This is a genomic window from Pseudobdellovibrionaceae bacterium, assembly GCA_019637875.1.
Taxonomy (GTDB): Bacteria; Bdellovibrionota; Bdellovibrionia; order Bdellovibrionales; family Bdellovibrionaceae; genus JAHBUW01.
Map to the genome: position 1 here is coordinate 1 of JAHBUW010000003.1, position 230,686 is coordinate 230,686.

General features: G+C 59.8%; 213 protein-coding genes and 2 tRNA genes (1 of these 215 cut by a window edge). 111 read left to right on the forward strand and 104 right to left on the reverse strand.

Features of this window, described 5'->3' with window-relative positions:
* Nucleotides 1–4,923, forward strand: a 4,923-nt coding sequence (locus KF767_04780; protein MBX3017181.1) for a tail fiber domain-containing protein, incomplete at its 5' end; no start/stop codon positions are given.
* Here the strand turns inward: KF767_04780 and KF767_04785 are convergent.
* From KF767_04785 to KF767_04800, 4 genes are read right to left on the reverse strand one after another with little or no spacing between them, the layout of a single operon-like run.
* A complete protein-coding gene (locus tag KF767_04785) occupies nt 4,920–6,755 on the reverse strand; it encodes a monovalent cation:proton antiporter-2 (CPA2) family protein (GenBank protein ID MBX3017182.1) in 1,836 nt (611 codons plus the stop codon). The genes KF767_04780 and KF767_04785 overlap by 4 nt on opposite strands.
* A 37-nt stretch (nt 6,756–6,792) precedes the next feature.
* A complete protein-coding gene (locus KF767_04790; GenBank protein MBX3017183.1) occupies nt 6,793–7,860 on the reverse strand; it encodes a hypothetical protein in 1,068 nt (355 codons plus the stop codon).
* A 3-nt stretch (nt 7,861–7,863) separates the two neighbouring features.
* Nucleotides 7,864–8,553 carry a hypothetical protein gene (locus tag KF767_04795; protein MBX3017184.1) on the reverse strand — a complete coding sequence of 230 codons (690 nt, stop codon included), beginning with the start codon at nt 8,551–8,553 and terminating at the stop codon, nt 7,864–7,866.
* Nucleotides 8,550–9,134, reverse strand: a complete 585-nt coding sequence (locus KF767_04800) for a hypothetical protein (protein ID MBX3017185.1) — start codon at nt 9,132–9,134, stop codon at nt 8,550–8,552. Before KF767_04800 ends, KF767_04795 begins: the two co-directional genes overlap by 4 nt.
* Nucleotides 9,135–9,238: 104 nt before the next feature.
* On the opposite strand from KF767_04800, the gene KF767_04805 reads away from it, so the two are divergent.
* The 5 genes from KF767_04805 to KF767_04825 are packed head-to-tail and all read left to right on the forward strand — an operon-like array spanning nt 9,239 to nt 12,905.
* Nucleotides 9,239–9,925: an ATP-binding cassette domain-containing protein gene (locus KF767_04805; GenBank protein ID MBX3017186.1), complete on the forward strand. Its 687-nt coding sequence runs from the start codon at nt 9,239–9,241 to the stop codon at nt 9,923–9,925.
* A complete protein-coding gene (locus KF767_04810; protein MBX3017187.1) occupies nt 9,922–10,842 on the forward strand; it encodes a metal ABC transporter permease in 921 nt (306 codons plus the stop codon). Before KF767_04805 ends, KF767_04810 begins: the two co-directional genes overlap by 4 nt.
* Nucleotides 10,839–11,774 (forward strand): zinc ABC transporter substrate-binding protein, encoded by a 936-nt coding sequence (locus KF767_04815; protein ID MBX3017188.1) that lies wholly within the window; start codon nt 10,839–10,841, stop codon nt 11,772–11,774. Before KF767_04810 ends, KF767_04815 begins: the two co-directional genes overlap by 4 nt.
* The gene (locus KF767_04820; GenBank protein ID MBX3017189.1) at nt 11,771–12,316 is read left to right on the forward strand and encodes a transcriptional repressor; all 546 of its coding nucleotides are present in this window, start codon (nt 11,771–11,773) and stop codon (nt 12,314–12,316) included. The genes KF767_04815 and KF767_04820 overlap by 4 nt, the downstream gene beginning before the upstream one ends.
* Before the next feature lie 55 nt (nt 12,317–12,371).
* Nucleotides 12,372–12,905: a DUF2796 domain-containing protein gene (locus tag KF767_04825; protein ID MBX3017190.1), complete on the forward strand. Its 534-nt coding sequence runs from the start codon at nt 12,372–12,374 to the stop codon at nt 12,903–12,905.
* A 24-nt stretch (nt 12,906–12,929) separates the two neighbouring features.
* Here the strand turns inward: KF767_04825 and KF767_04830 are convergent, their stop codons facing one another.
* Nucleotides 12,930–13,373 carry an NUDIX hydrolase gene (locus tag KF767_04830; GenBank protein ID MBX3017191.1) on the reverse strand — a complete coding sequence of 148 codons (444 nt, stop codon included), beginning with the start codon at nt 13,371–13,373 and terminating at the stop codon, nt 12,930–12,932.
* A 192-nt stretch (nt 13,374–13,565) separates the two neighbouring features.
* Between KF767_04830 and KF767_04835 the strand changes: the two genes are divergently transcribed.
* Nucleotides 13,566–14,294, forward strand: a complete 729-nt coding sequence (locus KF767_04835; protein MBX3017192.1) for a response regulator transcription factor — start codon at nt 13,566–13,568, stop codon at nt 14,292–14,294.
* Between the two features lie 58 nt (nt 14,295–14,352).
* On the opposite strand, the gene KF767_04840 is transcribed toward KF767_04835, so the two are convergent.
* A complete protein-coding gene (locus tag KF767_04840) occupies nt 14,353–15,714 on the reverse strand; it encodes a TldD/PmbA family protein (GenBank protein ID MBX3017193.1) in 1,362 nt (453 codons plus the stop codon).
* Nucleotides 15,711–17,006, reverse strand: a complete 1,296-nt coding sequence (locus KF767_04845) for a TldD/PmbA family protein (GenBank protein MBX3017194.1) — start codon at nt 17,004–17,006, stop codon at nt 15,711–15,713. The genes KF767_04840 and KF767_04845 overlap by 4 nt, the downstream gene beginning before the upstream one ends.
* A gap of 371 nt (nt 17,007–17,377) precedes the next feature.
* Between KF767_04845 and KF767_04850 the strand changes: the two genes are divergently transcribed.
* Nucleotides 17,378–18,541, forward strand: a complete 1,164-nt coding sequence (locus KF767_04850; protein MBX3017195.1) for a hypothetical protein — start codon at nt 17,378–17,380, stop codon at nt 18,539–18,541.
* A gap of 113 nt (nt 18,542–18,654) precedes the next feature.
* Here the strand turns inward: KF767_04850 and KF767_04855 are convergent, their stop codons facing one another.
* Together KF767_04855 and KF767_04860 are read right to left on the reverse strand one after the other, a co-directional pair.
* Nucleotides 18,655–19,236: a hypothetical protein gene (locus tag KF767_04855; GenBank protein MBX3017196.1), complete on the reverse strand. Its 582-nt coding sequence runs from the start codon at nt 19,234–19,236 to the stop codon at nt 18,655–18,657.
* Between the two features lie 290 nt (nt 19,237–19,526).
* Nucleotides 19,527–22,793, reverse strand: a complete 3,267-nt coding sequence (locus KF767_04860) for a hypothetical protein (GenBank protein ID MBX3017197.1) — start codon at nt 22,791–22,793, stop codon at nt 19,527–19,529.
* 210 nt (nt 22,794–23,003) lie between these two features.
* Between KF767_04860 and KF767_04865 the strand changes: the two genes are divergently transcribed.
* The 3 genes from KF767_04865 (at nt 23,004) to KF767_04875 (ending at nt 25,165) form a co-directional block, all read left to right on the forward strand.
* The gene (locus tag KF767_04865) at nt 23,004–24,143 is read left to right on the forward strand and encodes a hypothetical protein (protein ID MBX3017198.1); all 1,140 of its coding nucleotides are present in this window, start codon (nt 23,004–23,006) and stop codon (nt 24,141–24,143) included.
* Nucleotides 24,144–24,327: 184 nt separating this feature from the next.
* On the forward strand, nt 24,328–24,645 hold the full coding sequence (locus KF767_04870) for a hypothetical protein (protein ID MBX3017199.1): 318 nt from the start codon (nt 24,328–24,330) through the stop codon (nt 24,643–24,645).
* Nucleotides 24,646–24,904: 259 nt separating this feature from the next.
* Entirely contained in the window at nt 24,905–25,165 is a 261-nt protein-coding gene (locus KF767_04875) for a hypothetical protein (protein MBX3017200.1), read from the forward strand.
* A gap of 7 nt (nt 25,166–25,172) precedes the next feature.
* On the opposite strand, the gene KF767_04880 is transcribed toward KF767_04875, so the two are convergent.
* The gene (locus KF767_04880) at nt 25,173–25,781 is read right to left on the reverse strand and encodes a hypothetical protein (GenBank protein ID MBX3017201.1); all 609 of its coding nucleotides are present in this window, start codon (nt 25,779–25,781) and stop codon (nt 25,173–25,175) included.
* A 92-nt stretch (nt 25,782–25,873) separates the two neighbouring features.
* On the opposite strand from KF767_04880, the gene KF767_04885 reads away from it, so the two are divergent.
* Nucleotides 25,874–26,155: an Hpt domain-containing protein gene (locus tag KF767_04885; protein ID MBX3017202.1), complete on the forward strand. Its 282-nt coding sequence runs from the start codon at nt 25,874–25,876 to the stop codon at nt 26,153–26,155.
* On the opposite strand, the gene KF767_04890 is transcribed toward KF767_04885, so the two are convergent.
* A complete protein-coding gene (locus tag KF767_04890) occupies nt 26,138–27,718 on the reverse strand; it encodes a response regulator (protein ID MBX3017203.1) in 1,581 nt (526 codons plus the stop codon). The two genes, KF767_04885 and KF767_04890, sit on opposite strands and share 18 nt — an antisense overlap.
* On the reverse strand, nt 27,715–28,221 hold the full coding sequence (locus KF767_04895; GenBank protein MBX3017204.1) for a response regulator: 507 nt from the start codon (nt 28,219–28,221) through the stop codon (nt 27,715–27,717). The genes KF767_04890 and KF767_04895 overlap by 4 nt, the downstream gene beginning before the upstream one ends.
* 222 nt (nt 28,222–28,443) lie before the next feature.
* Between KF767_04895 and KF767_04900 the strand changes: the two genes are divergently transcribed.
* The 4 genes from KF767_04900 to KF767_04915 all read left to right on the forward strand — a co-directional run bounded on the left by KF767_04900 (nt 28,444) and on the right by KF767_04915 (nt 34,489).
* Complete coding sequence (locus KF767_04900; GenBank protein ID MBX3017205.1) at nt 28,444–30,219, forward strand: sigma 54-interacting transcriptional regulator; 1,776 nt, start codon at nt 28,444–28,446, stop codon at nt 30,217–30,219.
* Between the two features lie 262 nt (nt 30,220–30,481).
* Nucleotides 30,482–31,606, forward strand: a complete 1,125-nt coding sequence (locus KF767_04905) for an AI-2E family transporter (GenBank protein MBX3017206.1) — start codon at nt 30,482–30,484, stop codon at nt 31,604–31,606.
* On the forward strand, nt 31,607–33,502 hold the full coding sequence (locus tag KF767_04910) for a CHASE3 domain-containing protein (protein MBX3017207.1): 1,896 nt from the start codon (nt 31,607–31,609) through the stop codon (nt 33,500–33,502).
* 78 nt (nt 33,503–33,580) lie between these two features.
* Nucleotides 33,581–34,489, forward strand: coding sequence for a hypothetical protein (locus KF767_04915; protein ID MBX3017208.1), 909 nt, complete (start codon nt 33,581–33,583; stop codon nt 34,487–34,489).
* A 4-nt stretch (nt 34,490–34,493) separates the two neighbouring features.
* On the opposite strand, the gene KF767_04920 is transcribed toward KF767_04915, so the two are convergent.
* The gene (locus KF767_04920) at nt 34,494–35,237 is read right to left on the reverse strand and encodes a hypothetical protein (GenBank protein MBX3017209.1); all 744 of its coding nucleotides are present in this window, start codon (nt 35,235–35,237) and stop codon (nt 34,494–34,496) included.
* Between the two features lie 238 nt (nt 35,238–35,475).
* Here KF767_04920 and KF767_04925 point away from each other — a divergent pair, with 238 nt between their 5' ends.
* Nucleotides 35,476–35,967, forward strand: a complete 492-nt coding sequence (locus tag KF767_04925; GenBank protein MBX3017210.1) for a YceI family protein — start codon at nt 35,476–35,478, stop codon at nt 35,965–35,967.
* Here the strand turns inward: KF767_04925 and KF767_04930 are convergent, their stop codons facing one another.
* Complete coding sequence (locus tag KF767_04930; GenBank protein ID MBX3017211.1) at nt 35,968–36,222, reverse strand: hypothetical protein; 255 nt, start codon at nt 36,220–36,222, stop codon at nt 35,968–35,970. It lies immediately after the preceding gene.
* Between the two features lie 121 nt (nt 36,223–36,343).
* Here KF767_04930 and KF767_04935 point away from each other — a divergent pair, with 121 nt between their 5' ends.
* Genes KF767_04935 through map form a run of 3 tightly spaced genes read left to right on the forward strand, consistent with a single transcriptional unit; the run spans nt 36,344 to nt 38,848 of the window.
* Nucleotides 36,344–36,880: a DOMON-like domain-containing protein gene (locus KF767_04935; GenBank protein ID MBX3017212.1), complete on the forward strand. Its 537-nt coding sequence runs from the start codon at nt 36,344–36,346 to the stop codon at nt 36,878–36,880.
* A 9-nt stretch (nt 36,881–36,889) separates the two neighbouring features.
* Complete coding sequence (locus tag KF767_04940; protein MBX3017213.1) at nt 36,890–38,086, forward strand: DUF1343 domain-containing protein; 1,197 nt, start codon at nt 36,890–36,892, stop codon at nt 38,084–38,086.
* 12 nt (nt 38,087–38,098) lie between these two features.
* Nucleotides 38,099–38,848, forward strand: a complete 750-nt coding sequence (gene map / locus KF767_04945; GenBank protein ID MBX3017214.1) for a type I methionyl aminopeptidase — start codon at nt 38,099–38,101, stop codon at nt 38,846–38,848.
* A gap of 6 nt (nt 38,849–38,854) precedes the next feature.
* Here map and KF767_04950 read toward each other — a convergent pair whose 3' ends face one another.
* A complete protein-coding gene (locus KF767_04950; GenBank protein ID MBX3017215.1) occupies nt 38,855–39,652 on the reverse strand; it encodes a VWA domain-containing protein in 798 nt (265 codons plus the stop codon).
* 195 nt (nt 39,653–39,847) lie between these two features.
* Here KF767_04950 and KF767_04955 point away from each other — a divergent pair, with 195 nt between their 5' ends.
* A complete protein-coding gene (locus KF767_04955) occupies nt 39,848–40,366 on the forward strand; it encodes a hypothetical protein (protein ID MBX3017216.1) in 519 nt (172 codons plus the stop codon).
* On the opposite strand, the gene KF767_04960 is transcribed toward KF767_04955, so the two are convergent.
* Nucleotides 40,367–41,203: a class I SAM-dependent methyltransferase gene (locus KF767_04960; protein MBX3017217.1), complete on the reverse strand. Its 837-nt coding sequence runs from the start codon at nt 41,201–41,203 to the stop codon at nt 40,367–40,369.
* Between the two features lie 131 nt (nt 41,204–41,334).
* Nucleotides 41,335–42,210 (reverse strand): hypothetical protein, encoded by an 876-nt coding sequence (locus tag KF767_04965; protein MBX3017218.1) that lies wholly within the window; start codon nt 42,208–42,210, stop codon nt 41,335–41,337.
* Nucleotides 42,211–42,408: 198 nt separating this feature from the next.
* On the opposite strand from KF767_04965, the gene KF767_04970 reads away from it, so the two are divergent.
* Nucleotides 42,409–43,962: an SDR family oxidoreductase gene (locus tag KF767_04970; GenBank protein ID MBX3017219.1), complete on the forward strand. Its 1,554-nt coding sequence runs from the start codon at nt 42,409–42,411 to the stop codon at nt 43,960–43,962.
* A gap of 204 nt (nt 43,963–44,166) precedes the next feature.
* Nucleotides 44,167–44,640 carry an FKBP-type peptidyl-prolyl cis-trans isomerase gene (locus KF767_04975; protein MBX3017220.1) on the forward strand — a complete coding sequence of 158 codons (474 nt, stop codon included), beginning with the start codon at nt 44,167–44,169 and terminating at the stop codon, nt 44,638–44,640.
* Between the two features lie 47 nt (nt 44,641–44,687).
* On the opposite strand, the gene KF767_04980 is transcribed toward KF767_04975, so the two are convergent.
* Nucleotides 44,688–45,092: a hypothetical protein gene (locus KF767_04980; GenBank protein ID MBX3017221.1), complete on the reverse strand. Its 405-nt coding sequence runs from the start codon at nt 45,090–45,092 to the stop codon at nt 44,688–44,690.
* Nucleotides 45,093–45,260: 168 nt separating this feature from the next.
* On the opposite strand from KF767_04980, the gene KF767_04985 reads away from it, so the two are divergent.
* Nucleotides 45,261–45,602: an ankyrin repeat domain-containing protein gene (locus tag KF767_04985; GenBank protein ID MBX3017222.1), complete on the forward strand. Its 342-nt coding sequence runs from the start codon at nt 45,261–45,263 to the stop codon at nt 45,600–45,602.
* On the forward strand, nt 45,592–46,080 hold the full coding sequence (locus KF767_04990) for a DUF4442 domain-containing protein (GenBank protein ID MBX3017223.1): 489 nt from the start codon (nt 45,592–45,594) through the stop codon (nt 46,078–46,080). The genes KF767_04985 and KF767_04990 overlap by 11 nt, the downstream gene beginning before the upstream one ends.
* A gap of 16 nt (nt 46,081–46,096) precedes the next feature.
* Here the strand turns inward: KF767_04990 and KF767_04995 are convergent, their stop codons facing one another.
* The 3 genes from KF767_04995 to KF767_05005 form a co-directional block, all read right to left on the reverse strand.
* The gene (locus tag KF767_04995; GenBank protein MBX3017224.1) at nt 46,097–46,498 is read right to left on the reverse strand and encodes a hypothetical protein; all 402 of its coding nucleotides are present in this window, start codon (nt 46,496–46,498) and stop codon (nt 46,097–46,099) included.
* 119 nt (nt 46,499–46,617) lie between these two features.
* Nucleotides 46,618–47,454 (reverse strand): hypothetical protein, encoded by an 837-nt coding sequence (locus KF767_05000; GenBank protein MBX3017225.1) that lies wholly within the window; start codon nt 47,452–47,454, stop codon nt 46,618–46,620.
* 133 nt (nt 47,455–47,587) lie between these two features.
* Nucleotides 47,588–47,664 (reverse strand) — tRNA-Met (locus tag KF767_05005).
* A 200-nt stretch (nt 47,665–47,864) separates the two neighbouring features.
* On the opposite strand from KF767_05005, the gene KF767_05010 reads away from it, so the two are divergent.
* The gene (locus tag KF767_05010; GenBank protein ID MBX3017226.1) at nt 47,865–49,334 is read left to right on the forward strand and encodes a carboxypeptidase regulatory-like domain-containing protein; all 1,470 of its coding nucleotides are present in this window, start codon (nt 47,865–47,867) and stop codon (nt 49,332–49,334) included.
* A 34-nt stretch (nt 49,335–49,368) separates the two neighbouring features.
* Nucleotides 49,369–49,824 carry a hypothetical protein gene (locus KF767_05015; GenBank protein MBX3017227.1) on the forward strand — a complete coding sequence of 152 codons (456 nt, stop codon included), beginning with the start codon at nt 49,369–49,371 and terminating at the stop codon, nt 49,822–49,824.
* A gap of 7 nt (nt 49,825–49,831) precedes the next feature.
* On the opposite strand, the gene KF767_05020 is transcribed toward KF767_05015, so the two are convergent.
* Both KF767_05020 and KF767_05025 read right to left on the reverse strand, forming a co-directional pair.
* Nucleotides 49,832–50,587 (reverse strand): hypothetical protein, encoded by a 756-nt coding sequence (locus KF767_05020; protein MBX3017228.1) that lies wholly within the window; start codon nt 50,585–50,587, stop codon nt 49,832–49,834.
* Nucleotides 50,584–51,630, reverse strand: a complete 1,047-nt coding sequence (locus KF767_05025) for a hypothetical protein (protein MBX3017229.1) — start codon at nt 51,628–51,630, stop codon at nt 50,584–50,586. Before KF767_05025 ends, KF767_05020 begins: the two co-directional genes overlap by 4 nt.
* Before the next feature lie 86 nt (nt 51,631–51,716).
* Between KF767_05025 and KF767_05030 the strand changes: the two genes are divergently transcribed.
* The 6 genes from KF767_05030 to KF767_05055 all read left to right on the forward strand — a co-directional run bounded on the left by KF767_05030 (nt 51,717) and on the right by KF767_05055 (nt 56,832).
* Nucleotides 51,717–53,063 (forward strand): dihydroorotase, encoded by a 1,347-nt coding sequence (locus KF767_05030; protein ID MBX3017230.1) that lies wholly within the window; start codon nt 51,717–51,719, stop codon nt 53,061–53,063.
* A 50-nt stretch (nt 53,064–53,113) separates the two neighbouring features.
* On the forward strand, nt 53,114–53,818 hold the full coding sequence (locus KF767_05035; protein ID MBX3017231.1) for a hypothetical protein: 705 nt from the start codon (nt 53,114–53,116) through the stop codon (nt 53,816–53,818).
* An 89-nt stretch (nt 53,819–53,907) separates the two neighbouring features.
* Nucleotides 53,908–54,444: a hypothetical protein gene (locus KF767_05040; protein ID MBX3017232.1), complete on the forward strand. Its 537-nt coding sequence runs from the start codon at nt 53,908–53,910 to the stop codon at nt 54,442–54,444.
* A gap of 124 nt (nt 54,445–54,568) precedes the next feature.
* A complete protein-coding gene (locus KF767_05045) occupies nt 54,569–55,156 on the forward strand; it encodes a DUF3575 domain-containing protein (protein MBX3017233.1) in 588 nt (195 codons plus the stop codon).
* 150 nt (nt 55,157–55,306) lie between these two features.
* The gene (locus KF767_05050) at nt 55,307–55,801 is read left to right on the forward strand and encodes a pyridoxamine 5'-phosphate oxidase family protein (protein ID MBX3017234.1); all 495 of its coding nucleotides are present in this window, start codon (nt 55,307–55,309) and stop codon (nt 55,799–55,801) included.
* Nucleotides 55,802–55,953: 152 nt separating this feature from the next.
* Nucleotides 55,954–56,832: a hypothetical protein gene (locus KF767_05055; protein MBX3017235.1), complete on the forward strand. Its 879-nt coding sequence runs from the start codon at nt 55,954–55,956 to the stop codon at nt 56,830–56,832.
* Between the two features lie 143 nt (nt 56,833–56,975).
* Here the strand turns inward: KF767_05055 and KF767_05060 are convergent, their stop codons facing one another.
* Nucleotides 56,976–57,575 carry a DUF4360 domain-containing protein gene (locus KF767_05060; GenBank protein MBX3017236.1) on the reverse strand — a complete coding sequence of 200 codons (600 nt, stop codon included), beginning with the start codon at nt 57,573–57,575 and terminating at the stop codon, nt 56,976–56,978.
* Nucleotides 57,576–57,772: 197 nt separating this feature from the next.
* Between KF767_05060 and KF767_05065 the strand changes: the two genes are divergently transcribed.
* Nucleotides 57,773–58,282, forward strand: a complete 510-nt coding sequence (locus KF767_05065; GenBank protein ID MBX3017237.1) for a hypothetical protein — start codon at nt 57,773–57,775, stop codon at nt 58,280–58,282.
* Between the two features lie 58 nt (nt 58,283–58,340).
* Here KF767_05065 and KF767_05070 read toward each other — a convergent pair whose 3' ends face one another.
* Complete coding sequence (locus KF767_05070) at nt 58,341–59,918, reverse strand: S8 family serine peptidase (protein MBX3017238.1); 1,578 nt, start codon at nt 59,916–59,918, stop codon at nt 58,341–58,343.
* 137 nt (nt 59,919–60,055) lie between these two features.
* Between KF767_05070 and KF767_05075 the strand changes: the two genes are divergently transcribed.
* Nucleotides 60,056–60,874 (forward strand): undecaprenyl-diphosphate phosphatase, encoded by an 819-nt coding sequence (locus KF767_05075; GenBank protein MBX3017239.1) that lies wholly within the window; start codon nt 60,056–60,058, stop codon nt 60,872–60,874.
* The gene (locus KF767_05080; GenBank protein ID MBX3017240.1) at nt 60,871–61,974 is read left to right on the forward strand and encodes a mechanosensitive ion channel family protein; all 1,104 of its coding nucleotides are present in this window, start codon (nt 60,871–60,873) and stop codon (nt 61,972–61,974) included. The genes KF767_05075 and KF767_05080 overlap by 4 nt, the downstream gene beginning before the upstream one ends.
* Before the next feature lie 19 nt (nt 61,975–61,993).
* Here KF767_05080 and KF767_05085 read toward each other — a convergent pair whose 3' ends face one another.
* The 3 genes from KF767_05085 to KF767_05095 form a co-directional block, all read right to left on the reverse strand.
* Nucleotides 61,994–62,281: a LysM peptidoglycan-binding domain-containing protein gene (locus tag KF767_05085; protein ID MBX3017241.1), complete on the reverse strand. Its 288-nt coding sequence runs from the start codon at nt 62,279–62,281 to the stop codon at nt 61,994–61,996.
* Nucleotides 62,282–62,429: 148 nt separating this feature from the next.
* On the reverse strand, nt 62,430–63,623 hold the full coding sequence (locus KF767_05090) for a hypothetical protein (protein ID MBX3017242.1): 1,194 nt from the start codon (nt 63,621–63,623) through the stop codon (nt 62,430–62,432).
* Between the two features lie 77 nt (nt 63,624–63,700).
* The gene (locus KF767_05095) at nt 63,701–65,050 is read right to left on the reverse strand and encodes a hypothetical protein (protein MBX3017243.1); all 1,350 of its coding nucleotides are present in this window, start codon (nt 65,048–65,050) and stop codon (nt 63,701–63,703) included.
* Nucleotides 65,051–65,523: 473 nt separating this feature from the next.
* On the opposite strand from KF767_05095, the gene KF767_05100 reads away from it, so the two are divergent.
* The 5 genes from KF767_05100 (at nt 65,524) to KF767_05120 (ending at nt 71,565) form a co-directional block, all read left to right on the forward strand.
* A complete protein-coding gene (locus KF767_05100) occupies nt 65,524–68,415 on the forward strand; it encodes a PAS domain S-box protein (protein MBX3017244.1) in 2,892 nt (963 codons plus the stop codon).
* A gap of 17 nt (nt 68,416–68,432) precedes the next feature.
* Nucleotides 68,433–69,233 carry an N-acetylmuramoyl-L-alanine amidase gene (locus tag KF767_05105; GenBank protein ID MBX3017245.1) on the forward strand — a complete coding sequence of 267 codons (801 nt, stop codon included), beginning with the start codon at nt 68,433–68,435 and terminating at the stop codon, nt 69,231–69,233.
* A gap of 31 nt (nt 69,234–69,264) precedes the next feature.
* Nucleotides 69,265–69,996, forward strand: coding sequence for a ribonuclease PH (rph, locus tag KF767_05110; GenBank protein MBX3017246.1), 732 nt, complete (start codon nt 69,265–69,267; stop codon nt 69,994–69,996).
* 8 nt (nt 69,997–70,004) lie between these two features.
* Entirely contained in the window at nt 70,005–70,604 is a 600-nt protein-coding gene (locus KF767_05115) for a non-canonical purine NTP pyrophosphatase (GenBank protein MBX3017247.1), read from the forward strand.
* A gap of 187 nt (nt 70,605–70,791) precedes the next feature.
* Entirely contained in the window at nt 70,792–71,565 is a 774-nt protein-coding gene (locus tag KF767_05120) for a hypothetical protein (GenBank protein MBX3017248.1), read from the forward strand.
* Between the two features lie 148 nt (nt 71,566–71,713).
* On the opposite strand, the gene KF767_05125 is transcribed toward KF767_05120, so the two are convergent.
* Nucleotides 71,714–72,121, reverse strand: coding sequence for an STAS domain-containing protein (locus tag KF767_05125; protein ID MBX3017249.1), 408 nt, complete (start codon nt 72,119–72,121; stop codon nt 71,714–71,716).
* Nucleotides 72,122–72,193: 72 nt separating this feature from the next.
* Between KF767_05125 and KF767_05130 the strand changes: the two genes are divergently transcribed.
* From KF767_05130 to KF767_05150, 5 genes are all read left to right on the forward strand, one after another.
* Nucleotides 72,194–73,150 carry a ribose-phosphate pyrophosphokinase gene (locus KF767_05130; protein ID MBX3017250.1) on the forward strand — a complete coding sequence of 319 codons (957 nt, stop codon included), beginning with the start codon at nt 72,194–72,196 and terminating at the stop codon, nt 73,148–73,150.
* Between the two features lie 117 nt (nt 73,151–73,267).
* Nucleotides 73,268–73,933: a 50S ribosomal protein L25 gene (locus KF767_05135; protein ID MBX3017251.1), complete on the forward strand. Its 666-nt coding sequence runs from the start codon at nt 73,268–73,270 to the stop codon at nt 73,931–73,933.
* Between the two features lie 15 nt (nt 73,934–73,948).
* Entirely contained in the window at nt 73,949–74,581 is a 633-nt protein-coding gene (gene pth, locus KF767_05140) for an aminoacyl-tRNA hydrolase (protein MBX3017252.1), read from the forward strand.
* 7 nt (nt 74,582–74,588) lie between these two features.
* Nucleotides 74,589–75,686 carry a redox-regulated ATPase YchF gene (gene ychF / locus KF767_05145; protein ID MBX3017253.1) on the forward strand — a complete coding sequence of 366 codons (1,098 nt, stop codon included), beginning with the start codon at nt 74,589–74,591 and terminating at the stop codon, nt 75,684–75,686.
* Nucleotides 75,687–75,695: 9 nt separating this feature from the next.
* Complete coding sequence (locus tag KF767_05150; GenBank protein ID MBX3017254.1) at nt 75,696–77,177, forward strand: amidase; 1,482 nt, start codon at nt 75,696–75,698, stop codon at nt 77,175–77,177.
* 3 nt (nt 77,178–77,180) lie between these two features.
* Here the strand turns inward: KF767_05150 and KF767_05155 are convergent, their stop codons facing one another.
* Entirely contained in the window at nt 77,181–77,636 is a 456-nt protein-coding gene (locus tag KF767_05155; protein MBX3017255.1) for a hypothetical protein, read from the reverse strand.
* Between the two features lie 191 nt (nt 77,637–77,827).
* On the opposite strand from KF767_05155, the gene KF767_05160 reads away from it, so the two are divergent.
* A complete protein-coding gene (locus tag KF767_05160) occupies nt 77,828–78,871 on the forward strand; it encodes a hypothetical protein (GenBank protein ID MBX3017256.1) in 1,044 nt (347 codons plus the stop codon).
* A 16-nt stretch (nt 78,872–78,887) separates the two neighbouring features.
* Here KF767_05160 and KF767_05165 read toward each other — a convergent pair whose 3' ends face one another.
* From KF767_05165 to KF767_05175, 3 genes are read right to left on the reverse strand one after another with little or no spacing between them, the layout of a single operon-like run.
* Complete coding sequence (locus KF767_05165; protein MBX3017257.1) at nt 78,888–79,658, reverse strand: ABC transporter permease; 771 nt, start codon at nt 79,656–79,658, stop codon at nt 78,888–78,890.
* Nucleotides 79,655–80,578 (reverse strand): ABC transporter permease, encoded by a 924-nt coding sequence (locus tag KF767_05170; GenBank protein ID MBX3017258.1) that lies wholly within the window; start codon nt 80,576–80,578, stop codon nt 79,655–79,657. Before KF767_05170 ends, KF767_05165 begins: the two co-directional genes overlap by 4 nt.
* Nucleotides 80,563–83,067 (reverse strand): transglycosylase SLT domain-containing protein, encoded by a 2,505-nt coding sequence (locus KF767_05175; GenBank protein MBX3017259.1) that lies wholly within the window; start codon nt 83,065–83,067, stop codon nt 80,563–80,565. Before KF767_05175 ends, KF767_05170 begins: the two co-directional genes overlap by 16 nt.
* A gap of 51 nt (nt 83,068–83,118) precedes the next feature.
* Here KF767_05175 and radA point away from each other — a divergent pair, with 51 nt between their 5' ends.
* The 4 genes from radA to KF767_05195 are packed head-to-tail and all read left to right on the forward strand — an operon-like array spanning nt 83,119 to nt 86,314.
* Nucleotides 83,119–84,531, forward strand: coding sequence for a DNA repair protein RadA (gene radA, locus KF767_05180; protein MBX3017260.1), 1,413 nt, complete (start codon nt 83,119–83,121; stop codon nt 84,529–84,531).
* Between the two features lie 21 nt (nt 84,532–84,552).
* Entirely contained in the window at nt 84,553–84,927 is a 375-nt protein-coding gene (locus tag KF767_05185) for a cyclic nucleotide-binding domain-containing protein (protein MBX3017261.1), read from the forward strand.
* A 9-nt stretch (nt 84,928–84,936) separates the two neighbouring features.
* On the forward strand, nt 84,937–85,290 hold the full coding sequence (locus tag KF767_05190) for a hypothetical protein (protein MBX3017262.1): 354 nt from the start codon (nt 84,937–84,939) through the stop codon (nt 85,288–85,290).
* A 55-nt stretch (nt 85,291–85,345) separates the two neighbouring features.
* Nucleotides 85,346–86,314 (forward strand): trypsin-like peptidase domain-containing protein, encoded by a 969-nt coding sequence (locus KF767_05195; protein ID MBX3017263.1) that lies wholly within the window; start codon nt 85,346–85,348, stop codon nt 86,312–86,314.
* On the opposite strand, the gene KF767_05200 is transcribed toward KF767_05195, so the two are convergent.
* Nucleotides 86,311–87,306 carry an NAD-dependent isocitrate dehydrogenase gene (locus KF767_05200; protein MBX3017264.1) on the reverse strand — a complete coding sequence of 332 codons (996 nt, stop codon included), beginning with the start codon at nt 87,304–87,306 and terminating at the stop codon, nt 86,311–86,313. The two genes, KF767_05195 and KF767_05200, sit on opposite strands and share 4 nt — an antisense overlap.
* Nucleotides 87,307–87,617: 311 nt before the next feature.
* Between KF767_05200 and KF767_05205 the strand changes: the two genes are divergently transcribed.
* Nucleotides 87,618–88,538: a ribose-phosphate pyrophosphokinase gene (locus KF767_05205; GenBank protein ID MBX3017265.1), complete on the forward strand. Its 921-nt coding sequence runs from the start codon at nt 87,618–87,620 to the stop codon at nt 88,536–88,538.
* Nucleotides 88,539–88,559: 21 nt separating this feature from the next.
* Here KF767_05205 and KF767_05210 read toward each other — a convergent pair whose 3' ends face one another.
* From KF767_05210 to glpK, 4 genes are all read right to left on the reverse strand, one after another.
* Nucleotides 88,560–89,459: a hypothetical protein gene (locus KF767_05210; GenBank protein ID MBX3017266.1), complete on the reverse strand. Its 900-nt coding sequence runs from the start codon at nt 89,457–89,459 to the stop codon at nt 88,560–88,562.
* Nucleotides 89,459–90,181, reverse strand: a complete 723-nt coding sequence (locus KF767_05215; GenBank protein MBX3017267.1) for a hypothetical protein — start codon at nt 90,179–90,181, stop codon at nt 89,459–89,461. Before KF767_05215 ends, KF767_05210 begins: the two co-directional genes overlap by 1 nt.
* 12 nt (nt 90,182–90,193) lie before the next feature.
* Nucleotides 90,194–90,595, reverse strand: coding sequence for an MAPEG family protein (locus KF767_05220; protein ID MBX3017268.1), 402 nt, complete (start codon nt 90,593–90,595; stop codon nt 90,194–90,196).
* 80 nt (nt 90,596–90,675) lie between these two features.
* Nucleotides 90,676–92,148, reverse strand: coding sequence for a glycerol kinase GlpK (gene glpK / locus KF767_05225; GenBank protein MBX3017269.1), 1,473 nt, complete (start codon nt 92,146–92,148; stop codon nt 90,676–90,678).
* A gap of 113 nt (nt 92,149–92,261) precedes the next feature.
* On the opposite strand from glpK, the gene KF767_05230 reads away from it, so the two are divergent.
* The gene (locus tag KF767_05230; GenBank protein ID MBX3017270.1) at nt 92,262–93,032 is read left to right on the forward strand and encodes an acyltransferase family protein; all 771 of its coding nucleotides are present in this window, start codon (nt 92,262–92,264) and stop codon (nt 93,030–93,032) included.
* On the opposite strand, the gene KF767_05235 is transcribed toward KF767_05230, so the two are convergent.
* Nucleotides 93,029–93,970 (reverse strand): trypsin-like serine protease, encoded by a 942-nt coding sequence (locus KF767_05235; GenBank protein MBX3017271.1) that lies wholly within the window; start codon nt 93,968–93,970, stop codon nt 93,029–93,031. The genes KF767_05230 and KF767_05235 overlap by 4 nt on opposite strands.
* 281 nt (nt 93,971–94,251) lie before the next feature.
* Here KF767_05235 and KF767_05240 point away from each other — a divergent pair, with 281 nt between their 5' ends.
* Nucleotides 94,252–95,193 (forward strand): hypothetical protein, encoded by a 942-nt coding sequence (locus KF767_05240; protein MBX3017272.1) that lies wholly within the window; start codon nt 94,252–94,254, stop codon nt 95,191–95,193.
* 13 nt (nt 95,194–95,206) lie between these two features.
* Entirely contained in the window at nt 95,207–95,347 is a 141-nt protein-coding gene (locus tag KF767_05245) for a hypothetical protein (GenBank protein MBX3017273.1), read from the forward strand.
* A gap of 17 nt (nt 95,348–95,364) precedes the next feature.
* Here KF767_05245 and KF767_05250 read toward each other — a convergent pair whose 3' ends face one another.
* The 6 genes from KF767_05250 to gpmA form a co-directional block, all read right to left on the reverse strand.
* Nucleotides 95,365–96,312: a trypsin-like serine protease gene (locus tag KF767_05250; protein ID MBX3017274.1), complete on the reverse strand. Its 948-nt coding sequence runs from the start codon at nt 96,310–96,312 to the stop codon at nt 95,365–95,367.
* A gap of 126 nt (nt 96,313–96,438) precedes the next feature.
* Nucleotides 96,439–97,413, reverse strand: coding sequence for an asparaginase (locus KF767_05255; protein ID MBX3017275.1), 975 nt, complete (start codon nt 97,411–97,413; stop codon nt 96,439–96,441).
* Nucleotides 97,410–97,661, reverse strand: a complete 252-nt coding sequence (locus KF767_05260; GenBank protein MBX3017276.1) for a hypothetical protein — start codon at nt 97,659–97,661, stop codon at nt 97,410–97,412. Before KF767_05260 ends, KF767_05255 begins: the two co-directional genes overlap by 4 nt.
* Nucleotides 97,582–97,992 carry a hypothetical protein gene (locus tag KF767_05265; GenBank protein ID MBX3017277.1) on the reverse strand — a complete coding sequence of 137 codons (411 nt, stop codon included), beginning with the start codon at nt 97,990–97,992 and terminating at the stop codon, nt 97,582–97,584. The genes KF767_05260 and KF767_05265 overlap by 80 nt, the downstream gene beginning before the upstream one ends.
* Nucleotides 97,993–98,243: 251 nt before the next feature.
* Nucleotides 98,244–99,464, reverse strand: coding sequence for an imidazolonepropionase (gene hutI / locus KF767_05270; GenBank protein MBX3017278.1), 1,221 nt, complete (start codon nt 99,462–99,464; stop codon nt 98,244–98,246).
* Entirely contained in the window at nt 99,461–100,210 is a 750-nt protein-coding gene (gpmA, locus tag KF767_05275; GenBank protein ID MBX3017279.1) for a 2,3-diphosphoglycerate-dependent phosphoglycerate mutase, read from the reverse strand. The genes hutI and gpmA overlap by 4 nt, the downstream gene beginning before the upstream one ends.
* Before the next feature lie 134 nt (nt 100,211–100,344).
* Between gpmA and KF767_05280 the strand changes: the two genes are divergently transcribed.
* From KF767_05280 to KF767_05295, 4 genes are all read left to right on the forward strand, one after another.
* A complete protein-coding gene (locus tag KF767_05280; GenBank protein MBX3017280.1) occupies nt 100,345–103,095 on the forward strand; it encodes a 2-oxoglutarate dehydrogenase E1 component in 2,751 nt (916 codons plus the stop codon).
* Between the two features lie 53 nt (nt 103,096–103,148).
* Nucleotides 103,149–104,420, forward strand: a complete 1,272-nt coding sequence (gene odhB / locus KF767_05285; protein ID MBX3017281.1) for a 2-oxoglutarate dehydrogenase complex dihydrolipoyllysine-residue succinyltransferase — start codon at nt 103,149–103,151, stop codon at nt 104,418–104,420.
* 25 nt (nt 104,421–104,445) lie between these two features.
* Nucleotides 104,446–105,855: a dihydrolipoyl dehydrogenase gene (gene lpdA, locus KF767_05290; protein MBX3017282.1), complete on the forward strand. Its 1,410-nt coding sequence runs from the start codon at nt 104,446–104,448 to the stop codon at nt 105,853–105,855.
* 167 nt (nt 105,856–106,022) lie between these two features.
* Nucleotides 106,023–107,108 (forward strand): hypothetical protein, encoded by a 1,086-nt coding sequence (locus tag KF767_05295; GenBank protein ID MBX3017283.1) that lies wholly within the window; start codon nt 106,023–106,025, stop codon nt 107,106–107,108.
* 57 nt (nt 107,109–107,165) lie between these two features.
* Here KF767_05295 and KF767_05300 read toward each other — a convergent pair whose 3' ends face one another.
* The 4 genes from KF767_05300 to KF767_05315 all read right to left on the reverse strand — a co-directional run bounded on the left by KF767_05300 (nt 107,166) and on the right by KF767_05315 (nt 111,409).
* Nucleotides 107,166–107,642, reverse strand: coding sequence for a hypothetical protein (locus KF767_05300; GenBank protein MBX3017284.1), 477 nt, complete (start codon nt 107,640–107,642; stop codon nt 107,166–107,168).
* Between the two features lie 254 nt (nt 107,643–107,896).
* On the reverse strand, nt 107,897–108,925 hold the full coding sequence (gene speB / locus KF767_05305; protein MBX3017285.1) for an agmatinase: 1,029 nt from the start codon (nt 108,923–108,925) through the stop codon (nt 107,897–107,899).
* Complete coding sequence (gene speE, locus KF767_05310) at nt 108,922–110,226, reverse strand: polyamine aminopropyltransferase (GenBank protein ID MBX3017286.1); 1,305 nt, start codon at nt 110,224–110,226, stop codon at nt 108,922–108,924. Before speE ends, speB begins: the two co-directional genes overlap by 4 nt.
* Before the next feature lie 37 nt (nt 110,227–110,263).
* Complete coding sequence (locus tag KF767_05315) at nt 110,264–111,409, reverse strand: hypothetical protein (protein ID MBX3017287.1); 1,146 nt, start codon at nt 111,407–111,409, stop codon at nt 110,264–110,266.
* A 117-nt stretch (nt 111,410–111,526) separates the two neighbouring features.
* On the opposite strand from KF767_05315, the gene KF767_05320 reads away from it, so the two are divergent.
* The gene (locus KF767_05320; protein MBX3017288.1) at nt 111,527–111,799 is read left to right on the forward strand and encodes a hypothetical protein; all 273 of its coding nucleotides are present in this window, start codon (nt 111,527–111,529) and stop codon (nt 111,797–111,799) included.
* Here the strand turns inward: KF767_05320 and KF767_05325 are convergent, their stop codons facing one another.
* The 4 genes from KF767_05325 to KF767_05340 are packed head-to-tail and all read right to left on the reverse strand — an operon-like array spanning nt 111,800 to nt 115,432.
* Complete coding sequence (locus KF767_05325) at nt 111,800–112,513, reverse strand: hypothetical protein (GenBank protein ID MBX3017289.1); 714 nt, start codon at nt 112,511–112,513, stop codon at nt 111,800–111,802.
* A 3-nt stretch (nt 112,514–112,516) separates the two neighbouring features.
* Nucleotides 112,517–113,254 (reverse strand): glycosyltransferase family 2 protein, encoded by a 738-nt coding sequence (locus KF767_05330; GenBank protein ID MBX3017290.1) that lies wholly within the window; start codon nt 113,252–113,254, stop codon nt 112,517–112,519.
* 19 nt (nt 113,255–113,273) lie between these two features.
* Entirely contained in the window at nt 113,274–114,971 is a 1,698-nt protein-coding gene (locus KF767_05335) for a tetratricopeptide repeat protein (GenBank protein ID MBX3017291.1), read from the reverse strand.
* Nucleotides 114,968–115,432, reverse strand: a complete 465-nt coding sequence (locus KF767_05340) for an N-acetyltransferase (GenBank protein MBX3017292.1) — start codon at nt 115,430–115,432, stop codon at nt 114,968–114,970. The genes KF767_05335 and KF767_05340 overlap by 4 nt, the downstream gene beginning before the upstream one ends.
* Nucleotides 115,433–115,793: 361 nt before the next feature.
* On the opposite strand from KF767_05340, the gene KF767_05345 reads away from it, so the two are divergent.
* Nucleotides 115,794–117,368 (forward strand): hypothetical protein, encoded by a 1,575-nt coding sequence (locus KF767_05345; protein ID MBX3017293.1) that lies wholly within the window; start codon nt 115,794–115,796, stop codon nt 117,366–117,368.
* Between the two features lie 118 nt (nt 117,369–117,486).
* Complete coding sequence (locus tag KF767_05350; GenBank protein ID MBX3017294.1) at nt 117,487–119,070, forward strand: hypothetical protein; 1,584 nt, start codon at nt 117,487–117,489, stop codon at nt 119,068–119,070.
* A 7-nt stretch (nt 119,071–119,077) separates the two neighbouring features.
* Here KF767_05350 and hutU read toward each other — a convergent pair whose 3' ends face one another.
* The 3 genes from hutU to KF767_05365 form a co-directional block, all read right to left on the reverse strand.
* On the reverse strand, nt 119,078–120,730 hold the full coding sequence (gene hutU / locus KF767_05355; GenBank protein ID MBX3017295.1) for a urocanate hydratase: 1,653 nt from the start codon (nt 120,728–120,730) through the stop codon (nt 119,078–119,080).
* 283 nt (nt 120,731–121,013) lie between these two features.
* A complete protein-coding gene (locus KF767_05360; protein ID MBX3017296.1) occupies nt 121,014–122,162 on the reverse strand; it encodes a hypothetical protein in 1,149 nt (382 codons plus the stop codon).
* A gap of 8 nt (nt 122,163–122,170) precedes the next feature.
* Entirely contained in the window at nt 122,171–122,974 is an 804-nt protein-coding gene (locus KF767_05365) for a TIGR02147 family protein (GenBank protein MBX3017297.1), read from the reverse strand.
* Nucleotides 122,975–123,172: 198 nt separating this feature from the next.
* On the opposite strand from KF767_05365, the gene KF767_05370 reads away from it, so the two are divergent.
* The 3 genes from KF767_05370 to KF767_05380 are packed head-to-tail and all read left to right on the forward strand — an operon-like array spanning nt 123,173 to nt 126,812.
* Nucleotides 123,173–124,306 carry a hypothetical protein gene (locus KF767_05370; GenBank protein MBX3017298.1) on the forward strand — a complete coding sequence of 378 codons (1,134 nt, stop codon included), beginning with the start codon at nt 123,173–123,175 and terminating at the stop codon, nt 124,304–124,306.
* Nucleotides 124,303–125,673 (forward strand): hypothetical protein, encoded by a 1,371-nt coding sequence (locus tag KF767_05375; protein MBX3017299.1) that lies wholly within the window; start codon nt 124,303–124,305, stop codon nt 125,671–125,673. The genes KF767_05370 and KF767_05375 overlap by 4 nt, the downstream gene beginning before the upstream one ends.
* 41 nt (nt 125,674–125,714) lie before the next feature.
* The gene (locus KF767_05380; GenBank protein ID MBX3017300.1) at nt 125,715–126,812 is read left to right on the forward strand and encodes a hypothetical protein; all 1,098 of its coding nucleotides are present in this window, start codon (nt 125,715–125,717) and stop codon (nt 126,810–126,812) included.
* Nucleotides 126,813–126,871: 59 nt separating this feature from the next.
* Here the strand turns inward: KF767_05380 and KF767_05385 are convergent, their stop codons facing one another.
* Nucleotides 126,872–128,422, reverse strand: coding sequence for a DUF4214 domain-containing protein (locus KF767_05385; GenBank protein ID MBX3017301.1), 1,551 nt, complete (start codon nt 128,420–128,422; stop codon nt 126,872–126,874).
* 103 nt (nt 128,423–128,525) lie between these two features.
* Nucleotides 128,526–130,004 (reverse strand): hypothetical protein, encoded by a 1,479-nt coding sequence (locus KF767_05390; protein MBX3017302.1) that lies wholly within the window; start codon nt 130,002–130,004, stop codon nt 128,526–128,528.
* 78 nt (nt 130,005–130,082) lie between these two features.
* Between KF767_05390 and KF767_05395 the strand changes: the two genes are divergently transcribed.
* The gene (locus tag KF767_05395; protein ID MBX3017303.1) at nt 130,083–131,705 is read left to right on the forward strand and encodes a hypothetical protein; all 1,623 of its coding nucleotides are present in this window, start codon (nt 130,083–130,085) and stop codon (nt 131,703–131,705) included.
* A gap of 81 nt (nt 131,706–131,786) precedes the next feature.
* A complete protein-coding gene (locus KF767_05400; GenBank protein MBX3017304.1) occupies nt 131,787–133,835 on the forward strand; it encodes a hypothetical protein in 2,049 nt (682 codons plus the stop codon).
* A 4-nt stretch (nt 133,836–133,839) separates the two neighbouring features.
* On the opposite strand, the gene hutH is transcribed toward KF767_05400, so the two are convergent.
* Nucleotides 133,840–135,378 carry a histidine ammonia-lyase gene (hutH, locus tag KF767_05405; protein ID MBX3017305.1) on the reverse strand — a complete coding sequence of 513 codons (1,539 nt, stop codon included), beginning with the start codon at nt 135,376–135,378 and terminating at the stop codon, nt 133,840–133,842.
* 281 nt (nt 135,379–135,659) lie between these two features.
* Here hutH and KF767_05410 point away from each other — a divergent pair, with 281 nt between their 5' ends.
* The gene (locus KF767_05410) at nt 135,660–136,169 is read left to right on the forward strand and encodes a hypothetical protein (GenBank protein MBX3017306.1); all 510 of its coding nucleotides are present in this window, start codon (nt 135,660–135,662) and stop codon (nt 136,167–136,169) included.
* A gap of 9 nt (nt 136,170–136,178) precedes the next feature.
* Here the strand turns inward: KF767_05410 and rpe are convergent, their stop codons facing one another.
* The 4 genes from rpe to lptG form a co-directional block, all read right to left on the reverse strand.
* The gene (gene rpe / locus KF767_05415; protein ID MBX3017307.1) at nt 136,179–136,829 is read right to left on the reverse strand and encodes a ribulose-phosphate 3-epimerase; all 651 of its coding nucleotides are present in this window, start codon (nt 136,827–136,829) and stop codon (nt 136,179–136,181) included.
* Nucleotides 136,830–136,851: 22 nt separating this feature from the next.
* Nucleotides 136,852–137,793, reverse strand: a complete 942-nt coding sequence (gene fmt, locus KF767_05420; GenBank protein ID MBX3017308.1) for a methionyl-tRNA formyltransferase — start codon at nt 137,791–137,793, stop codon at nt 136,852–136,854.
* A gap of 4 nt (nt 137,794–137,797) precedes the next feature.
* The gene (def, locus tag KF767_05425; GenBank protein MBX3017309.1) at nt 137,798–138,397 is read right to left on the reverse strand and encodes a peptide deformylase; all 600 of its coding nucleotides are present in this window, start codon (nt 138,395–138,397) and stop codon (nt 137,798–137,800) included.
* Nucleotides 138,398–138,460: 63 nt separating this feature from the next.
* Nucleotides 138,461–139,540 carry an LPS export ABC transporter permease LptG gene (gene lptG, locus KF767_05430; protein ID MBX3017310.1) on the reverse strand — a complete coding sequence of 360 codons (1,080 nt, stop codon included), beginning with the start codon at nt 139,538–139,540 and terminating at the stop codon, nt 138,461–138,463.
* A gap of 44 nt (nt 139,541–139,584) precedes the next feature.
* Here lptG and KF767_05435 point away from each other — a divergent pair, with 44 nt between their 5' ends.
* The 7 genes from KF767_05435 to KF767_05465 all read left to right on the forward strand — a co-directional run bounded on the left by KF767_05435 (nt 139,585) and on the right by KF767_05465 (nt 145,675).
* The gene (locus tag KF767_05435) at nt 139,585–140,670 is read left to right on the forward strand and encodes a response regulator (protein MBX3017311.1); all 1,086 of its coding nucleotides are present in this window, start codon (nt 139,585–139,587) and stop codon (nt 140,668–140,670) included.
* Nucleotides 140,671–140,725: 55 nt separating this feature from the next.
* On the forward strand, nt 140,726–141,583 hold the full coding sequence (gene nadC / locus KF767_05440; GenBank protein MBX3017312.1) for a carboxylating nicotinate-nucleotide diphosphorylase: 858 nt from the start codon (nt 140,726–140,728) through the stop codon (nt 141,581–141,583).
* Nucleotides 141,580–142,305, forward strand: a complete 726-nt coding sequence (locus KF767_05445; GenBank protein MBX3017313.1) for a biotin synthetase — start codon at nt 141,580–141,582, stop codon at nt 142,303–142,305. Before nadC ends, KF767_05445 begins: the two co-directional genes overlap by 4 nt.
* 23 nt (nt 142,306–142,328) lie before the next feature.
* Nucleotides 142,329–142,880 carry a thioredoxin family protein gene (locus KF767_05450; protein ID MBX3017314.1) on the forward strand — a complete coding sequence of 184 codons (552 nt, stop codon included), beginning with the start codon at nt 142,329–142,331 and terminating at the stop codon, nt 142,878–142,880.
* A 4-nt stretch (nt 142,881–142,884) separates the two neighbouring features.
* The gene (locus tag KF767_05455; GenBank protein ID MBX3017315.1) at nt 142,885–143,454 is read left to right on the forward strand and encodes a GyrI-like domain-containing protein; all 570 of its coding nucleotides are present in this window, start codon (nt 142,885–142,887) and stop codon (nt 143,452–143,454) included.
* A gap of 3 nt (nt 143,455–143,457) precedes the next feature.
* A complete protein-coding gene (locus KF767_05460; protein MBX3017316.1) occupies nt 143,458–143,940 on the forward strand; it encodes a hypothetical protein in 483 nt (160 codons plus the stop codon).
* A gap of 79 nt (nt 143,941–144,019) precedes the next feature.
* Nucleotides 144,020–145,675, forward strand: a complete 1,656-nt coding sequence (locus KF767_05465; GenBank protein MBX3017317.1) for a hypothetical protein — start codon at nt 144,020–144,022, stop codon at nt 145,673–145,675.
* A 399-nt stretch (nt 145,676–146,074) separates the two neighbouring features.
* Here KF767_05465 and acnA read toward each other — a convergent pair whose 3' ends face one another.
* Entirely contained in the window at nt 146,075–148,867 is a 2,793-nt protein-coding gene (gene acnA / locus KF767_05470; protein MBX3017318.1) for an aconitate hydratase AcnA, read from the reverse strand.
* A gap of 212 nt (nt 148,868–149,079) precedes the next feature.
* Between acnA and KF767_05475 the strand changes: the two genes are divergently transcribed.
* On the forward strand, nt 149,080–150,021 hold the full coding sequence (locus KF767_05475) for a hypothetical protein (protein MBX3017319.1): 942 nt from the start codon (nt 149,080–149,082) through the stop codon (nt 150,019–150,021).
* A gap of 3 nt (nt 150,022–150,024) precedes the next feature.
* Here KF767_05475 and KF767_05480 read toward each other — a convergent pair whose 3' ends face one another.
* Both KF767_05480 and KF767_05485 read right to left on the reverse strand, forming a co-directional pair.
* Nucleotides 150,025–155,685, reverse strand: a complete 5,661-nt coding sequence (locus KF767_05480; GenBank protein ID MBX3017320.1) for an Ig-like domain-containing protein — start codon at nt 155,683–155,685, stop codon at nt 150,025–150,027.
* Between the two features lie 214 nt (nt 155,686–155,899).
* Entirely contained in the window at nt 155,900–156,238 is a 339-nt protein-coding gene (locus KF767_05485; GenBank protein MBX3017321.1) for a hypothetical protein, read from the reverse strand.
* Nucleotides 156,239–156,359: 121 nt separating this feature from the next.
* Here KF767_05485 and KF767_05490 point away from each other — a divergent pair, with 121 nt between their 5' ends.
* Nucleotides 156,360–156,881, forward strand: a complete 522-nt coding sequence (locus KF767_05490) for a DUF4112 domain-containing protein (protein ID MBX3017322.1) — start codon at nt 156,360–156,362, stop codon at nt 156,879–156,881.
* Between the two features lie 20 nt (nt 156,882–156,901).
* Here the strand turns inward: KF767_05490 and KF767_05495 are convergent, their stop codons facing one another.
* Nucleotides 156,902–157,288 carry a CoA-binding protein gene (locus KF767_05495; protein MBX3017323.1) on the reverse strand — a complete coding sequence of 129 codons (387 nt, stop codon included), beginning with the start codon at nt 157,286–157,288 and terminating at the stop codon, nt 156,902–156,904.
* A gap of 80 nt (nt 157,289–157,368) precedes the next feature.
* On the opposite strand from KF767_05495, the gene KF767_05500 reads away from it, so the two are divergent.
* Entirely contained in the window at nt 157,369–158,028 is a 660-nt protein-coding gene (locus KF767_05500; protein ID MBX3017324.1) for a DUF2959 domain-containing protein, read from the forward strand.
* A gap of 66 nt (nt 158,029–158,094) precedes the next feature.
* Here KF767_05500 and KF767_05505 read toward each other — a convergent pair whose 3' ends face one another.
* From KF767_05505 to KF767_05525, 5 genes are read right to left on the reverse strand one after another with little or no spacing between them, the layout of a single operon-like run.
* Entirely contained in the window at nt 158,095–159,258 is a 1,164-nt protein-coding gene (locus KF767_05505) for a DNA topoisomerase VI (GenBank protein MBX3017325.1), read from the reverse strand.
* 9 nt (nt 159,259–159,267) lie between these two features.
* A complete protein-coding gene (locus KF767_05510; GenBank protein ID MBX3017326.1) occupies nt 159,268–161,025 on the reverse strand; it encodes a DNA topoisomerase VI subunit B in 1,758 nt (585 codons plus the stop codon).
* 51 nt (nt 161,026–161,076) lie between these two features.
* Nucleotides 161,077–161,379 carry an HNH endonuclease gene (locus KF767_05515; GenBank protein MBX3017327.1) on the reverse strand — a complete coding sequence of 101 codons (303 nt, stop codon included), beginning with the start codon at nt 161,377–161,379 and terminating at the stop codon, nt 161,077–161,079.
* 48 nt (nt 161,380–161,427) lie between these two features.
* Nucleotides 161,428–162,357, reverse strand: coding sequence for a hypothetical protein (locus tag KF767_05520; protein MBX3017328.1), 930 nt, complete (start codon nt 162,355–162,357; stop codon nt 161,428–161,430).
* A gap of 1 nt (nt 162,358) precedes the next feature.
* A complete protein-coding gene (locus KF767_05525) occupies nt 162,359–164,380 on the reverse strand; it encodes a hypothetical protein (GenBank protein ID MBX3017329.1) in 2,022 nt (673 codons plus the stop codon).
* Nucleotides 164,381–164,551: 171 nt separating this feature from the next.
* Between KF767_05525 and KF767_05530 the strand changes: the two genes are divergently transcribed.
* The 5 genes from KF767_05530 to KF767_05550 all read left to right on the forward strand — a co-directional run bounded on the left by KF767_05530 (nt 164,552) and on the right by KF767_05550 (nt 167,130).
* Complete coding sequence (locus tag KF767_05530) at nt 164,552–164,782, forward strand: BolA/IbaG family iron-sulfur metabolism protein (protein MBX3017330.1); 231 nt, start codon at nt 164,552–164,554, stop codon at nt 164,780–164,782.
* Nucleotides 164,783–164,794: 12 nt separating this feature from the next.
* Nucleotides 164,795–165,100, forward strand: coding sequence for a Grx4 family monothiol glutaredoxin (gene grxD, locus KF767_05535; protein ID MBX3017331.1), 306 nt, complete (start codon nt 164,795–164,797; stop codon nt 165,098–165,100).
* 13 nt (nt 165,101–165,113) lie between these two features.
* Nucleotides 165,114–165,347 (forward strand): DUF2892 domain-containing protein, encoded by a 234-nt coding sequence (locus KF767_05540; GenBank protein MBX3017332.1) that lies wholly within the window; start codon nt 165,114–165,116, stop codon nt 165,345–165,347.
* Between the two features lie 63 nt (nt 165,348–165,410).
* Nucleotides 165,411–166,730, forward strand: coding sequence for an FAD-binding oxidoreductase (locus KF767_05545; protein MBX3017333.1), 1,320 nt, complete (start codon nt 165,411–165,413; stop codon nt 166,728–166,730).
* Between the two features lie 43 nt (nt 166,731–166,773).
* Nucleotides 166,774–167,130, forward strand: a complete 357-nt coding sequence (locus KF767_05550; protein ID MBX3017334.1) for a PDZ domain-containing protein — start codon at nt 166,774–166,776, stop codon at nt 167,128–167,130.
* 8 nt (nt 167,131–167,138) lie between these two features.
* Here KF767_05550 and KF767_05555 read toward each other — a convergent pair whose 3' ends face one another.
* The 4 genes from KF767_05555 to serA form a co-directional block, all read right to left on the reverse strand.
* The gene (locus KF767_05555; GenBank protein MBX3017335.1) at nt 167,139–167,651 is read right to left on the reverse strand and encodes a hypothetical protein; all 513 of its coding nucleotides are present in this window, start codon (nt 167,649–167,651) and stop codon (nt 167,139–167,141) included.
* 7 nt (nt 167,652–167,658) lie between these two features.
* The gene (locus KF767_05560) at nt 167,659–168,474 is read right to left on the reverse strand and encodes a hypothetical protein (GenBank protein MBX3017336.1); all 816 of its coding nucleotides are present in this window, start codon (nt 168,472–168,474) and stop codon (nt 167,659–167,661) included.
* A 281-nt stretch (nt 168,475–168,755) separates the two neighbouring features.
* Nucleotides 168,756–169,691: a hypothetical protein gene (locus KF767_05565; protein MBX3017337.1), complete on the reverse strand. Its 936-nt coding sequence runs from the start codon at nt 169,689–169,691 to the stop codon at nt 168,756–168,758.
* Between the two features lie 162 nt (nt 169,692–169,853).
* Complete coding sequence (serA, locus tag KF767_05570; protein MBX3017338.1) at nt 169,854–171,062, reverse strand: phosphoglycerate dehydrogenase; 1,209 nt, start codon at nt 171,060–171,062, stop codon at nt 169,854–169,856.
* A 103-nt stretch (nt 171,063–171,165) separates the two neighbouring features.
* On the opposite strand from serA, the gene KF767_05575 reads away from it, so the two are divergent.
* The 11 genes from KF767_05575 to KF767_05625 all read left to right on the forward strand — a co-directional run bounded on the left by KF767_05575 (nt 171,166) and on the right by KF767_05625 (nt 183,732).
* Nucleotides 171,166–172,503: a sigma-54-dependent Fis family transcriptional regulator gene (locus tag KF767_05575; protein ID MBX3017339.1), complete on the forward strand. Its 1,338-nt coding sequence runs from the start codon at nt 171,166–171,168 to the stop codon at nt 172,501–172,503.
* Nucleotides 172,504–172,508: 5 nt separating this feature from the next.
* Entirely contained in the window at nt 172,509–173,420 is a 912-nt protein-coding gene (locus KF767_05580; protein ID MBX3017340.1) for a phosphatidate cytidylyltransferase, read from the forward strand.
* A gap of 10 nt (nt 173,421–173,430) precedes the next feature.
* The gene (locus KF767_05585) at nt 173,431–174,414 is read left to right on the forward strand and encodes a 1-acyl-sn-glycerol-3-phosphate acyltransferase (protein MBX3017341.1); all 984 of its coding nucleotides are present in this window, start codon (nt 173,431–173,433) and stop codon (nt 174,412–174,414) included.
* A gap of 8 nt (nt 174,415–174,422) precedes the next feature.
* Entirely contained in the window at nt 174,423–175,331 is a 909-nt protein-coding gene (locus KF767_05590; GenBank protein MBX3017342.1) for an MBL fold metallo-hydrolase, read from the forward strand.
* Complete coding sequence (locus tag KF767_05595) at nt 175,328–175,798, forward strand: hypothetical protein (protein MBX3017343.1); 471 nt, start codon at nt 175,328–175,330, stop codon at nt 175,796–175,798. Before KF767_05590 ends, KF767_05595 begins: the two co-directional genes overlap by 4 nt.
* 163 nt (nt 175,799–175,961) lie before the next feature.
* Nucleotides 175,962–177,572 carry a hypothetical protein gene (locus KF767_05600; protein MBX3017344.1) on the forward strand — a complete coding sequence of 537 codons (1,611 nt, stop codon included), beginning with the start codon at nt 175,962–175,964 and terminating at the stop codon, nt 177,570–177,572.
* Nucleotides 177,573–177,747: 175 nt separating this feature from the next.
* Nucleotides 177,748–177,824 (forward strand) — tRNA-Arg (locus KF767_05605).
* Nucleotides 177,825–178,234: 410 nt separating this feature from the next.
* Nucleotides 178,235–179,530 (forward strand): hypothetical protein, encoded by a 1,296-nt coding sequence (locus tag KF767_05610; protein MBX3017345.1) that lies wholly within the window; start codon nt 178,235–178,237, stop codon nt 179,528–179,530.
* Nucleotides 179,531–179,618: 88 nt separating this feature from the next.
* The gene (locus KF767_05615) at nt 179,619–180,761 is read left to right on the forward strand and encodes a catalase (GenBank protein ID MBX3017346.1); all 1,143 of its coding nucleotides are present in this window, start codon (nt 179,619–179,621) and stop codon (nt 180,759–180,761) included.
* Nucleotides 180,762–180,845: 84 nt separating this feature from the next.
* Nucleotides 180,846–183,308 (forward strand): hypothetical protein, encoded by a 2,463-nt coding sequence (locus KF767_05620; GenBank protein ID MBX3017347.1) that lies wholly within the window; start codon nt 180,846–180,848, stop codon nt 183,306–183,308.
* An 85-nt stretch (nt 183,309–183,393) separates the two neighbouring features.
* On the forward strand, nt 183,394–183,732 hold the full coding sequence (locus KF767_05625) for a hypothetical protein (protein MBX3017348.1): 339 nt from the start codon (nt 183,394–183,396) through the stop codon (nt 183,730–183,732).
* A 4-nt stretch (nt 183,733–183,736) separates the two neighbouring features.
* Here the strand turns inward: KF767_05625 and KF767_05630 are convergent, their stop codons facing one another.
* Nucleotides 183,737–184,585, reverse strand: coding sequence for a hypothetical protein (locus KF767_05630; GenBank protein ID MBX3017349.1), 849 nt, complete (start codon nt 184,583–184,585; stop codon nt 183,737–183,739).
* 151 nt (nt 184,586–184,736) lie between these two features.
* Between KF767_05630 and KF767_05635 the strand changes: the two genes are divergently transcribed.
* Complete coding sequence (locus tag KF767_05635; GenBank protein ID MBX3017350.1) at nt 184,737–185,240, forward strand: hypothetical protein; 504 nt, start codon at nt 184,737–184,739, stop codon at nt 185,238–185,240.
* 102 nt (nt 185,241–185,342) lie between these two features.
* Nucleotides 185,343–185,792, forward strand: a complete 450-nt coding sequence (locus KF767_05640; GenBank protein MBX3017351.1) for a hypothetical protein — start codon at nt 185,343–185,345, stop codon at nt 185,790–185,792.
* 7 nt (nt 185,793–185,799) lie between these two features.
* On the opposite strand, the gene KF767_05645 is transcribed toward KF767_05640, so the two are convergent.
* On the reverse strand, nt 185,800–186,441 hold the full coding sequence (locus tag KF767_05645; GenBank protein MBX3017352.1) for a hemolysin III family protein: 642 nt from the start codon (nt 186,439–186,441) through the stop codon (nt 185,800–185,802).
* 122 nt (nt 186,442–186,563) lie between these two features.
* Here KF767_05645 and fabR point away from each other — a divergent pair, with 122 nt between their 5' ends.
* From fabR to KF767_05660, 3 genes are all read left to right on the forward strand, one after another.
* Entirely contained in the window at nt 186,564–187,184 is a 621-nt protein-coding gene (fabR, locus tag KF767_05650) for an HTH-type transcriptional repressor FabR (protein MBX3017353.1), read from the forward strand.
* A gap of 62 nt (nt 187,185–187,246) precedes the next feature.
* A complete protein-coding gene (locus KF767_05655) occupies nt 187,247–187,729 on the forward strand; it encodes a hypothetical protein (protein MBX3017354.1) in 483 nt (160 codons plus the stop codon).
* 400 nt (nt 187,730–188,129) lie between these two features.
* The gene (locus KF767_05660) at nt 188,130–188,678 is read left to right on the forward strand and encodes an endonuclease (GenBank protein MBX3017355.1); all 549 of its coding nucleotides are present in this window, start codon (nt 188,130–188,132) and stop codon (nt 188,676–188,678) included.
* 63 nt (nt 188,679–188,741) lie between these two features.
* Here the strand turns inward: KF767_05660 and KF767_05665 are convergent, their stop codons facing one another.
* Nucleotides 188,742–189,332, reverse strand: a complete 591-nt coding sequence (locus KF767_05665; GenBank protein MBX3017356.1) for a DUF4360 domain-containing protein — start codon at nt 189,330–189,332, stop codon at nt 188,742–188,744.
* Nucleotides 189,333–189,441: 109 nt separating this feature from the next.
* Here KF767_05665 and KF767_05670 point away from each other — a divergent pair, with 109 nt between their 5' ends.
* Nucleotides 189,442–190,125 carry a methyltransferase gene (locus KF767_05670; protein MBX3017357.1) on the forward strand — a complete coding sequence of 228 codons (684 nt, stop codon included), beginning with the start codon at nt 189,442–189,444 and terminating at the stop codon, nt 190,123–190,125.
* A gap of 30 nt (nt 190,126–190,155) precedes the next feature.
* Here the strand turns inward: KF767_05670 and KF767_05675 are convergent, their stop codons facing one another.
* Nucleotides 190,156–190,593 carry a bacterioferritin gene (locus KF767_05675; protein ID MBX3017358.1) on the reverse strand — a complete coding sequence of 146 codons (438 nt, stop codon included), beginning with the start codon at nt 190,591–190,593 and terminating at the stop codon, nt 190,156–190,158.
* 91 nt (nt 190,594–190,684) lie between these two features.
* Nucleotides 190,685–191,983, reverse strand: a complete 1,299-nt coding sequence (locus KF767_05680) for an NAD(P)/FAD-dependent oxidoreductase (GenBank protein MBX3017359.1) — start codon at nt 191,981–191,983, stop codon at nt 190,685–190,687.
* 173 nt (nt 191,984–192,156) lie between these two features.
* Between KF767_05680 and wbaP the strand changes: the two genes are divergently transcribed.
* The 4 genes from wbaP to KF767_05700 are packed head-to-tail and all read left to right on the forward strand — an operon-like array spanning nt 192,157 to nt 197,825.
* Nucleotides 192,157–193,593, forward strand: a complete 1,437-nt coding sequence (gene wbaP, locus KF767_05685; protein MBX3017360.1) for an undecaprenyl-phosphate galactose phosphotransferase WbaP — start codon at nt 192,157–192,159, stop codon at nt 193,591–193,593.
* Nucleotides 193,594–193,639: 46 nt separating this feature from the next.
* A complete protein-coding gene (locus tag KF767_05690; GenBank protein ID MBX3017361.1) occupies nt 193,640–194,941 on the forward strand; it encodes a TolC family protein in 1,302 nt (433 codons plus the stop codon).
* On the forward strand, nt 194,925–195,776 hold the full coding sequence (locus KF767_05695; protein ID MBX3017362.1) for an efflux RND transporter periplasmic adaptor subunit: 852 nt from the start codon (nt 194,925–194,927) through the stop codon (nt 195,774–195,776). Before KF767_05690 ends, KF767_05695 begins: the two co-directional genes overlap by 17 nt.
* Before the next feature lie 3 nt (nt 195,777–195,779).
* The gene (locus KF767_05700) at nt 195,780–197,825 is read left to right on the forward strand and encodes an ATP-binding cassette domain-containing protein (protein ID MBX3017363.1); all 2,046 of its coding nucleotides are present in this window, start codon (nt 195,780–195,782) and stop codon (nt 197,823–197,825) included.
* A gap of 14 nt (nt 197,826–197,839) precedes the next feature.
* On the opposite strand, the gene KF767_05705 is transcribed toward KF767_05700, so the two are convergent.
* Nucleotides 197,840–198,958, reverse strand: coding sequence for an SDR family NAD(P)-dependent oxidoreductase (locus tag KF767_05705; GenBank protein MBX3017364.1), 1,119 nt, complete (start codon nt 198,956–198,958; stop codon nt 197,840–197,842).
* A gap of 153 nt (nt 198,959–199,111) precedes the next feature.
* Here KF767_05705 and KF767_05710 point away from each other — a divergent pair, with 153 nt between their 5' ends.
* A complete protein-coding gene (locus tag KF767_05710) occupies nt 199,112–200,194 on the forward strand; it encodes a DNA topoisomerase IB (protein MBX3017365.1) in 1,083 nt (360 codons plus the stop codon).
* Here KF767_05710 and KF767_05715 read toward each other — a convergent pair.
* Entirely contained in the window at nt 200,127–201,398 is a 1,272-nt protein-coding gene (locus KF767_05715; protein ID MBX3017366.1) for a hypothetical protein, read from the reverse strand. The genes KF767_05710 and KF767_05715 overlap by 68 nt on opposite strands.
* Before the next feature lie 110 nt (nt 201,399–201,508).
* Nucleotides 201,509–202,531, reverse strand: a complete 1,023-nt coding sequence (gene thiL, locus KF767_05720) for a thiamine-phosphate kinase (GenBank protein MBX3017367.1) — start codon at nt 202,529–202,531, stop codon at nt 201,509–201,511.
* A 229-nt stretch (nt 202,532–202,760) separates the two neighbouring features.
* Here thiL and KF767_05725 point away from each other — a divergent pair, with 229 nt between their 5' ends.
* The 4 genes from KF767_05725 to KF767_05740 all read left to right on the forward strand — a co-directional run bounded on the left by KF767_05725 (nt 202,761) and on the right by KF767_05740 (nt 206,541).
* Entirely contained in the window at nt 202,761–203,876 is a 1,116-nt protein-coding gene (locus KF767_05725; protein ID MBX3017368.1) for a DegT/DnrJ/EryC1/StrS family aminotransferase, read from the forward strand.
* Between the two features lie 9 nt (nt 203,877–203,885).
* Nucleotides 203,886–204,737: a 3-deoxy-8-phosphooctulonate synthase gene (gene kdsA / locus KF767_05730; GenBank protein ID MBX3017369.1), complete on the forward strand. Its 852-nt coding sequence runs from the start codon at nt 203,886–203,888 to the stop codon at nt 204,735–204,737.
* A gap of 320 nt (nt 204,738–205,057) precedes the next feature.
* Entirely contained in the window at nt 205,058–206,011 is a 954-nt protein-coding gene (gene glpQ / locus KF767_05735) for a glycerophosphodiester phosphodiesterase (GenBank protein ID MBX3017370.1), read from the forward strand.
* A gap of 170 nt (nt 206,012–206,181) precedes the next feature.
* Nucleotides 206,182–206,541 (forward strand): pseudoazurin, encoded by a 360-nt coding sequence (locus KF767_05740; protein MBX3017371.1) that lies wholly within the window; start codon nt 206,182–206,184, stop codon nt 206,539–206,541.
* On the opposite strand, the gene KF767_05745 is transcribed toward KF767_05740, so the two are convergent.
* From KF767_05745 to KF767_05775, 7 genes are all read right to left on the reverse strand, one after another.
* Nucleotides 206,534–208,312: a hypothetical protein gene (locus KF767_05745; GenBank protein MBX3017372.1), complete on the reverse strand. Its 1,779-nt coding sequence runs from the start codon at nt 208,310–208,312 to the stop codon at nt 206,534–206,536. The two genes, KF767_05740 and KF767_05745, sit on opposite strands and share 8 nt — an antisense overlap.
* Complete coding sequence (locus KF767_05750; protein ID MBX3017373.1) at nt 208,305–209,465, reverse strand: NnrS family protein; 1,161 nt, start codon at nt 209,463–209,465, stop codon at nt 208,305–208,307. The genes KF767_05745 and KF767_05750 overlap by 8 nt, the downstream gene beginning before the upstream one ends.
* A complete protein-coding gene (locus tag KF767_05755; protein ID MBX3017374.1) occupies nt 209,446–210,051 on the reverse strand; it encodes an SCO family protein in 606 nt (201 codons plus the stop codon). Before KF767_05755 ends, KF767_05750 begins: the two co-directional genes overlap by 20 nt.
* A complete protein-coding gene (locus tag KF767_05760; GenBank protein MBX3017375.1) occupies nt 210,048–210,836 on the reverse strand; it encodes a formylglycine-generating enzyme family protein in 789 nt (262 codons plus the stop codon). The genes KF767_05755 and KF767_05760 overlap by 4 nt, the downstream gene beginning before the upstream one ends.
* A 7-nt stretch (nt 210,837–210,843) precedes the next feature.
* Nucleotides 210,844–212,268 carry a nitrite reductase, copper-containing gene (gene nirK / locus KF767_05765; GenBank protein ID MBX3017376.1) on the reverse strand — a complete coding sequence of 475 codons (1,425 nt, stop codon included), beginning with the start codon at nt 212,266–212,268 and terminating at the stop codon, nt 210,844–210,846.
* Nucleotides 212,269–212,368: 100 nt separating this feature from the next.
* Nucleotides 212,369–213,070 carry a Crp/Fnr family transcriptional regulator gene (locus KF767_05770; GenBank protein MBX3017377.1) on the reverse strand — a complete coding sequence of 234 codons (702 nt, stop codon included), beginning with the start codon at nt 213,068–213,070 and terminating at the stop codon, nt 212,369–212,371.
* A 61-nt stretch (nt 213,071–213,131) separates the two neighbouring features.
* Nucleotides 213,132–213,413: a DUF2249 domain-containing protein gene (locus tag KF767_05775; GenBank protein MBX3017378.1), complete on the reverse strand. Its 282-nt coding sequence runs from the start codon at nt 213,411–213,413 to the stop codon at nt 213,132–213,134.
* 105 nt (nt 213,414–213,518) lie between these two features.
* Between KF767_05775 and KF767_05780 the strand changes: the two genes are divergently transcribed.
* Nucleotides 213,519–214,226, forward strand: coding sequence for a Crp/Fnr family transcriptional regulator (locus tag KF767_05780; protein MBX3017379.1), 708 nt, complete (start codon nt 213,519–213,521; stop codon nt 214,224–214,226).
* Nucleotides 214,223–214,906: a hypothetical protein gene (locus KF767_05785; protein ID MBX3017380.1), complete on the forward strand. Its 684-nt coding sequence runs from the start codon at nt 214,223–214,225 to the stop codon at nt 214,904–214,906. Before KF767_05780 ends, KF767_05785 begins: the two co-directional genes overlap by 4 nt.
* Here the strand turns inward: KF767_05785 and nrdD are convergent.
* The 13 genes from nrdD to KF767_05850 form a co-directional block, all read right to left on the reverse strand.
* The gene (nrdD, locus tag KF767_05790; GenBank protein ID MBX3017381.1) at nt 214,855–216,690 is read right to left on the reverse strand and encodes an anaerobic ribonucleoside-triphosphate reductase; all 1,836 of its coding nucleotides are present in this window, start codon (nt 216,688–216,690) and stop codon (nt 214,855–214,857) included. The two genes, KF767_05785 and nrdD, sit on opposite strands and share 52 nt — an antisense overlap.
* Nucleotides 216,677–217,162 carry an anaerobic ribonucleoside-triphosphate reductase activating protein gene (nrdG, locus tag KF767_05795; GenBank protein MBX3017382.1) on the reverse strand — a complete coding sequence of 162 codons (486 nt, stop codon included), beginning with the start codon at nt 217,160–217,162 and terminating at the stop codon, nt 216,677–216,679. Before nrdG ends, nrdD begins: the two co-directional genes overlap by 14 nt.
* Before the next feature lie 114 nt (nt 217,163–217,276).
* Nucleotides 217,277–219,397 carry a hypothetical protein gene (locus KF767_05800; GenBank protein ID MBX3017383.1) on the reverse strand — a complete coding sequence of 707 codons (2,121 nt, stop codon included), beginning with the start codon at nt 219,395–219,397 and terminating at the stop codon, nt 217,277–217,279.
* A complete protein-coding gene (locus KF767_05805) occupies nt 219,394–220,401 on the reverse strand; it encodes a Rieske 2Fe-2S domain-containing protein (GenBank protein ID MBX3017384.1) in 1,008 nt (335 codons plus the stop codon). The genes KF767_05800 and KF767_05805 overlap by 4 nt, the downstream gene beginning before the upstream one ends.
* 4 nt (nt 220,402–220,405) lie before the next feature.
* Complete coding sequence (locus tag KF767_05810; protein ID MBX3017385.1) at nt 220,406–221,851, reverse strand: hypothetical protein; 1,446 nt, start codon at nt 221,849–221,851, stop codon at nt 220,406–220,408.
* Between the two features lie 58 nt (nt 221,852–221,909).
* Nucleotides 221,910–222,986: a hypothetical protein gene (locus tag KF767_05815; GenBank protein ID MBX3017386.1), complete on the reverse strand. Its 1,077-nt coding sequence runs from the start codon at nt 222,984–222,986 to the stop codon at nt 221,910–221,912.
* Nucleotides 222,979–224,094 (reverse strand): hypothetical protein, encoded by a 1,116-nt coding sequence (locus tag KF767_05820; protein MBX3017387.1) that lies wholly within the window; start codon nt 224,092–224,094, stop codon nt 222,979–222,981. The genes KF767_05815 and KF767_05820 overlap by 8 nt, the downstream gene beginning before the upstream one ends.
* Complete coding sequence (locus KF767_05825; protein MBX3017388.1) at nt 224,091–225,374, reverse strand: hypothetical protein; 1,284 nt, start codon at nt 225,372–225,374, stop codon at nt 224,091–224,093. The genes KF767_05820 and KF767_05825 overlap by 4 nt, the downstream gene beginning before the upstream one ends.
* Nucleotides 225,371–226,216, reverse strand: coding sequence for an MBL fold metallo-hydrolase (locus tag KF767_05830; protein ID MBX3017389.1), 846 nt, complete (start codon nt 226,214–226,216; stop codon nt 225,371–225,373). The genes KF767_05825 and KF767_05830 overlap by 4 nt, the downstream gene beginning before the upstream one ends.
* Nucleotides 226,213–227,184 carry an NAD(P)-dependent oxidoreductase gene (locus tag KF767_05835; protein MBX3017390.1) on the reverse strand — a complete coding sequence of 324 codons (972 nt, stop codon included), beginning with the start codon at nt 227,182–227,184 and terminating at the stop codon, nt 226,213–226,215. Before KF767_05835 ends, KF767_05830 begins: the two co-directional genes overlap by 4 nt.
* A complete protein-coding gene (locus tag KF767_05840; protein MBX3017391.1) occupies nt 227,184–228,167 on the reverse strand; it encodes a hypothetical protein in 984 nt (327 codons plus the stop codon). The genes KF767_05835 and KF767_05840 overlap by 1 nt, the downstream gene beginning before the upstream one ends.
* A gap of 70 nt (nt 228,168–228,237) precedes the next feature.
* Nucleotides 228,238–229,572: a UDP-glucose/GDP-mannose dehydrogenase family protein gene (locus KF767_05845; GenBank protein ID MBX3017392.1), complete on the reverse strand. Its 1,335-nt coding sequence runs from the start codon at nt 229,570–229,572 to the stop codon at nt 228,238–228,240.
* Nucleotides 229,569–230,686, reverse strand: partial view of a glycosyltransferase family 9 protein gene (locus KF767_05850; protein ID MBX3017393.1) — the 3' portion only. It continues 37 nt past the right edge of the window; the window shows 1,118 of its 1,155 coding nt (coding positions 38–1,155); its start codon lies beyond the right edge, outside the window; it ends in the stop codon at nt 229,569–229,571. Before KF767_05850 ends, KF767_05845 begins: the two co-directional genes overlap by 4 nt.

The window sequence follows — 230,686 nt, forward strand, 5'->3', positions numbered from 1 at the left end:
ATCTCCCTCCGCGCACCGGACACGCTGGCCGCGAACTACGCGCTCACGCTCCCCGCCGCGACCGGATCGACGGGTCAATTCCTCGCGACCGATGGTGCCGGCAATCTGTCGTGGGCGACGAATCCCGGCGGCACTCTGGGTTGGGTCCAAGGTGGAAACTCCTTCGGTCAAACCGGAACGCTCGGTACGAACGACAACCAAGACCTCGCCCTTCGCACGAATGGCACGACTCGCCTGCACATCACGAATAGCGGTTACGTGGGGATCGGTACGACTTCGGGCACTCACGCTCTGAACGTCAACGGCAACATCAACCTAATGAATGCCACCGACTCGATCCGTCTCAATGGCAATGCCATCTTCAGTCGCTACCCGGGACAGTGGGGACATATCAATACTTTCATCGGCACCGAACGCCCGATGTCGTCCCTGAACACCGCCATGGCTTGGGGAAATTTGGCCATCGGCTACGATTCCGGGAACAGCCTGACCCTCGGCGGAGGAAATACTTCCGTGGGTATCTACTCTAGCCGGAACGTGACGGATGCAATCAACAATACGGCAATCGGATTCTCTGCCCTATCGGGAACCGGCGTCGGAAGTGGCAACACCGTTATTGGTAGCCATGCGTTGAATAATAGCACGAATGCAACCACCGGGGGGAACACCGCGGTGGGAGCGCATGCTTTGCACCAACTGACCTCCGGTGTCGATATTACGGCGATCGGGAACTCCGCCGGCTACGATCTACAAACCGGTGGTCACAACCTGTTCATCGGACGCGGAGCCGGAGCGGGCCTTGTCAATGGTGCGAGAAACATCTTTATCGGCAGCAGCAATTTGACCGCACCGACCGGTACCATGAATGATTTCATGACCATCGGTAACCTCATCTACGGTCGTTCGATGACGGGCACCGGGACGACGTCTGCTGGACGCGTCGGTATCCGCACCGACGATCCACAAGCCGTCTTGGATGTTTTCGGAACCGGTGCCGACTCCGCGATGCTCATTCCTCGAGACACCACGGCAAACCGCCCCACGGGCGTCGATGGAATGATCCGTTACAACAGTCAAACGTCGAAGTTCGAAGGATTCCAAGCCGGCCTTTGGACGGACATGATCGCCTCGGGTGCCGGAACTCTAGGCTGGGCCCAAGGTGGAAACTCCTTCGGTCAAACCGGAACGCTCGGTACGAACGACAACCAGCCCCTCGTTTTCGAAACGAATAACGTCGCGCGGATGACTCTCGGCACGAATGGTTTCTTGGGTATCGGCAGTATCGCTCCGATCAACGGCCTGACGATTGGCGCAGCGAACAACCCGGACCTTTCAGCGATCAGCGTAGTGAATACCGATTCCTCGACGGCACGTTATCCCAGCGTCGTCGCCGTAAACTACATGGGCTCCGCGAACTTAGGGCACCCGATGCTCGCCGTCGTGAATTCTCGAGGCAATTACGGCGGACCGGCACCGGTTGTCGCGGGCGATACTTTAGGAGCACTCGAGTTCCGCGGTCGTCTGGCGAACTACACGGAGCTTCCCGGCGCGGGAATCTTGGGCCTGGCCGAACAAAACTTCGCCACGGGCGTCGCGGGCTCCTATCTGAGTTTCCGGACGACCAACCTGAACGCGGGAGCGCTCTCCGAGAAAATGCGGATCACCGCGAACGGGAACGTCGGAATCGGTATCACTGCGCCGTCGGGACTTCTGCATGTAGAAGGTGGCGAAATCATCGCCGGCCCCGTCGCCACTGGCGCGGGCAACTCGGGTCGCCTGCAACTGCGTGAATTGGCCGCCAACGGGACAAACGGCGTCTCTTTACGCGCCGCCGACGCTATGGCCGCAAACTATACCCTGACCCTTCCCGCCGCCACCGGTACTTCGGGACAGCTCTTGATGACCGATGGTGCCGGTAACTTGGGCTGGGCGACGAATACGGGCGGAACTCTCAACTGGTCGCAAGGTGGAAATTCCTTCGGTCAAACCGGAACGCTCGGCACGAACGATAGTCATCCTCTCGCGCTGCGCACAGCGGGCACCACACGCATGACGATTAACTCGGGCGGTAGCGTCGGGATCGGCACCGACACTCCTGTCGCCACTCTGAACGTCAATGGTTCGGCCCAAATCGAACGAAGCTTGACTGTCTATAACCACAGCGCCAACGTCTATTCCCCGAACGGAAGCGCGATGGCTCCGGAAGGCGGTGGGCATTGGTTCTACAATCCTTCGGCCACCGCCGGGGCCGCATCGAGCCTCATTATCGGTTCAAGGAACGGAACCGGCTACAACCACGCCTATCTCGGCGCGGTCGCACCGGCGTCTGGATATACCCCCAGCATCGTGATCGGCCAACAGACCGCAGCGACCACTTACGCCGAACGTCTGCGGATCGATGCGAACGGATATATGGGTCTGGGCACCACCGCTCCCAGTGGACGCCTGCACGTCCGCAATACCGGGACCACGATGCCCTCGTTGTCGACGGACACGGAGATTATCGTACAAAACAACTCCGGAGCCAGCAGTCAGGCCGGCATTTCGATCATTGGTGGAACCACCGGATATTCTTCGATCGCGATGGGTGACGGTGCCGCTCAATACCGGGCTTGGATCGGTTCGGACAACGCGAACAGCGCGCTCCGCTTCGGCACCGGCCTCAACGAGCAGGCCCGCATCGCGGCGGATGGAAAAATGGGTCTCGGCACCGCCGTCCCGACCGAACTTTTACACCTATCGGGCGGAAATATGTTGTTGAGCCCCGTTTCGGCGGGCGCGGGCAACACCGCACGACTGCGGATGCGCGAGCTCGTCGCAAACGGCTCGCATGCGGTCTCGCTACGCGCTCCGGATTCGATCGCGGCGGATTTCACGCTCACGTTGCCCGCCGCAACCGGAAGCTCGGGACAATTGTTGACGACCGATGGTTCCGGCAACCTGGGTTGGGTCAACAACACCGGCGGAACCCTCAATTGGTCGCAAGGTGGAAACTCGTTCGGACAGACCGGGACTCTTGGCACGAATGATAACAACGCCTTGGCGTTCAGAACGAACAACAACACCCGCATGACCATCACCCCCGGCGGAGCGGTCGGGATCGGTACGAGCAACCCCGACCAAACACTGACCGTCGAGGACACCACTTTTGTCGGCATCAGCATCAAGGCGACGAACGGTTATACTCACGCCTTCCCCGGTCTCAACATCGATGCCTACCAAGGCGGGAGCTTCGCGGGGCATCCCCGCATCAATTTCTTCAACGCGCGCGGTTCGGAAGCTTCCACGAATCCGACGCCCGCCGGTCTCCACCTAGGTGTCGTCAACTTCATGGGATACACCGGTTCAGATGCGGAATTCTCCTCCGCGATCTACGCGGTCTCCGACGCCACATTCACTGCGGGCAGCAGCCCCTCGTCACTGGTCTTTACAACCACACCCTCGGGATCGACGAGCTCGACAGAGCGGATGATCATCAAAGGCTCGGGGAACGTCGGGATCGGCACCACCGCGCCTTCAGGACGTCTGCACGTCGACGGCGGCGAGATCATCGCCGGCCCCATCGCCGCGGGCGCGGGCAACTCGGGTCGCTTGCAGCTGCGCGAGCTCGCCGTGAACGGCACGAACGGGGTTTCGCTCCGTGCCGCCGATACGATGGCGTCGAACTACACCCTGACTCTTCCCGCCGGTACCGGTACGAACGGTCAGATTCTGCAGACCGACGCGTCCGGCAACCTTTCGTGGGTGACCAATTCGGGCGGAACAACCAACTGGGCGCAAGGTGGGAACTCGTTCGGTCAAACCGGAACCATCGGCACCAACGACAACCAAGCGCTCGCATTTGAAACCAACAACAACACCCGCATGTTCATCAACAGCGGCGGTAGCGTCGCGATCGGAACGGGCACCCCCGAAGGCCTGATGGATGTGCGTGGGATGCTGTCGATTGGACCTTCACATTCGGGAATAAACAACCCCAACTCGGTGCTCGTGGCGCGCTCGCCGGATACATTCAATCCGCACTTCATCCTGGAGAAAGTCGGCCAAAACACCGGCGGATTCGCGCTGGACAACAACAACTTCATTATGGCCTCCGAGATGGCGGACATCACCTTCCGCACGGGCGTAAATTACCAGGGTGATTATACGACGACCGGCAGCGAAGTCATGCGTATCAAGAACAACGGAAACGTCGGTATCGGCGAGACCGATCCGGACGACATGCTCCACATCTCGGCGGCGCCGGGAGAGAAGGCCCGCGCCCGCTTCTCGGCGTGGGGTGGAATCTATCATCGTCACTACTCGATCGGTACGGACGGTAGCACCTCGACGATCGACCCGCCTTACTTCGACTTCTCGATTCGCGACGAAGACGCGGGCCAGGACCGTCTGACGGTCGCCTGGTCGAGCGGTTACGTGGGGATCGGCGAAATCGATCCCGACGAGCGCCTGCACGTGAACGGGAACGTCTTGGCCACGGCGTATCTGTACAGCTCGGACGTGCGTTTGAAGAAGGACTTCGTGCTGTTGGATCACTCCCTCGAAAAACTTCTGGAACTGGAGCCCGTCACGTATCGGTGGATCCATCCGCAGAACCCCGAGGCCGACCGCGAGCAGATCGGTTTGAAAGCGCAACAGGTGCGCGACGTCTATCCGCAAGCGGTCCGCGAGGACGATAAAGGTTTCTTGCGTCTGGATTACCCGGCGTTGATCGCCCCCGTCATCAAAGCGATCCAAGAGCTTTACTACGAACTCGTCGGAGTGAAACGTTCGATCGCCTCGAAAGCCGAGCAAACGGACGTCGACGCGCTGAAGGCCGATAACGAAGCCAAAGACCGCGAGATCCGTCAGCTGAAACAGGAAAACGAAGCGATCAAAGGCTGGATCTGCGCGAAAGATCCGAACGCCGAGCTCTGTCGCTAATTCGCAACCCCTTTGACCGTGCTTTCCGTCGCGGCCGTCAGGCTCTGCGACTCGCGCTTCGGCTCGACGAGCGGCGCGGGTTTGGGAATCGCGTTTCCGTACATGAGCTGACGTCCCGCCGTGAAGCTCTGCCCGCCCGACGCGATGTCGAGCTCCATCCGCTCGCGGTCCCGACGACGGATATCCGCCGAGACCAAGGTGACTTCATCCTCACTAACGCCGATTTCCAAAAGTGCATGCTCCCCGAGGAGCATCGCGGATTCGAAAGTCTCACGAATCTGGTAGTCGACGCCTTCCATGATGAGCTCCCGCGCCGTGACCCGATCGTAGGCACGCACCAGGGTTTTCGCTTGGGGGAACTCGCTTTTCACGAGCTCGACGACTTTTTTCGTCGTCTCTTTGTCGTCGATCGCGACGATGATCGCGTCGGCGGTCGCCGCGCCGGACGCCCGCAAGACGTCCAGACGTGAGCCATCCCCGTAGTAGATTTTGAAACCGAACTCGCCGGCAGAGCGGATCATGTCCGGATCCGCGTCGATGATGGTCACGTTCACGTCGCGCGCCAACAGAAGTTGTGAAACGACCTGCCCGAAGCGGCCAAAACCGATCAACAGAACGTTCCCGGTTAATCCCTCGGCGACGTCGAGCCCCGACGCATCGACCGAACCCGTGGGTCGCAGTTTCTGGAACACCAGAACGACCAGCGGGGTGAAGGCCATCGAGAGCACCACGATCGCCGTGAAGTTCGCGTTCGCGGCGGCATCGATCACGCCTTCCGCGGCGGCGGCGGAATACAGCACGAAGGCGAACTCCCCGCCTTGCGCCATGAGCGTCGCCCGATCCAAGGCTTCGGCGTTCGACGATTTCAGGAACCGTGCGACGCCGTAGATCGCGAGCCCCTTCACGAACATCATGGCGATCACGCCGCTCAGAATCAGCAGCCAGTTCTCGCTGACGACGTTCACATCGAGCGACATCCCCACGCCGATAAAGAAAAGTCCGAGCAAAATTCCGCGAAAAGGTTCGATGTCGGCTTCGATCTGGTGACGGAAGGAGGACTCGGCCAGCAGCACGCCCGCCAGGAAAGCTCCCATCGCCATGGAGAGTCCCGTCATCTGCATCAGCAGCGCCGCCCCCAAAACCACGAACAACGCGGCGGCGGTCATGACCTCGCGCGCTTTCGCCAACGCGAGAATCCGGAAGAGCGGATTCAAAAGCCAAACCCCCGCCGTGACGAGCGCCGCGATCGCGCCCCCCGCGAGTCCCACGGAAGCCCAGCGCGACGTCGCCTCGGACATCGCTTCAACGGGCGACATCAAAACGACAAGCGCGAGGAGCGGCACGATCAACAGATCTTCGAACAGCAGAATCGAAACCATCTTCTGCCCCGCGGGCAAATTGAGATCGCCGCGTTCGCCCAGAAGCTGCATCACGATCGCGGTCGACGTCAGCACGAAGCCCATGCCGCCGACGAAAGCGGTCGCGAAGTTGAAACCGAATGCGAGCCCCACGCCGGTCAAAAGAAGTGTGCAGATGAAAATCTGCAATGAGCCCAATCCGAAGATATCACGCCGCATTCCCCAAAGATGCGAGGGCTGCATCTCTAGACCAATGACGAAAAGGAACATGACCACGCCGAGCTCCGCGACGTGCAACACCGCTTGGGAGTCCGAAAACCAACCGAAGCCGAAGGGACCGATGATCAACCCGGCGCAAAGATAGCCAAGGACGGAGCCTAAGCCGATGCGGCGGAAAAGGGGGACCATGACGACGGCCACGCCCAGGAGCGAGACCACTTTGATGAGATCGGAGGCATGTGCTTCGGCGGCCATGAACGCGATTTCAACCCGTTTTTACGGGGTCTGTCACTCAAAAGCCATGGGGTGGGTGCGAGCCGAGCAAGTACACGAGCTGTAGCTCCACGCGGTTGTCGACCACGGCGGCGACGCCCCTTTGGGTCAAGGCTTCGTGAACCAGGCCCCCACGCAACGTGGAGTACTCCCCCGCCCGGTAGGTGCTGTTCAAGGTGAGGGCATAGTCGAGATTGTCGCGCTTCTCGTCGACAAGCTCCCAACGGCGGTTGAGTTCGCTGAACAGATCGGCGCGAAGACCCGAAGACAGGCGGCGGTTCCAAGTCCGTTGATAGTAGAGATAGGTCCCGGCGTGAACGGACGCCGCCCCAAGCTCCGGAATCTTATTGCGGTAGTAGGTCTCGGTTTGGATAAGGTGTTTCGCGCGGCCGTGGGACATTTTCTTCCAGACGAAGTCCACTCCGGTGTGCCACACGCGTTCACCGCTGAAGTCCGTGTAGCCCCAGTAGTTGAGTCCCGTCCGCGAGTCGTCCGTCGCGACTTCTCCACGCAAGTAATGCACCGGTGCCAGTGGACGGCGGCCCAGTTGATCGCAGTGCCCGTAGCAGTAGCCGTTGGTCACGCCTGCGGTCAGATTGAATGTCTCGTTGAAACGGTGTCGGACTTCGGCCCCGGTATCCATCGCCGCCTCTTCCGCGAAGAACTGGCGGTGCACGCGCGGAGCTTCGGTGAAAAGCCATTCATGCTGATGAATCTGGTTCAAGCGGCCGATTCCCAGCAGGAATTTTCCGACCTTCACCTCGGTATTTTCCCAAAGGTAGTCGTTCGTCCGCAGATAGGCCTCGTGCACGTCCCACAAAAAATTTCCGCCGTGGCTGTGTCCCGCGAAGGTCAACGTTCCCTCGAAATATTGATCGACACTTCCCGAAATACTCAGCTCGGCGGAACGAATACGCAGTCGATTTTCATCCACTTGATTTTGATCAGAGTGCACGGGCAAAAAAAGGTCCGCCGCGCCCAGAAAATTCAGGCCGTCGAGACCGCCGCCGCCATGATCATGACCTTCGTGTCCGTCTTGAGCCAACAGCGCGAGTGGAAAAAACAAGATCAGAAAAAATAAACGCACGACCTAGCCACCATCCTTCGGCGCGCCTTGCTTGAGGCCACACAGGCGGACGTTTTCGAGATCCAGAAATTGCGAAGCGCCCAGCCCCTTGCCGGGAGTGCCGACGGTGTCGCGACCGGAATCCATGATCAGACGATCTCCGTCATAGAAAAGAAGGTGCGCGTACTGCCGATGAGCTTCGTCGTGATGGAAATCGAGATTGAAACGAACTTCATCCCGCGCCAACAACGTTTGCAGCGACGTCAAGTCCGACCAGCTCTCGACCGCACCTTGAGCTTCGGTCTGAATCTGTACGCCCGCGGACGAGCGTGCCAGATCCAAGACGAAGGCGTTTTGGCCGTCGGGCTGCGCTTGACCGATAAAACGCACGCGCGCCCACGACTCCCACCGAAAATGAAAATCGAGATTGAAGGAATCGCTGACCCCAGCCCGATCGGGAAGACGTAAGCGCCCCTCGCCGATCAGGCAGTTCTCGACCAAACGAAAGTGCCCATGGACCACGGTTAAGACGGGTCCGTCGGCGAGGCGAAGCGTCGCCCCCGACGCCAATCCGTCCTCCGTTCCCTCGCCGGGACGCTTTTGGCCGTCGGGCTTTCCCAACGGATTCTCGGCGCGCGCGATAAGATCCAGATTCGGACCTCCCGCACAGGCGGTCAAAAGCAGAGCGAAGGCGAGGGGCAACGCGCGATTCACGGCTCGTTCGCTCCGACGTTGCGCTGACGATGGCAGTCAATCGCGGCGCCGTGGTAGTGGCAGCTCAGGAAAGACGTTTTCGTACCTTGCACGCGCACTTGCATATCGCGTCCGTCTTGCCAGACCTTCAGTGCCGTTACGTCCGCGAGATTCTCCACGCGTCCGTCCAGTAGGATCAGCGATTGTTTCGCTCCTTCAAGAAGTTCTTCAATTTTGAAGGAACGTGCGGGCGCGGAGTAATCGACCGGGGCACGCGATTCGAGATAGTTGCAATGCGCAGCCGAGTCATGCAGATGGCAATCGTAGACTTCAGTGCCGAGCTGACCGTTCGGCTTCACTTCGTAGATATCGAGGACGGCTTCGTCCTGTTGACGTGTCCATTGAAAGCCCAGAACTTCGTCACCGACCTCACGCCCTTCTTCGGTACGGATATCAGAGCGGAACTGCGTGAACGCTCCCGCCCACAGCACTTCCAACTCCTCAAGACCTGCGGGCTCTGCCGCCTCACCTTGACCGTGCGCCATCACCAAGGACGAAAAACCAAGAACGCTCGCCATTACGACCGGAAAGAACTTTTTCATGGACCTGACCTCCAGGGCCCCCGGTTTAAAGGGACGATCGGTCCTTGTCCAGACAAATGCAAACCACTTGCATTTGCGTGCCAATCCCATTAGGTCCTTGTCCCATGAGCCCCCGCCCCGTCCTTTTCGACCTTCAAGACATCACCCTCTCCTACCAAGGAAAACCGGCGCTTCACCATTTCTCGACGACGTTCCGGCAGGGCGAAATGTGGGCGGTCCTCGGACCCAACGGCTCCGGCAAAAGTACATTGCTACGGATCTTGGCCGGTGAACTCACGCACTGGGAGGGGCGACTGGAACGCGCGGACCTTCGGTCCCGACAGATCGGATATCTCGGACAAACCGCGCTTCTGAATCAAGACCTGCCCGTCACCGTTTGGGACGTCGTCAGCCAGGGCCTTGCTCCCGAGATGAGTTTCGGATTGTGGATGAGTGGGCGTCGCGCGGCATCGGTCCACGCACGCATCGCCACCGCGCTGGAAGCCATGGCGCTGACCGACTTGCGCGACCGCGTCTGGACCCATCTTTCGGGCGGCCAACGCCAGCGCGCCTTAATCGCGCGGCTGCTCGTACAGGATGCGGACGTGCTGCTTCTGGACGAGCCCATGAACAGCCTCGATGAAGCCAGTCAGCTGCGTTTACTGGAGCTTCTCGGAGAGCTGAATGCCGCCGGCAAGACCGTGATTTGCATTTTACATGACGAAAAGCTCGCCGCGCGCTTCTTCCCGCTCACGCTCTTGATGCAAGCCCGGTCGTCGGAAAAAACCTCTCCGACCGAGGTGCGCGCATGATCGAGCTTTTCTTCACTCCTTTTACCGAACTCGATTTCATGGCCCGGGCGCTCATCGCCTCGATCGCGATCGCGATCGTCGGCGCACCGGTGGGGGTGCTCCTCATGTTCCGCCGCCTCTCGCTGGTCGGCGACGCCCTCGGACACGCCCTGCTGCCGGGAGCCGCGTTCGGCTACCTGATGTGGGGACTCTATTTTCCGGCGCTCTTCTTCGGCGGCTTGATCGCGGGTTTTACGGTCGCGGGACTCGCGAGCCTCGTCGCGCAAATCTCCCCCCAGAAGGAAGAAAGTTCGCTCGCCTCGATGTACCTCCTTTCGATCGCCGCGGGAGTCGTTCTCGTCAGCCGGTCGGGAAGCTCCGTCGACCTCATGCACTTGTTGTTCGGTTCAGTGCTCGCCCTCGACGAAACGACGCTGTACATGGTCCTCGGCGCGAGCTTGGTGACCCTTCTCTTGTGGGCCTTCCTGGGCCGGCTTCTTCTTTTCGAAGCGCTCGATGCCGCGCACTTGGAGCGCCTCGGTTATCCGGTCCGGTGGATTCATTTCTTGTTTTTGTTCATCGTCGTCCTGACACTCGTCACGGGGTTTCAAGCCTTGGGAACCTTGATGGCCTTGGGTCTCGTGCTTCTACCTTCGGCCGCCGCACGCTTTTGCGTCGACTCCTTGCCAAAACAAGTCGGCTTCGCCGTCGCGTTTGGCATCCTCGGAAGTTACTGCGGGCTTCTGACTTCATTCCATTTCAATTGGCCGAGCGGGCCGGCGATCGTTCTCAGCTGCGGGGCGATCTATCTGGCCGCATTGGTCTTCGGCCCCGCGCACGGCTTGTGGGCACGTCTACGCAAACCACGCCACCGCCCCCACCCCGGGATCACGATCCGCACGGGCGTCGTCGTTGCGCGCGATGAGGTGAAGTCATGAAGTTCGTTGGCTCATTGCTCCTTCTGGTCCTCCTCGCACCGGTCGTTCGGGCGGCCCCGATTCCCGTCGTGACGAGCTTCTCCATTTTGAAAAATCTGGTCGAAGAAGTGGGCGGCGACGCCGTCACGGTCAAAAGCCTGATTCCCGCCGGCGCCGATCCGCACGGTTTTCATCCACGCCCCTCCGACGTTCTCGAGATCAAAAAAGCGCGTCTCGTTTTTTTGAGCGGCTGGGGGCTTGAGCCCTGGGCCGCCCAACTTTGGAAGTCCTCCAAATCGACCGCGACTTTGGTGGAAGTCTCGGACGGATTGAAACCGCTTGCCGCCGAGTCGGGCTTGGACCCCGCGCATCTCCATGGCCATGATCACGACCATGACCATCATCAACACGGCCCCAATGATCCGCACTACTGGCACGATCCCGCGCGCGTCCGCCAAGTCGTCGCGAAGATCGCCGCCAAGTTGGCCGAGGTCGAACCCACGCGCACGGCAGAGTTCAACGCCCGCGCCGAGAAACTCAACGCCCGGATTCTCGAAATCGAAACAGCCACGCGCACGGCCCTTGCGGGTCTTCGTCTGAAAGACCGCGTCGCCCTGTCGCCGCACGACGGCTTCAAGTATATGGGCGATGCTTTCGGCGTGCGCTTCGTCTCGGTCATGGGCGTTTCGACGAATGAGGACCTGAGCGCCGAGCGACTGGCGGGACTGCAGAAGATGCTGAAAGCCGGCCGCATTCAGGTCGCCTTCTTCGAACGGGGGCATCACGAGCGAGCGTTGCGGACCGCCCTTTCGCAAAGCCAAATCCCCACGGAAACTCTCGACGGGGATTCGCTGGGCGAGCAAACGAAAACCTATGTCGAACTTCTCAGATCGAACACCGAAAAACTCGTGCGCGCTTTCGCGGCCGCGGCCTCTTCCAAGGTGACTCCATGAGCGCGCAGGTCAGCTGCGCCGCCCGCCGTGAGCTGCGCGCCGAAGAACTGCTTAAGAAATCGGGCCTGAAGGTCACCGACATTCGTATGGGGTTATTGACCCTTTTGCATTCAGGTCGACACCCCCAATCGGCGGAAGATCTCTATTCACAACTCCCGGCCTTGTTGAAGAAACTCGGCTCGCGCAAAAGCGCGGACTTAGTCACGGTCTACCGCAACCTGAAGAGCTTTCTGGACGCCGGATTAATTCAAGCCACCGAGCTCGGCACGGGACGCAAACTTTACGAGTGGCTTGATCAAAGTCATCATCACCATCATGTCGTCTGCCGCGATTGCGGGCGTGTCGACGTTCTCGAGATCTGTGGCCTAGATCAGCACTTCAAAGACATCCGCAAGTTGGGTTATGGCGACCTGACTCACCGCCTGGAATTTTTCGGCGTCTGCGCGACTTGCCAAGAGAAGCGCGTGCGCGAGTCCCTCGGGTCGGCACGGATCACCGAGCTTCCGACGGCACTGCCGCAACGCGGACCCACGCGCGCGTGATCGCTTGACCCTTCGGGATCCCGCTCCGACAATGGGGGCGAAAGCGAGGCTTCACATGAAACTGCAATCACTTCTCTTAGGTAGCGCACTGGTTCTCGGCCTGTCGGCGGGCGCGCACGATCACAAACATGAAAAGGGTCACAGCCACGGCAAACACGTTCACGGCGAAGGCCGCATGGATGTCGCGTTCGAAGCGCTGAAAGGCGAGATCGACTTCAAGATCAGCGCGGACGTCGTGCTCGGTTCCGAGAACGCGCCGAAAGGCGCGAAAGCGAAAGCCGAAGAAAAAATGAAGCTCGACAACTTGGTCGCCAAGTTCAAAGAGAGCGTGAAATTCGAAGGCGCGACTTGCACGTGGAATAAAGTCGAAGTCGACGTCGACCGCCACAAAGTCGGCAAAGTCGAGCACGCCGAAATCGAAGTCGAAGCGGACGTCACCTGCGACAAGTCGCTCAAGGGCGGAAAGTTCGTCGTGGATTTACGCGCGCACTATCCATCGCTCAACAAAATCGAAGTCCAAATCGTCACGCCCGAGCTGCAAAAGGGTGGCGTGATCGACGCGAAGACCAACTCCATCGACCTGAATTAACTCCGGTTTCCGGGCCTGGCGGGACTATCGGTCCCGCCCGACGTCCCCCGACGCCCGAGACGACGCGAGCGCGCAGGCCTGCCGACACAATTCGGCCTCAAATCCGAAGAACAGTACGAGGCGATCCGCCTCATCCGGCGTAAACCAACCGTAATCGAGAATTTCATCCGGCGCCGTGATCCGGACACCTTCAGCGCCGCCCGCGAACCAAACCGCATAGAAGTGATCGACACGGTCCGGGCGCTCATTCGTGCGTAAATGCGGACCGATGGTCAACCCGGCCGCGAACGTCGCGCCGAACTCTTCGCCGAGTTCGCGTAAAAGGGCGGACCGATGGTCCTCGCCCGGCTCGATGCCGCCACCGGGCGTGCCCCACTTCCCGCGATCGAGGACCTGACGCTCGTCGTGTTGAACGAAGAGGCCCCGTTGGGAGTCATGAATAAGAATCGCGCGTACGGCCTGTCTCATCGCGGACGATCCTACCCGCGCGAGTGTGGAAAGATACGAAGATCAAATCAATCGCGCATGGCGTTCAAAACGAGACACACGCGCGCACTAGTTTGACAGCCTTCCAACTATTGAAATTCGCTCCCCGTCTCATGTTGACGCAAAACCAAAGTCTGAATTCACAGAATTTCAGATCGGGTGAACAATGGACCCATGGAACACATCACAAATATGAAAAAGCGGGTTCTGTTGATTGATGACGAGGTCGTCCTTCTGTCGGTGCTGGAGCGCTCGCTCAGCTCGGACTTCGAAGTGAAGACCGCTAGCTCGGGCCTGGAGGCGCTGTCCTTGTGTCAGCAGAACCGGTTCGACATCCTGGTCATGGACGTGAACATGCCCGAAAATGACGGCTTCCAGACGCTGTCTCGAATTCGGACACTGGACCACTACAAAAAGGTCCCGGTGCTGTTCTTGTCCGGTCGAGGCGAGATCGACTCGAAGCTCCTGGCCTTCGACTTGGGCGCCCGCGACTATATGTTGAAGCCCGTCCATACGAAAGAGCTCAAAGCGCGCATCAAGGTCCATCTCGATAAGGCCGCGGCGACCGAAGTCGCCGAGGACACCATCATCGAAGGACCGATGGTCCGCTTCCACGTGGGCGAGAACCGCGTGTTCCTGAAAGAGACTTCGACTTTTGTTGATCTCACGAAAATTGAGTGCGGCATCTTGCGCATTTTGATGGAGAACCCCGAGAAGGTGATCTCGCGCGAAAAGCTGCTCGAGACCGTTTGGGGCGATGAGCTGAACGTTCTGCAGCGGACGGTCGATGCCCACATCAAAAAGATCCGCAAGAAACTCGGCGTGGTCTCGGATCTGATCGAGTCGATCCACGGCGTAGGCTATCGCTATACTCCGCAAATCCGCCTGAAGGTCTCGGCGTAACCGCCGCCATCCTTCGGAAACGCAAAAGCCGGTGGTCTTCCACCGGCTTTTTTATTTTCTAATTCTCTTTGGATTCGCCCGCGATCGACAAAGCGGGAACGAACAGATCGGGCGCCACCACGGAACCGCCGTTTTCATTCAAACGGTTCGAGGCCGCCGTCACGGACTTCATGAGTTCGAACACATTCCCGGAAATCACGAACTGCTCGAGCGACTGCACCTTCTTGCCGTTGCGGTAAAGCGCGCCGTAAGCCGGCAGCGAGAAATCACCGGTCATCTCCTTCATACCGGAATGAAATCCCGACTCTTCCGTGATGACCACGACTTCCGGAGCCATGTTGACGAGCTCTTCAAAGGTCTTCGTACCGGGAGCGACCACGAGGTTCGAAGGGGCGATATCCATCCCCGCCCGACCGCGAACCGCATTTCCCGTCGAGGGCAGCCCCAACTTGCGCGCGTAGAAGGAGTTCGTCAGATAGTTTTCCAGGATGCCGTCTTTAAAGAGCGCGGTCTGCTGCGAAGGCGTCCCCTCCGCGTCGAACGGACGCGAGCCCGGCAGTTCGGAAGCGAGCGGATTATCGGCGATGTTCAGCACCGGCGAAAGAACCGCGCTCCCTTTCTTGTCCTTGAGCATGCTCGTGTTCTCGTCGATCGACTTCGCGGACAAGTGATGTCCCAAAATCGAAAGCAACTGCGCCGCCACGTCGTTCGTCAGCACCGCCGGCACTTGACCGGTTTTGGGCTGGACCGCGCTCAAAAGATCCAACGCGCGGGTCGCCCCTTCGTGGGCGGTCTCTTTCAGCGGAAGATCCTTCGCCTCACGACGGAAGAAGCTATGGTAGCCCGACTTCGACTTGTCGCCCTCTTTCGCCAGCGCGTAGGAGTAGCCCGAAATCCCGCTCGACTGGTAACTGCGATCCAGCCCCTTCGAATTCAAAAGCCGCGTCTTGCCGCTTGAAAGCGTCACGCCCGAATAGGGCACATTCGAAACCCGCTGATCCAGATCGAGCGCCTCTTGCTCGAGAGACTCGGCCCACTTCAGGCGCTCCGCGATCGGCACCTCTTCATAATCCGAGACGAAGAGTTTCACGTCGGGATAACTCGCGGCGGGAGCCACGAGATCCTCCGGCTCGCCGCCTTGATCAAGATCCTTCGCCGACTGAAGGGCCGCCGCGAAACACTCCGCGAGAGACTCGGCCGACAGATTCTCGGTCGTCGCGATGCCCACGCCCGAACCTTTCAACACCCGGACGACCGCGCTGGCCGTCTGGTCCGAGGAGTACTTCTTAAGTTTACGATCTTGATACGTCGCCGAGAACTTGTCGCCCTCGCTGACCGTCATCTCGACTTGCGCTTGGGCCGCCTTCGCTTTCGCTGTCAGATCGCTGAACACTTGAGTGATGTTTTGCTGTTGGCTCATGCGCGACCTCCCACCAGAATCTTCGAAACCAGAAGCGGCGGTTGCCCCACGGCCGCGGGAATCGAACCGCTGACCGATCCGCACATACCCGCCGACAATTTCAGCTCGCTGCCGACTTTCGTGATCTTGCCGAGCGCATCGATCCCGCGACCGATCAGGCTTGCCCCTTTGATCGGCGTCGCGATCTTACCGTTCTTAATCAGATAAGCTTCCTGAATCGAGAAGTTGAAATCGCCCGTTCCCGGCGAAACCGAACCCCCACCCATATCTTTCGCGTAGATGCCGTAGTCGACGTCACGGATCATTTCATCGAGCGAGCTCGTACCGGGCGCGATGAAGGTGTTCCGCATCCGCGAGGTGGGCGTGAATTTGTAGTTCTGTTTACGGCCCGAACCGGTGACTTCCAACCCGGTCTTCTTCGCGCCGAGCTGGTCCACCATGTAGGACTTCAAGATGCCGTTTTCGATGAGCGTCGTTTTTTGCACCGGACGACCTTCGTCGTCGTAGCTGAGCGAACCCCAGCCCCCGGCGATCGTGCCGTCGTCGATCGCGGTCACGCAGCTGTCGGCGACCTTTTCGCCGAGCTTCCCGCAAAAGACCGACGCATTGTGCGCCACCGATGTCGTCTCCAGACCGTGGCCGCAAGCTTCGTGGAAGATCACGCCGCCGAAGCCGTTATCGATCACGACCGGAAGCTCGCCCGCCGGCGCGAAGTCGGCCTTCAAGAGCGTCAGCGCGGAGTCCGTCGTCTGCTCGGCCCACTTCTGACCATCCATCGCTTTGAAGAACGAGGGGTTGTCCACCGACCATTCGTTTTTGTGGTAGCTCTCTTTCTGCCCTTGATCATCGACGAAGACCTCAAGGAACACCCGGTAGTTCGTGCGCTTGTCCGTCACGTAAACGCCAAAGGAGTTGGCGATCTGCACCTCTTGCATTTTTTCGAGCATGAGGGGCTCCGTCTGCGTCACCAGGCTGGAGCGCTTGCGGGCCGCGGTGTCCAGACCGCGCATGAACTGGAACTTCTCTTGGCGGTCGGCGACTTGCGCCAGATCCCCGTGGGCCATGTAATCGAAAGGCTTTGCCGGAGCGTCGCCGAGTTTCACGGGCGTGACTTTCCGCTCTCCCTCGGGACGGGCTTGCGCGGCTTTTTTCGCCGCCTTCACGAGCCCCGCTTCGGTCAGATCGTTCGTGGTCACGTGGATCTCTTCCAGGCCGAAGTGCACGCGCACCCCCGCACCATACTGACGACCGACCGTCGCACCTTTGGGTTTACCGTCGATCATCGACAGCATGGAGCTGCTCGAGTCCTCCACGAAAACTTCGGCGAAATCCGCGCCGGTGGCGAGCGCCTGATCGAGGGCTTTTTCAATCCACGATTTGGGCACGATTTCGCGCGCGATCACGGGATTTTTCGCTGCAGTAGCTGAGGACACGAGACCTCCTAAAGTTGATAAAAGGTTGTCGCAAATCCGTCGGAAAAGGTCAAACTTGTGGACGGTGTTTCCTTCCCTGACGCGAATCCGCCGAGCAGTGTCGAAGTTCACGGACACGTTGTGAAATGTGGGTCTCACTTTCCGCAAAAGCAAGGTCGCGGCTTTGAAGTTCGCGGCGGTGAATTTATGATGAACGTGAACGGTGGATGGATTCACCAACGGAGTTTGTCATGGATGATATCAGATTGACTCGCAACGTCCTGGGCCCCTGGACAGGACTGTTGGCACTGACGCTGCCCCTGATGGCCTGCACCCCGAAGACCAACCTGGAGATCAGCGCGGAATCCCTCGCGCCCCAGGGGCAGCCGTCAAAGCGTGACATGAACGCCTTTCCCTTAAACAAAACCGTTTGCGACCCGTGGTCAGGCGGAGCGCCGGACACAAGCCAAAATGGCGTCCGCGCCCGCCTCGCCCACCGGTCCTCCGGCCAACCGGCATGGACCCGCTCCTCGGACTATCTGGACCATGGGTCCGCCTCGGGGCGCAGCCTCTTTTTCTCGGACCTGAACGTGCCGACGCGTTTGTTCCACCAGGGATTCGCGACGGAAACGAGCTCCGTCGTGACCGATGATCAAGGCGAAAAGTTGATCGAGTATTTCGGCATGGGTTTCAGCTCCCAGATCCGGCTCGCCAGCGAAGACCCCGCGGGGGACTACGAGTTCGCCCTTTTGTCCGACGATGGTACCACGATGCATATCGGGACCGATGGCCAAAGAAAAGTCCTGATCGACAACGAAGGCGATCATCCGACGCGGATGGGTTGCGCGAACGATCGCGTTTCGCTCCAACACGGACAGGGGCTCGACATGGATATCACTTATTTTCAGGGACCGCGAATGCATATCGCGATGATGTTGATGTGGAGGAAGGTCGACGCGGCCACACGGACCGAGCCTTTATGCGGAACCTCGGGTAACGACGCGTTTTTCAACCCCGACGACAACTCGAAACCGAACTCGAACTACAAGAAACTTTTGTCGCGCGGCTGGGCCCCCGTACCGGCGCGGAACTACTTTCTCCCGGGACAAGCGGTTTTCAATCCGTGCGTCTCCGGCGAAGAGTTGACCATCACCGGCGGCGCCATCGTCGAAGTCTCCAGCTTCCAAGCCGAGATCCAATGGCGCACCTCACGTCCCGCGACATCGCAGGCCCTCGTGCACCGCCTCTCAACGGGCGACCAGTACCTGACCGACTCGGATCAAATGTTACGTTCCGCCCATCAACTTCGCATCGAAGGACTGGAAAGCGGCGAGGACTACGATATCCAGCCGGTCTCCGTCGCCGAAGACGGCGCCAAAGCCCTCGGCGAAAAAATTCGAATTTCGACCCCTTAAACCCCGATTTGCCATGTAGGGGAAGTCCACTCCTACCTTGTGATCGAGACCCCATCCTCGATTGCATCAGCCCGCACCGGTTCTGACCTGCCGGTGCGGGCTTTCTTTTTGCGTCAGCGCATGAACGGCAGAACCGGTTCGGGCGGCGGCTCCTCCGGCGAAACCCGATTGCGCCACCACGCCGACCGCGTCCTTTCGCGCTGATAGGGAATGATTCTCAAGCCTTCAAGCTGGTTCAACAGCACGTAGTCGCGCGCGATTTGGTAACCCCGGCGACTCTCCACCACCCTCGTGAAGGGACGGAAGTCGAAAAATCGTTTCTCGAGTTTCTGGCTCCCACAAAGGCGTTTGACGAGTGTCCCCGTGAAGACCCGATTGAACGCCAATAGATAGCGGCGATGATGAAAGCGCACGAGCATGTGGAAGTGATTTCCGCAGATCCCTACCTCGTGAACACGCAGACCGTAACGTTTGGCCATTTGGCGAAGCGTGCGGTGAAGAATCACCCGTGAACGCGGATGTAGAAAACTGGTCGGCCCCTTCGCGGAGGACGACTTGAACACCATATGCAAGGCGTGACGACTGGAGACGGGCCGCGCCCCTCGCCGGTCGCGACGGCGGCGTAGCGTGCCGCCGTAGGCATTTTCACGCCGAAGTTTCAGAAACGGGAATCGCAATTGGGAGTGTCGGCTCATACCCGCCAGAACTGCAAGCGGCGGGAAATCCTGAGCGGCATCGAGGCCCTGACAGAGCCCATGACGCGTCCGGAATCCGGGCCTCCACGACACGCCCGGGGCTGGTTGGGCCATCGGTCCTCTCGCCGCACGCGCGCTCCGCGCGGGAGCGAAGCGAGGACCGATGGCCCCACCACACCACCACACCACCACACCACCACTCCCCCGCCGCCGCCCGAAAACGAAGAAGCCAGCCCCGATCTCGGGACTGGCTTCGCGGATTCAAGATTCAACTGTCGTCGGCGGGACCGTTAGTCCTTGTGGCAGTCGGGACGGATCGATTTACCGTCGAACTTCACGTAGACGACTTTCTTCCAGTGGTTCTGTTTGCGGACTTTCCAGTAGTAGTCCATGCACGAATTGACGTCCTTCTGTTGGCTCGTGCTGTACGACCAATCCGAGAACTTCACTTCGCACTTCTTCAGCTCCAACCGGTAGATGACCTGGCGGTCGTACTCGACCAATTGAACCGTTTTGTCCGGATACTTCTTCTCGGTGTCCTTCCAGAACTTCTTACAAGCATCGACCGAGGGTTCCATCGAGGTCACCGACTCACCCGTGGTGGCGACGACTTGGCAAAGCTTCAGCTGTTCATCACCGAACGGACGGTATTTTTCACCACCGCTCAACGGCGACGAGTAGATGGGCTGCGAAACTTTGAATTCGCAGAGACCCTTCACCTTCAGATACCAAGGCGTGTTGTTATCCAGACCTTGGAACTTCAGCTCCACCGTACCTTTCGGAACGACCACCCGGAAATCGCGAATCGCGCTTTCGATGGGGCGGCTGCCGTACCCGGCGGTCAGACACTTGTTCTCGACGTCTTTATGCGTGCTGATCAAACACGGCTCGAAGATCACCTTCGACTGGCCGTTCGCCAGTTTCGCGGTGATGCGCGCCGAGTTCGCCGCTTTATAAGTCGCGTAGTCCAAATCGATCTGCAGATCGCCCGACGTTCCGGCCGAGTTCGCCGACTTCACGACGATCGTCTTCGAAACCGGGACGTTCCAGATCTCGGCGCCCGATTGGCACGACGGCGGGAGCGTGCTCGCCAAACGAGGCCACAGATCCACGAAGAACGACTTGTGAGCGCCCTTACGGCAAACGGGGTCATTGCCACCATCGCCGTCTTTAACGCACACGCCGTTCTCGAGGTGATAACCCGAGTTACATTTATTGGGAACGCACGAACCGTAGCCCGAACCGTCGGCCTTACAGACCTTCTGGCCGCTGCCGTTCGTCACCGAGCACGACTTCACCGCGCCGGGATCACACGCCGTGACTTTCCAGAGGTGATTCGCCTCAGCGAAATTACCCGCTTTGTCCGTCACGCGAACGAAGAACTGATAGTTCCCCGCGCCCAATCCCGAATAGTCCTTCGGCGAAGAGCAACGCGCGTAGGTCGAGCCGTTCAACGAACACTCGAAACGATCCACGCCCGAGCCGACATCGCTTCCCTCGAACACCAGGCGCGCCGAGCCCGACGACGTCATGGCCGCAGGACCGCTGACGATCCGCACGGAGGGCTTCGTCTTATCGACGCAAGCGTTCCCCACGGCTTCATAACCCGCGGGACAACTGAGCTTCACGCACTGACCGTTCTTCAGCTCATATCCGGCATCGCACGAACTGGGTACGCATGAACCGTAACCCGATCCGTTCGACGAACACTTCTTGGTGCCCGTTCCGTTCGGCACGTCACAAGGCACCGTCGAGTTCGGCGTACACACATTACCAATGGTCCATTTGATATAACGCGACGACTGATTGCCGGCGTTATCCACCGCGAAGATCGCGATTTCGTGGAATCCCACCGCCAGGTTCGAGATCCTCAGCGGACTCACGCAGGGCGAGTGCGCCTTGCCGTCCAAACGACAGGTCACCGCTTTCACGCCCGAACCGACATCGGTCACCGTGTAGATGACTTCGGCGCCACGATCGTTCGAATCTTGCGGACGCTTGGTCACGTTGATGACCGGCGGTTCGCGATCGACGCACTTGCCGTTTTCGAACACGTAGCCTGCGTCGCAAACTTTCGGGACGCAGCGATTGCCATCGCGGACGTATCCATTGTTACAAGTCGTGGGTTCACACGAGCCGTAGCCCGAACCATCCGGCTTACAGACCATCGCTCCCGCGCCATTGGCGATCGGGCACGACAGGGTCTCGCCCGGATTACAGGTCGAAACGGTCCACTGAATGGTCTTCGAGGCCTCGTTCCCCTCGACATCACGGGCCGTGATGACGAACTGGTGGAAGCCGGGAGTCAGGTTCGCCAAGTTCACGGGGCTATCGCAAGCCGCGTACGCCGCTCCGTCGAATTCACAGATCGTCGCCGCCAGATCCGAATCACGATCTTCCACCGTGTATTCGATCAAAGCCGTCCGCGACGGACCGTTGGTCGGCTGCTTCGTCACCTTGATGATGGGAGCGGTGCGATCTTTACAGATCCCCCCCACGAGTTCGAAGCCGCGTTGACAAGGATTGTTGTCATCGAAGGGCACGCAGACGTAAGCGCCCGCGATGATCGCGTTCAGGTAAGTCCCTTTCGGGCACGTGTAGTTCCAATCGGGAGTCGAATGCGGGTTACAGATCGGCTGGTTGCCGACGAAGCCCATCAAGAATTGGCCCTGGCCGCAGGAGCCGTTCCACTTATGATCGGGGGTGGGGATCGTGGTACATGCGTAACCTTGATCCGAAACCGCGGACAGGTACTCGCCGCCGGGGCAGTAGTAAACGAGGTCACGTTCGGGCGTATTGCCGCACAAAACCGCGTTCGCCGACTGGTTCACGGTCATTTGACCGCCGTTACAGACCGCATCCGGATGCGGAGGCGGCATCAGCGTTTGACACACGATTTGTCCCGCGGTCATACCGACAATGGCTTGACCCGACGGACACGATTGCGGGGTCGGGAACGGCAGAATGATCGTTTCGCAAATCGGCTGACCGTTAGCGATACCACGCAACTGCTGACCGATAGGACACTGATACGAACCCGGAGGAATCGGCGGGGGAGGATTCAGCTCCGCGCAGACCGGCTGACCATTCACGACACCACGCAGGTATTGTCCCGGAGGACAATCGTAATTCGGACGCGAGCCGGGCATCCGGATACACGTCAGAGCGCCGTTCGAAGAGTAAGACTCAAGCTCACGATTGAAGTCGCAAACCGGAAGGAGCGGATCGCGATCGCTAACGAGGATACAGCGAGCCCCACCGCCATTGTCGTAGCCGTAGAGATATTGGCCCACGGGGCAAACTTGGCCCCCGCGATCATTGATATTCACGCAGATGACGACGCCACCGTTCAGACCGATAGCCGCCTGGCCCGCCGGGCAAACGGCGTCGACCGGGACTTCGTTTCCTAATGATTGGTTGAGCCCCGGTTCACCCGAGAATCCCATCTTCGCTTTTCCGCAGTTTTGGAATCCGAATAGGACGATGTTCCCCACCAAAAATAAGGTGAAGAACGTCATAAACGAACGCGTCGTCTTCAAAGATGCCTTAATCCCCACAGGTCCCCCAAGAAAGTCTTATCGATGGACGAAAAACTTCTGCATTCACGTTAGCACTCAACTTTTCGGCAGCCGGTAAGAATCCTGGAATTTTCTCAGAATGATTTCACAATTTTCTGTCAAACGTCCCGATTTGATTCGCCTTCACGAAGTTGTTTCAATCCCACATGCGTCTCTTTAAGATAGAGAAAGGTACCGAGGGGGAAACCGATGTCGTCGTTTCGCAAGAAATCCGTCATAACGACCCAAGTTCTTCTGACATTGGGAATTATCATGACTTTGGCGACTCAGTTTCAAAACTGCGCGGGCGCGAAGTTCGATCAAGATCCCAATGATCAAGCTCAAGGTCGTCCCGAACCTGAAGTGCCGATCGAAGAGATTTTCAAAACCCTCAAGCCGGCCCTGGCCGTGCGCGGAATCGGTTGCTTCACTTGTCACGCGAACATCAACGCCTCTATTATTACGGACGCGGGCTTCGGCGATCCCTTCTATCGCAAACATCTGTCGACCTACTCGAAGTTTGGTTTCGAACAGATGAACTCGTTCCCGAGTAAACACACCATCTACATCCCCGAAACCGGCGACAACTTGGCGGACTACCTGAAAGGTTCGAAATCCTACACGGTCGAAAAACGTGATCGTATCCACATCGGCGCGCCGACGGCGGCGGAGCTGCGCGCGGCCGCCGGGGGCTCGGCCCTCAACTACCAGAAAAGTTCGGACTCTTCCCCCAACCTCAGCGGCGTGACCGGTTCGGGCGGAGCCTATATCGCGACCGGCAACGTCCAATGCGACGGCGATCTTTTCGTGGAGGGATCGATCCACCTGAAGGCCGCGACCATCAAATCCAATACCGGTTGCCGCATTTACGTGACCAAAGCCGCGTTCATCACGGGTGGCTTGAAGGTACAAAGTGTCGGTAGCGGTTCGGATCACAACCTGCAAATTACCGCCGCCCTCGGCATCGCGCTCGGCATGGACTACAATGCCGTCACGGCGAACAATGACCCCACGAATCCCCACCTGTACGGGCACCCCGACGACGTGGTTCCCATGCGCGGTTACGCGAGCGTGATCTCGTACGGCCAAGCCATGGCCAGCGAGGCCTTGAAATTCACGGGTCTGACCCATGCCGACAACGAGACCGGTGGTCGCAATCAACCGATGAGCCGTCTGCTGCTGAACGCGCCCCGCGTGGATAGCCTTTATCGCGGTAACTTTTCGGGCGTGATCATCACCGAAGTGGCGATGATGTCTGTCGGAAGTTTCTCTTATAACTACGACGCCGTTTTCATGCGCGTTCCGATCTTGCCGAAAATTTCGAACGCGACCTACCTCGACGTGAAGTAAGTCACCGGGCAAGATGCCCGTGACTTCCGGGCGGTGACCGATGGTCCCTCCCTCGACCTAGGCCGCGCGACGTGCCGCGGAGGGCCGGAGCTTTTCCACAATCGCGCCTATTTCTCCCCAGCGGTGGATGGCATATCCACTGCAATCAACTCTCGTGTGCTGAGCTTTTAACACGGAGGGTTTTATGGAGGAGTTTTCTATTCAATACCGCGGTTTCACACCCGCGAATGCCACGAAGCAGTTCTTTCAGTCGTTGATCCGCCGGATTCAGGACGACGCTCCGGATTGCTCATTCATCCGGGCGAGCTTCGCTCACGATCAAGGTGAATACAAAGGCATCATCAACATCAATTCGGAAGCCGGACGCTTCTTAAGCTTCGCCCAAACCGCCGACCCGAAAGAGTTGGGGGTGCAGTTGTACGAAAAGCTCCGCGAACAACTCAACCAATGGAAAACCCGCCGCTTCATGGATGAAGAGGTGACCCATGGTCAAGCTCAATAGCCATCGCTGGTCCGCCAAGCTCAACCAAGTTTACATGGCCGTCGTCTTCATGGCGCTGGTGACCGTTTCATTAGGCATGGACGTCTTGTGACCGGTCGGACGGGGCAACCATCGTCACCCCGTCGATAAAACCAAAATAATTTCCAGGAGGGATTCAATGCAAATCGGTGAACTCATCGAAAGCCATGCCGAATCGTTATTCGCATCATCGGCAAAGAATAAAACATCCAGACTTAAATTTCGTCCCGGGGTCATCAGCATGGATCCCGACGGAGAGCACTTTCATCTCGTCACTCCCGAGGGGGCCCGCCTGCGCCTGAATCCCCGCCTCAACCGCGAAAGCTTAGAGCATCTGCGCGGTCAACCGGTGCGCGCGCTTCTTCGCGCGAGCCCCTGGCCGCTCGAACGTCCCCATCACATCGCCCCTCTCCCCCACGCTTCAAGCCCCGCATCGAAAACAACTTACGATGTTCTGTTTATTGAAACCGCGAGCGAACATGAAGCATCGACGATCAATTGATCCCGACTCAGAGACTGGTGCGTTCGAATTCGAGGGTTTCCTCGGCACCACTGGCGACACCGCGGCGGACGCTCGGCACGGGCTCGGCGCCGACGAGCGGCAGATGCCGAAGCTGAATGCGCTGGCCGGAATTGACGACGATCTCGCTGGCGAAAGTCTCCCCGCGCGCGGGGAAGCGTCCGAACGCCCCGCACTCACGACCGGTGACCAATTCGCGATCTCCCATTCTCAGTTGTGCGAGTTCGCAAGGGTCTTGTTGGGCCTCGGCGCGGGTCAACCCCCAACCCGGGCTGATCGCCATGATCTCGACTTCGTCCACACGCAAGAGCAGCGGTCGAGACGAAGCATCTTTGACGAGGAGCTCTCCGACCTCCACGCGACCGCGGTAAATCACCTGACCGCGGATCTCGCGGCAAAGGGGTTCGAGGGGAATGTTTTCGATGAGCTCCATACGACCGTCTTGAAAAACCAGACGGCGTTCACGGGCGCAGTGTCCCGCCAAGAGCGGATCGGGAGTGCGATAACTGCCGTCGAGCAGACGCTCGACTTCGCGACTCCGCACGGGCGCGGCCGAGAGCGGGTTGGCCGTCCCGGACTCGGGGATTTTGGGTCCCAAGGGACTACTGGCGCAGCCACCAAGAACGAGCCCAACGCACATCAATAGCGGGCCGAGAGCAGTTCGTATCATCACGGAAGGTAGGTTTAGCAATGCTGACGAAACACACGCAACTCAAATATCTGAACCGCCGCCTCGACGAAATGGCGAGCCTTGAGGACCTGCTCGAGCAAAAAAATTTCCCGGAGGCTTCGCGTTTAGCCCGATTGGTCCGCGGGAGCGCGCCTTCGCTCCGTTTCGAAGGCCTGGCCGAGCTGGCCGCCCGCTTGGAAAACGCCTGCCGATTCGCGCCCGAGCCCGTGCGCGGTCACGAAACCCGCGCCGCCTTCGTTCGCTATCGGCAACTCGCCGGAGACCTAAGGGATTCGTTCTAAAACCGGAGCTTCCGGCGCACCCAAAATCTGTAACGGCGCCACGCGCGGGCGGCGCCAACTTTCGACCTGATCCACCAAGCGACGCAAAGTGAAAGGTTTCTGCAAGGTGAGCGTCAGCCCCAATGCGACCGCGCGATCCTTCAAATCCGGATGCGCCGAAGTCAAAACCACCCGCGCGTCTTTCGGGATCAAGTTCTGCGCGAAAGCCCGGCGCAAAAACTCTCCGCCCGTCATCCCTGGCAGATCGTGATCCACGATCAACAGCTGCGGCTTCAGCCCCTGCTGAAGGGCTTCCATCGCCTGGGCGCCGAAGGCCATGCTCGTGACTTCCGTGCGGTCATTGCGCAAGGTTTCGTCCATCACCTCACGCAGATCTTCGTCGTCTTCCAGCAGCAGAATCGTCAGCTTCTGATCGGGCCCCAGCTCGGCCACGGATTCAAGACTGGTCTCTTCCGGCAAGTGGGGAATCTCGAACCAGAACTCGCTCCCCTTGCCGGGCGGGGACGACACGCCGATCTCGCCCTCATGTCCGCGCACGATTTCCCGCGCGATCGAAAGCCCCAAGCCGGTCCCGAATTTTTGCCGGTCCGGAGCCTGCCAGAATTTAGTGAAAACCAGTTCACGCTCGGGCTCGGGAATCCCGGGCCCCTCGTCGGCGACCGCGAAGCGCAAACCACGCTCGTTTTCCGAGGCGACGATCTGCACATCCGAACCGACGGCCGTGAACTTGATCGCGTTCGAAATCAGATTGGAAAGAACTTGGTGAATCCTCTCACCGTCGAAAGTCTGCTCGTCCGACTGCAAACGCACATCGAAGTGAAGACTCACGTCACGGCTTTGCGCAATCGGCGCGAAGACGTCGTGCAGATCGGCCATCAACTCATGCACGGATGTGCGATGAGGGGAAATGACGAATTTCCCGGCCTCGATCTTGGCTTGATCCAACACATCCCGAATCAGCCGATCCACACGGACGACGGATTTACGGATACGTTCGAGCAAAACATGATTGCGATCCCCCTCGGTACGGGTCCCCAGGTTTTCACCCAGGAGCTGCAAATTCAGCGTCATCGCGCCGAGCGGGTTTTTCAGATCATGCGACACGATCTCTAAAAGCCGTTCCCGGTCGCGCACGGCCCGCTCGGCCTGACGGCGACTCTGCTCTTCGATGCGTTCTAAGCGGGCCTCACGGATCGCGCGGAGGACGACCGAAACCAGGCGTTTCAGATTCGATTTGACCAAAAAGTCTTTCGCGCCGGCCTTCATCATTTCGACCGCGACCTCTTCGCCAATCAGCCCCGAAATCACGACGAGCGGCGGATTCGGCCCCGGCCGGGTCGCCAAAATTTCGAGCGCCGTTTCAGCGCCAAAACCCGGGATCAACATATCGCTGATCACGGCGTCGACCGCCCCCTGAGCGAGCGCTTCGCGAAACTGCTCGGCACTTTCGGCAAGTCGCCATTCGCAGGCGACCCCTTGTTTCACGAATTGACGTTGAATCAAAAGCACGTCCGCTTCGGAATCTTCCAATAAAAGAAGTTGCAGCGGTGCGGGGGTCGTCACGGTTCGGCCTCGGGGTTGAAACGCGCGGGCCGCGACGGCGCCGCGGGCTCGAGATTTTGAATCGTGTCCGCCGGGCCTTCGTTCAGAATCAGCCAGTACAAACCCAGCTGACGGATCGCCTCGATGAACGTATCGAAGTCGACGGGCTTGCGCACATACGAGTTCGCGCCCAGAGCGTAACCCTTGGCGATGTCGCGCTCTTCTTTCGAAGTCGTCAGGATGACGACCGGAAGGACCTGCGTGCGCGGGTTCGTCCGAATTTCCTTTAAGACCTCAAGGCCATCGATCTTCGGTAACTTCAGGTCCAAAAGCACGATCTGCGGCAGCGCCGGTGGAGTCTCGGACAGATCCGCACCCCCGACGGCTAACCCCAGATAGGCCAAGGCCTCGGCGCCGTCTCTCGCGACGTGGACGTCATTGGCGACATTGTTCTTTCGCAGAGCCCGGAGGGTCAGGAGCTCATCCTGCTCGTTGTCCTCCACCAAGAGAATTGGTCTCAACATTTACACCCCATATCCATATCCCAACCCAAAAACTGCAAAAAAACGACGCTCAGGGACTGGGAATTTCTCCATACTAATGTTCTATTTTTCCCTATTCTGTGGCAAAACTCCCCAAAACGAGCTGGCAATTTAGGGCACCCGGCTTGCTATGACCTTTTTGTGTCATTCCGCCGCGAACCCAGGCGTTTCCCCAAAACGCCGACCTAAACGAAGGAGACCTCAATGCTTTCACTGAAGAAACCGGCCGGACATCTGCTCTTTATCGACGACGATGTCGACCTCCTGGAAGTGATTCGCGACTACTATCGCCCCCGCGGTTACCGCGTGGATCTTGCCGAATCTGCCTTCCAGCCTTTGGAGCGTTTCCGTCAAAGCCAGAACTCCGAGAACCCCTACGACGTGGTCATCTGCGATTTGAAGATGCCCAAGTTCGACGGCCTTGAGTTTATTCGTGAAATGCGCTCGCTGTCACCGACGACCCCCATCATTCTGATGACCGCGCATAGCTCCATCGAACTCGCCGTCCAAGCGGTCCGCGAGGGAGCCTATGATTTCGTGAATAAACCCTTGAACTTCTCGCAACTGAGCGTCGCGATCGAGCGCGCTTTGTCGCTTCGCAAAATTCAGTCCGAGAACGAAACGCTCCGCTCCGTTGCCTCGGCGACCAAGAGCCTGGACGGAATGATCGCGCGTTCGCCGAATATGTTGAACGTGATCAACTTCGCTCGCCGAATCGCGAGCTCGGAAGCGAACGTTTTGATCCAAGGTGAATCCGGGACCGGTAAAGAAGTGATCGCCCGCGCGATCCATACGAATAGCGCTCGGGCGAATGGTCCCTTCGTCGCCATCAACTGTTCGGCGATCCCGGAAACACTTTTGGAATCGGAGCTTTTCGGTTACGCGAAAGGCGCCTTTACCGGCGCGCAGGATAAAAAAATCGGCCTCTTCGAAGAGGCGAACGAAGGCACCTTGTTCCTGGACGAAATCGGAGATCTGAGCCAGCCGCTCCAGGCGAAACTCCTGCGCGTTCTGCAAGAGCGTCAGATCAAACGCGTCGGCGAAAACCAGTACCGCCCGATCAACGTGCGTATCTTGGCCGCCACCCACAAGACTTTGGAAACCGAAGTCCAGAAGGGAAACTTCCGTCAGGACTTGTTCTTCCGCTTGAACGTCATCCGGATCGACATTCCCGCCTTGCGCGATCGTCGTGACGACATTCTGCCGCTGGCCGATGTCTTCCTGAAAAAATTCGCCGCGAAGAACGGATCCATGGTGCGCGGGTTCTCGAAAGAATCGCAAGAGTACCTCTTTGGCCAAGACTGGCCCGGTAACGTGCGTGAACTCGAAAACGCGATCGAGCGCGCGGTCATCCTGAGCCAAAACGACTTGATCCAGCCGCAAGATCTGCCGAGCTTGTCCAATTCGCGCCCGCTGATGCCGATGAACGCGGCGGCGGCGACCGAACCCGCAAGCAATGCCGCAGGCAACTCGAGCCAGTCGTGGACGACACCCGGCACTCACGCGCCGAATCCCATGCCCTCGCTCCCCGCTTCGGCGCAACCCACGACGATTCCCCAGACACCGGTCCTTCCTGCAGCGCCGATGGGAACGCAAATGGGATCACCGATGGGCAGCCACATGATGCCGCAAATGCCCGGCGTCCCCCCGTACTCGATGCCGAATCACTACTTCGTCCCCAGTGAAGAGGCCGCGCTGTTCCTGCCCCTGCAGAATCGCGAAACCGAAGATTTGCCCACGCTGAACGAAATCTCACTCGACTACGTGCAGTTCGTCCTGAAACGCGTGGGCGGAGTCCGTGAGCGCGCCGCCCGCGTCCTCGATATCGATCGTAAGACTCTGTACCGCAAGATCGACGAATATAAGCAGCGGACCGCTCCGGTGAGCGAAACCCCCGCGACTCCCCCGACGGGCACCGGCGGAACCGAAAAGCGCAACCCGAATGCCGGCGGCGACAAACGCTCGGAACTCAACCACTAAAAATGGAAACGGCACCTTCGATTTCGAAGGTGCCGTTGAATGATTGGCAAAGCTTAAGTTTCGATGCCATTTGAGACTTAGATTTTTTTTGGGGGGGAAAGGGGAAGCCGCTTGGCCTCCCCTTTCAATTTGAGGGGTTGGGGTTGTCTGACGGAAAGCAGAAGCGAAGAGTATGCCAAAGACTCCTTGTCTAAAATGGGAGAGAAGTGGGTAAAATCTCGAGTCCCTCAACTCGAAAGCCCCCACTCACCGCGAAGGAATTATGGATTTTAGCTCCAAAGACACTCTTCTCCGTTTCGTCCAGATCGGACTCGTGATCGTCATCTTGATGCTCATTTGGCCGTTCGTGATGCCGATCGCGCTCGCTTTCGTGTTCGCGTCGCTGCTGTGGCCCTACGCCCGCGACGAATGGCGCTTCGTGAAATCGAAAGTCGCCCGGGCCGCCATCCTGACGATCGGCTTCGTCACGTTGATCCTCGGTCCCGTCTTGTCGTTGATCGGCGCCGGCGTCTTCGTCCTGCAAAAGAAAATTCAAGAGGGCGCCCTCGATCAGATCGACCTGCAACCCGGCCACTGGATGCGCGATATCCTGTCCAGCGAGCGTGTCGAAAAAATCCAGGCCGCCCTGAACATCGACGACGAGCAACTGCGAACCTCGCTCATGTCGATCCTGCAGAAAACCCAGTACGTCGTTTTGGAGTTCCTGCAGTCGATTCTGACCGGCGCCCCCGCCGCCGTCATGGCCTTCATCATCATGATCTTCTGTCTGTTCTGGATCCTGAAGGACCAAAACCAAATCGAAGCTTGGCTTTATAAGAACTCGCCCCTCAAACGCAAAGAGACGAACTATCTGGTCGACACGTTCCGTACGGCGAGCGTCTCGGTCGTCATGGCGGGAATCCTGAGCGGCCTCGCGCAGGCGACGATCATCGGCATCGGCGCCGCGGTTTCGGGTCTGGGGAATCCCTGGGTCGCCGCGACGATCGTTTTCTTCGCTTCGTTCTTTCCGTTCTTGGGCTCGGGCCTGGTTTCGATTTCGTTGATCGTCATCGGGGTCGCCACCCAAGATATCGAAGGTCTGCTCTTCTTCCTGCCCTTTGCCGCGATTTCTTCGATCGCCGACAACATCATCTACCCCCTCGTCGTCGGTGGACGTGGCGAGATCAACCCGCTGATCTCATTCCTGGCGGTCATCGGCGGGATTCAACTTTTCGGGATCTTCGGGATCTTCCTGGGCCCCGTGGTGTTCATTTTGTGTCTGCGCGCCCTGAGCCTGCTCTCCGGGGAACCTATTCCCGAAGTCGGCGCGGAAGAACCGGCGCGCCCGTGGCGTGAACGCCTGCGCGAAATCATGCCCGATTGGCTGAAGAAGAGGTTGCGTTTCTAAATGACGGAGTGGTTGAAGTTCTTCAGTACCGAGGGTTTGTTGTCGGTCGCCGAGGCTTTCGGCGGACGCGCGGACCTATGGTGGCCGCTCGCCTTGGGCGATCTCGCGCTGGGAGCCTCCCTCCTCTTCGTCGCCGTCAGTTGCTTTTTTCTGTACCACCGCATCCGCGTTCGCGCTTCGGGCCTGCTCCTCCTGCTGGCGTCGCTGCTGGCCCTGCTCGGGGCGACCCATTTGGTGTCCGCATGGCTTTTGTGGACGCCGGTGTTCTGGCTTTCGTCGCTCTTAAAAATCGTGACGGCGGGCACGGCCGTGGTCGCCGCTCTTTGGATCGCGCAAGTCTGGCCGCAAATCGTAGAGTTCGCGGTCACCGTGCGTCGTTTCGAATCCTACAACTCGCGCATCGAACGCCGCCACTCCCGCGCGCTTTTCACCGACAAAGGTTTCGAAAAGCTCTTGAACCGCTCCGTCTTTTTGCCGACGGCGCTCGCCCTCGTATTGATCGCGGTTTTCACCTCGCAGATCACCTATCTCGTGTACGTGAAGGGCGAGGTCGCCGAAGCTACCCAACGGATTTCGTACATGCACGCGCTGCAAAGGAACTTCGTCGACGCCGAGTCGGCCCTGCGCGGATATCTATTGACGGGAAAAGCCGAATACCTGCAGCCGCTGGAAAGCGCGACCAGCCGCACCCCGCGGATGTTGAACGATCTCATGGTGCTGAACAAAGAGCACGCCCTGGTCCACGCGAACCTGCAAAAGCTCGCCTCGAACTTCATCGAATGGGTGGACATCGCCAATCCCCTGATCGAACGTCGGCGTAAGGGTATTCCCTACCGCAATTCGAACGTCGAAACTTACCACCGCGAGCTCATGGATCAATCGCGCGCGCTTTTTTCGGAAACGATCCGGCTGACGGTTCGCGAGCGCGACGTGTACAGCGACGACGCCGATCAAGTGACCCATCTGTTCATCTTGGTTTCCGTCTCGCTCGCGGGACTCATCGGCTTGGGGCTCGCGCTGTGGTCACGCAAACAAATCACCTCGTTGTCCGGTAACTACGCGCAGGCCCTCGAAACCGCGCGTGAACTGAATGCCCATCTTGAGCAGCGCGTTTCCGAACGCACCCGCGAATTGTTCGAAGCGAACTCTCGACTGGCCGCCGCGAATAGCGAACTTGAGGCCTTCTCGTATTCCGTTTCGCACGATCTACGGGGTCCCTTGCGCGGAATCGACGGTTTCAGCCAAATTTTGATTGAGGACGAAACCGGACGGCTGAGCCCCGAGTCCCAACGCCACATCGGCTTCATCCGCGACGGCGTCCGCAAAATGGGCCAGCTGATCGACGATCTTTTAAATCTTTCGCGCATCTCGAAGGCGGACCTGCAAGCCGAGAAAACCGACGCCGCCGGCGTCGCGCGCGAAGTCCTGGCGGATCTGCGCGAAGCGCACCCCAACCGGAAGGTCGAATACTTCGCGGATGCCGAGATCCCCGTGCGCGCCGATCCGGCCCTGCTGAAGATCTTGCTGCAGAATCTGCTCGGCAACGCGTGGAAATTCACGGGGCGCATCGAACACGCGCGCATCGAGGTTCGCGGCATCGCCGATGTCGGCGCCACGGGCTTCAAAGTGATCGACAACGGCGCGGGCTTCGATATGAACTTCCAGGCGAAACTCTTCCAAGCCTTCCAACGCCTGCACTCCGCAAAAGAGTTCGAAGGCACCGGCATCGGCCTCGCCCTGTGCCGCCGGATCGTCCAGCGCCACGGCGGTCGCATTTGGGCCGAAGGCCAATTGGGCCAGGGCGCGACGATTCAAGTTTTATTTCCCACATCACCCGAGAACCACGTGCGCCCGGGATTACCGAAATCGGAGATCCCACCCGAAACCCACGCCTGACGCATGTCCCCAAAGACGTTCACACTATCCTCACGCGGCTTTTCCGCGATACAGGGAGCGCTCCAACGAGGGGGTCGGATGTTGCGTGCGGGTGTTTTCGCGGTCATGGGTCTTTGGGCAGGTTTGGCGTTTGCGCAGACCACGGCCACTCCTCTCGGACAAGAGAGCCGCACCGGCCCGATCAAAGAACAGACGAAATTCGAAGAACCCCACATCCTGTCCGACCCGAAGCTGCGCGCCGAAGAGGGTTCGATGTCGCGCTACTCGATCAAGTTCAACCTCTCTTACTACGGCCCCACGCTGGGCGACCTCGGCGCGAAAGACCAACCGAATCCCGATGGCAGCGTCGGGATGTACGCGACGGCCCTCGGCGGTTCGGTCAGCGCGCGCTACCGCACCAGCCCCACCCGCGCCCTCTCTTTCGGCACGGGCCTGAAAGCGATCTACCCGCTTCACGGCATCGAACGTTTCGACGTGAACAATCCCTATCTGTCCTACGATATGTCGAGCCGCTGGGGAAATTTGCAAATGCGCAACTCCCCCGGCATCAACTACATCACCGTCCCGAACTACAAAAAGATCGGCGAGTACGCGGCGCTGAACTTCGGCAACTCATTAGTTTATGACTTCGCGGGCACGGACATCGCCGTGGGACTGGAAACCGACTTCGGATACTACCTTTACGACCGTGAGTATCGCCGCGAAGACGGCAAAGCCAGCCGCTTCACCTTTTCGTTCGGACCGAATATCAAATATCGCTTCACCGAAAAGTTGAACGTGAACGCGCGCATGAGCGTGAACTTCTGGAACCCCCGTTCGCTCGCAAACGAATGGGCTTTGTGGAACCGCTCACCCACCATGAGCGTGGGTTTGGCGTACGGACTGACGAAAGAGATTTTCATCAGCCCGTATCTGTATTTCTATCCGAACCGGATCACCACCGACAGCGTCAGCATGAATATGTCGACGATCTTCTCGATTCTTTAAAGTCTCAAGAACTGGGGCAGCTTTTGCCCCAGGTGTTGGCGCTCGAATCGCCGACGCCAAAGTGCAGCGACGTGCTCGAGTAGTAGCCGATCGCGCGCAGTTTTCCTTGGCGACGGTACTGGCACAAAAGACGGAAGGCTTTTTCCTGGTCGGTCTTCGTGCAGAACTGCACGTCGACCGAAGTCCCGAACGGATGACGTCCGGCCGCCCCGCCGACATTGGCGTTGTAAGGCTCGGGTCTCCACCAGTTGTAAATCCGGCAGACGCGCACGCCTTGCCCCTCAAGATCTTCAATCAGACGAACCGCGCGATACGCGTAACTCCAGGTGTTTTCGTCCGGATGAATCAGCTGGTGCACCTGACTTGATCCATAGGTACAGCTGAAGGTCGACCGGCTATCGGGATTGGGACGCACGAGCTGCGCGCACCACGGGGACGAATTCGTCGTCGTCGCGCAGTTCTGCAGGAAACGATCTTTTTTGGTGTTCCCCAAATTGACCTGCGCCTTCTGCGAACTGCTGGCCGCCCGGCAAGCCATGGGACGCGCGAAGGCTCCCCGCGCGGTCAATTCAAAGTCGTCCTCGATGAAACTTTCGGCCCAAGGATCGGCGTGGCCCGGGCTCAGAATGGATCCCCACTCCAGTGCGGCGTGCTCCATATCCGAGTGCCCCTCGTGGGCTTCGGCCAGATTGAAGATCATCAACGTGATCAGCAAAGTCAGCGCGGCTAGGCGCAGATGTTTAAACATGGGGTTCCTCCTCCGTGAGAAGCGGGAAAACCGCTCCAGACTTGCCTTTCGGAGTTGGCCGTTCCGCACTCGAGGAACCCTGACGAAATCCCGACGTCTTCCCGACGAAAGGGACGCATGAAAATGAGACAGCCGACGCATCACACGCAGGTGTTATGTTGCGCGGGACGATAGGTTTGGGAATCCGTTGCCGCCCCGGAAGTCGGAGCGGTAAAATGGAGCTTCACAGGAGTCCACCATGAGCCAACGCCAAGTCCTCGCCGCCTTTGCCATCACTCTTTTCACCTCGGGATTCGCGGTCGCGCAGTCCGTGGAAGTCGACCTGAAGATCAGCCCCGCCGGTTCTTTCCAAGCGAAGACCTCGAAGATCTCGGGAAAGGCCAAGAAAGAGGGCAGCAAGATTGTCGCGAACGGCGTGAAGGTCGACTTGGCCAGCCTGTCGACGGGCATCAAATTGCGCGACGAGCACATGAAGGACAAATACCTCGAAGTCGCGAAACATCCCCAGGCGGAGTTGACCGTGGGCGCTTGCGAAGGCGGTAGCGGCAAAGGAAAACTGAAAATCCGCGGTATCGAAAAAGACGTCAGCGGCAAGTGCGCGGTTCGTGGCAAGAACGTCTTCGCGGAGTTCGAAATCAGCCTGGCGGACTTCAAGATCGAAGGCATCCGCTACATGGGCGCGGGCGTGAAGGACAAGGCGACCGTCAAGGCGCTGGTGCCGATCGAATAACTAATCTTCTTTCACGCTGATATCGATATCCAGGATGGGCGTCGTCCGGCGCGGGCTCATCCGTAGATTCATCGGCGGGCGGCCCGGATCGGCCTTCAACCCACGACCGAGCTTGTGATTTTTGGGTTTCAGCGGACGCGCGGGATCGACGCTCGCCGGTTGACGGCGGGCGGGCTTCAAGTTCACGGACATCTCGGTTTCCGCAAGAGCCATGTCGGCGCTCAAAACCAGGCACAAAATCACGAACCAGCGCATAATTCTTCATCGGCCCTAAGGGCCTGGTTTTGAAGTCCGATTTTGCTCTGATCCTGACTTCAACTAAAGTCCAGGTCGATAAGCATTGCCCGCTCCCCGGCCCCGCCGCTACCATTTTCAGGTGATCCCACTTCGCGCTTTCGATCCGGCCGCGGCTCCGTCCTCGCTCGCCCTTACGGGTGAGTTCGATATCCTCAAAGAGGGACAACTGCGTCTGCGTTTCAATTTGAACGACGCCTTGGGCGTGCTGGTCGATGCGCCGCGGGCACGCGAGTTTTCCCCCGCCGATTTCCGGCGTGCCGATGGACTATGGCAAAGCACCTGCTTCGAAGCTTTCTGGAGCGCGCCCGGTGAGCCCGGGTACTTTGAAGTGAATATCGCCGCCGATGGCCGTTGGAATCTGTACCGCTTCGATGACTACCGCACGCCCCAGCCGCCGATGGCCGCTCAAGACTTCGAGCTGATCCAACTGCAAACGCGGCCCGACTTCGTGGAGGCCACGCTCGCAACCCGACTGCCCGCGCGCGCCTGGGAAGTTTCGCTGTGCGCGGTTCTGCGGACTCGCGAGGCGGGCCCGTTTTATTTTTCCACCCACCACTCCGGACCCCAACCCGACTTCCACCGACGCGACAGCTTCAACCTGATCCGCCGACCCTAGCGAGGCTTCATGAAACTCGGACTCGAAATTTTTCTGAACGATAAGCAACTACATCGCGAGCTGAAGGGCCAACGCGTTTCGCTGGTTTGCCATCCCGCTTCGGTGGACCAAAAACTGAATCACGCCTTCGATTTGATTCACGAAAAAATCGGACTCGCGAGCGCCTTCGGTCCGCAGCACGGCGTGAAGGGTGAAAAGCAAGACAACATGGTCGAAAGCGACGACCTGATCCATCCCACAGCTCAAATCCCGGTCTATTCCCTGTACGGAAAAGTCCGTCGCCCCACCAAAGAGATGATGGACAGCTTCGACGTCCTGCTGTTCGATCTGCAGGATCTGGGCTGCCGGATCTACACCTTCATCACGACGCTACTTTACGTGATGGAAGAGTGCGCGAAGTACGACAAACGTTTCATCGTGTTGGACCGCCCGAACCCCATCGGCCGTGACGTCGAAGGCTTTTTACTTGAGCCCGGCTGGGAAAGTTTCGTCGGCGCGGGGCCGATCCCCATGCGCCACGGCCTGACCGTGGGCGAGCTCGCGCTTTATTTCCGCGATCATTTCTCGCTCGATCTGGATCTGACGGTCGTGCAGATGCAAGGCTACAAACCCAACGCGAAACCAGGTCACGGCTGGCCCGCTTCGCTGTCGTGGGTGAACCCTTCGCCCAACGCGCCGACGCTGAACATGGCGCGGGCCTATCCCGGCACCGTGATGATCGAAGGTACGACTTTGTCCGAAGGGCGCGGCACCACCCGCGCGCTCGAGCAGGTCGGCGCCGCGGACATCGACTTCGCGCGCGTTCTGGAGCTCATGCGCAAAAAAGGGCCCTCCTGGCTGAAAGGCTCGATCCTGCGCGAGTGCTACTTCCAACCGACCTTTCACAAATTCCAGGGCCAGCTCTGCCACGGATTCATGTTCCATACCGACGTGCCCGGCTATCGTCCGCGCGACTTCAAACCCTACCGTGTGGTGAGTTTGATGCTCAAATGCGTGCGTGAACTTTATCCCCAGTACCCCATCTACCGTGACTTCGCTTACGAATACGTCGAAGATAAATTAGCGTTCGACGTCATTCATGGCGGTCCCCGTTTGCGCGAATGGATCGAGAGTCCGCAAGCCAAACCCGCGGATCTGGAAAAGCTACTTCGCCGTGACGAGAACGCCTGGAAGAAAGAGTACAAGCGGTACTTCCTCTATCGGTAAAAGGCGGTTCCCATGTCCATCCAAAATGAAAACGATCTGATCGCCCTTCGCCGGATCGGCAAAATCGTCGCGACCTGCCTGAAGCATATGGGGTCTCAGCTCGAACCGGGCATCACGACCTTGGAACTCGACGAAATCGGACGGCGTTTTCTGGAACTTCACGGCGCGACCTCGGCCCCGAAACTGACCTACGGCTTTCCGGGCCACACCTGCATCAGCGTGAACGAAGAGGCCGCGCACGGTCTCCCCGGCGCCACGGTCTTAAACGCCGGCGACCTCGTGAACATCGACGTCTCGGCCGAACTCGGTGGCTATTTCGCCGATACGGGCGGCTCCTTCATCATCCCGCCGGAGTCCCAACTGAAACGCCGTCTGTGTGATGTGGCTTTCAAGGCTATGAATCGTGGCGTGCGTGAAGCACGTGCGGGCGCCAAACTGAATCTGATCGGCAAAGCTATGGAGTCCGAGGCCGAACGCCACGGCTTCACGGTCATCGAAAACCTGGGCAGCCACGGCGTGGGCCGCGCGCTGCACGAAGAACCCAAGTTCATTCCGGGATACTATGATCGCAACGACCGCCGTGTCCTGAAGCACGGTCAGGTGATCACCGTCGAACCCTTCGTCTCGTCGGGAGCCTTCGAGGTTTTCGATAAGGGCGACGGCTGGACGCTGATGACCGAAAGCGGCGTCTTCACGGCCCAGTATGAGCACACGATCGTCGTGACCGACCGTGAGCCGCTGATCATGACCTTGATCGCGTAACCGTTTTTACTGACAATTCGTACCGGGAATCTGGATCGCGTCGCTGATGCTGAACGTGCGGCCATCGGCGGCGTTTAAGTAAGCGCCGCCGCCACTCGCCGCCATGGTGGCCAAGCGGTTCTGGGCGTCGCTGTTGCTGACCCCGTAATAGATCGTGTTGAAGCTCACCTGACCGGGAGCGAGCTCTTGAATCGACTGAATGGACGAGATCAGCTCGGCGGTATCGACCATGGGATCGGGACGTCCGTCCGAGATGAAAACGACGACATATTTCGTATCGCCCGAACGTCCCGAATCATTCGCGATCGTTTGGTAAATCCGCGACAGCGCCGCCGCGTAGGGCGTTCCGTATTCATCCTTCAAACCGTAAAAACTCGAAATCGCGGCCGACATTTGCGATGACGCCGTCGAGAAGCGCGGATTGCTGGGCGAGCCGATCAACGAATATGACGACTCGTCATTGAAGGTCAGAAACGACCAAGCGAAGTTCGAACGCGAACCGTAAGCATTGAAAAACTTTTGGATCGCCCCACCGCGGCGGGATTTTCCGATGTCGTTTCCGGGAAGCGCGTTTCCACCCGAATCGTAGTGATCGACGTTTGAACCCGAAATATCCACGCTGAAAACGACCTTCACCGGGACGTTCACCGTGCGCAAGATATCGGTGCACGTCAGCCCCAGGTCGCCATCGTTGTCGAGGCCACCGGTCTTATCGCCTTGCCCGCCATCGTCGGCAGAAAAATTTTGCTGCGAGCAGGCCGCCGTCGTCATGACTAAGAATGCGATCAGAACGAGTTGTTTCATGTTTCCCCCTGAAACAATACCGGAACCCCGTCTCTCCAATCTAGCACCGGCGCACCACTCTTGAATGGAGAATGCGTGGAAGACCCGATCATTCTCAAACTGAGCCGATCCTCCCGACGAACTTTTGGGCGATCCTGCGTCCGATGTCAGTCCAGAAATTCCGGCCCCCGGGGCATCCTGTATTCAGGGGGAAACATGGCGCGGACACTGAAGATTCTGATGCTCGCGATGCTGGGGTTGGGACTCACGGCTTGTAAGCCGGAAGGCACGACCGCGGTTCAGCGCACGGCGAACGAAAAGTCGGCGATCGCATCCGTGCACGCCGCGTACGCGCGCAAACTTCCCGGCTGCGCGGTCACTCTGGGTATTGAAAATTACTGGAAAGACCGTTTGCAAAATGACGGCGGCGCGGAAGCGCTCGACACGGCGTTGGGGGAAATCGCGAAGTCAAAACCCGCCTGCATGACCGGAGTGCACGTTCCGCTCGCCGCACGCGGAGAGACCTACGCGCCGTCAACCGATCCCGCCCTTCCCGACTACGTCATTTCGCCCGTGGATTGCCCGGGACGTCTTTTGGGACTGACGAGCGCGGGTTACGTCTGTAAACGGGCCCCGGTCGAACCCGTGACCCAAGTCGCTTCGACCGAAGGCGAATACATCGACGTCGATCCGAGCGTGTTCGAAAGCTCGAACACGCTCGGTGGGGTTCAATAATTACTTCTTTTTCGCGGCGGCGGGCTTCACGAACTTCAAGGTCATGCGGTCGCTTTCACCGATCGCCGCGTACTTCGCGCGGTCCTTGTCGCCGTCACGATACGACGGCGGCAAATTCCAAACGCCTTGGGGGTGGTCCTTCGTGTCTTTCGGATTGGCGTTGATCTCGGACTTGTTCACCAATTTGAAACCCGCCTTCTGCGCCAAGCGGATCACTTGTTTTTCGGTGACGTAGCCGTTCTTCGCCTTGGGGTCTTCTTTCTTTTTCGCGTTTTCACGATGTTCGACGACGCCCAAGATTCCGCCCGGCTTCAAGGCCTTGAAGAAGGAGTCAAACGCGGCCTGCGCCCCGTCCGCGGTCATCCAGTTGTGGACGTTACGGAAGGTCAGCACCATGTCGGCCGAACCGGCCTCCGCGATCGCGACTTGCGTCGGCGGCGCGAAGTCCGTCACGGTGATCTTGTCTTTGAGTTCGGGACGCGCGCCCACGGTCTCTTGAAATTTGCGGCCGCCCGGATAAACGCTGACCGGCGTCGCCGCGGCGATGTAGCGCCCCTGCGTCGCCAGATACGGCGCCAGGATCTCGGTGTACCATCCGCCACTCGGCGAAATCTCGATCACCGTCATGTTCGGCTGCAGGCCGAAGAAATCGAGGGTTTCTTTCGGATGGCGGAAAGAGTCGCGCTCTTTATTCACGGGCGTACGGAAGGGGCTCGCGAGCGCTTCGTCCAGCGTGGTCGGCAGAGCATAGGTTTCGACCGGGGCGGGGGTTTCCGTTTTCGGCGCGCCCGCGCAACCGACCAAGAACGCCAGGGACAAGATCCAGTACTTCATCATCGTGAACTCCTTTTCGTTTCGAGTCTGAAACGTTAACGAGGAATCCACGTGATGGCAAAAAATGAAAACGCGACGACCGAAGGGTCGTCGCGCGTCATCCAATTCACAATCTAAATCACGGACCGTTTCAATTAGCGTTCGAACTTGAGCACGTTATCGAGCGCTTGCTCGAGATCACCCAAAGTCGCGGTCGAAGGCATCGCGCACTCGATACGCAGACCCACGCTGTTATGGATGATGCTGTCGCCGTGACGCTTCAGAATCAGAACGACCTCGCCGGCTTCAAGGCGCTCGGTGTCCGCCGCGACCATCACCTGCAAACGTTCACCGGCTTCCAGTTTCGTGACCGAGTAATTCATGTTCTGTTGAGCCACGATACAACGGTCGTTCGAGAGCGCGATTTCGCGAGCACCGAGCAAAGAAATCACCTCGAGCTTACGCGACAGGGTCGCCAGTGTACGGTCATCCCAAAACGTCCGTTGGAAAATGTACGCGAGCGTCGAAGTGGTGCGTGTGCCCGTCAGGACGTTCAAACCCTGATCTTGCTTCAGCGCCCGTTTACCGCAGCGGCCGATCTCGAGCTTCACGAAGCCCTCTTCGTCGGCTTTGTTGACCGGGCGACGGTTACGCAGCTCGAAGCGGACCGTATCCGTCGAAGCGATATATTCCATCATTTGAACATCGTGTTTTTCTTCGGCGTCGACGCGCGCGCTTTCGTTCAAAATATCATCCAACGCGTCGATCGCCAGATCGGGATTCCCGGCGAAACAAACCTTGTTCGGAATGTCGCGCAGGTTGTACACGAACGCGTAATAGAAGCCCCAGAAACCGGTATTTTCGTTTTGATTGCGGCCCGCGTTCAGATCTTGACGGTAACGGGTCGAAGAGTAGCCATTGACCGAGATCCAGCCCGTTTTCTCTTGCGCGAAAGCCGGCGGCAGCGCCGCGAGAAGAGTCGAAGCCAGGGTGATTCCACCAACAATGTGACGCCAATTCAAAGTTGCCATGAGGATATTTCCTTTCAAAGTTTGGGACCGGGAAGGGCTATTGGAAGGTCCGTGCCGGAATGAATGTGCCCTGGGGATGCGTTTTTGTAGTTTTGATCTGTCAACGGGTTGGTCAGGGAACGGCCCACGGCAGCTTTTAACCCCTCCTTAAGATCTCGTATTTGACAGGAGGAGCGCTTCCGCGAGATGCCTGTGCCGATGTCTGAATCCCCTTCCGCCCCAGAGTTAGCGCAGGCCCTCGCGGTCCTGGAAAAGCTGAACGCAAGCCCCTCGGCCATGAGCGAATTGCCCACGGCTTTGCGCGAGGCCCTGATGCGTGAAGCGGGACGCTTTTCCCGGCCGGATCGCAATGAGCTTCGTCTACGCAACAAAGGGATCGACAAAGCCCGGCGCGAAAAATCCCAGGCCTCGGACCGTGAGGTCCGCCGCAGCACCGGCATCCGCGAAGCCCGCCGCGAAACGGTCTTCACCGCGCCGGAACGCCTTTTGACCGCGACGACGGTCAACGACGCGGACGACACCGGGCCCGAGCTGAGTCAGGCGCAGAAGTGTTACGTCTGCAAAGCGCCGTTCGTGAAGATCCATCACTTCTATGATTCAATGTGCGCCGAGTGCGCCGACTTGAATTACCGCAAACGTTTTCAATCGGCGGATCTACGCGGCCGCGTGGCTTTGATCACGGGTGCGCGCGTGAAGATCGGCTACCAGGCGGCGCTCATGCTCTTGCGCGCGGGCGCGCGGGTCATCGCGACGACGCGTTTTCCCGTGGACGCCGCGGAACGTTTCGCGCGCGAGAAAGACTTCGCCGCGTTCGCGGATCGTTTGAGCGTGCGGGGCCTGGATCTGCGGCATACGCCGTCGGTCGAAATCTTCGCGAACTCGATCCTGCACTCCGAATCGCGTTTGGATTTTCTGGTGAACAACGCGGCCCAAACGGTGCGGCGCCCCCCCGGATTCTACAAACATCTGCTGGCGACGGAAACGGCCGCCTTTTCTTCCCTTCGTCCCGAGGTGCGCGGCCTCTTGCGCGAACACGAAGGGTGCGTGGCGCAATTGAGTGGCGTGACCTCGACCTCGGAGAAGGCTTCCGATTCGGAAGTGGCGGCGATGCCGACGACCTGGCAATCACAGGCCGCGGCGGCGGGGCTTCACTCTTCGGCGCGTTTGTCGCAAATCCCCTACTCCCACGACCATGCCTTGGTGGCGGACGAGGTTTTCCCGCAAGGAGAACTCGACGCGGACTTGCAGCAGGTCGATCTGCGCGGCGTGAACTCGTGGCGTTTGGGTTTGTCGGATGTCGCCACGCCCGAAATGCTGGAAGTTCACCTGGTGAACGCGGTCGCGCCCTTCGTTCTGTGTTCGCGCCTGGCCCCGTTGATGAGACGTGAATCCACGGGCGATCGCCACATCGTGAACGTCAGCGCGATGGAGGGAAAGTTCACGCGCTACACGAAAACCGACCGCCACCCGCACACCAATATGGCCAAGGCCGCGCTGAACATGCTGACCCACACTTCGGCGAAGGATCTGGTGAAAGACGGGATTTACATGAACGCGGTCGACACCGGCTGGGTGACGGACGAGGATCCCGCCGAGATTTCTTTGCGTAAGCAGCGCGAGCACGACTTCCAACCGCCGCTCGACATCGTCGATGGCGCGGCCCGCATCCTGGACCCCATCTTCGATGGGCTCAATACGGGAAAACACTGGTGCGGCCAGTTTCTGAAAGACTATCGACCGACGGAGTGGTGAGGATTTTTTGACGTCCTTTTTGACGCTTTCCCGCCGAAGCGTTCCCACTCCGCCCCAAAATCGAAAATTTCGTAGGTCCTCGGCCGCAAGCGATGTTATCCTAAAGAAGTCGACGCGACCTTCGTCCGCGCCTTTTTCCGATTCTCGTTTCTTCTGTTTTGCTTCTGAACTCGCGATGTCTGCTTTTAACCGAAGGAGATTCCCGTGGCTGCTCAGATCATTTCTTTTCGCTGTACCCTTCGCAGTCGGACCGGCCAGTTGATTAGCTCGTCCGTTAGCCGCGACGTCCTGACCGATGTTCCCGGGCAAGAGGGACCGCTGCCGGGCCTGGCCCGTAAACTGGTCGATCTCAAAGAGGGCGAACTGCGCGAAATCATCGTTCCCGCGCAAGATGCTTATGGCTACTACGATCCGGAAAAGCTGATCACGATCCCCCGGCACGACGACGCACGCGCGCCCCTGCACATCGGAGACACGGTCTCGGTGGTGGATCGCGATGGAGTGGCCGGGAACTACCGGGTCGCCCGGATTTTAGGAGACGCCATCGAACTCGATGGGAATCATCCTTTGGCGGGACAGGATTTGGCTTTCGAAATCGAGGCCTTCGAAGTTCGCGATGCGACCGCCGAAGAAATCGAGGAAAGTCGCAACACTCCGGAAAAAACGGGACTGCACTAAGGCGCGGGTCTCTGGAAGCGCTTAAGGCGCTGGTTTCTGCGAAGCGCTTAAGGCGCTTCGACCAACCCGTTACAGACCGGGTGCTGCTCCATCACCGCGAGCGCTTCGTCACGGGACAGTTCGACCGAGGCCAACCAACGTCCCTGATCTTGGCGGGAAACCAAACCCGAATGGGTGACGACGTAGTTCAGGCCCGCCGCGTGAAGAAGTTCCGATCCGGGCTCTTCTTGAAGGGCGGCGACTTCGCAGACGACTTCCACTCCGTTCGGCGAAACCGCCGTCTTGTAGGCAATGCCGTCATCGTGTTCTTCGGCGCGGAACTCGGCTTCGACGCGCTCTTCACAGGCCGCGCGATCATTGAAGCTCGCGTCCGTGCAGATGCCGCTCGCGAAACCGAGCGAAGGCAGGATTGTGAAAAGGGCGAGAATGATTTTCGACACGACGTTTTTCATGCCCTTCCCTAGTGCAACCGTGACGCCCGTCCGTGATTCGAGAATTCAATCACTTCCGCTGCGCGAGGCTGTGCAACTCGTCCTGCGGCGCCCAAAAGCGGCGGGTTCGTGATTCCCGCGTGAAAAGCGTTTCTCATTCGGGAACGTCTCGATTTAAGATCGAAAAATATGACCGGCGGCGACTGGAAAGACTTTTACGGAGCGTGCATCGCGGGAAACTTTCCCGTCGTGCGTTACCACATCGACCATGGGATGAACCCCAACTACCAACATCCCGAATTCGAAGTCACCGCGCTCGTGACCGCGATCCTGAACGGTCATTCCGAAATCGCGCTCTATCTTTTGGAAAACGGCGCGGACCCCCGCCTGCGTTCGGACTTCGATCAGCTCACCCCGGAACAAGCGTCGCTGCGTCGCGAAGATACCGCCGTGCTGAGCGCCCTGCGGGACCGCGGCGCCCTCACCTGGCGCTCCTGGCTTTGGCGCTTGAAAGGACCCCGTGCTGGTTAAACTCCTGCGGGCGATCGCCGAGCGTTCGCCCACGTTCGTGATGCGGTTGTTCTTCAACCTTTACCCGCCTTACCTCGGCGCGGGCATCCAGGTGGACGAGATCTCGAAAGACCGACGTTACCTCCGGGTGCGCCTGAAGCTGCGCTTTTACAACCGCAACTACGTCGGCACGCAGTTCGGCGGCTCGATCTACTCGATGACCGACCCGCACTATATGTACTTGCTGATCAATAATTTGGGCCCCGACTACGTCGTCTGGGACAAGGCCGCGCGGATCGACTTCATCAAACCCGGCAAAACCCACCTGACGGCGGAATTCCGCATCGACCAAAAGCTTTTGGATACGATCAAAGAGCGAACCGCCACGGGCGAGAAGTATATTTTCGATTTACCGCTCACGGTTCACGACGACCAACGACAGATCGTCGCGGAGCTTTCCAAAACGCTCTACGTGCGGCGTAAAAGCCCGAAGGCCTAAAGGCAAGACCCGCGCTTTAGGGCGCTTCTTCCAGGCCGTTACAGACGGGATGCGCGTCCATGACCGCGATCGCTTCGTCTTCGCTCATCTCTTTGCGATCCAACCAGTGGCGCGAGTCGTAGCGCGAAACGTAGCCCGAGTGGGTGACGATGAAGTTACGGCCCGCGATGAAGGGAATGCCGCCGTCGCCCGTATTTTCCAGAGCGTAGACTTGGCAAACGATCTCACGGCCCGAAGGCGAAATCGCGTGCTTCCAAGCGACGCCCTCTTCCTGGGCGTCCCGGCGCATCTCGGCTTCGAGACGCTCACGGCAAGCGGTTTGATCCTCGCGACTTCCCACGAAACAGGTGTTCTGGGCCGAAGCGAACAGCGGAGAAATTGTGAATGTGGCGATGAAAGTCAGGATGGTGTTTTTCATACCCTACGGAAATTGCAACCGCCGGGCCAGGCGCGCACGCATTGGCGAAGCGGGCTAACCCGCCCCACCGACGAACCCGTCCCGCGGTGCCGTGAATCGGCACCGCCCCGGAACGGAAGTTAGATATCCGTGAAGCCGTCGCTATCGTAATTCGGCGAGCCGCCCGAAACCTTGCGCACTCCCGAAACCGGCGCACGCGCGGCGCGCTCTTTGGCCGTGAATTTCAGAACTTTCCCGGCAGGTCCCGCCCCCACCGGCGCGGTGACCGGCGTCCCCGCCGGCGCCGGCATCTGACCGCCGTGGATCCTGACTTCCAAACGGGCCACCGTCGAAGTCAAAGCCGAAGCTTGCGCGGACAGCTCTTCCGCCGACGAAGCGCACTCTTCCGAGGTCGCCGCGTTTTGCTGAGTCATCTGATCGAGCTGGTTCATGGCTTTGTTGATTTCGGCGATACCGCGCGCCTGCTCGTGGCTGGCCGAAGCGATGTCGTTCGCCATGGTCGTGACCTGACTCACGTTCCCCACGATGTCGTTCAAAGCGTCACCGCACTCACGCGCGATGCGGCTGCCGTCGATCAGGGTGGAAATCTCTTCGGCCGCGGCGCCACTCAGGCGCGCCAAGTTGCCGACTTCCTCGGCGACCACCGCGAAACCTTTGCCGTGCTCACCGGCGCGCGCCGCCTCGACCGAGGCATTGAACGACAGAAGCTCGGTCTTGTTGACGATCTCGTTGATGATTTGGGTTTTCTTCGCGATCTGCTCGACGACCTTCACGATGCCGGCAATCTCTTTGTTGCTGGCGTTGACCTGCTCCATGATCGTCGCGTTGCCTTGATCGATCCGGGTCATCGCCTCGACCATGCGGTCGACCACGACGCGGCCCTTTTCGGAGGTCTGTTCGGATTCCCGCGCCAGCGACGCCGTCGCGCCCGCGTTGTCGGTATTTTTCGTGATCATCGCGGTCATTCGCGCCCGACTCGAAGTCGGCAAAATAAAAAAACCCGCGTCACCGCGGGTTTCTATTTCGCTCAGAGGCTCATTTCCGGCGAAACTTTCTTTGGATCTGCTCCAAAGACCAGAGCGAAAAATTTGGTAGTGAGAGGCGGACTTGAACCGCCGACCTACGGATTATGATTCCGTTGCTCTAACCAGCTGAGCTACCCCACCACGGCTTTTAACGCTGCGAGTGGTTTTAGGAATTCCTGAGTCTTCTGTCAATCTTGAAGGGGCGCGTCTTACAATGTGGGAACGCTTTGGGCCGCTGCGGCTGGATTTCTCTATTGCTTGTCCCCCATGCACCTCCTAAGTTTTTGCTCCAAATCGGACCTCAAGGCTTGAGGTCCACGGATTCATATCGGAGGGAAAAGATGACTCTCAAATTGGTTTCGCTCGCGCTCGCGGGCGGTTTGCTTGTTTCTTGTTCAAAAACCAGCGTTCCGAAACGCCAAAGCACTTGGGATCAGGTCGCGGAGGTCTTCGGGCTGCAAACCGCAAACACCAGCCTCAAAGTCGTCGACGTCTTCGGGAAACCGGTCGCCGATGCCCAAATTTTGATCGGAACCGGAGTCGATCAACCCTTCGCGGAAAATTTCATCGCCACCGACGCCAACGGCAGCTTCACCGCGCCGGCCGGCTGGACCACGCCCCAGGCCGTGACCGTGAACGCTCCCGGCTACGTCCGCGCCACTTACTTCGCGCAGCTTCCGGGCGCGCAGACCTATACGCTGCGTCCGCTCGTCGGCGCGCAGAACTTGAAGCTCACCGGTCAAACCACCGGGTACAAAACCGTCGACCGTGACGGCATCGTGGACTTCGGAATCGTGATCCCTTCGCTCACGAAAGCGACGCTCTTCAATTTCGACATCTCGGCGTTCATCAGCCCCGAGACCGACGAGATCTCGATCATCGGTCGCACCATCAACATCCCGAAGAACATCGTGCTGCCGCAACAGCGCGAGTCCTACTTCTTCCCCATCGAGTTCAATAAACCGAACTACGCCCTGAACTTCCGTAGCCCCGGTGAGCGCATGATCTACGTCGCGCGCGGGACCTTCCCGCTCGACGACGTGGTGAACGAAGTGCGGAACGGCAAAGAGTTCTACGAACTCACGAACTACCTGTCGATCAAAGGCGGCGCGCTTCGTAAGCTGGATCTGCAAGGCGATACGGCTCTCAACCTGCCCGTCAACGAGTTGAACTACACGGGTTCGCGCCAGGTCATGGCCCCCGCCTTCAAAAATGACGAGGTCGTCCTGACCGCGGCGCTCGCCGAGTGGAAAGGCTGGTTCTACCCGACGGACGTCAAAATCCTCGATGCCGGCAAAGCCCGCAACCTCACGATCGCGACCGGCGGTACGCCCTCGCTCATCTCGATCTTGAAACGCAAAGACGAGATGTCGCTCACGCAAAATACCGACCGTCTGAGCGCGCACTTCGCGACCTTCGATAACGGCGTCACGCCGAACTTCCTGCCGCTGATGGAAAAACCCAAGGTGACGAATGCGTACGCGTTCGACATCGCCGCGGTCGCCAAACCCGCGCACGTCTTCGAAGGCGCGCAGTTCGCCGTGCTCTCGAAAGTCACCCAAATCCAAGTCGCGGGAAAGAAATTGGACGTTCTTGAGAACATCTGGGAGGTCTTCTCGCCGAACTGGATGCCCGCAACGCAAATTCCCCAGTGGCCGGGAGAAAACACCCCGAATGGCGCGGCTGGTAAAATGCGTTGGGAAGTGACTCTGACGGGTCTCCCCAGCGAGAATTCCGTACAGAATGTGGACCTCGGACCGAAGTGGCTCGACGCGGCCTCGCACGCGACTCGCGCCTCTCAAGACTTCTAAGCTTTTTCTGAGCGCTCTGGCTCTCGTGGTCGGCGTGTTTTCACTCGTCGGCTGCGAAACCATGAAAAAAGAAGAGCGCATCAACAACGCCATCGAAAAGTCGGTTTTCACTCGCGTGTACTTCGCGAGCTATGAATCCGTATGGCGTGCGGCCCAGCTCGCGCTCAAATACCCCATCTCGGTGAACAACATGGATAACGGCGTTCTCGAAACCGATTGGGTGCGCGCGCTGGAGGGATTCTCGCCCCCCGGCTCGGGCAAAATCCCGTCCTCGGGTATCCGCTACAAGATCGCGCTCAATATGGTGAAAGGCCGCTCGCAGGGCCGCGAATCCGTGCGCGTGACCCTACGGAAAAATCTGGAGCGTCAACGCGACTTCTTCTCGGATCCCGAGCAGATGTTGACGGACAGCTTGGAAGAGAACGTGATTCTTTACCGCATCGAACGCGAGCTCATCATTCAAGATGCGCTTCGCAAAGTCGGCGACTGATTACCGCTTAAAGGCGCTGCGAGTTTTCCGCACGCGCCGCCCACTTCAACCACAGATCGCGCTTTTCGGCGAGGGGGCTTTCGGTTTTACCGAGAGTCTGGCGGGTGAGCTTTTCCAATCCGCTCACCGCGTGACGGTGCATACGGGCGTCGGTTTCACGTAGGTAAGCGAGGAACAGCGGCGCTTCGCGATCCTTCGGCTCTTTCGCCAGGATCTCGAGCATCTGCGGCCGCGTCCACAGGCCTTGAGTTTTACGGAAGTTCCGCGGCTGATCGATTTCGTTCCAGAAAAGCTCGCGGATCTCGGAGTCCATTTCGGCTTCCAGCACCAGAATCGCCGCCGAACGGACGACCAGCGCTTTGTCCGTCAGTCGCTCTTTCGCCACGGTCCGCGCCTCGCGCGGGAGCACGCTTTGATAAGCGACCAATCCCGCATTGCGCATGAACCACTCGTTCGACTTTTGCGTGCGCGCCAAAAAGCCGCGCGACTCGGGGCCACGCAACTGCGCGTACAGCACGACCGCTTTCCAGCGCTCGGCGAAATCGACTTTGCCGTCGAAGGCGAGTTTTTCGAGTTCGGGCGCCAGAAGATCACGACGGGCCTCGGCCACCGCCAAACGGTTTTCCGCAGGCATCGACAGAACTTCCCGGACATCCAACTGAATCGTCTTCGGCGGATCCGCGACGATCACGCGATTTTTCACCGCCGCCAGGGCGGGCACGCCCAGCAAAAGCATCACGCCCAGCCCCGTCAGGGATTTCATGCGCCACCCTTTTTCATGAAGTCCTCGAAGTCGCCCATCAACTTGGCGTCTTCGGGTTTGATGCTTTCCATGGAGGCCGCTTCGGCGGCCAAACGCTCGGCATCGAGCCCCGCTTCAAGCGCATCCCCCGCCGGCGCATCGCCCACGGTCGCGGCGATCTTTTCCAACTGTCCGGCTTCTTGAGTCATTCGTTCCACATCGAAAAGTCCGGCCGCCGCCGCTTCGGCTTCCGCGTCCGCCGAGGGCTCTTCCGGAGTGGGGATCCCCCCTTGCGCCGAAACCGCATCCGCGAACTCTTTCAGAAGGTCTTCATCCGCCGCCGAGTTGCGCTCCGGAGCGGGAGTGGACGCCACCGACGCCGCAAGTTCTTCGGGCGGCGTGGCCATCAAGCTATCGACCATGGCCTGCGCGGGATCGATCTCGGCGGGCGCGGGCACCGGCGCGGGTGCGGCCGGAGTTGCCACGGCCGCTGCGGCCGCCGCGGGCGTCGCCGCGACGGGCGCGCCGCCCTTCAGGCCTTCGAGCTGCTTTTGCAGTTTGACGTTCTCTTCCTTGTAGAAAGAAAGATCGGCGATGTCCTCGCTGATGATTTCATACTCGGCAAGTTTGGCCTGCAGGTCGCGAATCTGATCTTCGAGCGCGCGTTTGTCTTCGGATGACAAATTCGCCACGCCCGCCGCGGGCGCCTCGCTGCTCACCGGCGCGGGGGCGCTGCCTTCCGGGCGGGGCGCCAGCTTCATTTGCTCGATCTGTTCTTGTTTCTCGGCCAACGACGAACGCAGCGTTTCGATCTCGGCAACCAGTTGGGCGGACTCCGCATTCGCGGGAACGGCCGGGACCTGCCCCGCACGTTCGAGCAGTTTTTTCAGCGTGCCTTCAAGCTGCTCCAAGTTCGCGGAGCCCGCGACCGGAGCGGTATCGCCGGAACGCAGAAAGTTCCTCGTGGCGAGGACGGCCACCAAAAGCAGGATCAAGGCGACTAAAGCCTGAATGATCACGGCATTATGCTTGATCACGAACGGGATCATGGTTTCGAAGGACATCACGACCATTGTGCGGAGAGCTGAGCAGAGGGTCAAGGAGTGGGACCGCGATTGTCTGGAGGCCCGACCTTTGATAAGCGTCTCGCATGTCATTCGATCTCGTCCTCGCCAATGCCCATTCCGTCCTTCCCGCCGACCCGCAAGCCCAGGGCACCTCGCCTCTAGTCCAGGAGCTCGTCCATATCGGTATCAAGAACGGCAAAATCGCCGAGATCTCGAAAACGCCTCTCAGTGGAAACGAACTTATCGACTGTACGGGACTGACGGTTCTTCCCGGCGTGATCGATTCGCAAGTCCACTTCCGTGAACCCGGCATGACCCACAAAGAGGATCTCGAGTCGGGCACCCGCGCGGCCGCGATGGGCGGAGTCACGACGGTGTTCGAAATGCCGAACACCGTTCCCGCGACAACGACCAAAGAACTCTTCGAAGACAAGATGAACCGCGCCAAAGACCGTGCGTGGACCAACTACGCCTTCTACATCGGCGGCAGCCCCGAAAACGTCGACCAGCTGGCCGAACTCGAAAAGCTGCCCGGTTGCTCGGGCATCAAAGTTTTCATGGGAAGCTCCACCGGCACGCTGCTGGTGGAGGACGATCCGACGCTCGAAAAGATCTTTCGCTCGGGCACCCGTCGCGTGATCCTGCATTCGGAAGACGAGCCCCGTTTGCGCGAACGCCGCCACATCGCGATCGACTCGGCGGACGTGCGCAACCACCATGTCTGGCGCGATGTCGAGTCGGCGGTCATCTCGACGACGCGACTTTTGAAGCTGGCCCGCAAAACCGGACGCCCCGTTCATGTTCTGCACGTCTCGACGGCCGAAGAACTCGAAATCTTGAAAGACGAAAAAGACATCGCGTCGGTCGAATGTCTGCCCCAGCACCTGACGCTAGCGGCGCCGGAAGCTTACGAACGTTTAGGCACGAAGGCGCAGCAGAACCCGCCGATCCGCGAAGATCGCCACCGCCAAGCGCTGTGGAAAGCCTTGAACGGCGGCGTGATCGACGTGATGGGCTCGGACCATGCGCCCCACACGCTCGAAGAGAAAGCGCGCCCCTATCCGCAAAGCCCCAGCGGCATGCCGATGGTGCAGACGATGGTGCCGATCATGCTAAACCATATCCACAAGGGCCGCCTTTCCCTGTTCCGCTTCGTGGAACTGGTCGGCGAAGCCCCCCGCCGCGTCTTCGGTTGCCGCACCAAGGGTCGCATCGCCGTCGGTCTCGACGCCGATTTCACGATCGTGGATCTCAACCGCCAAGAGACGATCACCAACGACTGGATTCAGAGCCGCTGCGGGTGGACCCCGTTTGACGGCGAAAAGGTCACCGGCTGGCCCGTGATGAGCCTCGTGGGCGGGAAAATCCTTCTGAAAGACGGCAAACTTCAGGCCCAGGGACTAGGTCGCCCCGTCTCTTTTCACGTCTAGATCATTTTTAATTCATTCACGTTCCACGGAGTCGGCGTAAAATAAGAGTCATGAAAGCACTCTTAGGACTTTTACCGTTCGTCTTCGCCCTTCCCGCCTTCGCCAATTTGGGAAGCGACATCCAATCGCAGTGTTCGGTCCCCGCTTTGAACCTGCAATCGAACGCGAACGACATCGCGCAAGGACGCCTGGTCGAAGCCCGACAGATCAAAGAGTACTTCACGGGACAAACCGCCAGCCGCTCGGAAGTCACCGCCGACCGCGACAGCCTGAACCACTACCGCATGCAGGTGAAAGTCGAGGGCGTGAAGTTCGCGCAGAGCAAATGCATCTTGGGCCTGATCGAAAAGCGCGTCGGCGCCGGCGCGAAGATCTCGAAGCTGAATGAATCCGCCGAGGGACGCAAAGTCCTCGCCGAATACGAAGCTTACGTCAAAGCCCAGCAGAAAAAGCTGGAAGAAATCCGCGTGAAACTCCAGCAGTGCGAAAAGAAAAACGACGCCGCACAAAAACGCGAATGCCAACTGGCCGCCTACAACGACGAAGTGGGCCTGCACGAGCCGGCCGCTCTTCTTGCCGAGATTCAAAAAGCCGGGCGCGTGGGTTTCATCGACGGCCGACAAGATGTGCTGTCCACGTACCGCGACAATCGCCTGAACGCGATTCGCGACACGATCAAAGAGCTCAACGATCAGCTGGCGGCCTCGGGCGACCGTTTCTCGGCCCCCGCGAACGACGCCTCGGGAACGCGCTAACTTACTGATATCCTAAGACTTCGTCTCATTACGGGATCCGCATTTGGCCCTGCGCTTGCAGTGTTATCCAAGCAGATGCGGAGGAAGATATGAGCTCGAATTTAAAAGCACTGTTCGTCAAGTCGACACTGTCACTGTCAATTTTATTGCAGGTTTTCGGAGCCCAAGCGGCGCCCGGTGAAAAACCCATGACCAACTTAGAACAGAAGACTTTCGAGCTTCGTCCTCGTCACGTCTATTTCTTCGGAACCGATGGCAAGCCCAGTGAGTTCGCGAAGAAAGCGGGCGACCGTCTTTGTGAAATGCGCGGCTTCAAGCGCGCCACCGATTGGACCGACGCACGTATGGCCCAAGCGGATATTGATAACCCTCAAAAACTGACCGGTTTCCAAACCTTCCAGAAAGACGGGAAAGCTTTCGTCAAGCTGACCAGCTTCGAGGAGATCATGAAGGATGCGAAACCTTCGGATAACCGGATCGCCGTGTTGTTCAAGTCGGTCACTTGCGAGCGTGAAAAGACCAAATCGGCCGCCGTCGAGGACTCGCTGTTCCAAGAAGATCCCGCCGACATCGATCAGCAGGATATTCGCTCGCGTCTTTCGGACTCTTCCATCGAAGAGCTGTAATTCGCGATTCCATTCAGAAAGCCGCACGAGAAACGCCGTCCCGATTCGGGCGGCGTTTTTTTATTTGCCACGGTGAACGTCCCGAAATTAGCCTTTCCTCATCTCCCGCACGGAAAGGCTTCACATGCGCTCAATGGCCGCTCTCGTTTTGACTTCGCTTCTGGCTCTCCCCGCCTTCGCGCAAGACCGCGAACCCGCCCAAGCGGGCCGCCACTTCAAACCGCGCCACGAGCCGACCATGAACCTCCGTTTCAATCCGCTGGCGGCACTGCTGCTGACCGTGGACGGGAGCTTCGACTTCATGATCACGCCCCATGTGACCATCGGTCCCAAACTGACCTACATCAACTTCAAGATCTTCGACGTGCAACTGAAAGGTCTCGCACTGGGTGGGGAAGGTCGCTATCACTTCAACGGCGCCTTCAACGACGGAGTTTATCTGAACGGGATTCTGACCACGATCAGCATCGAGGCTTCGGCGAAAAGCAACCTCACCGGCGAAACCGCGACCGCGAAAGGTGAAGGCCTGAACTACGGCGTCGGCTTGGGCTACCATTGGTTTTGGGATTCATTTAACCTGAACCTGGGATTGGTGTTGGGCGGAACATCCGCGGGCAAAATCGAAGTGAAAGATTCAACAGGCTCGACGGTGGAATCCACAAGCCCCAATTTGTCGACCGGCCTTGATTTCAAAATCGGGTTTACCTTCTGATTCCCGCGCATCGCTGCCTCGAAATGGTGGATTTCTAGGACAAGAAATCCGCCAATCCCCGAAGTGGATTTGGCACTGCTGATGCAACTCCATCGATTGTGTGCGTGAAATGGGAGAAACTCCCGCGCCGCAATCGAAAGGAGTCTTCTCATGAAAACCGCAGAATTTGCCGAGCTGGTGCAAGGCATTCGCTTTGCGATGTTCACCACTTCAAGTCTCGAAGGTGGTCTCTCGAGTCGCCCACTCACCGTACAGGAAATGACCGCGCAGGGGGATCTGTTCTTCTTGATCAGCGACACTTCCACACTTGCGGAAGAAGTGCGCGCGAACGGTCGCGTGAACGCCACCCTCACGAAACCCGAATCTTCTATTTACGTGTCGCTTGTCGGCTCTGCCGAAGTCACCCACGATCAGGAGCGCATTGATGAGTTGTGGAGCATCGGCGCGCAAGCCTTCTTTCCGCGCGGACCGAAAGATCCCGACCTTGCCCTCTTGCATATGCGCATAGAAAGCGCCGAGCTTTGGGATTCGCCGTCGTCGCGTATCGTGCAAGCTTGGAAATTCGCGAAGGCCATCGTGACTGGTGAGAAGGCATCGGATGCCGGTCGCCACAAATCTTTCGAATTTGAAGTCATTCAAACATAAATGAATTCGCGATCACATGAATAGTCCGCGCGCGGACCGAGCAGAGAAAAACTGACGGCCCGCATTTTCATTTCACGAACTTCGTCGCCGCGTGCACATTCCCTTCCTCAAACATCATCGGAGGGAATGTGCGGAGTGCTTCCATTGCCTTAGTGGCTTTCGGTGCTCTTTTTGCCTTCAACCACACTCACGCGGCAAACTCCTACAAAGTCGATCCCGCCGCGACCGTCACGATCTCGGAACTCGGATACTGCCGCGAAGTCACGAACAACCATGCTTCACGCGCGCTCTTCGTACCGACACGAACTTCGACCGAGTTCCTGAGCTTCATCAACAACAAGCCCGCGTACGTGAATCTCTCTTTGTGCTGTCCTACCGGTTACGTTTTGATCCCGGGGAACGGGACCTACGGGACGAGCAACTTCTGCATGATGCAGTTCGAAGCCAAAAACGTGAGCGGAGTCGCAACCTCGCAGGCGAGTGTCAGCCCCTGGCACAGTATCAGCCACTACGATGCGCGCCGCCGCTGCCAGGCCCTCGGCACCGGATACGACCTGCCTTCGAACAATCACTGGCAAACCATGGCCCGCAACGTGGAATTGGTCGCGGCGAATTGGTCCTCGGGCACGGTGGGAAGCGGTTGTCTTTATATCGGGAACGCGGGCGTCAGCGGGGTCTGCTCTTACAACGGAACGGGGGCGCCCAACTACGAGACCGGAACCTCCGGCACGAACCGCGCGCGCGCCCGGCTGCGATTGTCCAACGGACAAGAGATCTGGGACGTATCCGCGAACGTCGCCGAGCATATCGCCGGCGTCTACGATGCGAACACGAGCTTCGTGGGGGGCAACGTCGTCAATATCGATGCGCCTCACAAAAGCGTCTTCGGTCCGTCGGGAACTTACTCCGCGGCCTCTTGTGCGGCGTCGAGCACGGACTCGACGGGAGGGCTTTGTGGACTCGGTTGGTACGGCTACGGCTCAGCTCCGGCGCTTCATCCGACCAAACCAATGCTCGAGGTTGTCACGTGAACGGCACCACTCGAAGACGCGGGACCAACGCCACGACGGAAGGCGCGAGCGCCGCGGTCTATCGCGCTTGCGCCTGCAACAACTAGAAAAGACGCCGGGGTCCCCGGCGTCTTCGTCTTCGCTCCTTTGAGATCGTCAAACGATTAGCGGCAACGGCGCCATTGCAAACGGTAGATCAAACCCGAGCTGATATCCGCCGAGTCGACCGTGCCGAGAGTCTGCTCTTGGCGCGAGTTCGTCGATGACATCATCGACGCATTCACGCGAAGGTTCACATCCGCTCCGCAAGGCGACCAAACCAAAGTTGTCGCGATCAGATTGTCGGTCAGAGTGTAAGTGTCGTTGATGGGACCGTTGAACTGACGCGAGATCCGGGGACCGCGCGAGCCCGCCCAAAAATACTCCGCATCGAAACGGTTGTACCCGCCACGAGGAACCGCGTTGTAACCGCGATAGTCCACTTGGAAAACCGCCACGCTGTAACCCGAGGGCACGCGCACGGGAATCGAGAAGTTACACGACTTGCGGTCGATACGGCGACCGGCATCGCGGCCGGCTTCGGTCAGGAACTGGTCGAAAAGAATCGAGACCGCCGATTGATCGGGGCTCACCGATACGCTGGCGGTACCGCCGGGACAGCCGGTGCCACCGTACGAAGGTGTGCCGAGTCTGAGCTGGCTTTGTGCTTGGGCGGTTGCGGCCATCATCAAAGTGGCAATAGCGGTCATCAACATTGTTTTCATGTCGTCCCTCCCCCGAGGTCGTCTTGTGGTGTGAGTGACTCCACAATTGGAGTCGAGAGTCCCTAGAGCAAGGTCCTTGCCAAGTTCGCTTGGAGTCGTTTTGCTCCCGGGCGACCCGTCACTCGAAAGGTCCGGTTAATTTCCGAAGTCGTATCCGTCGGCGGCGCGGGATGCCAAGCTCTGAGGCAGGAGGCTCCATGAAAAAGATCTCAGGAGAAAATCTGCTTCTCATCGGAATCGTCATTATGGTGGGAGCAGCAGGATTTGGCCTTTGGCGTTTCACGAAAGATTTCATGTTGAGCTCAACCTACGCGCCAGAACCCCTCCTCTTCCTTAAGAAGCTGCACACGAACGAAACCGCGTCGTTCGAACAGACCGGCCACTATACCGAAACCCCGGAAATGGCTTTCGCACTTGTGCCCAACTGCCCCAACGAGGAGCCCTGTCAGCACTATCTCTATTATGTACGGCAAAGTTGCGAGAGTGGTGGCCGTTGGCTTCCGGCTGAGGCCACTGCGGCCCAAGCAACGGCCCCGCTTCGCGAAAGGCAAGGCGAGGTCACCAACTACCTCGAAGCGTGGCAGGGTCTCTGCCGCCCCGTTCGAGAGGGCTACGAGGCGCTGGTGTTCGGCTTAGATCCGAAGACCCAGGTTCTCGAGATTTACTTCGGCAATGAGAAAAACCCGATCGAGAAGATCTCTCGCTAAAAAAACAAAAGGCCCCTTACGGGGCCTTTCGCGTTGAGACTCTTTTCGTGCGGTCGAATTACTTCGAGCAGAAAGGAGCGTCGGGCATGATTTGGCAGATGATTTCGCACATGGCCGCATCACCGATCGGGCAAGAACCGGGGTCGCCACCGGGATTACCGGGATCGCCGGGGTTACCGGGAGTCGACTGGGGCTGACCGACATAGATCTTGTACGAAGTCGCGGTTTTGCCAGCCGCATCCGTGATCGAGACTGTCGTTTCACCTTCCGCAACGGCGGTCATGACACCCGAAGCGTCGATGGTCGCAACCGCAGCGTTCGACGAAGCGAACTGGAAGGGCGCCGTTCCGAAGACCGCCTCGAAGGCACGAGTCTCACCTTTCGCCATGGTCAATGCGTTGGGCGAAACGAAGGGCGTCTTGTTCAGAAGCATGTCGACTGCGGTGAACGCGTTCACGCGGCAATCACACGCGACCGAGATACCGACCTTGTCACCCGAAGCTTGCAAGAGCGAACGCAATTGCAGGGGCGTCAGCGAAGGATCTTGGGCTTTCAACAAAGCCACCAAACCCGCAACCAAGGGAGTCGCCATCGAAGTTCCCGACAGATCACCGTATTTGTTACCGGGAAGAGTCGACACGATGTTTTCGCCAGGAGCGGAAACGTGGACTTTCGCTTTACCGTAGTTCGACCAGCTGGGTTTTGCGTCCGAAGAGTTCGAAGCCGCGACCGCGATGGTGTTATCGGTGCCCGCGTTGGTGGGATAGTACTCGGTCTTATCGTTGTTCTGACCGTCGTTCGCTGCCGCAACAACGAAGGGGATTCCCGCTTTGCCCGCACGCTCAACCGCTTCAACCAGAGGTTGGGCTTGGCTGCGGCTGACTTTCGCGCCCCACGATGCCGAGATCACGGTCGCGCCTTTTTCGATCGCCCAGTCGATGGCTTTAATACCATCCATCAGGTCACCGCCGCCGTTTTCGTCAAGGAAACGAAGGGGCATGATCGAAACGTTCGGCGAAAGACCGATGGTTCCGCCGTCTTGCAGACCGGTCGAACCGACGACACCCGCGCAGTGAGTTCCGTGACCGGGATTTTGCATTCCGGTTTTATCCATCGGATCGTCGTTTTTGTTTTTGAAGTTGTAGCCGGGCACCATATTGGGCACCAGAGCCGCGTGGCGATAGTCGACACCGGTATCGATGACGGCGACCACGACCGACTTGTTCCCTTTATTGCCCGCACGAGTCCAAGCCTCTTCCGCCTTCACTTTCGTGATGGCCCATTGGCTACGCAGCGCAGTGGGATTCATATTCACCGGCATAAGGAACGAGCGCAGGCGAATGTTCGGAACGATATATTCGACGTTCGGATTCGAATACATGCTCAGCATGGCGTTGATCTTGCCCGATTCCGGGATGTTCACTTTCGCCAAGTTCGCCGAGTCATGAGTATCGAGGACCTGCATATTCATCGAGTTCATGCTCGAGAAGAATGCGCTCGACCGATACTTCACAATGTATTCAGCAGCTTGGGTTGTTTGCACTGCGGTGAGTGCCGTGATTGCGACGAGGCCTTTCAAGGCCCATGAAATCCGTTTCATAGTTCCCCTCCGTGAGAATGAGCAAATCCTAGACATTCATCGCGGTCGCTGTTGAGGAATATTTCAGCTTTGATTTGCTACGTCATACGATTTCGCTGAAGAACGAAGCAGCGTCGATAGCCGCCATAAAAGGATTTGATTCTGCCGCCGAGTCCCACAACAATCGCGTGCGCATGACTATTATAGATGTTGTGATTCTCTCCCTCATTGAGGGAGCGACCGAGTTCCTTCCCGTTTCGTCGACCGGTCACCTGATCCTGACGAGCGCCCTTCTCGGATATGGCGAAGATCCTTTCCTGAAAGCCTTCAATATCATCATTCAGTCCGGCGCCATCATGGCGGTCCTTGTCCTCTATTGGCGACGTTTCCTGCCCAACCTGCCGTTTTACTCTCGCCTCGCCATCGCGTTCACCCCCGCCGCGGTCATCGGTTTTCTGGTCAAAGACAAAATCGACGCGATCCTGGGCGCGAGTTCGGTGTCGATCGTCGCCTGGGCGCTCATCATCGGCGGGATCGTGCTCGTTTTGACCGACAGCGAACGCTTCCGTGGCCGCAGCGACAAAGCCGATGTCGTCGACTTCAGCTTCGCGCGCTGCCTGGCGCTCGGCGTGCTGCAATGTTTGGCCTTCATCCCCGGCGTTTCGCGTTCGGGGGCGACCATCATCGGCGGGTTGTGGCTCGGCATGAACCAGAAAGCCGCCGCGGAGTTCTCGTTTTTCCTGGGCGTGCCGACGCTCCTGGCGGCCAGCGGCTACAAAATCTTGAAGCTGATTCGCAGCTCCGGCGGTGAAGGGCCGGACGCCCTGCCCCCGCTCGACGGCCATCACTGGTTCCTGCTGGGACTCGGGATCGTGCTGTCCTTCGTTTTCGCGTTGATCGCGATCCGTTTTTTCATGGCGCTCGTTCAAAAATACGGCTTCCGCCATTTCGGTTACTACCGAATCGTCGTGGGCGTCGCGATCTTGACCATGGTGTATGGAGGGTGGCTGTGAACGTCGCCGAAGATGTGAAACGCGAAGGACTCAGCTTCTTACAACAGACCTGGATGCTTTTACCGAATTGGAAATGGCTGGGAATCGCCATCGCGCTGATCGCCGGATTCTTCCTGCTGCATTTCTTGCGTTGGGTTTTCAACGGGGCCCGGCTGCGCCTGTCCCACCGAATGGCCGGCGACGAGTACCGCTCATTCTTATTGCGCGAGCCTTTGCAAATCCCCTTGGCCTTGATGATCACCGCGGTTTTCTGGATGTCGGCGCTGCAACTGCTCGCCTTCCCCGAAGGACCCGACCGGGTATTTAAAACCCTCATCCAATTCATCATGGGTTGGGCCGTCATCCGCCTGGCTTACATGGCGGTCGATGCCGCGGGACAAAGATTCGCCGTGCACGCGAAGTCGACCCCGTCGACCTTGGACGATCAGCTCGCCCCGCTCGCGACCCGCACCGCGAAGATCCTGGTCGTCGTCCTGGGCGTCCTGATGATCCTGCAGAACGTCGGCGTGAACGTCGTTTCGATTCTCGCGGGCCTTGGACTCGGGGGCTTGGCGCTCGCGCTGGCCGCACAGGATACTTTCGCGAACCTTTTTGGTTCGGTGACGATCTTGTTCGATCGCCCGTTTCAAGTCGGCGAACAGATCAAGGTGGGAGACACCGAAGGCGTCGTCGAAGAGATCGGACTACGCTCGACGCGGGTCCGTACCGCCACCCGCACGATCGTGACCGTCCCCAATGCGTTGATGGCGAAAGAGCGGATCGAAAACTTCGGCGTCCGTCCGTCGCGGCGAGTACGTCACGTCATCGGTGTTTCCTACGCGACCGACACTCATCAACTGCACGGCTTCATGGATCACATCCGCTACGTGCTGATGCAACACCCGCTCGTGATCAAAGAGGACATCCACGTTTACTTCAACGGCCTCGGCGACTCGACTTTGAATATTCTGGTGCAGTTCTTCGTCGCGACCCACGACTGGGCGGAGGAACAGCGCACCCAGCAAGAGATTCTCATGCAAATCATGCAGATCGCCGAACACGACAAGGTGGAATTCGCCTTCCCCTCGCGCACGCTCTACATGGTGAATCCGAAGACCTAACGACGACCGACGGAAGGAATCACGGGCGACCGCGCGTGTCCTTCCCACCCTTATCGTCTTTGCCCTTTTTCTTGTCCGGTATGACCAGCGGTTTGCTGGCGATGGTCAGCTTCTGCCCGACCTCGAGCTTCATCGGATTCTGCAGATTCGAGGCTTTAATCAAAGCGGCCTCGGTGGTCCCGAACCTTTTCGCGATGGAGGACAGGGTGTCGCCCTGACGAACCCTATAGGTTGTGAAGTTTTGGAATGCGAGACCGATGGCGAGCAGACCGCCGAAAACCAACACCGTCGCGATATGTTTGTTCAAGAGTCCCCCTCGGGACATGATCCCGGATTTCCACGGAGGTCTCTAGTGGCGGTCTCATTTCGAAACGTCGAGGAGAGTCGATTCCCGCTCTTGAGCACGAACCTTAAGGCGGACTATGCCGCCCACCGGTTGATCTTGCGCAGGCGGACTACGCCGCCCACGACTGCTCACGCATCCAGGCGATGAATTCGACCATGGCGGGACTGTCCATGAATTGAAGATGGTAACGGCCGTCCGCTTGGTCTTCGACCTGACTGGCCAGCAAGTGAAAGGGCGCACGGTTCTTCGGCATCAATACGACCTGCGCGTAACCCACTAAACTGTCCGGAAGCGGGTCCTTCGTGCGGATGCCGCCTTCGGAAACGTCCAAGGTCCACGTGCTGAACTGCTCGGTCGTCGTCTGTACGATGACCGGCATCTGAATCGCGTAACGTTCGCTCTTACGAAGGGCGGCTCCGCCTTCACGCGGTGGCGGCGTCTTCAAATGACGATCCATGGGTTTGACCGAAGTCACCTCGGTGCGCTCTTCGCGGCTACCCACCGGCGCGCGCGTGAGTTCCGTGAACTCCGGGGCGGGTGTTTCTTCGTCGATGGAGTCATTGAAACCCGGCGGCGGCGGAACGATCTTCCCGCTGGGGGTCACGAGCTTCGGCGGGGCCGTGGGTTTCAGCACCGGCACCGTCGTCGGGATCGCGTGCACCGCGAGCGGCACCGGCTCGGGGATCGTCACCACACCCGGTGCGGGCGGCGCCGACAAGACCTCGGGCAAAGCCTCCTTCATTTCGGGAGGTTCCGCCTTCGGCGCGGGTTGCTGTCGGGTTTGGAACTCGGGATTCACCGACAATTTCGGGGCGCTCGTGGTACGCATCAAATCCGATAGACTCGGCGCCTTCGCGGCTTCGGCAAGCACGGGATGCGTCAGTTCCGCACGGCCCGCCCAAGTTTCATTCGTCGCGGGAGCCGGTGTCTCGGCCGACCGTTTTTTCGATTTTTTAGAATTCGCGGAGATCGCCGGCCGTTCGGCGGCGGGCGACGGAGTCGCGGCCGGCTTCGCGGTGGGTTTCGCCGCGGCCACCTGCGGGTCCACGAACAAAATGGGAACCAACGGCACCGGAGGCGGCGTCTGCGTTTCCACGCGCGGCGTGCGGAAGGGCAAACACTCGGTGTCGTCCAAGCCCTTCCAGTCGTTCCATTCTTCGGTCCAGAATAAAAGATCAGCATCCGCCGAACGCGGACGCGAAGCCAGAATGGCAAGAACCTCTCCGAAGCTCAGATTCCGCAGAATCCAATTTTCCTTCAGATCGGTCAGGCAGAAGTGAGTACGGTCACGACCCGGTTTCAACTTCCTCGATCCCCATCAAACGTCCCGGGCGGCGAATTTGGACGATCGCCGCCAGGGGTTTCAGCTCACCGCGCGCCTTAACCGCGCTTCGGCGACTTCTTCACCGTCGATGCCCCATTTTTCTTGGGTGCCGCCGGAGCTTTTTCGGTTTTCTTTTTGATCACCGCGCCACCCACCGAGGCCGGAGCCCGCTTGGGTTTCGCTTCTTCTTTTTTCACGACTTGTTTCTTCACGGGCTTGTCGGCCGCCAGCATCTGCGCCGTTTCGGCACGGATCTTCTCGGTCTCGGCGCGCATTTTTTCGGTCTCGACTTCCGAAGCCAAAGTTTCCTTCTTGATACCGACCTGGTCGACGCCCATTTTCGCGCGCTCCACCATGGTCGCCCAGTGTTGCTTCTCGGTCTTCGCTTTCTCGAGCTCCGCGTTCAGACGCGCGATCTCTTCTTCCGAACGGCGTTTTTCGCCTTCGAGCTGCGCGACTTGGTTTTTCAGGCGCGCTTCTTCGGCCTGAATCACCGCGCGCTCTTTCAAGAGCTCGGCTTTCGACTTCTCGTTTTGCAGCTTGGTCTGTTGGACTTCGCGTTTGAAAGTTTCCAGTTGAGCTTGCTGTTTATCCAGCTGGCGGCGCTCGCCTTCCACGCTGTCTTTCACTTCTTTCAACTGCTGGTTCACGACGCGGAGTTGCTCTTCAGAAAGCTTTTGCTCTTGAGCCGCGCGGTCTTGCTGGGCCTTAAGCTTCACCTTTTCCGATTCGCCGCGGGCGATTTCGGCTTGCGAACGTTGTTTTTCGGCGTTCGACTTCGCGACCTGCGCCTGCGACTGGGCGACGGTGCGCGCGGTCTCGGCTTTCGAACGTTCCAGAGCGAGCATCGCATCGCGCTCGGCTTGGCGTGCGGTCTGCGCTTGGCTCATCGCTTCTTTCGCGGCTTCGGTCGCTTCGCGGGCTTTTTTGTCTTCTTCCTTCGCGCGTTCGGTCATGTCGCGTGCGGTGTCCTCCGCTTTTTTCTTCGCGTCCAAGGCTTCGCCACGGCTGGCTTTCGCCTTCTCGGTGCGCTCCTGTTGCATGCCGACTTGTTTCTTCAGCAGCTCGGTCCGCTCTTCCGCCGAAGCTTTTTGACGGTTGAATTCTTCCGTTTCGGCTTTATGTTTAGCGGCTTCGTTTTCCGATTTGGCGATATCACGGCGGTGCTCGGCTTCGCTCGCACGCGCTTTCGCCAGGGCGGATTGGTGCTCTTTCTGAGCGGCGTTGCGACGCGACTTATCTTCTTCCGCGCGACGTTTCGTTTCTTTCGCTTCCGCCAATGCGGCATCGGAATCGGCCATCGCCTCTTCCGCTTCGATCGAAAGGTCCGTTTGCGCCAGAACCGGCGACGTCATCGTCAGCAGCGCGCTCAAAACTAAGATCAGATTACGGTTCATGGTACCCATCGCAAAAACCTCCGTGATTATCCACATCCCTCCTTTCGGCGAGGTGAGGCGAACGGATAAGGCCTCGGAATGATTTTTCACGAGGTGTCATTGCAGTTCGACAATTTCGGAAACTTCTGTCGAACGGGGGTCTAGGTCCTCTTTTGGAGTTTGCGGGTTCCCGTCGAAACCCTGATCACTCCCTCGGTTTCGCGAAAGAACGGTGAAAGCCGCGAGGGTGGCGGCGCCGAGGGACGCCGCTGGTCGTCCCTGTCCAAGGCCTGAACAGCCCGAACTCCAATATATGCGTTCTCGAGCCGCCAAAGCCTGGCCTCAAGCTTGCTCTTAGGTAAGGTACCCCCCCATAGCGACCTGGTCCCCCACCCCCCAACCAGGTCGCTTTCTTTTTTCCTCCCGCCTGTTCCCAATTGCCCGTTGAAGTTCATGCCGAAAATGCTAGCGATAGAGGGATGTTCCCAACGTTCCGGCGCTCGATGCCGACCCTCATTACGATTCTTGCGGTCGCCGCGATCCTCGTTTTGAAAGTGGTCCTGCTGGAGCTCTTGCAATTCGACTCGCCGATCCTGCTGTTCTTCAGCGCGATCGCCTTTTCAGCTTGGTACGGCGGACAACGTCAGGGTTTTCTGGCGACCGGGTTGTCCGTGGGTTTCATCATCTTGTACCTGATGAACTACCGTGAAATCGAAGTGCACCTGTGGGCGGTTCGCCTGCTGATGCTGTCTTTGGACGGCATCGTGATTTCACTCGTCTGCGGGAAAATGCACCGCGCGTCCGCGCGCGCGCAAAGCCTGGGACGCGAGGCGCAACTCAACAGCGAACGTTTCCACAAGATTTTCACTTCGGACATGATCGGCATCGTCATCAGCGACACCGAGGGCAACATCGAAGAAGCGAACGACTACTTCCTCAAACTCGTCGGCTACACGCAGGCGGACCTTCAGGCCAAACGCCTGTCCTGGAAAATGCTGACGACCCCCGACACGCTCGACGCCAGTCTGAAAGCCCTGCGCGAAGTTTTGGAGTCCGGGACCGCGCAACCCTTCGAAAAAGAATACTTGCGGTCCGATGGACGCCGCGTGATCTGTTCGGTTGCGGCGACGCGGGTGAATGAATCGCAAATGGTGGGTTTCATCCTGGATCTGACCGAATCCAAACGCGTGCAAACGGCGCAGCTCAGCGAATCGCAGATCTTCCTGGATTCCGTCGTCGAGAACATCCCGAACATGATTTTCGTGAAGGACGCGAACAACTTGCGCTTCGTTCGCTTCAACAAAGCGGGGGAAGAGCTGTTAGGCCTGGACAGTGACAACCTTCTGGGTCGGAACGATTTCGATCTTTTCCCGCCCGAGCAGGCCGAACACTTCACCAAAGCGGACCGCGAGGTCTTGCGCGGGCACGCCACCGTCGACATCCCGGAAGAACCGATCTCGACGCCGCAGGGGATCCGTATCCTCCACACGAAGAAAATCCCGGTGTACGATCAGGACGGCGAAGCGCAATACCTGCTCGGCATTTCGGAAGACATCACCGAAAAGAAAAAAGCCGAGAAGCAAAAAATCGAACTCTTGCAATCCGAGCTGGCACTCACCGAAGCCGAAAAAACCGCCCAGCGCCTGGCCTTCCTGACCGAGGCGAGCGCCGCGCTGAACCGCTCGCTCGACATCCACGCCATGCTGAACACCTTCGCCCGGGTCATGATCCGCGAAATGGCCTCGACCTGCGTGATCGACATCTTGAGTGAAGACGGCGAAAGTTTCGACCGCTTGGCCGTGACCCGCGGCAGCCGCTCGGGAACGAACGAGGCCATCGACAGCCACGTCGTCGCCGATTTTCAGAGACTTCCGTTCGACCTCCCCGCCGAAGACCGCGCGCGAACGAACGGCGAAATCGGACCGCGACCGACGCTACGTCACGGGCGCGTGCAATTGCATCCCGAACTCGAGGAAGGCGCGATCTGCCAGGCGCTCACGCCGTGTCCCGAACAGGGCGCGGCCCTGAACCGCGCCGGAGCGAAGTCGCTTTTGGTCGTCCCGATTCTTTACGGCACGCGCATCCTCGGCGCGATCACGCTGATCGCTCCCGACGCCGACCGCGTGTTCGACGAACTCGACATCTCGCTGTCGCAAGATCTGGCGAAACGCGCGGCCTTCGCGATCGAAAACGCGAATCTCTTCAGTCGTGCGAACGAAGCCTCGCGGGCCAAGTCCGCTTTTTTGGCCAACATCAGTCACGAAATCCGCACGCCTTTAGGCGCGATGATCGGTTTCGCGGAATTAAGCCTGGAAGAAGGGTCTTTAAATCCCGCGCAAAGCGAACACATTCAAAAGATCGTCAAAAACGGTCAGCAGCTTTTGCGCATCGTGAACGATGTCCTCGATATTTCGAAAGTTGAATCCGATCACCTGCAGGTCGATCGTGTCGACTTTTCGCTACCGCGCCTTTTGGACGAAGTGATCTCGCTCTTGCGCAATCAGGCCGAATCGAAAGGGCTGAGGCTCTCGCTGGAAAAATCCGCGAACCTTCCCGAGTCGGTCTCGACCGATCCCTTGCGCCTGCGCCAAATCCTGATCAACATGATCGGCAACGCGATCAAGTTCACCGAGCGCGGTTCGGTGCAGGTCCTTGCGTCCGTTTCGGCCCGGAGCTCGGGCGACGCGGCGACGCTCGTCTTCCGCATTCTCGATACGGGCCTGGGCATCGACGACACCCAAGCGCGCCGCTTGTTCGAACCTTTCGTGCAGGCCGACGAGTCGATGGCGCGCAAGTTCGGCGGCACCGGTTTGGGTCTTCACTTGTCGCGCAAACTCGCGCGGCTTCTGGGCGGCGACGTGGAACTTGAAAGCAGTCGTCCGGACGCGGGCTCGACCTTCCGGGTCACGATCGACGTGCAACTTCCCTTGGTGAGCCCGCCAAAAGATGCTCCCGCCCCCGCGGCCGGCGCGCACGCCAAACTCCGGGGTCGGCTCTTGGTCGTCGAAGACTCCGTCGACAACCAAATCCTGATTCAAGCCTTCCTGGCCGGCGAAGACCTGCAAATTGATTTGGCCGAAAACGGACGCGAAGGCCTGGAAAAGGCGCTGGCCACCGCGTACGACTTGATTCTGATGGACATCCAGATGCCCGTCATGGACGGCTTCGAGGCGATCAAGCAGCTGCGCGCCCACGGGCACTTCGGCCAGGTCGTGGCCCTGACCGCGCACGGCATGAAGGGCGACCGCGAACGCTGCCTGGAGCAAGGTTTTAACGACTACCTCTCCAAGCCCATCTCGCGCCAGTCCTTGGTCGAATGCGTGAAGGCGAATCTGCCGCAGGGCACGCCGAAGGACCAAAGCTCGTCCCCGGGACTCGAAACCGATCTGCACTAAGCGGACAATCGAAGGATATGCCCTCTTCGCCCCTTGCCCGGATCGCCGGATTCGCCGTCTGTTTGCTCGCGTTCAGTCTGCCCGCGAAAGCCACCGTCATCGCTCCTCTGCACATCATGGTGGATCCCGGTCACGGCGGCATGGATGCGGGCGCGGTGGCGGGCGGCACGCGCGAAGCGGACCTCGTCCTCGCAATCGCGCAGCGGCTGGAAAGAAAGCTCATCGAGAGTCCCGAATTCAAAGTCAGCCTGACCCGTCGGACGGATGAGCGCGTGGCGCTGAACGAGCGCGTCCGCAAAGCCGAGATGGCGCAGGCGGATCTGTTCATTTCTTTGCACGCGAACTCCAACGGCGACGCGCGCGTGCGCGGGATGGAGATTTACTTTCAGAACCACTTGCCGCCGGACGAAGAGACGCTTCTGCTCGCGGCCTTGGAGAATCAGAAAGAGCTGCTCCGCGAGTCGGTGAAGAACCGCAGCGCGAACCTTTCGAAGAAAAACGACGTCGCCATGATCGTCGAAGATCTGCGCCGCTCTTCGCGCGTGCGCACCTCGCGCCGTTTGAGTCTGGAACTCGCCAACACCTGGGAGCCCGCCACGACCAACGAGGCCGCGACCACCCGGACGATTCGTCAAGCGCCATTTCATGTCGTCTCGCGAATTTCCATTCCCTCCGTGCTGATCGAGCTGGGCTTTTTGACCAATAAAAAGGACCGCGAAGAGCTCAAAGACGCCGTCGTGCAGGCCCGCATCGTCGACAACCTGTACGCGGGGCTTCTGGAGTATAAAAAGCGGATGGATCAAAGCACCGCCCCTTGAACCGCTCCGCCCGGCATGCCATATCTGGGGCATGAGACTTGATCGCCGCGAACCGAACCAACTCCGTCCCGTTAAAATCACGCCCCACGTTCTCGACTACGCTGAAGGCAGCGTGCAGGTCGAATTCGGCGGCACCAAAGTCATCTGCACCGCGAGCTACGAGGGCATGGCGCCCAAGTGGCTTCAAGGTTCGGGCGAAGGCTGGATCACCGCCGAGTACGGCATGCTCCCCCGCGCGACCCACTCGCGCGTGAAACGGGACCGCACGCAATCGAGCGGCCGCACCCAAGAGATCTCGCGCCTGATCGGACGTTCGCTCCGCGCGGCGGTCGACCTGCGCAAACTCGGCGAGCGCCAGATCACCGTCGACTGCGACGTCATCCAGGCCGACGGCGGCACCCGCACCGCGGCCATCACCGGCGGCTTCGTGGCGCTGGCCTTCGCGCTCAAAAAACTCGTCGACGTTTCGGAAATCCGTGAGCTGCCGCTCATCAATTACATCTCGGCGGTCAGCGTGGGTTTGCAGCACGGCAAACCGATCCTGGATCTGAACTACGAGGAAGACTCCTCGATCCACACGGACATGAACTTCGTCATGACCCACGATGGACGTTTCATCGAGATCCAAGGCACGGGCGAAAAGACCGCGTTCAGCCGTGACGAGCTCAACTCGATGATCGACTTCGCGACGATCGGCTGCCGCGATCTGTTCATGACCCAGGAAGAGCTGATCAAATCCTTCTTCCCGCTGCCGCGCCGGTAGGTCCCGACATGGAAATCTGGATCGGCACGACCAACAAAGGCAAACTTTCGGAGCTGCGGCTGCTCTTCGACAAACACATCCCCGGGATCGTGGTGAAGAGCCTGTCCGAGCTTCCCTCTTACGTGCAGCCCCCGGAAAACGGCCAGACGTTCCTGGACAACGCCCGCATCAAGGCGCGTTCACTCAAAGCCATGAAGCCCGGCGTCTGGGTCATGGCCGAAGATTCCGGCCTTGAAGTCGATCTGCTGAACAAACTCCCCGGCATCCACTCGGCTCGTTACGCCGGACCGAAGGCTTCGGATTCGGAAAATGTCGCCAAACTGCTGAAGATGGTGCAGCTGAAATCCACGGGCGCGACCTCGCGCACGGCGCGCTTTTACTGCTCGCTCGTCGCTTTCGATCCGTCGGGCGCCGAGCACGTCTTCGACGGCGAAATGAAGGGCGCGATCGCGAAGGCCCCGGTCGGACAACTCGGCTTCGGCTACGACCCCGTCTTCGTCCCCGAAGGTAAAACCAAGACCCTGGCCGAGCTGGGCCCGGGCTACAAAAACACCCACTCCCACCGCGCGGCCGCGGCGTCCAAACTCATCGCCGTGATGAAGGCTTAACTCCGGACTGGACTTACGACCGTGGCCTTCGGCCACGGTCCAAACCACTGGCGCATCTAGCGACAAACCTGGGGTCGCGTCCATATAGACCCGCCGCAAATCTCTCTCTAAAGTTGGATAAGCACGTCACTTGAGCGCTCCCCAAGAGCGACACATCCGCGCAGATCCGCGCATCTGGAGAGGTTTCATGACCAAGCAGCTTGTTTTGATGTCGGTACTCACCTTGTCGATCACCGCTTTCGCGAAGCCCCGTCCCGAGCTGAACGAAGCCCAACTGGGAAAACACTTCGAGTTCCGCGCGAAAGCCCACAAAACGGCGAAAGCCGCTTCGCAAAACCGTAAGCCCGCTTCCAGTGATGAAGTGAACGATATGGCCGATGCGGCCCAACAGGCCGAGCAGCGCCAGATCCTCGCGGACTTCCGCAAATCGGTCGGGACCTCGTTCCAGATTCTCGAGAAGCTGGGCCAATTCGGAGACAACGGCGCCGTCGCGCGAATCCCCGAACTTCTCGCGAAACAGATCGCGAACAAAAAATCCCTGACCTACAAAGCCTTGCGCTACCAGCAAATCTCCTCGATCGACGGTCGTAACTCGGATGGCGGCTTCAGCTTCCCCGTCGAGGCGAAAAACATCGCGGTCCTGGGCCCCATCGGCGAAAACGTCGACCTGCGCGAACGCTGCCAATATGACGAAGTCAAAAAAGAAGAGACCAGCTGCTCGCAGGGCTGGCGCTCATTGAACTACCTGGCGACCGTACATGCGGAAAGCTGCCACAATTCAGGCTGCGATACGACTCCGGCGATGTTCCAGGTCGCGGTCGCTTACATCCCCGCCGTCTTCGACAGCTCGGTGATGGAAGAGAACGCGAAACCGAAGCTTCTGAAGCGCGCCCGCTACGAGGTCACCGTCGAAGCGCTGGTCAGCGTATCGACGATCGACCTGCCGTCGTCATCGAACTAATCCGTCTCTAGGAACGAAAAAACGAAAAACGCCGCAGAATCTGCGGCGTTTTTTTGTTTCAGCGGTGCCGCTCTTGCCGTCGCCGCTGAAAGCGTCACGCGCGAGCGGGACGCCGAACTACAACGGCGCTGTTTATTGCCGTCGCCGCTTAAAGCGGCGCCGGTCCCTCGTACAAGCCGGCGGGGCGGCGGTAGAAGTCGCGCAGCGAGAGCTCCGCCAGCGACCGGACGTGGTTCATCCGGTGCAGGCCCACGAAAACCTCGATCGCGCGGCGAACCGAGTCGGTCGGCGCGATGAGGACGAAGTCGCCCCCGTTTTTACGGGAGTCTTCCGACCAACGATAAATTTCCTGCAGAACGCGCAAATTGATGGATTCAGTCGCCGACAGATCCAGCCCCACCTTGCTCAAACTCCGGTAAGGAGCCAGGGCTTCCAGCAGCTGACGCTCGTTAAAAGCGTTAAACAGCCCGTCCAAATGCAAAATAGTCCACTCGGAGAACTCCGAGACTTTCAGGCTAAAGCTCATGCCCCAGTTCCGCTCCAATTCTTTGAGCATGTCAAACTAATCCCATGCAAAAAATGACGTCCTTCTTGCCCCAACGCCCGCGCTCCGCTAGGGTTCCGGGCCATGACGACGGGCTTAAAGATTTTCTCGGGAAGTTCGAATCCTAAACTCGCGCAAAAAATCGCGCAGGCGGCCGGGGTTGAACTCGGATACTGCCAGCTCAGCCAATTCGCCGACGGCGAAGTTCAGGTCGAGATTCACGAGTCGGTCCGCGGCGAAGACATCTTCATCATCCAGTCGACCTGCCCGCCCGCGAATCAAAACTACATGGAGCTCTTCATCATGATCGACGCCCTTCGCCGGGCCTCCGCGAAGTCGATCACGGCGGTGATTCCCTACTACGGTTATGCCCGTCAGGACCGCAAAGTTGCTCCCCGCGCGCCGATCTCGGCGAAGCTGATGGCGGATCTGCTGACCACCGCCGGCGCCAGCCGCGTGGTTTCGGTGGATCTGCACGCCGCCCAGATCCAAGGTTTCTTCAACGTTCCCGTGGATCACTTGTTCGCGATTCCGACGCTGGCCCGCGCGTGGCGCGAAACCTACGGTTGGGGCCCTGAGTTCGTGGCGGTCAGCCCCGATGCGGGCGGCGTCGAGCGCACCCGCGCCTTCGCGAAACGCCTCGAGTGCCCGCTCGCCATCATCGATAAACGCCGCTCGGGACCGAACGAGGCGAAAGCCCTTCACCTGATCGGGGACGTCACCGGCAAAACCGCGATCATCGTGGACGATATGGTCGACACGGCGGGAACCCTGACCCAAGCGGTCGAAAGCCTCTACAAAAACGGCGCGGCGAAGGTCTTCGCGCTGGCGACCCACCCGGTCCTTTCCGGCCCCGCGGTCAGCCGCCTGATCGAAAGCCCCATCGAAAAGCTCTGGGTGACCGACACGATTCCGCTCTCGGAAGCTGCTAAGAATAGCGGCAAACTTGAGGTCGTCAGCGTGGCGCCCCTCTTGGCCGAAGCGATCAAGCGGATCCACGGCAACACCTCGGTGTCGTCGCTTTTCGACGAATCGACGTAAACCCTCGACAATCAGGGGTTTTCGGAATTTCGGATGTCCGAAAAATGCTTCTTGAACTTTGCGGGGACTTGCCTCTATAACCAAGTCCTTCGATTCTGACCTATTCTGGAGTGATTTATGAGCCAACAGCGCTTTGATTTGAACGTTGAATCCCGTCAGCCCGGCAAAGGCACAAGCCGCGGTCTTCGCAACAGCCGCCGCGTTCCCGCAGTCGTTTACGGCTCGGTGAAAAGCCAGCCCATCACTCTCGAAGAAGGCGCGATCCGCAAATACAACGTCCGCGCGTTCGAGAACGCCCTCTTCACTCTGAAAAGCGAAGACAAAGCCCTGAACAACGTCGTCGTTCTGATGAAGTCGGTTCAAGTTCACCCGCTCACTCGCAATCCCCGCCACGTCGATCTGTTTGCCCTCGACCTGAAAAAGGCCGTCCGCATCTCGATCGAAATCAAAGTGGAAGGGAAAGCGGCAGGGATCGCGGACGGCGGTCTGTTGAACGTCGTCAACCGTCAGATCGAAATCGAATGTCTCCCCACCGAAATCCCCGACGGGATCACCGTTGACGTTTCGGCTTTGGGCGTTGGCGATTCGCTCCACGTTTCGGACCTCACTTTGCCCGAAGGTGTGAAACTGATCTCGAGCCCCGATACAACGATCGCGGTCGTCAATCTTCAAGAAGAAGAAGCGGCAGCGACTCCCGCAGCCGATGCAGCGGCAGCTCCCGCCGCGGCGGCAGCAGCTCCCGCGAAGGGCGCAGCGGCTCCCGCAGCTCCGGCGAAGAAGTAATTTCCGGAGGCCGGCATGAATCGGCACTGGATGATTGTGGGCCTGGGAAATCCAGGCCCCGAATACGCATTTACCCGTCACAATATCGGATTCATCGCGGTCGATCTTTGGGCCCAGGCTTTGGGCGTCCAGCGCTGGTCGACCGAATCCAAAGCTTTGATCGCCAAAGCCAAGTGGGCTGATCGCGATGTCCTTTTCGTCAAACCTCAGACCTTCATGAACCGTTCGGGCGAAAGCGTCCAACCGCTCATGGCCTATTACAAAATCCCGCTCGAGAATTTGCTCGTCGTCCATGACGAACTCGATTTCCCGTTCCAGACGATGAAGCTGCAGAAAAACCGCGGCGCCGGCGGACACAACGGGATCAAGTCGATCTCGGAGCGCCTCGGAACCCAGGACTACATCCGCATGAAGGTCGGTATCGGCCGCCCCGCGCATCCCGAAATGGAAGTCCACGCGCATGTCCTGGGTAAATTCTCGAATGAAGAGGGTCAGAAATTGGCCGAGTTCCTCGACTGGTGCGGGGACGGAGCCGAATCCCTTTTACAGGACGGTTTTCCCAAGGCATCTTCACTGTTCAACGGCGCGATGAAGGTTGGCGCGGCTTCGGCCGCGACGAAATCCGCGCCCGCCCCCAAGAAGGAGTAATTACCCGATGGCTTTGCAAGTCGGTATCGTCGGTCTGCCCAACGTCGGCAAATCCACTTTGTTCAACGCTCTCACTTCGACCAAAAAAGCGGAAGCCGCGAACTATCCCTTCTGCACCATCGATCCGAACGTCGGTGTCGTCACCGTTCCGGATCCGCGCCTGGATCAGATCACTCAATTCATCAAGCCCCAGACGGTCGTCCCCACGATCATCGAGTTCGTCGACATCGCGGGCCTGGTGAAGGGCGCCTCGCAAGGCGAAGGCCTCGGCAACCAATTCCTGACCCACATCCGTCAGACCGACGCGATCGTGCAGGTCGTCCGCTGCTTCGACGATCCGAACGTCATTCACGTTTCGGGTTCGGTCGATCCTTTGCGCGACATGGAGATCATCAATACCGAGCTGATGCTCGCGGATCTGGACAGCGTCGACAAAAAGCTGAAGCGCATCGAAAAGATGGCGAAGTCGGACCCGAAAATGAAAAACGAATTCGAGTGCACCCGCAAGGTTCACGAAGTTCTCGGCAAGGGCCTCCCCGCGCGCGCGGCGGATCTGGATGAAAACGAACGTCCGTTCCTGCGCGATATGCATCTGCTCACCGCGAAGCCCGTCCTTTACGCCTGCAACGTTTCCGAAGAGGATATGGCCAAAGGCGGAAACGCCTGGGTCGAGCAGGTCCGCGCCCGCGCGAAAGAGGAAGGCAACAACGTCGTCGTGATCTGCTCGGCGATGGAAGCCGAGATTTCGACGCTGCCGAAAGAGGAACAAGCCGACTTCCTGGCCTCGATGGGTCAGACCGAACCCGGATTGAACCGCCTGATCCTGGCGGCTTACGAGCTACTGGGCCTGCAGACCTATTTCACCGCCGGTGAAAAAGAAGTCCGTGCGTGGACGATCCGTGCGGGCACGAAAGCCCCGCAAGCCGCGGCCGTCATCCATACCGATTTCGAAAAAGGTTTCATCCGCGCCGAAACTTATCACTGCTCGGACCTCTTCGCGCTGAAGTCGGAGTCCGCGGTGAAAGATGCCGGTAAATACCGCTCGGAAGGCAAAGACTACGTCGTGAAAGACGGCGACGTTTTATTCTTCCGCTTCAACGTTTAAAGGTGAGTCATGTCCCTGAGCGAAATCTCCGCCACCGAAATCGCCCGTCGGATTAAACGCCGGGATATCTCGTGTCTGGAAGTCACGGAGTACTTCGTTCAGGAGCAAAAGCGCTGGAATCCTAAAATCAACGCGGTCGTCGAGAACCGCTGGTCCGACGCGCTCGAGGACGCGCGCGAAAAAGATCGCGAGCTCGCGAGCGTCGACGATCCCCAATCGCTCCCCGTCCTCTTCGGCGTGCCGATGACGATGAAAGAGATGCTGCAGGTTCAGGGCTACCGCTCAACCCTGGGATCCATTCATCGCCGTCGACTCGTGCAAACCCGCGACGCTTCGGTCGTCGGGCGCATGCGCCAGGCCGGCGTCACGATCCTGGGCACGACGAACGTTCCCGAGCTGGGCTTCTGGTTCGAATGCGAAAACCCCGTTTACGGCCGCACCGTGAATCCCTTCGACCTGACCCGCACCGCGGGCGGAAGCTCCGGCGGCGAGGCCGCGATGATCGCCGCGGGCGGAAGCCCGATCGGTCTGGGCTCGGACGTCGGCGGGTCGATCCGGATGCCCGCCGGGATGTGCGGGGTCTTCGGTCACAAACCCTCGAACCGCATCGTTCCCATCACCGGCCACTACCCCGCTTCGTTCGACGTCATCGAATCGCTGAAAGATCCCCGTTACCCGCTGACCTGTTTGGGACCGCTCGCCCGCTCCAGCGAGGATTTGTGGACGATCATGCGTCTGCTCATCGGTCCGGACGGTTTGGATCAAGAGGTGAAACGCGACTTCAAACTCGGCGCGCCCGTCGAGGATTGGTCGGACGCCACCGTCTGGATTTTGCCCGAGCCCTCGATGATGGGCGTGGGCGGAACCTCGAACACGATGGCGCAGGCCGTGCGTTTAGCGGGAAGTTATTTCGAGTCGCTCGGCGCGCGCGTGCGCGAAATGAAACCCGACGTTCTACGGAACGCGGCCTTCCTGTGGTCGGCGGGACTCAGCGAGGTGCAAGGACGGACCTTCGAAGTCGCCCTTTTCAATGAAGGCCACGCGAACTTACCCGTCGAAATCTTCCGCAGTCTGTTCGGCATTCGCAACTACACGATGCCCGCCTTGATGACGGTCGTGACCGAACGTCTGATGGGCGCGAATAAAAGCGAGTGGGAGGGCGTGAACGCCGCCCGGGTCGCGGAACTGCATGCGATGCGCGAAAAATTCAATGCCTTGCTGCGCGGGAAAAACATCTTCATTTTGCCGACGCATCCCCGCGAGGCTCCGAAAAACGGTTCGACCGTGCGACGTCCTTTGGATTTCGCGATGACCGGCGTTTTCAATGCGTTGGGACTTCCCGCCACGGCGGCGCCCGTCTCTTGGGAAAACGACCTTCCGCAAAGCGTGCAGATCATCTCGGCCTGGGGACAGGATCATATGACCCTGTCCGCGGCGCAGGTTCTGGAAAGCGCGTTCGGCGGCTCGCGCCGCCCGGCCTTTCCGACTTAACGATTACAGACAGCTGGCGGCGAAAACGCCATTCGAGCAACCCGACGCCACCGCGGTCACCCGCAGTTGGTCCGAGCAGCATTTGGCCGCAAAGATATGATAGGACGAGTGGACGTTCGAAGGCGCGTTCGACGTGATCGTCACCCCCGTCGAGATACCCTCGATCTCCGAGGCATTCGTCGCGCAGAAGTTATAGGCGGTGCCGATGAGGCTTCCCGACTTGAAGGGCTCTTCGCCCGCATCCAGACAGGACTTGGCCACGGTGTTCTGGGTCGAAGTGCCGCCCCCACCGGTGTTTTGAGTCTGCGTTTGGGTTTGCGTCTGCGTTTCGATGAGTGCGGCCTGTTCCAGTTCGGTGACGCGCGCGTCGCTGTAGACGGGCTCGGCACAGTTTTGAAAGGCAATGATCAACGCGAACGATCCCACGACGAAAAGGCTCTTCCTTACGACTTCTTTCATCAGTCCCCCCGACTTCCGGTTCGAAATTGCAACCTGGGTGCCGGTCCGAGACGTCTTATTTTCGCGCGCGCCTGTCATAAAAGTGACTCTGATTGATCTATCGACAGACCGGTTTTCCCGGGGTGAGACGTTTTCCTAGGGTTTCGCCATCGAACTTTGCTACTCTTAAAGAGGGGATCAGGAGGCTTGCGATGTTGGGACGCGTGCTCGTTTTTTCGATGCTGGTCATGGGTGGAATCGCCGGTCGGGTCGCCCCGGCCCACGCCGCGGACGTTCCCCCACCCCTTGAAACCGCGATCCTGAAGGCCAAAACTCTAAAAGACTTCTATCAACGTCTGAAGTTTTCCGAAGCCGACATCAAAGTCGCGGCCGATATCGTGGGCCGGGATTTCCTCAGCCCCCTGCCGACCGTCCGCAAAGATAAAGACGGCGCGTTCACCTTTACGACCTCCGGTCAGCAAATCCGTTTGCAGTTCGGCGCACGGGGTTCGCATGAATTCACCGTCGATGGCCAGCGCTTCGAAGTTCGCGCGACCGAGTCCCTTGGCGACGCTTTGAAACGAAACCTCGCGCAAGCCCGCGGACCCACCGCGTACCACCATCCCTGGAGCGAGATTTTTCTTCCCCGCGCGCACGCGTTTTTACCCCTTGTCGGCGCCGCGGTCGTCGCCATCATCGGGACCGGGGGTTACATCTTCTACGAAAAATACAGCGCCACCGAAGCCGCCTGTGATGAGTTCAACACCGCCGTCAATAGCTGCAACGAGCCCCTGCGCCAACTGGCCGCTTTGATCCGCAAGTGCCGCAAGACCCAAAAGCCTGAACTCGAGCGCCAGCTTCGGCGGGCCGAACAACGCGTCCGCCACGCCGAAACCCGCGGGAACGATCCGCAGGCCGCCGCGCGCGCCCGCGCGGAGCTCAAAGCCCTGAGTGATCAAATGGCGTTGAACGAGAACCCCGCAAACCCCGCCCCCTGCACGCTGACCGACGACGAACGCGAGGAAGACGCCTTCACCGGCGCCGAAAGCGCGGCTTCGGGCGTTTACTGGGAAGTGCTTTCCAAGATTCAAAATCGCGGGGCCCGCGGATCGACACGGATGATGTGCGCGAACGAACGCCGCGCGATGAGCCGCTGCGTGGAGCAGCTGAAAAAAGCGGGCACGATCTTGAACATGGAGTTCATGGTCGACCGCGTTCGCGAAGCCCCCGCCGCCCCGAACGAGGGACGGGACTAGGCGACCTAACGACGACTTAACGACGACGACTTAACGTCACGAGCCGAAACGCCAACAGCGTCGCGAAGAGCAGGAACGTCGGCCCCCACAGGACGTGCGTCGTCGCCGACATGACCCGCCAGCCCTCGACGAACACTTGCCCGAGACTCGGTTGCGGTGGCTGCACACCGAACCCGAAGAAGCTAAGCGACGCCTCGGCCAGAATGAAACCCGGCACCTGCAAGAGCAAAAGAATCCACACTGAACCTTGGATGTTCGGCCAAATGTGTTTGTAAAGAACGCGCGACCTCCCCGCGCCGAGCGCGACGGCCGCATCGGCGTAAAGCATCTGACGTTCCCGCAAGGTCAATACGCGCGTCTGGCGCGCGATCTCGAACCATCCCGACAGGCCGAGCGCGAGTCCCAAAGTCGCGACGTTCCCCGGAAAGAGCAGCCCCACCACGAGGCCCAGCACGATCGTCAGCAGAAGGTCGGGCACCGATTCCAAAACCTCGATGATCCGCATCAGGATCAAATCCGTGCGCCCGCCCATCCAACCGGCCCAGGTGCCGAGCCCCACTCCGATCACGCCCGCGATCATCGCGGACAAAAGCGCGAGCGCGAGCGAAAACCCGTAGCCTTGCAGACTGCGCCAGAAGAGGTCGCGCCCCAGCGAATCCGTACCCCAAAGATGTTCGGGGCTGGGCCCTTGCAGGATGTTCGTGACGTCCGTCGGTAGCGGCGTCACTTGGGTAGAGACCACGCCCAAAACGATGAGTCCCAAAAGCGTGATGAGGACGGCTTTCACGTCTCACCCCGCGTAAGCTCGATGCGCGGGTCGACCCGGACGAGCAAAAGATCGACGACGAGCTGCGAGGCGAACGCGACCGCTCCGGTCGTCAGCGCGACGCCGAGGACCACCGGATAGTCACGCGCGGTGAGCCCCTCCGCGAAGAGCGAGCCCATCCCCGGGATCGCGAAGACGACCTCGACGAAAAATGAACCCGCAAGCAGCTGCGCGAACAACGTTCCCAACTGCGCGAGCACCGCCACCGAAGCCTCGGGAAAAATCCAACCGAAAGAGATGCGCTTTTCGGAAAAACCCAACGAGCGCGCGGTGCGGGCCGCGTCCGAGCGGCGCAAACGCTCGAGCTCCAGGGCGAGAATCTGCCCCAGCCGCAGCGAGGGGCGCACGCTCATCGCGATCACCGGCAAAACGTAACCCCACGCGGATTCGATGCGGGCCACGGGGAACCAGCCGAGTTTCAGCGCGAACAAATCCACCAAAAGCGGCGCGAGCACGAGCCCCGGCAGCGCGAAGCCGAGCAGCGCGACGCCCATGCCCGCCCGGCGCAGCCTTGCGGACCTCGTCGAGATGAACGCGAAAAGCAGAAGCCCCGCTAAGCTCAGTGCGAACGACAATCCCGCCAGGCTCGCCGTCGGCACCCAACGCTCCGCGAGCAGGCGCGCGACCGGCACTCCGGGTGAGTCGTAACTCACGCCGAAATTTCCTTGAGCGAGACCCGACAGATAATTGAAGTATTGCGTGAGTGGAGGTGCTTGCAGCCCGACCTGGGCTTCGAAGGCGGCGCGCACCGCCGGGTGCAGCGCCTCATCGTTCAGGAATGGGGAACCGGGAAGAAATCGCAGCAGAAAAAAACAGACCGTCGCCAGAACCCAAAGCGACAAAAGACTGAGCGCAATCCGCTGGACTAAATATCTTCCCATGTCTCCTTCATTGGCACGGGCTCGAGAATGCGGATCAAAATCGGCTGTGTCAACTCGGGAAAGACGTCGCTTTGATTCGAGTACAGGCTCGCGTAAACCTGATAATTCGTGATCACTTTTTTAACGTAGTTACGGGTTTCCAGGAACGGAATGTGTTCGATGAACTCATCCAGCTCGAGCGTGCCGAAGCGGTTCAGCCAGGTCTTCACGCGATGGGGACCGGCATTGTAACCCGCAGCCATCAGCGCGCGATTGGATTCAAAGGTCCGCGATAGACGTTGCAGGTAGCGCGTGCCCAAACGGATCGCGACCGGCGGTTCGAGCAGCGTTTGCGGCGCGAAACCGCGCTCGCCCATCAGCTCCGAGATTTTTTCGCCCGTTTTCGGCATGACCTGCATGAGGCCCAGGGCGCCGACCGGCGAAATCGCGTCGCGTTTGAACGCGGATTCGGCGCGCATGATCGCCCACACCATGTCCTTCGGGACCTCGAAGCTCTTCGACGATTCCGAGACGAACTTGTCGTAGGCCTTCGGGTACGCGCTTTCCCACAACGCGCGCTGGGCGTCCCAACCTTCGCGACGTTGCTGGATGAACCGGTGGGTTGCGATCGCGGCGCTGCGGTGGAACTGCTCGATTTTTTCGTACTCGGCGGTCAGTTGGCGCAGGTAATCGCGGTTCGCTGTCTTGCGTTCGATGTCGTAAAGTTCCCACTTCGCGAGTTCGACCAAACCCAAACTGATCAAACGCCGCGCGCGCTCGAACTTCTGCACGATGAAGGGGCTCGGCGAAGTCGACAAGTTGACGGGCTCGTCCACGATCTCGACGCTTTTTTGATCGCTGGTTTCCCCGCCCTCTTCATTCGCTTGCAGGTCCCCGGTTTCTTCCAGCGGGTTCATGCTGATCGCGTCTTCGGGACTTTCGATCGAACCTTCGGCCATCGAGGTCGCCCAGCGGTTCGAATCGAAGTTCATCAGGATGGGACGTTGGCTCGCGGGCATACGCGAAGAACTGACCGAGGCCATCCAGCGCGCGATCCGGCGCGGCTGCATCTGCTCGATGGACTTCAAACGCTGACGGGCCGCCAGGGCGTAATAGCCCTCGCCGCCTTGACGGGTGATGGTTTCGAAGAGCGTGCGTGCCTGCTCGAAATTTTTCAGGCGCAGCTGACTCATCGCCATCCAGTATTCCACGCGGTCCGCGGTCTGGTGACGATGCCGGAAGCGGCGCGAGCTCATTTTTTCGCGCAGGTCGCCGAAAGCTTTGTAAGCGCGGTCGTAGTTCCCTTTCAGGTAGCTGATCCAGGCCAAATGCCATTCGGCATCGAGCGCGAGTCCCGAACCGCCGTTCTCGGTCAGGAACTGACGGAAGCGACGGGTCGCGCCGTCGTAGTCTTGATACTGGTAACTCATGAACGCCGCTTGGAACAGCGCCTGGCGTCCGCGCTGGGACTTCGGCGTCATGCGGTGAATGTTCATGTAAGCGCCGATCGACGTCGCCGAATCGCCCGCCCGCGCCGCCGCGGAAGCGATGACGCCCAGATAGTTCAAATCACCTTTGCGCTGTTGGTAGTAGGGCGCGAGCAACTCCAATGCCTGCGTGACTTCCCCCTCGTGCAGGAAATAGTGCGCTTTCAAACGGTCGATCTCGAAACTGCGCTGCCCTTGGGCGCGCTTCTCGACTTTGTCGATCTCGGCTTTCGCGCGACTCGCCTGCCCCGACAGCATCAGGTTGCGGTTGCGATCCAGCAGATCGTCCCAGCTGAACGCGCAGAGGGTTTCCTTGTTGCCCATTTTATTTTCGTCCGAGAAAGGCCCCCAGTCCTTCACCTCGGGCATATCCGGAAAATCGCGGTAAATGCGCGTCACGCGACGGCAGAAGTCGCGCGTACGGCCCAACCCCCGCTCGCTGAGGGCGAGGTTCCACAGGACACCCGCGTAGTCCGCCTCGTTGCGCACGCGTTTTTCAAGACCCGCGAGAAGCTTCTGCGCGTCGCCGAAGCGACCTTCCACGAGCGCGATCTGCGCGAGCAGAATCTGCGCGTCGTTATACACTTTCCGGCTGGTATCTTTCTTGTCGATTTTTTCGGCGAACGCGCGCGCCTCTTTGATGCGGCCCTGATGGTAGTCGCTTTGCGCGGACAGGAGGTTCACGTAGTCGGTCCACAGGCCCGGGCGTCCGAGCAGCGGCTTCACCGACTCGGTGACTTTCGCCCATTCCTTTTTTTCGGCCAGAACGAAGGCGCGCGCCAATTGCAGGAACTCGGTTTCGCTGGCGGGTTGACGCTTCAGTTCCGTGTCGATGTTTTTCAGCGCTTCATCCCATTTATTTTGGGTGAAAAATTGGCTCAGGGTGTAGGCGGGCTCATAAGTCGCGGCGACGCCGGTCGTCGCGGCTTTCTGCGCGAGGACGAGCGAGGGCGAAAGCACCGGCAAAAGTAGGCCCGCCAAAAGCGGGGCGCACCGAAGCGCGCGGAGAGGCTGCTTCAACATTATTTCTTCCTTGAATCAGGTTGAGGCTCACCTATTATCCAAACACCTAAAATGGCGAAATCGAAGTCCAAAACCATCTTTGTCTGTCAAAATTGCGGGGCGCAGCGGCCCCGTTACGAAGGTCGGTGTTCCGACTGCGGCGAATGGAACACTTACGTTGAAGAACGCGTGTCCTCCGCCCCGGCCCCCGCGGTCGGTGATCGCAGCTGGCTTCGCCCCGACGCGCCCAAGGCCGGTGACCTCTTCACCCTGGACCAAAATCCAGCGGAGCAAAGTTTAAAGCGCTGGTCCACCGGCATGGGTGAACTCGACCGCGTGTTGGGCGGCGGCCTGGTCCGGGGCGGCTTCGTGCTTTTGGGCGGAGCGCCCGGCATCGGGAAGTCGACCATCCTCATGCAGATGGCGGGCGGCCTTTCGCAAAACGCCGAAAAAATCATTTATGTTTCGGCCGAGGAAAGCGTCGAGCAGACCGCGCACCGGGCCCAGCGCCTGGGGGTGCGCGCGAAGAACGTCGCCATCGTTTCGGAAGCGCGGATGGAGAGCATCCTCTCGCTGTGCGAATCCGAGCGTCCCGACGTGTTGATCGTCGACTCGATCCAGACCGTTTACCTGGAGAGCGTGGACTCGGCCCCCGGCAGCGTTTCGCAGGTGCGCGAAAGCGCGGCGCAGCTCTTGACGCTGGCCAAAGCGCGCGGCGTTTCGGTTTTCCTGATCGGCCACATCACGAAGGACGGCAACATCGCGGGCCCCAAGGTCCTCGAGCACATGGTCGACTGCGTCCTGTCCTTCGAGGGCGAAAGCACGCAGCAGTTCCGCCTGTTGCGCGCGCTGAAAAACCGCTTCGGCGCGGCCCACGAACTGGGCGTTTTCGAGATGGCCGGCATCGGACTGCGCGAGGTCGCGAACCCCTCGGAGCTTTTCCTAGAGGAAAAGCGTGATTCAAATTTGGGTTCGGCGGTCTACGCCTCGGTCGAGGGGACCCGCCCCCTGTTGTGCGAAATCCAGGCGCTGACCGTCGCGAGCCCCATGGCCAACCCGCGCCGGACCACCCTCGGCGTCAGCCAGACGCGCGTGCACATGCTGCTCGCGGTCCTGGAACGTCATCTGGAAATTCAGCTGTCCAACCAGGACGTCTACGTGAACGTCGTCGGGGGACTCGATCTGGAGGATCCGAGTTCGGATCTGGCCGTGGTCGCGGCGCTGCTTTCGACCGAAGGACGCCAGGAGCTGCCGCCGAAATGCGTCTTCTTCGGTGAGGTCGGGCTGACCGGGGAAGTGCGCGCGACCAGCTTCGCCGAACAGCGGCTGCGTGAAGCGCAGAAGCTGGGCTTCAAACACGTCTTCCTTCCCGCTTCGAATCAGAAATTCCTGAAGTCCATCGTCGAGGATTCGCCCCTGAAGTTCCATTGGATTCGGAATCTGCGTGAATTTCCGGGAATTTTGTTTTCTGATAAAAGAAAATAAATTCTGCCAGGAGTTTTCCGGATGTCCCTGAACGAGAACGAAGAAGTTCACCGCGAAGTTTATAAGCCCGGCGAATACATTTTTTTCGAAGGCGATATCGACTTCCACTTCTACATCATCGAATCGGGTCAGGTCTCGATCTTCACGAAAGGTCAGGACGGCCGGAAGATCACGATCACCGAAGTGAACGAAGGCGAAAGCTTCGGCGAGTTCGCGCTACTGGATCGCAAACCGCGCTCGGCCTCGGCGCAAGCGGTGACCGAAACGACCGTCTTCAAGATCAGCGAAAAAGGTTACGAGGAGCTTCTGCAGGAACTTCCCGTGTGGGCGTCGACCATGCTGAAGAGCTTCGCGGATCGCCTGCGTAAGATGAACGCGGTTCTCGCCCAACTCTAGGAGCGGTGGATGCAGTCCTGCAGTCCCCTTCAACTTTTGCAGTGGCCTTTGATCGTGCTGATCTCGGTCGTGCTGCTGATCTTGTCGGTCTACTACCGGCGCTTGGGATGGCGACTTTACACGGTCCTGGGCCTCTTCGGCGCCGTCGCCTGCATGGTGCTGACCTATGCCTTTTATAGGCTCGCGCTCCTCGGACACGAATTGGACTCGCAGCTCACGACCATCGAAAGCGCCTTCCCGCCCGTCTCGGAAGAGTGTTTTGAGACCTCCTTGGGCCTTTCGGCGCTGCCCTTCGCGATTTTGGCGGTCACCTACCTCTACCAATTTCTGCGCCGGCGGCGGCGCAAATCGCGGGCCTTATAGACGGCCTAAAATCCTTTGTCTGGGAATTTTCCGCGCGGGACCTTACAACCCTGGCATGCGCATCCCCCTTCTTCTCGCCACGCTGATCCTGACGACCGCGGCCCATGCGGCGGATGCCCGCCGCTTCACCCCGACCGGGCCCGATGAGCATCCCGCGCAGATTCTGCTCGATTCGCCGAGCGGTCGTTGCAGCGCGAACGTCATTTCGGACGCGGGGCATGTGTTGACCGCGCGCCACTGCCTGATGCGCTGTTTGGTCGCGAGTGGCGTCTTTGAATTCCGTAAGGACAGCGGTTTCTTCCTGCAGTTCCTGAAACCGGAACGTTTGGGCGTCGCGACCTGCGAACTGGAGCTCGACGGGAAAGTCCGCACGGCGACCGTGATCGCGACCGCCCCCGGCTTTCTGTCGCAGATGGAAGAGCGCGGCTTCCGCGCGATCAATCCGGAACGTTACGACGAGTTGGTCGCCCTGGGTTTCACCAGTCGCGGCGACTTCGTGATCCTAGAGGTCCCGGAACTGGCGGGACGTCCCTGCCGTCCCTTGGCCCGCGAACTTCCGCGGGCGGGCGAGCCCGTGGCGAGCGCGAGCTTTCCGAGCGCGACGACTCGTCCCGACGGGGCGAACTCGGACGGCGTCGCGAAATACCGAACCGCGGGCCGCGTGACTTCGGGGATCGCCGACAATGCGTGTTTGCAAGAATGGGCGAAGACGGCGGCCCCCGCCGAATACGATCGCCGCCTGAAATCGCTGCGCGAAAATTTCGACGAGCCCGGCAGCTTCATGACCGACACCGACGCCGTTCCCGGCTCGAGCGGATCGGGAATCTGGAACGAACGCGGCGAGATCGTGGGAATTTTGACGAATGCCTACCGTCACGCGGCGACGACGAATCGGAACACCGACGAACCCAACGCGCGCTACTGCGCAGGTTCGAGCCTCGCGCTTTCGGGCGCGCGGATCTATGAGCTCATCGAAGCGCTCGCCCCCGGTTGGGACGCGCGCCTGCGCTGCACTTCGAACTAAAGATGGGAGACGATGGCGGCGGTGAAACTTTTCGTGTTGCCGCGACCGCCCAAGTCCCCCGTGCACACTTGCGGATCCTGAAGCGCCTTGAAAAGGGCGTTCTCGACCGCGCGCGCTTTGTCGATCTCGTGCACGTGCTGCAGCAGCATGACCGCGCTTTGTAGGAGCGCCGTGGGATTGGCCTTCCCCTGCCCCGCGATGTCGGGCGCGGACCCGTGCACGGCTTCGAAGACCGCGATGTCGTTCCCGATATTCGCGCCGGGGACGATCCCCAAACCGCCGACCAGTCCCGCGCACAGATCGCTCAAAATATCGCCGTAAAGATTTTCGGTGACGATGAGTTCGAACTGCTCGGGCTTCGTCACGAGCTGCATGCAGCAGTTGTCGACGATGACGTCGTAAGTTTGAATGTGCGGATAGCTCGCGCCGACCTCTTGGCAGACCTTCAAGAAAAGTCCGTCGGACATTTTCATGATGTTCGCTTTGTGCACGATCGCGACTTTCTTCTTTCCGAGTTTCGTCGCGAGCTCGAAAGCGTATTTCGCGATGCGGGTCGAACCTTTGCGCGTGATCCTTTTGATGCTTTCGGCGGTGTCGTCATCCACCATACGTTCGATGCCGGCGTAGAGGTCTTCGGTGTTCTCGCGCACGATGACAAGGTTCGCCTTCGCGTTCACGGTCTTGATGCCGGGCGGGCTGATGACGGGACGCACGTTCGCGTAGAGCTCGAACTTCTGGCGCAAGGTCACGTTGATCGATTTGTGACCGCCGCCGGTCGGCGTGCTGGTCGGTCCCTTGATCGCGAGTTTGGATTTTTCAATGGAAAGCAGGGTCGAATCCGGCAGCAGGCTGCCGTGTTTCGCGAGCGCCATTTCGCCCGCATCCGCGAACTCGTAGTTGAACGGCGCCTTCACGGCCTTCAGGACGTCGACGACCGACGTCATCACTTCGGGACCGATGCCATCTCCGGGAATCACGGTCAGGGTCTTCATGGGCTTCTCACTTTCTGGGCGCAGGATCGCACCCCCCGATTTTCGGTGGCGCGCGGGCTCGGCGCAAGCAGTCTTTCAAGCGGACCGCCTTGAGGCTTGCTTAAGAACCCGGAAGAACGGGCAAAGTCTTCTTTCCTGTTTGGCTGGGGCACGGCCCTCCTGGCCTCTGCCGCAGGTCCATACGCCATCCAGGCGCTGCGGAGGCCCCATCCAAACAGGAAAGAAGACTTTGCCCGTTCCTCGAGATTTGGATCGCAAGCCTCAAGACGGCCCGCTTGGCATTTGTACGGAAGTCGAGGCATGATCGATTCATGATTCTATTCACGATGCCGGGATATGAAGAGTTGGGGCGAAAAGTGGGCGCGGGACTTTCGGCGCGCGAAGGTCGTGTGGAAGTGCGGCGTTTTCCGAACGATGAACGCTACCTCAGAATTCTGACTTCGGTCCGCGAAGAAGACGTCATTTTGCTGGGCGGAACGATCAACGACGCCGCGACGCTCGACCTCTTCGATCTGGGCTCGGGGCTGGTGACCGATGGTTGCCGCTCGCTCAAGATCGTCGTGCCGTTTTTCAGCTATTCGACGATGGAACGCGCCGTGAAGCCCGGCGAGGTCGTCACCGCGAAGACGCGCGCCCGTCTGCTGTCGGCCATTCCCGCCGCTCCCTTCGGCAATCAGGTTCTTTTGATGGATCTGCACTCTGAGGGGATTCCGTTTTACTTCGAAGGCACCGTCCGAACGCAGCACTTGTACGCGAAACCCGTCGTGCACGCCGAAGCCCGTCGTTTGGGCGGTGACAACTTCGTTTTGGGCGCGGTCGATGCGGGACGGGCAAAGTGGGTCGAGTCGCTGGCCAACGACATGAACGTCCCCGCGGCGTTCGTTTATAAAAAACGCGGTGACGACGGTGCGGTTTCGGTCTCGGGTACGAATACGCCGGTGGCGGGACGACACGTCGTTATCTACGACGACATGATCCGCTCGGGCTCGTCACTCCTGCAAGCGTGCCGCGCTTACCGCGATTCGGGAGCAACGGGCATTTCGGTGATCACGACCCACGCCGATTTCACGAATGACGCGGTCACGAAACTTAAAGCCAGTGGCTTGATTCGGGAACTCGTGTGCACCGACACGCATCCGAAAGCCTTCCAAACTCGCGACGCGTTTTTGACGGTGGTGTCCGTCGCGCCCGTCCTCATCGAGGCTTTACGCAAGCCGACGCACGACGCCTGAGGGGCTTCCGACTCAAGCCGCTCAATCCGGAACGACCATCCGGAGCGCGCCGGGCAGCGCGGTCACGTGAAATGGCGACTGCATGTGGAAGAGCTCGCCGTCGAGGGCGACGTCCATGGATTTTCTTTTCGTCGCAATCTCCAGATCCGCCGCGCAGTAGGACTCGACGTTTTCTTCTTTTTCGATGGTGTGGGTGATCCCGCGCCAGAAGATTCTCAGCATCTCGAGGGAACCGACGGGCTTCATGGTGACCACGGCCAAAAGATCCCGCTTCATGCAGCGACTCACGTCGAAGGCCAGATCCCGCAGCTGAAGCGCGTTGTTACCGATGAAGATCATCGGCGTCCGCTCGCGGTGGGGTTGGCCATCCACGACCATCCGTGCGTCGAGCAAGCGATCACGACGCAGCAACGAGCGCAAGGTCGATAGGATCGCGACGATGCGGCGACGACCGAAAATTTTGGTATTCTGCTCGCGCTCGCGGATGGATTTCGCGTAGCGCCCAAGACTCGCGTTGATCAAAAAGACGTGACCGTTCACCTCGCCCAAACGCACCGCCCGCGTACGCCCCGTGAACGCCAGGCGCAGCGCCTGCTCGGGATCTTCGGGAATCCGGTGACCGCGCGCGAAGAAATTGAACGTGCCGATGCCGACCGCCGCGAAGTCGACGTCTTTGTGCGCGGCCTCTTGGGCGACGCCCCGGATGGTGCCGTCCCCGCCCGCCGCGATCACCACGCCCCGATCTTCGACCGCGCTTTGCACCGCACGTCGGATCATCGCCGGGAATTCCTCGGCGGAATTCGCCGCGTGAATAAGGAGCTGAATGCCGAGCTCATCGGCGATCTTTTGCGCCATCTCGGGAAGCGCGGCGCCGAGACCTTTGCCGGATTTCACGTTGGCGATCAGGTGGGCGCGTCTCATTAGAAGGAGTACCCGACGTTGAGTTGCAGAAACGACAGACGCGGGATCTTCGCGGCCGTATTGAGCGTGTCGGCGATGAAACCTTTTTTGTCGCCGTCCGCGTTCGACGACAGGAAGGCCGAGTCGGTGTTCGCGACGATCAGCGGGTACGCGATGCGCGCGTAGTCCACGCCGAAGCTCACTCCGTTACGCAGCTTCCAGTTCTGTCCCAGACCCAGCACGAGCGCCCAGCTTTGCGTCTGCGCGACGTCGATGGATCCGGCCCCGGTCGCCATGTCGACGTAACGGTTGCCGATCTTGATGAGCGTGTTCTCTTGCGAAACGCCGATCAAATAGTGGAACGACGACCGCGTGCCGTAGCTGCGCAGGACCGCGCTGTAGGAGGTCTCGGTGTAGCGTCCGAGCTCGGCCGACAACCAGCCGGCCGAAAGCCCGCCGCTCATCGCGCTCAGCTCGATCGTGTACTCGGGGTCGAAGGCGTAACTGACGTTCACGCCCGGTTTCAACGGCACGAACAGCGAGATCGTCGTCAGATCGAAGCTCACGTTCCATGGACGAAGCAGGCGGTCCATCCCGGTCTGCGGAGTGAAGGGGCTCGGCGCCACCGGGACATCCACCACCGTCGGCAAAGGCTCGGGGGGAACCGGGGCGGAGGGCGCCGTTTGAGCGTTCACGTTCAACGCCGTGAACAGAAGCGCGAAAAGTAGGCTTTTGCGGAACATGAAGGACCTCTTTTAGAAATTGATAAACATCGATGCCGCGATCAGCACGATTCCGAGGAGCGACGCCGCCCACGCCAAACTCCGCACGACCATGATCCCCATCGCGTAGACGGGGAAATAGATCAGCCGCGCCGTGAAGTAAAGAATCGCGCCGAACGCGCTCAAGTTGTCGCCCAGCCCCGACATCTGCACGCAGGCCACGGCGGCGACGAAGAAAGGGAAGGTCTCTAGAAAATTCTGGTGCGCGCGCTTCACCCGCCCCGCGAGACCGGGAAGCGGCTCCGGAGGCACATCACGGTTGGAGAGATTCCAAGCGACCCCGCGGGCCCGGGTCTCGAGCTGGGTGGCCAGCAAAAGTTGCACGATCCCCAGAAAGATCGAGAAGGTCAGCATGTTCAGTTCGGTGGAGACCATCGTGTTTTCCTCTCAAGAATCCAAACTTGCAAAGCCGCGCCACCCGGCGCGACTCCCAAATCTCCACGCTTTAAGGAAATTTAGGCCTTCGCGCGGGTGACGGCGGCCTGCCACTCTTTCAGGCGCACGCTCCGTTGCTTGGCGCTCCACTTCACCTTGAAGTCGCGGTCGATCTTCCAAACCTTGCGGAGCTCCTCCAGGTTTTTCCAGAAACCCGTGCCCAAGCCCGCCAGGAAGACGGCGCCCATCGCGGTCGTTTCGATGTTTTGCGGGCGCTCGACGGTCACGCCCAGCATGTCCGCCTGCATCTGCATGAGCGTGCCGTTCGCGGTCGCGCCGCCGTCGACTTTCAGTGACGGGAGTTTACGCCCCAGATCTTTTTGCATCGCGAGCAGGATCTCGACGTTTTGCATGGCCATACTTTCAAGCGTTGCGCGCGCGAGGTGCGCCTTCGTCGTTCCGCGCGTCAGTCCAGTGATCAGGCCGCGCGCCTCGGGCCACCAGTAGGGCGCGCCCAAACCCGTCAGCGCGGGGACGAACTGCACGCCGAGCGTGTCGTTCACTTCGTTCGCGAGCGCTTCGACCTCGGCCGAAGTTTTGATCAGCCCCAGTCCGTCGCGCAGCCACTGCACGGCCGCGCCGCAGACGAAGGCGCCGCCCTCGAGCGCGTACTGCATTTTCTGACCCGGCAGACGCCACGCGACCGTCGTCAAAAGGCCCGCCTTCGAGGACTTCATTTGCGCGCCGGTATTCATGAGCAGGAAACTTCCGGTCCCGAAGGTGCACTTCGCCTCGCCCGCTTTGAAGCACGCCTGTCCGAAAAGCGCGGACTGCTGATCGCCCGCGATGCCCGCGACGGGAATCCCGTCCGGCAAAAAGCCCACGCCTTTCGTATGACCGAAAACTCCCGAAGAGTCCGCGATCTCGGGCAGGCAGGCTGCCGGGACTTTGAAGAGCTTCAAAAGGTCGTTGTCCCACGCACCCGTTTTGATATTCATGAGCATCGTGCGGCTGGCGTTACTAACGTCCGTCTTGTGGGACGCGCCTTGGGTCAGGCGCCACAGGACGAAGCTGTCCATCGTTCCGGCGAGCGCCGCTCCGCTGGCGGCCTTTTCTTTCAGCCCCGCGACGTTTTCCAGAAGCCACTGCATCTTGGTCGCCGAGAAGTAGGGGTCGATCACGAGTCCGGTTTTGGATTTGATCTTGGGTTTGAGCCCCTTCTTTTTCAATTTTTCGCAAAGATCGGAGGTCCGGCGGTCCTGCCAGACGATGGCGTTGTGAAGGGCGCGGCCGGTTTTCTGATCCCAGAAGACGACCGTTTCGCGTTGGTTCGTGATGCCGATGGCGGCGATCTCGTTGCGGGCGTTGGGGTGCGCCTTGAACATCCGGTCCGCCGCCGTTTCGATCGAGCGCCAGATCTCTTCAAGGTCGTGCTCGACCCAACCGGCCTTCGGGAACTGCTGCGGAAAGTCCTGGCTTTCCGCGGCGACGATCTGCCCCGCGTGGTCGACGAGCAGCACCTGGCTTCCGGTCGTCCCCTGATCGATGGCCATGATGTATTTCGACATGCCCCCTCCTCGTTTCGGTTGGGTGACATCTTCATGAACAGGGCGAAGCGCGGTCAACAAAGTTGTCCCCGTCAGGCCCCCGTGTTAGCGTGACGGTCATGAAGAACTTCTTCGGCAAAACCGGCGAAAAGCTGTTCAAGCTCAAAGAGCTCGATCGCGAGACCCTGACCTACCGGGTTCTGCCGCACCTTTTGATGGAGATCATGCGGAAGTACTTCCGTCTGGAAGTCGAAGGGGCCGAGAATATTCCCCGTCGCGGGGCCGCGATCATCGCGCCGAACCATTCGGGCTATTCGGGTTTCGATGCCCTTTTGCTCGCGCACGTCGTGCACAACCAGGCGAAGCGGATTCCGCGCGTCCTCACCCATCACTTCTGGTTTTTGACGAAAACGACCGCGATTCCCGCGCAGAAGATGGGTTTCACCGAGGCGACCTACGAAAACGGCGTGCAGGCGCTGTCGAAAAACAACGCCATCATCATCTTCCCCGAAGGTGAGCAAGGAAACTTCAAACCCACCAGTCGCGCGTACCAGTTGCAGGACTTCAAGCGCGGCTTCATCCGTATGGCGATCGAAACGCAAAGCCCGATCGTTCCCTGCCTGGTCATCGGCGCGGAAGAGACGCACATCAATTTGTCGCAGCTGAAGTTCACGAAGTTCCTGCGCGGAACGGTTTTGCCCCTGCCGCTGAACGTGATCCCTTTACCGGTGCGGTGGCGGATGAAGTTCTTGACCCCCATCTATCTGCCCTACAAGCCGTCGGCCGTGAACGACCGCGAGCTGATGCACGATATCGCGACCGAGATTCAAGAGCTCATGCAAGACGCCATGAACGATGAGCTCAAAAAACGTGGGAAGATGTTCTTCTAAAGACCCGCGGTGAGCGCGACGAGCGTTTCCTTGATCCAGGTTTCGAGCGTTTCGCCGTTTTCCGCCCGGTAGGCGAACTTCAAGAAGTAACCCCGATTGCGACAGATGTCGCGGCCCTGGTTCGTGACGTAACTCGCGACCCCGATCAGCACCCAACGGTCGTCGATCTTCGTCAACGCCGGTGCGCCCGAATCGCCGTAGCAGATTCCTTTCGAGGCTTGGAAGCTATCAAAATGCATCGCGCTTTCCTCGCGCGGTGAGCGGGTCAACGTCACCTCGCGCAACGGTCCAGCGCCGTGCAGAAGCAGATTGCGCGCCCCCTCCACGACGTCGAGGGTACCGCCCTCGGCGCCGAAGCCGGCGGTCGTGAGCTGAGGCATGGAAACGAAGTCGGGATTGAACGCGCGGAACCCGACCGGCGTCGTCCCCGCCGGAGCGTCTTCGTCGAGCAGGATCAAGGCGACATCGTAGGCCAGACGTTCGCGGTCGCGCGGGTCTTCGCGCAAAAGGTCGTCCCACCGCTTCGGACGGACAATGCCAAGCGCGCGGCGAGTGTGATCGAACGCGACTTGAAGCTTTTCGTTTTCTTCGTTCGCGTAAGCGAATTCGCGCGTGCGAAAACGCAGCTGCGCGGAGTTGACGAACAGTTCGGGCGTATCCATGCAGTGACCGGCGGTCAGGACGACGCGCGGGTGAATCAAAGTACCGGTGCAATGGATCTCGCGGTCGTTCACGCCGATGGATTCGATCGCGACGACAAAATTCAGAAGGTCGCTCCCTTTCTCGACTTCGGTTCCGCCGAAGATCCGCGACGACTGTGCGGGATCAAGCACCACTTCCCCAGGCCCGCGAACGTCCGTCTCTGCGCAGGCCATAAGCCCCGCGAAGGCGAAAAGCAGAAGGAAAGGCCGCCCGGCGGCAATGAGAGTTCTGAGCATCGCCATCGAGTTTCGCAAATTCACGCCCCCAGCGCAGCTGTCAGATCCCCGACGGCGTTTTCTACACGGCCGAACTCACCAGCGATATCAATATCTTACGCTGCATCCGCAAGCCCAAAAGTGGCACCCGCCCCGGGAGGTGAAGGACCATCGGTCCCGGCCCGCGCCGCGGGCGGACCGAGGGCCGGTGATCAATCTGATTCATCACAAACATAGCTCCAATGAAGTAGGCGAATGACCCCGATCCCGCTAAATCCGGACGCATCCGAAGGGGGTTCACGATGTTTGCGAAACTGATGATGGCGACGATGGTAACGGTGACGGGCGTGGCCGCGATGGCCCAAACGAAGGATGAGGGGCCGGCGGCGAAACTCATCAGCGAGCAGAAGATGCGCGTGCTCGTGCAGATCCGTCCCGAGGATTTCAAATGCAAAGAAGCGCATGACGCCGGCTTCGGCCGCTGGGTCCCCGCGCGGATCAGCTTCGGTCCGACCGATGGTGACACGGGCTGGTGGCGCAACAAGATCACCGACTACGACGAGCGCCTGACCCGCATTTCGGTCTTCGCGCGCGAGATCGAGGCGCCCGAAACCTGCGCGGACTACGCCGCGCGCCTCCCCCGCCGCAATGAGTACATGGAATTCACCCGCAAAGTTTGGGGCCAAGCCGGACCGCACTGGCGCGATCAAAACGCCCGCGGCGAAGTCGTCGAGGTCGTCACGATGAAATTAAGTTCGGGACTGGAGCTGCAAGGCCGCAACCTGTGGACGGATTGGATCATCCCGCTCGAGCAGTGGAATCCGAACGTGGATTTCGACAACGGATTGATCAACGAGTTCCAACGGCACGAGCAAAAACTGCGGGTCACCGGTCAAGGCGTCGGCGGCTTCAGCTGCCGCGCGGTCGCGGGCCACGCCGAGATGGTCTACAAACTTCACCGCGAAGACGACACCAACGTCCGCGAACTGCGCCGGATGCACCCGACCCTGCAGGACTGCTGGGATGCGGTCACGACGCTGACCCAGTCGCTCGAGGCGCAGGGCCGCACTTGGCTGAACCTCGAACACGACGTCAAACGCACGCTCTGGACAACGTTCCGTCAGCTGGTCTTCACCTGCGACACGATCCGCGCCGAACGTTTGGAGTTGGAACTCGAAGGTCTGAAATTCGCCGGCACCGCGTTCATCTCGCTGCGCGAGGGTTCGCATGAGTGCCGCCGTTAAGCCGGAGTCGGAAATGTCACTGAGTGAGATTTTGAATCAAAACGCGCCGGGAACACCGGCGCGCGATCTTTCCCCGGACGAGGTCTTCCCCGCCGACGAGGACGCCGAGAAAATCCGCGCCCTCATCCGCCAGATCCTGCCCGACGGGCTTTAGCGCCCGACGACCGCTTTCTACCGACGGAAGGGATTCGGGGCCGAATAGGTCCCGCGTAGCTTCTCGTAAGTCTCCATCAACCACTCGCGATAGTACGAGACGCTCGTGTGGACGACGTAGCTTTTGCAGGTGGTGACGGTGGGATCCCAAACGAACGAGGCGACCCCGATCACCTTCGCGACGCCACCTTCGATGACGACCGCGGGACCGCCGCTGTCACCGCGACAGAGCGAGCCTTCGGATTTCTGATTGAAGATCAAACGGCGCGAAGCCGGATTGTTCATGATGCCCTGATTAGGCACGCGATTTTGCGGGCGCAGCTTCGCGATCCGCAAGTAAGGCTGATCGCCTTCGGCGTCTTCGTAGTCGGTCGTCCGACCGTAACCGGCGCCGAAGATTTCGCGATCGTCATCCAAGCTGGGCAGATCGTTCGCGACGTCCATCGCGCGGGTTTCCCAAGGCGCGTCCGACGACAACTTCACGAGCGCGAGGTCCACGCCCCCGCTGTTCGAGGTCGACCAGTCGGGGTGCAAAATGATCTTTTCGGCCTTACGGATGTTCGTCTGATCTTTCTTCGAAAGCGCGCACAAGGGATCGTTCCCGAAAACGACCGCCAAACGTTCGGCACGCGTCGATTCGAGCCCCCCGTCCACGCAGTGCGCGGCCGTCAGGACGATGTCGCGGCTGATCAGCGTGCCCGTGCACAGCGAAGCGCTGTCGGAGCCTTTCGACAATTGATGAACCAGGAAGACGAGGCTTTTGCTCAGTCGCCCTTGGCTCGTGAGCTTCTGTCCGTTGATGACGCCCGGACCGTCCCATTCACCCTCGGTGCATTGGTAAGGTTTCGGATTCGGTACTTTGTCGGTGTACGACGTTTCCGTCGACCCCAAGTTCACGTGGCAAGCCCCCAGAAAAAGTGGCAATCCCGCGGCAAGCCCCATCATCAACAACTGACGTTTCCCCAAAAAAAACCTCCACACGACATCACTGAAGAAGGCGCAGAGTAAACGATGAAGGCCGTATTTCGACACTGTCAGTTTTCCGACGTGGCCATCTTTTCAACCGAAGGAATTCGGGGGCTTAGATCGCCCTCAGGGCGTTAAACGGAGGCGGCCGATGCTTTCGCCCGACCAATTGGTCAAAGGTTCCGCCTGCCAGGCTTCCAGTTCCGAGCGGAGTGCGGAACTTTCGCTGAAACGACGGCCCATCTCCATGACCGCGAATTCACTCGCGCGGGAGTTGCCGTCCTCCACTTTCAGATAGAAGGACACGCCGTTTTTCAGATTCAGACCGAGGTAATTGCCCTCGGCACCGGTTTTCACGAGCCACTCTCCGCGCGCGACTTGCATGAAGCGCGTGCAGAAGCCCTTCGGTCCGGCCACCATCTCGGGGTAAGCAAGTACGGCGTCCACGACCCGCTGGATACGCGCGTCGGTTTTCACCTGACCCGCGAACGCGGTGGTCAGGCGCAACAGGTTTTCCACGGGGACGAGCGAAGTCGGAATGCCGCAGCCGTCGATCCCCCAAGGCAGGCGGTCCCAATCGATGCCGCTCATCTCGGAGTGCAGACGGCGCAGCTCGACTTGGAGCGGATGGGCGAAGTCGCCGTAGCCCTGGGCGCTCCAGCCGCGCTCGCGACAGACGTGCAAAAAGGCGGTGTGTTTCCCCGAGCAGTTGTTGTGCAGACGGCAGACCGGTTTATCTTCGAGGATCAAGCGGCGCTGTTCATCCGCATCCCGCGGCGTTTGCGGTCCGCAGATGAGATCGTCGTCGTGAAATTTCTCAGCCGCGTGCCAGTCGCGCAGAACGTCCAGATGCAGTCGCGCCGCCCAGTGCGAGCTGGAGGCCAGCGAAAGACGACGACGTTCGCGGTCATTCTGAGGCGCATGCACGTCCGCGAACAGCATCGCCTGCATGGGCTTGATGGCAGAGCGCGGGAACGTCGGACGCGACAGATCGCCGTGCCGCCACAACGCTTGCCCCGAAGTATCGACGGCGATCAGGTGAACCTGATGACGGGACTCGACTTCTTCGCCGCGGAGGACTTCAACGCCCAGAGTTTTCATTTGGATTTGTTGGGATCGTCACGGCCGATCTCTTTGTTGATGTGATCCCAACGGTAAAGGAGCGCCCCGGGTGAATCCGGATTTCGCGAAACGAGCGATTTGATGATGATCGCGGCGATCCCCATCGAAACCGTCAACAGCAGAATGTATTCGAGAATCGCCTGACCTTTAGAGCGGCGCTTCGTGGTGAGCTTCGACGGGCAAAGGCCACTGGGCGAGGCAGTGGGCCGCGCCTTCAAGGACTTCATGGAGTTTTTCGTCTTCGAAGGGTCCATTAATAGCCAGCAGTGTATCCTCACCCCACTGTTCTTCAATCAGAAACTGACGCTTCCCTTCGAAGGACATTTGGAAGGCGTCGGCGCTGGGATACAGCATGATCAGCAGGTTGGTGCCGTGCGCGCGGTGGCAGTTCTTGGCCTTTTCCACCTCGGCCGGGAACTTCTGCTGCAGGCTGAAATAGACCTTCAGCGCGATGTTCTCGTGAACCTGCGCGAAATAGATCCGGAACGGCCCGTCGAAAATTGCCGAGTTAAAAGCCGGGTTGAAATACTTCGAAGTCATCAGTCCTGAGGACGTCATGAGTTCCCCTCCGCCACATCTTCCGTGATGTCTCGAGCCTAAAAAGCAAAATCGAAGTCGCGCAAATGGTATTTAAGATGATTTCAGAAAATTGACATTTTGGCATCGCAGAGCGTCGCAATTGAGAGGTGAGCTTCTTAACCTGATTCTGAAGTCCCCGAGATGACTCCTTAAATGGAAGTCAGACGAGACGTCGACTTTGGACAACGGATCAGGCTCACTTGCCCAGCACTTAAGCCGGTCGCTTGGAATCAAGAATCGATGCGACGCCCTTCACGGAACACCTGCGGCTCAAGTCGAGCCCCCGCCGCGTAGAAGTGATCTGTCGGGGCGGCCCCGGTCGCGAAGAAGTCGGCGTTTTTTCCCGGCTCCAAACTTCCCAAGGAGTCCGACAAACCGAGGGCCGCGGCGGCCCCGAAGGTGAAGGCGCTGAAAACCTCGGGCAAAGTCATCTTCATTTGCAGCCGGGCGAGCAGTCCCACTAACTGGAGATCGAGCGTGGGGCTGGTCCCGGGATTGTGATCGGTCGCGAGCGCCACACGCGCACCGCGATCAATCAGCGCGCGGGCCGGTGGATAGGCGCACTTCATATAGAGGTCCGCCGCCGGCAGAAGAACCGGGGTGATGTTCGTCCGCGCGATCTTCTCGATCAGCGCGTCGTCGATCTGAATCACGTGATCGATGGAAAGCGCGCCGAGCTCAAGCCCCAGCTCACTCCCACCCGACAGCGTGATTTGATCCGCGTGAATCGTGATCTGGAACCCGAGTTCGCGCGCCCGGGCCAAATACGCGCGGCTGTCCGCGGACTCGAAGAATCCTTTTTCGACGAAGATGTCCACCCGGTCCGCCAGCTTTTTCCGACGGATGACCGGCAAAACACTTTCGGCCAGGTACTTCAGATACTCCGGCGTCGTTTTGAATTCGGGAGGGCGCGCGTGCGCCCCCAGAAAGGTCGGAACGATGCGCGCGGGGCCGAGTTCGGCCGCGACCTTCAGGCACTTCACTTCATCTTTCAGGTTGAGCGCATAGCCCGATTTCACTTCGATCGTCGTCACGCCCTGATTCACGAGCTCGCGCACACGCTTTTCGGCCTCGGCGCGCAGTTTCGCGGGCGACGCTTTGCGGGTCTTCGTCATCGTGGAGAGGATGCCTCCCCCCCGCGCCGCGATCTCCTGGTAGCTGACGCCCGAGTTGCGCCACTCGAATTCCTCGGCGCGGTCCCCGGCATAGATCAGATGCGTGTGCGGATCGAGGAACGCGGGATAGACGTTTTGACCTTTCAGATCGACGTCCCGATGTTTCCGGAATTCGCGGGGCAAACGACGCTCCGGCCCGACCCAGCGCACCACTCCCTTGTCCACGACCATAGCGGCCCGAGGGATCGGCGTGAAATCGGCGTCCGTGACCCCGCGGCCGTCTTTGGCCGCGATGTCCTGAAACGTATAAAGCGTTTTGATGCCCCGGAAGATCAAGCGTTCGCTTTCCCTTGGCTCGCGACTTTCTCCTGTGCGGCGGCGATGGCCGCGGCGTCGCCGAGGTAATATTTGCGGATGAAGTTGTTTTTTTCATCCAGCTCGTACACGAGCGGAACCCCCGTGGGGACGTTCACTTCCATGATCTGCTCGGGCGTTAACTTCTCGATGTGCTGAATGAGCGCGCGGAGCGAGTTCCCGTGGGCCGCGACCAGAATTTTGCGACCGGTGTCGAGCTGCGGCAAAATCTCGTTCTGCCAGAGCGGAACGACGCGGGCGACGGTGTCTTTCAATGACTCCCCGGCCGGAAGCTGGCCTTTGCTGACGTTTTGGTACTTCGGATCGAACTGGGGATGGCGGGGATCATCGGTCGAAAGGGCCGGCGGAGGCGTATCGTAGCTCCGACGCCAGATTTTGACCTGCTCTTCACCATGACGGGCCGCGGTCTCGGATTTGTCGAGTCCGGTGAGCGCGCCGTAGTGACGTTCGTTCAGGCGCCACGACTTTTCGACGGGAATCCACAAAAGGTCCATTTCGTCCTGGATCAGCCAAAGGGTGGTGAGCGCACGCCGCAAAACTGAGCAGTACGCCATATCGAAGCGGAAGCCCTCTTTCTTCAGAAGCTTTCCCGCGTCTCGAGCTTCCGCTCGACCTTTTTCGGACAGATCCACGTCCTGCCAACCGGTGAAGCGGTTTTCTTTATTCCACGTACTCTCGCCGTGACGGACGAAGACGATTTGGCGCATGCGAACACTCCCTTTGTCGGTGCTCCGAAATGCTACCTTTTCTAGGAGCTTCGAGCTAGGATTGATGGGCAACTTTATAGAGTGAGAAGACCCTCTTTCCAAGCTTCAATGCAAGCGTCAATGCGAGGCTCAACATGAATTCCCAAACCCCGAAAAATTCCCGCACGGCGGTCAACCGCGACAACGCTCCGTACATCGAGTCGCTGTACCGGCAGTTCCAAACCAATCCCGACTCGGTGTCGCCGGATTGGAAAGCCTTTTTTGAAGGCGTGGACTTCGCCACCGACCGCCCCATGGGACTTTCGGACAAAGAACTCGACGTCTACGGACTGATCAACGCGTACCGCAACTACGGGCACTTCGAGGCGAACACCGATCCGCTCGCGAACTCGTCGAGCCCCTCCGAGCAGCTTTCGCTCTCGCGGTTCAATCTGACCGAAGCGGACCTCGATGCGAAATTCCAAATCGGCGCGGTGATCGGCAAGCCCGACGCCACCCTACGCGACATCATCGCGCACATGCGCGCCTGCTACTGCGGAACCTTGACCGTGCAGGTCGCGGAAGCCCTTCCCGAAGTGCGCAACTGGTTCATCCGCGAGTTCGAGCAGAACCGCGAAGCCTTGAAGTTCACGCCCGAACAAAAAAAGGGAATCTTCCAGACGCTGAACAAAACGGATGTCTTAGAGAAATTCATCCACGCCCGCTACGTCGGCGCGAAACGTTTCTCGGTGGAGGGCGCGGACGCCATGCTGCCCATGCTCGACACCATGGCGACCCACGCCACCGCTCGCGGCGTCGAGGAAATCCTGGTCGCAATGGCGCACCGTGGACGCGTGAACGTGCTCGCTAACTTCATGGGCAAAAAACCCGATTACATTTTCTCGGACTTCAACGGCACCACCGAGACTTCGATCCCGATCGAGGACTACGATGGCGACGTGAAGTACCACATGGGTTACCAGATCGAAAAACCCACGCCCAACGGTCCGATTCAACTGGGCCTCGCTTACAATCCCTCACACTTGGAAGCCGCGAATCCCGTGATCTTGGGAATGGCGCGTGCGGCTCAACGTCGCCGTAAAGACACGAAAGAGCGCAAAAAGGTCGTCCCCGTGTTGATCCACGGTGATGCCGCATTCGCGGGCCAAGGTGTCGTCGCCGAGACCTTCCAGATGTCGCAAGTCAAAGGCTACACCGTCGGCGGAACCATCCACTTGGTGATCGATAACCAAGTCGGTTTCACGACGAGCCCCGAAAACGGTCGTTCGTCGCACTACTGCACGGACATCGCGAAGATTCTCGCGACTCCGGTCATGCACGTGAACGGTGACGACGTCGAAGCCGGTGTCCGCGCCATGGAACTGGCTTTGCGTTTCCGCCAAGAATGGGGCCGCGACATCGTCGTGAACCTGATCTGCTACCGCCGCTTCGGTCACAACGAAGGCGACGAACCCGCATTCACGCAACCGCAGATGTACGACATCATCCGCAAGCACCCGACTCCGCGCGAAGTCTACGCGAAGAAGATCATGCGTGAAAACGTGATCGACCAAGCCTTCGTGGACGGCCAATTCAACGAAGAGATGGATCGCCTGCAGAAGATCTACGAAAATACAAAACAGCAGCCCCCGAAAATCGAACCCTTCAAATTCGAAGGCTTCTGGAAAGGTCTGCGTAAGGCGAAGTCGGACGACTTCGACAAACCGACCGACACGACCTTCCCCATCGAAAAGCTGAAGATGATCGGCAACGTGATCGGCTCCGTGCCCGCGAATTTCACGCCCCATCCGAAACTTCTGAAGCTGCTCGAGACCCGTAAAAAAATGGCGAACGGCGAAGACCCGCTCGACTGGGGTACGGCCGAGCTTCTGGCGTACGGCTCCCTTTTGACCGAAGGCACCAGCGTGCGTCTGACCGGACAAGACTGCGTCCGCGGAACCTTCACTCACCGTCACGCGGCCCTTTACGACGTGAAGACCGGCGAACCCTATGCGGCCCTCGATACCCTCGAAGGCGATAAGGTCGAGTTCTGCGTTTACGACTCGATTCTGTCGGAGTACGCGGTCCTCGGTTTCGAATACGGAAACGCGGTTTGCGATCCGACCTTCCTGACACTCTGGGAAGCGCAGTTCGGCGATTTCGCCAACGGCGCGCAGATCATCATCGATCAGTTCTTGGCTTCGGGTGAATCGAAGTGGCAGCAGATGAACGGCCTCGTTCTGCTTTTGCCCCACGGTTACGAAGGTCAGGGCCCCGAGCACAGCTCGGCCCGCCTTGAGCGCTTCTTGCAGCTCTGCGGTCAGAACAATATGCAGGTCGCGAACTTGACGACGCCCGCGCAGATCTACCACGCGCTTCGCCGTCAGATCCGCCGTCAGTTCCGTAAGCCTTTGGTGATCATGTCGCCGAAATCCCTTCTGCGTCACCCGCGCGCGACTTCGACTTTGGAAGAACTCGCGAAGGGCACCTTCCAAGAAGTGATTCCGGAATCGATCCTGAAAGATCCGAAGAAGGTCGAAACCGTCGCGCTCGTCAGCGGGAAGCTTTATTACGAACTTCTCGAAGAACGCGAAAAGCAAGGCAACGACCGGACGGCGATCGTGCGCGTGGAACAGCTCTACCCGACTCCTTCCAAACAGATCGCGGCGGCGCTGAAACAGTACCCGAATCTGAAGAACTTGGTGTGGGTCCAGGAAGAGCCGAAGAACATGGGCGCTTACCAGTACATCTACTTCCGTCTGTCCGAGCTGCTGATCCGCGAAGGCATGACGAAGTTGGCTCTGCACTATGTTGGCCGTGGCGAACGTTCGTCACCGGCGACCGGTTCGCAGTACCGCCACAAGATCGAACAAGCTGAAATTTTGAAGAACTGTTTTACCATCTAAGTCGGAAGGACGACTGCGGCCCCGCCGCATTCGTCCCCTCAAGGAGAATCATCATGAAAGTCGACGTCAAAGTCCCCCAGGTGGGCGAATCGATCACCGAAGCAACGGTCGGTCAGTGGATGAAAAAAAATGGCGAAGCGGTCAAGCGGAACGAAGTTCTGCTCCTGCTTGAAACCGACAAGGCTTCGGTGGAAGTCGTCGCCGAGAATGACGGTGTTCTGACCATCGCGGTGGAAGCCGGTAAAACCATTCCGATCGGCAGCGTGATCGGCTCCATCGACTCGGACGGAAAGGCGAGCGCGTCGGCCGCTCCCGCCGCGAAGGAAGCGGCTCCCCAGCCCGCGGCTGGCGCTTCGGCGAAATCCGAGCCGCAGCCGGCCGCACCCGTCGCTTCAGGGTCCGCGGTGATCCACCCCGATCTGAAAGGTCACCTGAGCCCCGCGGTTCAGAAGATCGTTTCTGAGCGCGGCCTGGACGCATCGTCGGTGACCGGCACGGGCCGTGACGGCCGCCTGACGAAAGAAGATGTCATGAACGCTCCCGCTGGTGGCGGCGGCGCGGGCACGGAAACCGTGAAACCCGCAACGCAACAGGCTCCCGCGAAGGGCGGAACCACGTCGGCGAAAGGACCGCAGCAGCGCGTCCCCATGACGACCATCCGTAAACGCATCGCCGAGCGCCTCGTCCAGTCGCAGCAGTCGACGGCGACCCTCACGACCTTCAATGAAATCGATATGTCGAAGGTCATGGAGCTGCGGGCGAAGTACAAAGACAAATTCAAAGAGCAGTACGGACTGTCTTTGGGCTTCATGGGCTTCTTCGTGAAGGCCTCGGTCCAAGCGCTGAAGGCCGTTCCTGCCGTGAACGCATTCATCGAAGGCACGGACCTCGTTTACAACAACTACGTGAACGTGGGCGTTGCGGTCGGAACGGAAAAGGGTTTGATCGTCCCCGTCGTGAAAAACGCGCAGGACATGTCGATCGCGCAGATCGAACAGGCGATCCGCGATTACGCATTGAAAGCGCGTGACGGCAAAATCTCGATCGACGATATGAGCGGCGGCACTTTCACCATCTCGAATGGCGGCGTGTACGGTTCGCTGATGTCGACCCCGATCCTGAATCCCCCGCAATCGGGGATCTTGGGCATGCACAAGATCGAAGAGCGCGCGGTCGTCGTGAACGGCAAGATCGAAGTCCGCCCCATGATGTACGTGGCGCTCTCCTACGATCACCGCGTGATCGACGGCAAAGAGGCCGTGACCTTCTTGGTGAAAATCAAAGAAGGCGTCGAGGACCCGGAACGTCTGTTACTGGAAATCTAATACGTCTAATTTGAAGGACTAGAAAATGTCGGAACAACAGTTTGATATCGTCATCATTGGCGGCGGTCCCGGTGGATATACGGGCGCCATCCGCGCGGCGCAGTTGGGTTTCAGCGTCGCGATCGTGGAAAAAGACAAAACTCTCGGCGGCACCTGCCTGAACGTGGGTTGCATTCCTTCGAAGGCCTTGCTCGAAAGTTCGGAGTACTATCACCTGGCCGCGCACGACTTCAAAGCCCACGGGATCGAAACCGGCGGCGTGAAGTTCGACCTCGCGAAAATGATGTCGCGCAAAGAGGGCGTCGTCCGTCAGCTGACGAATGGGGTCGCCTTCTTGATGAAAAAGAACAAAGTCACCCACTTCACCGGCTTCGGCCGCATCGTGAAAGCGGGCGTCGTCGAAGTGACGAACGCCGCGGGCGAGAAACAAACTCTCAATACCAAAAACATCGTCTGCGCGACCGGCTCGGTCGTCGCGGAGCTGCCGGGATTGAAGTTCGACGAGAAAAAGATCGTCTCTTCCACCGGCGCGTTGGAGCTGGATAAAGTTCCCGAGCACCTGATCGTCGTCGGTGGCGGCGTGATCGGCCTCGAGTTGGGTTCGGTCTGGCTGCGCCTGGGCGCGAAGGTCACGGTCGTCGAGTACGCCGAGAACATCTGCCCGTTCCTGGACGCGCAGGTGGGCGCGCAGCTGCGCAAGTCCCTGGAAAAGCAAGGCATGGTCTTCACGACGAAGGCGAAAGTCACCGGCTCGAAGATCAACGGCGACGTCGTGGAGCTGTCCTACGAGGACATGACCGACAATTCGCAAAAGACCCTGCAAGGCAACGTCGTGCTGGTTTCGACCGGTCGTCGCCCCTTCTCGAAGGGCCTGGGCCTGGAAGAGCTCGGCGTCGAGATCGACAAACGCGGCTTCGTGCAGATCGACAAGCACTACCGCACGAATGTTCCCGGCATCTACGCCATCGGTGATCTGGTCCCCGGACCGATGCTCGCGCACAAAGCCGAGGAAGAGGGCGTCGCGGTCGCCGAGATCCTCGCGGGTCAAGCGGGCCACGTGAATTACCACACGGTTCCTTCGGTCATCTACACCTTCCCCGAGGTCGCCTCGGTCGGTTACACCGAGGAAGAGGTGAAGGCGAAGGGCCTCGCGTACAACGCGGGTCAGTTCCCCTTCATGGCGAACGGCCGTGCGAAGGCATTGGGTTTCACCGACGGCTTCGTCAAGATCATCGCGGACGCCAAGTCCGACAAGATCATCGGGGCGCACATCATCGGTCCGCGCGCCTCGGAACTTCTGCACGAGATCGTCGTGGCGATGGAGTTCGGCGGCTCGTCGGAAGACCTCGCCCGCAGCTTCCACGCGCACCCGACCTTGAACGAAGTCGTGCGCGAAGCGGCCCTCGCGGTCACGAAGCGCGCCCGTCAGATGTAGTCGGTTTCGCTCTCGAAATCTCAATCTAAGACGCCGGGCTGGCTTATGGGCCCGGGGATGAACGCCGGGCTGAAAAACAGTTCGGCGTTTTTTTTCGAGTTGTTTCAATTCGCCCCAAAACCGGAATTTCTCGGGCCCCCGTGTGGGCGCGTGGCTACGCTGAATGAATGGGCCTGGCACTTCGGGGATTGATCGCCTTCACGCTGATTTCCACTCTGTTCGCGAGCCGACGGACGCTATCGCCGACGGGTTCGGACGAAGAGCGTATGGCCTACTACTACGCGCTCGTGGTCGAAGCTGCCGGCGCCTACCAACGCGATTTCCGTGCTTTCGATCGCGAGCGCACCGACGTCGCCCGGCAAGCCGCCGAGATTTTGCGACGTCCGCAACAGCTTCGCGCAATGAAGGATCAGGTGCGCCGAAACCCCGACCACGCGTCCGCCGAGCGCCACCTCCTGCGCTCGGAAATTCTGTATCAAGAGCTGAAACTCGCCACCGAGAAGAATCTGTTCCTAGAGAAATTCCCCGCGCTCGGACATGTCTTCACGGGTTACGAGAATCCCTACGGCGAACCCTTCGCGGCCGAGGGCTTGCCGACCGGAGCCGTCCTCGCGACGATGAAATACCAGTCGGGCTATCTGACGCCCTATATGTTGGCCCTGCCCGTGCATTGCGTACGGCCAGACTTTTGGAGCGATGCCAGTTGTATCTACGACGTGCCGCGGGCCTGCCAGGACTTCTACACCAGCCGCGAGCGCCAGCTGACCTACTGGCAGCTCACCGAAGACCTCGCGTTGCGGGAACAGACCACGAATCCCGATGAGGGCGAGATCGATCGCCTCGCGCGGCAGCTAGCGGCCCTCACCCCGAGATCGCGCGAAGCCGCGCGTTTGACGGCGAAGGCCACGCTCGGACTCTGTGGTTTGGCCGCGATGACGGGGCTTGATTTTTCGGCCGAGAAAATTCAGATCACCTACTCCCAATGGCCCGGTTGGACCAACGACATTCCCGACGGTTTCGACGAGGCGCTCGAATACCGGGCCGAGGTCTGCGGGCACTTCTCGGGCGAACGTCGTCTGAACTTGCAATCCTTGATGGTCTCGGAGCTCGCCCCGCACGCATCGATGCGCACGCTGGAGCTTTTCGCGTCGCTCACCGCCTGCGAGAGAAAAGGCGTGGCGAAAGCCAAAGACGTCAATCCGATACCTGAAGACATCGAGCTGCGCCCCTCCCGCAAACCCGCGGCGAGGTAGCCGCTCACTTCTTGAAACGCGACGCGTTTCAAGAAGTGAGCGGCTGGGCGCCCCCGGCTACCTCACGAGACAGAGCGTGAGGCCGCGGATATTTCCGATCTCGAATTGGACGAGGTGCGTGCCCGTGTGGCGGAACTCGATCCAGGTCGAATCCCGATCCCCCAGCTCGATACGCACATCCTCGACGGGACCGAACTGCGGATCGGTCGCGGACTTCGCGCCCCACTTCGAATCTTTGGTGATGACCGCGAACGCCCGGCGCGGCCCGAGATGCGCGGTCTCGAAATCCAGCTCGATCAGATCCGCATTGTAAGAGCCGCGCAGAAACTGGCGACTGACCGTCCGTTTGACCGCTTTCAACCGGCAATCGCGATTCTCGACCCAACGATCGGGCCCGAGCTTGCGCTCCAGATCGATCATCACGGCCGGAGTCACCACCCGCGTCGCCTTCGGTGACGAAGCGACGACTTCAAAAGCCTGAGCCGAAGAGAGAAAAAGAAAAGACCCCACCAAAGACATCAGCAAGTGCTTCATGGTCCAAGACCTCCCAAGCCACCCGCTCATTGTAAAATCAAAGCTTGTGATGACCGCAATCAGAAACGCACAAGGCTTCCATGATTCCCAAAGCAGGAGGAATAAGTTCGAAACTGTCGAGCAAACAGCCGCAAGGTTGCTGCCTCGCCGCACCAATTCCCACTCTAAAACGCAGTAAAAAACACACCAAAAATCCGTGAAGGCCCACCGAAAGGGACCTTCTTGAAACGCGACGCGTTTCAAGAAGGCAGCGGCTACCTCCGGCCTTGCGCCACCGCGATCATGATTTGGAAGAGCATGCGGGCGCCGACGTTGCCGTCCCACTCGTCGCCCTCGGGGGCGGGGGCAACTTCGACGAGATCGCCGCCAACGACTTTGCGGCCCGAGCGGACGACCGCTTGGATCAGGGCCGTGGCTTGCGCCATTTCCAGACCGCCGGGAACGGGCGTTCCGGTGTTGGGGCAGAGCTTGGGATCAAGACCATCGATGTCGAAGCTGATGTAGACCTGCGGTCCGAGCTTCGCGACGATGCGGTCGCAGATCGACTTCCACGATTCCCCCTCGTACTCGGCGTTTTTCAAATCCCAGTCGAAGAAGGTGTGGATGCGGTCGTCGTTTTTGATCAGGTTGATTTCAAATTCCGAAACGTCGCGGATGCCGACTTGGACCAAACGGTCGACGCCTTTCAACTTCAAGACGTTGAACATGATGGAGGCGTGACTCTGTTCGAAGCCTTCGTAAGCGTCGCGGAGATCCGCGTGAGCATCGAAGTGCAGAACGCTCAAGCCCGGAAACTTCGCCGCGTGGGCCTCGATGGGGCCGAGCGGGACGCTGTGGTCCCCGCCCAGAGTCAGCACGGCCTGGCCCTGGTCCAGAAGCTTCGCGACTTCTTTGCGTGACCACTCTTGCAGCTCAACGCCGCCGCGGTTCGCGGCCTCGCGGATCTTCGTCATCTCGGCGGTGCCGCGGTCCTCGCCCTGTTCGAGGGCGCTGATGTACTGCGCGGTCTGCTTACGCAAAGAGGCGCTGCGCTCGCGCCACTGTTCCGGCACCGGGATCGTCCCGATTTTCAACGAGCCCACGTCATCCAGATAAGGCGAGTACAGATCCAGCTGCGTACTGGCGTTCAGGACCGAATCCGGTCCGTCGACCGTGCCCGGGCGGTACGAGGTCGTCACGTCCCACGGAATCGGAAAAACGACGATATCGGCGTCTTTCGCTTCGATGTCCAAACCCAAATAATTGCCATTCTTCAAACCGACATCGCTGACATCGAGGCTCATGCCCGGGGCTCCTGTGTTTTATCATCTTGCAAAAGACGTTGGACGAATCCCGGCAACGCGAACGCCTGCGCGTGGATGCCGTCGTTGTAATAGTTCAATTTCTGCGCGCGCGCGAAAGCGTCGACCGACTGCAAATCGACATCGGCGATGGGGTGGCGTGCGGCCTTCGTTGCCAAATGCACGCTCCACATCCCCGTGGGGTAGGTCGGTGCGAAGAACAGCGCCACGTGCGCACGCTCCGCACCGAAACGCTTTTCCAAAGTCAGGTGCAGATCGCGGAAGGCCTCTTCGTGAAAGAGCGGCGATTCACCCTGCGCGGCCAAAACCCCTTGATCGTTCAAGATGCGGTGACAGTGCGCGAAGAACTCGGCGCTGAAAAGACCCTTCGCCGGCCCCACGGGATCCGAGCCATCGACGATGACGACGTCGTACACACCGGCGGCCGCATCCTGCACGAAGCGGATGCCGTCCTCCAAATGCAATTTCAGTTTCGGCGAAGCGAACCCCTCCGCCATGCGCGGGAAAAAGGTCTTGGCGGCCTCGATGACCTCGCCGTCGATTTCGACCAAGTCGATCCGCTCCAAAGACGCGTAACGGAGAAGCTCGCGCAACGTCCCGCCGTCCCCACCCCCAATCACGAGGGCGCGTTTCGGCGCGCGCAAATTCTGGAGCGCGGGATGCACGAGCATTTCGTGGTAGTGCGATTCGTCGCGCTCGGTGCACATGATGGCGTTGTCCAAAGCCAAAACGCGACCGTACTTTTCGCTTTGGAAAACGCGCACCGTTTGAAAGTCGGATTTTTTCTGGTGCAACATCGCGCCCTGATACTTCAAGGACAGTGCTTGGTGTTCGTCACGGTCCGTAAACCAAACCGAACGCTGGAACACCGGCGCGGGCGCGGCTGCCGCCGCCGGACGCACCGTCTTCGGCGTGAAGTCCGAACGGTTCAGCAGATTCAGCGAACCCCGGTGCATTTCCAGCGCCGAGTGATCCACAGCCTCAAAAATCTTTTTCAGGTAATCGAACGAAATCCAAGGATCGACGCTGTCGCCGCAGGTGAACAGATCCACCGCCGCGTAGCCGTACTCGGGCCAGGTGTGGATCGCCAAGTGGCTTTCCTGGATCACCACGACGCCCGAGACGCCGAAAGGTGAAAAATGGTGGAAGCTCGAATTGACGACGGTCGCGCCGGCCTCACGGGCGGCGTGAACCATGCCCTGCTCGACTTTCGAAACGTCGTCGAGCACTTCCGAATTGCAACCGCTGAATTCAACCAGAATATGGCGTCCGAGTGCGTTCATGCGCATTCGGATAGACGCAAACTAAGTGAGTTTCAAGTCATTCTTCCGAGGGATTTTCCGTCACGGAATCCATGGTCCAAAGCTCGGTCGCGCAGTCGCCCGCAAGCTCTTGAGCGCGCACCCAGGCGAGCCAGGTGGCGACGCGCTCCATCTTGGATTGGGCCGATGGCGTCAGATTTTTCCGAAGATGCCCCGCCCAATTGAACTCGTTTTTCGCGGGTTTCGCGTTCACGCTGGCCGGACGCCGATCTGCCGTTAAAAGCATCGCCCAGGACAACTCTCCGGGCTGAATCCGCGCCGAATCCTCATTGCGCTTTTCGACGAAATTGCGCGCGACTTCGATGGCGCGCGGGGCGTCCTCGAAATACGCGAGCAGATGCGTGAAATAGCGCAGGATCATTCGATCCTCGATGCGGGTGTCGAGTTCAGCCAGATTCGCATCGATCAAAGCGGGTTCCCAAAGATCCGTGATTTCTTGCGTGACCGCTTGGAAACGTTGGGCCGCCGCGAGCAAAACGATCAGCGATTCTTGGGCGGTTTCGGTCGCTCCGCAAGCTTGGGGAGCTTCGGGCGGGGTCGTTTTGTTGAAAAGCGCGCCCAACCGGCGGCACGAGTTCTTGTCGCTCGATTTCAATCGCGCGATCTCCCCGGGCCACTGACTTTGGAAGGCGTTCCAGTCCTGTTCACGCAGAAGCCCCGTGGTCCGCGCGTCGTCGAGCGCCATGAGGGAAAGACGCGGTCCGGTTTGGCTCGCGATCAAAGGCAGAAATTCGCGTTGCGCGATCTCGAAGCAGTCCGTGACGTCGAGCATGACGTTGTAAGTGACGAGGAGCTCTTCATCACGTGCGCAGCTATCCGTTTCCCCGGCGCAAGCGCCTGACGAGATGGACGGCAGCGCCGTGCTCGCGGCGCTCAGGCAGCGCTGCTGCACGTCCCCGCCATGACGGTAACGGGCGGCGCGAAAGATGGGCGGAAAGTCTTTCCAGAGCTTCATGTTGCCGGGCTCGCAGGATGCGGGCGCGCCCTTCCCCCAGAGCTTTTCATCGGTCAGGAAGTTCAAGTTCCAAGACGCCGGCGTCGGTTGACGGTCCGTTCCTGAAAGCGTCAGCGCGTGATAACCGCCGGCCACCAAAATGGACGACGTGACAAAGGCGAAAATAGCCCAGATCGGACGCACGGACATCGCTTCCTCCTAGGCTACTTATCAGGAGAAACGTCTGGAAAATTGAGTCCAATTCCACGCCCGTCTCGGATCGAGACGGGATCTGCAGAAATCCCCGATTCTGCCGATAAGTGAGCTATGACGTTGAAGGCGGGTTCGATTCTGCTGTTGGGGGCATTGCTGGCGCTGCTTGCGGGCTGCGCGCCGCCGATCGTCGAAGACCTGCGTTTTCAAAACGTCCCGCTTTCGAACAAACTTTCGGCGCAAATTTCGAATGGGGGGCAACCCCTGTCCGTGTCACCGACGTTCAAAGTCGTGAACGGGATCATCTCGATGAATAACGGTCAGACCGGATCCTCCAGCCCGTCATTCAAAATGACCGGCGGGATCACCTACGTCCCCGCCCAGTAATTACGGCGACTTTTTCTCGGCCTTCTTTTGGGCCAACCACACTTGATTGTTTTTGTAGAGCTGATTGTTCGGCTCAAGCGTCAACGCCAACGTCAGATGCTGCTGAGCCTTATCGAGCTGATTCGACAAGATGTAAGCCGTCGCGATGTTGTTCTGGGCTTTACCGTAGTCCGCGTCGCTCGCTTTCACGCGGGCCCACACTTCGACGGCGTTCGTGTAATCTTGCAGATTGTAGAACTCAAACCCCATGGCCATGAAGTCGGCCGCGGTCGCATCCTTCTTGTCGAAGAGGGACTTTTTGCGATCGTGCAGACCTTCTTTGGACTCTTTCAGTCGGCCTTCGGTCCACGCCAAATTATTGCGCGCCAGCTGGAAGTTCGGTTCGAGTTCGACCGAGCGACGGCAATGATCGACCGCTTCGCCGTGACGTCCCTGCGCGTTCAATTCCGCGCAGATATTGTTCCAAGCCAGCGGAGAGTTAGGGTTCATGTCCTTCGCCTTCACGTACATCTCCAAGGCTTGATCGCGCATGCCGCGATTGGCGTACTCCAACCCCAAAGAGATGTGGTTCTCGAAGCTCGGCGCCGACTTCAAGTTCGCCTCGGCCGCCGCCAAAGTATCGACCGGCGCCGCGGTTTCGTTTTTCTTCGTGCATGCGGAGTTCACCAACAGCAAGACGCTCGCGCTCAACAACCAGAGTTTCATCTTCTTCATTTTTTACCTCTTGATTCCGAGTCCCAAAAGAACGAACGGACGAATCATCGACCACCAGCCCACGACGGGCTGAATCTTACTGCGCCGTCCTTCGCCCAGATGATCGTAACGGATCGTGACCGGAAGTTCTTTGATCTTCAGTTTCGCCGTCCGCACGGCATGATAATGAATGTAATATTCGAGTTCGTAACGATTCAACCACTCTTGATCGATATCGATGCGCGGGTTCTGCAGAAAGTCGATGCGGTACGCGCGCAGTCCGCAGGTCGCGTCCGTGAACCAACGTCCCAAAAGCACGCTCACGCCCAACGAAAAAACCGGGATCGCGAATTTGCGGAAAGTGGGAAGTCCCGGGCTTTTCCCCAGATCCAGGAAGCGGCTTCCCTGAACGTACTGGACCTCACCGTTTTGGACGGGACCGAAAATTTTCGGAAATTCCGCGGGGACCATTTTGCCGTTGGAAGAGCTGATCAACACCCACTCGCAGCCTTGCGTTGACGCGTGACGAATCCCCGTCCGGATCGCCGCGCCGATGCCTTGATTTTTGCCATGGCGTAGAACGGTGAATCCCAGTCTTTCCGCGACGGCGTCCGATCCGTCCGTCGAGCCGTCATCCACGACGACCATCTGCTCCAGCGGTAATGTCTGTCGGCACTCGTTCAGAAAACGCTCGATCTCTTCGCCTTGATTGTAATTGGCGATGATGACCATACCTTTTTGCGTTTTCTGGGATGCGTTCAAAGAAGACTCCACGGTCGGCTTAAAGAGCGGACTGCAGACCGATGAGCGACGGATCGTTACCGAAAGTTTCAAGGCTCTCGTTCAAGATTTCACGCGCACGCGATTTGTTGCCCGTATTCAAGTGTAAGCGGATCAGCAGAGTCCGAACAAAGAGATTTTTACCTTGAGCCGCCTGATCCGCTTGCTCGGCGTACGGGATCGCCTCGGTCAGGCGACCGCGCGCGAACATGAACTCCGCGTAATACCGGCGGGCGTTGACTCCGGCGAAGTCGGCCTCGATGGCGCGTTTGTACAAGCTCTCGGACAGCTGCTCTTCGCCGCGCGAAACCCCGACCAAAGCCCGATTGATCAGGCAGTAAGAATAGCGCGGTTCGATCGCCAAACACGCATCCAGGATCTGGGCCGCGCGGTCCCACTCGGACCGGTGCATGTAGTTGAGCGCGGCGTTGTTGTGCGCCCGGACCGAGTCCGGATTCTTCGCGATCGTGTCTTCCCACAGATTCACGTTACTGGACCAGGTCACGTTGCGGGCCATCGTCCATCCCGCGTAGCCCACGATCACCAGCACCACGAAGGCCCGTCCCGCGACGCCCTTCTGGCGCAGCCAGTGGATGAGCGGGAACGAAAGCCCCGCGAACCCCAGGTAAGCCAAAAACGCGCGGTGATCGTTGACCGGCTCGGCCAGAACCAAAATCGAAGACGCGGGGGAGATCGCGCCGAAAAACCAGAAAAGGCAAAGCGCCAACAAGGGCGCGCGGCGAATGTAGAAGATCGCGACCGTCAGCAGGATCAAGTTCGCCGCGACCGACAGAATGACGCTCGTATCTCGCCACGAAGTCGCGAAACCGAACTGCAGATTGTCCGCGTTCAAATCGTAGGACACGAAGTACATCGCCATGTAGCGCAGGTAAGCGCGGAACTGGGTCGCGAAATAGATCCAACGATCCATTGAGCCGCGCGCCAAGTCCGAAGTCGGCTCGAACATCGAGACGATCAAGGCGAGCGCCAAGGCCCCGCTGACCACGTAGCCCAAATAAACGCCGAGATCGCGCCAGCCGAACCGCAAACGCCCTTCGCGGTAACGAAGGTAGATCTCGATCAACGGAATCATTCCCAAGATCGTGATGCCTTCCTCTTTCGACATCATCGCGAAGAAAACCCCGACGACCGAAATGACCCAACGCCACCACCGCCCGTCCTCACGGAAACGCAAGTACTGGTACAAACTGAAGGCGACGAACATCCCCGCCATGAGCGTCGAGGTCGCGGCGATGTAAGAGACGACCTGCGTATGGACCGGATTGACCAGGAAGAAAAGCCCCCCCAGAAGAATCACGGCCGCGGGAAGCTCCGGCAAAAGCCTGCGCCAGATCAGGGTGAAGAAGGTCGCGACGAACGAGAAAAACAGGATTTTGAAAGCGTGGAAGGGCCAGGTTTCCCCCTGACCGAGCTGCCAGCTGGTCCAGGTGTACATGGCCTGCATCGGCCGGTAACCCCAGTTGTCGGGACTCGACGAGTAGTAGCGCGCCGACGTCCACAGCTTAAAGAAATTCGCGGGATTCTGGATCGCATCGTTGGACTGCACCGTGTGCGCGTCGTCCAGAATGAAAGGCCCTTGCAACGAGGGCAGATAACATAAAAACGAAAGCCCGAGCGCGCAGAGCCAGAGCTTCAAGTTAAAGCGGGTGAGGTCCGGGGTGGTGAAACGGAAGCTCATGAAGCGCGTTTTTCGAGTCCCCGGACTTTCTCCTGGGCGATCTGTAAGACTTTGGGGTTCAGGTGTTTATGACAGCAAGGACGGATCAGCTCATCCACCCATGAAATCAAAGGCAAAGTCGTTTCGCCGCACGCGCAGATGCGGTGGGTTTGCTCGGCGGGAACGCCGGTCACCAAACAAAATGGCGGAACGTCCTTCGTCACGACGGCGCCCGCGCCGATCATGGCGAACGCGCCGATACGGATTCCGCAGCGGATGATCGCGCCCGCCCCGATGGACGAACCGTCGTCCAAAAAAGTCGAAGTGATTTCCCAGTTGTCGCGGCCCACGCGTGGATGCTGGTCGTTCGTAAATACGACCCCGGGACCGACGAAGCACCAACTGCCGACTTCGACGCCCTTGTAGATGTTCACGCCGTTCTGCACACGGGTACCGGCGCCGACGATCACGTCCGCATCGATGTAAACATCTTTACCAATCGAGACGGAGTGTCCCAGGCGAGCGCCTTGGCGAACATGTGCCAAATGCCACACTTTGACTTCGTCCTCAAGGATCGCGCCCTCTTCCACGAATGCAGATGCATGTACGAATTTGGCCACGAAGCCTCCTGTTACGACATATCCCGTATGATTCAATTTTGCCGGGCGTGACTCGTAATTCACAAGGCCAGTTGCCCTCGCCCTAGGCGGCGGCCCAGTGGGAAGCGCCGAAATTCCGAGCGTAAATCCAATCTTAGCTTCGGGTAGGACCTAGGACTGAATTTTGATTGGGGGATACTCAAAACCCATTTGTATTTTCTATTCTGAATTCCACATGACCCGGATGGCGGCTTGGCTTGGGAGTTTCGTCCCGGCCTTTATTTTGTTTTTTCATTTGTCGGCGCAGGCCGTGACCGAGGACACGCGAAGCATTCGCGTTTCGGTCCCGCGCTCCTCGGCCGACAAATCTTACGACGTCGAATTCTCGACCACCCGTGAGTTCACCGACGGCACCATCGTCCTCAAGAAAACCGGTAAATCGCCTTTTTACCTCGTGCTGGAGCCCGGCGTGTACTACATGCGCTGGCGCGAAGAGAAAACCTCCGGCGCCCCGGGGACGTGGCTTTCGCAAGGGGTCTTCTACCGCAAACACCCGGCCCCCCGCTTCACCGGTTTGAAGTCCTCGTACACCGGCGGTCCCGTCCAAGTGCGGTGGGAGGCGGTCCCCGGCGTGACGTGGTACCTGATCGATCTCGAAGGCCCCGGCGTGAAACTGAAAAACTACGTGCGGGCGCAAGAGATCGTCATGGAAACCCCGGCCGAGGGTAAGTACACGGTGCGGGTCTCGAGCGCGATCTCGGAACAGTTCCCGCCCGACGCCACCGAAATGTCCGAAGACCGGGTGAAAGCTTTCGTCGGCACGACATCGAAAGACAGCACCTTCTTCGTCGGCGCCGCGGCCGAGGTCCACCGCCGCGCGATCAACCAGACTTTTCCTTTGGGACGCATCCCCTTCTCGAAAACGCCTTACACGTTTTCGTGGGAGCCGGTCCCGAAAGGCCGGAGCTATAAAGTCACCTTGTACCAGCAAAAGGACGGCGACTCGTTGATGATCAGCGAGTCCCCGAATGTGACCGCCGCCTTCAGCCAACAGATCGCGGGGGTTTTGAGCGCGGGGGACTACCGCTGGACGGTCGAAACCCAAACCGACGACGCGATCTACTTCGGCGAATCCTCATTCACCGTCGAAGACCCCAAAACCTTCGTGAACGGAACGCAGTTCGCGGTGCACTTGCGCTCGGGACGTTTCAACTACTCGACGTCGCTGGTCGGCGCCGAAACCGCCTTCGGCTCGAACATCAACGGCTTCGACGTCACCTACGCCTACGCGCCGTCGGAATCACGCACTTACGAAATCGCCTATTCGTCGGATTCGATCATCCTGCGGGGTTATCTTTCGAACTTCGAACGCATCACGCTTCAGCAAAAACGCATCGGCAAAATCACCAACGAATCGCACTACAGCCTGAACTGGGGTTACCAGTACGACTCGAGCTTCGAATTTCTGGCGCGGACCAACGCCGAATTCGAAACCGGAAACTCGAAACGCCACGCGATCTCGTTTGGCGGCGAGTACGGAATGCAACTGAATCCGAAAACGGTCCTCGCCTTCGAAGGCGAACTGCAACTGACGTTCATGACCCAGGGTGGAGCGCTCAGCTCCAACACGATGGGCGCAACCATGGGCGGTTATGATTTCGGGATCAAAGCGGTTTATCTGATCGATCACCCGCTCGCGCTGTCCTTGGGCGTGCACTATATGCAGGACGCCTACGGCTACACCGCCGGGAACAACCAGGACGTGAGCATCAAACACAGCCGCCTGCTCGGCAAAGTCGGCTTCGTTTACGTGTTCTGAACACGGACACATTTTGAGACAGGGTTTCCGCGATTCGAGACAAGCCAAGCAACCCTCTGTGAAAAATCCGTAGCCTCCCCTATCATCAAATCTCTTGGTCTCGGGGAAGGGGAAAGACGTGAAACGCAGATTATCGTCCGCGAATGCTCGGTATCTGTTGGTACCCACCCTCCTTCTGACCTGCCTGATCCCGTTTCAAAACTGCGCGGAAGTCAGCTTCGAGCAGGATTCCGCCTCGCTTCAATCCTCACTGGAAGTCGGCCCAGAAGAAGACCATATTCCCGTTGTCCCGGAGATCGTCGCTACGCCAACGCCGAAGCCGGTGACGCCCGTTCCAACGCCGACGCCAAAGCCGCCGAGCGGTCCGTTTGCCTGGAAGACGGGGGCATATGGCGCTTGCGGGGCCGCTTGCGGAAAGGGCCTCCAATTCCGCAATGTCGAATGCCGGGATGAGTCGACTAACCTGCAGGTCGCGGAAACCTACTGCGCTGGCATCGCGAAGCCCGCAGCCCAACTTGCTTGCCAGGTGGCGAACCCCAGCTGCAAGACATGGATCCGCAGCGCGGCCGACTTCATAAACCTGAAGGCCGGTCCCGGCGAATACGCCTGCGTCGAGGACGACATCGACTTCAAAGGCGCCGTCGTCGACGGGCGTTTCGCCACGAATCTTTCGAATCAAACCGTCGACGGCTGCGGGCACACGCTCAAGAACCTCGCGTTCCGTACGCGCGGGTTGTTCGGCGCGATCACCTCGACGACGATCCGACGGCTCACGGTGGTCGACGCCGACGTGAACGTCACGGCGAGCCCGTCCTTCTCTGAAGCCGCGCATTTCGGCACGATCGCCAACACGATCGCCGAGTCGTCACTGGTCGAGGACGTCGAAGTCCGCACGTCGCGAAAATTCCAGGTCAAGATGAACGGCTTCGCGACGTGGTGTGCGGGCATCGTCGGCATCGCATCGGGCGGAACCTTCCGGCGGATCAAGTTCCAAGCGGGCGAAGTGGACTTGCAGTGTTATTTCGCCGGTGGTTTCGCCGGCCGCATTTTCCCGGTCAACTCGTCCGTGAAAGCTTCAGAGATCGGGCTGTCATGGACCCGCCTCTCCTATCTCGGCAGCGGCCACAGCGTATCCGGCGTCGGCATGGTCGACGGAGTTTTCGGCGGATTCGTCGGCCGTTTCTTCGGCTATCACCCCGCCACCGACGAACTGCGATCGATCCAGGTTCACGGGAACGTCCAAATCACCGGCGTCGCCGGCTCGGTCGGCGGGGTCATTGGACAGATCTTTCAGACGGTGATCGAGCACCCGCCTTTACTCCAATCGCTCTCCTACACGGGAACCATCGAACGTCGGCAGTCCTTCTCTTGCGTCGGGCAGAACCCCGGCGTCGGCGGTCTTCTAGGTCATTTCTTTCCGAAGACCGGTACGAATGTCCCGGTGGTGATCCGGCAGTCGTCGTTCACAGGCACCCTCCGCATTCACGAATGCGATCCTCCCATCGGACACTCGGCGCTGACCGCCCAGGGATTCAAGATGAACGCGGGCCTTGGGATCGGCAGCGCGCGCGATCACGAGGACATGATTCAGCTGAAGGATTTCAACTCGGTCGGAAACGTCCTGGTAGAGGTCCCTGGACGAGGCGTGACGACCACGTCCTCGGTCCCCCGCTACCCGGTGATCTGGAAAGTCGGTCCGTAAGCTTCGCCTACAGCCAGAGCGATTTGACGTTGCGTTCGCGGGCCACCGCGATCGCGTCTTCGTAGCCCGCGTCCACGTGGCGGAAGATGCCCATCGCGGGATCCGCCGTCAGCACGCGCTCCAAACGTCGTGCGGCCGCGTCGGTGCCGTCCGCGACGATGACCTGACCCGCATGCTGCGAATAGCCCATCCCCACGCCGCCGCCGTGATGGAGCGAAACCCAGCTCGCGCCGCAAGCGGTGTTCACCATCGCGTTCAAGAGCGGCCAGTCGCTGACCGCATCCGAACCGTCTTTCATCGCTTCGGTTTCGCGGTTGGGCGACGCCACGCTACCGCAGTCCAAGTGATCGCGGCCGATGACGATCGGCGCGCGCACTCGGCCCGACTTTACGAGTGAGTTGAAAAGCAGTCCCGCTTTCGCGCGCTCGCCGTACTCCAACCAGCAGATCCGCGCCGGCAGGCCCTGGAACTTGATCCGCGCTTGGGCCATATCCAGCCAGTGGTGCAGATCACGTTTACCGGGGAAAAGCTCGCGAAGCGCGTCGTCGGTGACCTGGATATCCTTCGGATCACCCGACAGCGCGACCCAACGGAAAGGACCGCTGCCGCGACAGAAAAGCGGACGGATGTACGCGGGCACGAAACCCGGGAAATCGAACGCGTCCTTCACGCCGTGCTCCAGCGCGCGGGCGCGCAGGTTGTTGCCGTAATCGAAAACGATCGCGCCCCGTTTTTTCAGCTCCAGCATGCCGCGCACGTGCTTCGCCATGCTGTCGTAGGTTTTTTCCAAGTAGGCTTTTTGATCGCGTTTGCGGAACTCCGCCGCGCTTTCCACCGAGTAGCCTTCGGGGATGTAACCCACGAGCGGATCGTGCGCCGAAGTCTGATCGGTCACGAGCTCGGGAACCAGGCCCTTCTCCATCAACTCCCAGATGACGGTGGCGGCGTTTCCCTGCAGCGCGATCGAGCGCGCCTGTCCTTCGGCTTTGTACTTCGCGACTTTCGCGAGCGCGTCGTCGAGATCCTTCGCGACCTCGTCGACGTATTTCGTTTCGAGGCGTTTCTGAATGCGCGTGGGATCGACTTCCACCGCCAACACGACGGCACCGGCGAAAACGCCCGCGAGCGGCTGCGCGCCGCCCATGCCGCCCAGGCCCGCGGTGTAGATCAGCTTTCCGCGCAGCGAACCGCCGAAGTGCTGACGGGCCGCCTCGTTGAAAGTTTCGTAAGTGCCTTGGATGATGCCTTGGGTGCCGATGTAGATCCACGAGCCCGCGGTCATCTGCCCGTACATCATCAGACCTTTGCGATCGAGTTCGTTGAAGTGCTCCCAGTTCGCCCAGTGCGGAACCAGATTCGAATTCGCGAGCAGCACCCGGGGCGCGTCCATGTGGGTGCGCACGATGCCGATCGGCTTCCCGCTTTGCACGAGAAGAGTCTCGTCATCGGCGAGCGTTTTCAGCGCGTTCAAAATTTTGTCGAAGGATTCCCAGTTGCGGGCGGCTTTCCCGATCCCCCCGTACACGACGAGGTCTTCGGGTCTTTCGGCGACGGCGGGATCCAGATTGTTCTGGATCATGCGGTAGACCGCTTCTTGAACCCAGCCTTTACAGCTGAGGTTGGTACCGGTGGGGGATTTGACGACTCGGGGTTCCGACATAGCACTCTCCGCAGATAAGAGGCGCTATGATTAGGACGGCAGGCGATTTTGTCAATCGCGAGGCTTAGTAGAAGCTATAGAACGCCCAGATAAAGACGAATCCGGAAAGTCCGACCCCGAAGGCCAAGCGATAAAAATGTTGCACCATGACCAGTCCTCCGCACTCCCGGCCTCGAAAAGCCAAGGGATGCCGTTTTAGGCACCGGGATTGTCAAAAACTTGAACAATCATCCCTCCTCAAGAGGGATTTCGGTCCCGGTGCGACCTTCACGGAGAGTGAATTTCAAAAGCCGGGCCGTACGCCTCGCGTCAGTTTCGGGCGCAGGAAAAGGCCGCCCATCAGCAAAGCGTCGGTCACCAACACGCCCAGATAGAAATTCTCGAGGGACGGCGTGAGCGCCCAGGCGAGCGCGAACTGCGCGCTCCAAAGACCGACGACGCTCGCCGCGAGCTTCCACTCGCCACGACTGACTTCCGTTTGCGTGACCAGAAACAAAAACGTCAGCGTCGAGATATGCAAAACGCCCAAAGCCACCCAGTGCGCGGGCGCGATGCGCGCGGGAAAGAAAAACCAAGCGCCCAACGCGATGAGCGCACCGACCCCGACGACCGGCAAAAAGCGCGCGGGCTGCGTCCGTCCGCCGCCGGCCTGCACTTGTTTGGAAATCAACAGCTGCGCGAAGATCAGAATCAAAAAGAAGAAAGCTTTGTAAACCAAAGCCACGCTACCGAAGCGTCCCAGATCCTCGGGCCCCAAGAGATGCCCGGCCGCCAGCAGATCGAATTGCGGAGCCGCCGCGGTGACGATCGCCAAGAGCAGGCTCGTCGCGAAGACCTCTTTGCGGATGGGGCTCGCCACGTGTTTGGCGTCCGCGTCCTCGCGGTCCACCAGAAACGCGATCCAAAGTCCCGCCGGCACGCCCCAGACGACGCCCGCGTAGACCGCATCGCGCAGCTGCTCCGGGGGCGCGCCGATCCACCACATCACCGCCGGAATGCCGAGCTTCACGACGGCCGCGACCGCGAGCACCACCGAAATCAGGATGAGCCGACCGCGCGCGAGCGCCCGTCCGAACACGATCCCCTGCAGGCAAGCCCAGAACCAGCCGATCGCCGTCACGCCGACCCAGGCCTGCATCGACTGCGCGAAACCCGCGAGGGCGACCGTCAAAAGTAAAATCGGGATCGCCAACCGCGGGCGGAACAAGCGTCGGAACAGGGGCTGCGCGGGACCGTCCAGCGTCGCGAGCGCCTGCACCCAGGTGGCCACGAGCAGCGTCAGCGCGAACTGCGCGAACCACACCGACCACGCGCCGAAGTCCTCCAGACTTAAGATCTGGCGCGCGAGCAGCTGGTAAACGTAGTGAAGCGCGCCGACCCCGGCTTGGATCACGACGAAGATGAAGGACGGGCTCAGCAGCTTCTTCAACACGGAAGACCTCAATATTCGAAAAAGTCGATATTCAGACAACGCACGACTTCGGCTTCACTGGGCGCGACCATTTGCGTGATCCGCGAGATGAACTCGGGCAGCTCTTCGCGGATTTTCTGCGCGACTTCGCTCGACATATTCATCGGGCCCGTGAAGAACAAATTTTGATCGTCGGCGAACACCATTTTCTGGAAGGCCTGGATGCGCCAGTTCTGATGGTGCTTCACCACCAAGAGCGACTTCGCGGGCACATGGGTCCACGCGGGCCCGAAAGCGAGATGCGCGCCTTCACGGATCACGAGGTTCCGCGACAACAGGAACTCCAGGATCTTTTCGACTTGAAAAACCGGAAGGCCCAAACGCTCGGCCAGGTCCGTGGCGCCCTCGTAACGGTGAAGCGCGCACAAATTGCGGATCCCCGCGTACATCCAGCTCGAGTAGTAGATCGCCTTGTCCTCGTCGGACAATTCTTGCCGGTCGTGCAGATCGAGTTTTTTCTCGAGGGAACGGTTCTTCTTCTGCTCGTCGACGATGCGGCGCTTGAGTTTTTCCTTCAGGTTCGCCGAACCCGATTTCTGAAACTCCACCAGCAGCAGAAAAAACTGCGCTTCGTGATCGTCCAGGTGCAAGTAGTCGCAAAGATCCGCGGCCATTTCGAGGCTCAGGTGTTTTTCACCGCGAAAGACCTGACTCATCAGGGTCGTGGAAACGCGAAGGGCCAGGGCCATGCGGCGGTATTCGCCGTGGCCCTGTTTCGGGAGGGATTCGATCCGCTCGTTGACGTAGCGTTTGTAATCCTGAAAGCGGAACACCGGAGTCACCCCTAGAGTTGACCAGGACGTGCGCGTTTCTGTGAACCATTCGTTTCACCCGACGCGACCGAAGTCGGGTTTAAACGATCTGGATGGCACGCGCCTTGGACTAAGGAAGGTCCAGAGGAGCCCCAAATGCGGCGTGTTTGGTTTATGGCTGTCTTTCTTTTGATCGGGTGCGGCCCATCGGGGGCACCGGTGCGTGAAGAGATTCAGGCCGCGACCGCCCGTCCCCCCGTCCCCACGCGCCCGCAGAAAACGCCCGAAACCGCGCCGACCGGTCCCGTCGCCACCCCTGCCGTCCCCGCCCCGACCGACGCGCCCACGGGCACCGACTTCCGCGAGTCCAGCGCGATCGGCGCCGCTTTCGAGATCATCGAACTGAACCGGAGCGAGCTGAGCGACGCCAAGGCCCCCATCGAGAAACTCGCCGCGCGTTTGGAACCCGTTCTTCCCGGTTTCAGCCGTCAGCTCCGCTGGGTGCTGAGCCGCCCCTTCGAAGCCTACCGCGGCTCATTGACCGCGCTTTTACGTGAGGCCCCGCTGAAACTGCTGACCCGCATGGAGCAAACAAAAATGCCGGGCGAAGTTCTGCACCACGAACGCGGATTGATCTTCGCGTACGAAAAATGGGCGAACGAGACGGCCTCGGCCCGCGGTCTACGCGTGATGATCGCGGTGCTCGATCACCTCTTGCAGTTCGAGAGCGGTGAAAAGCTCTATTGCCTGTCCTACAGCGCGAACGAAAAGAACTGCACAGGCGCTTGGGACGTGCACTCGCGGCAGACGAAGCCTTCGAAGTACGCGGCGCTGGCGCCCGTCGCCGAAGCGCTTCTTTCCGGCAACGAAGCTTTCTACACGCCGACGGCGATCATGGAATTTTTGAAACCTTATGGTTTCCAAGCGCCTTACCTGACGCATTCGATCTCCACCGGCGAGTCGGTACTCGCGATGCTCCGCGAACTCGACGGTCAGGCCCTCAGCCCCGTGAAAGTCACCGGCGATCACGAAAAGGACTACGCCGCCGTCACCGAGTGTCGCTTCCGTCTGCAAGCCCAATCGCTGGAAGTCACTCTGGGCGACGCGCGCTGGGATCTGCAATGGTCCTTCAAACCCGAAGAGCGTTTTGAATCCTACCGCGACTCCGAAAAGCCCGAAGTTTACCGCTTCTACGTCCACGGCATGAGCGCGGCCCCGGCCCCCGTCGGCGCTTACGCCGAAATCCAAATCGCCCGTTCTCCCGTAAAATACGTTCGTCTGCAGTTGAACGAGCTCGCGGCGGGCCAAGTGAAGGCGCGCGCGTCGACGATTGAATGCGGAGGAACGCCGTGACGAAGTTCGTAGCGTTTCTTCTGCTTTCCCTCGTGACCCTCGCCGCGTGCACGCCCCGTCAAGACGGCGGTTCGGCCATTCAATCCATCCCGGGTCGCGTGGCCTCGCCCGCACCCGGTCCCGCGACACCTTCAATTCCGGCCACACTGCCCGCCGCGACCGGCCCGGTCACCACCGGCGTGGGCGGTGGCGATTTGGGAGGCGGGAACGGCATTCTCGGCAAACCTTTAGAGACCTACCGCATCCGTATCGACCATACCGAAGAGTTCCGCGACTTCCTGCAACCGGTCTTGATGCGCGTCGAGAAAAAGCTTCCGCTACTCGCCCTCGAGATGTGGCACGTGATCCAACGTCGCGCTTGGTACTTCGTGCCGGTGAAATTGCAAACGCTGCCCGCGGACCTCATCGCGGTGGGTTTCGCGACCGAACAGCTCGCGCTGCAGACCCATCAATCCGTTTGGTTCGACATGGATGAATTCCGCAAGATGGACCGTCGCGCACGGGCGCAGCTGCTGCTTCATGAAGTGGTGATGGGGCTAAAGATCCTGAACTTCTCTTCGTATTCGGATCAGTGCGAAGCGCGGCGGGTCCGCGCGAGCGAAACCATGCAGTGTTCGTACATCGACCGCGTGAAACTTCCCGCCGGTTTCGACGAATTCTTCCGCGCGCAAAAAGTCGAGCTGTCGCGCGCGGATTACGACGCCATCCGTTTCATCACCACGGAACTCTTCGACGGCAAGGAACCCGCGGACAACGCCGCCTTGGTGGATCTGCTCGCGCCCGTGCGCAAATACCCCGCCGACATCGAAATCCAGATGCTCGAGGCGGCGACCCAAGGAACGATCCCTTTGCAAAGTTTGATCGAATCCATGAACTATCTTTTGCGCCAGAACATCACGGGATTTTTCAGCTCGAACCAAGACATCAAACGAGGTCAACGCGCCAACCAGCGCTGCCATCTGGAGCTTTCGTTCGACGAACGTAAAAAAGTCGGCTTGGCCCGCTTGCGCCTGGAACCCTTGGCGGAAAACCTCGCGGAGGAAGTTTACGAATTCCGGATCAAAGACGAAGAGCAGTCGACTCAAGCCGACGACCGCAAATTCTGGATGCAGAATATTCTGGTGGAGGCGAAAGACGAGCCCACGATCGGCGACGAACGTTGGGAGCTGGAAATCTCGCGTTCCATCACGGGCGTGCAGCAGTACTCCTTGTCGCGCTCGAAATACGTCCGCGACCACGGTTTCCAAAAGCAGCTCAACGCGATTCCGAGCTGGTCGCAGGACGGAAGTTTCATCCCGACGCCCACGGGCTTCAAAGCTTCGGGCGTGATGTGCTTCCCGACGCGTAGTCTGTACCTCGAACTCTAAATTAGTTTGCCAAGCCTCGCGACCGCAAGGAGGCTTTGCTCATGAAAGCCTGCATCCCCCTTCTTTGCGTTTCGCTTTTGCTACAAGCTGGTGTCACGGCTTGTGTCACCTCCCCCGTCCGCCGCCAAGAGATCGTGCGCCTGAGCGCCGATCGCCGCTGCGGGGACCTGCTGGATATGGCCGATTGGGACCGCGAGGAAAGCCTGCTCGCCACGACTCAAGAGCTTCTGGAAGCGCGTTGCCATCCCGAGAGCTTGAAACTCGGCGGATTGTTACGCGACCGGTTGCGCGACAAGGATTACTCGGTCACGGCCGAAGCGCTTTCGGTCCTGGGGCCCGAGCAGATGTCGCAAACCTACGTCCTGGAAAGTCACGAGCGCACCTACCTCACTCTCGTGTTGGCCATCAATCACATCGAAATGGGAGATCGCGAGGCCGCGAAGGTCGAACTCCGCCGCGCGACCCAAGAGCTCGACGCCGTTTTGTACAATCACGGTCGCGACGACGCGAGCCACCTGCTGATGGCGGGCCTATGGGAGGACGTGGGCGAGCCCGAGCTCGCGGCGCCCTACTGGCGGCGACTGGGTTTAGAGCAGTTCGCGACCACACGGGATCTCGCGAGTCCATGGCGCATCTACGCCGTGGGTCATCTTCAAGGTTACGACTGGCGGATGGGCGAAGGCGCGGGCGGAGGCATCTACCAGATCACGCCGAAGACCGAGATTCCGAAAAAGTGCGTCTCGGCCACGGGCGCCTTGATCCCCATCGACGATTGGGTGCGCAAGATGGAACTGCGTCACGCGCATGACTATCACCCCCTCTTGAATTTCAAATCCTACATCCGCTTCCCGCTTGGCGTGAGCTACGGCGTCCTGTTAGGGGGCACGGGGTTGGCGGTGGCCATCGGCGGTTGCGCCATGGTCGCGCAGGGGGGAAGCTCCGGCGACGGCTGTCGCGCGGCCTTCGAGGTCGGCGGCGCCCTGATGGCCGAAGCGCCGAACGCGTTCAACTACGCCGCGCAACCGGATCTGCGTCACTGGTCCAAGTCGCCCGTCGCCTTCCTGATCACCCGCAGTCCGTCGCCGGAAACGGAAGTCTGCGCGACCAGCCTTCACCAATCCCCCATCTTGCGCCGATAAAAAAAGCCCCGTGCTTGCGCACGGGGCCTGAAAGCCACGACCGGGGGAGGTGTGACGCTTTATTGACATTCGTTATGGATTCGCGCCGAACAGGAGTAGTTCAGATCGGCGATCACCGCCGCGCGCGTTTTGCGACCGCTCTCCAGCTCCTTAACCCACCACGCGATTTCACTCGTGGCTCCGGACCGGCGCAGATACTTTTTGTAAGCCTGACGGACAAAGTACTCGTCAGAGGCCAGAACGTGCGCCGTGAATTCCGCAACGCTGAGTCCGTTCTTCAAACGCTCCGCCCAGTAGCTCACGCCCTGCACGTCGCTTTGTAAGGAGTCATGATCACGATCAAGGTACTTCACGAAAACCGACACGACCGTCGCAATCGGATTCGCCACGGTCGGGGTCGGGGTCACCACGGGCGGGGTCGTCCCTCCGGTATCCGTGCTGACGACGACCGGCGTGGTCACCACCGGCGTCGCACGGTCGCCACGCAGGATCTGGTTGATGACGTCTTCATCCGGGCAGCCAAAGTTCATATCCGGCGAATAGTTGTAAGGATTCGCGCCGTAACAGTGCTGTCCCGAAGTGTCGCCGGTCAACCACAGACGGAAGGGCATGGTGAAGCCGACACCACGGGCCCGCAGTTTCGCGGCCTGTTCCGTCAAGAAGGCGTGCCGTTGTGCCGTCGTCATCCGGGCGAACTTGTGCGTGTCGTCCTCGAGCACGCTGGCCCAATCGAGCTCCACGATCAGATTGTGCGCGCGATTCACGACCGTTTTATTGTGCAAGATCGCCTGACACGCGGGATAAGTCCCGCTCGCGCAGGGGGACGCATCGGGATCGAGCCCCACGTAGACCGGCCCGACGATGTAATCGAATAGACGAAGGTAATCTTGCGCTTGGTGACCGTTCGGCTGCTGCCCGATCAAGACCATACGCCCCTGCTCACGCGCGTGACGGCGAATTTCCGTCAGGACCGGCGCCAGCTGAAAGCGGGGATCTTGATGTCCCGTCTGTCCGAAAAGGATGTTTGTCACCCCGATGTCGATGGCGCGTTTCGTGACGAACAGAACGTAGCGACGGTACTCTTCCTGGTCGACGTTCGGCACGCAGGTCCCCGCGCCCCAGTGGCCTTCGGTCCCGGGGGAACACATCGCGCGGAAGTTGAAAGGACGGCCATTTTCATCGGCGTAACTTTTCGTCAAAGAGACGGCCTCGGCGATGAAGATACCGTAGTCGTAACTCTTTCCCCGACGTTCGATGCTGTCGATCCGATTTTTGATATGCGCAAAGTTCGGAGGATTGGCCCAGGTTTCGATGGCCCGGGGAAGCGACGCGCACGCGGAACGCGTGAGCAGTTCGTCGTAACTTCCTTCCACGGGGTCGGTCAAAAGGCCGTCGAACATGCAGCCCTGATACTTCAGACGCGCCATCAGATCCGTCGGGTTCGCGGCCGCGGCGTTTTGTTCGCTGAGGCTGCGACGTTGGTAGCCGACGTTGAAATCGACGAACGCGCCCTCACCACCCGTCAGATCGGTGAGCTTCATACCGGGGCCGCAGGCGACCAACAAGAGAGCCGCTCCGTAACCCGCCAGTTTCACGATTGCTTGTTTCATCGAATCCCCCTTTGACGAGATCAGGATCTCGCGAACGGAGGAAGCTTCGAACTTACATCGCGTCGAAGAGCGACTAAAACTTTGACGGTCGAGACCGCGTAAATTAGCCGGCGCGCGCGAGCTTCGTTTTCAATTGATATCGGGTACCGGATCCGGCCCCCGTCTTTATAATCATGTCGTTTTCGACCGCCCAGGTCAGGAACTTTCGCGCGGCCGCCAGCGAGATCTTCAAATGACCGGCGCAGTCCTGCGCGCCGAAGAGCTCTTCGCGCAAATCCCCGCGATGCAGCTGACGGAGCAGTTCTTTGTTCGAGTCGGGATCTTTCTTCTCGTAGGGGACGCGCAAGACCAGCGGCTCGATCATCCGCAATTGGTATCCGTCTTTACCGTGGTCGATCTCGAATCCAAGGCCGTTTTCGCCCGCCCACTTGCGCAGGCGGAAGAGGACCTGGTGGACCCGGTTGGGACTCGAAAAGACGTCGTAGAATTCCCCCGGAAAAAGGGCGTTGAACATGACCCCGACCGGTACGGGTCGGTAAAAGTCGCGCGCCAACGTCGCGAGCGCGCGGTGCAATTTGCTGCCCGCGGGGAACGCATCCGCACCGTCGAGCTTCGCCGCGGTGACGTCGATCACCCGTCCCCCCGGCGTTCCGTAATCGAAGTGCTCGGTCACGATCACGCGGCCCAGATTGCGCTGGGCGATGTCGCGGTAACCTTGCCAAGGCGATCCGAATAGATGGTAGTTGAAAAGCGTTTCTTCGAAATCGAAACGCAGCAAGTTCAGATCCGAGTGACGAACGGCTTCCCAATCGCCGAATTCCACCGCGCGTCCGCGGAACTCCCGCAGCTCACGGGTGTCGCCCGTGCGGCAAGCGCCTAGAACCGCGCGCCATTTCAACGTCGAGAGCTCCGCCACGGTGCCGTCACCGGCCAGAATCCGGTGGGCTTCGTTCAAATCCGCTTCGGCCGCGTCGTAAGCGTTTTCACTCAAGTGAATCTGCGAGCGGATCTCGTAAGCGTTGGCCTGCAGGCGCCGATGGCCTTCACGTCCCGTTTGCTCGATCAGGCGACCGAGCAGCGGCAGCGCCTCGGTGAACGCAACGGTCGTCGTCAGGGCCGCCGCAAGGTTGACCTCGCCGATCAGTTTTTTGTAAGGGTCCAGCTGCTTTTGCACGTAGGACTGGAGCAGCGACACGGATTCGAAGTACTCCCACCGATTGAAGTGGCAAAAGGCTTGGAACAAAAGCGTCTCGGGCACGTCCAGATGGGAAATGCCCTTCAGGATCTTCATCGACTCGTCGATGACCCCGAAGCGCTGAAGTAACACCGCGTATTCGGCGAGTTCGCCTTGGCTGGCGGGCTCGCCCAGACCTTCGCGGGCCTCGTTGATCACGGGGGCCAGAAGGCGCATCGCCATCTCATTCAGGGCCACCCGACGGCACAGATTCGCCAGCGGCAACCGGTATTCGCGCGGGACCTGCGCGCTATTGATCCCCGCCAGGCGTTCCTTCACGGACGCGACTTGGCCGGCGCGGATTCCCGCGTCGCATTCTTGTATGAGTTGAGGATCGAAATTCGCCATCTGTCTCGCTTTGGGACGTTCCGCACGCCCTGACGTTTTCTCATCGGCCAAAGGGCGAGTGTGCTTTAAAATAGAGCCATGGGGATTCGGGGACACAGCTTCCGCGTCGTGGGGACCGTGCTCGCACTGATGTGCGCGGCGCTCGTCTTTCAGAATTGCGGTGGCAAAGGCCTGGCCCAACTCGATCTCGCCGATTTCAAACTCGATGTCAGCGGCTCCACTCAAGGTAACGGCAGCGGTTACGACGGCAAACTTTACGTGCACGTCGCGACCAACGCCTGCGCCGACACCTTGGGCTTCGACCGCGCGATCGCGGGCCGCAACGGCAAGTTCTACCTGACCCGCGACAACTGCTTGGATATCGCCACGACCGAGCAACCCGAAGTTCAAGTCGACACCAACGCCGCGAACCCCACGCGCATCTACTACCAAGGGCAGATCTTCGTCGAACACCTCGATCTGATCGGTGCGCTGGAGGTTTCGGGCTCGGGCTTTGTCTCGTCGGGATCGCTTTGGAAAATCGCTAACGGCCAACTGAGGTCCGAAGGCAAGTACGTCGGGCGTTACGACGCCGAGGGACGCCCCTTGTGGTCCCGGCGTTACCAGTTCGAAGCACATGATCTCTATCAACTCGGATACTCTTACATGCGTCCTTCGCGCGACGGCGGGATGATCCTGAGCGGAGGCTACGGCGACGGCCGCTATCCCGCTTCCGCAGAACACGCGACCACATGGCTTGCACGTTTAGACGTTGACGGGAACATCGTCTGGAACAAACGGATCGACCAAGCGAACTCGAAGGCGATTCGGTTCCGTGGACTTACGGTGGACGCGAGCGACAATACGTACGCGCTCCTCGCCTACGAGCGAGAAGGGACAACGTCCGCGGTGATCGTGGCGAAGTTCGGTCCGTCGGGCCAGATCCTTTTCTCCCGCACGATTCCGGGTGACGCGCGTTCCATTCATATTTCGCCCTCCGGAGGACTTTTCGTGCTGACCTTCGTGAACGGTGACGCGAACGTGCTGCGGTTCAGTTCCACGGGGCAAAGCATCTACTCTCGGGCCTATCCGGGACTCGCGACCTCGGCGCTCTACGGCGAATCCCGTTTGTTCTTCGCCAACGACGATACGGTCTTCGTGGGTGGCAACAAGCTCGTGCCGGCCCCCGAGTATCCCCTTCACAAATTGGGTCACGGCCGGATTCTGGAGCTGAGCGCGAACGGCGATATCAAATCTGCGCTCCGCTTCGCCACAGAAAAGCCCTTGAGCGGTCCCCCGCTCGTCACCGCCGACGGCGGCTTCATCTTCTCGGAGTCGAGTATGAACGCGCTGACCTTCGCGCGCTATCGCCGCGACTTTTCGCAGGAGTGGGTCTTACGTAAGGACGAAACCGATGGCTACCGAGCGCCCTCGATTGGACGCCTTATGGACGGACGCTTCATGTTCCTGCAAAGGAAGAGCTCGTCGCTGTCAATGTACTCGGCCGACCTGCTTTCACCGCTCGACATCAAGCGTCCCGAACTCAGCTGTCCCCAGTGCGTGACGGGCACGATGCCCGACTTCATTCCCGCTACCGATATGGACGCCGCGACGGAAGGCGCGGAACTCGGCGCCCATACCGGTCTGACCGCCACCGACTTCCCGGCGGTCCGCTTCGAGCCGATTCAGCACTACCTGCCGTTCGAACTCAACCTCCAGTAACGTTTTTCGGCACCCCTCTTTGTCTCAATTACAGAAAACTGGCACGACCGATGCTCTACCTCTGAGTTGATGAGGTAGGTCATGAACTTTGTAGTTATTGGTGTGCTTTCCAGTGTCGTTCTTTTGGCCGGTTGCACGCAAAACGAGTCACGTCGCACCCAAACGCCCGCCGCCCCCGCGGCCGTGGGCCCGGATATGCCAAAACCTGAAGAGGTCGTGAAAGGCAAAGCACTTCCTCCCGAGGTGAACCTGGGCGCCGGTGATGTCCAAACCCAATATGGACGGACCGCCCTTCCCGAAGGCTCCTTAAGTGTCGAGCCCCCGCGCGATGAAACGAACCTTCCCGTCGGCTCGACGAATGTGGCGATCCCCGCCGTTCCGGCCGTGACCCGCGTGGAAGATCCCGCGACCATGGCGAACCCGCCCGCGGATTTGCGACTGCAGCCCTCGCGTCCGGTTGAAATCGTCGATGCCTCGCCCGACTTCCCCGAAGATATGCCCCGCCCCGCGGTGACTGCTCCCTCGGGCGTCCGCCCGGCCACGGCGGTGACCGGAGTGACCGCGAGCACCGCGGCCTTCCGGCCCGTGCCCCCGCCTTCGGTCGAAGATCAAGTCGAAGCCGAAGCGACTCCCGCCACCCCCGAACAACGCCGCGGCCAAGAGCAGCGCTTCCGCCCCATGCCCAAAGATGACGTCGCGGTCGCGCCGACCGGCGCGCGGACAGAAACCGCGCCCACCGGCCCCGCGCAGAGCGTGAATCGCGACACGCACACGACCACCGTCGTCGTCGTTGCCGCGACCGGCGTGACCGGCCCCACCGGTCGCGATGGACAAGTCGCACGCCCGGCCGTCACCGCGAGCACCAGCGTGACCGAGGCGCCCACGAAATTCGAAGTGAAAGACTATAAGGTCATCGAGTCGAAAGCCTACAGCGTCATCTTGAAGCCGATGCTGCAGAAAATCCGCGTGATGAACGCGGCCACCGCCGATCGTCTCGAGAAAAAACTCAAAGAGCTGAAGTTGCGCACTTACAACGCCGCGGACGCCGACATCTGGAAGCACTTCCAGGCCGATGTTTTGGTCGCGGGCTTCCGTTTGCCCGAGCAGACCGAATATCGTTTAGTGCAACTGAAAGACGCCGTTTTGATCCCCGCGAAAGACATGGCGACCGATGAAAGCGCCGCGCGCTGGATTCTGGAATCCGTGCTGTTCCGTATGGCTTACGAAACCGCGCAGAAAAAAGATATGAGCTTCATGTCTTCCGTGACGGGCTTGGCCCACTCGGTGGCCGACAGCTTCATCAAGTCGCGCGACAAACTGAAGAAACGCCAAGTCTATGAGTACCTGCGCCACGCGCAAGTGTCCGTGGACGAATGGACGTTCGAGCAACTGAACGCGATCGAAGCGTCCAGCGCGATCCTGCGCCTGTCGCTGCGTGAGTACACCGTCACCATGGCGCAACCGACCGACGCGTTCGACGTCCGTACGCTGGACGCCAGCAATCCGCGCGACGAAAACTGCCGCGTGAACATCACGTACCACGGCATCGAAAAAGGCGTGCTCGTGCAGGTTTCCGAGCCCCAGTGGCGCGAATTCGAATTCACGTTCGACGTGCAAAGCAAAGAAATGTATCCGCTGCGTCCCTCGCTCGCGGGCGACGACTTCCTGGATCTCGAGATCATCAAGAAACAGGCGGATAAAACCTCTTTGCGTTTGACCGTTCGTTTCAAGGTGCAGGCTCCCGGTTCGGAAACCGAGCGCATCGCCGATCACATGGTCCTCGAGAAACTTCCGGAAAAAGGGAAGGCCGAGAAAATCCTGATGTGCCGGATCGTGCCCTGGCCGGACGTTCCGCCCCGCGCGCGCACCGAAGAAGAAAAACCCGTCACCGCTCCGACGGGTTCAACGACCGTCCGCGGTCAAGAGCAGCGCTTCCGCCCCATGCCCGCGAACACCGGCGCCCAAACCCTGACGGCCCCCACCGGTAGCAAGACTCTGGTGTCGCCCACGGGCGCCAAAAATCTCGTCGCGCCGACAGGCGCGCAAAAACTAGTTGCGCCGACAGGCGCGAAAAAACCCGTGACGGCGTCGACCGCAGTCTCGGGGAAGCTGGCGCCTTCGACTCGCTAATCGATTAGAATTCCAGAGGACCGACCGCCGACTCCACGGCCGCGATCAGCTCGCGGCTTTGGATCATTTCGCGGATCGCGGTCACGTCGTCCGCGAAGATGCGGTCCGTGGGCGCGAAGGGCACCTTTTTGCGGATCGCCGTGTGCAACGCCTCGACCGCTTTGGAGCTCTTCAGCGGACGCACCAAATCCACCGCTTGTGAACCCGAAAGCAGCTCCATCGCGATGACGTTGCGGACGTTGTCGATCACGCGCACGAGTTTGCGCGCGGCGATCGTCCCCATGCTCACGTGATCTTCCTTGTCGGCCGAAGTCGGAATGCTGTCGACGCTCGCCGGATGGGCCAGGACTTTGTTTTCGCTGACCAGCGACGCCGCCGCCACCTGCACGATCATGTGTCCCGAATTCAATCCACCGTTCGGCGCCAGGAACGCCGGCAAACCCGACATCGCCGGATTGATGAGCTTCGAGATCCGCTGCTCGCTGATGGACGCCATCGCGGAAAGCACGATGGCCGCGTAGTCCAGCGAGAAAGCCACGGGCATCCCGTGGAAGTTGCCGCAAGACAGGATCTTCTCACCTTCGGTGAAGACGAGCGGATTGTCGGTGGAAGAGTTCGCTTCGGTCTCAAGTACCGACCACGTATGACGAAGGCCGTCCTTCACCGCGCCGTGCACCGCGGGCATACAGCGAAGCGAGTACGCGTCCTGCACGCGATTGCAATCGCGGTGGCTTTCCGCGATCTCGGAGGTTTCGCTCAGGAGCGTACGCAAGTTTTTCGCCGTGCGGATTTCCCCCGTGTGCGGGCGCGCGGCCGAGATCAAAGGATCAAAGGCATTGCGCGAACCGAGCAGTCCTTCCAGCGACTGCGCGCCCGCGGCATCCGCCAGCCAGGCGAGGTCGCGCGCATCGTAAAGCGCCAGCATACCCACCGCGGTCATCACCTGACAGCCGTTGATCAGCGACAGGCCTTCTTTGAACTGCAAAACCAAAGGCTGCAGCGACTTTTCGCTCAAGACCTTTTTCATCGGCGCCTGCGCAGAGCCGTTCCACGCGGGGCCCTCGCCCATCAAACCCAAAGCCAAGTGGGAAAGCGGAGCCAAATCGCCGCTCGCGCCCACCGAACCTTGGCCGGGGATCACGGGCAAGCAGTCCGCGTTCAAAAACTCCAGGATCTTGTCGATGACTTCGGGGCGCACGCCGCTGTGACCGCGTGCCAGAGTGTTCGCCCGCAGGATCATGATCGCGCGGGTCTGCTCGGGCGTGAAGGGTTCGCCGATGCCGGCCGAGTGACTGCGGATCAGATTGCGCTGAAGCTCTTCGATCTCGGCGTCACTGATGCGGACCGAGCTGAAGGCGCCGAAGCCCGTGTTGACGCCGTAGATGGCTTCGCCGGTACGGATCTTTTCCGAGATCATCGCGCGCGACGCGAGGACTTTTTCGCGGGCGGCGGGGGCCAAACGGAACTGCGTTCCGCCTTGCGACCAGGCTTTGATGTTTTCGACCGTGACGCCTTCTCCGGCAATGTCTACCCACGATTTCATAGGTCTTGTCCTCTCTGGAAAAGACCCGTTGTCCGGTGGAAGGGCGCGCGAGTCAATGCCCGCGCGGGCTGTCGAGGCCTTCGACAAAGGCCTGATTTCGTTTGGGAGTTCGACGGCCCCGCGCCGAAGAACATTTGCACAAAAAGGCCATCGGTGTCGCATTTAGAGAAGCCGGGATCAATTGGGACCGCCCCCGCGAAAATCCGCCGTCCGGACGCCCCCACGCTCGGGAAAGCGCGACCGGGGCTTTAAACTTAAAAGACATGTCGCAAAGGAAGCCCATGAGAACCTTGATCCTGCCCCTCGTCCTCGCCCTGCCCGCTTTCACTCACGCTCAATCTTGGAACGCCGCCCGCCTGCCTGCGGACGACGCGCTCGCCGTCACGGCGGAATTCACCGGCGACGCCGCGAAGGGGGAGTCCGGCCCCTGTCCGCCCCAGCCCCAGCAGACGGCCGAGGAAAAACCGACCGAAACGCCTACGGAAGCGCATCCGCAAAGCGACGTCTTCCAGAAGCCGAGCCCCCGCATTCCGGCGAGCCTCGATCCCCGCGCGGAGGTCGAACCCGAACTCAGCGAATCCGAAAGATTCGAGCAGGTCTACCAAGAGATCGAACAGAGTTTCCGCGCGCGCGGCACCAGTCCGCAGCTCTTGAAGTCGCTGATGAACGCGTTGAAGCAACCCATCCGCGAGGCCACCCGCAGTCCCGCCAGCGAAGCGAATGTGGTGGACGTCCGCCGCATCGACGAAGTCATGCGTCGCTACATCGATGCCCAAGACGAAGAGGACTAGCGCCCAGCTCTAACGAATTTTAAGGAGTTCGATCCCGGCCTGAATGCCGCCGGGATATTTGAAGACCGCGTTGCCGGCCACCAGGACGTCGGCCGACTTGCACTGATCGCGCGTGGCTTCACTCACGCCGCCGTCCACTTCGATCCAGACTTTCAAACCGCGACGGTCGATCTCTGCCCGGAGGTGATCCATCTTCGGCACCTGATCGGTCATGAATTTCTGACCGCCGAAACCGGGCTCGACGGTCATGACCAGCACCAGATCCACCTGATCCAGGTAAGGTAGCACCGCTTCTAAAGGCGTGCGCGGCCGCAAGGTGATCCCCGCTTTGGCGCCCAGTTCGCGAATCCGCTTCAGCGTCGGCCCCACCTGATCGGTGGCTTCGACGTGAATGGTGACGATGTCGGCGCCGGACTTCACGAACTCTTCGACGTAACGTTCGGGCTTATCGATCATCAAGTGAACGTCCAGCGGCAGCGGCGAGATTTTCTTCAAGGCCGCGACGACGCCCATGCCGATCGTCAGGTTGGGCACGAAGTTTCCGTCCATGACGTCCACATGGACCCAGTCCGCGCCCGACTCGGCCAGACGTTTCACCTCGGCTTCGAGGTTCGCGAAGTCCGCCGACAGAATGCTGGGCGAGATGAGCGGCTTTTCGATCCGGCGGTAATCGACACGAGCGTCAGGCAAAGAGGTCTCCTTCACTCAGATTCGCGGACTTCAGAAATTCCGAAATCGGCATACGGTTACGGGATTCGGGCTGAACTTCCAAAAGCGACAGCGCGCCGTCGCTCGTCTGGATGATGAGCTGCTCGCGATCGACGACCGCGACATGGCCCGCCGGAACGTTGAAATTTTCCGCGAGCGGTTTTACGCGATGAAGTTTGAGTTTCTTGTCGCGGAAAGGCACCCAGATCCCGGGACCGAATACGAAGGCCCGGCTGCGATTGAAAATCAAACGCGCGGGCGACGTCCAATCCTGACGAGCCTCGAGGTTGTCGATTTTTTTCGCGTAGGTCGCGAGCTCGTGATTCTGCGGAATTCCCGCGAGATTCCCGCGGATGAAGTCCATGAGTTCAATATGCAGCAGATCCGCGCCCAAAACTCCCATCTGATCGTAGACGTCCTGCGCGCTCATCTCGTCGGTCACCTTCAGGCGACGGATACCGAGCAGATCCCCCGCATCCAGCTTCTTCACGACTTTCTGAAGGGCTACGCCCGTTTCGGTTTCCCCGGCTTCGAGGCTGCGCTGAATGGGCGCGGCCCCGCGCCAGCGCGGCAGAATCGAGGCGTGGACGTTGACCGCGCCGAAACGGAAAAGCTCTAAAAACTTCGTCGACAGGATTTGCCCGAAGGCCACGACGACCGCGATCTCGGCGCTCCAGCTTTCGATCTCCTGAAGGATCACGTCTTGATTGATATTGTCGGGTGAAATCACGCGCAGGTCGTGCGCCAGCGCCAGGCTTTTCACCGGCGAAGGTGTCAGCATCAGTTTGCGCCCGGCGGGACGGTCGGGTTGGGTCACGACGCCCACGATCTCGAAGTGATCGTCGTTCAGCATCGCCTTCAGACAGGTGACCGCGATCTCTGGAGTGCCGAGGAAACAAACGCGTACGCGGCTCATTCAATTATCTCCGCGAAGGAACTTTGTCGTCGTCGACTTCCAGTTCCGCTTTTTTCTTTTCAGGATAGCCGTGCTTCTTGATCTGATTTTTGATCTTGTTCGATTTGATGAAGCTGATGCGGTCGATGAAGAGCGTTCCCTCAAGATGGTCCATCTCGTGCTGGATGACGATCGCGAGCAGACCATCGGTCCGCAGACGCTTCGTTTCGCCCTTCAGGGTTTCGTACTCGAGCTCCACGATCAGCGCGCGCTCGACCGTGTCGTAGAACGTGGGCACCGACAGGCAGCCCTCGTCGTAGGTGGTCTTGCCCTCTTTCTTTACGATGCGCGGATTCAAAATCACGAGGGGCTGCCCGATCTGGCGCTCCAACTCGGTCATCTCTTCGGGAACGAACTGACCGTTTTCATCTTTAGGACGGCAGTCGATCACGAGCATCTGTTTCAGCACGCCGACCTGAGGGGCCGCGAGGCCGATGCCGTGCTCGGCGTACATCGTCTCCAGCATATCGCTGGCGAGTTGTTGCAGCTCGGGGCCGAACTCGGTGATGGGTTCGGACTTTTCGCGCAGACGCGGATCGGGGAATTTCAGGATTTCCAGAATCATAGAGCCACCTTTGACACTAGATTCTATATTGAAATCAAGGATTTGTCATGGGCTCGCGCGGATTTAGCGTTTGAGTCTGCGGAACAGAAAAAACGCCAATCCGAGGCTGAGCAGATTCGGGGTCCAGGCCGCCGCAACGGGCGGAATTTGCCCGTAATTGCCCAGCGTTAGCGCCGCCGAGTACGCGGTCCAATAAAGCGCCACCAATCCCAAACAAATCCCGACATTCAGCATGATGCCGCCCGAACGGGCTTTCCCCACCGCGAACGGAATGCCCAAAAGCGACATGACGAAGGCCGAAAAGGCGAAGCCGTATTTCGAATAATAGTCGACCTCGTACCGAAGGGTATCGAGCCCCGCCTCTTTATTGCGTTTGATGAACTCGGACAGCTCCTTCAGCGAGAGGATGTCCGAGGTATTCGCCGAAGAGCTCAGGTCCTTCGCGTCCTCGCCCATCAAAATCGTTTTCTCATTGAACGTGCTCGACAGCGGAAAACTCGAGTCTTCCGAAAACAGCGTCACCGTGCCTTTGTGCAAAAGCCACTGGCTGCCCTTCATGTCGACCTCGTCCGCGCTGATCATCTGGAGCAGATCCCAGTTCGGATTGAAGAAGTAAAGCGTCAGCCCCTGCGCGCGTTGGGCCTGTTCGTTCAGGGTCTTGATGTTGAAGATCATGTCTTTCGAGCGGTACCAGATCCGGTCCGTCTTCACGATCGAATAGAGGCCCGGGTTCTTGCGGATCTCGTGGTAAAAAACGAAGTTCTTCTGCTTCGCGAAACCGGGAAGGACCTGGTCGGCCATCACGAAGACGAGCCCGCAATTCAACACGATCCACACCAGCATGGGGGCCGCGATGCGGAACAGACTCATGCCGCAACTGAACAGGGCCGTCAGCTCGTTCCCGCGCTGCAGGGTCGACAGTGTCATGATCGACGCGAGCAGCGAGGCCACGGGAATCATCCGGTAAACGATCTCGGGCACCGAATAGCCATAATACCGAAGGAGCGTGCCGCCCGCCGTTTCGGGGTAGGAAACCATGACCGACATCGCATCCACGGCGACGAAAAGTGTGACGAAAACGAGGAGCCCCCCGATCAGGTAACTCCAGAAAAATCCTGAGATATAACGGTCAATGCGGTTCACCGGATTCAGTTGACTCGATAAAAAGCGTCCTGTTAACTCGAATTATGGCGTTACGCGTCCTGTTGGCGGATGAAAGTGCGACGATCAAAAAAGTGATCCAGCTCGCGCTCCAAGATTTTGGAGTCGAGGTGAAATCCGTCCCGGTGGGCACCGACGTGCTGGCCGTCGCGAAAAGCTTCATGCCGGACATCGTTTTTGCCGACGTTCTGCTCACCAAACGCAACGGTTACGAGGTCTGCGCCGACCTGAAGAACGACGCCGAGCTTGAGGTCGTCCCCGTCGTTCTGATGTGGAGCGGCTTTATGGAGCTCGATCAGGGCAAAGTCCTTTCCAGCCGCGTCGATCGCAGCCTGGAAAAACCCTTCGACGCCGATCACCTGCGCAATCTGGTGAAAGAGCTCGTCCCCCGGCTGCAAGCCAACATGATCAGCAACTACCTGCAGTTCCCCGAGCGTCCCGAATTCATGGATGATCAGGCCGGAGCTTACGCTGAAGCCGATCAAGCCGCCGTCGAAGAGGCCGTCGCGCAAGATCCCTTCGCTCATCCGGACGACGGAGAAGAGCACGAGGCGGAAGAGTTCAAGCATGTGCCGCTGCCCCGCCGCCGCGAGCCCGGCACCGCCGCACGGGAGTTCCAATCGCCGCGCGAAGCGGGCGACGAATGGTCGCAGGCGGATCTCGCGAAATTCCGCGTGGGCACCAACGGCGCCTCGGATGAAATCCCGCTTCCCGAAATCGACGAGGACGTGAACGACTCGGCGGTCGTTTGGTCCTCGACCGGCGAAGAGGTTTCGATCCACAACTTCGACCGTGCCGGCGTCGCGGACGCGAAATCGGGACTGACCCGCACGGGCAAACGCCAAGCCCCTGCCGTGAATGAAGGCAGCCGCTCGCGCATCAGTCTGGGGACAAGTGCCGGCATCCCGAATCTGCCCGAATCTTCGTCTCACGACGCACACCTTAACGTTCCTAATCTCGACTACGAACGCGCCGAGCAGATCCTGCGCGAGCAATCGCGCGACGTACTGGAAACCATTGCCTGGCGCATCCTTCCGGACGTTGTCGAGCGCGTTGTGCGCGAAGAGTTGCAAAAACTCTTGAAGGATTCCGAACGTCTTGATGAAATCTGAGCCGCTCTAAAAACCCCGGGCTTCCGCCCGCGGCATTGAACTCCGGAGGCTCACCTTGAACATCAAAGATCTTATTCGCGCCGCCGTGACCGAAGACATGCCCGCGGGCGATTTGACGACCGATAGCCTCGCGCTGTCCCCCCGGATCGGACGCGCGCGCCTGATCGCCAAGCAAGATCTTTCCCTTTCGGGCTCTCCCGCATTCGAGCAGAGCGTGCACTTCCTCGAGCCCAACGCCAAAATCAAATGGCACTTCGAAGAGGGCGATGCCATCTTGAATCGCCAGATCATCTGCACGATCCACGGCGACCTCGTCCAGATCCTGAAGGCCGAGCGCGTGGCGCTGAACTTTCTGATGCACTTCACGGGCATCGCGACCCTGACCCGTGAATTCGTGAAAAGGATCGACGGCACAACGACGCGCATCCTCGACACGCGCAAAACCACGCCCGGCTACCGCGGCCTTGAGAAGAAGGCCGTCGTCCACGGCGGGGGCATGAATCACCGCTTGAATCTGAGCCACGCGATCCTCGTGAAGGACAACCACATCGCCGTCATGGGGGGCATCCGCGCCGCGGTTGAACGTATCCGTGAGCACTCGAATGCGCCCATCGAAGTTGAAGCCAGCACGCTGGAAGATGTCCAAGAGGCGGTGGAGTTGAAAGTCGCGCGCATCCTGCTCGACAACATGGACAACGATCTGCTCGCGCAGGCCTTGAAAATCATCCCGGCCTCGATCGAAACCGAAGCCAGCGGCAACATGACGCTCGATCGCGTCGGCTCGGTCGCGAAGCTCGGCGTGCAGTTCATTTCCGTCGGCGCTTTGACCCACTCCGCGCCCTCGGCGGACATGAGCCTCCTCTTCGACTGGGACTCAGCCGTCCGCGACTCGGCCGAGCGGGGCCGTCCGTGAGTTTCTCGGTCTTCGTCGCGACCCAGAACTGGGCCCACACCTCGCAGATCGCGGCGCACAGCCAACCTTCGGTCACGAGCACGAACGATTGGGCGAAAGAGTCCGCGTTTCGCGCCGGTCAAGCGGACTTCGAGGTCTTCATCGCCGATCACCAAAGTGCGGGCCGCGGCCGCGGCGCGAACATCTGGCAAGATGCGGCTCCGGGCGATCTTTTGCTGTCGAGCTGGAGCTTTCAGCTGTCGGCGCCGCCGCAACCCGTGCTGGCTCCCGCCTTGGGACTTTCGCTGTTTCGCGCGATGGTGACCACCTGGCCCGATCTGCCGTTTTCGCTCAAAGCCCCGAACGATCTTTACCTCGGCGACAAAAAACTCGCGGGCATCCTGCTCGAAAACGTCCAGCAGGGCGACAAGACCCGTTTGATTTTCGGCTTGGGTCTGAACGTCTTCAACAAGCCCGATCTACCCACGGCGACCTGCTTGGCCGAGGGATTGAGTCTCGACCGGGTGAACGAGCTGGGTTGGAATTTGTTCTTGGACCGCCTGTGGCTCGAGCTCGTTTCCGCGCTCCGTGAAACCAAGGCGACCTTAAGCCCGAACCAGTGCGCGTCTTTGCGTTACGCGCTCAACCGCAATCCGAATTTGACCGCTCCCTACGATGCTGTTACCCCCGAGGGCAGCCTGATCGTCGCCGGTGGCGAAAAGATCGACTGGTCGACGCTTTAGAGCGTTTTCCTCAGGAGAGTGACATGGCCCTGACTTATACGCCGTCCCCCGACTTGGGACAGACTTGTCCCGACTTCAACTTGCCCGCGACCGATGGCCGCATCTACGGCAAAAAAGATCTCGCGCCGGGACGGCCGTTTCTGGTCATGTTCATCTGCAATCATTGCCCCTACGTCAAAGCGATCGAGGATCGACTCATCACCCTGGGCCGCGATCTGCAGGCGCTGAACGTCCCGGTGGTCGCGATTTCGGCGAACGACGCCAACCGCTATGCGGAGGACTCGTTCGACAGCATGAAAGCGCGCGCCGAGCTGAAGAGCTACACTTTCCCTTACCTCTACGATGAAAACCAAAGCGTCGCGAAAAGTTTCGGCGCGGTCTGCACGCCGGACTATTTCATGTACGACGGCGACGGCAAACTCGCCTACCGCGGGCGTCTGGACGACTCGTGGAAAGAGGCCGACAAAGTCACCGTGCGCGAGCTGTATGAAGCCGCGAAACTTCTGGCGGCGGGCCAGCCCGCACCCGTGAATCAAACTCCGTCGATGGGCTGCTCCATCAAGTGGAAAGAGTAAATCGATGTTGCGCGCCACCTTCCTGGGACTGTTCACGGGCCTGATCGCCTTCGTCATCTACGTCGCCTACTACACCGGTTACTTCAAAGCCGTGACGCTCACCGAAGGCCCGGCGGGTCCGTTCCGCCTGCTCGGCAAAGAGCACGTCGGCCCCTATCACAAAATCGTGCCGATCATCGAAGAAGTCGAAGCCTTCGCCAAAGAGAAGGGCCTGGACTGCACGCGCAGCTTCGGTCTGTACCTCGACGATCCGAAAGCGACCGAAGAAATTCGCCTGCGCTCGCGCGGTGGCTGCGTCCTTCCCGCAGAGGCGTCCCTCGACGGCGTGACCCTACCCGAAGGCGTGGCGCTGACCGAGTACCCGGCGGGCGATTTCGTGATCGCGCACTTCGACGGCTCCCCCGGCATCGGCCCGTTCAAGGCGTACCCGGCGGCCATGGAGCGCATTCAGGAAAAACGCTACGCCTTCGAAGGCTGGAACGTCCTCGAAATCTACGAGGTCGGCGGCCCCAAGGACGTCAAGACCATCTACTACTTCCCGCTGCTGGGCGGCCTACAGGCTTTGCCGGAGTAAGCGATGCGCGCGGTTTGGCTGTCGCTGATTTTCCTTTTCAGTTTTTCCGCGCACGCCACCCTTCCCATAGAGGCGATCTTGGACGTGGCGTACACGAACCGCGATCCGCACGATGACGATTTTGAAAGCGCCTGGCTTTTGACCTCGGCCCTCGCGGACGAAGTTCGCCCGGTTTACACCGTGAACGAAGCCCGTCACGGACGGAACGCGACCGGCAATCCCGCGGCCTCGAAACTGCCCGCAAACGCCGAAAGCCTCTACGGCGAGACTCTGCCTTTCCGTGATGGCTCCGGACGAATCACCTGGTGGGCCGTCGAAAATCGCGACGAGCGCTGCGTATATCACCGCTACCAAGGCACGAACGGCGAGGTCCACTGGAACGGCGCCAGTCGTCGTTTAGGCGGCGGCATGATGATCCGGATGGGCGACATCCCTCGCACCGTGCGCACGTTACTTTCGGCCTACGCTCGCTGCCGCAACACCTAGGCGTCCAGTTCGTCAGAGACTTGTCTCAAGACGAAACGATCCGCATCCAGAAAGTCCGTATTTTCTCCGACGAGAAGACGTGATCCGTATCCTCTTTTTCATTCTCATTTTCACGACCGGCGCATGGGCGCACGCGTGGACCTACACCGAATATCCCGAACTCCGTTCGGTCGATCGCGCCGTGCCCGCCCCCGTTCCCCGTTTGAAATCGATCTCGCTACGACCTCTGCGCGCGCCGGATGCGCCGACCCACCGGGGTTGGAAAGTCGAACAGGTCTACGTCTCGCCGGGACTCGAACGCCGTATCTTCGTGAAAGAGAACGTCGGCCTCAGCTCCCGCAAACCCCTCGGCTCATGGCTCAAGCTCGCGCGCGGCTACGTGTTGCACATTCCCCACCGCGGAAAAATCGTCGCCTACTACACCGAAGGCTTCACCGCCCTGGAGCGCACCGAAATTCAGAAAAGCGTGATCGTTGCGAAGTCCGCGCATCTCATGTGGAGCGCGCTGATCGCGCCCGCCCGCGCCGAACTCGCCGCGCCGGACGGTCCCGAATCGACGGTCCCCGCGGCGGACTGCGCGGGCGACATTTCGCAAAGCCGCGCCTGCCTTCTGGAGCGCGCCCGCCAGAATCCACGTCCCGCCACACGCGCGGCACGCTCGAAAAACTCGGCGTCGGTGGCCGGCCCCGACTACTGGTCTTGCGCGGGCCAGATGCTCGACGGCGCCTGGGAAGCCACCGTCGGCAGCGTGATCGGCGCCGCCGAATACGTCTGGTCGTGGTTCAAAGATCCGGGCGAGGCCTGGAGCGAAACCTCCAAGAGCTTCGAAGAATCCGTCGACTTCGTGCTGAACTTCCGCGAACGCATCGCCGAATCCGTGGAAGGTTTCATGGAGCTTGATCCCGAGATCCGCGACGAACTCATCTGCAACCTCCTGGGACAGATCGGCACCGCGGGACTCATGACCGCGGCGATCAGCTGGACCGGCGTGGGCGCGGCGGCCGGCACCGCCCGCGTCGTGGAGATGGTCAAATCCTTCATCGGCAAAGTGAAGCCCGCCATGCGGGGGCTGAGCGCGCTCTCCAAACTGAAGGGCTCCGTCGACCTCCGCGCGGACAACGTCCGTAAGTACCTGCGCTCGCTCGTTCGTGGCGAGGCCGATCCTTCGAAGGTCCGCGTGATCGAAGCCGCCGCCGAGTCGCACCCTTCGCTGGTGCCCCGCATTCTCGACAATATGGAATGTCTTCCCGGGAAAAACGCCGTCGACCGCTCGATCAGCGTGAAGTCCGCGAACACCGGCCCCTCCTGCGGGGGAATCGACGACGTTCTCATTTCGGCCCTGGAGAGAAGTGACGGCAAAAGTCCGCGTTTCGAACGCGCCATGGCCGAAGTCATCGACGTGAGCGACACGCCCCGGCCGCGCTACACCGTCAACGACCGCCGCCACGGTGACAACGCGGACGGCAACCCCGCGGCCTCAAGACTTCCGCCGAACGCGATGGAGCTTTACCGGCAATCCGTGCCCTACCGTGACGGCAGTGGACGCATCAACTGGTGGTCCGTCGAAAAGCGCGGCAACCGTTGCGTCTATCACCGTTTCCAAGGCACGAACAACGAAGTCCACTGGAACGGTTCGACCGAGTCCACCCATGCGGGCGGCCTGACGACCAAAATGAGCGACGTCCCCGAATCGATCAAATCGGTTCTCAGCACCTTCGCGCAATGTCGGAATTAATTTGAACGGTGGATCTCAGTTTGGGACGTGGGCGGCGTCGCGCCCAAAGCTTCGAAAGCCGAAAGGCAAAGCGCCCAGGACAAGATCAGGAAGAACAGGCCAACTTTGCTTCGAGTGCTCTTCATGCGTCGTGGTCCCTCGATCCTTAGCTTATGATGATTCGGTCACAATCTCAGTGAACTTCAGCTTATTTAGCAAATCTTGAACTCTCCGTTTCACTCGCAGGCGACGACAAAAATTTCGACAACCCTCTTGGGGTAGACGGCGCCGGAAAATTGACAAAAAAAGGACTCCTTGCGGAGTCCTTTTTCGTTAACCTTTGTGATTGGCCGCTTAGGCGTCCGACTGGCTTACTGGCTCGTACGCTTACGCGTCCGACTGGCTTACTGGCTCGGCCGCTTAGGCGTCCGAGCGTGCCAGACGATCCAGAACGAAGGGCAGGATGCCGCCGGACTGGAAGTACTTGAGTTCGTTCGGCGTATCGATGCGACACTGCGCTTGGATCTCGCGGTTGCCTTTGGGCGAGCGGACCTGCAGCGTGACCATCTGTTTCTCTTTCACGGTGTCCATGTTCGGGAAATCGATTTCCTCTTCCCCGGTCAGGCCCAGTGAATCGACCGTCACGCCCGCGGGCAACTGCAACGGCAGGACGCCCATCCCGACGAGGTTCGAACGGTGGATCCGCTCGAAGCTTTCGGCGACGACCGCGCGCACGCCCAGCAGACGCGTCCCTTTGGCCGCCCAGTCACGCGACGAACCCGAACCGTACTCTTTCCCGCCAAAGATCACGAGCGGCGTGTTCGTCTTTTCGTAGGCGATGGCCGCATCGTAAATCGTGGTTTCGGTGCCCGACGGGAACATCTTGGTGAAGCCCCCCTCGCGGTTGACGAGTTTGTTCTTGATCCGCACGTTCGCGAAAGTTCCGCGCATCATGACTTCGTGGTTTCCGCGGCGCGAGCCGTAGGAATTGAAGTCCACCGGCGCGACCTTGTGCTCTTGCAGGTAAAGACCCGCCGGAGATTTCGCGCTGATGTTCCCCGCCGGCGAGATGTGATCGGTCGTGATCGAGTCGCCGAAGACGGCAAGCAAACGCGCGCCTTTCACGACCGGATCCTGCTCGGCCAACGAAGGATCGAGGAACGGGGGCTGACGGATGTAGGTCGAAGTATTGTCCCAGGCGTAAGTGTCGCCGGCGGGAACTTGCGTCGCCTGCCAGTTCTTGTCGCCCTTGAAGACGTCCGAGTAGACCTCTTCGAAACGTTTTTGGGTCACGTACTTGCTGACGATGCCTTCCAGTTCGGCCTGATCGGGCCAGATGTCCTTCAGGTAAACGGGCTGACCGTCGGTGCCGATGCCCAAAGGATCGGTCGCGAGGTTCACGTTCACGTTCCCCGCGATGGCCGCGGCGACCACGAGCAGCGGCGACGCCAGCCAGTTCGTCATGATCGAGGGATGGATCCGCGCTTCGAAGTTCCGGTTCCCCGAAAGGACCGAAGCCGTCGCGATGCCGTGGGTGTCGATCGCCTTTTGGATGTCGTCCGCCAAGGGGCCCGAGTTTCCGATACACACCGAGCAGCCGAAGCCCGCGATGTTGAAGCCCAATTTATCCAGGTCCGGTTGCAGGCCCGAAGCCGCGATGTACTCGCGGACCGCGACCGAGCCGGGCGCGAACGAGGTCTTCACCCAGGGCTTCGCCTTCAGACCTTTTTTGACCGCGTTGCGCGCGAGCAAAGCCGCGCCCAACATCAGCGTGGGGTTCGAGGTGTTCGTGCACGAGGTGATCGCCGCCATGGTGATCGAACCTTGCACGAGGTTGTACGGCGTGCCGTCGGCCGCTTTCAAAGGAGCCGCCGCGCCGAGAGGGCCTAAATCCTTATCGGGATGGAAGGCCTCCATCTCGTAGGCGATGCCCTTCATGCTTTCGGACATCTGCGACCATTCTTCCAAACGATCTTTCGAGAACTGCGCGAGGGGCTCTTGATAACGGTTCAGCAGATATTTACGGAACGCGCCGCGGACGTTGCCGAGAGTGACACGGTCCTGGGGACGCGACGGGCCCGACATCGAAGGCTCGACGGTCGCCATGTCCAGGTGCAGGGTATCGGCGAAAGTGGCCGCGTTATTGTACGCTTCCCACATGCCTTGCTCTTTGTAGTAGGCCTCGGTGCGCGCCGCTTTTTCGGGACGGCCGGTGATTTTCAAATAATCGATCACTTTCGAATCCACGGGCACGATCCCGATGGTCGCACCGTACTCGGGCGACATATTCGCCAGGGTCGCGCGGTCCGCGATCGAGAGCGAAGCGACGCCCTCTCCGAAGTACTCGACGAATTTGCCGACGACGCCGCGTTTACGCAGCATCTGGGTCGCGGTCAAAACCAGGTCCGTCGCCGTCACGCCGGGCTTGAGTTTGCCTTTCAGCTCGAAGCCGATGACCTGGGGAATCAGCATGGTGCAAGGCTGACCCAGCATCGCCGCTTCCGCCTCGATCCCACCCACGCCCCAACCGACGACGCCCAGGCCGTTGATCATGGTCGTGTGCGAATCGGTACCGACGAGGGTGTCGGGATAGACGTAATCGTTTTCGCGCGTCGCTTTGGTGTGACCCTTCGACGACATCGCGACGTGGGACAGGTGCTCGAGGTTCACCTGGTGGCAGATCCCGGTCGCCGGAGGAACGACGCGGAAATTGTTGAACGCCTTTTGCCCCCACTTCAGGAACTGGTAACGCTCGCCATTCCGTTGGAACTCCAGACGCAGGTTCGTGTCGAACGAATCCGACTTTCCGGCCGAGTCCATCTGCACCGAGTGATCGATGACCAGATCGACGGGACGAAGCGGATTCACTTTTTTCGGATCGCCCGAGCGTGCGGCCATCGCGTTCCGCATCGCCGCCAGATCGGCCACGACGGGGACGCCCGTGAAATCCTGAAGCAGAACGCGCGCGGGCGTGAACTGAATTTCGTACTCGGATTCGGCCTTCGGATCTTGTTTCAACAGCGCGAGGATGTCGTCTTTGCGAACGGCCTCACCGTCTTCGTGGCGGAGTAAATTTTCGATGAGAACTTTGGTGGAGTACGGAAACTTCGCCAAAGAAATTCCGGTGCTCGCCTCCAGCTTTTTCAGCGAGTGGTAGTGGTAGGTTTTCCCATCGATCGTCATCGTGGTGAGCGTCTTGAAAGAGTCCATCATGACCTCGCTCGGTACTTGAGCAGATAAGTGTCTGAAATTGTGGGTTAATCCCGCTGAATCTCAGTTGGTTTGCAAACCCCCTGAATGTAAGAGACAAAGGGGTTTTTGTCGACGCTCGCTGCGTAAAAATCATCGACTCGGACGGACGAAACGATTACACAGGCTCAAATCTGAATTAGGCCGCGCGCCGGAGAAGATTTAGGATGCCCGCCATGACCACATACGCCCTTATTTTTGCATTGATTCTCGGGACTTCGGCAACTCTGCCCGCTTATGCCGAGACCACCGCGGCGGACGATGTCGTCCTGAAAACTCTGAAGCGCGAGCTGCGTAAAGCTCAAAAGAGCTGCCCCAAACTCGATTGCCCCAGCCAAAGTCTCCAAGTCGTGCCTCTCACCAGTGCACAGGTCCGCGAGCTCGGGACCGAACGTCGCGCCCGTCTGCGCCAGGTGACGAAGGCGATGGCCCTGGATCTTTGGCCCGACACCGTGCTCGAAGGCCCCTACCAGGTGCAGTTCCGCATGCGTCTGGATCACATCGAATTCCTCACCCGAAACGGTGAGCAGATCGGTTACCGCCTCAGCTTCTCGGATAAAGCGTGGAATACCGACGACTGTCGTCCGAAAACTTCGAATACGCAAAACCAACTGAAAGATTGCGAAACCGGTCGCGTGCATGACGCGGGTTTCGTGCTGAACGATTTGAAAACCACGACCCGCGACGAAGGCGTGAATCCCACCTACATCGCGGACCCGCCCGCACGCCGCCCGGCCCAAGCGGATCTGTCTCTCAATCCCGCGAAACGTAAAGCGCTCTCGAGCTACGCACGGGTCAATCTCCCGCTGACGAACCCCACCTGCGACGCCCGCGCGGTGAAAGAAACGATCGCCCGTCACCAATCGCAAATCGTGGATCTGATCTACGACGAGCGGGGCCTATGGATCTGCGACGATCACGAACGTTCGGCGAATTGTTACGAGGAAAGCTCGCTGGCGATTCTGCTGGGACAACTCGAGCCGGTGGAAAACCTCTTCGGGCCGAGCCAAAGCTACCGCACCGATCCGAACTATGCGCTCTGCGAGCGCAACGACAACTGCCTCGTGCGCCTGCGCTTCACGTGCATGCAACCCGAACTGGCCGTCGAACTCGAGTAATCGTCAATCTGGATAACGGGACGACTGGGCGCCGTGATTCGTCGCGGCCTCGGTCGCGTTGATCCCATGATCGTAGATCCGCAAATCCCCGATCGAGCCCGCCCACTCGGTCCCGCCGGACACGGCGCCCGCGTTGATCCGCGCGCCGACGCCCAAGGCGGCGCTTCCGCCATTCAGGGTGACTCCCGAGGTGGCGAGGTTACAGACCTCCGCGCCGTCCAACTGCAAACGTAGATTCTGCGTCGAGTTTTCGAAGCTCGCGATCAGGTGCGCCCATTTCCCCGTCGTGATCGCCGCGGACGAATAACAATGCGCGAGCGAACGCGCGCTGTAGTGGGCCAAAATCCGCGCGTCGGACAGCGCCGCTCCGTAGGTCGCGACCTCGTCGATACGGCCCGGGAAGCGGCGGTCCGCGTAGGCTTCGTGATCGCCGACGCGGAAGTTCGCGGACGCCGCCGCCGTATAGCTCGGCGAGAACGACGAGTAATCCACGCAACCGTCTTCCACCCCATTCACGTACACGAAAAGTCCGTAGTTGAGCGCGGTCGAACACTGCACGTTCTTCTTCACGACCGCGATATGATAATACTGCCCCGGCGAAAGCACGGTCGCGCCGGTCGCCGTTTTCCAACCGCTCCCGATGTAGGCCGAGAACGCGACTTGCGCTCCCGCGGTGACCTCGACCCGGTAGCCCGCGCTCCCCGTCGCTTTCGCCATGATCGTGCGCGAAGTGGAAAGCCCCGCCGTGGACGGCAAGTAGATCCAGGCCTCGGCGGTGAATTCGTCGGCAATGTCGTTCGTCAGGCCGAAGTCCGCCCAACCGCTCGAGCCGTTGAACTCGACCGCTTTGTCCGAGCTCGCGAGCGCGCCCGCGCGACCATAGGTCACGCCGCTGGCCGTGTAGGTTCCCGTCGCCGAGCCGATCGTGGGCGTCACCGTCGTGCCCGAGGATTCGTTCATCCGGTAGTAGTTCGTCGGCGAATCCGCCGCGACGACCTCGTTGTAAATGGAGCTCGTCCCCGTGCGCACTTCCCAGCGCCCCGAGCCGTCGCTGGCGATCTTCACGCTCAAACCGTTCGCGCCGCTGGCGTTGCCGATCAAGGTCCGTCCCGCCGTCACCGCCGAAGGACGCGCCCACAGTTCATATCCCAGTGACGAGAGCGAGTTGAAGCTCGTTCCGCCGTTCGCCCCATCCCCCGAACCGTCGAAGGTCAGACGGTAGGGCCCCGTGGTCCCGTTCGAAATCGTGGTATTGCCGTCGCCCATCCAGCCGCTGGAGGTCGTATTGTAAGCGAAACCGAGGAGCGCCAAATCCGCGGCGCCACCGGGCGCGACGTCGATCCAAGAGTTCACTTGCGGACTCGTGTTCGTGCCCGGGATCATCTTCAGTCCATCTGCCGAGGCGAGCGCCGGTACGTACTCCGAATAGGGCGTGCGCGCCAAGAACTGCGCGCGGCCGTTCGTGGTGACGTTCACCGCGTCCGCCGACACCCCGAGCGTCAGTCGCGACAGTCCCGGCGAGGCCGACTTCACGGTGAAGCTGTAAGCCCCCGATCCATCCGTCGTGCCGCCGTTCGTAGCGGTGATCACGTCGCTTCCGCCACGCGATGAACTCAACCCGAGCGACTTCTGCGGCAGCGGCGTGCCCGCGGCGTTTTTCAGAACCCCGCTGAAAGTCAAAAGCGCCGCGCCGTCGGCGGCCAGGCTCACGCGGTCTTGCGTCCACGAGCTTTGCGCCGCCGAGACTTTGAAGTCATCGAAAACTCCCGTCACCGCGGGCGCGATGGTCACCGCCGGGGACGACACGCTCGCCGTAAGAGAGCTCGTTCCGGCCGTGAGTGAACTCACGGTAAAACTGACGTCCCCGCCCACGCCGCTCGTGGACGGCGTCGTCAAGATCGTATCCAGCCCCCCGCGATCGCTCGCGAGCGCCACCGATTTTCCCGCCACGGGATTTCCGTACGCATCCCGTAAAGTCACCGAAACCGTATACGTGTCGGTGCCGTTCGACCACTTCGGTCCACCGGAGATCGCGATGTCCGAAGCGGCGATGGGCGCACCGGCGACGATGTTGAACGCGTTCGACGAAACCGCATTCAGACCCGCGCCCGTGGCCGTCAGAATTTTTCCCGTGCCCATGGCGTCGACGTGCAGTCCCGAGAACGTCGCGACACCCGAAACCGCGGTGACGCTCGCGACGCCGCCCAGGGTGCCCGAGCCGGTCGTGAGCGCAAGGTCGACCACCGCGCTTTCGCCCGTGGCGACGTTCCCGTAGGCGTCGCGGATCTCGAGTCGCGGTTGCGTCGTCCACGCCAGGCCCGCGGTTCCCCCGCTCGGCTGCGCGGTGAAGATCAGATCGACGCCGGCCCCCGGCTGTACGACGAAGCTTCCGCTATTTTGCGTGAGCGCGGAGGCGCCGCCCGAGCCCGACAGATCCGCCTTCGTGAAGCGGATCGTTTTCGCGCCCACGCTCGTCGCCGCGAGGTTCGTGTAGGTCACGACGCCCGCCGAAGCGGTCGCCGTCAATTGCCCCGACAAACTCGGCGTCCCCGTCACGAGCGACGCGGTCACGTTCGCCGAAGCGTCCGCGCCCTCATCGACCAAATTGTCGTACGCGTCCTTCAGGGTCAGGACCGGCTGCGTGGTGAAGGCCTGCTCGACGGTCGCGCCGGCGGGCTCGGTCGTGACTTCCATCTGCGTCGCGATTCCCGGTTTCACGCGGAAGCTCGCCGCATCGACGACCGTACCGCCTCTCGCGAACCGCAGAACCTTGTGGCCCGAGATGTTCATCTGCAGATTCGTGAAGGTGGCGAGGCCGCTCGACGCGACGGCGGACGCCGTGCCGAGGATCGCTCCCGTCCCGCTCTGCAAAGAGACGCTGATCGTTCCGACCGAGGTCGTCGCGCGGTTTCCCGAGGCGTCCCGCATCTCGATCTGCGGTTGGGTCGTGAAGGCCTGTCCCGCGACCGCGCCGGTGGGCGCGACGACCACCGCCAGCGTGCTGACCGGACCGGGGTTGATGTTCACGTTCGCTTCCAGCGTCAGGACGCCGGTCCCGCCGGTGAAGCCCGAGTTGTCGTCCTTCGTGAAACGCAAAGTCTTCGCACCCGTCTGGTTGATGCGCAGATTGGTGTAGGTCACCCGCCCGCTCGACGCCGCGAGGAGCGTCGTTCCCGTCAACGTGCCGGAGCCCGCCTGCAGGCTCGCGGTGACGTAACCGGTCGCATCCGGTCCCGTGGTGACGCGGTTATTGAACGCATCGCGGACTTCCACCACCGGCTGTGGGGAAAGATTCGTAGAGATGCTCCCCGCGCCCGGCGCCGTCACGAACGCGAGCTGCGACGCCATCGCGTGCGCGACGTCGAAGGTTCCGCTCGAAACCGTCGCGAGCGTGCCCATGGACGCGCGAATCACTTTGTTCGCGCCGGAAACGTTGATTTTCAGATTCGTGAAAGTGGCGACCCCGCTCGAAGCCACGGCGGTCGTCCCGCCGAGCAGCGGCCCGGTGCCGCCGGTGAGTGCGATGCTGACGGTTCCCGGCGCCGTCGTGACGCGGTTCCCGGCCGTATCCTGGATCTCGACGACCGGTTGCGTGCCCCACACGACGCCCGCCGTGCCGCCCGTGGTTTGGGTGACGAAGCCGAGCTTCGCGGGCGCGCCGATGATGGCCGTGAAGCTGTTCGAATTGACCGTCAGCTCAGCCGATCCGCCGAAGGGCGTGGTGTTGGGTTTCGTGAACTTCAGCACCTTCGCGCCCGCCGTCGACATTTTCAGATCCAGGAACGACACTTGTCCCGCACTGAAGGCGAGCGTGCTGTTTCCCAAAACCGCGCCGCCGCCCGAGTAAAGGCTCGCGACGATCGGCGCCCCCGCATCAAGTCCCGAGGTGATCAAGTTTCCGTAAGCGTCCTTCAGATCCAGCGCGGGCTGGGTCGACAAAATCGTATTGGCCAGATCGTTGCTGCTGGGTTGCGTGCGCACCACGAGTTGCGAGGGCGTATTATGCGCGATCGCAAACGCCGTGGAGGTGATCCCCGTCAGCCCCGTGATACCCGCCGAAAGGATTTTCCCCGTTCCGGCGACGTTCATTTTGAGTCCCGTGAACGTCGCGACCCCGCTGACCGCCGCCAAGGACGCGGCCAGCGAGCCCGAACCCGTCGTCAGCGACAACCCCACCGTGCCGTTGAAGCCGGTGACCCGGTTGTTTTGATCGTCGAGGACTTCGACCACGGGCTGCTGGGTCCACGCGATCCCCGCGGTCCCGCCCCCAGGTTGCGTGGCGAACTTCAGCACGGCGGCGGTCCCCGAACCGATCACGAAAGAATTCGAATCGATGAACAGCGTCCCCGCGGTGGCCCGCAACGACTTCTGTCCGGTCAGGCTCATCTTCAGGCCCGCGTAGGTCGCGACGCCGCTCGAGGCCGCCAGACTCGTCGTGCCCGCAAGCACCCCGGTCCCGGTTTGCAGCGAAAGGGCCACGGTCGCGTTCGAGTTCACGCACAAGTTTCCGTAGGCGTCGAAAAGACGCACGACCGGCTGCTGCGGCCACACCTGATTGGCCGAGCCGCCGCCCGGCTGGGTCGAAAACGCGAGCGCCGTGGGCGCGCCGGGAACGATGTGGAACGAGTTTGAAATGATATTGGCCGATCCGGGTGAGGTCGCGGTGATTTGTTTCGCGCCGACGTTTTCCATCTTCAGATCGCTGAAGGTGGCGACGCCGCCGACCGCGCTCACCGTTGACGTTCCGAGCAGCGAGCCGCCCCCGGCCGTCAGGGTCAACGTGACGGCCGCGGTCCCGGTCGTCAGCAATGAACCGCCAGAGTCCAGAATATGCACCACGGGCTGGGGCGACCAGACGACTCCCGCCGCGCCTCCGGCGGGTTGCGTATCGAACGCAAGCGTATTGCCCGCATCCGGGACGATCGTGAACGCTTCCGAGATCGCCGCGGTTAGCCCCGCGGCCGTCGCGCTCAAACGAACCTGCGCGGGACTCACGATGCCGGTGATGTTCAAACCGGTGTAGCTCGCGCGGCCCGCGCTCGCGGCAACACTTTTAGTTCCGTTCAAAGTTCCCGACGAGCCCGCCGCGATGGCGAGCGTGATGGAGTTGACGGCGGAAGGAACGCGATTTCCCTGCGCATCTTGAACGTCGACACGGGGTTGCCGCACGAAGTTTTGTCCCGCCGTCGCGTTCGAAGCTTGCGTGGAAAAGCCGAGCTTCACGGCAGGCCCGGCGACGAACTCCACCGAGGCACCCGCGACCGCGACGGGCGCGCTCAAGTTGATCGACTTCATTTCGGCGACCGTCGAGGTCATCACGCAACTCGAAGCGCCGCTCACGTCCGTCACCGAACAAGTTTGGATCGTGTTGCCGGTGCCGCTGGCGTTCACGACCGGTTGCAACCCCGGCATCGCTTCGCCGTTCTGATCACGAATGACGATGCTGATCGTGCTCGTCGCGACGCCATCGGCGACCACGGGCCCCGTCGCCGAGATTTGCGAAGTGTTCGTGTTCGCGACCGGCTTCTCACGTTTGGGGACGTTCTTCGCGGGACCACAGGCGCTCAACGTGAATGCCAACGCCACGACGACCCCCGTGAGCGACGACGAAGTCGACACGCGGTGAAGGGTGTTTGCGATGGGCGAAAAGCCGGTCCACGCCATGACAACTTATCGGCATCCGGCAGGGGCAAATCCAGTCGCAAAACCGGCTTTAGCTGAAGGAAATCGAATCTAAAGGCCGCCACCGTGGAAGGGGCGCGTCTTCACCCTCTCAATGAGGGACATCCAAAAAAAGAGCGCCGAAGTTGTCTCGATACGAGACGGCTTCGGCGCTCGAAGTGAATTTGGCGACACCGTCCCGGCGCTCACCGCAAACTCAGACCGGGGGACGAACCGGCGTGTTCCGGCGGCGACGACGGAAGAAGTGGTACGCGTTCCCGCGCCCTTGCTCCGGGTGCGCGTTGTAGCGAGGGGTTCCGTTTCCGATCAAGGCTCCCGCTCCGGCGCCGAACAAAATCAGTACGATCGGAATCCCGATCTTCGCGACCAGCGGCGCGGTCGCGGACGCCTCCATCCCGTAAGCCAGGTCGATGGTTCCGCGCTCGTACATCAGAATTCCGCCGAACGCGACCAGACCTCCGAGCATCACTCCGATCATCGCGCCCAACCAATTCCACGTGCGCGTTTCGCCTTTGGCCTTCATCTCATGTTGCATAGACACCTCCCATCGGCAAAGACTGCAAACCCGGGGCACGGGAATTTTTGGCGTGCCCTACGGGATTTTTTCCCCGGCATGTCTCTTGTTGGGTCTGATCACGGAACGTCAGGAGGATGAGATGGACTCGATTTATTCCCCGAAAAGCTGGGCGCTCGAACACGGAGCCGCGCCGCAAAGCCGCGCTCACGAAATTTCGGATCTGCGGGCGATTTCCCGGGCGATGGATAGTCAATTCAAAGTCGGTGGTTTCCGCTTCGGCTGGGACGGGATCTTGGGTTTGATTCCGGGAATCGGCGACGTCGCGACGAGTTTGGTGTCCATTTACATCGTCATGCGGGCGGCGGCCCTCGGCGCATCGCCGTCGATACTGATGCGCATGGGACTCAACGTTTTGATCGACAACGTCTTCGACGCGGTTCCGATCTTCGGTCAAATTTTCGATTTCCTGTGGAAGTCGAACGACAAAAACATGGTCCTTCTCGAAAGACATTTACAAAACCCACGGGCCACTTCGCGCGCCTCCGCGCTGGTCGTGGGTTTCGTCATCTTGGGGATCATCACCGCATTGATCGCGTTGATGGCGCTTTCGATCATGGCCGCGGTTTGGATCTTCGAACAATTCCAAACCGGCGCTTGGTGATCGTCTTCGCCGGGGTCGGCCTAGTACTGACCCGTGCGGAGCATGACGAGCGTGCAAGCCTCGACCACTTCGCTGCCCGCCTGCTCCAGTTTGTCGGCGAGTTCCGGATTTTCGCTGCCGGGATTGAAGATCACGCGCTTCGGTTTCAAGGCCAGGATCTCGTTGGTCAGCTGGTTCGAAATTTTCGCGCCGACGTACATGGTCAGGGTGTCGACGGGAACTTGCAGCTCCGCGACGCTTTTCACCGACGGGACGCCCTCGACGACGGCGACATTGGGGCTGACCGGCAGCGGAGTGTGACCGTACTCTTGCAGAAGTTTAAAGGCCTTGTAGGCGAAACGATCCGCGCGGTCGGATGCGCCCAGGATGGCGACGTTTTCGTGTTTGGATGAATCGGTTTGTCCCATGCTTCCTCCTCGGAGTGGGGTTTCGGGATCCGTTGAACTGGATAGCAAAATTTGGGAAATCCGAAAAGGGAGGATGAATCATGAAATTGGGGTTAATGACGATGATCGCCGGGGTTCTGTTGCTCGCGGGCTGCCAAAGCGCGCTCAACAAAGTGGGCCGCAACGCGAAGTACAATGCCTACGAGATGATCGGCGTGCAAAAACGCGATCTGCTGAAACGTGAGGTCGCGGCGACCAAAGACGACCAAAAAGAAGCGAGCGAAGAGTTCAAAGACGCCCTCGAAAAACTGAAAGCGGTCTACGCCTTCGACGGCGGCGATCTCGAACGCGAATACCGGCGCCTCAATTCGTCCTACGAAGACGCGGAGGCCCAAGCCAACGCGGTCCGCCTGCGCATCAAAAAAGTCGAAACCACGGCGGGGGATCTTTTCGAAGAGTGGAAAAAAGAAATCGACCAAATCGAAACGGCCAATCTCCAAGCCCAAAGCCGCAAAACCTTGGCGACGACCCAAAGCCGCTACGCCGATATGCTGAACAGCCTCAAAAAAGCCGAGTCCACGATGAACCCGGTCCTCACCAAACTGAAGGACCACGTCCTCTACCTGAAACACAACCTCAACGCGAAAGCGATCGGCTCACTGAAAGGCGAAGGCGCCGCCATCGAACGCGACATCAACAAACTCATCAACGAGATGAACAACTCCATCGCGGCGGCCGACAAATTCATCGAGCAAACCTAAAGGTAGCAGCTACTTTCCGGAAGGTAGCTGCTACCAAAAGAAAACCCGGGTCGCCCCGGGTTCTTTTTAGACGTACGAGCCGCCCTTGATCTTTTCAAGAATGATCTTCTCGGTTTTGATGGGATCGCGAGGATCGACCGAGAAGAAGGACTGTTGCTCGCAACGGATCTTCTCTTTGATCAGCCAGCGCAGGATGTCCGACAGGCCCTTGTTTTTCTTGTCCGCGAAGAAGGGATCGTTTTCCAAAGCGTCCTTCGCCTTTTTCAAGGCGCGGGCTTCCGCCGGATCGCTTTCCTTCACTTTGTAGTGAGGCAGTCCGTACTTTTTCACGTCCTCGGGCAGAACGCCCAAAAATTTCACCGACGGCGCCGAGAAGTCGGCATTCCGAATCAACGAAGCCGCCGAGCCGGCCTTCAAAGTCCGGAAGATGTTCTGCATGGTGTACGCATCGAGATCCCCGAAGAAGTACATGGGCACATCGAGCTGTTCTTGAATGAGTTTACACCAACCCCGCACGGCATTGGAGGGAACGCCCGTCGCGCCCATCAGGATGCAGTTGTTCCGGCGCGTGAAACCCATGTTTTGCAGGGTATTCGCGGTCCCTTCCGACTCGACGATCAAGCAGAAGTCGATTTTCTTTTTCGCCTTCAGCTTCAAAGACTGGGGTTTGTTCTTGGGCTGGAAGGGAGCGGTTCCCAGCGACGACAAGTCGACGGTCGCCTTTTCGCCATCCGACAGCGTTTCGGTGACGACCAGCTGCTGCGAGTAGGTCTGACCGCCGCGGTCATTGGCGAAGCAGTTCAGCTCTTCACGGTAAACGCGCAGCATGTCGCCGATGAAATCGATGATCGAGTCCGACTCGTTCTGGTCTTCGAAATCGAGAGGCTTCAGCGAAGAGTTCCCTTTGATGAGACCCTTACAGATGTAATACAGCTCACGCTTCGTATTGACCGCGCCGATGTCCAGGTTGCGCATCAGAATCTCGAGCATGAAGACGACCCGCGCGAGCTTCTGCACCGACGAAACGTTCAGCTCCGTGCGGACGACCTTGTCCCCGGGGGTCAGGTAACCGACTTTGGGGTTGTAAAACGAGTTATCGAGGCTGGTTTTCACCGCTTCGAGAACCGGGCGCTTGGATTTTTCGAGATCGCTGAGCATGCGCTCGGCGATGACCCGCGCCTCCTTGGGAATATCCAGGTTCAGGCTGCGGACTTGGACCAACTTTGCCATCTTAAATCCTTACTCTTTCGAGGGTTCGGTGATCGGAGCGGCGGTCTCATCGGCCGCGGGAGTTTCCACTTCCACGACCGGGGTCACCGAAATCACGTCCCGGGCTTCGACTTCGGCGCTGTCGCCGTCGTCATTTCCCAACTTCTTCGACTCGCGCTTTTTCTGCACGTTCAACTTGTGTTCCGCTTCTTCGAGATCCGCGATCGCGGCATCGGAGTCGCGGCCCAAAAGCTTACGGAGTCCGTCTTCGGCCTTTTTCTTACGGCCGGCGCTGGACTTCGTCAGTCGAACCAGCACGTCCACCAAGATGGGGCCGAACTGTTCAATGTGGGCGAGTTTACGTTCCAAATCCGCTTCTTTCGATTCGCGTTTGATGTGGCGGGACAGCTTTTGTCCCGCTTGCATCAGGGCACGGCGGATCTCTTCGACCAGCTCTTCCGAGGCGTCGATGGTTTCTTTCGAAGCGTTTTTGAACTTAATGAACGGAGACACGATCGACACCGCGAAGATGTACGGCCCGATCGGGAGCGACTTCTTCGGTTGCGAAACGCCGTAGGACTTCCAGTTCACCGACTCAATCGCCCAGGTGATCGCGCAGCCCGATTTATCGAACTGGAGCGGCACGCGGTTCGCGAAACGCAAAAGCGTGACGGGCTCATCGGCCTCGAGGTTCCGGTTTTTGAAACGCGCCAAAGCGACTTCCACCGAGACGGGTTTGAAGTCGCAGATGGTGGGTTTACGAGTCACGACCGAGAAGAAATCGACCTCGCCCAAACGCTGGATCGACTTCGAAAGCGACTCTTCGCCCACGGTCAGAACCGATTTGGTGGAAGGCGCCATCAGCTCGGTGTTTTGCACCGCTTGGAAGATCTTTTTGTAATCGTCGTCTTTCAAACCCGTCAGCGGTTTGTCGAGCAGCGCTTTCGGCAGCCCCTTCGCGACGAAATCCTTCAGCGTCGCGTCCGACACCCGCGAAAAGCCCGTCTTCAAGAAGTTCGCGACCGAGACTTTTCCGAACAGCGTCGCGTGGGTGATGAACTCACCCAGTTTGAAGGTGTGGGGGTGGGGCAACGTCGCGCCCGGCAGATCGGGAACGTCGGTCGTCACCCGCTCGATGCGGACTTCTTCGTTATCGAGAAGGGTGTAGTTCAAAGTCAGGTGCGGGTTCACGAGGACCGTACCCTCGAGATAGGTGATCAAACCCCCGTCCCCGTTCAATTGCACGCGGCCGTCGATCGTGAACTCGACCCGGGTTCCGTGGTCTTTGTTCTTCCAATCGAAGGTCTCTTTATTGCGCAAAATCCCGGTGTTCGACTTGATGTCGACGTCGACTTGACCCTTCAGGGCCTTGCGCATCTTTTCGGTTTTAGTTTGAACGAAAGCCCCTTTGGCGTTCGTCAGCTGCGCCCAAGTGGTCGCCGCGGAGATCCCGATCCCCTGCTGACCGCGTGAGCACTGGCCCTTCCCGAACTTCGACGACGCGAGGTATTCGCCGAAAACTTTGGCAAGATCGTCCGGGTCGATCCCGGGTCCGTTGTCCTCGACGACGATCTTAATCAGGTCCGTATTTTTGGTCGAACCGGTGCCTACCTTCGTGATCTGAACCCAGATTTCCGGAGGAATTCCAACCTGTTCGCACGCATCCAAAGAGTTATCAACGGCTTCTTTTAGAGTCGTCAAAACCGCCTTCAAAGGCGACGAAAAACCGACCTGTTGCAGGTTTTTCGAGAAATATTCCGCCGTACTGCTCTTCGTAATTTTCGACATACTTTTTTTAAGATTCGGAAAACGGGCGAAAAAGGCAACCTAAAGATGGATTCAGTTTTGCCCTGTCGAGTCATTTTCGAGCTCTTGGAAGTACTCGGCGGCGAGGCGATGCCCCTTTCTATTGTTACATTCCTTGCAACAGGGGACGCAGTTTTTCTTCGTGGATTTACCCCCGCGGATGACCGGGAGCAGATGGTCCATTGTCAGAGTGTGTGCCGGGAACTTCTGCTTGCAGTAGTGGCACAGGCCGGGACCGATCTGTTGACGCCACCACTGGCTGGCCCGCAGCTCACGGGCTTTCGCTTTTTCGCGGCGTTGATGGTCTTCCGGAGCGGGAGTGAAGAAAAGAGTCACGCCCCGCTTCTTAACGTAAAGAACGCAGGGGCGTCAAACGACGCCTGCCTAGTTGTAGTCCAAATCACGGGGGGACACGGGCGCTTCAAACGCGCTTTCCTCGGCACCGAACTTCACGATGAGCTGATTCTTACGCGTATCCACGCGCACGATCACGCCCTCCCAGTAAGTCCGGCGATGATAAACGGCCTGACCGACGCAGAAATTCTGCAGGCAGCGCGCCGCTTGAACGCGGGGCTCTTCCTTCTTCGGTTTGGTCTCGATCACCGTCACCGAAGGACTAGTTTCGCGACGTTGGGTCGGCGTTTCTTCACGGCGCACGACGGGACGCTGTTCCTCCGGAGTGACCGGAGGCAGCTCACGGCGCTCGACGTCCACGGGACGGGGGATCGGGATCACGGGACGGATATCCACAGGTTGCCCTTCCGAGGTCCCTTCTTTCGGTTCGGTCACGCCGACCGAGGGCGCGGTCTCGCGAACGCCACCGACTTTCGAAGCGTCGAAGCCCGCGTAAACGCCGTTCAGCTTCAGTTCGTCGGCGGCACCGGTCACGATCTGCAAATTGCGCAGACGAACGCCCGCGACGATCACGAGTTCGGCCGCCTTCAAACCGCGCTCGAAGTTCACGAGTTCGACGCGCTGAAAGCCCTCGTTCGAATCGTAGATTGCGGGATCGGTGTCCACGCGCTGGATGTCCACGAAGCGCGCCGAGCCTTGCTCGCGCTGCACTTTCAACATGATCTGGCCGCCGCCCAAGCGCGACTTCGCCTCGACTTGGATCGATTTGATTTCAAGCTTGGCGGCGGGATGCTGTTTCTTGAGTTCCGCGGCGAGATCGATCTGCATGATGACCCGGCCGCCTTCGTTCACGACCTTCACGTTCTGATCGTTCAGCTGCAGCGGCAAACCTTGCGCCCCCGCCACCGACGTCGCCAGCACGGAACCCAGCAGTAATCCCGAAAGAAGGATCGTTTTCATGTCACAATCCTTTCAGGATCTGGAAGAGGTTGAAGGAACTTTCGTTCACACGGTTGTCGACCTTCTTGTCGGCCTCCATGCGGCGCAGCTCATCCAGGGTGTAACCCATGACTTCCGATGTATCGCGCTCGGTGCGGTTGCGCAGAAACTGGGTCAAACGGTGGAATTCCGCTTCGTCGCCTTCGGACAAACAGTCTTTCATCTCGGTGGACGAGGTCGCGCCCCAACGGCGCTCGATGCACATGTAGGGATCGAAAGACATCTTCGAGATGCGCGACAACGCGACTTCAAACGGCAAGCGCACGTCGACGCCGCCCGAGGTCTTGTACTTGATCTCGCACGAGCGCGAGACGTCCGCATAAATCGCCAAGAAGTCGGACTTCAGATCCAAAAGCTTGTTCTTGATATCCGCGGGCGTCTTCATGGGGCGGCCCGGCTGGTAGCTGTAGGTCGGATCTTTCTTCACGACCACGCTCATGAAGTGCTTCGCCAGCGCGGTGATGTTGCCGATGCGCGCGCGAATGCGGATGTCCCGGCCCGGGGACGAGTAGGACTCCCACTCCCCGCTCGCGCCGTAGATGTTGCGGGGGTAGACGCCGGGATGGCCTTTTTTATCGATGGACGCGTTGATCGCGGCGAGCACCGAGTTCTCGCGGCCGCGCAAATCTTCGCAGAGGGCGTTCACTTCCGTGCGGAAAGAGTCGATGGGATCGACCGTTTTTCCGTGCGACACTTGATAGCGGACGTAGTCGAAATAGTCGACTTCCACCTGACCGATGAAGAACTTGCCTTTACGGTAGTCCCCGTCCGCGGCGGGGCGGTTACCGCGGTACTGTTCATCCGAGTAGTCGCAGGGCCAAACTTGTTCGCCGTGCACGCAGTTCTGAATTTCCGAGTCGGACAAGAAACGGTGATACGCCTGGCGGATCACGCCCGATTCATCGGGACGCGCTTCGAACCACTCCGTTTGTCCCAGCCAATTCTGCTGGTTCTGCATCAAAACGAAGGGACGCCAATTCTTGAAGCCGCCGCCCATGAAGGGGTTGCCGCGGCTGTAGTCGCGGCCGAATTGTCCGCGCGTGATCGAATTGTCGGGGTGGGCGTCGATGAAATGGATGCCGCCCTTCTCGTCGACTTTGTAAACGATGGCCGCGTGGCCGGCGGGTTTGTACAGGATCGTGCCGGGACCGATGGTCTCTTTTTGAATTTTCGGCGAGTAGAAATCGCTTTCCACGGGCGCGCCGGTCGTCTCGAACATCCGGTAGGTCCCGGTCGAAACCGTATCGCGGATGTAGCGCACCATCGTGAAAAAGTTCCGGCTGTCGCCCGCCGACGAGGGCGTCTCCAGGCGCGCGCGCGGCATGTTGCCGTTCCACGTGTAACGGGCGTCCCGCAGAAGCTTATCGAATTCGTCGAGCTTTTCGGCCATTTTGACCGGGTCGTTTTTGAACTGCTCTTCCAGGGCTTTACGCGAATTCTGCTGGCGCTGACGGATGTCCTCGGTCAGGGCGCGGGCGTTGAAGCTCGTCACGAACGAGAACGGCAGTCCCTTTTTATAAGAGTAGTAAGCACGCAGGAAATAGGGGAAATCCGCGCAGTCCGCGTAGAAAGCCGCCCGGGTATCCCACTCGCTCCACAGGGTATTGGAGGCCGGATTTTTCAGGCACTTTTCGAGGGTATTGCACTTCGATTCGCCCATGGTCTGCAGGAAGCGGTTGAATTCGACTTCGTCCTGCGGCGTCCAACGCGACCGGCGCACGTTCCAATCCGAACGGGGTTGCGCGGGTACGCAGGCCAGGAATTTCGATTGGGAAAGCTCGAAGATTTTCACTTTACGGCCGTTGATGTCGGCCTCTTCCACCTTCATGGTGGGGCAATAAACCTTGGGGTCCTTGCTTTTCGCCGGGTCCTCGGCTTCGGGCAGGGGGTTCGCTTGGGCCAGCGCGGTCGAGCTGACGACGGCCGGCAGACCGATCGAACAGAGCGCGAAAATAAGCGTTCCGACTCCCTTTTTCCCGAGCATGCGGCCTCCAACGGCCTTTAAAGCGAAGCCCGTGCCCGCGGCCGTCCCGGTGGATGTGAAAATATTCAGGTCTGGGCCCCGCGGACTGTCCACGAACTAGCCAGCACGCTCAAAGGGGGCACGGTCCGCGCGCGTCTTTACATTCCCCTTCAATCCCTTTAGAAAAGCCCCATGACCCAAGAGAGCATGACCGCCCGCCTGACCGCCGCTTATCCCGACGCGAACATTGAAGTTTTCGATCTCAACGGACAAGGTTCGTACTGGGAAGTGACGATCGAATCCTCCGCATTCAAGGGCCAAAACCGCGTGCAACAACACCAGGCCGTGATGAGCGTCTTCGCGCCGGAACTGAAAACCGGCGAAGTGCACGCGCTCTCCATCAAAACTAAAATCAAAGACTAAAGCGAGGTCCGTATGGAAACCAAAGAACGTATCGAGCAGATTTTGAACGAAAACCCCGTCGTCCTTTTCATGAAGGGCAACGCGCAGTTCCCGATGTGCGGCTTCTCGGCGCGCGCGACGGCGATCTTGCAAGACATCGGCATCAACTTCCACACCGTCAACGTCCTTGAGGATCAAGAGATCCGTGAAGGCATCAAAGCCTACGGCAATTGGCCGACGATCCCTCAGCTCTACGTCGACAAACAACTCGTCGGCGGATCGGACATCATGATGGAGATGTACCAATCGGGCGAGCTGCAAGGCCTCCTGAAGAAATGAAGGCCGCGGTAACATGAAGGTGAACTTGGCCCGCTGGGACCGGGCACTTCGTTACGGATTCGGTTTCCTGCTCACCCTGTGGGCCGCCGCGGGCGGTCCGTGGTGGGCGTGGATCGGATTTTACCTGATCGCCTCGGCCAGCTGGGGTCTTTGTCCGATCTACGTCATGATGAATGTCCGCACCGCGCCCTCGGATCGGCGCCGTTCCAACGAAGACCTCGAAGATCTCTCCACCGGAAGGAACTAAACCTTGAGTTCACTCGCCGACTTCCTGCGCCCGGAACAAATCAAAACCGACCGCGAAAGCCTGATGTATTACGGCCGCGATTGGACGACCTACTACGATATCAAAGCGCAAGCGATCGTCTTTCCCGAAAAGCTCGACGACGTCGTGAACTTGGTGAAGTGGGCGCGCGCGACGAAAACCGCGCTCGTCCCCTCGGGGGGACGCACGGGACTCAGCGGCGCCGCCGTCGCGACCAATAACGAAGTCGTCGTGAGCTTCGAGCGGATGAATAAAATCCGCGACTTCAACGAGTTCGACCAGACCGTCGTCGTCGAACCCGGCGTCGTCACCGAGCAGCTGCAGAACTTCGCGACCGAAAAAGGGTATCTGTATCCCGTCGATTTCGCGGCGCGCGGCTCTTCGCAAATTGGCGGCAATATCGCGACCAACGCGGGCGGCATTAAGGTCGTTCGCTATGGCATGACCCGCGAATGGGTCCTGGGACTGAAGGTCGTGACCGGTGCGGGCGAGGTTCTCGATCTCAACAAAGGCCTCATCAAAAACGCGACCGGCTTCGACCTGCGCCAGCTTTTCGTCGGCAGCGAGGGCGTCTTGGGTTTCGTCGTCGAAGCGACCATGAAGCTCACCCCCACGCCTCCCCGCGCGCAAGTGCTGCTGCTGGGACTCTCGGGTCTGGAAACATTGATGCCGGTCTTCGGCCTTCTGAAAAAGGGCCTTAGCCTGACCGCGTTCGAGATGTTCTCGCGCCAGGCGCTCGACATCGTGATGGAGCATCACGTCCTGCCCGATCCGTTGGGCGAAAACTGCCCTTACTACGTGGTCGCCGAATTCGAAAGCCCCGGCGAAGACTCCGAGGCGCGCGCGCTGGAGCTTTTCGAAAAAGGCGTCGAAGAGGGCTGGATCAAGGACGGCGCGCTTTCGCAATCCAACGAACAGGCGAAAACCTTCTGGAAGTACCGCGAGGACATCAGCGAATCGCTCGCGAAGTTCTCGCCCTACAAAAACGACATCTCGGTGAAGACGTCGGAAGTGCCGTCCTGCCTGACGCAGCTCGATCTGCTTTTGAAACAAGCCTACCCCACCTGGCGCGTGATCTGGTTCGGCCACTTGGGCGACGGCAATTTGCACATCAACATCCTGCGCCCCGATGGACTTTCGAAAGAAGAGTTCGTGAAGGAGTGCCAGAAGGTCGACGTGCTCGTGTTCGAAACCGTGCGCAAACACGAGGGCGCCATCTCGGCGGAGCACGGGGTCGGACTTTCCAAGAAACCCTTCCTCAACTTTACCCGTTCCGAGGCCGAAATCGCGCTGATGCGCCAGATCAAATCGGTCTTTGATCCGGATGGCATCATGAATCCCGGCAAAGTCTTTGATTTGAAATAGCCTCTGGGCGGACAATCGGGGCGACAGATTCAAGGAGGATCGCATGTCGTTGATGACACTCGCTGCCGGCGCTTTGATCGGCTCCATCCTGACGGTGACTTTGCTCGCGACGGGTCTTCCCCTGCGGGCGATGGCGCAGACCAAAGACTACACCAAAGTTCCCGGCACCGAAGGCGTGCGGATTTTGAACGTCGATCCCGGTAGCGTTTTCGAAGCCATGAAAGTCGAAGAGGGCGACGTCCTTCTCGAGGTCGACGCCCAACGCGTGAAACGCATCCAAGAAATCGAAGAGATCTTCCGCGACATCACGCCGGGCCGCAAAGTGAAGTACAAGGTCGAGCACGAAGGCAAAGTCGAAGAGCGCGAGATGGAATACCAAGCGCCCAAAAAGAAAAAGTAGACCTGACGTTACTGACGGGCGCCGGAGCTTTGCGCCGGGGCCTGGCCCCCGCTCGAATTCACGGCGCCGTTCAACGGCGGATATTTCGCTTCCGAGAGGCTGCCGATGATGAGCTCTTGGGTGTCCTCATCCGGCCATTGCTTGCTCTTCGCCCGCTCGTTCAACCGCTTCGCCATTTCCGCCAGCGCGCGACAGGCCTTCGAGCCCGACGGCGCGACGATCTGCGCCTGATTGAAGGGCTTGTTCTGAGCGACGAGCTTATCGAGCCAATCTTTGTTCATGTTCGGATGCAGGTCCGCGAACATCGCGATGCCACCCGGCTGGGTCATCAGCCACTTCACGTCGTTGATGTTCATTTGCCGGCTTTTCACCGCACCCTGGGTGTAGCCGACCGAGACCTGGCAGTTGCCGCTCGCGTTGTCGAAGACCTTCACCTCGGCCGGAGTGACGGCGGACGAGGCCAGCGGCGAAAGACCGACGGCCAGACTCAGTAAGAAGTGGAAGCGCCAACGCACTTTCATCGAGACCTCAGTCTTTTTCGTAACGCACGATCGCGGGACGTTTTTCGGTGCAGGCGCTCGGTCCCCCTTGGGCGTACGCGAGGATCATCAGATCGGGTCGCGCGGGGGAGGAGTTGTCGATGTCGTTTCCGTAGCGGAACTCGATCAAATCGGAGACTTCTCCGGTGATTTTACCCGCGTCCAAAGTCACGCGGTAGGACTCGCCGCCGTTGTTGTCATGATGATAGCTCCGCCCGCCGCATGTGACCGAAGTCCCATTGTCGATGTGGCGAAGCCCGGTCAAGGCCTCCATGCTGAAGCCGCTGCCGTAGGTCAGGTCGTCCCCTTGCAGAATCACGCCGCCTTTGAACCCGAGATAGGCGTTCATCGTGTTTTTCGAGCTCATCGGAACGCCCGGGTTGTTGTGCCAAATCAAATCGTATTTTTCGATGTCCGGAAGGGCCATGCCGCCGGCGGGCTCGTCGACGACCGTGACATCGTAACGCTTCAACAGAACGTCGCGCACGTAGCGCGTATCTTCGGGATCTTCCGTCGCGGCGCCACGATCGACGACCAGCAGGATTTTGGGATTCAGCACCGGCGAGCTGTACCGCACGACCGTCTCGGCCACCAGCTGCGCGGACGCTCCGTCGACCACGAGCTGATCGTCGGATTCATCGCCCATCGCGATCAGGATCGTGGTCACCGCGGGCTTGAAGGTCAGCGGGGTCAGCTCACACGACACCCCTTCGCAAACCCCGAGCGAGCCAAGTTTCGCTTCGGCGAACTCCATCTGCGGGCTGGCGCAGTTTTGAAAGGCCAGAACGAGGGGCAGTACGAGCATTCCCCAAACGAGACGTGAAGTCCGGTGCATATATGAAGTCCCCCGGTTCGACTTAGAGCAACCCCGAGGCCACGCCATTTTCACGACCTGAAGGATTCAGCGCGCGAGGCGCGTGAAAACGCCTCGGTCCGATATGTCGAACCGCCAGCGCAATCTTCGTAAGTTCGACGCCTCGGTTTGAACGCCTTGAATCGGGTCAACCGCGGCGGCGGCGGCCGGAAACGCAAAAGCCCGGCACGGGGGCCGGGCTTTCGACGGAATCGTCAGGGATTCGGAAGCGATTACTTCGTGATGTATTCGCCGATGAACTGCGCGTAACCTTTCGCGAGCTCGGTCACGAATTCCATCATCTGCTGCTCGTTCTGTTCGATGCGCGTCAGGATCTCGGTGCCCATCTTTTTGAACTCTTGGTAAGTTTCGTCGTCGATCGAACCCACGCCGGTCAGCGCCGCTTTCGCGTTCTGCTCGGTCAGGGTGACTTGGAACTTCACCGAGATATCGGTGCCGAAGCTGAACGAAGCGTCCAAGGCCAGGACGATCTTGTTCACGTCGCCGCTGATTTTCAGCTTCGACAGATTTTTCAGATCGCTTTCCGCCGACTGGATGTTCGACTCGAGCGGCCATTTTTTCTCTTCGTCTTTTTCCGCTTTCAAGAGCTCTTGTTGCTCTTTCACGTAAGTGGGAACCCAAGTGACGTAGTCCGCGTAAGCCGTCGTGATCGCCGCTTGCAGTTCGGGGATGGTGTTCACCGCGTTCACGTTGCTGATGAACTCGCAAACTTTCACGTCGCGAATTTCGCGGTAGTTTTCGGGCTTCGGATTCACGTTCGAGCATTCGCCCATCACGCTGGTCAGAGCGTACTTCACGCCCGCGATGACCTGAGTCTTCAGACCCGCGGTCAATTCACCTTTCATCGTGCGCTTGGTGCCCACGAGCGTACGCGCATCGAGTCCCGCGCCGATCGCCAGGGTCACGTTGTTGTCGCCCCATTTCGCTTGATCGGTCGAAGCCGACAGGCTCGCCTTCAAACGGTCACCCGCGAGGTCCGACGAACGCGCGTCGAATTTCACGCTCAGGTCGGTCAGGTAAGCGAAATCTTTCTGGACGTCTTTCGCGACGACATCGAGATTTTTGTTGATCGACGCCCACGAAGTGGCGGTCGCATTTGCCGAGACGGAAGCCAAAACCAAAGACAGGCCCAAGACGAAATTCTTCATCGAAAAAGTCCTTTCAGCGTTGTTGGAAAACGATTTGAAGCGTGCGATGGCCCGGTCTACCCCGACCGCCCGACGCAACTCGAGTAAGGATCTAGTTCTTGAAGTTTTTTCCCGAGGCAAAACGGACACGCCCCGGGGCTCTTTCCGGACGAAACTACCGATTTAGAAAACGATCCGGGTCTTGATCGAGCGGCCCAGGCCGCCGATGTCGAAACAGAGCGCCTGCGCCTCGGCTTTTTCCACGTCCATGATCAAATAACCGATGCGGGGATCGGTCGAAAGCTGCTGGGCCAGGATGTTGGCGCCATGCTTAGACACGAGCGAGTTGATTTCGCCCAGAACCCCGGGTTCGTTCCGGTGCACGTTCAAAATGCGGTGCGAACCCGACGTGGGCGGCACGTCGACGTGGGGAAAGTTGACCGCGCCGGAGGTCGCCCCCGCGCGCAGGAACTTGCGGAAGCTCTCGGCGACCTCGAGCCCGATGGCGTACTGGGCCTCTTCCGTCGAACCCCCGATGTGCGGGGTCAGGATCACGTTCTTGATCCCCTGGAGCGCGCTGACGAAACGTTCTTTGTTCGAGGCGGGCTCCTCCGGAAAGACGTCCAGCGCCGCGCCCGCGATGTGGCCCTCTTTCAGCGCGTTCACGAGGTCCTCGATGACGACGACCGTGCCGCGCGAAAGGTTCAGCAGGTAACTGCCTTTCTGCATGCGGCGCAGTTCGGCCGCGCCGATCATGTGCTGGGTCTGCGGCGTTTCGGGGACGTGAAGCGTGACGAAATCGGATTTCTCTAGAAGTTCGAACAGCGTGGGCGAGGCCGTCGCGTTCCCCAGCGGAAGCTTCTTCACCACGTCGTAGAAGATCACGCGCAGGCCGAGGGCTTCGGCCATGATGCTGACCTGCGAACCGATGTGACCGTAGCCCACGATCCCCAGCGTCTTGCCGCGCACTTCCCGCGCGCCTTCGGCGGACTTCATCCAGCCGCCTTGATGCGCGAGCGTGTTGCGATCCCCGAGCTGACGGGACAGCGCGATCATCTCGGCGATGACGAGCTCGGCCACCGAACGTGTGTTCGAGTAAGGCGCGTTGAAGACCGGAATACCCATCAGCTTCGCCGGCTGCAGATCGACCTGGTTGGTGCCGATGCAGAAGCAGCCGATCCCCTGCAGATTCGGCGCGCTCGCGAGGACCTCTTGGCGCAACTCCGTTTTGGAGCGAATGCCGACGAGATCGTACTGCGGAAGGAGCTTCTTCAGCTCGTCTTCGCTGGGCGAATCGGTTCGCAATTCCACCGCGAAGCCCTCTTCGACAAGGCGTTCTTTCGCGATGGGGTGGATGTTCTCGAGCAGGAGGATGCGCTGGGGTTGGCTCATGCCCCATAGTTCACCGACTGAAGGTCCCGCACAAGCCCTGTCGCAACAGGCTGCGGCAGGACTCGCCAAACCTTCTCGTTTTTGCCATCGTTAGGGGCAGAGTATGAGCTCCACTTTCAATCCGGTCCTTCTTGTCATCGACGACGATCACCTCATTCACGACTCTTTGAGTCTGTTGCTGCCGGATCATTGGGACATCCTGAGCGCGAACAGCCTGGCGCAAGCCCCGCAAGACGGCGTGATCCACGCGATCTTCGTGGACATGCACCTCACGCCGAACTCGAAGGTCGCCGAAGGCCCCGGCATCATCGCGGCGATGCGCGAACGCTTCCCGCTCGCCGAAATTTACGGGATGTCGGGCGACCTGACGATCGAGCTCATGGAAAAAGCGCTGGCCGCCGGCGCCCGCAAGTTCCTGGCGAAGCCGCTCCATCCGGATGAGGTCACCGCGAGCTTCGAAAAGATCGAAGCGCTGTGGGCTTTACGCTCCAGCGAATCCCGCCACCGCTCGACGCAAACCCACCAGTGGATCGGGCAGTCGAAGGCCGCCGAAAAGATCCGCTTCGAAATCGCGAACCTCGCGGGTGAAACCAGCCCCATCCTGATCGAAGGCGAAACCGGCACCGGGAAAGAAGTCATCGCGCAGATCTTGAACCAGCAGGACAACCGCCCCTTGATCGCGGTGAATCTCGGCGCGATCCCCGAGAATCTTTTTGAATCGGAGTTCTTCGGTCACGTGCGCGGGGCCTTCACCGGCGCCGATCAAATGAAGGTCGGTCTCGCCGAGGCCGCGAACGGCGGCGATCTGTTCTTGGACGAGATCGAGGCCTTGCCGCTCGCGCAGCAGGCGAAGCTCTTGCGCTTTCTGGAAAGCGGCGAAGTGCGCAAGGTCGGCGCGAAGGACACCGTCCACGTGAAAGTCCGCGTGATCGCGGCCTCGAACCAAAGCCTGCAGCAGATGGTGAAAGAGCAAAAATTCCGCGAGGATCTTTTGTTCCGCCTGACCTCACACCGCTTGCAGCTGCCGCCCTTGCGTGAACGGACGGACGACATCGAGATCCTCGCTAAACACTTTCTGAAGATGCCGCGTTCGGCGGGCCTGAAGATGCTCGCTCCCGAGGCGATCACGCGCTTGAAAGCGCACGGCTGGCCGGGCAACGTGCGCGAGCTGAAACGGGTCATCGAACATCTCTCGCAGACGGCGCCGCTGCCGATCATTCGTGCGGAAGACGTTGATCGCCTGCTCGGTGGCGCGAGTGCGCCCGCGGGGCTCGGGGATTTCCCGCTCGAGCAAGGCCTGACATCCCTCGTCGAATCTTTCGAGAAACAGGTCCTCCTGAAGGCCCTGGATCGCACCGGCAAGGATGTGGATCAGGCAGCGGAACTCCTGCAGATCTCGCGCAGCAATTTCTATAAAAAAATGAAGGACTATGGTATCTGAGCTCCATGACCGGAGCACTTGGAACCCCCGTCTATCAGGAGACCGCCCTCTGGGTGTTGTCGCTTCTGTTCGTGTCGGGTTTGATCGTTTATTTCCTGCGTAAAAAGAACCACTATTTCGTCGTCTCTTGGGCCTCGATCAAGAGTTGGCTGTTCGTCGCACCGATCCTGTTCGTACTGATGGGCCTGCCCGAACCGTGGCCGCTCATCGTGCTGACGTTGCTCGCCGTGCTGGGCGCGAAGATCTTCTTCCAGCTGGTGGGAATGTACCACCGCTCCTACTTCGTGCTCGTCTGTTACGCGGGGATCCTGGGCCTCGGCTGGACGATCTACGCCGGGCGTTTGGATCTTTACAACCTGCTGCCGATGATCGTGCTCGGCGTGAGCTGCCTGGTGCCGCTTCTGCGGAACAACTACAAACGCATGATCCAGTACATCTCGCTGACGAACCTCGCGTTCGTTTTCTTGGGCTGGTCGTTCATGCATTTGGGTTTGGTCATGGGTCTCGAAAAAGGGATTTACCAGCTTTTGTACCTGCTGATCCTGACCGAGTTCTGCGACAATACGAACCTCGCGATCTCGCGTTACGTCGGACGCATCAAACTCTTCGACCGCATCGACCACAAACGTTCACTGGAATCGACCTTGGTGTCCATGGTGCTGACCCTGGGCATGGCGTTCATCATGCGTAACCTCTTGCCTGACAATTCGGACAAGTACTGGCTCGCGGCGGGCATCGTGGCGTCGGTGGGCGGGATGTTCGGCGACCTGATCATGGCGGTTCTTCGTCGCGACGCGGGCATCCGCGTGACCGGCGCGTTCGTCCTGGGCCGCGGGGATTTCCTGCACCGCATGGACCGTTTGATCTTCGTCGCGCCGATCTATTACTACGTGACCACCTACCTCTTGAGTCATTGAGGCGAAGCGCGTGAAGGACTGGAACTACGACAACGAACAGTGGACGAAGCTGCCGGCGCACATGAAGCACCTGCCGCTGTTCACGCGTCAGATCGACTGGGTCTCGATCAGTTTCCGTTACGCTTGGGCCTTCTTCTTGAAGGTGCTCGCCTTCCGCTTCTACATCCGGTTGAAGGTGAAAGGCGACTACCGTCCCCTTTACGAAAAGCATCCCCGTTTGATTTTGATCTCGAATCACGCGAGCCACCTGGACGCGGTCTCGATCGCGGCGTCCATTCCCGCCCGTTACTGGATCCATCTTTTCATCGCGGCGGCGAAGGACTACTTCTTCACGAATCCGCTGTTCACCTTCTTCTCGCAGCACTGCCTGGGCGCGATCCCCATTGACCGCAAGGACAAACGCGGCGAAGCCATCCGCCTGATCACCCAGCTCCTCACGCAGCTCGACCGGATGTGGCTGATCCTTTTCCCCGAAGGCACGCGCTCCAAAGACGGCAAGATCCACGATTTCAAACGCGGGGTTTCGCTGTTCGCCGAGCGCACGAATACGCCCATCCTTTTCGTTTACCTCGAAGGCAACTCCGAACTTTGGCCGAAGGGCGCGTTCTTCGCGAAGCCCGGCAAACTCGTCATCCACGTTGGTCCCGTCATGCCCCCCGCGCCGATCGAGGACATTTACCGCGAGTACCGGCGGTGGGTGGAGTCCATCGTCCCCGGACAGTTCGACGAAACCGAAATCCCCGACTGGATGACCCGCACGTCGGTCCCGAAACCGGCGGCCGCGGCCATCACTCCCGCCGACGTCACGGGCGATGCGCCGGCGACGGGCGCCGATGAAGACGAAGACGTTCTTGATCAGGACGTGGAACTCGAGGCGGGTCCCGATCTCGACATGGATCCGGACGCCTCGGTGAATATGGATGCCGATATCGAAATCTCCGAACGCGAGTCGCGCGGCGTTTTCGATGACGACGAACCTTCCTCCAAAACTTGAGGTGCGATATGAGCGCGGAAATCCGTAAGACTCCTTTGCGACTGGGCGACTACGAAGTCTGCCCGCTCCCGACCGGCGAGTTCGGCCTGGACGGCGGCGCGATGTTCGGCACCGTCCCCAAAGTGCTGTGGGAAAAGTCGAATCCGCCGGACGAGAAGAATCGCATCCCCATGGAAGCGCGCGGTTTGCTTTTGAAGTCCGGTGATCGGCGCATCGTCATCGATTGCGGAAACGGTGGCGACTACGTCGCGAAATACGGCGAAAAGATCGGCCCCAAGTTCCAAGAGATGTTCAACATCGACACCACGGGGCCTTCGTTGATGAAGTCTTTGGCGACCCACGGCATGCGCCCCGAAGACGTGACCGACGTGATCCTGACCCATCTGCACTTCGACCACTCGGGCGGTGCCACCACGGAAAAGGACGGCCGCCTGGTGCCGACCTTCCCGAACGCCAAATATTATGTCCAACGCGCGAACCTCGAGACCGCGCGTAAACCGAATTTGCGCGAGCGCGCGTCCTACTACCCCGCGAACTTCGAACCCCTGGTGGAGGCGGGCGTACTGACGATCTTGGACGGCAACGTCGAGAATTTGCTTCCCGGTGTCTCGGTCTTCGTTTCGAATGGCCACACTCAAGGTCAGCAGTACGTCAAAGTTTCGGGGGGCGGAAAAACTCTCGTCTACTGCGGCGACGTGATCCCGACGAGCTCGCACGTCCGCCTCGCCTGGGTGATGGGCTACGACCTCGATCCGTTGACGCTGATCGAGGAAAAACGCGTGCTGCTGGAGCAAGCCGCGCGCGAATCTTGGTATTTGTACTTCGAGCACGATCCTTACTGCGACGCCGCCCAGATCCAACCGCAGGGTTCGGACTTCGCGGTGAAAGAGCGTTTCCACATTCAGGCGGGCACGTGAGCCTGCAACCGCGCAGCCCCTTCCAGCTCATGATCCGTGATCCGCAGTTTCTGCCGACGCTGGTTCGCCGCGCGAAGTGGGGGCTTTTCATCGGCGGCTGCCTCGGTATCTTGATGGCGATGCTGCTCGTGCGGAATTTGGAGTTCCGCTGCGCGAATGAAGGCGCGAGCTGCGACGTTTTGCGCGAAGGTAAAGCCGTGATGATGTTCACGGTGGTCGTGCAGATGGCGTTGTTCGGCGCGTTTCTGAGCCTGCTCAGCGGAATTTTGCGTATGCTCATTCGCGGCGTGAATGCGCGCGACCGCGGCCTCACGGGGCCGGACGGAAAACCTTTGCAGGGCGAGCAGGTCTTCCACCCGAGCTGGAACGAAGAGACGAACGAGCAGGCGCTCCGCCTGGTCCCCAACCCCGACGACAAGTCGAAGACCGAAGCGCAAAAACACCTCGAACGATTCCGCAAAAAATAGAATCGGCTTCCCGTCCGGGGCGCGTGTCTCATTCTGAGACGGGCGTCAATCTCGTTGCGGGTGTGACCCGAAAATGTCACCCGTGGCACGGGGCCCCCTGTACTGAAAGCTCGGGGGCGTAGACATCCCGCTTTCCGGCGCGGGCGCTGCATTTCAAGCCGGTATGGAACTCTCTCAGGGAAAAACCACCACGAAGCTCGCGGCGATCTCGGGATCGCTTTTCCTCCTTTTGCTCACCGCCTGCGCGCCCGGCTTTCGTCTGCAAGACGCCGCGGGGAACGACATCGTGAACCTGGATGCGGTCAAACAACCGGCGGCGTCGCTAAAAACCGTCGACGGCGAAGTGAAGTGGAATCCGTCGTCGGAGGCCCTGCCTTCCTCTCTCGATTTCGAAGTGAAAATCCCTTACGGCCGCGTCTTCGGAATGTCCTCGAAGATCGTGAAGGGCGTTTTGCCCTTCAGCTGCCAGCTCATTCCCGGCATCACGAACAGCTCTTACAAGTCCTACGAGAAGGGCGAGATCCCTTGCGGCGGCATCATCGACGGGAACTGGAAACAGCTCCTGATGGTGAACGTGGATGCGATGTCGGGGAAGTCCGACGGCTTCGACTACCGGGTCGGCGCGGTGAACTTCCCGGTGTGGTTGTCGCGTGACCAGCGCGCGGGCGACTACAACGAATCGGATCTGGATACGAAGTCCTCGGTCACGCGCCGCTCTTCGAAACACTTCGGCGAGGACGTGAGCCTGCGCTTCAATCCGTCGGGCTCAAAAGCCGCGATCGAATTGTGCCTGAACGTCCCGGGCTCCACGGTGACCTCGAACCGCCAGACGGTGTGGTCGAAGGCCTCAAAGAAAATCCTGGGCATCAAGCTCTCCTACGATTCGGACTTCGACATCAATCCGGGGCAGGCGCGCTTCGATTACGCGCGCGGTTGCTTCCAGATCGACCTCGGTTACACGGGGCTGACCTCGGCGCCGACGGTGGCGCTGAAGACCACGAAGAACCCGGCACTGGCGAACGCGTCTTACGCGGGGCTGAACATCAAGATCAAAGATTGGTTCCTGCGCCTGATCGACAACGTGATGAATTTCTTCAAATCGTCGATCCGTAAAAAAGTGCAGGCGCAGGTCGTGCGCTCGGTGAACGACATGCTCGATCAGGACGTCGAGACCGGTCGCTGGTTCACGAAAATCCACGGCGAAGAGCTCGTGCGCGAACAGGGCGAAAAGCTGACCCGCGACATCACGAAGGCCGTGAACCGGATCGGCCTGCCCGCGTCGGTCGCGGACCTGAAGGCGCAATTGAAGGACCGCTGCCGACTCAAGAAGCTGTCGGTGTCCCCGGACTGGGATCAGCGCCTGGAGGAGTTCTGCACGCGCGTGATCGATCAAGTCGAAATCGAAGTGGAAGCCTTCGCGCGCGACGAGGCGATGGCGGCGAAGGGTTGCTACTCACACCTGGCCCGGTTGCACGATTCCAACGGCAAGTGGTGGGCGAGCGAGTGCCAATTCGTTTCGCGCTTCCGCGTAAAACTGCCGACGATCGACGTCGACTATCTGACCGAGCTGAAGCTTTTGGTCGCGAACCTGGTCGCCATGGACCGGATTCCGGACGACTGGCGCGCGGCTTTGGACGATCTGAACCTGGATGAGGCGACCCTCGGCTTGGTTCTGGAAGAGCTCGAAAAACGCGGTTTCAACCAAGTGAACCGCGGCGACCTCGAAACCGCCGTCGAAGAGATCCTGAAACGTCTGCGGACGGCAGGTCTCTAAATCCACTTCCAGCGCTGGAAGTAAAACGCCCATTTTTCGGGAGATTTACTTCCGGCGCCGGAAGTAAATCACGCCTCCTCGCATATATCGCAAATGACCCGGCTCCCCTACGCTCCAGTCATCCGTGGCGAGCGTTGACGCAAGTCCGCCCATCTGCGAAAAAGGAAGTCACCGCGGCCCGGTAGCTCAGCTGGATAGAGCACTCGCCTTCTAAGCGAGCGGTCGTACGTTCGAATCGTACCCGGGTCGCCATTTTTTCCTGTTTTCGGATTCAATTTAACAGACGCAATGGGGACTTCTTATGAAGGGTCTACGAGTTCAATTCGAAGATCACGATTTACGGAAGTCCCGGCCTCGTGAACGCTTACAGCAAATGGAGAAAAGGATCGTCCGAAGAGAATTCGGGTTTTGATCAGCTCGGCGCGATGGATGAGATCTTTCGGGAAATGAGAAAAGACTTAGGCGAAAGCAATTGGAGCATCGGCAAGAACCAACTCATTGGCCTCTTCATTCGAAACGACGTTCCAAAATCATAGCCGTTTCAGACGAAAACATCCGCGCCACGACAACCGACGCTCACATTGTAAGCGTCCCCCGCCCTCCAAATTAACACCCCTTAATTCCCTCGTCTCATCCGGAGAACATGACCGAATCATCACGGGATGCGGCTTGATTCCGCGGCGTTGGCCACCGAAAAGAAAGTCGTGACCACATCGAAACCCACCACCCCGGGCCTCGGCGCCCAACCGCTTTCGTCTTCGCAAGCGTTACTCCGAAATATCGGCGTCGTGGCCGTCGTGTCACTGCTCGTTTTCGGTTTCAATGACTACCTCACGGGGCTGATGCCCACGTTCTACTTTTTCTACGCGAACGTGGTGTTCACGCTTCCGATCGTCTTCTTTCTGATCTACCGTCGCCACGAGGAGATCGCGAAAGCGCTACTTCTGTTGATCCTGAATGCCTGCGTTTTCGTCGCGGAGCTTTCCGCGCCCCTGGATGACGGCGTACGTTTTTTCTTCATTCCGGTCGCGCTCCTCACGCTCATGTTCTACGAAACCAATGAGCGCGCGAAAGTCGCCTACGGTTTGAGCCTTCCCCTTGTCGCTTTCAGCCTGTCGTTTATTCCCGAACTGCGGATCGCACCACCCATCACGGACACGACCCTCACGCCGGAGCTTTCGAAAATCGTGAACTTCGTCGGCGTCTACGTCGTCACGATGGCCGAAATCATGGTCTTCATCCGTTACATCCGCGCGCTCCGGATCGAAGCCGCGCTGCACTCGAAGTTTTCCGCCCTCGGTATTCTGTCCTCCGGTATCGCGCACGAAATCAACAACCCGCTTGCGATCATCAAGGGGCGCTCCGAGATCCTCGCGCATAAGATCTCGGTCGGCGCGGACACGGCCTCGTTGCAAGCGGAAGCCGCCGCCATCACCCGCACCGTCGACCGCATCGCGCGCATCATCCGTGGTCTGCGGCTGTTCACGCGCGACTCCAGTGACGATCCCTTCCAGGCCGTTCCCGCGACGATCATCGTCGAAACCGCCATGGACCTGTGCCACGAAAAAATCCAGCAAGCCGGCATCAAGGTCGACGTCGTCCTGCACCACCCGCTCGTCGTGCAGGGACTCGAAACCCAACTCATCCAAGTGCTCGTGAATCTGCTGAACAACGCGCGCGACGCGATCGAAGGCCGAGAAAATCCGTGGATCCGCATCGACGTCAAAGAGGACCGCATCTGCGTCACCGACTGCGGGACCGGAATCCCCCACCAGATCGTCGACCAAATCATGCTGCCCTTCTTCACGACCAAGGGCCCGGAAAAAGGTTCAGGTCTGGGACTCAGCATCTGCAAAGGAATTCTTGAGCATCACGGCGGCGAGCTGTTCCTGGATCGCCGTTCGCGCAACACCTGCTTCGTCATGAAGTTTCGCCAGCTGGTGATGCCCACCGCTTAGTCCTCTCCCGCCGCCGACCTAGGTCGGTCCCCCTTTCCACCACTTGAAAAGATTTTGAAAACGCCTCCCAGTCTGCTGAACTGGGTCCATGATGACAACCCAACGCCTTCTCCTCGCTCTGGCCACGCTCGTTTTGACCTCATGTAAATCCGCACCGCCGGTCGCCGCAGATCGTGCGCCCGCGAACGCTCCCAACCCGCCGCTCGAGCAGGGCGAAGTCTGGGGCGCCGAGGATGAAGAGATCGCCCGGCAGATCACCGAAGAAACGCGCAACATCGCGCTGGAAAATCGTAAATCCGGCGAACCCCTTCGTCGCGACGCCCACCCCAAACATCACGGCTGCGTGAAAGCCTTCGTCACGACCGACAACTCCACGCTCGATCGCAACGCGCGCTTCGGCTTCTTGGGCGAGAGTAAACCCCAAGCGGCTTGGCTACGTCTGTCGAACGGCGACCCGAAGGGTTTCGCCAATCCCGACAAGACCGGCGACGTCCGCGGCTTCGCGCTGAAGATCATGAACTCGCCGCAAACGCCCCAAGGCAACCACGACATCACCGCGATGAGCTCGCCCCGTTTCTTCTCGCGTGACTCGGAAGACTACCTCGATTTGTTCCATGCCCTGCGCGGCGGAACGCTTTCGCTCGCATGGTACGCGGCCCGCAACTGGACGAACATTTCCATCGTGCGCGCCGCGCAGATCACCCCCGAAAATCCCCTGACCACCGACTACTTCGTCCCGGTCCCCACGAAGTACGGCGCGCAGAACATGCGCATGAACTTCCGCCCCTGCGCGAACCCGGCGGCCCGTGCGATCAAAGCCGACAAATCCCGCCCGAACTATCTGCGCGAAGGACTCGTCACGGCGCTCGCCAAAGAAGGCGCCTGCTTCGATATCCTGATCCAGGTGAACAAAGATCCGCAGACCAACATCGTCGAGAACCCGACGCTGGAATGGAACGCGAAGATTTCGCCCTGGCAGGTCGCCGGCCGCGTCGAGATCCCTCAACAGACCGGATCGGACACACCCGAGCGCATGGCCTTTTGTGAAAACCTGAGCTTTAACCCTTGGAACGCCCACCCCGACCTGCGTCCCATGGGTCAGATCAATCGCGCCCGCAAAATCGTCTACGACGAAATCTCGAAAATGCGCCACCAGGAAAACCAAGTGCCGCAAATCGAACCCCGCGACCACAACGCCTGCGTCGGCGAAACCGCCGCGCTCTGTCGGTAGCCCGACCTAGATCAAGTCCCGTTAGGTTCCCCCGCCCCCTCGCCGAGAAGACCACGTTCACTATCTCAGCGAGGAGACAACTCTATGAACCTTCGACATCTTCTATTGCCATCAGTGTTGGCTTTTTCCGCGTGCTCGAGCGCGCCGAAACCCGAAGTGCCGCCCGAACGTCAGCCCGCGGGCCTTTTCGACGGCCTGTTCAAATCGACGACGGAAGCGCAGCCCCTGACCGACGAAGAAATCGTTTCGGTTTCGAGCTCAGGCCCGCTGAAAACCAAGGGCATGAAAGTCCTCGTCGATAACGACGCGGCCTTCGATGAAAAGGTGAACGCGATCCGTTCGGCCACCGCCGGCGAGACGGTCCGCTTGTCTTATTATATCTACTCGGACGACCACTCATCGTCGGTGCTGTTCAAAGAGCTGATCGCGGCCGGTCAGCGCGGCGTGAAGGTGAAGATCTTCGCCGACCTGATCATGAACTACAAATATCTGGATCTGTTCGCCTACATGAACTCGGCGACCCGTGGGAACATCCAGCCCCGCTTCTTCCTGAGCCTATCGCCGAAACTCGTGCGCGACCTGAGCTTCCTGAGCCGTCCCTGCCCGCCGATCAAGGGTAAGGTCACGGCGTCGAGCTGCTCGGACGCCAAGTGGGCCGAACTCGCGCAAAATCCCGAGTCGGACGCTTACGGCAAACTGCTTCTGAGCGGTATGCTCGGACGTAGCGCGACCGCCGTGAAATTCGCCGTGACCGAAGGTCAGCAACTCGACGTGGCCGCGCTCGCCAAAGGCGGCGGCGCTTCGAAAGACGAAACTCAACAGCTGATCGACTTCTTGAAACTCGTCGTGAAATCGAAACTGCAAGGCGACAGCACCGCGGGCATCAAGGTCGCGCTGGCGTACATGTTCTACGGGGAAAAACTCAATCCCGTCATGAACCAGATCAACGGCATGATCCCGCTCGAACAAAGCGGCGACACCTCGTTCGAAGACTGGGAACACATCACGGACTTCACGCACCACAAATTCCTGTCCATCGGCGAACGTTTCCTGCAAATCGGCGGACGTAACGTCGAAAACAGCTACCACACGAAACCTTCACCCCTGACCCAGAAATACATCTTCAAAGACGTCGACGCGTCGGTGCAGATCACCTCGGGCGGCGCGGACGTCACCCGCGCTTTCGACGAGTTCTGGTCGTACCAGCCTCTGACGTTCTCGATGGAAGACGTCTTCAAAATGGCGCCGAACGACTTCATCACGAACATCCCGGCCGCGACCAAAGCGGTGGCTCAATGCGCGAAGGGCACCTACGGCGCGAAACGCCGCGCCCAAACCGCGCGTTGCCTGGAGTCGAGCCTTTATAACCAACCCGAATACAAAAACCGTGAGCAGCGCATGCAAGCGGCGGCGAAATTGCTGGACGAGCGCGCGGCGGGCTATGCGACCTACAAAAAGGTCATCAACGAGTCATGGTCGAAAAACGGCGACTTCTCGGGCAAGCTCTCGCAAAACGACGTGAAGAAAGCCTTCGTCACTTACATCGAGAACCTGCACTTCGATCGCCGTAAACCCGCCGACAAACGCCCCCGCGTTTTCGGCGTGAAGCCCGCCGAAGAGTTGAACTCGGGAAAATATCTGCACTATCTGTGGCTGCGTGGAATGGAGAACGTCTGCGCCTCGACGGCCGAGTCGTTCAAGAAAAACCCGAACCAACCCCGCCAACGCGTGATCCTGCACTCGGCGTACTTCCTGCCCCCGGGAATCATGATGAATACGCTGGCGAAGATGATCAACGGAACTTGGGATTGCCGTGGCGTGCGCCTGACGATCCTGACCAACTCGTTGGAAACGACGGATCTGAACGTCATCAACCTTCTGGGTCGCTACCAGATGACGGCGTTCTACAATCTGTACTCGCAGCGCCTGACTTTGTTCGGTAACGAACTCTACAAAGACGACCGCTCGCAAGACCCCCGTTTCAACAAAGACAGTCGTTCGAACGGCCGCGCCGCGGTCGTGGACTACTTCGAGTTGAAGTCGATGTCGGATGACGCCCACGTCTCGCTGCACGCGAAAGTCATGATCCTGGGCAACAACGACGCCATGGTCACCTCGGCGAACGGCGACATCCGCTCGTACTACATGGACACCAACAACGGTTTGTACCTGCGCAACGTTCCCGACTTCGTTCGTGAATACACCGCATGGCTGGATGGCATGATCAAAGACCGCGCGAAAACCAATTCGCGCGTGAAAGAGTTCACCGCCGGTGGCGTCACCGTCGACGAGACCCTGCGCCGCCTGCACGCCGAAGATCGCGCCATGATCGACGCGTTCATGAAGAAACGGGGCTGGGACAAGAAGGTCAAAGCCGCGCACATGAAGCAGCTGCACAAAGTGATCGAAGAGGTCACCGACATGATCTTCGATTCGACCCGCAAGATCATGCACGAAGGCCGCAACGAGGGCGACGACGTTCACGAGCGCCGCGCGAAGCAGTTGAAGCTGATGCATCGCTTCGACCGCCTGCTACAAGTGTTCTAATCTGCACTTAAGTCTTGAAGCCTTCATGGGGCGTTGACCGCCCCGAGCACGAATTCAGAACATGGGAGTCTCACCGGAGGCTCCCATGTTTCGTTTTCTCCCCGTACTTTTCGCGCTCTTGCTCGGCGGCTGTTCAACCGCTGAACTGATTCAACGAACCTATGAACCGCAAAAGTCCGGAGTCGTGAAATTCCAGGACGGTTTGATGGCCTTCATGGGCGGTGAAAAAGGCCGCACCATGGCCGAAGAGAAAATGCGCAACTTCTGCGCGCCGAAGCCGTTCCGGATCCTGCGCGAAACCGACAAAGAGATCGTCCAAACGAAAAGTCAGACCACGAACAACAAAGACGGCGGCAGCAGCACGGTGTCCACAACCGGCGCGTCGTCGGGCAGCATGACATACGCCTCGTTCGCGTGCCGCTAGAAACTTAGAAGAACACCTGCGCGTCGCCGTAGCGCGCGCGCATCGCCTCGACGTGCGCGAGCAGCGCGCGGATCCGGCCCTGCAAGGCCTTCGGCTTCGTCCACATTTTCAGGGACTTCGCGGTTCCGTCGGGATCCGCGGCCAAGGCCTGTTCGAGCGCCCGCACGCGTTCGATCTGCGCGCGGTCAAAGCGCGAAACGATTTGCAGATACTTCGAAACTTGCGTTGAGCTGCTGAGCGCCGCCCCGCCGTTGTCCCGCGCGATGAAGTGAAGTTCGCCCTCTTTCGACCAGGTCGCTTCGACGTTCCCACCCGACCAACGGTCCCACTGCCCGCATAAGATATCGAGCACCATGATCTGCGAGAACTCGCGCGCCAACAGAAGCTCCGTATTGACCGGGGTCTTCCCGTCTCTAGTTTTAACGCCCGCGAAAGACATCATCGCCGTCGGCGAAGGACGTGCGCCATCGGCGCGGATGAACTGCGCCACGGGGTGGGCCGAGTTGATCGTATTGCGGGCGGCATCCACGAGCGAGGCGACCTCTTCATTGCGGATGTCCATCGTCACCACGCCCAGCATCGTCTGCGGATTGCGCGCGAGCGCCGCGAGCAGGTTGTCGCGGTTGATGATGCGCCATTTGTTCTTCTCAACGGCGTTTTGCATGAACGCGCGGAACTTCTCGAGCATGGCGCCGTTTCCTTGATGGTAGGCCGAGGGAACCACCAGTCGGCTCATCTGCAGGTAGCGACCGATCGCGTAGGCCACGACTTGCGCTTCCACGTTCGTCGCCGAGTTTTCGGGAACCCACTTCCCGACGTTTTCCGTGCCTTCGTACCCAGTTTCATGCCCCACCTCCGGTGCGCCCTCTATAGCCTGGACCTATGTCTTGGGGAAGATCGGGAAAGGGTCAGTATTAAATCGGGAAAACAATTCCTTTTTGCCACACTCGCCCCCCGCCCCCCAGAATTAAGGAACAGCGAATCGAAACACCCAGGAGTCACGTATGAGAAAAGGATTTCTCGTTCCGGCCCTCGTCTGTCTTTCGTTATTCCTCCCGCTCCTCACCCAGGCTTACCCCTTGGTGCCGGATCCGCAACTGACCCCGGGCTTCCTTTGCGACGTCCATGATCCCGACTATGCGGAAGACCGCTACCGCGAAAAGATCCCTTACTGCCGCCGTAACGTGAGCTCCGCGACCAAAAAGGATATCTACCGCGTTTACGGCATCCCCAGCCGCTGCACCAAACGCTACACCATCGATCACTTCGTGCCCCTTTCCCTGGGTGGCGACAACTCGGTCCAAAACCTGTGGCCCGAACACCGCAACGTCAAAGCCACCCGCCAAAACCTCGAACAGAAACTCTACGTGCAGATCTCGAAAGGTCAGATCACCCAGGACGAGGCCGTCGACAGCATCTATCAGCACAAGCTCAATCCCCCGCGTCCGGTCTCGGGAAGCGACGAGTGTGATCGCTTGGACCCCCAAGCCAACTGGGACCTTCTGTAATTTTCGTCCCGAGCCGCCCGAATTCGGGCGCGCACCCGCAACCCAAGTGAGACTCGCGCAAAGTCTTTGACCGCGCGCGAGCGCGGGTTCATGCCTCGGCCCATGAAACACAAAATCCTCGTCCTCGCGCTGACGCTCGCGTCGGCCTCCGCCTTCGCCGAAAAACTGACGGTCACCAAAATCTGGCATTGGAAAAACGAAGTCCAAGTTCAGCTGGAAACCGCCGACGGACTTTCGGGCTACTTGTTCAACGTCCAACGTAAAGACGACCGCTACCTCGGCGCGAAGATGCACGCCTACGGCCATCCGGCGCGCCCCCTCGTCGACTATTGTTTGATGAAAGAGATGATCGTCGGCGCCCTTGAAGGAGCACCGCCCGCCTTGATCATGAACGGCAAGCGCGACGAAATTTTCCCCGACCCGATCAACTTCCGCGAACGTCTTTCGCAGTACGACCGTCCCCAGGGCGAAGTTTACTGGCAGCGTACCCGCGAACTCCTGAAAGAGCTGTTCCGTCCGCAACGCGCCTGCAGTCCGATCCCGGCCGAGTAACGAAGTCCTAGGCGATCAGATCGTTGATCACGCAGAAGTGCAGAACCGCCGCGATGACCACGAAGATGTGAAAGATCTCGTGGTAACCGAAAACTCGCGGCCAGGGGTTCGGGGATTTCAATGCGTAAATCACCGCCCCCAGCGTGTAGACGATCCCGCCCGCCAGGATCAACCCGACGCCGTAGCCCCCGAGCGCCTGACCGAGCTCGGTGAAGTAGTAGACGGGAATCCAACCCACCCCGACGTACAAAAGCGCCGCCAGCCATTTCGGCGCGCGAATCCAGAAGATCGTTTGCAGAATCCCCACCAGGATCAGCGCCCAGATCGCGGCCAGGGGCGCATGCCCCATCCCGTTCGGCAGCGCGATCAAAAAGATCGGCGTCATCGTTCCGCCGATCAAAACGAAGATCGCCGCATGATCGAGTCGGCGCATGACCGCGCGCGCGGCCGGCTTCCAGTTGATTCGATGGTAAAGAGCGCTGACGGTCAGCAGGCAAATCAAAGACAACGAGTAGATACCGACCGCGAAGATCATCATTCGCGAAGACGCCCGCGTGATGAGCATCAAACAGGCGCCTAAACTGACAAAGGCCGCCGCTTCGTGGAAGCGCCCCCGCAGGAGCGGCTTTACGGACTCAAGAGGACCCATGGTGGACATCATATACCTCCCGGGCCACGTCACACCACGACGTTGACCCGACACGATACAGTATACACTTGTTTACCGTTTTTAAAAGCGCCTTTTCGTCGTGATTCGGTTATGAATTCCTGATGGCCACCAAATCCGAGCAAAGAAACCAGACGCGTCACCAATTGATCCAGGCCGGACTTCGGCTCAGCGGCGAAAAGGGCTTTGGCGCGCTGAGCCTGCGCGAAGTGGCGGTGGGCGCGGGCATCACCCCCGCCGCGTACTACAAACATTTTCACGACTTAGAGGAGCTGGGACTCGTCCTGCTCGACGAAGTCGGCCTCAGCCTGCGGCGCATGCTGCGTGAAGCTCGCAAACGTGTGGAGCCCGGTCCCGACGCGATCCGCGTCTCGATCGACGCCTTCCTGAAATTCGTGAACGAAAATGGCAACCTCTTCCGCCTACTTTTGGGCGAGCGTCAGGGCGCGACCCCCGCTTTCCGTAAAGCCATCCACACCGAGATGGACCGCTTCGTGGCCGAGCTTGCGGCGGACCTCGAGCGCCTGCAGGGCGCGCTGAACCAACCGCTGCGCGACCCCTCGCTGACCGCGGAGGGTATCGTCGCCGTGGTCTTCACCCTTGGCGCGGAAGCCCTCGATCTGCCGAAGCACAAACAGTCGGGACTCAAAGAAAGAATGACCGAACACGTCCGCACGATTCTTCGCGGCTCGAAAGCCCCGCCGAAAAAGGGGCGCGCCAAGTAATTTTTCCGTGATCGAAGACCGGCCCTTCCCGTGGGGCGGTCTCTCGGGCAAAAACGCGGAAAATGTTCGCGAAGCTCCTCGTCCTTTTCATTCTCGCTTTCGCTCTTCCCGCTTTCGCGGAAGAACCCGCGTGCTACCAAAACGAAATCGACCCCGCGACCCGCAAACTTTATCGCGACGAAGCGCCCTACCAGGCCGATCTCGAGGCGTTGCTCGCGAGCGAACCCACCCGTCCCGGAATGTACACGCTCTACCGCGCTTACAATCTCTCGAAAGCCGAGACGCCGAACGCGAACGCACTTAAAAATGACAAGCGCGCGCACTGCTACATCGGCTGCCGACTCGCGAACGACATCAGTGTCGAGGCCGCCGAGTACGCGGCCTGGTACAAAGAGCATCGCGACCTCACCGATTGCCAAAAGGCTTCACGTTTCGAGCCTCAAGACATCCTCGCTACGCAAGTCGGCATCCGCCTGGGCGAACAAAATGTCCCCCACGCCGACAAGGCGTTCTGTCAGCGGACCTGCCGTCAGAGTGTGCGTTAAAACCGCGCGGATTCGCCATTTTTCGCCTCAAATTCCCTCAAAGCCCCTGGCATCAACGATAGCGTTAAGCGTCAATTCGTCGGGTCTTCGTCAGAACTTTGCGTTCGGCGCATGATTGTATTGACCAAATGCATACCAACTATGAAATCTGTCCATGGTTCTTAACACCATACTGCGAGGGGGATTCATGCAGTGGCTGGTTTCGGGCTTCTTGGTTTTTTCGCTGGTTTCGGTCAACGTTCACGCCAAAGGAAAATATGAGCGGAGCGAAGATCAAGCCTCCATCGGATGGGAAGATTCAGACTCTTCCTTCTCTAACACGGATCTTCGCCGCGAACTCCAATCGCGGGCCGCGAAGAACCAACACTCACTCGGCTACAAAGGCGCACGCATCGAACTGATGGGTCGCATTTCGCTGAAGCACGATGCGCGCGGTTACTATATCCGTGACGTCTACTGCGAGAAGAACTTCAACGGCGCTCCGGGCCGCATTCCCGACGATAAAATCATCAACACCGAACACACTTGGCCGCAAAGCCGCTTCGGCGGTTCGGGTCGCGACATGCAGAAATCGGATCTGCACCACTTGTTCCCTTCGGACTCCGAGCTGAACAGCAACCGCGGCAACCATCCTTTCGGCGAAGTGAAAAGCAATTCGCAAACGCTGAAGTGCACGCAGAGCCGCGCCGGCTCGAACGTGGACGGCGACTTCGTTTTCGAACCGCCGGTTGAGCACCGCGGAAACGTGGCGCGCGCATTGTTCTACTTCGCGGTTCGCTACGGAATGTCGATCGACGCGACTCAAGAAGCGACTTTGCGTAAATGGCACGTCGCCGACCCGGTCGACGCGGACGAGACGGATCGCAACGACGCGATCGAAAAGGTACAAGGGAACCGCAATCCCTTCATCGACCAGCCGGAACTGGTCAATCAGATCTCGAACTTCTAATTCGAAAATAAAAAAAGGCCGAGGAAACTCGGCCTTTTTTATTTCTGGATGAGCGCTCCGTTTTTACTGACCGCAATCTTCCAACTGCAGAGTCAACGCCGTCCCTTCCAGGGTCGCGCTTCCGCCCTGAGCGGACGAGCCTTTGTTTCCGAGCAGGCTCACGTTCGCACGCACATTGACGTCCGCACCGCACTCGGTCCGCACGACGTCTTCCACGCGATCATAGTAATACTCGACATGCTCATCCGTTTTCGCGCCGATTTTCGAGTCCACTTTCGGCCCCGTCGAACCCGCCGTGAAGACCTCCGCCGCGGCGATCGCCGAAGCGCCTTCCGCCAGATCCGCCGCACCGAAGACCGCGGGCTCACCGATCACCAGGCGCTTGCCGGCGGGCATCGCCACCGCGAGTGAAATCGCGCACGCCTTACGGTCGATCCGTTTCGAGCTCACATCCACGTTCATCTCGGGAAGAAAGATCATCACGCGGCCCGAAAAGCTGGATTGGTAGACCTCAAGGGGCCCGCCACCGGGGCAGCCGTTGCCGCCGCTTTGGATCTGCGAAACGTCGATGATTTCCGCCGCCGTCGCGGCCCAGGCGGGTGCGGACAGGGCCAAAGGAAGCAGGAGTCCAAGGGTTCTTGCGGCGATCTTCATGTCATCCTCCGTGAGGTGTTGTGGTGCGAGCCCCGGGGACACTTCGTCACCGAAAGCGGGTTCGCGGGGTGAAATTGCAATGGCCGTGCGCGCGGTTTTGAGAGTCAGGATGACACCGTATCCCCCCGCCAAGAGTTATGTTAAAGACCTGGTCATGACCTGGGACGCCCCCCGATTCACCTGCGACTACAGCCAACCCGCGAGCTACCGATTCTCGATGGACTCCATCCTGCTCGCGAAGGCCGCCGTGCGGGACTTCGCCGAGCGCGAGTGGTCCCCCCAAGCGCGGGTACTGGATCTTTGCGCCGGCGCGGGTGTCGTCGGTTTGGAGTTCGCACACCTTGAACCCCGTGCGAAGAATTTCGACTTCGTCGAGATCCAAACCGACTACCGTCCGTCCTTCGAGGAAAATCTCGTCAAAGCGCATGCCTTGGGACTCACGGCCCGAGGGCATTTCATGAATCATCGGGAGTTGCGCGCGCCGGAGTTCGCGGCGGCCTACGACTTGGTGCTTTGCAATCCACCTTACTTCGACCCCGGCCGGGGACCGCTACCGCCCGACGCCCTGAAGGCACGATCGCGGTTTTTCGTGGATGCGAGCTTCCGGGATTTGCTGGAGACGTTGATGTTCGTGATGAAGGCCGGAGCGTTCGCCTACGTCCTCACGCGGGACCAGAAAGAGCACGGCGACGACCGGACACGGGAACTGACGCGCGCCCTCAGCGGACGCGCGGAGCTGGTCGCGACCGAAGATCTGCGCGGGACTTCGCTGCAGATCCTTCGGCGCCTCTGAGAATCACTTCGCCGGACCGGATTCTTCGGCCTACTTCGCCGGCCGGAGCATCTTCTCGACTTCGGCGATGTGCAGCTCTTCTTCCATGATCATTTCGCGCGCGTACTCCTCGAGACCGACGCGTTTGCCTTCCACGAGCTTCAGCAGATCGTAGTAGAGCTCCAGCTGGATCGTTTCGTGCTCGAGGCTTTCACGCAGGATCGTCTCGACCGAGTGCTTCGAAGTTTCCAGAAGCTTCGCGATTTTCAGCGAGGGATGCGAACCCAAAGTCGTGATGTGCTCGCCGACATTTTCGGCATGCACGAGCGACTCGTGAGCCTGGTCACGGAGCCATTTCACGATCGGAATGCGGCCGGGACCGTAAACCATCAGCGAGTAGTGGGTGTAACGAACGACGCCCGCAAGCTCGTGCTCGAGGATCGCGTTCAAGGCGGCGACGACTTTTTCAGTGTCGATCTTCTCTTTCATGGGGGTTTCCTCCAATCGGGGTTTGAGAGCCCTTTATCAATTGGCTTTCAACACCGATCATGGCTCCCAAACCTGAAAAAGACCAGTCCAATCAGGTGGTTTTGACGGGAGGGGTCGTCGATTCTTGTCGCCAGTTGCGACTGACAATCAATCTCGCGCCTCGTTTGAAAGTCAGATAACTCCACGCCCATTGGAGCATCACGAGGGTGCGATTTTTGAACCCGATCAAATAATAAACGTGGATGAAAAGCCAAGCGAGCCAGGCGAAAAGTCCAGACATCCGCAGCTTGCCGAACTCGAGCACGGCCTTGTTGCGACCGATGGTCGCCATGGAACCTTTGTCGAGGTAGGTGAACTCACGAACCGGCTTCCCCTTCATCTTGCGACGAATCGCGTCCGCGACGTAACGCCCCTGCTGCATCGCCACCGGCGCAAGGCCCGGAAGCGTTTTGTTTTCACTCCACGGAATCGCGGCCATGTCGCCGATGACGTAAAGATCCTGAAGGCCTTCGATCTGACAGAAGCGATTGGCCTGCACGCGGCCCGCGCGGTCGTGTTCCCCCGGAAGAGTTTTGGTGATCTCGGACGCCTCGACGCCCGCCGCCCAAAAGACCGTGTGGGTCGCGACGAAATCTTTGCCGAGCTCTACGCCCCGCGCGTCCACTTTGGTCACGCGCGTGTTCGTCCACACCTGAACGCCCAAACGTTCAAGATCGTTCAAGGCTTTCTTCGAGCTTTCCTCCGCGAACGCCGCCAAGACCCGCGGCCCCGCTTCGACCAAAATCACCCGCGCGCGATCCGGCGAAATCCGCCGGAAATCCCGGGACAAAGTCACGCGCGACAGCTCGGCGATCGAGCCCGCGAGCTCCACCCCTGTGGGACCGCCGCCGACGATCACGAAGCTCAGCCAGGCGCGCGCGGCTTCGGGATCTTTCTCTTTCTCGGCCTCTTCGAAAGCGACCAAAACGCGACGACGGATTTCGGTCGCGTGCTCGATCGTTTTCAGCCCTGGCGCGTGCTCTTCCCACTCGGGATGACCGAAGTAAGAGTGATTCGCGCCGCAGGCCAAAACGAGCTCGTCGTATTCGTACTTTTCGTTCTCGGAGTAGACGATCTTCGCCACCGGATCCACGCGACGGATTTCATCCATGATGACGGACACGTTCGGATAACCCGTGAAGAGCGAACGAATCGGAAACGCGATGTCCGCCGGCGAAAGCCCGGCCGTCGCCACTTGGTACAAGAGCGGCTGAAAGAGATGATGGTTTTTGCGATCGATCAGGACGACGTCCACGTCTTTCGCTTGCGCCAAGGACTTCGCGGCGTTCAGCCCGCCGAATCCCCCTCCGATAATTACAACTTTGCGACGGCCATTTTTCGAGGAAGTCATCACCCTTGGTTATGAACCGAGTCCGGGGAAACGGCAAGTGACCCACGCCAAATGAAAACAAAGGGAGCGGGGTTTTTGCCCGGTTTTCACGCTCTCCCGTGAATCAAGATCAGTGGTGCGGCGCCGCCTCACGGGAGTTGACTCCCGCCGCCGTGCCTACCAGATTAGCGCGCATGTTCACGCGCACAAGAACCGCGAAAATCGCTTTACTGGCGGCCGATCTCGTCGCGTTCACCCTCGCATTCGGGGTCGGCCTCGTGGCGTTGATTCTTTACGCCGACTATCCCACGAACCAAGACTTCGAGCAGTGGTGGTGGGGAACCGGGCGCATCCACAGCTTCGTCCACTTCGTCTTCGTCGCGATCACGCTCGTGCGTTTCTATACGAAGGGACTTTATTCCCGACGCATTCCGTTCTGGGATGAGCTGCGCTCCCTTCTTTTGACGCTGGTCTACCTCGCGCTTTTGAACGGCATGGTCGTCCTGATCGCGAAATGGCCGTTCTCTCGCGTCTTATGGCTGACGAGCTGGCTGGTGGCGTGCGCGCTGATTCCGATCTTCCGTGCTTTCGCGCGGACCTTTTTGCGGCGGGCCGGCTATTGGGCGCGCGAGACCTTCATCGTCGGGACCGGCGAAACGGCGCTCTCCGCTTACCTCGCGATCACCAGCGAACCGCAACTGGGTTACCAAGTGCGGGAGTTCATCAAACTCGAAAATACGCAGAACGGCGCCGCCCTCCCCCCGAGCATCCCCGTCCAGAAGCTCTCCCACGCGGCGGTCCTCGAACGCCTGCGCGGTTTGAAAGACATCGAAATCATCGTGGCCCTTGAAGATCGCGACCTCAACGAAGCGAAGCAACTTATCGAAGAGATGTCGCTCGAGTTCGACGAAATCCACTTCGTTCCCTCGGTGCAGGGACTGCCGCTTTTCGGGATGGAGGCGAACCACTTCTTCAGTCACGAAGTGCTGATGCTCCGTTCACGCAACAATCTCCACTTCCGTCCGCGCGTGTGGTTGAAGCGGGCCTTCGATTTCTCGGCCGCGATCGCCATCACGATTTTGGCTTCGCCGATCCTGCTGTGGATCGCGTTCCGTATCCGCCAAAGCGGGCCGGGCGTGCTGTTCGCGCATACGCGCATCGGCTGCGACGGCAAACCCTTTCCGTGTTTCAAATTCCGCTCCATGGTCCCGAATGCGCAAGCCGTCCTGGCCGAGCTTTTGGCCGCCGACCCGCGCGCGAAAGCCGAGTGGGACGCCAGCTTCAAACTCACGAACGATCCGCGCATCACGCCCATCGGCGCGTGGCTGCGCAAGACAAGCCTCGATGAGCTGCCGCAATTATGGAACGTCATTCGCGGCGACATGAGCCTGGTGGGGCCACGCCCCATCGTGAAAAAAGAAATGGAACGTTACGGGCACCGCATCGACTTCTACACGAGCGTGCGCCCCGGCATGACCGGGCTTTGGCAAGTGAGCGGGCGCTCGGATACCGATTACCGCACGCGCGTTCATCTCGACACCTGGTACGTTAAAAACTGGACGCTCTGGTACGACATCGCGATTCTCTTCAAAACGATCCGCGTCGTCTTGGGGCGTAAAGGCGCTTACTAAGCTCCCGCTCCATTGACTCTACACACTTCCTTTCTAGAATACCGGGATGCTCCCTGCGGCCGCGTTCGTCCTTCTGCTCAGTCTGCCCGTGTCGGCATTGGCCGCGCTTCCCGACGCGTTCTCGACGCTCACGCCGATGATCCAACGTCTGTGCGAAAAGTCCCCCGAGGTCGTCGGCGTCAATGAGGGAGTGGGTCTGGCCGAGGACTCGGCCCGCGTGAACTCGCGCTACCTGATTCCGAAAGTCAGCTTGGGCGCGAGCTTCGGTCTTGTCCCCTCCACGCCAGGGAACGAAATCGCCTCCGGCCGGGCGGGTTCGGCCGGCGTTCTGGGCGCCACGGTGGACTGGGGACTGAATCCCCTTTTCGGCCCCGAACTCAACTCGCAGAAATCCAAACTGCTGCTCACCCAGGCGCGCATCTCACGCATCCAAGGTCTGCAAACGCAGATCTCGGACTTCTTGGACCAGATCCTCTCGCTCAGCCGACTCGTCGCCCGCGAGAAAGATCTGCTCGAAACGCAAAAACGTCTGGAGCGGCAACTGCGAACCGCCCAGTCCAGCGTCCGCCAGGGCATCGCCAAACGCACGGATCTGCAACGCTTCGAAACCGAGATTCTACGCTTGCAAGACGCGAAGCTGGGGCTTGAACGCAGCCGTATCGAAGCGACCGAAAGACTCAAAGTGCTGCTGGGCGGAGAGCTCGATCCGAATTGGAATCTCGCTTGGCAGGGCTTCAACGCGATCCCCGTGCAAAATCCGACCGCGCAGAATCCGACGCCCGAGCTGCAACAAGAAGAACTGCGGTCACGCCTCGCCGAGCTGGATCTGGCCATCACGCGCCAGAACACGGGTCTGGTGACCTCACTTCAAGGCCAGTACAGCTACCAAAATTCGACACTCGCGCCGGGCTGGGACGCGGATTCCCTGCGCGAGCCGTGGGTATCGAACTGGAGCCTCTTTCTGAATTTCCGCTATCCGCTTTGGGACAACGGCGCGGACACCCTCACGCGCCGGACCTCGGCCGTCGCGCAAAGGGTCGCGGAAGTCCGGCTGGATCAAGCGCGCCGAAACTTCCAGGCGACGCTCCTTCTCTTCACCGATCAACGTGCGCGGGTGGAAGAGCGTCGGCGCATCGCGGACCGTCTCTTCGCTTTGGAGCAGCGGACCTTCCAACAGGTCGAACTGGATTACCGCGAAGGACGCACGGGTTATCTTGAATGGCTGAACGCGAACCAAAGCCTGCAGTCCGCCGTCAGCTCGCAGATCGATTCTTCGGTCGAGTGGGCGCGGCTCTGGATTCTGAGCGCCACGCTGAAAGGGGAGCTCGCGAATGACTTCTGTAACTAAAGCGACGTCCATCCTCGCGATCTTGAGCCTCGTGGTCTTCACCGGCTGCGGCGGCGGCAAAAAGCGGAAGGCCGCGACCGCCACCGCCGAAAAAGGCAACGTCGAGCTGAACGTCACCTTGAGCGGCACCGTGAAGCCCTTCCGCGCGACCGTCATCTCGGCGCCGTATACGGGATACCTGCGGCGACTTTACGTGAACGTCGGCGACCGCGTGAAGAAGGGCGATCCGCTCGTTTCTTTTTCGCCGAACCTGACCGATGACGAACAGCTGTACCCGATCCGCGCGGCCTACCCCGGGCTGATCAGCCAAGTGCACAAGCTGGACGGCGACTACGTCGTGCAAACCGGGACCGACGCGAAAGTCCTGAAGCTCGAGGATATTTCGAGCTTATACATCGAATCCGAAGTTCCCGAAGCCGACATCGCCAAAATCAAAGCCCAACAGAAAGCGACGATCCGCGTGAACGCGCTTCCGGATCGGACCTTCACCGGCGACATCGTGCAGATCTTCCTCAGCGCGCGCGATACCGACAACGCCTGGGACCGCAAGGGCGGGACCTTCCCGATTCGGATCAAGGTGGACGATCCGATTCCCGAGCTCAAAACGGGTCTGTCGGCGATCGTCGAGATCGTTGTCGATTCCCGCAAAGACGTGATCCGTTTGGCGCAAGAGTACGTGATCCGCGAAAAAGGAAAATCCTACGTCACCATGGCGAAAGGAAATGAACGTCGCGAGGTTGAACTTGGACTGCGCTCCGATGCGCACGTGGAAATCACCAAGGGCCTGCAGCCCGGCGAAGAGGTGACCTTCCCGATCTTCGATGCGGAAGAGTAACCCATGCTGATCGACGTGCGCGGCCTTTCCTTGAACTACGATTCCGAAGCCGGACCGGTGAAAATCCTGCGCGGGATCGACTTTCAAGTTCAGCGCGGCGAACAGCTCGCGATCTGCGGCCCCTCCGGCTCTGGAAAGTCCACGCTGCTTTACATCCTCGGCGGTCTGTTGCGGCCTTCAGGCGGCGAGGTCCGTTTGGAAAACCGCGAGCTCTGGCACCTCACCGAACCGGAACGCTGCGCGATTCGGGCGCGCAAGATCGGCTTCGTCTTCCAGCAGTTCCATTTGATTCCGGGCTGGACCGTTCTGCAGAACATCATGTTGCCCGCCGAGTACAACTCGATCCCCAACGCCGAAAGACGCGCCCGCGAACTGGTCGTGAAGCTGGGTCTCGCCGGTCTTGAGGACCGTAAACCCAATCAGCTTTCCGGAGGCCAAGCGCAGCGGGTCGCCATCGGGCGCGCGCTTTTCATGGATCCCGAGATCCTGCTGGCCGACGAGCCGACGGGCTCGCTCGACTCGAAAACCTCGGCGGAGATCTTGAAGCTGTTCGAGCAGATTCACGACGAAGGCAAAACCGTCATCCTGATCACGCACGACGAAAAAGTCGCCGCGCAGTCCAAACGCGTGATCCGCGTGGAAGATGGGAAGATCGTTTCGGATCAGGCGAATGCGCGCGTCCGCGAAAACGCCGCGCCGGCCCCAACGCTCCCGCCCCCGCAAGCGCCCGCGCCCGTTTCGCGTTTGGCGTGGGCGACGGACCTCGTGAAAGATCTTTTCCGCAACTACAGCTGGCAGAAGTCGCTCGAGCTGCTACGCCGCAATCCCTCGCGGTCGTTCCTGACTTTGTTCGGGATCGCGGTCGGCGTCGCCGCCGTCGTTTCGATGATCACCATCGGCGGCTTCGCGAAAGACAAAATCCTGCAAAGCTATTCGACGCTCGGGGTGCGTAACTTCCAGCTCTGGGGTTACCGCAACTGGCAGCTGTCGGCCACGGCGCCGAAGACCGCGGACTTCCGCGCGTTCAGCATCGAACGCGACATCCAGCCCCTCATGCGGCTTTTCCCCGAGATCGTCGCGTACTCGCCGCTCATCCGTTTCTGGAGCGCCGACGTCTCTTACGGCGGCAAAACGATGTCCGAGGATACGAACCTGATGGGCGTCGGGGCGGACGGTTTGCGATTGAACGACTTCGAGCTCGCGCAGGGTCGGCCGCTCACCGCGATCGACGTCGAGGATCGTCTGCCCGTGTGCTGGCTGGGCGCCTCGCTGGTGGACGAGATGCGAATCCCCGTGCTGGACGGACCGATGATTTTCGTGAAAACGCAAAACTTCAACTTCCCCTGCCGGGTCGTCGGCTCGCTCAGCCAGAAGTCCACCGTCGGCGGCGGCGGACGGCGGGGTAAGCCGGGTTTCGAGATCATCGCGCCCTTCACGTTTCTGCAAGCCGTGCGCGGCGAAAATCTTTACTCCAACGAAGGGGACATGAACCAAGTCCTCTTCGAGGTCGAGGACGGCACCCTTCCCGACGCCGTCACCGGACGCATCGAAAAACACTTCGAGCAAAAATACGGAAACGCCGGCAGCTTCCGCTCGGACACGAACTCGAAGATCATCGGCCAGATGCAGCGGTTTTTGAACATCTTCAACATCCTGCTGACATCGATCGCCTTCATCACGCTACTCGTCGGCGCGACGGGCGTGACCAACATGATTTTGGTTTCGATTTCCGAACGTATTCGTGAACTGGGCATCCGCCGCGCGGTCGGGGCCGAGCCCAAACATCTGCGTCGCTTGGTTCTGAGCGAAAGCCTTACGCTCTGCGGGATCGCGGGCCTCCTCGGGATCGTTTTCGCGCTCGTCTTCGAGCACGGCATGCTTTATCTCGCGTCGAAGATTTTCAAACAGGTCCCCTTCGAATTTCTGTGGGATCCGCTCGCGATGACGATCAGCCTCGTCTCCATCGTCGGGGTCGGCGTCGGCAGTGGTCTGTACCCGGCCCTGCGCGTGGAACGCCAAGACGTCGTCAAAGCGCTCCGCACCGACTAGGCGTCCCCCCAACTCTAATGTAACCCCAGGTTGAACTCGGGGTTTTGCGAATCCACCTGATTGTAAGTGTCTTCGGCGCGATGGCCGCGCTCGCGCAAAGGCTTCAATGCCGGGTTCTCGTCGAACTTCTTCGCGCTCGCGCCCCCGGTCTTGCGCTCCTGCGATTCGCCGCGCGGAAGCAACGTCGCCGCGAACGCCATCAGGGCCTGCACGGTCTCGGGCACCACGGTCGCCAGAAGATTCCGCGCCTTCGCCGGCAAAGAGAGCAAGAGCTCCGTGCGGCCTTCGACCACGGCATCGAGCATCTTCTTCGCCGCGGCGTCCGCCGACTTCGAAAGCAGCGGCATATTGTCCAGCGCCGCGAACCATTCGAACTCCCGCTCGTGATCGCCCTTGAAGACCGCCTGAATGGGCGAGCCCGTCCGCATGACCGTGGGGTAAGCGGTCGTCACGAAAATATTGTCCATCGCGAGCTCGGCGGCCACGCCTTGCGAAAATCCGGCGAGCGCGAACTTCGAGGTGTCGTACGGCAGCATGTGCGGAACCGCGACCTTCCCGCCCAAAGAGCAGACGTTCAGAATCCGTCCCTGCCCCCGCGCGCGAAAGTGCGGGAGGACCAGCTGCGTGGCCTCGACCACCGCCAGCACGTGCAGCTTCAGCTGCGCTTCAAAATCCTCGCGGGTCATCGAACGAAAGGGGCCGACCAGAATCGAGCCCGCGTTGTTGATCAGCAGATCGATGCCCCCCATATTGCCGATCGCGGCGCTGATCGACTGACGGAGCTGTTCGGGATCCGTGACGTCACAGCGGTCGATGAAGATCTGCGCCTCAGGAAAGTCGCCGAGCAAAATATCCTGGGCGCGACTGAGTTCTTCCTCGTCCCGCGCGACGAGCGTGACCTGCGCGCCCCTTTGCAGCGCGTTCCATGCGAGCGAAAGCCCCAGTCCCCGCGATCCTCCCGTGATATACACGCGACTTCCCAGGTAGTCGAAGCGCCGACGCAACGACGCCAGATACAGCGCGGACGCCCCCGCGGTGAAAACTCCGGTCCACAAAGCGGATCTGCGGCGCGCGGCGAGTAACGCGAGCGTTCCGGAAATGAAAGCGAGTTCTTTTTGGAGTGCGGGTGTCATGTGATGGTCCTTTCGCATGGTGGATTTTCCCCTCCGTTCACGGAGCAGGATCAAGGCCACCGCGAGCACGGGGAATTGCCCCTGATTCGCGGGAAATTTGGGAGTCCCCCGGTTTGCAATGGGCCTCCTCTCGGGCGAAGCCCAGGGGAGATCATGACGACGGCTCACTTCGCGAAATCCAAAGGACTACGTTACGCCAACCCGAACGAGGCCGGTTACCGCCGCCAGCCTCGCGGCGGGGGATTCGTTTACCTCGATCCTCGCGGCAAAACGGTGACGAGCGCCCGCCTGAAGGAGCGTTTCCGCAAGCTGGTGATTCCGCCCGCGTGGCGCGAGGTCTGGATTTGCCCCCACGCGAACGGTCACCTCCAAGTGACCGGGATCGATGCACGGGGACGCAAACAGTACCGCTATCACGAAGAGTGGACGCGCACCCGCAACGAAGACAAATTCAAACGCCTGGTCGAATTCGGACGCGTCCTGCCGCGCATCCGCGCCCGCGTCGAGCGCGATCTGCGCAAGCGTAGTCTTTCGCGTGCGCAGGTCCTCGCCGCCGTGGTCAAAACGATGGAGCAAACCGGACTGCGCGTCGGTAACGACGTCTACACGCGCGAAAACGGCAGCTACGGTTTGACGACCGTTCGCAATCGCCACGTCGAGATCAAAGGTCCACGCGCCCGTTTTTACTTCAAAGGGAAAAGCGGCGTGCAACGCGACGTCAGCCTGAACGACGCCCGCCTGTGCCGGATCATCCGCAACTGTCGCGAGCTGCCGGGCGCGGAGCTTTTCGGATACCGCGATGAAAACGGTCGCGCGGTCGACATCGATTCGAAAGACGTGAACGACTACCTCAAAGAGATCTCGGGCATGGACATTTCGGCGAAGGATTTTCGCACCTGGGCCGGCACGCTCCGCGCGCTAGAAATTCTGCGGGACTTGCCCCCGCCCCCGCGAGACACCCAAACCGCGCGGCGCCGCCGGGAAGTCGACGTCATCAAACAAGTGGCCGCGCATCTGGGAAATACGGTTTCGGTTTGCCGCAAGTACTACGTCGATCCACGCGTTTTCGACGGGGACCGCCGCGGCCTTTTGACCAAGCTGGAAAAAAGAAACGCCCGGGGCCTCCGGGCGTGTGAATCGCAACTGATCAAATTGCTCGCGATGCGGATCACCAAGGTGTCGGCTGAATCCCCGGAGGCAAGAAGAACACCCCCGTCTGGTACATCATCGCGATGATGCTTTGGCTGGTCACGCGGAGGTCGCGCCCTTTCGGCGAACCGTTGTCGACGATGATCCGCCCGTCATCCCCACCCGACATATAGGTGTGTCCGGGCGAGATCCCCGTCGTGTGCATCATGATCGCGCCCGCGGGCGCGCGGTACATCGTATAGTCCCAAGGCACCCAACCGGCGGCGTTCAACGAGCGCGAAAGCTCGACCACCGCCGCCGTCGAAGTCCAATAGAGTTTATTGCCCTTCGTCGCGTTGAAATCTTCGGTGTGCGAATACCCCGCGCGTTTGTAAGCCTGACGGATCACTTCCGACATCGTCTCGGCGCAGGGAACGTTCGCGAAACCGTGACGGGTCGCCGTGCCTTCGACGGCCACGCTCCACGCGCCGATGTTGTTCACGAAGCCCTCTTTCTCGAATTTGATGGACAAGTTCTTCGCGGTCGCCGAATCGATGATCATCAGCTCCCGCGGGGACGGCGCCTTCCGGTCCCCCGCGCGCTTCAGCTCATTGTAGATCTTCGTCCACTTCGCCTGATCCGCCGCGCTCAGTGAAGTCATCGCGATGCCCTTGTTCACGCGATCGCCGAAACGCTTTTTCACGCCCGAAACGTAGCTAAATTTCGGCTTACCGCTCGTTTCGTAGTATTTGGTGAAACCCGCGCCCGGGGTTCCGCCCGCGATGATCGGGAAGGTCTCTTCCGAACGCAGGATCTCGCCCGAAATCGAGGCCGAGACGTAAACCCCGCCGCTCGCGGAGTTGATCTCGCTGAGCTTGGCGTCGGGAATGCGCGCCTTGGCGCTCGCCGGGACCGACAGAACGTGGATGGGGTAAAGAAAGCCCGTGCTCGAACGCTCCACGCCGCCGCCCGAAGTGCGGTAGTCGTAGTTTTGCGAAGAGGTCTCGTCATAATAGCGAAGGACCGATCCCGCCGGCAGTTCGATCACGAACTCCAGAACGTTGTTCTTCAACGTGCGGATGTTCATGTCTTCTTTGAGCGTCACGGTTTTCATCGTGGGTACGGGTGTCTTCGTCCCGCCGCCGTCGTCCTGCTTGCCGTTGTCGTCGCCCGGCACGCTCGCGATATCGCGCGCATCATCGAATTGCGCTTCGAATTCGTTCGCGCAGCCCATCAGCCCGAAGATCGCGATCGCCATCATCGCGACCGCCCGCTTTTTCAATCCCTGATTGCGTTTGGTGGTTTTTTCCATCCCGATTCCTCCCGATTCATGGGACTCATCGGGAGGAGCTGGACCTTCGTTGAGGGAAAAGGTCGTGAAGTTCCGGGAACAATTTCAAATCGTCAAAGTCGCCGACGACTTCAATCTTCTTTCGTGGCGGCGGCGAAGTGCGCGAAGCGTAAAGTCGCGAATCTCGTCGAAGGCTTGCGCAAACCCAGGGATTCGAACGAAGTCGCGGAACTCTTGGTCGCCGTGAGCTCGCCGAGAATATGTAACGGTCTGCCGAACTGTTCGACGAATTCCTGCGAGATCGCCGCGATCTCGTCCGCCGGGACCGCCGCGAGCAGCTCGTAATCCTCACCACCGTAAAGCGCGAAAGCCCGCGCGTCGTTGACGCCGATCATGTCCTCCAAGGTGCGCAGCTCCGCCGCCAGCGGCACCGCCCGCACGCTGAAGTGAAGTCCCGAGGCCGCGGCCAAACGAGGAACGTCGTGATAAATCCCGTCGGATAAATCCATCATCGCGTGCACGCGCGAGGCGAGCCACGCCCCTTCGCGGAGTCTCGGTTCGGGACGATGATGACGGCGCAACGATTCGCCGCGCGCTTGCCCCGAAATCCGCAGTCCCTCCCATTCACCTTCTTGAACGGACAGACCCATCGCCGAAAGCCCGAGCGCTCCCGTCACGACCAGCACATCGCCGTCGCGCCCCTCGAACCGCCACGGAACCCGGCCCGCGCGTTCGCCCACCGCCGTGATCGAGAGCGCGATCCGGCCCGGCGAGCCCGTCGTGTCCCCACCTAGAAGCGGGCAGGCGCCGAAGCGCGCGGCCTCGTCCAGACCCGCGATGAATTCCGCGGCCCAATCGGGATTCAGATCTTTGGGAAGGGACCAGTTCAGAAAAAATCCCGTCGGCGTCGCGCCCTTCGAAGCCAGATCACTGAGATTCACCGCCAGGGACTTCCACCCCAGATCCCGCGCCGAGATCGCATCCCGGCGAAAATGGATGTCCTCCATCAAGGAGTCCGAGGTCACGAGACGTTCCGCGCCCGGGGGACTCGCCGGTAAACGCGCACAATCGTCGCGGAAGTTCAGGCCCAGCGCCGGTTCGGTCAGCACGCGTTTTTTTAAACTTTCGATCAAATTTGCCTCAGAGATCGTCATACCCCCTCTTAGCCCGGTCGGGTTCCCCGGGCCAGACCTTCGACAGAGGGGTTGCCGCGCGCGGTCAACCCGCGAACTGCGGACAACTCACCACGGAGACCTCCATGGCAACGTGACTGAAAACACCCACTCCGCCGGTCTTAGGATGTCACTCGAGAATGACGGCGCGTGCGTGGACGCGGCCGAAATTTCGGAGCACACTGGGATCTCACACAGTCAGGAGAAGACGATGTCGCAAGTTCCTTTCATCGATCTGAAAACCCAGTACCAAGCCTTGAAATCGCAAATCGACGAGCGCATTCAAAAAGTTCTCGAACACGGCGCCTACGTGAACGGCCCCGAGATCTTGGAGCTGGAGAAGAAGCTTTGCGAATTCACCGGCGCGAAATACGCGCTCGCGTGCGCTTCCGGAACGGACGCCCTCGTCGTTCCTTTGATGGCCCTCGGTATCGGCCAAGGCGATGAGGTCATCACGACGACCTTCTCGTTCATCGCGACGGCGGAGGCGATCTACCTCGCGGGCGCGACGCCCGTGTACGTGGACATCGATCCCGTCACATACAACATGGACATTTCGAAGATCGAAGCGGCGATCACTCCCAAGACGAAGGCCATCATGCCCGTCTCGCTTTACGGCTTGATGCCCGACTTCGCGAAGATCAACGCCATCGCGAAAAAACACAATCTGTCGGTCATCGAAGACGCGGCCCAATCCTTCGGCGCGACTCAAGGTGGGAAACGCTCGTGCTCGCTGACGACCGCGGCGGGAACTTCGTTCTTCCCGGCCAAACCCCTCGGCTGCTACGGCGACGGCGGCGCGATCTTCACGAACGACGAGAACCTCTACAAAGCGATGAAAGAGATTCGTGAACATGGCTCGGAAAAACGTTACTACCACACGCGCTTGGGCGTGAACGCGCGTCTGGACACGCTTCAGTGCGCGATCCTGCTCGCGAAGATGGAACGTTACGGTTGGGAGATCGAACAACGTAACCGCGTGGCGAATCGTTACGCTCAGGCTTTTGCGCAGGTGAAAGCGGACGGCTTCCAGTACCCCACGGTTCCCGCCGACAACATGAGCGTCTGGGCGCAGTACACGCTGGCGGTGAAGGACCGCGCGGCCTTCCAAAAGAAGATGACCGAGCTGGGCGTCCCCACGAGCGTGCACTACCCGCACATCATGCCCGATCAACCCTGGTACAAGGCGCAGCTGAAGACCTCCGCACCTCAGGATTGGAATAAATCGCGCTGGGCGGCGGAGCACGTCATCTCGATTCCGATCTATCCGGATATGGACGAGGCGACTCAGGATCGCGTCATTGACGCGGTGAAGAAGTCCCTCTAAGAGAGGCCCATGCAAAGCGAATTTCAGCCTCTCAAGAAGACCGTCACCATGACTCACCCCTCGGGCACTTTCACCTGGGGGGATCGCAAAAACTTCGTGCTCTTCGCCGGTCCCGACATCATCGAGGACGAGGGCATGGTCCTCGAAGTCGGTCGCGAACTTCAGCGCGTGACCAAAGCTTTGGGCATTCCCTGGATTCTGAAATGCTCCTTCGATAAAGCGAACCGTCAAAGCGCGGGCAGCTTCCGCGGACCGGGCGCCGATGCCGCGCTCAAGTCCCTGCAAAAGATCAAAAGCACTTTGGGCTGCGCACTGTTGACCGACGTTCACGAGACCGAGCAGGTCGCGGGTACCGCCGAAGTCGCCGACGTCATCCAGATTCCCGCCTTCCTGTCGCGCCAGACGGATCTGCTGGTCGCCGCCGCGAAAACCGGCCGCGTCCTGCACATCAAAAAGGGTCAGTTCCTGGCGCCGTGGGACATGGGCGCGATCGCGAAGAAAGCCGTGAACGCCGGCAACGACAAGCTGCTGCTTTGCGAACGCGGAACCACTTTCGGTTACAACCGTTTGATCAACGATATGACGGGCCTGGTGGAAATGCGCCGCCTGGGTTTCCCGGTCATCATGGACTGCACGCACTCGACCCAACTGCCGGGCGCCACGGGGGAAAGCTCGGGCGGTCGCCGCGAGATGGTGTGGCCACTCGCCCGCGCCGCGATGGCCGTCGGGGTCGACGGAATCTTCCTCGAAACCCATCCCGATCCGGACTCGGCCCTGTGCGACGGGCCCACGTCACTGAAGCTCTCGAATCTCGAGACCTTCCTGAAAAGCCTGCAAACGATCTTCAACACCCATCAGTAAGCGGACAATGAAACCCGGGACCTCCCGGGTTTCTTCATTTAGGGTGTTTCCTCATTTTGGCCAGGCGCAGAACGTCTCCCGCCGTTCGAAGATCAAGGCGTGACGACGAAGGCTTAGCCGTTGCTACGTCGAGGAGGAGCAACGCGGAGATTCGGACGGCGGGAGACGCCCCTTCGGGGTCGAGTCCCTTCACGCCCCCTGACTTCGTTGCTCCTCCTTGAATTGGCAAGGCCAGTCCTTCGTCGTCGCGCCTCGCAGGTGTCGTGAAGGGACTCGATTCTGCACCTGGACAAAATGAGGAAACACCCTAGGGTGGAGCGATGAAAACGATCATTGGTTTTTTCGTTCTTCTTCTGCTCGCGGGCTGCACGACGGCTCCGAAATCCCACTTCACCCGCATCGCGCATCGGGGTGCCTCGGGCCATGTGCCCGAACACACGTTGGTGGGCGCGGCCATGGCGCACACGTTCGGCGTCGACTACATCGAAGCCGACCTCGTCCTGACGAAAGACGACCGGCTGATCGTGATGCACGATCTTGAACTCGACACGACGACGGACGTGGCGAAAGTCTTCCCCGGGCGAAAGCGCGCCGACGGCCGTTATTACGCCATCGACTTCACGCTGGACGAGATCAAACGCCTGCGCGCGGTCGAACGCTTCGACCCTCAAACCGGGAAGCGTATTTTCCCGGATCGTTTCCCCGACGACGCGCGAGGGTTCTCGGTGCCGAGCTTCGACGAGTTCGTGACGCTCGTGAAGTCCCTGAACCGCACCCGGGGAATGAAGACGGGCATCTACCCCGAAATCAAAAAACCGGAGTTTCACCAGCGCGAGGGCAAAGACATCACGAAAGCGGTGATCGAAGCGGTCCGCAAGCACGGTTACGAGGAAAAGCCTTCCGAGATTTACATCCAGTGTTTCGAACCGAGCGCGCTGAAGCGCTTGCGAAACGAATTCCAAACGAAGATCCCGCTCGTGCAGCTCTTGGGGGAAAACTCGTGGAAAGAATCCTCGGCCGACTACGACGCGATGAAAACCGATGCGGGACTGAAAGCCATCGCCGAATACGCCCAGGGCTTCGGTCCGAGTCTGGGAACGCTGCGTACGAATCCCACGCTCTTCCCGCGCGCGAAGGCCGCGGGTCTCGTGGTCCATCCGTTCACGCACCGTGCGGACCAACGTCCCTTCGGCTTCACGAACGAGGCCTATCTACGCATGATCCGCGAATCGGGTGCGGACGGTGTCTTTTCGGACTTTGCCGAGATGTTCTGAATCCACCGCCCCTATGACAGGGATCATACGCCTCTTCCGCGCGCGGGACGATAGTGATTCAGTCACTCATCGCTAGATTTTCCGCCCCTTAGGAGGTGTCCGTGAAACTGTCCGTCTGTTGTCTGCTCTTCCTCGCGCTCCCCGCCATGGCGAAGACCGTCGAAATCAAAATGCTCAACTCGGGGAAGGCCGGACCGATGGTCTTCGAGCCCGACTACGTGAAACTCGAGGTCGGCGACTCGGTCGTTTTTAAACCCGCGGACCTTTCACACAACTCCGCCTCTTCTTTGGTGCCGACCGGGGCCAAACCCTGGGTGGGCGTTGCCGACAAGCCACTCACGGTGAAGTTCGACAAGGAAGGCGTTTACATTTACAAATGCGATCCCCATCTCGTGATGGCCATGGTCGGCGTTATTCAGGTCGGACGTCCCGTCAACAAAGACGCCGCGATCGCGGAAGAAGCGAAGCTCGCCGCGAGCTTCGTGATGAACAAAGACCGCCTCAAAAAGGCGTTGGCCTCGGTCAAGTAAGCGCGTCCGCGCCCCGCCCGGGGCGCAGGAACTCGTCCACTCTCGCCGCGAACTCCGCGATCAAATCGGTCCGGAGTTCTTCGCTGGAAAGAAATGGGTTCATCAAACAAAGCCGCACGAGGCGGATCTCGTCGGCGTCGACGTCAAAGCCACGCGCGATCAGATCCTGAAAAAGACTTTCCGTGGAAGATTTGCGCGCGATGGTCGTCCGCGAAACCTGAAAAGCGCTTTCACCGAGGGATTCGATCCAGCGGATGAAACTCGGCACATCCTGGTTCATCACGCTGAGCCGACGCGCACGCCCCATAGAAAAACAAAGAACATTCAAGTCCAAACCGCCGGGAACGTAGACCCCCGCGCTCTCGCGCAGAATGCCTTCCAGCCGTCGGCGCGCTTGCGTCGCCCTTTTCAGCACCCGCCCATGTCCTTTTTCGTCGAAACCCATGGTCCTTCCCGCCAACCACGTTGCGGCCGCGCCGGTGGCCGAGCGTGAACCCTCAAGGCTGTACACGCCCGGGTCGACGGAATTCTCGAATGCGATGTAGGGCGCGTCGACCGCCGAGTGCGGATAGTCGCGCGCGTCCAAACACATGAACGCGCCCGAAGCGTAGGGAACATAGCCCAACTTGTGCGGATCCATGGTCAGCGAGTTCGCCCGCGCGAGCGCGCCCAGCGCGCTTAAAGTGCGCGCGTCGAGCGGATCGCCCGGCCGGGATGTGCGCAGGCTCGCGAAAAATCCGCCGAAGGCCGCGTCCACGTGCCACCAATGAAAACGCCCCGCCGCGCGCTCGCTCTCGATCTCGTCGGCGATTTCGTCCAGCGCGTCGACGCTACCGAGTTCGGTCGTTCCCGCGACCCCGACGATCATCGCGACGGGACGCCCTTCGTCCGCGCAGCGTCCGAGCGCGCGCCGGACCGAAGCACCATCCAAACGTCCCTCGCGCCCCAACTCGCATTCGATCACGGCCGGCGCCGGAAAGCCCAACAGCGCGGCGCCTTTGCGCCACGAGTAGTGACTGGAAGGTCCCAGGATGATCGCGGGCGCCCGCCAGGTCTCGCCGTAGATTTCCTCCAACCGATTTTCGGGACGTTCTTCGTTTTGCAACTCGGCCCACCAGCGCGCGAATCCCGACGGGGACAGCCGCCGACCGAGCTCGTCGAACTTCACCCAGCCCATCTGCGAGGCTTCACGAAGCGCTAGATGCTCGACGCCCTCCCGTCGCGCGTACGCACCCAAAGCTTGCCACAAACGTATGCGGTGCCGCGCTCGCGCCAGCGCTTCGAAGTTCGCGACCGTCCCGCCGCTCGTGAAGTGACCGACCCCGCGTTCGGGCACGGCCCCCGCCATCCGCAGCAACATGGCCACGGCCTCTTTCTCGATTTGCAAACCCACTTTCGACGACTCGGCCGAGATGTTATTCGGATTGTGCAAAAGCGCGATCACGTGACCCATGAGCGCCGGTAGCGACAGCTCCGAAAACATATGACCGACATAACGAGGCGAGAACTTCGGGATTTCGGCCTCGAAACGCTCGCGCAGCTCATTCGCGCGCTCCGCCAGATCGTTTTGCCGCTGCAGAAACGCGGGCGCGCGCAAATCGGAAGTCGGGATCGGTGAGCCGTCCTTGCGGAAGGTCGCGCGACGCCAGTCGAACCACGACCGCAGAAATCCGTCGATCCGCTCCTGGAACCACTCCCCGTTTTCGGCCCGCGGTCCCAGGAAGTAGGACTTCATCGCGATTTCGTCCGGAGGACATTTCGTTTCATTCACGGAAAACTCCCAGACGGTCTTGGATTTTCCGTCCGACCTTCAACCACCAGACGCCGAGCGCGAACATCCACAAAAACGAGACGCCCGCGGCGACATCGAATATGCGACCGGGGCTCAACAAGGGCCAAAGTCCGCGGACCAGGGCCGCGATCAAAAAGGTGCCGGCGATCATGCCCAGCGCGCGGGTGTGCAGCTCGAACTCCAGGGCTTCCCCGCCGTGGGCCAATACGACCCGCACGGCGATCATCAAAGTCATCAAAGAAAATCCGCCGATGTACACGATATGCAGGAGGTGCAGCTCCCATGCCGGAAAGAACGGCAGGAAAAAATGCGGGACGACCAGCATCACCGCCGCGGCCCGAAGCCCCAAACTCAAAAACCCCGGACGCGCGCGCGGGGCGAAGACGCGAAAGCCACGGATCAAAACCACGCCCAACACCGCCGCGCGCAGCGCCTGCCCCGCAGGCCGCGAAACAAAATCCTCCAGCGGAAAGCTGACGTTCAGCGCGAGCAACACCGGTAGCTGATGAATCCAACGGGTTCGTCCCGCTTCGTGCGGCGAGAGCGCCCCCTGCACGCGGCTGAGCACGGGCACCAGCCGGCTGCCCAAACCGACGATCAAATTCAAAATGAAAGAGTCATAGGCCAAGTGACGCGCGAAACGCGCCATCTCGGGTGATAAGGCCCCCGCCCCTGCGAGCATGAGCAGACCGAGCGCGCCCGAAATCAAGCCGACGGGAACGAAAATGAACATCGCGGGCGGAGTCTGCCCCCGATGGCGTAAGCGCCGCCCCAGAAAGAAAAGCAGGAAAGCGGGAAGCAGCACCGCGACCCCGGCCCCCACCCCGATCCCGAACAGGGCCAAGACCACGAGGTGAGCCAGCAAAAGACATCCGATCACCGCCACTTCCCAGGGGCGCGCCGCCCAGGTACCGGACATCTTCGGCGCGGCCGTCATCAAAAAACCCGCGACGAACGCGGCTAAAAATCCCCAGAACATCAGACGCCCGTGAAAACCGATCGGGTCCGTGAAAAATCCCAGACCCAATCGCAACGAAAGCCACGGTAAAACGCCGATCAAACCCAAACCTATCCCGACGGGAAAGAGCAGCCGGTAAGGTTCGGGACGTTCGTTATTTTTTCTCTCCGACACGCCCATGGGGTTTCGCCTCCTTGAGGGCCGTCGCGACCAATGCCTCGTGATCGGCGTTCAAACCGTTGATTTTCTGCGTGAGGCGCCCCCGCGAATCCAAAAGTGCGATCACATTCGAGTGCGAAAAGTGTCCGCCGCCCTCGGCTTTGTAGTTGATTCCCAAAAGAATCGCGAGTTCGCGGGTCGAAGCCGCGTTGTCCGCGACCAACATCGTCCAAGCCGCGTCCGTGATCTTGCGCTTCTTCATGAACTCGGTCAGCTTCGCGGGCCGATCGCCATCGGGATCGAAACTCGCGATGACCACGCGGTACTCCGTCCCGCCTTTCTTGCGCAGGTCGGCTTCAATGTTTTTCAACTTTTCCACGACCAACGGGCAAGTGTACTCGCAACCGGTGTAGGCCATTGTGATCAAGACGGGCCGCCCTTCAAGTTCGCCCAGTCGCTGACGACGATCATCCTGCCGCGACCACTCCGAAGTGAGTTGGTAAAGCGAGTCGGCGGGCAACTCCGCGCCGCCCAGCGCACGCGGTCCCGATGAAAAAACGAGTCCTCCACCTAACGACATCAGCACAATCAACTTTTTCATGGTTTCAACTCCTCAACGCAACGAAACCCCAGATTCCAAATCGCCGAACGACCGTTCAGGCTTGAGCGAAACGCGAACCGCATGAAGGCCGCGTAGTTTTCTTTGTCACCGCCGGAAAGCCCGCCCGCGCCGCAGAACATATTTCGGTCAAAAGACGAGTCTTCGCGGCTTTCCCCGGTTACGAAATTCGAATTGAAATCGTCAACCCATTCCCAGATCCAGCCGTGCAGGTCCGCGATGCCGTAAAAATTCTTTCGTCCCGGAGCGGCCCCCAGCCATTCACCCGAACGGGGCTGTGAATACCACTCGAGGATACGCGCCAAAAAACGTGGATCGCCCGAAGCGTCCGGTCGATCCTCGCTCGCGGCCGCCATGTATTCCCACTCATGCGTTGTGGGCAGTCGTTGCCCCCGGCTTTCGCAGAAGGCCTTCGCCGCGAACCACGGCACAAAGCTCACCGGCGCGTCCGGCCGGGCACCCGCTTTCAAAACTTCAGCGTTGAACTGAGACAAATAACTTTCGTCCGCGAACAGCGGCGACACGCGGGCCTTCTGCCAACGTGGGTGCTTGCGCAGAAACGCGGCGAACTCGGCATTCGTGACCGCGCGGACGTCCGCGCGAAAGGCTTTCACCGGAATACGTTCCGTGACGACGCGTCCCCCACTCTCGGAGCGGGATTCGATCCAGAACGGCCGCAGCTGGCCGGCCGGAACCGAAACCTGCGCCGAGGCGAAGGCCCCCGGCGCGATGCTCATCAGTAGAAGTGCCAGCGCGACGCGTACCATGGGGTCCTCAATGCGCTTCCATCGACGCGGGGGCTTCACGCTTCACCGCTTTGACGTCCGCCGGAGTCACGACACGTTTCTTGTTGCCCCAACTGTGGGTCACGAAGGTCAAGACGTTCGCGATGTCCGCGTCGCTCAAGCCCAGCGCGGGCATGACGCTGTTGTATTTGTTCCCGTTCACCGTGATGGTGCCGGTCAGACCGTTCTTCACCACGCCGATCGAGCGTTTGATATCTTGGTTCAACCAATCGGATTTCGCGAGCGGCGGAAACGCCGCGGGAATCCCCCGACCGTCCGGTTGGTGACAGGCCGCGCAGCTGTTGTTGTACACGATGCGGCCCATCTTGATTCTTTCTTCCAGGCTTTGCGCGACCTCCAAAACCGGCTCGGGCGTTTTCTGGATCGCGCTGCCCTCGGGCAGATAGACGCTATCCAAGGTCTTACCCGAATAGATGCCTTTGTCCTCAGGCCCCTCGGCTTTCAGCAGGCCGAGCGCACCTTTATTGAAGGCACGGAACAACGAGTGATCCACGAGCACGTAAGAGCCGGGAACATCCATTTTGAATTCTACGATCGCCGCGCCCCCCGCGGGCACGAGCGTCGTTTGCACGTTCTCTTGGAATTTGGTTCCGCCTTCAATGTAGACGCGATCGAAAATCTCGCCGATCACGTGGAAGGACGAAACCAAATTCGGCCCACCGTTCCCCACGAACATCCGGACCGTCTCGCCGGTTTTCGCCTGCAGGGCCTTGTCACCCAAAAGCGAATTCGTCGCGCCGTTGAACACCACGTAGTCGGCTTTCTCTTCGATCGCCTTCTCCATGCTGAAAGGCTGATAGCCTTGCTGGCCGTTTTTCCCTTTGGTGTAGAAGTCCCCTTGCATCACGTAGAACTCGCGATCCACCTTGGGAAGCCCCGCCTTCGGTTCGACAAGGATCAAGCCGTACATTCCGTTCGCGACGTGCATCCCCACCGGCGCGGTCGCGCAGTGGTAGACGTAAAGTCCGGGGTTCAAAGCCCGAAACGAAAAGACCGAGGAATGTCCGGGCGCCGTGAACGAGGCCGCCGCCCCGCCACCGGGACCGGTGACGGCATGTAAATCGATATTGTGGGGCATCTTCGACGTCGGGTGATTCATCAGATGGAACTCGACTTCGTCCCCTTCGCGAATACGGATGAAACTTCCGGGTACGGTGCCACCGAAGGTCCAGAAGGTGTAGTCGACACCGTCCGCGATCTTCATTTTCTTCTCGAGGACTTCCAGCTTCACGATCAGCTTGGTGCTGTGTTTTCTCGTGATGGGCGGAGGCACTTCCGGTGGTGACGTCAGCACCGCCGCTTCCTCTCCCCGAATTTGCCCTTGCGCCAAGGGCAGACCGGATAACACTGCCAGTCCCAAATACAGCCAAAACAAGTTGCGAGTCCTCATCATGTTCTCCTTTGTCACGTCTCAATCTACGGACTTCCAGGAGAACCCAATATGATGTCGGTCATGCTCTTCTAATGATTTGGGGCCGGTTCGCGCATTCCGGCTAAGATTCCTTGATCAAGGTGGCGATCAGATCGGGACGCAGGATCTCGATCTGCCGGTCATTGGTCTGGATCATCCCGCGATGGGACCAGTCGCTCATGATACGTATGACCGACTCCACCGCCACGCCCAAGGTGTCGGCAATTTCCTGCCGGGTCAGCGGTAAGGGCAAAATCTGCTCTTGATCGTCCCCGCTACCGCGCTCGAGAAGCTGCAAAAGCAACGCGGCCACACGCTGCGCGAGCGGGGCCCGCGCCATCGTTTTTTCGTCTTGGATGAGGGTCATTCGCGAATACAAAAAGGAGTTCAATCTTTGCTGCAGGATCAGATTTCCCGCCCAAGCTCGCGCGAACGTCGAACGGGGCAAGACGTAGACGCGCGACGGACCCATCGCCCGCGCCGTCACGGGATAAACGCTTCCCGCGCGGCCCATCACCAAGGCCCCGATGACGTCCCCGGGAGTCGCGAAATACACGATCAAATCGTCCCCGCGCGGAGTCGGACGCAAAAGCTTGTAGGCGCCGTTCAGCACGATGGCGAAGCTGTCCGCCTCGTCGCCCGCGCGGTACAGATTCTCGCGATGTTTGTGAAGTGCGACGTGGCCGTTCGCCAGAATCTCGTTCGCCACGCTTCGCTCAAACCCCTGAAGTAGGGGCAGTTCGGCGATTTCACGATAAAGAATCTCGAGCTGTTCCGGTCCCATCTGCGCCTTCAAATTTAGAAGCGAGGATGACCCCAAGTCAAGGGACGCTCCCCGCCTGAATTCAGTCGTCGCCCCCGCAGATCCCGCAGCAACCTCCCGCGGAGTGTCCACGTGACCCGGTCTTTTCGATTTTCACCCGCCAAGTCGTCGGGCCACTTTCCAGATACTGCCAACCCCAGTTCGGCAGTCCGAGTGCCTCGAATTGCCGCTTGAGCGGAACGGGATCGTGGTCGTTTTTAAGCACAAAAAATTCGCCTTCGCTCAGCCCCTCGAACATCGAGAAGATCAACGCGTGACGGAAACGGGGATCGAACGAACGAACGTCAAAGACGGTCTCTGACATGAGCCCTCCAGTACCTTTGATCCTAAGGGCGGGTTTGCGGCGCCCCTATGATCCAGATCATGCGCACCTCGCATTCGGCACCCGATCATGGACGCGGGAGGCTCCATGAACGAAACTCTTCTGCCCAGCGGAAGCCTGCAAGGCCTCGAAGTCCTGCATGATCTGCCACCCCTGACGACCCAGCGTCTGCTCGCGGGCTCACGCCTTCTGCGCCACCGTCACCGCGCCCCCTTGATTCGCGCGGGCGACGACGCCGACCATTTCGCGCTCGTGGTTTCGGGATGCTATAAAATGTTGAAGCCTCGCCCGGACGGCGGCGGCACGCTCATCGCCTTCGCCACGAGCGGCGAACCGATCGGTCTGCTGACCATGGCCGAAACGGGACCGCACGGCTATCCCATCGACGTCGAGTCCTTGGGCATGTCCTCGGCCCTCTGGATTCCGAAACGGACTTACGAAGAGGCTTGGCTGAGAGAACCCCGGGTGGTCCGCCGCATGCATTTGGCACTGTTGAAACGGTCCCGGGATCTGCACGCGGATCGCGCCAGCCAACACCTTCCGCTTCCGGCACGGATCGGGCTCTTTCTGCTTCGGCACCTCGAAAGGTCGGGCGTCGATGACCACGGTCTGTTGAAGTTCCCCCTCACCCGTCGAGAGATCGCCGAAGCGGTCGGCGCGCAAACCGAGTCCGTCGTACGCGTGATGAGCGCCTGGCAAAAATCCGATTGGATCTCGACCTGCGAACGCCATATCGAAATCCGGCATCCCGACCGGATCGCCCACCTGATCGAATTGGCCGAGTCACCGTCATGAGCGCGGATTCGGATTTTCTCGCCCTTTTGACCGAGGAACATCGCGCCTTCGAAGCCGCCGCGACGGCTTTGTGGCGACGCGCGAAGGCCTCCGGCCGTGCCGAGGACTTCGAGCCGCTGCGGATTCTTTGCGACGATTTTCTGATCGGTTATCACGACGAACGCGAAGAACGCGAGATCCACCCACGCCTGCGCGGGCTACCCCGTCTGCGCGAAGGCGGCCCCGCGTGCACACTTCACTTTGATCGCTTCATGAATGCACGCCCCTTGAATCGCGCCGCGCGCGTTTGCGCACGCCAGGGCGTCGCCTTCCCCGATCCTCTGTGGAGCGTCGATGCGAGCGCCGATATCCAGGCCGGCTCACCGCTCGCGATTCCCGGCGAAGATCACGAAGCGACCCGCGTTTTGCTTCGCGCGATCGCGTCACAGGACCTCCCCGACAACGCCGAGGGATTTTCCACACGCCTGGCCCTGTTCGCCGAGCTGATCGAGCTTCGCATCGATCACCACCAACGTGAAGACACCTGCTTCTTTCCGATGTGTCGCTCGCTGGTCGATCCGCAAACTTGGCGTGAGATCGGCGCGCGCGACGGGGACTGGTGTCCCCCGCGCGATCTTCCGGGCGTCATTCAGGCCATCACGACGCTCGCCTCGGTCGGCTGGACGCGCGTCGCGGAGTGAGCCCGCAGCGCGGCTTCATGGTAGTGGCGTCGCGCATGCTCCCGGCGTCGGCCCGCCCCGAACGCGCTGACGCGTTTCAGATAACCGATGACCCGGGTCGCGTGATCCACGTCCGCCGATCCGCATTTGCCGCAATGATGGCGCGTCCGTTTATCGATGGCGCCGCAGTCGTTACAGATCGTGGTGCGCACGTTCACGCAGAAGTAGCTGCATCCCGTCCGCGCCGAAAGATCGATCAGCCGGACGTAATTGTCGGCGCTGAGCGCCTCGTCCAGATTCAAATGCAGCGCCGATCCGCCGTCCAAGAATCGACCGATTTCGTCTCCGTGGAGCGTGAATTTTTCGACGAAATCGACGTCGTCGTCCTCCACCACGTAGAGGTAAGAGTTGTAGCAATCACGCGGCACCAGATAACCGTCGCGTCGATCCCACATCGCGTTTTTCACGCCCAAATTTTCGGCGGGCACGAATTCCGTATTGAACATATATCCCGTCTCGGCCGAGGCGGCCCGGTTCAAGTCGTAAATTCGTCGTAGCAAATCGCCGACGAATTTTTTGTACTCCGGATTGTCACGGGCCTGGATTCCCGAGGCTTCCGCCGCCTCGACGATGCCGTTCACGCCGATCGTCAGGTACTGCTTCGACAACGAGATCAAGCCCGCGTCGTAAACTCCCAACATGCCCGCCGCCAAGAATTCCTCCATCAACTTACGGTAGGCGACCTGATACTTGTGGATCTTGGGGATCTCATCCTCCAAACGCCGTTTGTCTTGCACCAATCGATTCATGTTTAAAGTGATGACGTTGATGCTGCCGGTGGCGACCCCTCCGGCCCCCAGCGTATAAGAGAAACTGCGATCCGTGATGGCGTTGCGCAAACGGCAGCAGCTGGCCAGACTGTCCGCGCTGTCGGAAAGGTAGATGAAGAACGAGTTACCGACGGACAGCTCGCGACCGACGAGACCCGCATAGTCACGGTCCGCCGCCTGGCCATCTTTCGTCAACATCGCGACCGTCACGACCGGGAAGGTCAATACGGCCCGCGCGCGCTCTTTATTGAACCACTCCAGGAAATGGCGCTGCAAACCATCGACGCTCTCCCAGACCGGGCGATCCCCATCCGGGAAAACGAAGTTCTCGAACATGCTCGAAAAATAATGCCGATCGTAAACCGAAATATTCCAGAAAACCGACTGGTAGCCGCGCGCGGCCGCCGGTTGATTGATCGAGTACACCACCTGTTGGAAAAACGCGTTCACCTCCGCAGCGTGATCCGGCAGATACCGCTCGCCCCACTCCCGACGGGCGAAATGATCGAAATACGTCAGAAACTCCACGGTCGCGACGGCCCCGGCGAACTGGGCGCTGACCGCGAAGACCAAATTGATGAAAGAACCGCAGAACGACGACAGATGCCGCGGCGGCCCCGACTCACCGCCGAGCTTGCGCAGCCCATCGAGCAGGAAGGGGTACATCGAAATCGAAACGCAGTAAGGTTTCAACGACGTCTCGTCGTGAACGTAGATTTCATGCGCCTCGATCTGGCGCACGTATTCACGCGCGAGTTCATCGCCATAAAGCTCGCGGATCTTCGCGCCAACGATCCGACGATTGATTTGGATGTTGATATCCTTGTTGATCTCGGCCTCTAAGGTCGCGATGTTCTTCACCGTGACGTTGGCGTTCGCGTCGAACTTCGACGCGTCGGCCGCGTTCTTCGAAACCAGATAGTCCCGGACGAAACGTTCTTTTTCCTGAATCTGCTCTTCATTAAGCCGGATCATGTTTTCCTCCTTGGAATTCCTCTTGATGAAACCGGAACGTCAGATCGCGTCCCGTCGAAATGTCGTAAAATCTTTGATTCGTGCGTGGCGAGTCCAGCCCGCCGCGATCGGCGCGGTAAGGCCCCACCTTCAAGTAATCCAGGCGCGCCACCAGCTCTTCCGGCACCTCGGCCCGTTCCAGCCCCGTGTAAAGACAGGTTTTCAATCCGCGACGATGAGCTTCGTCAAGCCAGGCGGCCAATGCTTCCGGCTCCCACTCACCGCCCAGAAAAAGTACGCAGGTCAGCGCGCCCCGCGACCGGGCCAGCCAAAAGTCGAAGTCCTCGGCGCAAAGTTCGCGACCCCGTCCCCCATTCCACGCATCCGAGGAATGGCAACCGCGGCACCGCATCGGGCAACCGGTGATCAGCAAAGCCAAGCTGATCTCGTCCGGAACCTCTTGAAAAACCAAACGCGCGCTCAAGTACCGCATGCCCGCATTGCACGGGCACCACTACGGATCGTCAAAGGAAAGGCCGACGCCACTAGAGCGCGATGATCCTCGTCCTAACAACATGACCGCGGTCATCGAATGGAGTTCGCCAATTTATTTCGTGCGGGGTCGCAAGAGTCCCTTCAGCAGGACGTAATCTCCGAAGAGCATCAGGATCAGACACAGAATCAAGAGCGCGCCGACTTCACGCACGTTCCCGAAATCCGAAAAAAGCCAAGGCACGCAAAGCGCCACCGCGACGATCGCCATGACGACGGCGCTGGGACCGATCTCGTCGACCGAGTCCTTCAGCTCGCCCTCGCGCGCGTTGAATAGATACTGAATGGCATTGTCGCCGCTCAACCCCGCCACGGTCGAAAGCAGAATGCAGCTCAGTAGGGAGACCGAAGTCTGCGTGATCACGAAGACGTAAAGCAGCAGTCCCTGTCCCCACAACACGGAAATCGTGATATGCTGCCAGTGCGCCGCCTGCCCCGTCGCGAACATCAAAAAGTAAATCAGCACCAAGATCGAAACGATACTTAAAGCCAGGCTTTCCAAAAGCGTGCGGATGATCAACCGCGAATAATCGCCCAAGGCCACGAGTTCGCCCGTCAGCACGCAGTCACCTTGGCAAAGCGTTTCGACTTGCACGCGCAACTCGCGAACCGCGTCCATGTCCGAATCAAGAAGGTAAACGAACGCGCGCTCCGGACCGCGACTGGAACGATAACGCCGTCCCAACTCCGTCCGGGCCAGATCTCCCAATGCGAGCTCACGGATTTCACGGTCCTGAAGCCCGCCCTCGCCCCGACGTTCCAGCCCCAGCAAAAGCGCGGGGTGTTCGATCCACGTCACGCCCCCAAGCTCACCAACTTGACTCAAGATGGCGTCGCGCCGCTCGTCCGGGAGCGTCCCCTTCCAGGTCAGCTCCACGAAACTTTCCCACCGCCGCGCCGCACGGATTTCGTTTTTCACCGTCACGACCGGGTGGTCCTTCGGGAAAATCTCGAAGGGACTCGAATTGAAGTTCAGCTCACGGAAAAGAAAAGGCGTGAACGCGAGCGGGACGATCAACGCCCATCCCAGTCGCCGCGGCAGCACGATCCGGTCCGCGTAGTGAATCACTCCACGGAAAAAGGCGGTGGGGCGCAAACCGCCGCTTCGCCAGCGAGGGATCAGGTAGACCACGACGAAGAAAACCAAGAACCACTCGAGCATCACACCGACGCCCGTCCAAAGGGCGAAGCGGTCAATGGCGGGAACGGTCGTTACGCCCAAACTGCCGAAACCGATCGCCGTCGTCAGGGACGTATAAAACGACGGGATCAAAAGCTCGCGCGCCGAAGCCTGAAGACTTTGGTTTTTTCGCGCGCTGAAAAAGAAGATAAGGAAGAGGTCCTCAACCGTCGCGATCAAAAGCAGCAAAAAAAGATTCGACGTCAGAATGTCGAGGGTTTGCCCGAACAGACTCATCAGCCCCAACGTCGCACCGATCCCAAGAAGCATCGCGATCCAGCTCAGAATCGCGGCCCGCCACATCCCGAAGAGCGCGAACACCAAAAGCCCCAGACCGATCAGGCCCGCGAAATTCAGCAGGTTGGTGCGTGCGAGTCCTTTCTCGGCGAACGCGTCGAAGACCGCGTCCCCGGTCCACCGGATCGCGTAGCCCGTGGGCGCCCCGACCCCCGCCATCAGGGCTTCGACCTCGGCCCCCGTCAACTCATCGTTCACTCGACAGCTGATCAAGAGTGTTCCGAAATCTCGGCCCCACAACCCGCCCCATGGGGACTGCGCAAAATCGCGCAGATCCGCCGAGGACCAGGCACGATCTGGCGGTAGCCATGTGGGATAAAGAAGTCGCGAGGTCTCGGCTTCGTAGAAAGGACGTCGCACCGACACCGGCGTCACGCAAGCGTCGTCGCCGAAAACGGCGGGTACGTTCGTCACGAGCCAGCGCCGCAAAGATTCCGTATCGGGTGCTTGCGCATTCAGAACGCCGACTAGATTTTTCTGACGGGGAAAGATCTCGGTGTGTTCGTGGTAGGCGCGAATGATCTCGCTCTCGCCGTCAATCAGGTCGCTGACTTGGACATCCGTGCGGAGCCAAAACGCCGGCAACGCGCAAACGATCATCAGAAGAAACACCCCGTAAACCAAAGCGGGGCGTGCCGTCCACGCTTCGTGGAAGTTCAAAACCGCGGCATGAATGCGTTGAAGCGATTGGAATTTCAAATCCGCAACTGGTATTGGCGCTCAAAATCGTCGAGCTTCTGGCCCGCGCGCATTTTCTGAATGGCTTTGTAAACGTAATCTTCCGTCGAGACCCAGGCATCCTTATCCGGAAAATCGCGCTGGCACTGCTCCTGAACTTCGAGAGTCCGGAAATCCTGTTTGACCAGAAAACCCGTGAACAAGCGGAAGAGGGGTTTCATCAAACCGAAATACCATGTTCGTGGCGATTGGAAGACCAGGATGCCCTCGCAACGCCCATCCGGCTTATCCGCGACCGCCAAAGTCACCCGCAGATCGAGGCCCCGCGAACTCCAGTACTCAAGCACCGCCGCGTCCGGGTCGACGTAACGACCGACGGTCTTTTGACGATCCTTCTCGAGCACCCGGCTAATCAAGCCCGATGGCTTCGGTTCCCCCGTATAGGTCAACTCGAGAACACGGCTACCGGCATCGAGCTTCGCCGTGACGTCCACCAGGTGACGATCGTGATCGGCGCGCAGAAAAGGGACATGCACGAAATGCGTATGAAACGGATCCAGCAGGTTTTCCAGCAGCGCGATTTTCCGCGACGACACATTTTCGACGTAACGGAAAGAGTTCCAGGCCGGGTCTTGAAGATCCCGCAGCCACTGCGGCAGGGGCGGCGTTTCTTTTCCGGGTTCGGGATCAACGACGAACAAAACACCGTCGGCAAGGGCCACCGGATACCGCTTCAAACAGAAACGCGGTGGCTTTTTCTCCATCAGTCCGGGGCGGTCGCAAAGCTCACCCTGAGCGTCGAATTTCCAACCGTGATAACTGCACACCAGCTCACCCGACGAGGTCAAGCGGCCTTCACTGAGGGGATAATTGCGATGGGGACAGCGGTCTTCGAAGACATCGAAGCTCGCGCCACGTGGTACAATAACGACGGGCTTACCGTTCAGATAAGACTTCGCCGGTTTGCCTTTCGGCAACCGGCGTGTGTCGATCAAATACTGCCAATGCCCCTTCACTTCACTCATGAAATTAACGGGCCGCGAATCCGCCGGTCGAGTGGTTCAACACGCGCAAGGTCCGGGCGATATCGGCCTGATTCTGAACGTCCGCGTACTTTTGGTAGATGGGAAGATCCCAAGCCTGCGGCAGACCGTGCTGGAAGTTGCGGTAACTGACCTTCGAGGTCGACGCCCCGACGGGAACCGTGGCCTCCAGCGTGCGCCGAGTTTCGAACTGCGTGGGGAAGAAGGCTTTCAGATCCGCCGGCGGATTCAGGAACAGCTCTTTGAAGTTCAGCTTCGCCGTTTCGCCGGTCACGTTGCTACGGATTGGCTGATCGTTCACGATGCGGTTCAAATTCTCGACGTAAAGATCCGACTTCGCCATGTCCATGCGGACAAGCTCTGGCGGCAACGAAAAGTTCTGTCCCGCCGGACGGTCCTTCAAACGGCGCCAAGCTTCCGTCATCCGTGCGGCGGCCGAGCGGTTGTAAGTGTAAGCTTCCGCCATGGCCTTCTTCCCGAAGTCCTCGGTCGAGTTCAAAGTCCACAGCCCACGGTTCTGCGGATCGCGCAGAACTTTCGCGAGTTCGATGCCGGTGATGCCGTCGACATCCGACAACAAAAATCCGTCAAAGCCGTACAAACGACCGACCTGTTTATTGAACTCCAAAATCCCGTTCTGATTGTAAGCGCAGAACACATCGATCTGCGCCAGGTTCAGCTCGTAGGTTCCGATCAAGAACTGGATTTCTTCGGGACCGAAGGTCAGATCACGGCCCACGCCGTCGGGGAAGGATTTCGGTCCGTAACCCAGTTGCTGATTCCAGTGAACGCCGGTTCCCGATTTCGCGATCGCTTGCAGCGCGGGCAGCGCGCGGGCGATGCGCGGACGGATGTCCGAGTGCAACCAGGTTTGTACGTCGAGTTCGGTGCGGAACTGTTTCGCGAGCGCACCGTCCACGCTGTAGGGAGCGGCGAAGTAATCCAGAAATGCCAGCGCGTGGGGCGTGGGATTCAATACGCTCACCGCGGCGACCGTTTGTTTGACGATGGAAACCGCCGACGACTGCGCCAAACGTGTCAGGTCCGTGCGTTTCTCCAGCAGCGGGCGCAGACGCCAGAAGGCACCACGCGCACCTTCGATGATGAAAAGGTGCTCGGCCAAAAACTTCGCCGAGTTGTCTTTCAAGTTGGCATAGCCTGCGCGGGTCTCGTCGATGATCTTTTGCAGATCCGACGCGTTTTTCGTCGCCAGGATTTTCCCCACCACCTCGTTGTATTCGGCCGAAGCGGGCTCACGGGAAGATTTCGTTTTCAGCGACGGCCAAGCGGCCGCATCGAAGGGGACGTAGTCCACCGGGGACCATGCCGGAACCGGCGAAGCCTTCGGTTTGGGATTCGCGGCGAGCGCGTCTGTTGCCAGTCCCGAACCCAGTCCCCAGATCAGCATCGTTCCCAAGATCAACTTCATCATGCTCACTCCTCCTTGCGGCAGGCCCTAGGCTCGCACCCGCGTGCCATTGCCGTCCAGTTCACAATTTAAAAAGCTTCAGTAAAGGCAGGGCGATTCCGTAAAGCAGTCCCTGCAGCACGCGGAACCCCAGCCGTCGCCCCCACCCCAAATGGCGTACATCAACGGCGCTCCACTCGGTGACCGGGACGCCGCCGCGCAGTCGTTTAAAACCCGACGCGCCCGAACTCAAATTCACGACCAAACCGCGCCGTGCGGCCTCGCGCAAAGTCAGGGCGATGAGTTGGCGGTAAAGCCCTTCACGCGCCGGACGCCCGGTGTTGTAACCCACGATGGGCGCCGTCAGGATTCCGTTCAGAATGAAAAACCCCAGGACGCCTTGCAGCTCACCAGCCTCGTCCCGCAAGCCGAAAAAGTCCATGGCGCCCGTATCCCGACACAGTTTCAGATAATCCGCGGTGAAGGCCGGGTTGTATTCACTGTATTTGGCGAGATACAGCAGATCGTAAAGTTCCCGCGCGCGCGTGAAATCCCGCTCCGTGAAGTCCGCTCCGGGAACGATGCGGAGCGGACTCTTTTCAAGAAGTTTTTGGTCCATGCGGTAGTTGTGCCTTGCCGACAACTCCGCCCCGGGCTCGAAGAAATAAACCTGGCGCGAAGGAATGAAGCTGAATCCCTCGGCCCTCAACGCCGCGATTAAATCCCCGTTGGTTCTTTCATTCAGCGAACGCAAAAGGACGAAGGACTCCGGATTTTGCTCGCGTAGTCGGCGGGCCTCGGCGATCAAAGCCGTGGGGGAAACCCGGGGATACAAATTCGTCGAAAGCATCCAGTTGTTCAAAGCCACATGCTCATTCAGACGCATGGACTTCAACATCCAGGACAGCGGCGCCAAGATACCGAGCAAAAAGTGAAAAGCGCGGGGGACCTTCTGCATTTCCTGCCGCGAATAAAGAATCAACGCCGCGTAGGGCGACACCACGTAGCTGCTGTCGAGCTCCCCGCGATTGCGGGTCACGGGAAGGCGCAGGCCCTCGACCTCGACCCAATCCAGATCCGTGCGCACATTGGAAACCCAACGGGGCATGGGCTCCCGGCGCAGCTGTTCGCGAAATTCCGCCGAAGGAAATTCAACCATTGTATTCGAAATCCTCCGAGGAAATCTCGAGCGCCGACCTTCCCGTGCGCAGCGCCTGCCAGACGAAGCCCGCGAAAGAAACGTACTGTCCCCAGTAAGGTCGCGTATCGCCGCGACGCCAGATCACGTCCTGACCGTGACGGACATCCCTCATGAAACGACGCACTTCCGGAAACACCCAGGGACGCGGGAGCGCGTAAATCCACATCGCGGCCCCCACCATGCGGGGCGCGGACAAATCACCGAAAATCACATCCGACCGCTCCCCACGGAAGGCCTCGGCCAAGTCCCGCCCGAAGAAATGGACGCCGCTGGTCGTGCGCGGATTGCATTCCAGCAAGGAGTAACTTCCGTCCGCCGCACGAATCAGGTCGAAGGACACCTGACCGTGAAAGTGCGTCGTCCGCGCGAAGTCCCGCACCCAGCTCACCAGCCCGGGATCACGTTCGGGTCTCAGGTAAATCCCCGCGCCTTGCCCCGCTCGATACTCCGGTCGGTAAGAGGCGAACGCCGTCATCCGCCCACGCACGGCGACCGCGTAAACGCAGACCTCGGTTCCATACACGCGACGTTGCGCCAGCCACCCCTCGCCCCGCACGAACTTTCGGAAAGTTCCACGATCCGGGCTCACTAAAGTTCGGGTCGCGAAACGCGAGAACTCGGGTTTGAAAACGTAGTCCTGCGGATCGCGTTCCGGAGTCAGCCAAGATTCAGGATCCGTGATCCGTTCCGTCGCGGGCGCTTGGATCGCCCAGTCACGACTCTTCCGCGCAAAATCGAATTTGCTATGAAGTTCGCGCAACGCCTCGGGCGTGTCGGTGAAAAGATTCGCGACATCCGTGATCCGCGCCAGATGAAAGACCTCTTCGCAGGTCGGGATCACCAAATCGAATTTCTCGCGTGCCGCCAAGTCTCTGAGCGCCGCCGCGAAATCCTCGAACGCAAAACGCGGCGACGGCAGCTGATGATATTTAAAACTGGCTTTCGAATATTTCGTCAGCGGGGAGGGGATCGAATCGGCCGTGTGAACTTCCGTATGGGCGTCGTGAAAAATACGCGCCAATTCCAAAGCGGCCGGCGCCCGTGCGCCCGTGATCAGCACCTTCATAAGCTCGGCCCTAAGGTCGGCCCCACGATCCGGCGGCGCTTGCCGTTCATGACGGGAAACTCCTGCGCGTGGCGGATGTCCGTTTCGATCATCTCGAGTCCCCGCAGCTGAAAGGCCTGCGCCAAATCCGCACGCAGGCGCGACTGATCATTCGCAGACAGCGCGCGATCCAAAGTCACCCGCAATTGGGCCGGTCCGGTTTGCTCGACCAGATAGTTCCAATCGAAGTAATCGCCGCGCCCCAACCGATCCCGCAGCAGATCCGGAAAGACCGCCACTTCACCGTTCGGGGATTGAAACCTTAAAACCTGATCGGCCCGTCCTTCGACCTTCCGCAATGCCAAGGTCGGCGCCCCGCAAGGGCAAGGATGATCCAGCTCTTCGCAGATGTCGTCCATGCGGTAACGGATGATGGCCTGGGTCTCACGTCGTACGTCCGTCACGATGGGATGAAAACGTCCCCCGCCCAGGTCCTCTTTTTCGATCAAGGTATCGGCCTCGTTGAAATGCAGATGTCCCGCGCGACAGCCCAGGGCCAAGAAACCTTCGGTCGCTTGATAAATCTCGGTCACGGGAAATCCGAAATAATCGTGCAGCCGCTTCTTCTCCCGCTCTTCGAGAACGTCCGCGCCCGAAATCACCAGTCGGGGCGAAATCTCGCGCACGGGACGCACGGCCAGATAGGCGCTCAAGAAATGCGGCACTGAAATCAACACGGTCGGGTGAAACTCGCGCAAGGCGCGGGCCGTTTTTTCGACGTCGTCGTGCAGACTGAAAAACCTGAGCTTCAACCAACCGCGATTCACGCCGTTGTATAGCGGACTGTTCGTCCGGAAAACGAAGGCGATACGCTGGGGACGAAAAATCCCCCAGCCCAGGGTTTTCGCCAGGATCGTTCCGCCCCACTGCCCGATTTCAAAATCACGAACCACGAAGGCCCAGCGACGCCCCGAAGTCCCGGTGGAAAGACCGATGGTGTGTCCCCGCCACTTCCGACGATCGTCACCTTCGGTTTCCGCGCGCAGACCGAAATCCAAAGCCTGCTCCAGACGCAGCTTCGGACGATTCAGATCATGAAAGAAGGCCAGGTAGTCTTTCTTCGCGATGACGGGAATGTCTTCCCATCGACGAATCGGCAGACGACGGTAAAAAGCGTAATCATCCAACCGAGCCATCACGCGCGCGCGATTTTCCTCACGCCGGCGGGACAACTCCTTCTGCGTTCGGGGCAGACCGAACATCTCACGGAAAAATCCGACCAAAAGCCCCCACAAGATCATGGCGCGGCCTCGGCTTGGAATTCGCGGTAGGTTTCAACACAATGGGAGGGCACCAAGCGCAGCTCGGGATTTCGTTTTTCCAGTTCATGCAGCTCACGCAGCACCTGATGATAGGTCCGTCGGTCGTCCATGATCGCCAGCGCCAAGCCTTGCGGCGGGCGCAGCTCACGCACGGCACGACGGCTCCAAGCGGCGTCGGCGATCAGAAAAATATCCCCGCGCCGTTCATCTTGCAGCCGAAGGCCCACCTGTCCCGATTTGTGACCGGCCAATTCCACCGCCAGCAAAGCCCCGTCCCCGAACAGATCGTAAGTCGGACGTGTCAGGCCCGCCGCCTGCGGTCGCGGTGCCGCGACCTCGTCGATCCAGACCACCCGCTCACGGAAATCCTCCGGAAGAAGTCCCGGCAAATAACCGTTCAGCAGATTCCGCCAACGCGACTTTCCGTCGACGTTCGCGAAGGCCGATTTCAGCGCGTAGAATTTCGCGCGCGGAAAGTCCCGCAGTCCCGCGACGTGATCACCATGAAAGTGCGAAATCACGATGCCCGTGACGTCGTGCGCCGCGACTCCACGGCGCTGAAGCTGCTCCTTCGCCGTTTGGTCCGGTTCCAAATAAGCGGGCATCAGGCGCGGATAAAGACCTTCAGGAAACCGCGAGGTCTGCTCCGCGTACAGCGGATGGTATCCCGTATCGTAAAGAAGAACGCCCGCGTCGGGATGTTCGATCACGCCGAAAAGCGACGGAAACTGACAGGACTTGAACGAACCGCCCTTGATCGTCACGACCTCGGGGTGTTCGCAGTAACCCGCTTGGCAAAGATCGAAGGCGATCCGTTTCATCGGAAGTGCGCCCCCGTGCGGAAGATCGCTTCTTTCGTCGAGAGCGCGGGCCGATAGCCCAGATCACGTTTGATCTTCGAGATATCGAAGGACTGGCTTTTCGAAATCAAATCCAGAGCGTAACGACTGAGGGGAGGCTCGGTTTCACGCCCCCGCCACACCCACTCGATTCCGTGCGCGACCGCCCGCAAAACCCCGCCCGGCACGGGCACGAAGCGGACGGGTTGATTGATCGCTTCCGAGACCCACTGAATGAGTTCGCGGATCTCGATGGGTTCATCATTCGTCAGATTGTAAACCTCGCCGCTGAAACGCGGCAGCGCCTCGAGAGCTTTCAAAACGGCTTCGCAGATGCTTTCCACCGGGGTCACGTCGATGCGCCCGTGGCCGCCGTTGATCAGCGGGAAGCGACCGCGCTCAAGAAGTGGCTTGATGCGCGGTAAAAGCGTCTGGTCGTAAGGACTCAGAATCGCGCGCGGCCGGAGCGTCAAAACCGAAAGCCCCCGAGCGTGAAACTCCGCCGCGATTTTTTCCGAGGCCCACTTGGTGGCCGCGTACTGCACGGGATGCGAGGTCGGCACGGGACTGTCTTCGGTCAATCCGGTCTTCGAAGTGCCGTCGTAATAGACCGCGGTGGTCGAGATGTGGATGAACTTTTTGGCGCCCGTCTCGAGAGACCAGGTCATCAAACGACGGGTCGCTTCTAAATTCGGACCCGTAAAATCAGAAGCGGGCCCCCAGGGACGCGTGAGCGCCGCCGAATGCACGACCGCATCCTGTGCGGCGACCACATCGCGCAAGTCGTCCCGGCAAAGATCCGCGCTCAGGGCCGTGACGTGGTGGTCCCGCAGAATCTGTAGGCGCGAAGCCTGGCGACCGATCGCGGTGACTTGGTGTCCCCGCTCTTGCAACCAGATCGAGAGCGGCAGTCCCAAAGAGCCCGTCGCGCCCGTCACCAGGATTTTCATCAGTACACCAAGATACTGGCGTTAAGGGTCAGCCCCGCGCCCGTTCCCAGAAGCAGGATCTTATCGCCGCGACGGGCGGGCCCCTGCGCATAGGTATGGAGCGCCGTCGGCAAAGAGGCCGAAACCTGGTTGCCGTGGGTCTGGATGATGTCGATCATGCGACCTTCGGGAAAGCCGAGCTTTTTACTTAAATGTTTGAGGGCGAGCGGGCTGGCCTGATGGGGAATGACCCAGTCGATTTGCGACATCTTCATTCCCGCCCGGCCGAAAAGCTCATCCAAGAATCCGGGCAGGTATTTCGAAGCGGCCCGGTAGACGCCACGCCCTTCCATACGGAAAAGGTAGTCGTCCTCTTGCGGAGGCGGCGTCAGCACATTGTAGCGCGAGCCCCCCGCGCGAATTTCGCACAGATCCGAGTGCGCGGAAAAGGTCTTCACCAAATTCGCGAGCACCTTCGAGCCCGACTCGGGGTCGTACTCAAGGATGGCCGCGGCGGCGCCGTCACCGATCAGGCTCGCGACTTCGATCTCTTTGTAGTTGATCCCGTCGGTCGCGATCTCGGAACACACCATCGCGATTCGGCGATATTGACCCGAGGCCATGAATCCTTGCGCGATCTGCAGTCCGCTCAGAAAGCTCGTGCAGGTCGCCGAGACGTCGAAGCAAGGAATCCCGGATTCGCCCAGTCCCAGCTTTCGCTGCACGAGCACCGCCGTGCAAGGAATCGGCTGTTCGGGCATGGAGCTGCCGAATAAAATCAGATCCAGATCCGTCGCCTTCAGGCGCGCCAGATCGAGCGCCATGGTGAGCGCGCGCGCGCCCATCTCGGAAATCGTTTCGCCCGTATTTTCAAAACGTGAGGCCACGTCGAAGGCGGCGGCGTTCAACGAACGCCCCAACGCCTTTTCACTGCGCGCTTGGGCTTCGCGCGCGGACAGTTTCCGCTCGGGGAGATAAATTCCGGTGGATTTGATCTTTAACACGGCGCCAGTTTAGGAGGTCCCTTCCGCGTATCAAGCAGAAAGTTCGCGCCCTCACGAACGCAAGGCCAGATTAGCCCAGGCTGGGCCGCCCGATGGACACATAGCGGATTCCCGCTTCCTTCATGACCTCGCGGTTATAAATATTACGCCCATCGCAGACTACGGGGTCCTTCATCAAAGCTTTTAACTTCTCGAAATTGGGCTCGCGGAAAGACTTCCACTCCGTCGTGATCACGAGGGCCGATGCGCCCTCCAAAGCGTCATACTGCTGAGGCACGAACGTCAAAGCCGGATGACCTTTGAAGTGGGCCATCGCGTGCTCCGAAGCGATGGGATCGTAGACCCGAACCTCGGTTGCGCCTTCGGCCAGGTAGGCTTCGATCAAGTCCAAAGCGGGGGCCTCACGGATATCGTCCGTCCCCGGTTTGAAGGCCACGCCCCAGTGGGCGATCTTCAGCCCCTTGAAACTTCCGCCACAAGCGGCGCGCACCTTATCAAGGAACAACTTCCGCTGCTCATCGTTCACCTTTTTCACCGCGAGCAAAAGATCCGTGGGCTCGTCGTTCTCGGCGCCGATGTGAATCAACGCTTTCACGTCTTTCGGGAAACAGCTTCCACCGTACCCCACCCCCGCGAAGATGAAATGCGGACCGATACGGAAATCCGTGCCGATCCCGCGCCGCACGTTCTCGATGTCCGCGCCGACCTTTTCGCAGATGCGGCTGAACTCGTTCATCACCGAGATTTTCGCGGCCAGCATCGCGTTGGCCGCGTATTTCGTCATCTCGCTCGACTCAGGGTCCATGACCAGAATCGGATTTCCGCTCTTCAAGAAGGGCTCGTAAAGTTGGCGCATCAGCTTTTCGGCCCACGCGGTCTCGAGTCCGACGACCACGCGGTTCGGCTTCAGGCAGTCTTCCACCGCCATCCCCTCACGCAAGAACTCCGGGTTCGAGACGACGTCGTAATCGAAATTCACACCGCGCGCTTTCAACTCGGCGGCGATGACGGCTTTCACTTTCTTCTGCGTGCCGATCGGTACCGTGGATTTATTCACGACGACCTTGCGGCCATCCATATGGCGACCGATGGTCTCGGCGACCTGCAGAACGTACTTGAGGTCCGCCGACCCGTCCTCGTCCGAAGGCGTGCCCACGGCGATGAACAGCAGATCCGAAGCGCGAATCGCCGCGGCCGCGTCGGTGGTGAATTGAATCCGCTGCGCTTGCAGGTTCGACTTCAACATGCCTTCAAGACCGGATTCATAGATGGTGGGTACGCCCCCCGAAAGTTGTTTCACCTTCGCGGCGTCGACGTCGACGCAAACGACGTCATTTCCCATTTCGGCGAAACACAAACCTGTCACCAGTCCGACATAACCCGTACCGAATACCGAAATCTTCATGCCTCACCTCGAAAATCCAAACTGTTCTTCATGACCAAATTGCGCCAACCCGCGTACACCACGTCGACCGACAGCCCCGCCATGATCGGCGGATCCCCAGCGGGATATTCAAAACCCAAATTCAAACATCCGGCCGCGGGATGGGACGACACCACCGAAATATGCTTGTCACCGACGGGTCCCCAACGGCGCGGATTCGTCGCGCCGTGAAGCCCCAGCACCGGTACGCCCATGGCGGCGCCCAAATGCAAAATTCCCGTGTTCACGCTGACGAGGGCATCCGCCGCCGCTAAAACCGCCAGCGAGGTATTGAGATTCAAGCCCCCACCGTCGTAGACACGCGCGCGCAGCTCCGTCGGCAAAGTTGCCAGGAACTCTTCGATCCGCGGCCGATCGGCTTTCGCGCCCGACAGAACGAACATCCACCGCGCATCGCGGGCCACGCGCTCCATGAAGCTCCGCCACGAATCGAAAGGCCACTCTTTCATCGCCGACTTGGTTCCGCCCGGCCAGAAGTGCAAGGCCACGACGCGCGGAAAGCGGGCGCGCATCTCTGAAAAATCCGCAGGTAACTCTGTCCCGATCCACTGACGCGGATTCTGCGGCGGGGCCCCCGTGCGCACGTCCATCGCGCGCAGCAAGTTGCGGTAATTCGCGATTTCGTGAAGCGAGGGATCGTGATCGATGAACTGATCGAAGGCGAAGTGGCGACGCTGGCCCGAGGTGCGAAATCCGATCACCCAACGGGCTCCCGAAAGCACCGCCCACAGCGCCGAGATCCGCGGCCACGCATCGGCGTCGATCATCCAATCGTAACGCGCGTTTCGCAGCAAAGAGACCGCGACCCAGGGTCGGCGCAGGGGAAGTTCGACCACTTCGATCCCGGCAAATTCACGGGCGAGTCCCGCATTCGTGGAACCCGCGAACAAAATAACCCGCGCTTCGGGCCAAGCCGCCTTCAGATCGGAAAGCACTGCCGAGAGTAAAATGGTATCGCCTAAAGCGGCGGCCTTGATCACCCCGATCACTCGGGGGGCAGCGGGGCGACGACGTCCGCGCGCGAAGAGCAAACGCCAAAGCGCGACCACGCGAAGAAGCCAGGGGCCTAAGCCTT

What these genes read in the sequence shown, in the direction of transcription:
- KF767_04785 (MBX3017182.1), bottom strand. Translation starts at nt 6,755, where the DNA reads ATGGCCGCCGAAGCACATGCCTCCGATCTCATCAAAGTGGTCTCGCTC.
- KF767_04800 (MBX3017185.1), bottom strand. Translation starts at nt 9,134, where the DNA reads ATGAAAAAGTTCTTTCCGGTCGTAATGGCGAGCGTTCTTGGTTTTTCG.
- KF767_04805 (MBX3017186.1), top strand. Translation starts at nt 9,239, where the DNA reads ATGAGCCCCCGCCCCGTCCTTTTCGACCTTCAAGACATCACCCTCTCC.
- KF767_04810 (MBX3017187.1), top strand. Translation starts at nt 9,922, where the DNA reads ATGATCGAGCTTTTCTTCACTCCTTTTACCGAACTCGATTTCATGGCC.
- KF767_04815 (MBX3017188.1), top strand. Translation starts at nt 10,839, where the DNA reads ATGAAGTTCGTTGGCTCATTGCTCCTTCTGGTCCTCCTCGCACCGGTC.
- KF767_04820 (MBX3017189.1), top strand. Translation starts at nt 11,771, where the DNA reads ATGAGCGCGCAGGTCAGCTGCGCCGCCCGCCGTGAGCTGCGCGCCGAA.
- KF767_04825 (MBX3017190.1), top strand. Translation starts at nt 12,372, where the DNA reads ATGAAACTGCAATCACTTCTCTTAGGTAGCGCACTGGTTCTCGGCCTG.
- KF767_04830 (MBX3017191.1), bottom strand. Translation starts at nt 13,373, where the DNA reads ATGAGACAGGCCGTACGCGCGATTCTTATTCATGACTCCCAACGGGGC.
- KF767_04835 (MBX3017192.1), top strand. Translation starts at nt 13,566, where the DNA reads ATGGAACACATCACAAATATGAAAAAGCGGGTTCTGTTGATTGATGAC.
- KF767_04840 (MBX3017193.1), bottom strand. Translation starts at nt 15,714, where the DNA reads ATGAGCCAACAGCAAAACATCACTCAAGTGTTCAGCGATCTGACAGCG.
- KF767_04845 (MBX3017194.1), bottom strand. Translation starts at nt 17,006, where the DNA reads ATGCTGTCGATGATCGACGGTAAACCCAAAGGTGCGACGGTCGGTCGT.
- KF767_04850 (MBX3017195.1), top strand. Translation starts at nt 17,378, where the DNA reads ATGGATGATATCAGATTGACTCGCAACGTCCTGGGCCCCTGGACAGGA.
- KF767_04855 (MBX3017196.1), bottom strand. Translation starts at nt 19,236, where the DNA reads ATGAGCCGACACTCCCAATTGCGATTCCCGTTTCTGAAACTTCGGCGT.
- KF767_04865 (MBX3017198.1), top strand. Translation starts at nt 23,004, where the DNA reads ATGTCGTCGTTTCGCAAGAAATCCGTCATAACGACCCAAGTTCTTCTG.
- KF767_04870 (MBX3017199.1), top strand. Translation starts at nt 24,328, where the DNA reads ATGGAGGAGTTTTCTATTCAATACCGCGGTTTCACACCCGCGAATGCC.
- KF767_04875 (MBX3017200.1), top strand. Translation starts at nt 24,905, where the DNA reads ATGGATCCCGACGGAGAGCACTTTCATCTCGTCACTCCCGAGGGGGCC.
- KF767_04885 (MBX3017202.1), top strand. Translation starts at nt 25,874, where the DNA reads ATGCTGACGAAACACACGCAACTCAAATATCTGAACCGCCGCCTCGAC.
- KF767_04895 (MBX3017204.1), bottom strand. Translation starts at nt 28,221, where the DNA reads ATGTTGAGACCAATTCTCTTGGTGGAGGACAACGAGCAGGATGAGCTC.
- KF767_04900 (MBX3017205.1), top strand. Translation starts at nt 28,444, where the DNA reads ATGCTTTCACTGAAGAAACCGGCCGGACATCTGCTCTTTATCGACGAC.
- KF767_04905 (MBX3017206.1), top strand. Translation starts at nt 30,482, where the DNA reads ATGGATTTTAGCTCCAAAGACACTCTTCTCCGTTTCGTCCAGATCGGA.
- KF767_04910 (MBX3017207.1), top strand. Translation starts at nt 31,607, where the DNA reads ATGACGGAGTGGTTGAAGTTCTTCAGTACCGAGGGTTTGTTGTCGGTC.
- KF767_04915 (MBX3017208.1), top strand. Translation starts at nt 33,581, where the DNA reads ATGTTGCGTGCGGGTGTTTTCGCGGTCATGGGTCTTTGGGCAGGTTTG.
- KF767_04920 (MBX3017209.1), bottom strand. Translation starts at nt 35,237, where the DNA reads ATGTTTAAACATCTGCGCCTAGCCGCGCTGACTTTGCTGATCACGTTG.
- KF767_04925 (MBX3017210.1), top strand. Translation starts at nt 35,476, where the DNA reads ATGAGCCAACGCCAAGTCCTCGCCGCCTTTGCCATCACTCTTTTCACC.
- KF767_04930 (MBX3017211.1), bottom strand. Translation starts at nt 36,222, where the DNA reads ATGCGCTGGTTCGTGATTTTGTGCCTGGTTTTGAGCGCCGACATGGCT.
- KF767_04940 (MBX3017213.1), top strand. Translation starts at nt 36,890, where the DNA reads ATGAAACTCGGACTCGAAATTTTTCTGAACGATAAGCAACTACATCGC.
- map (MBX3017214.1), top strand. Translation starts at nt 38,099, where the DNA reads ATGTCCATCCAAAATGAAAACGATCTGATCGCCCTTCGCCGGATCGGC.
- KF767_04950 (MBX3017215.1), bottom strand. Translation starts at nt 39,652, where the DNA reads ATGAAACAACTCGTTCTGATCGCATTCTTAGTCATGACGACGGCGGCC.
- KF767_04955 (MBX3017216.1), top strand. Translation starts at nt 39,848, where the DNA reads ATGGCGCGGACACTGAAGATTCTGATGCTCGCGATGCTGGGGTTGGGA.
- KF767_04960 (MBX3017217.1), bottom strand. Translation starts at nt 41,203, where the DNA reads ATGATGAAGTACTGGATCTTGTCCCTGGCGTTCTTGGTCGGTTGCGCG.
- KF767_04965 (MBX3017218.1), bottom strand. Translation starts at nt 42,210, where the DNA reads ATGGCAACTTTGAATTGGCGTCACATTGTTGGTGGAATCACCCTGGCT.
- KF767_04970 (MBX3017219.1), top strand. Translation starts at nt 42,409, where the DNA reads ATGTCTGAATCCCCTTCCGCCCCAGAGTTAGCGCAGGCCCTCGCGGTC.
- KF767_04980 (MBX3017221.1), bottom strand. Translation starts at nt 45,092, where the DNA reads ATGAAAAACGTCGTGTCGAAAATCATTCTCGCCCTTTTCACAATCCTG.
- KF767_04985 (MBX3017222.1), top strand. Translation starts at nt 45,261, where the DNA reads ATGACCGGCGGCGACTGGAAAGACTTTTACGGAGCGTGCATCGCGGGA.
- KF767_04995 (MBX3017224.1), bottom strand. Translation starts at nt 46,498, where the DNA reads ATGAAAAACACCATCCTGACTTTCATCGCCACATTCACAATTTCTCCG.
- KF767_05000 (MBX3017225.1), bottom strand. Translation starts at nt 47,454, where the DNA reads ATGATCACGAAAAATACCGACAACGCGGGCGCGACGGCGTCGCTGGCG.
- KF767_05010 (MBX3017226.1), top strand. Translation starts at nt 47,865, where the DNA reads ATGACTCTCAAATTGGTTTCGCTCGCGCTCGCGGGCGGTTTGCTTGTT.
- KF767_05020 (MBX3017228.1), bottom strand. Translation starts at nt 50,587, where the DNA reads ATGAAATCCCTGACGGGGCTGGGCGTGATGCTTTTGCTGGGCGTGCCC.
- KF767_05025 (MBX3017229.1), bottom strand. Translation starts at nt 51,630, where the DNA reads ATGTCCTTCGAAACCATGATCCCGTTCGTGATCAAGCATAATGCCGTG.
- KF767_05030 (MBX3017230.1), top strand. Translation starts at nt 51,717, where the DNA reads ATGTCATTCGATCTCGTCCTCGCCAATGCCCATTCCGTCCTTCCCGCC.
- KF767_05035 (MBX3017231.1), top strand. Translation starts at nt 53,114, where the DNA reads ATGAAAGCACTCTTAGGACTTTTACCGTTCGTCTTCGCCCTTCCCGCC.
- KF767_05040 (MBX3017232.1), top strand. Translation starts at nt 53,908, where the DNA reads ATGAGCTCGAATTTAAAAGCACTGTTCGTCAAGTCGACACTGTCACTG.
- KF767_05045 (MBX3017233.1), top strand. Translation starts at nt 54,569, where the DNA reads ATGCGCTCAATGGCCGCTCTCGTTTTGACTTCGCTTCTGGCTCTCCCC.
- KF767_05050 (MBX3017234.1), top strand. Translation starts at nt 55,307, where the DNA reads ATGAAAACCGCAGAATTTGCCGAGCTGGTGCAAGGCATTCGCTTTGCG.
- KF767_05060 (MBX3017236.1), bottom strand. Translation starts at nt 57,575, where the DNA reads ATGAAAACAATGTTGATGACCGCTATTGCCACTTTGATGATGGCCGCA.
- KF767_05065 (MBX3017237.1), top strand. Translation starts at nt 57,773, where the DNA reads ATGAAAAAGATCTCAGGAGAAAATCTGCTTCTCATCGGAATCGTCATT.
- KF767_05070 (MBX3017238.1), bottom strand. Translation starts at nt 59,918, where the DNA reads ATGTCTAGGATTTGCTCATTCTCACGGAGGGGAACTATGAAACGGATT.
- KF767_05075 (MBX3017239.1), top strand. Translation starts at nt 60,056, where the DNA reads ATGACTATTATAGATGTTGTGATTCTCTCCCTCATTGAGGGAGCGACC.
- KF767_05095 (MBX3017243.1), bottom strand. Translation starts at nt 65,050, where the DNA reads ATGGGTACCATGAACCGTAATCTGATCTTAGTTTTGAGCGCGCTGCTG.
- KF767_05100 (MBX3017244.1), top strand. Translation starts at nt 65,524, where the DNA reads ATGCCGACCCTCATTACGATTCTTGCGGTCGCCGCGATCCTCGTTTTG.
- KF767_05105 (MBX3017245.1), top strand. Translation starts at nt 68,433, where the DNA reads ATGCCCTCTTCGCCCCTTGCCCGGATCGCCGGATTCGCCGTCTGTTTG.
- rph (MBX3017246.1), top strand. Translation starts at nt 69,265, where the DNA reads ATGAGACTTGATCGCCGCGAACCGAACCAACTCCGTCCCGTTAAAATC.
- KF767_05115 (MBX3017247.1), top strand. Translation starts at nt 70,005, where the DNA reads ATGGAAATCTGGATCGGCACGACCAACAAAGGCAAACTTTCGGAGCTG.
- KF767_05120 (MBX3017248.1), top strand. Translation starts at nt 70,792, where the DNA reads ATGACCAAGCAGCTTGTTTTGATGTCGGTACTCACCTTGTCGATCACC.
- KF767_05125 (MBX3017249.1), bottom strand. Translation starts at nt 72,121, where the DNA reads ATGCTCAAAGAATTGGAGCGGAACTGGGGCATGAGCTTTAGCCTGAAA.
- KF767_05130 (MBX3017250.1), top strand. Translation starts at nt 72,194, where the DNA reads ATGACGACGGGCTTAAAGATTTTCTCGGGAAGTTCGAATCCTAAACTC.
- KF767_05135 (MBX3017251.1), top strand. Translation starts at nt 73,268, where the DNA reads ATGAGCCAACAGCGCTTTGATTTGAACGTTGAATCCCGTCAGCCCGGC.
- pth (MBX3017252.1), top strand. Translation starts at nt 73,949, where the DNA reads ATGAATCGGCACTGGATGATTGTGGGCCTGGGAAATCCAGGCCCCGAA.
- ychF (MBX3017253.1), top strand. Translation starts at nt 74,589, where the DNA reads ATGGCTTTGCAAGTCGGTATCGTCGGTCTGCCCAACGTCGGCAAATCC.
- KF767_05150 (MBX3017254.1), top strand. Translation starts at nt 75,696, where the DNA reads ATGTCCCTGAGCGAAATCTCCGCCACCGAAATCGCCCGTCGGATTAAA.
- KF767_05155 (MBX3017255.1), bottom strand. Translation starts at nt 77,636, where the DNA reads ATGAAAGAAGTCGTAAGGAAGAGCCTTTTCGTCGTGGGATCGTTCGCG.
- KF767_05160 (MBX3017256.1), top strand. Translation starts at nt 77,828, where the DNA reads ATGTTGGGACGCGTGCTCGTTTTTTCGATGCTGGTCATGGGTGGAATC.
- KF767_05170 (MBX3017258.1), bottom strand. Translation starts at nt 80,578, where the DNA reads ATGGGAAGATATTTAGTCCAGCGGATTGCGCTCAGTCTTTTGTCGCTT.
- KF767_05175 (MBX3017259.1), bottom strand. Translation starts at nt 83,067, where the DNA reads ATGTTGAAGCAGCCTCTCCGCGCGCTTCGGTGCGCCCCGCTTTTGGCG.
- radA (MBX3017260.1), top strand. Translation starts at nt 83,119, where the DNA reads ATGGCGAAATCGAAGTCCAAAACCATCTTTGTCTGTCAAAATTGCGGG.
- KF767_05185 (MBX3017261.1), top strand. Translation starts at nt 84,553, where the DNA reads ATGTCCCTGAACGAGAACGAAGAAGTTCACCGCGAAGTTTATAAGCCC.
- KF767_05190 (MBX3017262.1), top strand. Translation starts at nt 84,937, where the DNA reads ATGCAGTCCTGCAGTCCCCTTCAACTTTTGCAGTGGCCTTTGATCGTG.
- KF767_05195 (MBX3017263.1), top strand. Translation starts at nt 85,346, where the DNA reads ATGCGCATCCCCCTTCTTCTCGCCACGCTGATCCTGACGACCGCGGCC.
- KF767_05200 (MBX3017264.1), bottom strand. Translation starts at nt 87,306, where the DNA reads ATGAAGACCCTGACCGTGATTCCCGGAGATGGCATCGGTCCCGAAGTG.
- KF767_05205 (MBX3017265.1), top strand. Translation starts at nt 87,618, where the DNA reads ATGATTCTATTCACGATGCCGGGATATGAAGAGTTGGGGCGAAAAGTG.
- KF767_05210 (MBX3017266.1), bottom strand. Translation starts at nt 89,459, where the DNA reads ATGAGACGCGCCCACCTGATCGCCAACGTGAAATCCGGCAAAGGTCTC.
- KF767_05215 (MBX3017267.1), bottom strand. Translation starts at nt 90,181, where the DNA reads ATGTTCCGCAAAAGCCTACTTTTCGCGCTTCTGTTCACGGCGTTGAAC.
- KF767_05220 (MBX3017268.1), bottom strand. Translation starts at nt 90,595, where the DNA reads ATGGTCTCCACCGAACTGAACATGCTGACCTTCTCGATCTTTCTGGGG.
- glpK (MBX3017269.1), bottom strand. Translation starts at nt 92,148, where the DNA reads ATGGCCATCGATCAGGGGACGACCGGAAGCCAGGTGCTGCTCGTCGAC.
- KF767_05230 (MBX3017270.1), top strand. Translation starts at nt 92,262, where the DNA reads ATGAAGAACTTCTTCGGCAAAACCGGCGAAAAGCTGTTCAAGCTCAAA.
- KF767_05235 (MBX3017271.1), bottom strand. Translation starts at nt 93,970, where the DNA reads ATGCTCAGAACTCTCATTGCCGCCGGGCGGCCTTTCCTTCTGCTTTTC.
- KF767_05240 (MBX3017272.1), top strand. Translation starts at nt 94,252, where the DNA reads ATGTTTGCGAAACTGATGATGGCGACGATGGTAACGGTGACGGGCGTG.
- KF767_05245 (MBX3017273.1), top strand. Translation starts at nt 95,207, where the DNA reads ATGTCACTGAGTGAGATTTTGAATCAAAACGCGCCGGGAACACCGGCG.
- KF767_05255 (MBX3017275.1), bottom strand. Translation starts at nt 97,413, where the DNA reads ATGAAAACTCTGGGCGTTGAAGTCCTCCGCGGCGAAGAAGTCGAGTCC.
- KF767_05260 (MBX3017276.1), bottom strand. Translation starts at nt 97,661, where the DNA reads ATGAAGTCCTTGAAGGCGCGGCCCACTGCCTCGCCCAGTGGCCTTTGC.
- KF767_05265 (MBX3017277.1), bottom strand. Translation starts at nt 97,992, where the DNA reads ATGACGTCCTCAGGACTGATGACTTCGAAGTATTTCAACCCGGCTTTT.
- gpmA (MBX3017279.1), bottom strand. Translation starts at nt 100,210, where the DNA reads ATGCGCCAAATCGTCTTCGTCCGTCACGGCGAGAGTACGTGGAATAAA.
- KF767_05280 (MBX3017280.1), top strand. Translation starts at nt 100,345, where the DNA reads ATGAATTCCCAAACCCCGAAAAATTCCCGCACGGCGGTCAACCGCGAC.
- odhB (MBX3017281.1), top strand. Translation starts at nt 103,149, where the DNA reads ATGAAAGTCGACGTCAAAGTCCCCCAGGTGGGCGAATCGATCACCGAA.
- lpdA (MBX3017282.1), top strand. Translation starts at nt 104,446, where the DNA reads ATGTCGGAACAACAGTTTGATATCGTCATCATTGGCGGCGGTCCCGGT.
- KF767_05295 (MBX3017283.1), top strand. Translation starts at nt 106,023, where the DNA reads ATGGGCCTGGCACTTCGGGGATTGATCGCCTTCACGCTGATTTCCACT.
- KF767_05300 (MBX3017284.1), bottom strand. Translation starts at nt 107,642, where the DNA reads ATGAAGCACTTGCTGATGTCTTTGGTGGGGTCTTTTCTTTTTCTCTCT.
- speB (MBX3017285.1), bottom strand. Translation starts at nt 108,925, where the DNA reads ATGAGCCTCGATGTCAGCGATGTCGGTTTGAAGAATGGCAATTATTTG.
- speE (MBX3017286.1), bottom strand. Translation starts at nt 110,226, where the DNA reads ATGAACGCACTCGGACGCCATATTCTGGTTGAATTCAGCGGTTGCAAT.
- KF767_05315 (MBX3017287.1), bottom strand. Translation starts at nt 111,409, where the DNA reads ATGTCCGTGCGTCCGATCTGGGCTATTTTCGCCTTTGTCACGTCGTCC.
- KF767_05320 (MBX3017288.1), top strand. Translation starts at nt 111,527, where the DNA reads ATGACGTTGAAGGCGGGTTCGATTCTGCTGTTGGGGGCATTGCTGGCG.
- KF767_05325 (MBX3017289.1), bottom strand. Translation starts at nt 112,513, where the DNA reads ATGAAGAAGATGAAACTCTGGTTGTTGAGCGCGAGCGTCTTGCTGTTG.
- KF767_05335 (MBX3017291.1), bottom strand. Translation starts at nt 114,971, where the DNA reads ATGAGCTTCCGTTTCACCACCCCGGACCTCACCCGCTTTAACTTGAAG.
- KF767_05345 (MBX3017293.1), top strand. Translation starts at nt 115,794, where the DNA reads ATGGCGGCTTGGCTTGGGAGTTTCGTCCCGGCCTTTATTTTGTTTTTT.
- hutU (MBX3017295.1), bottom strand. Translation starts at nt 120,730, where the DNA reads ATGTCGGAACCCCGAGTCGTCAAATCCCCCACCGGTACCAACCTCAGC.
- KF767_05380 (MBX3017300.1), top strand. Translation starts at nt 125,715, where the DNA reads ATGAAAGCCTGCATCCCCCTTCTTTGCGTTTCGCTTTTGCTACAAGCT.
- KF767_05385 (MBX3017301.1), bottom strand. Translation starts at nt 128,422, where the DNA reads ATGAAACAAGCAATCGTGAAACTGGCGGGTTACGGAGCGGCTCTCTTG.
- KF767_05390 (MBX3017302.1), bottom strand. Translation starts at nt 130,004, where the DNA reads ATGGCGAATTTCGATCCTCAACTCATACAAGAATGCGACGCGGGAATC.
- KF767_05395 (MBX3017303.1), top strand. Translation starts at nt 130,083, where the DNA reads ATGGGGATTCGGGGACACAGCTTCCGCGTCGTGGGGACCGTGCTCGCA.
- KF767_05400 (MBX3017304.1), top strand. Translation starts at nt 131,787, where the DNA reads ATGAACTTTGTAGTTATTGGTGTGCTTTCCAGTGTCGTTCTTTTGGCC.
- hutH (MBX3017305.1), bottom strand. Translation starts at nt 135,378, where the DNA reads ATGAAATCGTGGGTAGACATTGCCGGAGAAGGCGTCACGGTCGAAAAC.
- KF767_05410 (MBX3017306.1), top strand. Translation starts at nt 135,660, where the DNA reads ATGAGAACCTTGATCCTGCCCCTCGTCCTCGCCCTGCCCGCTTTCACT.
- fmt (MBX3017308.1), bottom strand. Translation starts at nt 137,793, where the DNA reads ATGAGCCGCGTACGCGTTTGTTTCCTCGGCACTCCAGAGATCGCGGTC.
- def (MBX3017309.1), bottom strand. Translation starts at nt 138,397, where the DNA reads ATGATTCTGGAAATCCTGAAATTCCCCGATCCGCGTCTGCGCGAAAAG.
- KF767_05435 (MBX3017311.1), top strand. Translation starts at nt 139,585, where the DNA reads ATGGCGTTACGCGTCCTGTTGGCGGATGAAAGTGCGACGATCAAAAAA.
- KF767_05450 (MBX3017314.1), top strand. Translation starts at nt 142,329, where the DNA reads ATGGCCCTGACTTATACGCCGTCCCCCGACTTGGGACAGACTTGTCCC.
- KF767_05455 (MBX3017315.1), top strand. Translation starts at nt 142,885, where the DNA reads ATGTTGCGCGCCACCTTCCTGGGACTGTTCACGGGCCTGATCGCCTTC.
- KF767_05460 (MBX3017316.1), top strand. Translation starts at nt 143,458, where the DNA reads ATGCGCGCGGTTTGGCTGTCGCTGATTTTCCTTTTCAGTTTTTCCGCG.
- acnA (MBX3017318.1), bottom strand. Translation starts at nt 148,867, where the DNA reads ATGATGGACTCTTTCAAGACGCTCACCACGATGACGATCGATGGGAAA.
- KF767_05475 (MBX3017319.1), top strand. Translation starts at nt 149,080, where the DNA reads ATGACCACATACGCCCTTATTTTTGCATTGATTCTCGGGACTTCGGCA.
- KF767_05480 (MBX3017320.1), bottom strand. Translation starts at nt 155,685, where the DNA reads ATGGCGTGGACCGGCTTTTCGCCCATCGCAAACACCCTTCACCGCGTG.
- KF767_05485 (MBX3017321.1), bottom strand. Translation starts at nt 156,238, where the DNA reads ATGCAACATGAGATGAAGGCCAAAGGCGAAACGCGCACGTGGAATTGG.
- KF767_05490 (MBX3017322.1), top strand. Translation starts at nt 156,360, where the DNA reads ATGGACTCGATTTATTCCCCGAAAAGCTGGGCGCTCGAACACGGAGCC.
- KF767_05495 (MBX3017323.1), bottom strand. Translation starts at nt 157,288, where the DNA reads ATGGGACAAACCGATTCATCCAAACACGAAAACGTCGCCATCCTGGGC.
- KF767_05500 (MBX3017324.1), top strand. Translation starts at nt 157,369, where the DNA reads ATGAAATTGGGGTTAATGACGATGATCGCCGGGGTTCTGTTGCTCGCG.
- KF767_05505 (MBX3017325.1), bottom strand. Translation starts at nt 159,258, where the DNA reads ATGGCAAAGTTGGTCCAAGTCCGCAGCCTGAACCTGGATATTCCCAAG.
- KF767_05510 (MBX3017326.1), bottom strand. Translation starts at nt 161,025, where the DNA reads ATGTCGAAAATTACGAAGAGCAGTACGGCGGAATATTTCTCGAAAAAC.
- KF767_05520 (MBX3017328.1), bottom strand. Translation starts at nt 162,357, where the DNA reads ATGAAAACGATCCTTCTTTCGGGATTACTGCTGGGTTCCGTGCTGGCG.
- KF767_05525 (MBX3017329.1), bottom strand. Translation starts at nt 164,380, where the DNA reads ATGCTCGGGAAAAAGGGAGTCGGAACGCTTATTTTCGCGCTCTGTTCG.
- KF767_05530 (MBX3017330.1), top strand. Translation starts at nt 164,552, where the DNA reads ATGACCCAAGAGAGCATGACCGCCCGCCTGACCGCCGCTTATCCCGAC.
- grxD (MBX3017331.1), top strand. Translation starts at nt 164,795, where the DNA reads ATGGAAACCAAAGAACGTATCGAGCAGATTTTGAACGAAAACCCCGTC.
- KF767_05540 (MBX3017332.1), top strand. Translation starts at nt 165,114, where the DNA reads ATGAAGGTGAACTTGGCCCGCTGGGACCGGGCACTTCGTTACGGATTC.
- KF767_05545 (MBX3017333.1), top strand. Translation starts at nt 165,411, where the DNA reads ATGTATTACGGCCGCGATTGGACGACCTACTACGATATCAAAGCGCAA.
- KF767_05550 (MBX3017334.1), top strand. Translation starts at nt 166,774, where the DNA reads ATGTCGTTGATGACACTCGCTGCCGGCGCTTTGATCGGCTCCATCCTG.
- KF767_05555 (MBX3017335.1), bottom strand. Translation starts at nt 167,651, where the DNA reads ATGAAAGTGCGTTGGCGCTTCCACTTCTTACTGAGTCTGGCCGTCGGT.
- KF767_05560 (MBX3017336.1), bottom strand. Translation starts at nt 168,474, where the DNA reads ATGCTCGTACTGCCCCTCGTTCTGGCCTTTCAAAACTGCGCCAGCCCG.
- KF767_05565 (MBX3017337.1), bottom strand. Translation starts at nt 169,691, where the DNA reads ATGAAGAATTTCGTCTTGGGCCTGTCTTTGGTTTTGGCTTCCGTCTCG.
- serA (MBX3017338.1), bottom strand. Translation starts at nt 171,062, where the DNA reads ATGAGCCAACCCCAGCGCATCCTCCTGCTCGAGAACATCCACCCCATC.
- KF767_05575 (MBX3017339.1), top strand. Translation starts at nt 171,166, where the DNA reads ATGAGCTCCACTTTCAATCCGGTCCTTCTTGTCATCGACGACGATCAC.
- KF767_05580 (MBX3017340.1), top strand. Translation starts at nt 172,509, where the DNA reads ATGACCGGAGCACTTGGAACCCCCGTCTATCAGGAGACCGCCCTCTGG.
- KF767_05590 (MBX3017342.1), top strand. Translation starts at nt 174,423, where the DNA reads ATGAGCGCGGAAATCCGTAAGACTCCTTTGCGACTGGGCGACTACGAA.
- KF767_05600 (MBX3017344.1), top strand. Translation starts at nt 175,962, where the DNA reads ATGGAACTCTCTCAGGGAAAAACCACCACGAAGCTCGCGGCGATCTCG.
- KF767_05610 (MBX3017345.1), top strand. Translation starts at nt 178,235, where the DNA reads ATGCGGCTTGATTCCGCGGCGTTGGCCACCGAAAAGAAAGTCGTGACC.
- KF767_05615 (MBX3017346.1), top strand. Translation starts at nt 179,619, where the DNA reads ATGATGACAACCCAACGCCTTCTCCTCGCTCTGGCCACGCTCGTTTTG.
- KF767_05620 (MBX3017347.1), top strand. Translation starts at nt 180,846, where the DNA reads ATGAACCTTCGACATCTTCTATTGCCATCAGTGTTGGCTTTTTCCGCG.
- KF767_05625 (MBX3017348.1), top strand. Translation starts at nt 183,394, where the DNA reads ATGTTTCGTTTTCTCCCCGTACTTTTCGCGCTCTTGCTCGGCGGCTGT.
- KF767_05635 (MBX3017350.1), top strand. Translation starts at nt 184,737, where the DNA reads ATGAGAAAAGGATTTCTCGTTCCGGCCCTCGTCTGTCTTTCGTTATTC.
- KF767_05640 (MBX3017351.1), top strand. Translation starts at nt 185,343, where the DNA reads ATGAAACACAAAATCCTCGTCCTCGCGCTGACGCTCGCGTCGGCCTCC.
- KF767_05645 (MBX3017352.1), bottom strand. Translation starts at nt 186,441, where the DNA reads ATGGGTCCTCTTGAGTCCGTAAAGCCGCTCCTGCGGGGGCGCTTCCAC.
- fabR (MBX3017353.1), top strand. Translation starts at nt 186,564, where the DNA reads ATGGCCACCAAATCCGAGCAAAGAAACCAGACGCGTCACCAATTGATC.
- KF767_05655 (MBX3017354.1), top strand. Translation starts at nt 187,247, where the DNA reads ATGTTCGCGAAGCTCCTCGTCCTTTTCATTCTCGCTTTCGCTCTTCCC.
- KF767_05660 (MBX3017355.1), top strand. Translation starts at nt 188,130, where the DNA reads ATGGGTCGCATTTCGCTGAAGCACGATGCGCGCGGTTACTATATCCGT.
- KF767_05665 (MBX3017356.1), bottom strand. Translation starts at nt 189,332, where the DNA reads ATGAAGATCGCCGCAAGAACCCTTGGACTCCTGCTTCCTTTGGCCCTG.
- KF767_05670 (MBX3017357.1), top strand. Translation starts at nt 189,442, where the DNA reads ATGACACCGTATCCCCCCGCCAAGAGTTATGTTAAAGACCTGGTCATG.
- KF767_05675 (MBX3017358.1), bottom strand. Translation starts at nt 190,593, where the DNA reads ATGAAAGAGAAGATCGACACTGAAAAAGTCGTCGCCGCCTTGAACGCG.
- KF767_05680 (MBX3017359.1), bottom strand. Translation starts at nt 191,983, where the DNA reads ATGACTTCCTCGAAAAATGGCCGTCGCAAAGTTGTAATTATCGGAGGG.
- wbaP (MBX3017360.1), top strand. Translation starts at nt 192,157, where the DNA reads ATGTTCACGCGCACAAGAACCGCGAAAATCGCTTTACTGGCGGCCGAT.
- KF767_05690 (MBX3017361.1), top strand. Translation starts at nt 193,640, where the DNA reads ATGCTCCCTGCGGCCGCGTTCGTCCTTCTGCTCAGTCTGCCCGTGTCG.
- KF767_05695 (MBX3017362.1), top strand. Translation starts at nt 194,925, where the DNA reads ATGACTTCTGTAACTAAAGCGACGTCCATCCTCGCGATCTTGAGCCTC.
- KF767_05700 (MBX3017363.1), top strand. Translation starts at nt 195,780, where the DNA reads ATGCTGATCGACGTGCGCGGCCTTTCCTTGAACTACGATTCCGAAGCC.
- KF767_05705 (MBX3017364.1), bottom strand. Translation starts at nt 198,958, where the DNA reads ATGACACCCGCACTCCAAAAAGAACTCGCTTTCATTTCCGGAACGCTC.
- KF767_05710 (MBX3017365.1), top strand. Translation starts at nt 199,112, where the DNA reads ATGACGACGGCTCACTTCGCGAAATCCAAAGGACTACGTTACGCCAAC.
- KF767_05715 (MBX3017366.1), bottom strand. Translation starts at nt 201,398, where the DNA reads ATGGAAAAAACCACCAAACGCAATCAGGGATTGAAAAAGCGGGCGGTC.
- thiL (MBX3017367.1), bottom strand. Translation starts at nt 202,531, where the DNA reads ATGACGATCTCTGAGGCAAATTTGATCGAAAGTTTAAAAAAACGCGTG.
- KF767_05725 (MBX3017368.1), top strand. Translation starts at nt 202,761, where the DNA reads ATGTCGCAAGTTCCTTTCATCGATCTGAAAACCCAGTACCAAGCCTTG.
- kdsA (MBX3017369.1), top strand. Translation starts at nt 203,886, where the DNA reads ATGCAAAGCGAATTTCAGCCTCTCAAGAAGACCGTCACCATGACTCAC.
- glpQ (MBX3017370.1), top strand. Translation starts at nt 205,058, where the DNA reads ATGAAAACGATCATTGGTTTTTTCGTTCTTCTTCTGCTCGCGGGCTGC.
- KF767_05740 (MBX3017371.1), top strand. Translation starts at nt 206,182, where the DNA reads ATGCTCAACTCGGGGAAGGCCGGACCGATGGTCTTCGAGCCCGACTAC.
- KF767_05755 (MBX3017374.1), bottom strand. Translation starts at nt 210,051, where the DNA reads ATGAAAAAGTTGATTGTGCTGATGTCGTTAGGTGGAGGACTCGTTTTT.
- KF767_05760 (MBX3017375.1), bottom strand. Translation starts at nt 210,836, where the DNA reads ATGGTACGCGTCGCGCTGGCACTTCTACTGATGAGCATCGCGCCGGGG.
- nirK (MBX3017376.1), bottom strand. Translation starts at nt 212,268, where the DNA reads ATGATGAGGACTCGCAACTTGTTTTGGCTGTATTTGGGACTGGCAGTG.
- KF767_05770 (MBX3017377.1), bottom strand. Translation starts at nt 213,070, where the DNA reads ATGGGACCGGAACAGCTCGAGATTCTTTATCGTGAAATCGCCGAACTG.
- KF767_05775 (MBX3017378.1), bottom strand. Translation starts at nt 213,413, where the DNA reads ATGTCAGAGACCGTCTTTGACGTTCGTTCGTTCGATCCCCGTTTCCGT.
- KF767_05780 (MBX3017379.1), top strand. Translation starts at nt 213,519, where the DNA reads ATGAACGAAACTCTTCTGCCCAGCGGAAGCCTGCAAGGCCTCGAAGTC.
- KF767_05785 (MBX3017380.1), top strand. Translation starts at nt 214,223, where the DNA reads ATGAGCGCGGATTCGGATTTTCTCGCCCTTTTGACCGAGGAACATCGC.
- nrdD (MBX3017381.1), bottom strand. Translation starts at nt 216,690, where the DNA reads ATGATCCGGCTTAATGAAGAGCAGATTCAGGAAAAAGAACGTTTCGTC.
- nrdG (MBX3017382.1), bottom strand. Translation starts at nt 217,162, where the DNA reads ATGCGGTACTTGAGCGCGCGTTTGGTTTTTCAAGAGGTTCCGGACGAG.
- KF767_05805 (MBX3017384.1), bottom strand. Translation starts at nt 220,401, where the DNA reads ATGAGTGAAGTGAAGGGGCATTGGCAGTATTTGATCGACACACGCCGG.
- KF767_05810 (MBX3017385.1), bottom strand. Translation starts at nt 221,851, where the DNA reads ATGATGAAGTTGATCTTGGGAACGATGCTGATCTGGGGACTGGGTTCG.
- KF767_05815 (MBX3017386.1), bottom strand. Translation starts at nt 222,986, where the DNA reads ATGGTTGAATTTCCTTCGGCGGAATTTCGCGAACAGCTGCGCCGGGAG.
- KF767_05820 (MBX3017387.1), bottom strand. Translation starts at nt 224,094, where the DNA reads ATGAAGGTGCTGATCACGGGCGCACGGGCGCCGGCCGCTTTGGAATTG.
- KF767_05825 (MBX3017388.1), bottom strand. Translation starts at nt 225,374, where the DNA reads ATGATCTTGTGGGGGCTTTTGGTCGGATTTTTCCGTGAGATGTTCGGT.
- KF767_05830 (MBX3017389.1), bottom strand. Translation starts at nt 226,216, where the DNA reads ATGAAACGGATCGCCTTCGATCTTTGCCAAGCGGGTTACTGCGAACAC.
- KF767_05835 (MBX3017390.1), bottom strand. Translation starts at nt 227,184, where the DNA reads ATGAAAATCCTGGTGACGGGCGCGACGGGCTCTTTGGGACTGCCGCTC.
- KF767_05845 (MBX3017392.1), bottom strand. Translation starts at nt 229,572, where the DNA reads ATGAAGATTTCGGTATTCGGTACGGGTTATGTCGGACTGGTGACAGGT.